This is a genomic window from Micromonospora sp. CA-249363 (assembly GCF_050950185.1).
Classification (GTDB): Bacteria; Actinomycetota; Actinomycetes; order Mycobacteriales; family Micromonosporaceae; genus Micromonospora.
In genome coordinates this window covers 2,616,198-2,846,883 of sequence record NZ_CP192020.1, presented here as the reverse complement: position 1 = coordinate 2,846,883, position 230,686 = coordinate 2,616,198, and the positions used below count along the sequence as shown (strand labels likewise).

Sequence of the window (230,686 nt, the reverse complement as noted above, 5' to 3'; positions counted from 1 at the left end):
TGTCGTAGTGGCCGATGGTGCGGGTGCGGTAGTCGGGCTCGTGCGCGATCGGCACCAGGTCGGGAATCGCCATGGCCGGCAGGCTATAGCGGACCTACGACACGGCCACCAACCGGAACGACTGCGCCGCGGTGCCGTTGCAGGTGTACTGGATGAGCTGGACGCTGTCCGCGGTGGACGCTCCCGGCACGTCCAGGCACTTGCCGCTGCTGCGGTTGACGATGCGGTAGTAGCCGCCGCCCTCGGACTCCGCGCGCCACTGCTGGTTGACGCCGCCACTGTAGGACCAGAGTTGGATGGGGGCCGAGTCGGCGGTCGACCGGTCGGTCACGTCGAGCACCTGGGCGCTGTTGTTGCGGTTGTTGACCCGCAGGAAGCCGTCGCTGGTCGGGGCGAACTGGTACTGCTGGGCGGTGCTGTTGTTGCAGGCGTACTGCTGGATGGCGGTGCCGTTCGCGGTGCCGGCGGCCCGCGCGTCGACGCACTTGCCGCTGCCCCGGTTGACCACGGTGTGCCAGGCGGTCGGCGAGATCGGGCCGGCGCTGCCGGTCGGGGTCGGGGTCGGCGTCGGGGTGGGTGCCGTGCCGATGCCCGCGAGCCAGTGCAGCCCGTCGATCAGCAGCTTGTTCTGCTGGGCGCTGTCGAAGGTGGACGACAGGCCGGTCTTGGTGCCGTAGTCCATCCTGTTGTGCCCGAAGTTGGCGTAGATCATCTTGTACTGCCGGTTGCTCCAGACCAGCGGGTAGTAGCCGCTGTACCAGGACTGGTTGGGGTCGGTCCCGACCGGGAAGCTCGACGGGTCGACCGACGCCAGGATGTCGATGTTGGAGTTCTGCCGCAGGTCGTTGCTCCACGAGTACCACTCGCTGAACGACGACGAGAAGGTCGCCGGCAGGTTCCGGGTGGCGGCGTGGGTGCGGTTGTCGACGCGCATGGTGACCCGGGTCGGCAGCCAGGTGTTGGTCCGGAACGAGCCGGAGCCGAGGAACGTGTTGTAGTACCAGCTCCAGCTCGACGGGTTGTCGGTCCAGGCGCTCACGTGGAAGCCCATCCACGCCCCGCCGTTCTGCATGTACTGCTGGAACGCCGCGCGTTGGGCGGTCGGCGGGGCGTCGTCCAGGAACATGACGACCTTGTACTGGGCCAGGTTGGCGGTGTTCAGCAGGCTCCAGTTGTTGGTGGCTTCCCAGGAGAAGCCGTACTGGGTGGCGGCCTGCGGGAACCAGGCGCGCGCGTCCTTGACGAAGTCGATGTGCGCGTCGTCCCAGGTGCCGTTGTAGAAGGCCAGGACCTTGAACGTCGGCGCGGCCTGCGCGCTGCGCGCGACGCCGAGGCCGACGCCGGCGCTCACGGCCACGACGAGGGCGACGAACACGGACAGGATCCTTCTGGTACGAGAGGAGAGTTCTGCGATCACCTGATCGTCCCTTCGGTCGGGACGCGCGCCGCCGCGTCGACGTGAATCTGTTCACAAGGTTTACAGATAGACGAAAGGTTATGCGTAGCGGCGTGCGGCGTCAATCGCCAGGGCGGCGATCGGGTGGGATTCCTGCGGCAGCGGGTACTCCGGCCCGGTGACCAGCCCGGACGCCATCGACGTCGACAGGCCGTTGGCCGTGGACGTGCCCGCCGCGCCGCACGACGCCAGCGGCGAGTGGGTGCCGACCCGAGACCTGGCCGGCGTCGCCCCGGCGGCGCGACCCGCACGTCGCTGGACCCCGAATCGGGTGGTGGCCACCCCGGCCGCCCTGGACCACCCGCACGGACAGCGGATCGTCGACCGGGTGCAGGCCCTCGGCATCGAGGTGGAACGTCTGAAGGCGAACCGGCTCAGCGGAGTGCGCGGGCAGACCGACCGCGAGACGTACGCCCGGGCCAAGGCGACGCTGGCGATCGTGGTGAGTCCACCGTCGCGGCGCGACCTGCAACCCATCGCGCCCAGCGCCGACTGGCGCGTCGACCTCGCCGAGGGCTGCCCCGCGCACTGCCAGTACTGCTACCTGGCCGGCTCGCTCTCCGGACCGCCGGTGACCCGCGTGTACGCCGACCTCGACGACATCCTGGCCGGGCTGACGCCGTACGCCGGGCGCGGCACGGTGACCAGCCGCGACGCGCGTCGCGCCGACGAGGGCACCACGTTCGAGGCGTCCTGCTACACCGACCCCCTCGCGTTGGAGCACCTGACCGGCAGTTGGCAACGGGCGGTGCGGCACTTCGCCGACTGGGACGCACCGGTGCAGTTGCGCTGGACCACCAAGTACGCCGACGTGGACACCTTCGTCGGTCTACCCCACCACGGCCGTACCCGGGTCCGGTTCAGCGTCAACTGCGCCCCGGTCAGCCGGCGCTTCGAGGGCGGCACCGCCCGGGTGCCGGACCGGCTCGCCGCCCTGCGCCGACTCGCGCTCGACGGCTATCCGGTCGGGCTGACCATCGCGCCCATCATCGCGCTGCCCGACTGGCGCGACGCGTACGGCGAGCTGTTGGACCAGGTGCGCGCGGCGGTCGACGGGGTACCCGGACTGGACCTGACCGCCGAGCTGATCACCCACCGGTTCACGCCCGGCAGCAGAGAGGTGCTGCTCGGCTGGTACCCGCGTACGCGGTTGGAGATGGACGTGGCGGCGCGCAGCCGCAAGCACGGCCGGTTCGGCGCGGTGAAGTACGTCTACCCCCGGGACACCATGGCCGAGCTGCGGCGGTGGTTCACCGACGAGCTGGCCGCCCGGGTACCAGCCTGCCGCGTCCTCTACTGGACGTGAGCGCCGGGAGTCAGCCGACCGAAGAACGGGCGACCGGCGCGGAGAAGAACCTGTCCGGGTACGGCTCGTCGCGCAGGCGGTAGTGCCACCACTCCCGGTCGTAGTTCACGAATCCGGCGTCGGTCATCAGCCGTCGCAGCAACCGCCGGTTGTCCCGGGCGGGTCCGGTGATCCGGGGATCGTCGGTGTGCGCCCGGGCGTCGAAGCAGTCGAAGCCCGTACCCATGTCGATGCTGTTGTCCGGGAAGCGTCGCGCCCGGGGCGCGGTGCAGGCCACCAGCGACTGGCCGGGCCGGTACGGGGGCTGGCTGGCGGCGGGCTCGTCGACGAGGGTCAGGTCCATCGTGCTGCCCCGGCTGTGCGCGGTGGGCGCGCCGATGTAGCCGTCGGCGAAGAGCCGACTCTTCGCCAGGTCCGGGTAGAACTCGGCCTTGGTCTGCTGCTCACCGGGACGCTTCGACCAGGCGACGAAGTCGTCCACCGCCGACTGTGGGCGGTAGCAGTCGTACACCTTGAGGCTGTGACCCCCGGCGAGCGCGGCGTCCTGCACCCGGCGCAGCGCCTCGGCCGCCTGCCGCGTGAGCAGGCACAGCGGCTCGCGGTAGCCGGCGATCGGCCGGCCCACGAAGTTGTGCGCGGTGGCGTAGCGGATGTCGGCGTGGATGCGCGGGTCGAAATCGGTCAGCACCACGAAGCCCGGCAACCCACCCGCGCCCGGCGGGGTCGCGCCCGGCCGGGAGGTGGGGCTGTCGGGGGTCGGGAGCGGGCTCGCCGAGGCCGGGGTGGCGATCGTCGGCGTGGGGCGGGGCGGCTCGGAGCAGCCGGCGAGCGCCGCGACGAGCGCGAGCACCGCGACGCCACCCACCCGCCCTGACCTGCGCACAGGTCCTGTCTACCAAAGGCGGACGATGGCGCGCGGCGCATCGGCCGGGCGCCCTGGGCCTGGTCCGGCGGGCCCGCTCACGCGCCGGGCGTCAGCGGAACCGGGTGGGCCGTGGCATGCGTCGCCTCGGCCGTCTCGACGAGCTGCGTGGCGAGGAAGCGCAGGGCCGCCTCGTCGTCGTCGATCCCCCCGGCCTCGTGGCCGTTGTAACGCCACACCGACAGCTCCGTCGGCCCCGCGTGGGAGTTGTGGGCGGCGTAGACGCCCGAGGGCGGCACGATGTCGTCCATCAGCGCCACCGAGTACCGGGCGGGCCGACGGCAACGCCGCGCGAAGTTGACCCCGTCGACGTACGACAGGGTCGTCAGCGTCCGCTCCTCGGCGTCGCGGTGGATCGCCAGGTAGTCGCGGATCTCCCGGTACGGGTGGGCGTCGGTGACGACCACGGCGCGCGGGATGTCACACAGGAACGGCACGAGGGCCACGACCGCCCGCACACCGGGCGCCAACGCGCCGGCCGCGAGCGCCATGGCCCCGCCCTGACTGTGCCCGAGCACCGCCAGTCGGGTCGGGTCGACCATGGGCAGGGTACGGGCGGCGTCCACGGCCCGTACGGCGTCGGTGATCAACCGTCGGTAGTAGTACGTGCGCGGGTCGGCGATGCCCCGCGTCGCCACGCCGGGCGCCTGCGCGCCCGTCGCGCCCAGGTCCGCCGTGTCGCCCCGACTCCAGCCCGAGCCCTGCCCCCGGGTGTCCATCTGGAGATGGGTGAACCCGGCGGTCGCCCAGAGCAGGTTCTCCAACGGGTGCCCGCGCCCGCCGCCGTAGCCCACGTACTGCACGACGGTCGGCAGCGCGGTGCCGGTGCCGTGCGGAACCCGGAGCCAGGCCCGTACGGGCTGTCCGGCGAAGCCGGGGAACGTCACGTCGTACACGTCGATGGCGGTCAGACCGGTGACCACGGGTTCGAGCCGGACCGGCCACGCGGCCTCACGCGCCTGGGCCAGAGTGTGCGCCCAGAAGTCGTCGAAGTCGGCGGGCTCGGCCACCACGCCCCGATACTCGCGTAGCTGCTCCTCGGGCAGATCCGTGTACATGGCGTCCTTGTCTGTCGCGCGGGACGGTACGCCGAGACGCGTCCGACAAATTACCGGAACATTTCCGCAACTCCGCCGAACGCTATGACCGACCTGGCGTGTCGTCAACCCCCCTCGGTGAGGCAAGATGACCCGAGGAGCGGGCGTGCCGTTCCGGGACACGGGACGGGTGACGCGTACGGTCGCCCCTCCCGGAGCGGTGAAGGAGACACGGGTGGACGCGGACGACGGACGCAGGGTGACCATCACCGCGATCGCACGGGAGGCTGGCGTCTCGGTGCCGACCGTGTCACGGGTGCTCAACGGCCGGTCCGATGTGGCCCCCGACACGCGGGAGCGCGTCGAGGAGTTGTTGCGCCACCACGGTTACCGACGCCGCAGCAGCCGCAGCGTCCGCCGGGCGGGCCTCGTCGACCTGGTCTTCAACGACCTGGACAGCCCCTGGGCCGTGGAGATCATCCGGGGCGTCGAGGACGTCGGGCACGGCGCCGGTGTCGGCACCGTCGTCTCCGCGATCCACCGGCAGCCCACCGCCGCCCGCCAGTGGTTGCAGAACCTGCGCACCCGGGCCACCGACGGGGTCATCTTCGTGACGTCGCACCTGAGCCCGCCGCTGCACGCCCAGCTACGCCGCCTCAACGTGCCGGTGGTGGTCGTCGACCCGGCCGGCGTACCGGCCATGGACGTGCCGACCATCGGCGCCACCAACTGGGCCGGCGGGCTCGCCGCGACCGAGCACCTGCTGGCGGTCGGCCACCGCCGGATCGGGTTCGTGGCCGGTCCGACGCATCTGCTGTGCAGCCGGGCCCGACTCGACGGCTACCGGGCCGGGCTGGAGGCCGCCGGAGTGCCGGTGGACGACGCGCTGATCTACCCGGGCGACTTCTACCATGCCTCCGGCTTCGCGGGTGGCACGGCGCTGCTCGACCTGGCCGATCCGCCGACCGGCATCTTCGCGGCCAGCGACCAGATGGCGTTCGGCGTCTACGAGGCCATCCGCCGCCGCGGGCTGCGGGTCCCCGACGACGTCAGCGTCGTGGGATTCGACGACCTGCCGGAGGCCCGGTGGGCGTCCCCGCCGCTGACCACCGTCCGGCAGCCCCTGGTGGAGATGGGCCGCCTCGCGGCGCGAACGGTCCTGCGGCTGGCCCAGGGTGAGGGCATCGACTCCCCCCGGGTCGAGCTCGCCACCGAGTTGGTCGTCCGGGACAGCACCACCGCGCCGCCGACCGGCTGACCCTCGTCGTTCCGACCGGTTCGAACCGGGTCGGATACCTGGTTCCGCCGGTACCGGTCGGACTCCCGGAAATTCCGGCACCCGACGGGGGCGGTGAGCGGCCGTCGCCGCCCACCGCGCCGAGGGGATCAGTGGTGGTGTGCGCGTACGGCCCGGCGAATGGTCACCGGCTGCGCGGGCGCGCCGTCGACCGGCGCGGGATCCTCGGCCGTGGGCGCGATGCCCCCGGCGGCGATCCGGTCGAGCGTGTCCAGCCCGGTCGCGTCGACCGTGCCGAAGATCGTGTAGTTGGGCCGCAGCGCCGAGTCGGCGTACACCAGGAAGAACTGGCTGCCGTTGGTGTCCGGCCCCGCGTTGGCCATCGCCAGCACACCCCGCGCGTAGAGCCGGCGTACGCCGGTCGGGTCGGTGGGCGCGGGCGGCAGAGCGGTGGGCAGTTCGTCGCGGTACCGGTAGCCCGGTCCGCCCTCGCCGGTGCCGGACGGGTCGCCGCACTGCAACACGCTCAGCGTGGGGTACGCGGTGAGCCGGTGACACGGGGTGCGGTCGTAGAACCGCTTACCGACCAGGTGCAGGAAGCTCTGCACCGTGCACGGCGCGGCCGCCCGGTCAAGCGTCAACCCGATCGGCCCCTGGTTGGTGGAGAGCGTCACGCGGACGCTGCCCCGGTCTGGCGTACGGCGCGGGTCGGGTGGCAGCGGCACGGGCCGGGCGGCCGGCTCGTCGGGCGTATCGGTGTACGCGCACGGGCCGTGCGTGGTGCGCGGCGGTCGGGGATCGGCGGGCGGCGCGGGGGCGTGTGCCACGGTGGCGACGCCGGACGCGTCGACGGTCGCGCCCGGCGCGGCCACCGCGGTCGCCGAAGCGCCGATGACAAGCGCCGCGGCGATCGTCGCCACGCTCGCGAGGCGGGTCAGCGTACGCACCGACGGGCGGGGTACCGCCGCGCCGGAGGGCGTTTCGCGTTCACTCGACACAGGGATCCTCCTGGGACTCGCGCTGCCAGAAAGACCGGAGTCTATGGACGCCGGAGCCGGTTGTCGATCGCTGCGGCCGGTTGCCGACGGTCAGGACAGCCGGCGACGGCGGTGCCACAGCAACCCGCCCAGCAGCGTCAGCACGCCCGCGCCACTGAGCGCGGCCACCGACCAGAGCCAGCCGGAACCGGTGTGCGCCGGACCGCTGGCCGCCGCCGGCCGGGGCGGACCGGGCGCGGCCAGCGCGGGCGGGGTCGCTGACGGCGTGGCGGTCAGCTCGCCCGGCTCGACCAGGCGACCGACGCCGGCGTCCCGGGGCAGCGAGAAACCCCAGTCCAACAGGGCCGCGCCCTGCTCCCAGCCCCGCATCGGCGTCGGCTCGGCACCCAGCAACGTCACCACGAGCCGGCGACCGTTGCGCTGCGCCGCGCCGACGTACGTGTGCCGCGCCAGGTCGGTGAAGCCCGTCTTGCCGCCCAACGCGCCCGGGTACCGGTAGATGAGCTGGTTCTCGTTCTGGATCTGGAAGCCCTTCGTCCGCTGCGCCGGCTGCGCGGGAATCGTCGCCAGATCGGTGAGCGCGTACCGGCGGAACGTCGGCTGCGCGAAGCAGGCCCGGGCGATCAGCGCCAGGTCGTACGCGCTGGTGAACTGGCCCTTGCCGTCCAGGCCGGACGGCGTGACGGCATGCGTCTGAAGCGCCCCCAGGTGGTGCGCCTGCTCGTTCATGGCGCGCACTCCCCCGGCCGCTCCGTCCGAGCCGCCGCCGAGGCGGGCCAGCGCGTTCGCCGCCTCGTTGCCGGAGTTCAGCAGCAGACCCAGCCAGATCGTCTCGATGGTGTAGCGGCCACCCTCGACCAGGCCGACGGCGGACGAGCCGGGTTCGATGTTCATGTCCGCCGCGGTGACGGTCACCGTCTGCGCGGGGTCGAGTCGGGGCATCATCGTGGCCGCCAGCAGGAGCTTCTGGACGCTGGCCGGAGTGCCGTACTCGTGCGGGCCGCAGCCGCCGAGCACCTGGCCGGAGTCGAGGTCCGCGACGAGCCACGACGTGGCCGTGATCGCCGGCGGCGCGTCCACGCCGGCCGGCACGACCAGGCCGCTGGTGGCCAGTCCGACGCCGCCGACCACCCGAGCCTCGGGCACGGCGGGCGGAGGCGACGGGCGCGGCGGCCGGGAGACCGCCGGCGCCGGCGCCCGCGGACACCGCACGACCGGCACGGCGGCGGTACGCGTGGCCGGAGCCGCCGTGCCGACAGCCGGCGCGGGAGCGAGCAGGACGGCGGACGCCGTGACCGCCAGCAGCGCAGCTCTCATGTGCCCGACCCTAGTCAACAAGATCGCCCGGCGGGGCCGGTTGGCGGCTCGCGGCGTCGTGGTCAAGCCACGCGCCGCAGCCACCGCCGCTGCCACGGCGTCTCGACCGCCTTCGGGTGGTAGCCCGCCCGCACCCAGGGCACCGCCCGCTCGGGCGGCAGGCCGTCGAGGATCGCCAGCGCGGCGAGCGCCGTGCCCGTCCGGCCGATACCGCCCCGGCAGGCCACCTCGACGCGTTCGCCGTCGTGCGCCCGTCGCAGCGCCTCGCGCAACGCGTCGAGCGAGTCCGCGCGGTCGACCGGCACCCAGAAGTCGGGCCACCTGATTCGCCGGTGTGGCCAGGCCGGTTCCGGACCGGGCGCCAGCAGCAGCGCGAAGTCGGCCGGCGACGCGGTCGCCGCGACGCGCCGACCGCGCACAAGTGCGCCGCTCGGGAGGACGAGCAACCCCGGCTGCTCCGGCCAGATCTGAGCTGCGGTCACCGGCACATTGTGCCGCAGTCGAGGGGCGGCCACGGGTGCCCGGCGGACAGAAAAAGCGCCGCCCCCGACCGTGGTCGGGGGCGGCGCTGGTGTCGGTGTGCAGGTCGCCTCTCGGCGAGTGGCGCGACGCGGCTCCAGCCGAACGGTATTCCGCGAGGGCTATGTAGGTGAGGCCCGGGGACACTGAGTCACACCGACACTGGTTCACAACCAGCCGACGCCTCCGGGTGTTCCCGCCTCGCTCGACGATCTGCGGATACACCGACGGCCGGCACCCGTTGCGGATGCCGGCCGTCGGTCGGGTCGTGCGGTGGTCAGCTGTTCCAGTACTGGCCGACCAGGTCGGCGGCCTGCTGCTCCCACTGGGCGTACGCGTCCGGGTAGGCCGAGACCTGCACGGTCTGCGCGGCGTCGGTCAGCGGCATGTCCTGCCAGCCGTCAACCTGACGCAGGCCCTTGAGGAACGCCGTCGTCGAGTACTCCGGATCGGTGATCTGCTCCGGGGTGCCCCAACCACTGGACGGGCGCTGCTGGAACAGGCCCAGCGAGTCGTGGTCGTTGGCGTCGCCGAGGTGACCCAGGTTCTCCAGCTTCGACTCCTGCAGGCTCGTCGCGATCGAGATGACCGCCGCCCGCTCGGGCAGGCCGGCCTTCTTCGTGGCCGCGATGATGGCCTTGACGTTGGCGGTCTGCTCGTCGTTCAGGGTGATGTGCGACTGGTCGCCCTGGGTGCCGTGCGGGATCAGCTTGCTCGTGTCGGGCTTGTCGGCCTGCACCACGGCGACCGGCCGCGAGTCGGTGCTCGGGGCGGCGACATGGGCGATCGGGCCGGCGAAGACGCCACCGGCGAACGCGAGACCAGCAACGGACAGCATGCTCTTACGGAAGATCGTGTTCATGGGGGTTGCTCCTTCGGGGGTAGGAAACACCCACCGCGTCACCGTTCGGGGGGATCGGTGATGCGGGGTGTCAGCACCTCGTCCGGGCGCTTGCAGAGTCTGGGGGCGGCGGCCTGCGAGCCGGGGGGCTCGGGCGCCGCGGACCGGGTACAACGACCCGGGGATCCGGGCCATTCCCGCAGGCGGGCGGCCCGTGGGGGCGTCCGACCCGTGCTCCTGCGATCGTCAGGGTGTGTAACGACCCCCGGCCGGCCACGATTCCAGCCCACGAGTGCGGCCGGTCACCACACGGGCCTCACAACCGGACATCGCGCCCCACCCGAGTCGATCCGACTTGGTGACCGACGCGAGATCGCCGAACTCGGGGTATCCGGGACCGGTCGACACCGCCATATCGGTGAAGTCGTTTCGGTCAAGCGGATCGGGGCCGGCCCGAGCGACAGGGCTAGGGCGTGCCCAGGTAGCGCAGGATCGCGAGGATACGGCGGCTGTAGCCCGTCGTGTGGGCGAGGCCGAGCTTGTCGAAGATCGCGTTGACGTGCTTCTCCACGGCGCTCTGCGACACGTGCAACCGCTGTGCGACAGCGGCGTTGGTGTGCCCCTGGGCCATCTCGTGCAGGACGTCCCGTTCGCGCGGGGTGAGTCGGCCGAACGGGTCGGCTCGCTCCGATCCGGCGACGACCTGGCGAACCACCTCCGGGTCGAGCGCCGTGCCCCGGGCGGCGACCCGGTCGAGGGCGTCGAGGAAGTCGTCCACCTGGGCGACCCGGTCCTTGAGCAGGTAACCGATTCCTTCGGGGCGGTCCGCGAGCAGCCGGGCGGCGTAGCGCCGCTCGACGTACTGGGAGAGCACGAGGACCCCGGTATCGGGCCAACGCTCGCGGATCTCCAACGCGGCACGCAACCCGTCGTCGGTGTGGGTGGGCGGCATCCGGACATCGGTGACGACCACGTCGGGACGGGACCGACCGACCGCTTCGACAAGCTCGTCGGCGGTGCCGACGGCCGCGGCCACCTCGTGGTCCTCCTCCATCAGCAGCCGGGTGAGGCCCTCCCGGAGCAGCGTCGAGTCCTCGGCGAGAACTAGCCGCACGGCAGTTCCGCGAGCACGGTGGTCGGACCGCCGACCGGACTCGTCACGCCGAGCCGTCCGTCCAGCGCGGCGACCCGTCGGGCCAGCCCGGACAGCCCGCGCCCGGTGAGATCCGCGCCGCCGACGCCGTCGTCGCGCACCCGCATGCGGATCCACCCTTCCCGTACCCCGATCTCGACCGTCACCAGGGTAGCGGCGGCGTGTTTCGCGGCGTTGGTGAGCGCCTCGCAGGCCACGAAGTAGAGCACCGTCTCGATCTGTCGCGCCGGGCGCGACGGCAGGTCGCAGCGGATCCGTACCGGCACCTCGGAGCCACGGGCGACCATGGACAGCACCTCACCCAGATCGCTGGCGTCCAACGCCGACGGGTAGACCCGCCACGCCACCTCCCGCAACTCTGCGACGGCCCGCTGCACGTCCTCGTGTGCCTGGGCGACCAGGTCCCGGGCGCGGTCGGCGTCCCGGGCGCGGCGGGCCCTCCCGAGCAGCATGCCGAGGGCGACCAGCCGCTGCTGGAGGCCGTCGTGCAGGTCGCGTTCGATGCGCTGCCGTTCCGCGTCGACCGCCGCGATGACCGCTGCCCGGCTGCTCGTCAGCTCCTGCACCCGCCGGGTCAGCTCCGCCCGGTGCCCGGGGCGCAGCAGCCGCCGGGCGAGCCGGACGTCCAGCGCGGCGACGCTGGCGAGCGCCTGGACGTTGAGCAGGAGCAGCACCGCCCCCACGGCGACCTGAGCCAGCGCGTCGAGGAGGCTCAACTCGCCGCGTACCGCCGCACGCAGCACGATCCCCGCGAGCACCAGGCCGATGCCCAGCACGGCGTACGCCAGCAGGCCGAGCGTGCCGGGCAGCAGCCGCGCCGCCAGGTAGCCGACCTGCCGCCGGGTGGACACCTCGTGTGTCGCGGGCGGCTCGTTCACGGCGAGCAGACCGGCGAGGCGCCGACGTTCCAGTCGTACGAGCTGTCCGGCGTACCGTCTGGTCAGCTCCGCGGTCCGGCGGCCGGCCGTGGGCGTGAGGGCGGACGCGGCGAGCGCGACCGCCGCGACGGCCAGGAAGCCGAGCTCGACGACGGCCGTCGCGCTTCCGGCGGCGACGCCCACCGGCAGCCGCAGCCGCGCCCACCACGGACCGGTCCGGTCTTCGTTGCGCCGCACCGGAGACATCTCGGAGGCGGCCGGCTAGCGCTCGTCCGAGGCCCAGGAGGCGCCCCGGTAGAGGGTGCCCCGACCGTCGGGGTCCGGCGTTCCTGCCGCCGACGCACCGTGGCGAGAGACTTCCGAGTCCGATCCGGGGTTCCGCGCGGAGCGGCGGGCCTTCAGCACCCGTGAGCCGACGAACCAGGCGACACCCGCGACGCACGCGACGATGACGACGTTCTGGAGTGTGCCGACGTAGCCCTCGACGAGGTGCCAGTTGTCACCCAGCAGGTAGCCGGCGAGCACGAAGGTGGTGTTCCAGATCAGGCTGCCCAGCGTCGTGTAGAGCAGGAAGATCCGCACCGGCATCCGCTCCACCCCGGCGGGGATGGAGATCAGGCTCCGGAAGATCGGAATCATCCGGCCGAAGAACACCGCCTTCACGCCGTGTCGTAGGAACCACGCCTCGGTACGGTCGACGTCGCTGAGCTTCACCAGGGGCAGTCGAGCGACGATGGCACGCATCCGCTCGCGGCCCAGGGAGGCGCCGATCAGGTAGAGCGCCAGCGCGCCCAGCACCGAGCCCAGCGTGGTCCAGAAGATGGCGCCGACCAGGCTGATCCGACCCTGCGCGGCCACGAACCCGGCCAACGGCAGGATGACCTCGCTGGGGATCGGCGGGAACAGGTTCTCCAGCGCCACCGCCAGACCCGCCCCCGGCCCGCCGAGCCGTTCCACCAGATCGCTGACGTACCCGACGACGCCGCCCTCGGGCGGTTCGGCCGCGGCGGCGGGGGTTCCGGTGGCGAGGACGGCGTGCGACGTTCGAATCATGCCCCCACGCTACGAACCGATCCTGAGAATCGACCATGAGGCGGACCCTCCGACGCCGCGGGCCGCCCACACCGGCGGGGGTGCGGAAAACCGCACCCCACTGCGGCTCGCGGTGGCGCAGCCGCCGTGCGTACCCCTGGATGTCGAACAGAACGCGCGGGCGCACGCCGACGCGGTCCGCGCGGCGCGCGCCCGGGTGGTGGTCTTTCCGGAGCTGTCCCTGACGGGGTACGAGTTGCAGGCGCCGACCGTGCCGCTGGACGACCGGCGGTTGACGCCGCTTGTCGAGGCGTGCGCCGAGGTGGGCACGGTGGCGCTGGCCGGCGCGCCGGTGGCCGGTGACCACATCGGAGTGCTGGCGGTGACCGGCGGCGGGGTGAGCGTGGCGTACCGGAAGATGTGCCTCGGCGGCGTGGAGGGGCAGCGGTTCCGGCCGGGCGACACACCGGGCGTGCTCGAGGTGGACGGATGGCGGATCGGGCTGGCGGTGTGCAAGGACACCGGCGTCGCCGCGCACGCGGAGACGACGGCGGCGCTGGGGATCGACGTGTACGCGGCGGGCGTGCTGGAGTCGGCCCGGGACGCCGCCGTGCCGGACGAGCGGGCGCGCCGAATCGTCGCGACGCACGGGTTCTGGGTGGCGATGGCGAGCTTCGCCGGGTCGACCGGCGGCGGTTACCGCGAGGCGGCCGGCGGCTCGGCCATCTGGACGCCGCGGGGTGACGTGGCCGCCGGGGTCGGCACGACGCCGGGTGAGTGGGCGGCGGCCTCGATCCGGTGAGGACGCCGGGCGTGGTGTCGTACCGGTGCGGCAGGATCGGGCGATGAGCGCGATCCCTCCCCGGCTGTCCGTGATCACCCTGGGCGCCCGCGACCTGAGCCGGTTGCGAACCTTCTACCGGTCCCTGGGCTGGCCGGAGCTGCCCGCCAGCGACGACGGCTGGTCGGCGTTCCTGCTCGGAGGGGTGCTCCTCGCCCTCTATCCGCTGCCCGACCTGGCGGCCGAGGCGGCACCGGGTGTCCCCGATCCGGGCGGCTGGTCCGGCGTGACGTTGGCCTGCAACGTCGACGACCCCACGGAGGTCGACGCGGCTTTCGCGGCGGCTGTCGCGGCGGGAGCGACCGCCGTGGCAGCGCCGACCGACCGTTCGTGGGGTGGCCGATCGGCGTACATCGCCGACCCGGAGGGCAACCGGTGGGAGATCGCCTGGGCGGGTACGGCGGTCTTCGACGAACGCGGCGCACTCGTCTCGTTCGGCGGGTGAGCCATGGTTGATCTCGGGCCACGGCCTTTGACATGCTTCGGTCCATGACCGTCTTCCCGCCCACCTTCGCCGACGACGTCATCGATCAGCCCGCCCAGACGCAGATCGAGACCTTCATCGACGAGCACCGCCGCACGCTCAACGAGGCCCTGGACGGGCTGACCGAGGAGCAGGCACGGCGCTCGCTGGTGCCGTCGCGGACGACACTGCTGGGTCTGGTGAAGCACGCGGCCTTCGTGGAGAAGGTCTGGTTCGACGAGGCGGTCACGTGCCGGTCACGTGCCGAGATCGGCATCCCGGCCACGCCCGACGAGTCGTTCATCCTCGACGACGGCGACACCGTCGCCAGCATCCAGCAGGCCCACCGCGAGGCGTGCGAGGCGTCGCGCCGCGCGACGGCGTCGCTGGGTCTGGACGACACCCTGCGCGGCAACCGGCGCGGCCCGCTGCCCCTGCGCTGGGTCTACCTGCACGTCCTGCGGGAGCTGGCGCAGCACTGCGGGCACGCGGAGATCCTGCGCGAGCAGATCCTCAGCGAGCAGAGCTAGCCCACCGGGACGGCGTCCCCGAAGCGGCGCAGCGTCCAGCGGGCCGGCGGCCAGCCGCCGGTGTCGTGGTCGGTGACCCACTCGCTGATCGACGCCGGCGGCACGTCCAGGTCGAACGACCGGAAGATCGGCTGCGCGGCGAGCGCGTGGAAGGCACCCTCCACGGTTTCACTGTGGCCGACCAGGACCGCGGTGCCGCCCCGGTGCCGGTGCGCGATCTCCATGACGGCGCGGCTGACGCGCACGACCAGTTCGGCCCAGCTCTCGTTGCCGTCCTCGAACGGGCGGAACACTCCCCCGCCGGGCACCGCGTGCTCGGTACGGAAGCGGGTGACCGGCAGACCGTCGGCGTACGGCGGGGTGTGCCAGGTGCAGAGGCCGCAGTCGGCCAGCGGCCGGACGCCGAACGCCGCAGCGATGGGCTGCGCGGTCTCGACGGCGCGGCGCAGCACGGACGAGTACACCGCCACCGACCCCTCGACGGCGTAGTCGTCGACGAGTCGCTGGGCCAGCCGGTGGGCCTGGTCGTGGCCGAGCGACGTCAACCCTCGGCACCCGTGCGGGCCGCCCACGATCCCGTCGACCTGGTGGACCGACTCACCGTGACGCACGAAGATCAGCCGTGTTCGCATCGGCCCATCATGCCAGCGACGTCCGCGGATGGATCAACCGTCCGGACGGACGAGGGCATCAGTCGGCGTCCAGAACCTCGCGAAGCCGCGCGGCGAACTCCTCTGGCCTGCCCGCGTATCCGTGCTCGCCACCGAGGAAGCCGCCGTGGTGACTCGGGAACACCACGGCCTCCTGGCCGAGCAGCGCCGCCGTCCCGTGGGCCGTACGGGCGGTGTAGGTGCCCGTCGACTCCGCGCCGACCGCGATCACGATCCGGGTCGAGGCGGCCGTGAGGACGGCCGCATTGGGGCGGTAGTCGGTGATGGCCCACGAGCTGTCGGACAGCAGCGGATCGTCGCGGCTGCCGTCGTCCTCGGTCGGCATGCCGACCATCGCGGGGTCGGGGGCGGGCTGGGCGAAGTAGGCGTCGGTGAACTCGCCCTGCCACGACGTCATCGCGATGAAGGCGGCCATGCCGGCGCCGAATCCCTTGGCCTGGTACGCCTCGTAGAAGGCGTTCCGAGCGCGCTCGGCTGCGGCGGCGTCCGGGAGCACCGCGTTGATCGGCGGCTCGTGCGCCACCAGCGTGGCGACGTCGCCGGGGTGGGTCGCGACGAGTTCGAGCGCGGTCACCGCGCCGCCGCTGCTGGCGAACACGTCCACCGGTCCGACATCGAGGGCCTCGACCAGCAGGTGCAGGTCGGCCGCCTGCTGCTGGGGCGTCTGGTCGGAGTGGCCGTCGCTGCGGGTGCTCCGACCGAGCCCGCGCGGGTCGTACGTGACGACCGTGCGGTCCTCGAGGTGCGGGGCGATCGCCCCGAAGCCCTCCGCCGTCATCGGCTGACCGATCATGAGCAACACGCGGTGCCCGCTGGTCGGAGGCAGTGGACCGCGGACGTCGTAGGCCAGGTCGGCGCCGGGCACGGCGAGGCGGTACGTCTGCGTCGTCATGCCGGTGAGACTACTCAGTCGTCGGCGCGACCGGCGGGTAGCTCACGGGTCTGGGCCAGCAGCGCGTCGAGCTGGGCGGCGGTCTGCCGGGGCAGTCGGCCACGGTCCACCAGCTCGGCGATGGTGTCCCGCAGGTCGGCGATGCGCCGCTCGCGGTCCCGGGTCCGTCGGTTCACGTCGGCGAGATCGTCGCGCAGGTCCTCGGCGGTCTTGCGGTCGACGTCGCCACGGGCCACCGCCACGGCGAGCACCTGCGCGAACTCGTCGCTGACCTGGCGGAAGCTGACCGGCACCTGCTGCCCGACGGTCGAGGGCGCGGCGCTGCTGGGGCGGGGCGACGGGGAGGCCGACGTCGGCGGCTTCGGTGACTGCGTACGGGGCGGGGGCGTGGTGGTGGAGGGCGACGACGGGGCGGCCACCGGGGCCGGGCCGGACGTGTCCGGTGCGCCGAAGCCCTGGGCGAGCAGCGCGCCGAGGCCGACCAGCACGGCGAGGCCGGCCGCGACGGCGAGCGCCAGGGGCCGGCGCGTACGGCGGCGGACCGGTGCGGACAGGATCGGCGCGGGCCGGGCGGCAGAGCGGTCGATGAGGGTGGGCGGGTGGGCCGCCGGGACGATCCGGAGCAGCTCGGTGGGTGGCTCGACCGGCTGGCCGGCGCCGAACCGGCGGGCGAGCTGTGCGGCGCTGGGCCGACGGGCCGGGTCGGCGGCGAGGCAGGCGAGGGTCAGCTCGGCGATGTCGGCGGGGAGGCCGGGCACTCGCAGCGGCGGCACCGGTGTGCCGCGCCGGTGCACCTCGATGGCGTCCTCCCAGCTCTGTACGGGCAGGGGCGCCGCGCCGGTGAGCATGCGGTAGAGCAGCGCCCCGAGGGCGTACACGTCGCTGGCCGGGTCGGGTGGACCGGCGGCGAGGCGCTCGGGGGCGAAGTACGCGGGGGTGCCCATCACCGGCTCGCCGGACTGGCTGTCGAGCCCGCCGAGCGCGGCGATGCCGAAGTCGAGCACCTTGGCCCCGGTGTCGGTGAGCATGACGTTGCCCGGCTTCACGTCGCGGTGCACCACCCCGATGCGGTGCGCGGCGGCCAGCGCGGCGGCGATGTGCCCGGCCACCCGGACCGCCTCCGGCCAGGGCAGCGGGCCGGAGCGCAGCCGGTCGGCCAGGTTGTGGCCCTCGACCAGCTCCATCACCAGGTACGGGACGACGACACCGCCGGCCAGGGTCGCCTCGGCGTAGTCGTACACCTGGGTGACGTGCGGGTGGGTCAGCCGGGCGGCCGCGCGGGCCTCGCGCTGGATGGTGGCCCGCAGGTGCGGGTCGGTGGCGAGCTGGCCGGCGAGCACCTTGATCGCCACCGGCCGGCCGAGCACCTCGTCGTCGGCCCGCCACACCTCGGACATGCCACCGAGCCCGATCCGCTCGTGCAGGACGTAGCGGTCGTGGAGGCGGAGGGTGGGCGTGAAGGGTGACATGGCCAGACCAGTCTGCCCGGCGAGTGCTCGATCGACCACCCTGCGTGCCCGGACCGGCACTTTTCGTCCCCGGAGTGCCGAAATGGGCGGCGGCTCAGGAGCAGCGCGGCACCGGCCGGGGCTGGATCCGGTCGGCGAGCCGACGCAGGGCAACGGCGGTCACCTGCCGGGTGGGGGCGAACAGCGGCCGGCGGGCGCGCTCGACGACGACCGGGGCGTCCGGGCGGGCCGAGTTGACGTGGCGGCTCATGGCGTCGAGGGCGGTGACGTATCCGGTCGGGTGTTCCATGGTCAACTCCTCAGGTGAGGTCCGGTGGAGGACCGGACGACGAGTTCGGTGGGTAGCAGCACGTGACCTGCGGCAGCGTCCGCAGGTGGGTCGAGCAGCAGTTCGGCGGCGATCCGGCCCTTCTCCTCGGCCGGCTGCCGGACGGTGGTGAGGCCGGCCGCCGCCGCCTCGGGGACGTCGTCGAAGCCGGTCACCGAGACCGGCGGGTGGGTGCCGCCCGGTCGCCGGGCCAGGGCGTCGAGCACGCCGAGGGCGAGCACGTCGGAGCCGGCCAGCACGGCGGTGGGCGGCTCGGGCCGGTCGAAGAGCCCGGCGACGGCGGCCGCGGCGGCGTGGCCGCTGTTGCCGGTCGCGTTGAGCAGTGTCAGCTCCGGCCAGGCGACGCCGACCTCGGCGAACGCGTCGGCGAAGCCGGCGAGCCGGCCCCGGGTCGTCGGGTGCGGGGCCTGGTCGAACCCGGCCAGGGTCACCGGGCCGGCGGGCGCGTCGGGCAGGACGGAGTCCACCAGCAGGGCGACCCGCCGGTGACCGAGACCGGCCACGTGCGCGGCGACGCTGCGCGCGGCGGCCCGCTCGTCGATGCCGACGAACCGCTCGTCGGCGGCGGCGTCGTCGCGTGCGGCCGTGCTGACGTACGGCAGGCCGCGCGCCCGGATGACGTCGAGCGCCCACTCCTCGTCGGCGACGCAGTACACGCAGAAGCCGTCGACGGCGGCGTTCTCCACGGCCCGCCGGGCGTCGACCTGCGCTCGCGGCAGGGGCACGAGCAACATGCTGGTGCCGTGTCGCTCGGTCGCTGCCCCCACTCCGGCGAGGAAGCGGACGGCGAAGGGGTCGGTGAAGGCGTACGACAACTGCGAGGTGAACAGGACCCCGATCGAGCCGACGAAGCCACGGCGCAGGGAGCGGGCGGTCGGGTTGGGACCCGGGTAGTTGAGCTGGCGCGCGGCGGCGAGGATCCGCTCGCGCAGGGCCGAGGAGAGCTGGTCGGGGCGACTGTACGCATTGGACACGGTGCTGCGGGAGACACCGACGGCGTCCGCCACGGCTTGCAGTGTCGGCTTCACTCGACGCCCCTCTGTATCGATTCAGACTGGATCGATACAGAGACTAGCCGGACACCTCGGCAACGGTCAATACGAACGAACCCGCGCGTGCCCTCAGGGCACCATCACTGCGGGTAGACCTCCTCCAGCAACCGGCCCAGGATCTCCGGCGTACGCTCCGGCGGCTCCGCCTCGACACAGAGCCGCTCCATGGCCACCGCGTAGTAGTCGAGGTCGTCGCGCTTGTCCAGGTAGAGGGCGCTGGTCAACTGTTCGATGTAGACGATGTCGGGCAGCTCCTGGTCGCCGAAGCGCAGGATGGTGAAGGCGCCACCGGCCGCCGCGTGACCACCGGCGGCGAAGGGGATGACCTGGAGGCGGACGGTGGGCGACTTGGTCGCCTCGATGAGCGCAGTGAGCTGGCCCCGCATCACCTCGGGACCGCCGATCGGGCGGCGCAGCGCCGCCTCGTCCACCACGGCCCAGAGCAGCGGCGGCTTGTCCCTGAGCAGCAGTTGCTGGCGCTGCATCCGCAGGTCGACGCGACGGTCGATCTCGGCGACGCCGGCGCCGCCGTGCCCGAGCAGCACCACCGCCCGCGCGTACTCCCGGGTCTGCAACAGGCCGGGGACGAACTGCACCTCGTAGCTGCGGATCAGCGCCGCCGCCGCCTCCAGGCCCAGGTACGACTGGAACCAGCTCGGCAGCACGTCGCCGTAACGGTGCCACCAGCCGGGACTGTTGGCGTCCCGCGCGAGCTTGAGCAGCGCCTGGCGCTCCCCCTCGTCGCTGACGCCGTACAGGGTGAGCAGGTCGGAGACGTCCCGTTCCTTGAAGCCGACCCGGCCCAGCTCCATCCGGCTGATCTTCGACTCGGAGGAGCGGATCTCCCACCCGGCGCCCTCCCGGGTCACCCCGCTGGACTCCCGCAGCCGACGTAGCTGGGCGCCGAGCAGCATGCGCAGCACGGTCGGCCCGGTTGTCGGGCCGCCCTCGGCGGGAACCATCGTCACGTGCGGACCTCCGGATACCGACGACGCGGCCGGGCACCGAGCCCGACCGACGTGTAAGCATGCCATGGACCGACAGTGAGGTGAACTCCTCCGGACCGGCGATTCAGTCCCATCGCTGGGACCGCCCTGCGCGGCCGGTCAGTTGATCAGGTGATCGAAGTCCCCGTCCCGGGCGCCGAGCACGAAGGCGGCGATCTCGTCCACTGTGTAGATCAGCGCCGGCCCCTCCGGATGACGCGAGTTGCGGACGGCGATGCCGGCGCCCCCGGGCAGTTCGGCGAGCTCGACACAGTTGCCGCTCGGGTTGCTACGGCGGCTCTTCTGCCAGCTCAAAGGGGGCAACTGATGGATCGGAACGCCATTGGGTGGCTGCTGCATGAGAGGCGTCTTTCTGCTCACGAGCCCGCCGGTGCCCGTGGGAGGAGCGGTGACGCGGCGAGGTGCGGTATCGAGGTCGGGCCGTTATGCACGTGCATCTGCTATTGCATCTGCACCGGATGGCGAGCATGATAACGCACGTGATCGGTGCTTATCCGTTCACTTTGCGTTACCCCGAGCGGGGTAGCGACCAGGGAAAACTGGCCCCGACGCGGCACCGCGCCGCGCAGACACAAGGCTGGAGGCGGTCGCGGCGATGGGAGGTCTCCTGCCGGATCCGATGAGCGTCGCCTCCGGTGTCTGTGCCGCCGGGGCCCTGCTCTCCTCGTGGCAGCTGCGCCGCCGGGCCGTGCGGGCCGAGGCCGAGATCGAGCACCTCCAGGCCGAACTGGCCGCCGAACGGCACGCCGCGAGCCACGACCCCCTCACCGGGCTGCCCAACCGCCGCGCCTTCTACCGTCTCGCGGCCGCCCTGCTCACCAACGCCGACGGCCAGCCGCTGATCGCCATCGTGCTCGACCTCGACGACTTCAAGCAGATCAACGACCGGTACGGGCACGCCGCCGGCGACCAGGTGCTGATCAGCGTCGCCGAACGACTGGCCGGGTTCGCGGGCGACAACCTCGTCGCCCGCCTCGGCGGCGACGAGTTCGCGGGGCTGCTCGCCAGCCCGACCGTCGACCGGCGGTGGATCGAACACGCCACCCGCCGCCTCAGCGAGACCGTCGCCGCGCCGATCCGGCTGACCGGGTGCAGCGTCCGGGTCACCGCGTCGGTGGGGCTCGCACCGGTGACCGGCCCGGCCCAGCTCACCGACGCGCTCAGCCGGGCCGACGCGGCCATGTACCAGGCGAAGAGCCTCTCCGGCCCACGGGCGCCGCGCCAACTCGTCGACAGCGCCCTCTCCGGACAGAACACCTAGCGCCGCCCGTCCAGGGCCCGCAGCGCGGTGTGGGCGAGGGTGACCAGGCCGACCGGGGACACGAGCCCCCGGACGATCCGGGCGGCCGTCGCGCGATCGTCGGGGCTCGCGGTCGGGTCCAACGCCTGGCGGGTCCAGTCGCTGAGGTCGTCGAGCGCGCGTACCGCGAGGAACCAGGCCAGCCGCACGGCGTCGATGTCGACGCCGCCGTACCCGGCGAGCACGGCCCTCTCCTGCTCGGGAGTGATCGGCGCGAAGGCGAGCACCCCGCCCACCACGAACATCAGGTCACACTCGCGCGCCGCGAGCACCGCGTCGTCCCAGTCGATCAACCAGACCTGGCCGTCCGGACCGAGCAGCAGGTTGCCCAGGTGGGGATCACCGTGGCAGACCACCGCCGGCCCCGACCGGCCGGAGGCGAGTCGTTCGACCCCACCGAGCACGGTGGACACCCGGTCGGCGTTCGCCGACCAGACGGCGGCCAGCTCGGCGACCAGCGGATCGCCGGAGTCGGCCTGGTCGCGAAGCCGTCCGGCCACGTCCCGGGTCGCGGCCATGATCAAGGGGTACGCGTCACCGCCGCCCGGCAGCAGCCGTTCCAGTTCACCGGTCACCGGGACCGCGTGCACGGCGGCCAGCAGTTCGCCGTAGGAACGCCAGTGCGCCTCGGTCATCGGGCCGTCCAGCGCTCGCAGATCGGAGACCCAGGGGACGACGGAGAGCCGTACCCCGTCACGCTCGGCGTACAGACGCCCGTCACGGGTGCGGACCGGCGCCGCGATGCCGGGCACGCCCCGCTCGGCCAGGTGCGCGGCCACGATCAGACCGGCCGGCGTACCGCCACCGCTGACCTTGACGGCATACCGGGCGCCGTCACCCGTCGCACCCCGCCACAGCCGGGCCCGCAGATCAGCCCCGTGCGCCACCTCGTCCACCGTGGACAGCTCAAGCCCGAACTCCGCCGAAACCCACCCCACCACGTCCAACCCCACACCCACCCACCCCACCCCTACGGCGGTGATCAAGAAGTTCGCGTCACTCTCGGCCCGGATTCTGACGCAAACCTCTTGATCACGCGCTCCTGATTCGGGAGGGGTGGCGGTTTTATCGGTCCGGAGCGTGATTCGTTCCGGTGCCGGGGTACGCGGAGGGACGGCTTTGCTGATCGACGGAAGGAACCCTCGTGCCGAACATCCGTGCCCTCGTCCTCAACTGCACCCTCAAGCCGTCGCCCGCCCCCTCCAGCTCCGAGCAGTTGGGCCGGGAGGTGCTGGACGAACTGGCCCGTCAGGGCGTGGACGGCGAGATCGTCCGGGTGGTCGACCACGGCGTGCGCTTCGGGGTGTCGACCGACGAGGGCGACGGCGACGGTTGGCCCGCCATTCGCGCGAAGCTGCTCGCCGCGCAAATCCTCATCATCGCGACGCCGATCTGGCTCGGCCAGCCCGCGAGCGTCACCAAGATGGTGCTCGAACGCCTCGACGCCGAGCTGTCCGAGACCGACGACGAGGGGCGGCTGCTCACCTACGGCAAGGTGGCCGGCGTCGCGGTCGTCGGCAACGAGGACGGCGCGCACCACACCATCGCCGAGGTGCAGGGGGCGCTCAACGAGGTGGGCTTCACCGTCGCCGCGGCCGGCGCGACCTACTGGGTCGGCGAGGCCCTGCACACGGTGGACTACCGCGACGTCGGACCCAAACCGGACACCACCGGTCGTACCACCAAGGCCCTGGCCCTCAACAGCGCCCACCTGGCCCGGCTGCTCGCCGACCAGCCGTACCCGCCGCCGGACGCGCAGGGCGCGGCGGTCGGTCCCAGCCGCGAGCCGGCCTGACCGGCCGGCCCACCCCCGAAGGGGTACGGTCAGCGCCAGCCGTAGCCGGCGCGCAGCGCCTGCCCCACCCGGTCGAACCGGGGCCGGTCCAGCACGGCGCCCTCGCGGCGGATGCTGTCCTCGCGCATGGTGAGCACACGGTCCAGCCGGACCCAGCTCGGCCGCTTGTCCCGGTCCCACTCGCCGGGGCCGAGCGCGAACCAGTGCCGCTGCCCGTCGCGCTCGCTCTGACTGGACAGCATCAACCCGAACAGCGTCCGGCTGTGCCGCCCGACCACCAGCACCGGGCGGTCCTTGCCCTGGCGGGGATCGTCCTCGTACGGCACCCAGGTCCAGACGATCTCACCCGGGTCGGCCTGGCCGTCGACCTCCGGCGCGTAGCTCAGCTCGCGCCGCTGCAACGCGTTCACCTGGCGGGGGCGGGCCACCCGCGCCGGAGACGGCCCGGTACGCCGGGGCGACGGAATTGCCGCGCCCACCCGGGAGATGCGTTGCGCCACGTTCCTCAACAGACCAGCCACGGCGGGCAGCCTACCGGCCCGCGCACGGACCCCCGGAGCCGGCGCACTGCGGCAGACTGAGCCGATGGACCAACTGCCCGACGACCTGCCGATCCTCGAGCGCCGTGCGGTACGCGTAGTGGTCCGCGACGACGACGACCGGGTGCTGCTGTTCCACACCCGCGACCCCGACCACCCTCGGCTCGGCACCTGGTGGGAGCTGCCCGGCGGCGGCATGGACGCGGGCGAGACGTACCGCGAGACCGCCGTGCGGGAGTTGCGCGAGGAGACCGGCATCATCGTCACCGCCGACCAGGTGGGCGCACCGACCTGGCGGCGGCGGGCCAGCTTCCTGCACCGCCAGTTGCGCCACGTGCAGGACGAGGTGATCGTCGCCGTACGACTGGCCGGCCCCGGCCCCGACGTGGACGAGACCGACCGGCTCGACTACGAGCGGGAGGACTACTTCGGCTTCCGCTGGTGGCCGTTGGCCGACGTGGTGGCCAGCGCCGAGCGCTTCTATCCCGGTCAGCTCCCCCGGCTGATCACGCCCTTCCTGGCCGGCGAGCGGATCGACGAGCCGTTCGAGCTGTGGTCGTGACCGGGGTCGGTGCGGATGCCGTACCGGCTCGTGCCGGGCAGAGTGGAGGCATGACGACCGACCTGCACGGCCCGCTGTCCGCGTACGCCGAACGGCTGCACGCCACCATCGGCGACCGGCACCACGTGGCCTCCCCGCTCGGCGCCTGGCTGCTGCTCGCCCTCAGCGCCGCGACGACCGGAGCCGGCCGGGCGACCGGCTCGGACACCGCCGGCCCGGACGCGCCGACCGGCCCGGACGCGACGGCTGCGGCCCTGGTGGCGGCGCTCGGCACCGACCTGGTGAGCGCGGCGGAGGTGGCCCGGACGCTGCTGGACGCGCCGCATCCGCTGGTCGCGTCCGCCACGGCGTTGTGGCTCCGAGCGGGTCGAGGAGTCGACGAGCCGGCCGGATGGCGAGCAACGCTTCCCGCGACGACCGAGGTCGGCGCGCTCCCCGACCAGGCCGGGTTGGACGCCTGGGCGCGCGAGCACACCGACGGCCTGATCGAGACGTTCCCTCTGAAGGTCCGCCCGGACGTGGTGTTCGCCCTGGCCAGCGCGCTCGCCACCCGGATCTCGTGGGCCGCGCCGTTCGACGTCACCGACGCGCGGGCGCTCGGTCCCGGCAGCGCCTGGGCGGGCGACCTGCGCCAGGCGCTGCACAGCCCGAGCCACGGGCACCAGGGCGCCATCGTCGCGACCGAGGGGGCCGGCGACGTGATCGTGCACAGCGCCCGGGCCCAGCCGACCGACGGAGCGGGGCTGGTGGTTCTCTCGGTGGCCGCCGCGCCGCACGTGCCGGCGGCCGATGTGCTCGCCACCGCGTACCGTCTCAGTGTCGGCGCGGCCGACGGCGCGCAACCGGCGGGTCGGCGGTCACTGTTCGACCTGCCGCTCGGTGAGACCTCGCTGTGGACACTGCGCGAGGAGCGGGTACGGACAAGTGCGCGCGACGGCCGCGAGGAGCGGCACCAGGCGGTGCTCCCCTGCTGGTCGGCGCGCAGCGAGCACGATCTCACCGCCGAGACGCTGGGCTTCGAGGCCGCGACCGTGACACTGGCCCGGGCCCTCGACCAACCCGTTGCCGGCTTCGAGGCGGGGCAGGTGGCGATGGCCCGGTACGGCCGGTACGGGTTCGAGGCGGCGGCGGTGACCGGCATGTTCGGCACGGTCAGCCTGCCCCCGGAGGGGGTCGCCCGCACTGCCGAGCTGCGCTTCGGCCACCCGTACGCGGTGGTGGCCGTCGCCACCGACAGCAGGGCGGACGGGACCACCGGCCCGTGGCACGGGGTGCCGGTCTTCTCCGCCTGGGTCACCGAGCCCGAGGAGCTGTCCGACGCCGACGGGTGACGCCCTTGATCCACACCGGATCGGCGATGTGGCGGCTTCGGCGCTTCGGGATCCACCCACGTCGGCGATCTGGTGTGGATCACGCGAGATCGGACGGATCCCCGTCGCGGGGCAGTCGGGCCACCATCTCGTGGAACTCCCGTACGGTCACCGCCTCACGCAGGGTCGCGAAGACGGCCCCCGTGCCCAGGCGTGCGGTGGCCGCGTCCACTCCGGCACGCTGGCTCACCCGGCGCAGGAAATCCACCGGACCGGCGTCCATGGGCGGCGGCGTGACCGGTCCGCCGACGTCGAGGCCCACACCGGTGTCGAGCCCTTCAGCGACGATGGCCGAGCCGGTCGGGTGGGTGTCCGGCGCGAAGTCGTACAGGTAACCGTCGATCTGGTCGGGAAGGTGCCCGGCGGGGTCGGGCGCGCCGCCGGCGACGCGTTCCGCCATCGTGGTGAGCACCGCGCGGGCGAGGGCGGCGGCCTGCCCGGTCGGTAGGCCGGACCGCCGCGACACCGCGTCGATGAAGTGCGGAAACCCGTCGCCGCCCGCGCTGTCGGTCACGCCGGGCGGTTACCCGCGCTCGACGGGGGCAAACAGCGCCGGACCCGGCTCAGCGCAGCAGGTCCGCAGCCAGCAGGTGGTCGAAGATGAGCTGGTCGACCGGGGAGGTGCGGTGCCGGTCGGCGTACCCGAGCCAGGCCACCTCGGCGATGTCGCGCACGTCGCCTCCCGCCCCGTCGGGACCGGGCACGCTACCACCTGACGACGGCCGAGGGCGCTCAGGCGGCGAGCAGGTCGAGCAGCAGTGCGGCGGTCCACCCGAACGCCGGTGAGCCCAGCCCGGCCCCCGTGTCGGGGTGGAAGTACTCGTGGCAGCCCGCGCCGGCCACCAGATCGATCATCGAGCGGCGCAGTCCGGCGGCCAGCTCCGGATGCCCGTGGGTCGCCAGGCCGCGCCGTACCAGCCAGCCGATGTTCAACCAGCTCGGGCCGCGCCAGTAGCGCAGCGGTTCGAAGTCCGGCGCGGTGCGGTCGTAGCTGGGCAGCGGCCGGTCCATCCGCCGGGCCACCCCGAAGCGCGGCGACGTCGCCTCCGCGACGAGCGCGTCGACCTGGCGGGCGGGCAGGTTGGGCAGGAGCAGCGGCGCGAGCCCGAGCACGGTACGCGCGCCGACGAGCCGGTCGGTGCGCAGGTCGCGGGGCTGGAACGTGCCGGTGTCCGGGTCGTACAGCCGTCGTACCAACGCCTCGGTGACGCGGTCCGCGCGGACCCGGTGTGGGCCCGGGTCGAAGCCGGTCAGCGCGGCGATGTCGGCCAGCGCGTGCTCCGCGGACCCGAACGCCGCGTTGAACAGCGGGCACTCCACCAGGAACGGATGGTCGTCGGCCAGGTGACGGTCGGCGTAGCCGTGGTCGCGGTAGGCCGCCACGATCGCCAGGTAGCGCGCGTAGTCCAGGTCCGTGGGGCGGTGCGCGGCGTCGGCGTGCGCGGTGTCGTGCCGACGGTACGCGCGCATGACGGCCGCCTCGGCGTCGACCGCGGCCATCGGCTCGTCCCAGGCGGGGCTGTTGTCCAGACCCGACTCCCACGGGTGTACGACGCACACCAGCCCGTCACCGCCCACGTCCCGCCGTTCGGCCAGATAGCGTTGCTGGGCGACCAGCCCCGGGTAGAGCCGACGCAGCGCCGCCAGGCCGTTCTGGTCGGGCGCGCGCCGGTAGGCCAGCAGCGCGGCGAGCGCGTGCACCGGCGGCTGGACGAGGCCGGAGGTGTCGACGCCCGGGGCGCCCGGCACGTCGGCCGAGCGCCACAGCTCCGGGCCGGGAAAGTACGCGCCGACCCGCAGCGCCGGGTTGAACACGATGTGTGGCACGCGCCCGTCGGCCCACTGCGCCCGGAACAGACTCGCCAGTTCCCGCCAGGCCCGCCCGGGCCGGACGTGGGCGAGGCCGATCGCGATGAACGCCGAGTCCCAGCTCCACTGGTGCGGGTACAGCGTGCGCGACGGCACGGTGTGGTCGTGCTCCCAGTTCGCGTCGAGGGTGGCGACGGCCAGCCGGCTCAGCCCGGCCGGCTCGGCCGTACCGCCGATGCGGGCCGGTACGGCGCCGGCGGTCATGCGGCGGCCCGGCGGGGCAGCGCGTGCCGCAGCACCGTGACGGCCTCGGCGAGGGCGCGGACGGGGTCGCCGCGCAGCCGGCACTCGAGGGACAGCCAACCCTGGTAGTCCAGCTCCAGCAGGGTCCGCACGAGGCCCGGCCAGTCCAGGTGCCCGGCCCCGGGTTGGTACCGGTTGGAGTCGCTGACCTGTACGTGTCCGAGGTAGGGCGCGGCGGCGCGCAGCGCCAGGTGCACGTCGTCCTCCTCGATGTTCATGTGGAACGTGTCGGCGACCACCCGGACCGAGGGCAGCGCGAGGGCCGCGCAGAGGGCGACCGCCTCGTCGAGCCGGTTGACCATGTGGTCCTCGTACCGGTTGAGGGGTTCGAGGAAGAGGGTGACCCCCTCGGCCCGGGCGTGTTCGCCCAGCTCGCCAAGGGCGTCCAGGAGCACCTGCCGGTCGCCGGCCGGCGGGCGTGGCGGCTCGAACGGCGGCAGTCGCCGGGAGAACATCCCCCAGGCGGCGGGGGTCATCACCCCGATGCCGCCCAGCTCGGCGATGACCGAGAGCTGCGAGCGCAGGTTGGCCACGGCGTCGGCGGACCGGTCGGGGTCGAAGTCGCCGATGAAGTGGGTCATCTCGACGCAGACGGTGGGCATCACCACGCCGGCGGCGCGCGCCCGGCGCAGCTCGGGCAGCCGGCGGGCGAACGCGAGGTCACCGCGCCCGCGTAGTTCGATGCCCTGGTAGCCGAGCGCGGTGGCGAGGGCGTACTTCTGGATCAGGTTGGTGCCCGGCAGGAGTTGTTCCTGGCAGGCGAGCGCGATGGTGGTCATCTAGAACCTCAACACCACTTGGAGGACGTCACCGGCGCCGCGGTCGAGCAGCGCGAGGGCGTCGGCGACCGCGCTGGCGTCGACGATGTGGCTGACCAGCGGCAGCGGGTCGACGCTGTGGTCGGCCACCAGCTCCATGAAGGTCTGCGCCACCCGGTCACCGGTCCACCGGCCGGCCATGCCCGGCGCGGGGGTGGGCCCGGAGACCTGGGCGGCCACCAACTGGATGCGGTTGTGGTGGAACTCCTCGCCGAGGCCGAGCCCGTCGGCCTGGCCCTGGTAGAAACCGGCGGCCACGACCCGGCCGGCGTGTGCGGTGGAGCGGATCGCCTCGTGCAGCGCGGGGTACGCCCCGGACAGCTCCAGGCAGACGTCCGCGCCCCGGCCGCCGGTGGCCTCGCGCAGCGCGGCGGCGGCGGACTGGACCTCGGCGTCCACGGTGGACCGTGCGCCGTAGCGGGAGGCGTGGGCCAGCCGGCCCGGCACCCGGTCGACGGCCACCACCCGGGTGCCCGAGAGGGCCGCGAGGCGGGTGGCGAGCAGCCCGATGACGCCCTGCCCAAAGACACCGACCCAGTCGCCCAGGTGCAGGTCGCCGGCGAGCACGGCGGTCAGCGCGATCGCGCCGGGCCGGGCGAAGACCGCGGCCAGCGGGTCCAGCCCGACGGGCAGGGGACGCACGGCGTCGGCGGGGAGCACGGCCTCGGCGCGGTGCCCCCAGATGCCCCACACGAGCTGGCCCGGATGCCGGTCGGCGACCTCGGCGGCCACCTCGACGACCTCGCCGACCTCCTCGTAGCCGAAGCCGACCAGCGGGTACGGCACGGGGGCCTGACGGGGGACGAACATGCGGGCGGTGTCGTCCCAGTCCTTGCGGAGCCGGGGATTGCTGCCCCGGTAGAGGGTCAGCTCGGTGCCGGCGGAGATGCCCGAGTAGCAGGTGCGGACCCGGACCTGGCCGGGGCCGAGCGGATCTGGCGGGCAGGGCTCGAGACTGATCTGTCGAGGCCCGGCGAGGGAGACCACCCAGTTGCCCATGTGTCACATCCCGGTAGCACTGGGTTCCAGGATAGCCAAAAAATAGCCATATGTCTTGCTATTGATCAATCGAAGGTGTTGAATCCGTCTTGTACCCTTCGAGAGGAGTGCCACCGATGTCAGCACCTCCGAGGCGGATACTCGCCACCACCCTGATCCTGGCACTGGCCACGTCCACCCTGCTGGCCTGCGGAGACGACGGATCAGACAGCAACAGCAAGAAGATCACCGTGTGGAGCCTGGAGGATGTCGCCGACCGCGTCACCGCCACCAAGGCGATCATCGCCGACTTCACCGCCAAGACCGGGATCCAGGTCGACCTGGTGACCGTCAACGAGGACCAGTTCCCCTCGTTGATCGCCGCAAACGCCGCCGCCGGCGAGCTGCCCGACGTGGTCGGCTCGGTCTCCCTGGCCGGCATCCGTACGCTCGCGGGCAACGAGCTGCTGCACGCCTCGGCGAACGCGGAGATCGTCGACAAGCTGGGCCGGCAGACGTTCTCGCCCCGGGCGCTGGAGCTCACCTCGGACGACGGCAAGCAGCTCTCCGTGCCCAGCGACGGCTGGGGGCAACTGCTCGTCTACCGCAAGGACCTGTTCGACGCCGCCGGCCTGCCCGCCCCCGACACGTACGAGCGGATCGCCACCGCCGCGGCGAAGCTGAACACCGGCGGGGTCGCCGGCATCACCGCCGCCACCTCGGCGAGCGACGTCTTCACCCAACAGACCTTCGAGCACCTGGCCCTGGCCAACGGATGCCAGCTCACCGACGACTCCGGCGCCGTCACCCTCGACTCTCCGCAGTGCGTCGAGGCGTTCCGCTTCTACGGCGACCTGATCCGCACCAGCTCCGTCAAGGGCGCGCAGGACGTCGACACCACCCGGGCCACCTACTTCGCCGGCAAGGCGGCCATGGTGATCTGGTCGCCGTTCATCCTCGACGAGCTGGCCGGGCTGCGCGACGACGCCAAGCCGACGTGCCCGCAGTGCCAGGCCGACCCGTCGTTCCTCGCCAAGAACAGCGGATTCGTCACCGCGATCAAGGGCCCCAACGGCACCGAACCCGCACAGTACGGCGAGATCAGCTCCTGGGCGGTGCTCGACGGCGCGGTGGCCGATCCGGCGAAGTCCTTCGTGGAGTACATGCTCGGTGACGGCTACCCGCGCTGGTTCGGCATGTCCCCCGAGGGCCGCTTCCCGGTGCGCAAGGGCACCCCGACCGAGCCGGAGGCGTTCCTCACCGCCTGGACCACCAGCCCGGCCGGCGTGGACAGCAAGAAGCCCCTCACCGACGTCTACGGCGACGATGTGCTCGCCACCCTGCGGCGCAGCCCGGACACGTTCGCGCGCTGGGGGCTCAGCCAGGGCCAGGGCAAGCTGGTCGGCGCGATGCTCGGTGAGCTGCCGGTGCCCAAGGCGCTCGGCGACCTCACCGCCGGCAAGTCCGACGCGGCGGCCGCCGCCGGCCGGGCCAGGAAGGACGTCGAGGCGATCAAGGCGGGCGTCAATTGACCACCACCGCCCCCGGCCGCTCCCCCACGGGTCAGCGGCCGGAGCCGGCCCGCCGCCGGCCGCTGACGCTGCGCCGCCGTGAGTCCCGTGCCGGGCTGGCACTGGTCGCGCCGACCCTGCTCGTCACCATCGTCGTCATCGGCATCCCGATCATCTGGACCGTGGTGCTCGCCTTCCAGCGGGTCCGGCTCGCCACCCTGCGCAAGACCGGCCTGTTCGGCGACCTCACCATGGACAACATCGACCGGGTGCTGCACACCCCCGGCTTCGCCGACACGCTGTGGGTCACCCTGCTCTACAGCGTCGGCGGCACCGTCGGCTCGATCCTGCTCGGCCTGGTCGCCGCGCTCGTCGTCCGCCGGCCGTTCCGCGGTCGCACGCTGGTACGGGCCTCGATGCTGCTGCCGTACGTGGCCCCGGTGGTCGCGGTGACGTTCGTCTGGCAGGTGATGCTCGACCCGCAGCTCGGCATCGTCAACCACTGGGGCCAACGCCTGCTGGGCTGGGACGCGCCGGTGCCCTTCCTCACCCAGGAGTCGACCGCGCTGGCCACGGTCATCACGTTCGAGGCGTGGCGGTACTTCCCGTTCGCGTTCCTGTTCCTGCTGGCCCGACTTCAGGCGGTGCCCGGCGAGCTGGAGGAGGCCGCCCGCGTCGACGGGGCCACGCCCACGCAGCGGTTCCGGCACATCCTGCTGCCCCAGCTCCTGCCGGTGATCGCCCTGCTGGGCGTGCTGCGCTTCATCATGACGTTCAACAAGTTCGACGACGTCTACCTGCTCACCGGCGGGGCCGCCGGCACGGAGGTGGTGAGCGTGCGGGTGTACGAGTTCCTCACCGCCCGTACCGACATCGGCGCGGCCGCCGCGCAGGCGGTCGTCCTGGCCGTGGTGCTCATCGTGTTCGTGGTGATCTACCTGCGCTTCTTCGGACGGAGGGTCGGCTGATGGACCGGGACATGGTCGAGACGGTGAGCCTGCGCTGGCTGCGCCGCCTGGCGATCGCCGCGTTCCTGGTGGTCACCGTCTTTCCCTTCTACTACATGCTGGTGCTCTCGGTACGCCCCATCGAGCGGCTGCTGCTCGACCCGGGCGCGCTGGTCGTCGGCTTCGGCGAGCTGACCGTGGCCACGTACGCCGAGGTTCTCAAGGCCACCGACGACGGCGGCCAGGGATTCCTCACCTTCATCCGCAACAGCGCCCTGGTGGCGGTCGCGGCAACCGTGCTCACGCTGCTCGTCGCGATCCCCGGCGCGTACGCGGTGGCCCGGCTGCGGTTCTTCGGTCGACGGCAGGTCGACTTCCTGTTCCTGGCGGTCTACCTGTTCCCCTCGATCGTCATCGCGATCCCACTGTTCGTGGTCTTCAGCCTGGCCGGGCTGCGCGGTTCGCTGTTCGGGCTGGTGCTGGTCTACGTCTCGCAGACCCTGCCGGTGTCGGTCTACATGCTGAAGAACTACTTCGAGACCATCCCGGTCAGCCTGGAGGAGTCCGCCGCCATCGACGGCGCCGGCCGGCTCGGCATCATCCGCCGGGTCAGCCTGCCCCTCGCGATGCCGTCGATCATGGCGGTCGCGCTCTACGACTTCATGATCGCCTGGAACGAGTTCCTGTTCGCCCTGCTGTTCCTCGTCGACAAGCCCGACCGGTGGACGGTGTCGTTGGGGCTGTCGCTGCTCTCCGACGGCGTGGAGGTGCCCAAGACGGTGCTGATGGCCGGGTCCGTCGTCCTCACCCTGCCCATCGTGATCCTCTTCTTCGCCAGCGAACGGCTGCTGACCGAGGGCCTGACCAGCGGCGCGGAGAAGGGCTGAGCCGGATACCGTGAGCCCTATGGCCAACCCGACCCGCTGGGCGACCGACACCGGTCCGGAGCACTCGCAGTGGTACGTCGACCGGTTCCGCAAGCTCGCCGCCGAGGGCGCCGACCTGGCCGGCGAGGCCCGGCTGGTGGACACCCTGGTCGAGCCCGGGTCGCGCATCCTCGACGCGGGCAGCGGCACCGGTCGGGTCGGCGCGGCCCTGGCCCAGCGGGGGCACACCGTCGTCGGGGTGGACGCCGACCCCGTCCTCGTCGACGCCGCCCGCGCCGACCACCCCGGCCCACGCTGGCTGGTCGCCGACCTGGCCGACCTGGACCTGCCGGCGATGGGCGAGGGCGAGCCGTTCGACGCCGCCGTGCTCGCCGGCAACGTGCTCGCGTTCGTCGCCGTCGGCACCGAGCCCGAGGTGCTCCGCCGACTCACCGGGCACCTCCGCCCGGACGGCGTCCTCGCGGTGGGTTTCGGCACCGAACGCGGCTACCCGCTGACCGCGTTCGACGCCGACGCGGTCGCCGCCGGGCTGCGCCTGGAGCACCGCTTCGCCACCTGGGACCTGCGTCCGTGGCGCGACGACGCGCCCTTCGCGGTCAGCATCCTGCGCCGTCCGGCGACCTGACGCCCGCGCGGCGTCGGCGACGACCCGGGTGGGTCCGGACGGCGGCGCCGGAGGACCCGAGCGGCGTCAGGACGGGGCGGCGACCGCCCGCGCGGCGGCCGGGTCGAGGGTCGCGCCCGCCGGCACGAGACTGACGAGGCCGGCGGGCAGCCGCACCGGTCGGACGTCGCGGTAACCGAGCATCGGCAGCACCTCCCGGTCGGCCAGCACGTACCGTCGGCCCAGGTCGGTGACCACGGACACCGCCCCTCCGGACGCGCCGGGCGCCGCGGCGGCCTCGACCACCGCGCCGCCACCGGGCTGCACCACCACGTGGTCGGCCAGCGCCGCAGCGCCGGACGGCGCGGTCCGCGGAACGGCCGCCAGGTCCGGCAGGCGTACGCCCCACCGCACCTCGCCCGCGCCGTCGTCGCCGACCCGGCTGCAAACGCCCCCGTCGTCCACGGCGGCGAGCCGGGGCGGGGCGGGCGGCGGCGCGGTCGGCCCACTCGGGGCGAGATCGGGCATCGTGGGCAGTGCGGCGAACCGGCCCAACGTCATCGGCTCCGACTCGCCCTGCCCGGTACGGGCCAACAGCAGCCCGGCCTGCAACTCGGTGATCCCGGCCAGCCCGTCGTCGAGCGCCACCGCGTACTGCCGGCCACCGCCGGAGTTGCGCACCAGGTAGACCTGCCCGATGGTGGCGCCCGGCACCCGGGTGGAGGCCCGCCCCTCGCCGGGCAGCGCCGGCGGGGCCAGGTCGACGCCGGCGGGGAGAGCGTTGAGCAGGGCGGGCGCGACGGGCACCGCCCGCGTCCGCGTGGTGGCCAGCGCGGCCAACACCCGGTTGGGATCACGGATCAGGTACCGACGCTGGTGCCAGACGAGGTGCAGGTCGCCGTCCGGGTGGCGCAGCAGCAGCGCGTCGTCGCCGAGCGGTCGACCGCCGTCCGGGTCGACACCGATGAGCAGCGCCGAACGGGAGTCCGCGCCCACCGTCGTCGAGCAGACCGTCCAGGCCGTCCGCGCGAGCCGACCCGGCGCGGGCAACGAGTCCGGCGCGTCGGCGATGCCCAGTGGCAGGCCGCGCGGCACACCGTCGATCGAACGCCGGGAGACCAGCACGGTCTTGGACTGGTCCGCGCCGACGATCAGCAACGCCGAGGCGTAGTTGAGCACCGGGTGCAGCTTCTGCTCCCGGTACACGAACCGGGCGCCGGACTCCTTCTCCACGATCACCGCGCCCGGGTCGCGCCAGCCCTTGCCACCACCGGCGAACAGGCCGTAGAGCGCCGAGCCGCCGAGCGCGATCACCGCGACGAGGACGCTGGCCAGGCCCGCGCCCGCCAGCCGCCGAAACGGGGACTGGGCCGGATCGGTCTCCCGCATCACCAGGGCGGCGACCGCCCGTTGGACGCTGAACTGGTAGGAGTGCAGCTGATCCTGCCGCGACGGCATGGGGTCCCTTCCGCTGGTTCGACCGCGCACAGGATATGCGCTGCGTCGATGTCCCGTGGACCCTGCGTGGCGGGGCGGGACACGGTCGGTACCATTCGTGGACGAATCCGGCGGCGAGAGGGCAGCGTGGGCGCGCGTTTCGAGGAACTGGCCTGGCGGGACACACCGATCGGCGAGATCAGCCTACGGCGGCGTCGCGACCCGGCGCTCCAGGTCGAGGTGTACGAGGTCAAACTCGACGACGAGTACCTGATGTCCAGCCTCTTCCCCGTCGCCGAGATCGAACTGGCCCGACTGGGCCTCGCCGAACTGACCGGCGACACGCTCGACGTGGTGGTCGGCGGTCTCGGGCTGGGCTACACGGCGTGCACCGCGCTGGCCGACCCGCGCGTACGGGCGCTGCTGGTGGTGGAGGCCATCGAGGATGTCATCGACTGGCACCGGCGAGGGCTGCTGCCCTTCGCGGCCGGGCTGGCCGAGGACCCACGGACCCGGTTCGTACGGGCCGACTTCTTCGCCGCCGTGGCAGGTGACGAGGGGTTCGACGCCGAGGCGCCCGGGCGACGCTTCGACGCGGTCCTCCTCGACGTCGACCACTCGCCACGCAATGTCCTGCACCCGAGCCACGCGCCGTTCTACACGCCGGACGGCCTCCGGCGGCTCGCCGCGCTGCTCCGTCCGGACGGGGTCTTCGCGCTCTGGTCGGACGACCCACCGGACGACGGGTTCACCGCGACGCTCGCGGAGGTGTTCACGACCGCACGGCCACACGTCGTGCCGTTCGCCAACCCGCTGACCGGCGGCCAGTCCGCCAACACAATCTACGTAGCCCGCCCCTAACCCGCCGCCCTCACCCCTCCCCGCCCCCGCCCCCGACCCTCCCCGCCGCCGATCTTGCACTTTGTGTTGGCGTTCTGCGGACTGAAGTCCCTTTTGTCGCAACAGAAAGTGCAAGATCGCGCAGGGGTGGGCGTCGGGACGGCGTGTTTGGGGTTTGCGGGGGCGGGAAGGTCGGGGCCGGGGTCGTGGCATCTCGCGTTGCGGCCGGTCACGGGAGGTTGTCATGCGTGCCCTGCTCTGGGTCGTCGGTGTGGTCGCCGGCGTGCTGATTCTGCTCGGACTGATCCTCGAGGCGGTCCGCTGGCTGATCATCATCGGTCTGATCGCGTTGGTGATCGTGATCATCCTGGGCGTGGTCAAGGGCCGGCAGGCCATGAACCACCAGACCCGTCGACGGTGATCGTCAGAACCAGTCCGCACGCATGTCGAGCGCGGTGCGGTCGAGGCCGTCCAGCAGGTCGAACTGGGGTCCCGTGCGGGGCAGTTCGACCGTGAGGAAGTAGCGGGCCGCCTGCCGCTTGCCGGCGTGGAAGGAATCGCCGCTCTCGGCGGACGGCAGCGCCAGCACCTGTTCGAGCCACATCCAGGCGATCACCACGTGCCCGACCGCCTCGAGGTAGACGCTGGCGTTGGCCAGGGCGAGCACCGGGTCACCGCCGGCCCAGAGTCGCCGGGTGACAGTGGTGATCCGTTCCACCGCCGTGGCCAGCCGGTCGGCCAGTTCGGCCGCCTCGCCGCCGGCCAGCCGCGCCCGCTCGACGGTGTCCCCCATCGTCTCGGTCAGCAGGAGCAGGCCCGCGCCGCCGTGCATGGTCATCTTGCGCCCGAGCAGGTCCAGCGCCTGGATCCCGTGGGTGCCCTCGTGGATCGGGTTGAGCCGGTTGTCCCGGTAGTGCTGCTCCACGTCGTGGTCACGCGTGTAGCCGGCGCCGCCGAGGACCTGGATGGCCAGGTCGTTCGCCGCCAGACACCACTGCGAGGGCCAGCTCTTCGCGATCGGGGTGAGCACGTCCAACAGCAGGTGCGCTCGTTCGCGGTCGGTCTGCTCCGGCGCGGTCTGCTCCTCGTCGAGCAGCCGGGCGCAGTAGAGCACCAGGGCGAGCGCCCCCTCCACGTAGCTCTTCTGCGCCAGCAGCATCCGCCGTACGTCGGGGTGGTCGATGATCGGCACCTGCGGTGTCGCCGGGTCCTTCGCGTCGATCGGCCGGCCCTGTGGCCGTTCGCGCGCGTACGCCAGGCTCTTGAGATAGCCGGTGTAGCCCAGCGCCGTGGCACCGGCGCCGACACCGATCCGCGCTCCGTTCATCATGTGGAACATCTGGGCGAGCCCCTGGTGCGGCGCGCCGACCAGGTGGCCCACCGCGCCGGGGCGACCGGCCGGGGTGTGGCCGCCGTCGCCGAAGCTGAGCAGGGCGTTGGTGGTCCCCCGGAAGCCCATCTTGTGGTTGAGCCCGACGAGCACCACGTCGTTGCGGTCGCCGAGCGCACCGTCCGGCTCGACGAGCACCTTGGGCACGATGAAGAGCGAGATGCCCTTCACGCCGGGCGGACTGCCGGGAATCCGCGCCAGCACGAGGTGGACGATGTTCTCGGCCAGCTCGTGATCACCGCCGGAGATCCACATCTTGGTGCCGAAGAGGCGGTACGTCCCGTCCGGCTGCGGCTCGGCCCGCGTGGTGATGTCGGCAAGCGAGCTGCCCGCGTGCGGCTCCGACAGGCACATGGTGCCGAAGAACCGGCCCTCCAGCATGGGTCGGACGTACGTGTCGACCTGTTCGGCGTCGCCATGCGCCAACAACAGCTTCGCGTTGCCCAGGGTCAGCATCGGGTACGCCGAGGTGGCCACGTTGGCCGCCTGGAACCAGGCGAAGCAGGCGGCGGCCACGGCCTGCGGCAGTTGCAGACCGCCGACCGAAGCGTCCAGCTCGGCCGTCAGCAGGCCCGTCTCGGCGAAGCTGTCCAACGCCGCGCGCACCTGCGGGATCAGCCGCACCCGCTGCCCGTCGAACGTCGGTTCGGCGAGGTCGGCGGCCCGGTTGTGCGACGCGAACTGCTCGGTGGCCACGCGCTCGGCGAGGTCCAGCGCGTCGTCGAACGTCTCCCGGGAGTGCTCGGCGTAGCGGGGACGGTCGACGAGCTGCGACACCCGCAACCAGTCGTGCAGCAGGAAGTCCAGGTCACGGCGGGAGAGCAGGGTGGAGGGCACGGAACTCCTCGGCGGGGCTCGGGTGTGTCGGTTCAGGGGCGACGGCCCGACCCATCCTGGCCGATCCGTCGGGAGCACACCACCGCCGCCCGTCAGCGGGCGTCATTGTCGTACCCGCCGACTAGCGTTTCTGCTCGTGACCGCCCCCGGAGACGTCGACCCCGAGGTTCTCGACCGGCTACGCCCGATCTGCAGCGGATTGCCGGAGACCTACGAGGAGCCGGCCTGGGTGGGCATCCGTTGGCGGATCCGTCGGCGCACCTACGCCCACGTGCTCACCGTCGACCCCGAGCGTCAGGCGGTGCACGCGCGCGCCGCCGCGCTCGACCGGCCGGCCTGTCTGTTGGTGTTCCGATCGCCGCTCGACGAGATCGCCGGTCTGCTGAGCGTCGGGCACCCCTTCTACAAGCCGGACTGGAGCCCGAACGTGCTGGGCATGATCCTGGACGCGGACACCGACTGGGACGAGGTGGGCGAGCTGCTCACCGAGAGCTACTGCGTGCAGGCGCCCAAACGGCTCGCCGCACTGGTCGACCGGCCCGACTGACGGCACCCCGCGAGGCCCGCGTTTCGCCGGGGGCGACACGGGGATACCGGGCCGACGGTGGCGAACCATCGACGGGTACGGCGACGTCGCCCGTGGCGCGAGGGGCGGGCCCATGTCCATGCTCGGAACCGTGGAGGACCCCCGGCTGACACCGGTGCTCGCCGAGGACCGGGTGTGCACGGGTGTGGCCACGCTCCGGGGGCGGGTCTTTCTGAGCTATCCCTCCGCGGACGGGCCGGGCGTGCAGGTGGTGGAGGCGCTGCCGGACGGCGACCGCAACCCGTACCCGGACGCCGCGTGGAACCGTCCGGACCAGTCGCCGGACGGCGCGTTCGTCCACGTCAACGGATTGCGGTTCGGCCCGGACGGTCGACTGTGGATCGTCGATTCGGGGGCGGCGCAGCTCGGCGGCGAGCAGGTGCCCGGTGGGGCGCGGCTGATCGTCGTCGACGTGGACGGCGACCGGGTGGAACGGATCTACCACCTCGACGACGCGGTGCGTCCGCACAGCTACGTCGACGACGTCCGGTTCCACGACGGCACGGCGTACGTCACCGACGCCGGCGCGCCCGGTCTCATCGTGCTGGATCTCGACTCGGGTCGGTGCCGACGGGTGTTGGACGGGCACCCGAGCACGGTGGGCCGGCCGGTTGTCGCCGACGGCCGGGCGCTGCGGGATCCCCGCGGCGCCGAGGTGTGCCTGCACGCCGACCAACTGGAGGTGTCCCCGGACGGTCGGTGGCTGTACTACCAGCCGGCCTCGGGTGGGATGTCCCGGATCGGCACCCGGTGGTTGGACGACCCGACGCTGTCGGCCGAGGAGCTGGCCCGGCGGGTCGAGCCCTGGTCGGACACCCCGAGCACGGGTGGCACGGCCATCGACGCGCACGGCACCATCTACGTCAGCGATGTCGAGCGCCGCCGCATCCTCGCGGTGGGGCCGGACCGCACCGTGCGTACGCTCGTCGCGGACCCGCGCCTGAACTGGGTGGACGCGATGTGGCTCGACACCCAGGGGCAGCTCTGGCTCCCGGCGGCCCAACTGCACCTGACGGCCGGGTTCAACGGCGGACACCCGGCCGTCGCCTACCCGATCCGGATCTACCGGATGCCGGTCGAGGCCGGCCCGCCACCGAACGACCACGCCTGACGGCGGTATTCCGGTGGATCCGGCGACGCCCGATGGGCGAGGATCGCGGCGTGTCCGTTCCCGCCCGTCAGATCCGCGCTCGCCATACGGCCGACACCATCACCGTCTACCAGGCGTACCCTCCGGAGGTCGCGCTCCCGGCGGTGGCCGCCGGCCGCTTCGCGACGGGCGGATAGCGGGAGTCCTCGATATCCTGCCTCGCATGCATCGAAGCCGTGTCTACGCGTTGCTCATCGACGCGCCCGAGGCGGAGGCCGCGCGGGCGGCGGAGTTCTGGTCGGCGGCCCTCGGCGTGGGCACCCGGTCCCACCCGGACGAGCCGCAGTTCGTGGGCCTGCACGAGGCGGTGCCCGGCCTGGTCACCGCCGTCCAGGCCGTCGACGACGCGCCGCGCTACCACCTCGACATCGAGACCGACGACGTGGCGGCCGAGACCGCACGGCTGGTCGGCCTGGGCGCCACCGAGGTGACGCGGTGGATGGAGTGCCGCATCCTGCGGGCGCCCGGCGGGCACCTGCTGTGCGTCCTGCCCGTCGAGAGTCCACCCGAAATGTTCGACGCCCAGGCCCGGACCTGGTCGTGACGCGCGCCGGTCGGAGGGTCGCAGTAGGGTTCGGCCATGGCTGATCTGGTGCTGGTGGCAGGAGCGTGGCTGGGGTCCTGGGCGTGGGACGAGGTGACGCCGCGCCTGCGGGCGGCCGGCCACCAGACCTTTCCGCTGACCCTCTCCGGTCTCGCCGAGAGGCAGGGCGTGCCGGCCGGCCAGCAGACCCACGTGCAGGACATCGTCGACGAGATCGAGCGCCACGACCTGCGCGATGTGGTGCTGGTCGGGCACAGCTACTCGGGCATCCCGGTGGGGCAGGCCGCCGAGCGGATCGGCGACCGGTTGACCCGCGTGGTCTTCCTCGACTCGGAGGTGCCGGTCGACGGCGGGTCGTTCGCCTCCGGCTGGTGGCAGGGTCAGGCGGCGTTCGAGTCCGTGCTCGCCGACAACGGCGGCGACTGGCCGCCGCTCGCCCCGGCCGAGTTCGACGGTCAGGGTCTCACCGACGAGCAGATCGCTCGGCTGGTCAAGGGGGCCACGACGCATCCGGGCCGCACGCTGACCGAGCCGGCCGTGCTGGCCCGTTCCCTCCGCGAGCTGCCGACGACGTACGTCAAGTGCCTGCTCGACGGGCCCGAGCCCAACGACGTGGTCGCGGCGTTGCTGACCAGCGAGCGCTGGCGGCTCGTCACGATGGCCACCGGCCACTGGCCGATGTTCTCCCAGCCCGCCGAGCTGGCCGCGCTGCTCACGGCAGAGGCGAGCTGACCGGCGGTCGGTGCCGGCACGCCGTCGAGGTCGGCTCGGGGCTGTCGGTGCGATGAGCCTGATGCCTGTGCGTCATCTTGATGACTCACCGGCATCACGCTTCAGCAGGTAGGTGCCTCCGGTCCGGAGCGGCGCACGCGGGGCGACGGCCGATCAGGAGCGGCGCAGGCGACGGCCAGGCCCGGTCGGTCACGGTGTGACGGTGTCGAGGCTCCTGATGTGGCGTACGGGGGACGCGAGCAGCCACAGCACGGCGAGCACACCGCCCAGTCCGGCGACGACCAGGGTCGGCCGCAGCCCGAGGGTGGTGCCGAGCGCGCCGCCGACCAGGGCGCCGAGGGGCCGGATGCCGTAGTTGACGGCGCTGTACGCGCCGGCTCGACGCCCCCGCGCGTCGTCCGGGGTGACGGCGGCGAGCAGGGCGTTGATGTTGACGTCCATCAGCATGACCCCGACGCTGGACACCAACTCGATGGCCGCCAGCATGGCCACCTTCGTCCAGGTCGGACCATCGATCAGCGCCGTCAGCGCCAGCGGGGCGGGGAACACCACCGCGCCGATCATCGCCGTGCGGCCGAGCCCGATGGCTCGCGAGATGCGGGGCGCCAGGGCCGCGCCGGCCAGGCCGCCGAGCGCGCCGACCCCGAAGGCGACGCCGATCGCGCCGGGCGACAGCCCGAGTTCACGGTTGGCGTAGAGCACCAGCAGCGCCGAGGCGATGAAGGTGAAGAAGTTGACGGTGCTGGTGCAGCCGAGCGCGGCGCGCAGCACCGGATGGCGCAGCACCAGCGCCAGGCCCTCGCGGACCATGCCGAGGGTGGACGTCTGCCGTGGCGGTGGCGGGGTTTCGGTGACCGGGATGCGGCGCAGCAGCAGGGCGGAGAAGAGGAAGGACACCGCGTCGACGAGGATCGCCACCGGCGCGGTGAGCGCCTGGACGAGGCCACCGCCGACGGCCGGACCGATGATGAACGAGAGGGAGCGGCTGACACTGAGCTTGCTGTTCGCGTCGACGTACGCCGAGCGCGGCACCAGCGCGACGAAGAACGCCTGCTGCCCCAGGGCGAACAGCACCGCGCCGGCACCGGTGAGCAGCGCCACCAGGTAGAGCTGGGTCAGGGTGACCGCGCCGAACAGGTACGCCACCGGGAGGCTGAGCAGCACGACCGCGCGGACCAGGTCCGCGACGATCAGGAGTCGGCGCTTGTGGGTGCGCCGGTCCACCCACGCGCCGAGGAACAGGCCCAGCAGGTTGGGCAGCCAGATCAGCGCGGTGAGGACACTGACCTGTACGGGTGTCGCGGCGAGCAGGGCGACGGCGATCAGGGGCAGGGCCAGTTCGCTGATCCGGTCGCCGAACGCCGTGATCGTCTGACCGATCCAAAAGGTACGGAAGCGCCGGTCGCGGTGCAGGGCCGGTGCGGCCGGGGCGTCGACGGCGGTCATGAATCGGACCGGTCGTCGGCGACCACGGGCAGCAGATAGCGCAGCATTCGTACGACCTGCGCGCCGTCCGGGGGCGCGTCGTCGTCCTTGCGTCGCACGTACGGGGCGAGCAGCTCCTCGATCGCCTCCTCCAACTCACGCAGCTCGTCGGGAGTGGCGATGAACGAGGTGTCGGCCACCCCGGCCAGCGAGCGCCAGGTGTCGTCGAGTCGGGGCTCCTCCTGCAACAGCCACTGCTGGGGCGTCTCGGCGTACCGGGCGAACATCTCGCCGCGCAGCTGCCGCGCCGCGGCCTGCCCCTCGGCGTCGTCCGGCAGGCTGAAGCGGAACCCACGGGCGGTCGCCTGCCACCAGCGCTCCCGCTTGCTGGTGCTCCCGTCGGCGTCGCCGACCAGGCCGAACGTCGCGAGATGGCGCAGGTGCCAGCTCACCACCGATGGCGTGGCGCCGACGTGCGGCGACAGTCCGGTGGCGGTGGACGGGCCGTGTCGTTGGAGCCGGTCGAGGATGGCCAGGCGGACGGGGTGGGCGAGCGCTCGCAGGGCCTGCGGCTCGGTGATCTCGAAATCCCCGTACGGATTCTTGAGAGACATGTTTCGAAAGTAGTCTCTCAGATCCCTCCGGGCAACCCGGTCAGCTCACCCCGAGGCGGGCCAGCGGCTCGACCAGCTCCCGCTCCTCGTAGCTAAGGTGCGACAGCAGGGCGTCGGTCAACAGGTTCACGGCGGCGCGCAGCTCGGCCAGACCGTCCGGCGCGCCGACGTACGCCACCAGCGCCTTGTCGACGCCCTCCAGCACGTCGTGGATGACGTGGTGCTCCTGCTCCAGCCGGTCGACGACCGGGCGCAGCCGTGGGTCGGCCTGCCGCAGTCGCGGAAAGAGCGCCTGGTCCTCGATGGTGTGGTGGGTGGTGACGATGCGGCAGTAGGACTCGCAGTACGCGCCCAACGTCCACCGGTTCTGCCGCATGGTCATCGTGTTGATCTGCGACCGCGCCGCGCCGGCGTCGATCTCGCCCGCCGCGACCTGCTCGATCAGGTCGTGGATCTGCGCCAGTTCGGCGCGCAGACCGTCGTGCACCTGCACGAGGTGCTGGCCGGTGGCCTGCTCGTGCGCGGTGTAGGTGCGGGCGGGGTCGGGCGTCGGCCCGGTGGGGCGTGTCGCCTCGTCCCAGACCTGCCGGTCGCTGAGCCGGCGGCCGTCGTCGGGCGTCGGCACCACCGCGAAGGCGCCGGCGCTCACCCGTGCGCGGGCCCGCGGCGCGGAGGGCGCCACGACCGCCGGCGGCTGCGTGTCCGCAAGGACCTCGGCGGGGGTACGCGCCGACGCGGTGTCCCGGTCGCGCTCGGTCGCCACCAGTTCCCGCACGGCGGGCGCCACCTCCCCGGCGAAGCGGCGCAGGTCGTCGGGGTCGTCGCTGGCCAGGATGAAGGTGCCGATCCCGTCCCCCAGCGCCAACTCGGTCAACTCCCGCACCCACTGCTCGACGGGTCCGTGCAACAGACCACGGCCCACCGCGGAGAAGGTGCCGGAGATGTTGAGCAGCCGGCGGACGTCGGCGGGTGAGCGGCCGGCCTCCCATGCGGCGTCGTCGATGACGGCGTTGCCCCGGGCCAGATCCCCGGGTTCGAGGTAGCCGAGCGAGGGCAGCCAACCGTCGGCCCGACGACCGGTGAGCGCGAGCATGCGCGGCTTGTACGCCCCGAGCCAGATCGGCACCGCGTGGGCGGGAGCCGGGCCGCGCTTCGCGCCGACCACCCGGTGGAACTCGCCGTCGACCCGCACACCGCCGCGCGCCTGGGCGTCCCACATCTGCCGGAGGACGTCGATGCCCTCCTCCAACGCCCGGACACCCTGCCCGGGGGTCAGCCGCCGTCCGCCCATGGCCTCGATGGCGTCCCAGAACGCGCCCGCGCCGAGGCCCAGGGCGACCCGACCTCCGGTGAGCAGGTCGAGGCTGGCGACGCTGCGGGCGAGCACGGCGGGTGGGCGCAGCGGCAGGTTGGTGACGTTCGCGGACAGGTGCACCCGGTCGGTCCGGGCGGCGACGAAGCTCAGCAACGTCCAGGTGTCCAGGAACCGTGGCTGGTACGGGTGGTCCTGGAAGGTGACCAGGTCGAGGCCGACCTGCTCGGCCAGGACGGCGAGCCCGACGACCCGGTCCGGATCGTCGATGCCGGGCGTGGTGAACGAGCCGAAGACCAGGTCGTGGCCGTAGTCGCTCATGTGCGAGCCTCCTGTCGTACGCGCCGCGTCGCGCGATGCGTCGCGACGCCAACCTTATGTCAGACAGAACATCTGTTGCCAACAAGGTCTGTGACTTCGGCTATCGTCGGGGTATGACGGGTGCCACCGACCGGCCGGAACGGCCCGATCCGCTCAACGACGATCTGGGCTGGATGCTGGGGATCGTCTTCCGTGGCTATGTCCGGGCGGCCGAGCACGTGCTGACCGATTTCCCCGGCGGCCCGCGCGGCTACCAGGTGCTCACCGCCTCGGTCACCGGCCCCGGCCGCAACCAGGGCGCGATCGCCGAGGAGCTGGGGATCGACCGCACGGTGCTGACGTACCTGATCGACGACCTCGAACGCCCCGGGTTCGTGGCCCGGCGGGCCGACCCGTCCGACCGGCGCAGCCGACTGGTGGACGTCACCGACGCCGGGCGGGCGGCGTGGGAGCAGCGACGCGAGGCGCTACGACGGGTGGAGGCGCACCTGTTGGGGTCGCTCACGCCGACCGAGTCGACGACCCTGCGGACCCTGCTGCAAAAAGTGGCCTGCTCAACCCAGGCCATCGACCCTCTCCGCGACCTCTGCGAGGCGGTGACCGAGGTACGGCCCGATCCGGCCCGAGAACGGCGTTGATCAAGAGGTTCGCGTCAGAATTCCGGCCTGCGGTGACGCGAACCTCTTGATCAACAGGGAGGGGCGGGGTGGGACCGGATCAGCGGACGTGCACGAACACCGGGTTCGAGTAGAACCACAGGTCGTCCCACGGGCTCTCCAGCCCGTCCGCGAGGGGCTCGGCCTCGTCGGTGCTGGTCCCGCGCACGCGGGCGTACGTGTCGGCCTGGACGTCGCGCAGGGTGTGCCGGATGACGTGGTCCTGACCCTGACGACGCCAGTCCCGTGGACCGAACCGGGCCACGACCTTGGTGGTGGGGTTCGTGTCGGCGTCCAGGTTGGCGCTCGGTCCGGTGATCTGACCGACGATCAGGTCGACGCGGCGGACCTCGGGACGGTCCGCGTTGCCGTTCACGCCGTCCAGCGGGCGGAACCGGATCTCGATCTCGACGTCGGTGCGGCTACGACGGTTGACCGTGATGGTCTCGCCGACCTCGGCCGTGCGCCCCTGCGAGGTGGCGGTCACGTCGAGGCTGCGGATCAGGTCGCCGGTGGTCACCCAGATCCGGCCGTTGCGCAGGCCGTCCATGATGTCGCCGTAGTCCTGGCGGGCGTACACGTAGGTCTTGCTGTACTCCCCCGGCCAGAAGTCCGAGCCGCCGCGCGTCCAGTGCACGTGCGAGTCGGACGTCGCGGTGATCCACCAGCGCCGACCCTCGCCGAGGAGGGAGTCCCAGAGTCCACCGACCCGCGCGGTCATCTGGTCGAAGCCGCCGTAGGTGGGGTGGTTGCCGTACCCGCCGCGCTTGCCGCCGTTGAGCGGACCGGCCTGGTGACCGGGCGCGCCCTCGAACCCGATGTAGACGTCGGGCGCGGCGTTGTTGCCGTTGCGGAACTCGCGCGGGGTGTCCTGGCCGTAGACGCCGAGGCCGGGCGCCGAACGGGAGGCGTGGTGGGCGATCACCAGCGGCTTGTGCGGCATGCCCCGGGCGACCTTGAGGAACTCCACCATCCTGGCCTCGGTGTCGCGAGCCGGGTCGGTGGGGAACGCGTCGTACTTGGCGAAGCGGCTCTCCAGCTCGAAGAGCTGCTTCGCCTCGTCGTCGTGGCGCGGGATCATCAGCGTGTGGTGGTCCAGCGCGGGCGCGTCGAACTCCATGCCCCAGAACTGGAGCACCTCGGGGACGAGCTTGCGGGAGCGCAGCAGGTCGGGGTACGCCTGTTCGATGTTGACCTTCGAGTGCGTCGGTCCACCGTGGTCGGTGCACATCGCCCAGGTCAGGCCGAAGTTCTTGGCCATGATGGCGTTGGTGACGATCGGGTAGACCGCGTCCGCGCCCTTGTGGAAGACGATCGGGCTCCGGGTGGTGTCGAACTCGCCGCTGTACTCGGAGTGGACGTGGTGGTCACCCGCGCGCCACGACCGGTTCTTGACGCCACCCCGGTCGCCCTCGTCGTCGCCGGGCCGGCGCTCCTCGTCGGCCCACGCCGCGCCACCACCCACCAGGGGGCTGGCGGCCGCCAGCGTCGCGCCGACGCCCGCGTACTTGACCAGCTTGCGCCGCGACATCTGCCCGCGCTCGACCTCTTCGGCTTGCTTGTCTCTCACGTCGAAGCCTCTCCTCGATCAAGCGAATGCTCTTTCGATCAAGGAGCCTTGAAGAGGTCGGTGAACGGCCACCGTACGGCGGACGGGTACCCGGTGAACTCCCTGGCCGAGCCCGTTGAAGGGCGCGGCGGATCCCGGCGGCGGGTGACGGCACGACAGCGGGGCGGCAGGGATCAGGGCCGCTGACGCCCCCGCTCCACGCGCGCCGACCCGGTCGTCGACGGAGCGGCGGGCGCGGTGACCACCGTCGGCGCGACGTCGACGGCGGGCAACCCGACCCGACCGGCGACCGGAAGGACCAGTTCGCTGCGCCCGAGATCGACGCGGACGGTCGCGTCCCGGTCCTCGGCCATCGTGAACTCCGGGTCGCTCTGACCGAGCACCAGGCCGAGGACGTGCCCGGCCGGCACCACCGCGTCGTACGCGTTCAGCGGCACGGTCACCGTGTACCACCGGTCCGCGCGCAGCGGTGTGGTGAACCGCAGCGAGCGATGGTGCGCGGCGTCGAGCCAGCCCCGGGCCAGCACGGCATGGTCGGAGACCTCGGTGATCTCCTCGGTGTCGCGGTAGCAGGCGTCGTCGGCCTCGGTGGACTGTCCCCAGCACGACTCGGTGTCCAGCGTCCGCACCGCACCGAACCAGCTCCGCTCGGCGGTGCCGTAGTCGACCAGGCGGGCGCTCAGCTGGGTGGTCGGCCGGTCCACCCGGACGCGCAGTCGTACCGACGCACTGCCGGAGATCCGCAGCGCGGCGTCCAGCGGGCCGGAGAGGAAGACCAGCCGGCCGGCGGTCGCGCTGGTCGGCTCGGCGACCACCTCGGCCTCGGTCAGCGACCCGTCGACGTACGCCCGTTCCTGACCAGGCCGCGCGCCGCGGCCGCCGAGGGTGCCGGTCACACCGTCGCCGAGCCCGAGGGGAACCCGCACGTCCCGGGTGCCGGGCGCGGGCCAGTCGCGCTGCGTCGTCCACCTGCCGGGCGCGGTCTCCAGGTCGACCCGTGGTTCGTCCATCACTCCGTTCGGCAGACCCTGCAACCAGTGGTCGAACCAGCGGTGCAGGGCCGCCACCCACTCGGCGCGTCGCACGTCGAACGGATCCTGGTGGCCGGCCTGGGAGAGCCACAGCTTGCGAGGTACGCCCCGCTCGGCCAACTCCTGCCACCAGCGGGCGAACTGGTTCGTGGTGACGTTCAGGTCGTTGAGGCCGTGCGCCACGAAGACGCTGGCCCGCACCCGGTCGGCTGACGGTCGGTAGTCGCGCTGCGCCCAGAACCCGTTGTAGTCGCCGGTCTCCTCGGCGCTGTCCGCCCGCAGCCGGGCGAGCACTGTCGCGCAGTCGGCCTCGGGGCGGCTGCTGACCACCGAGTGCAGCCAGCCGGGATAGTCGGTCGACACCAGCGTTCCCTGGTAGCGCGTGTAGTCGTACCAGCTGGAGATGGCCGAGATGGGCACGATGGTGGCCAGCCCTTGGACGCCCGTGGCGGCGACCCCGTTGGCGACCGAGCCGTCCCACGACTTGCCGATCATGCCGACCCGGCCGGTGCTCCAGCCTGCGTCGACCAGCCGCCCGTCGGCCGTGTACGCGCGCGCCCGGCCGTTGAGCCAGTCCACCACCGCCCTGGCGCTGCCGACCTCCACCGGGCCCCCGACGTCCTGGCACCCGGTCGAGCGGGCGGTGCCGGCGAGGTCCACGGCGACGAAGGCGTACCCGCGCGGGACGAAGTAGTTGTCGTAGAAGAGGGGCACCGAGGCGATGACACCGGACTCGTCGTACGCCTTGAACTCGCCCTCGTTGCCCCGGCCGCAGCAGAGGTAGTAGGGCGACGCCTCCATGACGACCGGCACGCGGATCCCCGCGGCGGCGGCCTCGCGGGGTCGGACGACGTCCACCGCGACCCGGTCGCGTCGGCCGTCGCCGTCGCTGTCGGTACGGGTCTCGACCCAGACGCTCTCCCGGATCGCCCGCGCGTAGGAGTAGGCGGGAACCGTACCGGTGCCGACGACGTGGGGTGGGGTCGGACGGTGACGGCCGGTCGGGTCGGCGGTCGCGGGCGCGGCGGCGAGCGCCGCGCCCAGCAGGCCGGCCAGGGCGGCGGCGGTCCGTGCGCGGGTTCGGGCGTTCGCCATCGATGTCCCTCCGGGTGCGACGCGTCCAGGACATTCCATCGCATCGATGTCTCTTTGCCCAGTGCCCACGGCGGCGCGTCGTCGTCAGATCCGTGCGCGGGGTAGCCAGCCCAGGAAACGGTGTCGTGCGTTGGGTAGGGGCAGCGTCGGCAGGTCCTCGGCGGCGGCGACGAGGCACGAGCCGAGGTAGACGGCGAGGGAGGCACGCGCGCCGCCGAACTCGGCGAGCAGTTGGCTCTGCTTGGTGGCGCAGGGCCATTCGCGACCACACCCGGTGCAGGTCCAGCTCGGTGGGTTGGGCAGGTGCTCGGGCAGCTTGGCGCGCCGGTAGCGGCCCACGACGCTGTTGTCCGCGCGGACGTCACGTCGGCGGGGTTCGGGCCCTTCGTTGCGCCGCGCGGGTGGCCGGGCGGCGGGCAGGTAGCGTCGGACGGTGCCGAGGAGCGCCCCGACGCGCACCAGGGCGTCCGGCCCGACGTGGTGGGCCAGCAACGCCGTGAGCAGATAGTGTCCCAGCAGGTCGAACGAGTCGCGGTTGAGCCGTAGGTCACGGCACAGGTCGACGAACTCGGGGGTGGTCAGCGGGACGCGGTCGTCGAGCGCGCGGCGCAGCACCTCCCGCAGCGCGACGCCGAGGCCCATCAGCGCGTCACCCTCGCCCAGTCCCAGGCTGTCCTCGTCCGCCACCCGCGCCAGTGCCTCGGCCACCGCCAGTCGTACGACGCGGTCCGGATCGGTACCGTCCAACGACTCACCCCCGCCTGTCGGCCGGATCTCCGGCTGTGGCCCGGACGCCGGGGACGCCCGGCAGATCATGAACAAGATTTCGCTGCCACCGCCGGAGGCGACTAGGACAGCGGGCGCAGGATCGGCGCGCGCGATAGCCGGAAAGCGAAGTCGACTCGACAAATTAGCGGATCGACGTCGACGCACGACCGGTTGCCGTATGGTGGAATTCCCATCAATGGATATGTGATTTGCTGGAAATTCTAGAAGCCGTCCAGCTCGACACCGCTCGACCGGTCGCCACTCGCCCTCGCACGCACCGAGTCCACCGTCCCGACCACACCGCCGGTCCCGATCCGATCCGGCGGTCTCCTTCCCCGACGGAGACAGCGGATGACGTCACCAGTGCAGGCCCGAGGATTCGAGAGTCACGACCCGGCGGCCATCCACCGCTTCCTAGCCAGCACCTACACCGCGGACCTGCGTATCCACGCGGGCGAGACCGGCTACCACCTCGTCCACCGGCGCGTCGACGCCGGCCCGTTCGCCCTCGCCACGATCGGCCAGAGCGCCCACCTCGACATCGAGGTGGGCGACATCGACGGGCTGGTCGTCTGCCGCACCCGCAGCGCCCTGATCAGCCGCACCTGTCAGGGGGAGGCCCACCGTTTCGGCCCCGGCGACGTGTTCCTGACGAACCGACCGGGCGAGCCGTTCAACCTGCGGTGGGAACCCGGCGAGGTGGAGCTCTGCGTCCTGGACCTCGGGGTGCTGACACAGGTGGCGACCGCCGCGCCGGCCCGGCGGCCCGGCCCGATCCGTTTCACCGACCTCGGCCCCGTCGACGCGACCCGCACGCGGCAGTGGCGACGGACCACCCGGTACGTCAACGACGTCGTCCTGAACAACCCGATCACCAGCGCCCAGCCGCTGGTGATCGGCAGCGCCGCCCGCATGCTCGCCGCCGCGGCGCTCGCGATCTTTCCCAACACGGCGTTCACCGACGAGACCGCGCGGGACCGCCACGACGCCAGTACCGCAACCTTGCGTCGTGCCGTCGCCTTCGTGGAGGAGAACGCCGACCGGGACATCGGCGCCGCCGACATCGCCAACGCCGCCGCGGTCTCCCTGCGCGCGGTACAGCTCGCCTTCCGCCGTCACCTCGGCACCACCCCGATGGCGTACCTGCGCCGGGTCCGGCTCGATCGGGCGCACCACGACCTGGTCCGGGCCGATCCCCGCAGGGAGACCGTGTCGGCCATCGCCAGCCGTTGGGGATTCGCCAGCCACAGCAGGTTCACCGCCTGGTACCACGCCAGCTACGGGGTGCCGCCCCGCGAGACGCTGCACGCCTGAGGGCGTCCCCGGCGCCGGCTTGTGACACGGGTCGGCAGCGACGAAAATCGATGCCGTGAAGCTTTCGCCGAGGGTCGCCCTGCCGCTGGCCTGCCTGCTGCTCCTCGCCGGCTGCGGCACCTCGCCCGGGCCCTCCGGCGGACCGACCGGCGGCCCCGCGCCCAGGTCCCCCTCCCCGCGAACCCCCGTCTCCCCCGCCGCCTTCGACAAGGCGCTGCACGACGAGTTGATCGCGATGCTGGAGCGCGACCAGGCCGACCGGGAGGGCACCGCGCAGACCGAGTCCGACCAGGCGCGAACCGTCCGCCTGAAAGAGATCATCCGGACCCACGGCTGGCCGACCTTCGCACTCGTGGGCGAGGACGGCGGCAACGCCGCGTGGGCCATCGTCCAGCACTCCGACCTGGATCCCGCCTTCCAACAGGAAGCGCTCGACCTGCTGCGCGCGGCGGTCGCCGCCCGCCAGGCCTCGCCGGGCAACCTCGCCTACCTTGAGGACCGGGTGGCCGTGGGCAAGGGCGAGCCCCAGGTGTACGGGACACAGATCCGCTGCGGGCCGGAGGGCCCCGTCCCGGCGACCCCGATCAGGGACGAGCCCGGCGTCGAACGTCGCCGCGCCGAGGCTGGCCTGCCCACACTCGCGAGCTACCTCGCCGAGATGACCACGATCTGCGCCGAGGACACCAACTAGCTCAGGCCCGCTCGCGGGCGGCCTGCACCTCGGGCACCGAGGCTTCCAGCAGGTCGGCGAGGCCGCGGAGCTGCTCGGCGACCCGGGCGCCGAGCGGGGTGAGCGTGTACTCGACGCGCGGCGGGATCGCGGTGAGCACCTCGCGGGTCAGCATCCCGTCGCGTTCCAGCATCTGCAGGGTCTGGGAGAGCATCCGCTCGCTGACCCCTTCGACGCGCCGCCGCAGGGCGTTGAACCGGTAGCTGCCCTCGCCGAGCGCGAGCAGGGCGAGCGAGGCCCACTTCGAGGTGACGTCCTCGAAGGCGGCACGGGACGTGCAGCTGCGCGCGAAGACATCGCTGACGAATTCCTGGGTAGGCCCCGCCGGGTCCCGGGCCGGCATCTCGGTCACGTCACAAGCGTACCCGATACTTACTCAACGAACTGTGCTGTAGATTCGTAAGTGCTTACTAGTAGTCACCGCTCATCGGAGGTCCCCATGCCCACGTATGCCGTCACCGGCGCCACCGGCCGTCTCGGCCGGCTGGTGATCGAGCACCTGCTCGACGCCGGCGTGCCCGCCGCCGAGATCGCCGCCGTCGTCCGCAGCCCGCAGAAGGCCGCCGACCTGGCCGCGCGCGGCGTCGAGATCCGCCAGGCCGACTACGACGACCCCTCGACGCTGCCCGGCGCCGTGGCCGGCGTACGCCGCCTGCTGCTCATCTCCGGCGACACCCCGGGGCAGCGGGTGCCCCAGCACACCGCGGTCATCGACGCCGCCCGGCTCGCCGGGGTCGAACGCCTGGTCTACACCAGCATCCTGAAGGCCGACACGACCACGAACCCGCTCGCGCCGGAGCACAAGGCCACCGAGGAGGTGCTGGCCGCGTCGGGTCTGTCGTACACGGTGCTGCGCAACGGCTGGTACACCGAGAACTACACCGACCAGCTCCCGCAGTACCTGGCGAGCGGCACCATCCTCGGCGCCACCGGTGGCAGCAAGATCTCCGCCGCGCCCCGCACCGACTACGCGGCCGCCGCGGCGGCGGCGCTGACCCGGGACGAGGACGGCAACGCCGTCTACGAGTTGGGCGGCACCGCGTTCACCTTCGACGAGCTGGCCGACGCCGTCACCGAGGTCACCGGCACCACCGTCGTCCACCGGGACATGTCGACCGCCGACCTGGCCTCCGCGCTGCAGAACGTCGGGCTCGACGCCGGCACCGCCGGGTTCGTGGCCGCCCTCGACCACTCGATCGCCATCGGCGAACTGGCCACCGACAGCGACGACCTCAGCCGGTTGATCGGTCGCCCCACGACCGGGCTGCGCGACGCCATCCGCGCCGCGCGCGCCTGACCGGCCGCGCTCAGGCGCGGGTTCGCCGTGCCGGCGGGCGACGGGGGTACGCCCTCCGTCGCCCGCCCGTTCACCGCGGAGACGCCGGCGTCAGCAGGCCGGTGAGCAGGCTGCGCAGCGTCCGCTCGAAGAGGTCCGTCGGCGGCGTCGGCGGCCCGACCCGACCGAGGGCCGCGACGAGATGGGGGTACGCCCCGAGGTCGATGCCGGCGAAGCCGGGTGACCCCGCCGCCTCGCTGCGGGCGAACAGGCTCACCACACCGGTCAGCACGGCGATCGCCTCGAACTTGGTGGTGACGGCGCAGGGCACGGGTTCCAGGATCCGGATGCAGTTGTCGAACCAGGCCAGGCTCTCGGGGCCGACGCCCGACGGCCGTTGGATCACGTCCACCAACCACGGGTGGGCGCGGAACAGGGCCAACTGCTGGCGGGCCACCAGCAGCATCTCGTCCCGCCAGTCGTCCTGCTCCGGCGGGTACGGCCGCAGCTCCCCCACCACGCGGTCGGTCATCAGGTCGAGCAGGTCGTCGCGGGACGACAGGTACCGGTAGAGCGATCCGGCGCCGGTGCCGAGCGCGCCCGCGACGGCACGCATCGACACCGCGGCGAGCCCTTCGGTGTCGGCAAGGGTGATCGCGGCCGCGACGATCGCCTCCCGGCTGTGCGTCGGCGCGGGGCCGCGCGTTCCCCGTTCGGGTCTGGCCCAGATCGGCTGCCGGCCGGCCCCGCCGTCGCCGGACCTCCCCGCTGCGTCGGTCACCGACCCACTCTAGGGGTTGGCAGCTCAGGTGCCGCACGGCCGGCCAGTCCTTACGCGAGGCACTAGGGTGGTCGCCATGCCTGGGTGCCGCCACGACGACCGGAGGTGGGCCCGCGCGGCGACCTCGGCACGCGCCGACGGATCGGCCGCCCGGTGAGCGGAACGCCCGCTCCCGCTCAGCGGGGTGACCGGTCCCGTCCCGGCCGTCGCCGACCCACCGTGGCCGACGCCTGCGCACGGCTCGCCCGCTCGCGGCCCTTCGAGGTCGGCATCGTCGTCGTCATCCTCGCCAACGGGATCGTCCTCGGTCTGGAGACGTACGAGGGGCTCTTCCCCGCGACCGGCGCGCTGCACGGGCTGGAGCTGTTCTTCCGCGCCGTGTTCACCATCGAGATCGGCATCCGGCTGGCCGCGTACGGTCGGCGTCCCCAGGACTTCTTCCGGCACGGTTGGAACGTCTTCGACTTCCTCGTGATCGCCGCCATCTTCGTTCCGGGCCTGCACGGCGACGCGGCGCTGCTGCGCGTGGTGCGGGTCGCCCGGATGGTCCGGCTCGTGCGCTTCTCGCCGGGCCTGCGGACCATCGTCTCCGCGCTGTGGCGCAGCCTGCCCGGCGTCACCGGATTCCTCGCGCTGGCCGTGGTGACGCTCTACGTGTACGGGATGGCCGGCTGGCTGATCTTCGGCGACCGGTATCCCGACGAGTACGGGGACATCGGCCGGTCGTTGCTGACGCTGTTCGTGCTGCTGTCGTTGGAGACGCTGCCGGACCTGATCGAGCAGGGGCTGGCCATCTCGCCGTGGACGCTGCTCTACTACGTCAGCTACGTGGTGATCACCGTCAACCTGCTGCTCAACATCCTCATCGCGGTCATCGTGAACTCCATGGAGGAGGCGCGCCGCCTGGAGATGACCGAGCGGTTGGCCCCCGGCTACGACGAGGACGGTGACGGCATACCCGACGAGGTGGACCGCATCGCGCTCACCCAGCGGCTCGACGATCTGCGCGCGGTCATCGGCGAGTTGGAGCGGGAGTTGCGGATCGACCGGGAGGACACGCACGGCCGGCCGCGTCGTGTCGAGGTCCGCTCCGAACGCTGACCCCGCGAATCGCTCCCCGCGCGTAGCGTGGAACCCGTCATGGACACCGATCCCAGCGCGATTCGTGCGGATCTCCACCGCCGACGCGACGAGACCACCGCCGAGATCGCCGCGCTCGAAGGCGACCTGCGGAGCCTGTTCGAGGCGTCCCGGTCCTCGAACGCCGACGACGAACACGATCCCGAGGGCAGCACGATCGCGTTCGAACGGGCACAGCTGAGCGCCGTGCTGGCCGCGGCCCGTCGACGCGTCGCCGAACTGGACGAGGCGCTGAGCCGCGTCGCGGCGGGCGTCTACGGCGTCTGCGAACGGTGCCACCGCCCGATCCCCGCCGAACGGCTCGCCGCCCGCCCGTCGGCGCGTACCTGCGTGGCCTGCGCCAGCCGACGGTGACGGTGGCGTTGCCCGCGGACCCGGTGCGCGGTGGACGCCGGGGTGTCCACGCGCGGACGGGTTCCGGTCAGGCGACGGTGGGACTGCGGCGTTCGAGCAGCACGACGTCACGCCAGCGGTCGTGGTGGCGGCCGATCCGCTCGCGTACGCCGATCTCGCGGAAGCCGGCCCGGCGGTGCAGGGCCAGGCTGGCGGTGTTCTCGGGGAAGATGCCGGATTGGATCGTCCAGACGCCGGCGGCCTCGGTCGAGGTGATCAGCGCGTCGAGCAGCAGCCGGCCGACTCCGCGCCCCTGAGCCGCCGGGTCGACGTAGACGGAGTGTTCGACGACGCCGGCGTAGACCGGGCGGCCCGACGTCGGCGAGACGGCGACCCAGCCGAGGACGAGGCCGTCGGCGACCGCCACGAACCGGTGCGCGGCGAGACGGCTGGCGTCGAACGCCGCCCAGGTCGGTGCGGTGACCTCGAAGCTGGCGTCCCCGCCGTCGAGGCCGAGCTGGTAGATCGCCAGGACGCGGTCCGCGTCGCCGGGGCTCATCGGTCGCAGGGTCGTCTCGGCCACGGTCGGGCTCCGATCTTCTCTCCACGGTGTGGCGGGTCGCTCGTGTCAGACAGTTGTACCGTGCGAGGGCACCGGCTCTCCGCCGCGCTCGCGGACATCTCGCACGTCCCTCATCCGATCACCGAAAGATGTGATGTATCGATTCGACGGCGGCGGCCCGCGATGGCGGCTCGGCCAGCCGCGAAGGTGAACGTCGAACCTTCATCGCAACTCACAGGTTCCCTTACCGCAGCCGGACCGCAACGGCGTGAGCCGCCGTGGGCGACCGACGCCACCCACCGTAGAGAGCGCCAGGAAACGTTGGATATCTATGCGTACGGGGCCGGCGGCGTCGTTGACTCATCCAAACCGGCCTCCGTATACTCCGAATGATCATCTGATCTTTAGCCGAGCCGGGCGAGGAGCGCATGCCGCAGATCACTGGCGTCACCGTCGAGGACGTCCGCTTTCCCACCTCGCTGACCGCTGACGGGTCCGACGCCATGAACAAGGACGGCGACTACTCGGCGGCCTACGTCATCCTGCACACCGACGGGGTCGACAGCGCCGGCGTGCCGCTGGCGGGTCACGGCCTCACCTTCACCATCGGTCGGGGCAACGACATCGTCGCGGCGGCGGCGGCCCACCAGGCCCACCGCCTGGTCGGCCTGGACGTCGCCACGATGGCCGCCGACATGGGCGCGGTCTACCGCCTGCTCACCTCCGACACGCAACTGCGCTGGCTCGGCCCGGAGAAGGGCGTCGTCCACCTGTCCCTGGCGGCCGTGCTGAACGCGGCCTGGGACCTGGTCGCGCGACTGGCCGACAAGCCGCTGTGGCGGCTGCTCACCGACATGTCCCCCGAACAACTCGTCGACATCGCGGACCTGCGCTACCTGTCCGACGCGCTGACCCGGGACGAGGCGCTGGCCATCCTGCGGGCACAGGAGAGCACGAAGGCCGACCGCCTCGCCGAGCTGGCACGCACCGGTTACCCGGCCTACACCACCTCGGCGGGCTGGCTCGGGTACGGCGACGACAAGCTGCGCCGCCTGTGCCAGGAGGCCGTCGACTCCGGCTACGGCTACGTCAAGCTCAAGGTGGGCGCCGACCTCGACGACGACATCCGCCGGTGCACCATCGCCCGTGAGATCCTCGGCCCGGACCGCAACCTGATGCTCGACGCCAATCAGGTGTGGGACGTCGAGCAGGCCATCGAGTGGGTCAACGCGCTGGCCCGCTTCACGCCACTGTGGATCGAGGAGCCGACCAGCCCCGACGACATCCTGGGCCACGCGGCCGTACGCCGCGCCGTCGCTCCCGTCGGCGTCGCCACCGGCGAGCACTGCCACAACCGGGTGATGTTCAAGCAGTTGTTCCAGGCCGAGGCCATCGACTTCTGCCAGTTGGACACCGGCCGGCTGGCCAGCGTCAACGAGATCGTCGCCGTGCTGCTGCTCGCCGCGAAGTTCGGCGTCCCGGTGTGCCCGCACGCCGGCGGCGTCGGGCTCTGCGAGATGGTCCAGCACGTGTCGGTGCTCGACTACGTCGCGGTGTCAGGGGACCTCACCGGCCGCGTCACGGAGTTCGTCGACCACCTGCACGAGCACTTCACCGATCCGTGCGTCATCCGGGACACCGGTTGGGGCAGCGGATACGTCCTGCCCGACACGCCCGGCTACTCCACCCGCATGCACCCCGAGTCGATCGAACGGTACCGGTTCCCGGACGGCCGCTACTGGGCCTCGACCGAGGCGGCTACCGTGTCATCTCCGGAGCCGTACGTCATCGCGGGTGGAGCCGCCACCCCCGCCGGCCGCTAGGAGGTGTCATGTCCCGCACCGACGAGGTCGTGAACGGCATCAAGCGGATGATCCTGGAAGGGACGTTCAAGCCCGGGGACCGGCTGCCCATCGAGAAGGACCTCGCCGAATCCCTCGGCGTCTCGCGCGGTTCGCTGCGCGAGGGGATGTCCGCGCTGTCGATCCTCGGCATCGTCAACATCCGCCAGGGCGACGGCACCTACGTCACGAACCTCGACGCGCCGCAACTGCTGGCCCCGATGGGTTTCGTGGTCGACTTCCAGGGGCAGGGCGACGGGCGGCACATCCACACCGTCCGCCGCCTGCTCGAGTGTGAGGCCGCCCGGTTGGCGGCGACCCGGATCACCGACGAGGCGCTGGCCCAGGCCGGCGAACTGCTCGACGAGGCGGCCCGGATCGCCGGCCGTTCGCCGCAGGACCACGAACGCATCATGGAAATCGACATCGCGTTCCACCGGATCATCGCCGCGCACGCCGACAACCCGGTGCTCATCGGCCTGATCGAGGCGTTCGCGGGCCGCACCCTGCGGGGGCGGCTCTGGCGGAGCCTGCACGAGGAGGGCGCGGACCGGCGTACCCACGACGAGCACGTGGCGATCCTGAAGGCCCTCCGGGCGCGCGACCCGGAACGGGCCCGCACCCGGATGGCCAATCACCTGATCGGTGTGGAGGAGTCCCTCCAGGGGCTGCCCGACGAGGGGTGAGAGGCGCGGCCGGCTGGTCGCCCGCCCGTGCCGCGCGCCGGTGGCACCGCTGCCGGTCCACCGAGCGCGCTCACGGGCGGGCGACCACCGTCACCGCTCGTCCCGCTCGGCGACCGCGCTGCCGGTCATCGCCGCGACCAGGTCGTCGGTGCTGACCTCGTCGGCGCGCAGCCGGGCGGCCCGCCGGCCGAGGCGCAGCACCTCCACCCGGTCGGCGATCTCCAACACCTGCGGCATGTTGTGACTCACCAGCACCACCGACATGCCCGCCTCACGAGCCCGCCGGACGACGTCCAGCACCCGCTCGGTCTGCACGACGCCCAGCGCGGCGGTGGGCTCGTCGAGGATGACCACGTTCGTCGCCCAGATGATCGCCCGCGCCACCGCGACGCACTGCCGCTGCCCACCGGACAGCATCGCGATCGGGGTGGTGACCCGGGGGATCCGTACGCCCAACTCGTCCAGGGCCGCCGCCGCGCCGTGGCGCATGGCCCGCTTGTCGAGCAGCCCCAGCCGACCGAGCGGCCCGGACCGCAGGATCTCCCGCCCGAGGTAGAGGTTGGCGGCGACGCTGAGGTCGTCGGCGACCGCGAGATCCTGGTAGACGGTCTCCACCCCCGCGCGCCGGGCGTCCACCGGCGTCGCGAAGTGGACCGGACGGCCACCGACCCGGATCTCACCCTCGTCCGGCGCGTGCACGCCGGACAGCGTCTTGACCAGCGTGCTCTTGCCGGCGCCGTTGTCACCGATGAGCGCGACGACCTCGCCGCGGTGGACCGTGAAGTCGGCGCCGCGCAACGCCTCGACGTGGCCGAACCGCTTCACGATGCCACGGGCTTCGAGAACCGGCGGCTCCTCGGGAGACCGCTGCTGGTCGCTGTCGGCGGTCGGCGCGGACGTCGTCGCCATCACTGCACCGGGGGGTTGGCGCAGCTCGGCTCGAGGACCGCCTTGATCTCGGCCGAGTCGATGTTCTTCTTGGTGACGAAGGTGACCCCGGTGTCCGCCGACGCCAGCGGCGCCTTGTCCCGCAGGTGCTTGACCATCTTGTCGACGCCGAAGTAGCCCATCTTGAAGGGGTTCTGCACGACCAGCGCCGAGATCTGGCCGTTGCGCAGTCCGGCGATCTCGTCGGGGGCGGCGTCCCAGCCGATGATGACCACCTTGCCGGACTTGCCCGCCGCCTGGATGGCCTGCGCCGCGCCGAGCACGCTCGGCTCGTTGGCCGCGAAGATGCCGGCGAGGTTCGGGTTCGCGGTGAGGATGTTCTCCGTGACCCGCCGTGCCTCGTTGACGTCACTGCGGCTGGGCTGCTGACCGACCAGCTTGAGGTTGGGGAACTGCTTGAGGCCCTCCTTGAAGCCGTCGACCCGCTCGGTGTTGGTCTGCGAGCCGGGCTGGAACTCCACAAGCGCCACGTCGTGGTTGCCGGGGCCCAGCTCGGTGGCGAGCAGCTTCGCCGCCTCGACGGCCGACGCCTTGTTGTCGGTGGCGAAGAGCGGCACGGTCGACGGCTGCGGGCTGGTGCCAGAGTCGATCATCGCGACCGGGATGTTCGCGCCGATCGCCTGGTCGGTGGCGGGTGCCAACGCGCGCGAGTCGGTGGCCGCGTAGACGATGCCGTCGACCTTCTTGGTGACGAAGTTCTGGATCAGGTTGACCTGACCCTCGACGTCGGTCTCGGTGGTCACTCCGTCCCACTGGACGGTGACGTCGCCGGCGCGCTGCGCGGCGCACTCGGCGCCCGCCTTCACGGTGTTCCAGTAGTCGGCCCCGACAGCCTTGGGCACGACGGCGAGCTTCAGCGGCCCGGACGCGTCCTTGGTCGCGCCGTCGCCCCCGTCGCGGACCTCGACTCCGCCGCAGGCGCTGAGCAGAGCGGTCGCCGCCGCGGCGGCGAGGATGGCCTGCGCGCGCAGGAGGCGACCTCGTGGACGTCGGCTGGTGGTGGTGTGTGCCATGGTGTTCGTCCTTCCTCTGGTGAGCTCAGGGAACGGCAGGTCAGCCCCGTGACTCCAGCCGCCGACGGCGGTACTGGTCGAAGTAGACGGCAGCCCAGATGATCAGGCCGACGATCACCTGCTGGTAGTGGATGCTGATGTCGAGCAGCACGGCGCCGTTGCGGACCAGGGCGATGAGGAAGGCGCCGATGATGGTCCCGACGATCCGGCCCTGCCCGCCGAACAGGCTGGCACCGCCGATGACCGCGGCGGCGATGACGTCGAGTTCCAGGGAGATGCCGTAGTTCGGCTGGCCGGAGTTGACCCGGGAGGCGGCGATCATTCCGCCGAGACCCACCAGGACGCCCGCCAGGACGTACACGTAGGTCAGGTGACGGCCCACCGCGATGCCGGAGCGGCGGGCCGCCTCCAGGTTGGAGCCCATCGCGTAGGTGTACTGCCCGAACCGGGTCTGCGAGAGCAGGAAGGCGACCCCGACGGCGACCACGGCGGTGATCACGACGGCGAACGGGATGCCGATGATCTCCCCGTTTCCGAGAAGCTGGAACGACCGGGGCAGCCCGTAGACGCCGACCGCGCCGGTGATGATGAAGACCAGGCCCCGGCCGACCGACATCGTTCCCAGGGTCGCGATGAACGGAGGAATCCGGGCGACGGTGACCAGCAACCCGTTCAGCAGTCCCGCCAGGGCGCCGACGCCGATGGCGACCGCCGTCGCCGCGAGGAGCGGAAAGCCCAGATCCCGTACGACCATCGCGCCGGCCACGCCGGCGAGCGCGGCGACCGAGCCGACCGACAGGTCGATGCCCTTGGTGATGATGACCATCGTCTGCGCGGCGGCGATGATGGCGATCACCGCGGTCTGCGCACCGATGTTGAACAGGTTGTCCGCCGTCAGGAAGTAGGGACTGGCGAAGCTCAGCGCGATGAACAGGACGATGAGCGCGGTCGCGGCGGTGAACTCGGACAGCGCGTGGGAGATCCGCTCGCGCAGCCAGTCGTTGAGCGCTCCGCCCTGGGCCTGACCGGTCGCCTCGGCGGCACTCATCGCCCGGCCCGACTGTCGTCCACTGTGTGCTCCACTCGGCGCGCGCCCCCGCCGGTGATCGACGCTGTCCTTCGCAACCGGACCTCCCCAGGAAGTCACGCACGGGGCACGCCCCGCAGCGCTCGCACGATAGATCAGATGTTTCCTGTGATCAGGCGTTACCTTGCCATGGTCACACTCATGTTGCCAAGGTCTTACCGCCATGTTGTGGCATCGTTATTCATGCCTCGGGCGCGATACGTCCGACCAAAAAACACGTCCACCGCGTCCACTTCGGAGGCGGCCACCGGCGTCGCCAGCGGAGAGGCTTGCTGCCCGGCCACCGGTCGCCTTGAGCATGTTATCGATAACATGCTATGTTCCGCCAAGGAGTCGAGGGCACGTCCCTCCCGTTCGGAACCACCGGCACCTCGAAGGGCATCGGGTCCCACGACCCGGTCGACGGCCGGTGAGCTGTCCGAGACACACCTGTTCCGCGTACGTCATTCCCGCGTCCCCCGCACGCGGCGGTCCATCGTGACGTCCGCCCCGCAGGCACCACCGTTGTCGATCCGTCGAACCGTGCCGGGCACCGCCGAATCTCGCCCCGTACGGACTCCCCCGGCCAGCCCTCGCCGATCGGGCAGCCCGACCTCGACTCCGCCGCCACCATTGTCGAAAGGCAGGACCATGGACAAGATCCCCGACGAACGCGCACCGCGACCCCGGTTCCGGGGCCGTCGGGTGCTGGTGCCGCTCGCGGCCACCCTCGCGGCGGTAGCCGCGACGGTCGCGGTGACCTCGACCGCCAACGCCGGCACCACGCTCGGCGCCTCGGCTGCCGAGAAGGGCCGCTACTACGGCGCCGCGGTACCCGCCTTCAAGCTGTCCGACAGCCAGTTCGCTGGCATCGTGAACCGGGAGTTCAACCAGCTCACTCCCGAGAACGAGATGAAGTGGGACGCCACCGAGCCCCAGCAGGGTCGGTTCAACTACAGCGGCGGAGACCAGATCGTCGCGCACGCCCAGTCGCACGGCATGATCGTCCGCGGCCACACGCTGCTCTGGTACCAGCAGCAGCCGGGTTGGGCGCAGAGCATGTCCGGCACCGCCCTGCGCAACGCCGCCATCAACCACGTCACCCAGGTCGCCACCCACTACCGCGGCAAGATCTACGCCTGGGACGTGGTGAACGAGGCGTTCGCCGACGGCGGCAGCGGCGGCCGACGCGACTCGAACCTGCAACGCACCGGCAACGACTGGATCGAAGCGGCGTTCCGCGCCGCCCGCGCCGCCGACCCGGGCGCCAAGCTCTGCTACAACGACTACAACACCGACGGCATCAACGCGAAGTCCACCGGCATCTACAACATGGTCCGCGACTTCAAGTCCCGCGGCGTACCCATCGACTGCGTCGGCTTCCAGTCCCACCTCGGCACCACGGTGCCGAGCGACTACCAGGCCAACCTGCAACGCTTCGCCGACCTGGGCGTCGACGTCCAGATCACCGAACTGGACATCGCCCAGGGCTCCAACCAGGCCAACGCCTACGCCCAGGTGACCCGGGCCTGCATGGCCATCCCCCGCTGCACCGGCATCACGGTGTGGGGCGTACGGGACAGCGACTCGTGGCGCAGTAACGACAACCCGCTGCTGTTCGACCGGTCGGGCAACAAGAAGGCGGCGTACACCTCCGTCCTCAACGCCCTCAACGCGGGCACCGGCACCCCGACCACTCCGCCGCCCACGACGCCGCCGCCCACCACCCCGCCGCCGACCACTCCGCCGCCCACGACGCCGCCGCCGACCACCCCGCCGCCCACCGGTAGCGGTTGCACCGCCTCGGTGTCGCTGAACTCCTGGAACGGTGGCTTCGTCGCCACGGTCAAGGTCAACGCCGGCTCGACCGCCGTACGGGGTTGGTCGGTCCGGATCACGCTGCCCTCGGGAGCCGCCGTCACCAACACCTGGAGCACGCAGGCCAGCGGGTCCTCGGGCACGGTGGACTTCCGCAACGTCGACTACAACGGCCAGATCGGCGCGGGCGGCAGCACCGAGTTCGGTTTCCAGGGCACCGGTAGCGGCCCCTCCGGCACCCCCACCTGCACCGCGAGCTGACCCGTCCCCTCTCAGCTCACCCCCTGGGCACCCCCGGGGCGTCGCGGACAACCGCGCTGCCCCGGGGGTGCTCGCCGTCTCCAGGCCGTCGCCGGACCCGGGACCGGCGTCAGGCGCCGAGGCAGGAGCGGACGGCCGCGGCGAGCCGGTTGGCGCGCTCGTCGCCCGCGCCGTACATCTGGTTGACGACGTAGCCGAACCCCACCTCGTGGTACGCGTCGGCGAAGGCGAGATTGCCGCCGGCTCCGTCGTGGCCGAAACTGCGTGCGCCCAGCAGCGGCCGGGCCGGCTCGGAGTGCAGCAGGAAACCGGTGCCCCAGCGCTGGCCGGTGTCGGGCGGGCCGTGCCGTTGCTGGCCCCGCGAGCGGACGACGACCGCGTCGTCGACCGATTCCCCGGTGAGCAGAGGTCCACCGCCCACGTCGGACACGCACGCCGCGTAGAGGCGCGCGAGGCCGTCCGCGGTGCTCACCGCTCCCGCTCCCGGGACGCCGGCGGCCTGGATGGCCGGGTCGTTGAAGCTGACCAGACCGTCACCGTCGGCGGGGAAGGCGAACGCGCCACCCATCGTGATACCCCGCTCGGCGACCGGGTCGACGAAGGGATCGGCGTCCGGTGGTGGGGCCAGATCCCAGGCGACGCTGTCGCGCTCGGCGGCGGGCAGCCCGAGCCAGGTACGCAGCCCCAGCGGGCGGGCGAGGGTGTCGCGGAAGTACGCGCCGGGCAGCTGGCCGGTGACCCGGTGGATGACCTCGCCGACGAGCCACCCGTAGGTCATCGCGTGGTAGCTGTGCGCGGTACCCGGCTCCCACAGCGGGGTCTGCGCCTCGATCGCCGCGATGACCGGGTCCCACGCCAGCACCTCGTCGAGGGTCAGCGACCGGTCCAGCGCCGGCAGGCCGGCCTGGTGGGTGAGCAGCCACCGCACCGGGATCTCGCCCTTGCCGTGCTGGCCGAACTCCGGCCAGTAGCGCGTCACGGGCGCGTCGAGGTCGAGGCGTCCCTGCTGGGCGAGCAGGTACGCGCAGATCGCCAGGATCCCCTTGGTGCACGAGAAGACGACGGCCGGCGTGTGCGCCGTCCAGGGCCGCCCGGTGCGGGTGTCGGCCAGCCCGCCGTACAGATCGACGACCTTGCGGCCGCGTACGTAGAGGGTGACCGCGGCGCCGACCTCACCGCGGGAGGTGAAGTTGTCGCGAAACGCGTCGGCGACGCGCCCGTAGCGCTCGTCGACGTCGCCGTGGATCTGCGGCTGCGTGGCCACTGCCTATCCCTTCAGTGAGCCCTGGATCAGGGCCTTGATGAACTGTCGCTGGAAGATCAGGAACACGATGAGGGTAGGTGTGAGAATCAGCAGCGAGCCGGCGCACAGCAGCACCAGGTCGGTACCCCACTGGCCCTGGAAGGCGCCGAGCGCTCCGGCCATCGTGCGTTTGGTGGCGTCGTCGACCAGCACGATCGCGAGCAGGAACTGGTTCCACGTCCAGAGGAACATCAGGATCGTCAGCGAGGCGATGGCCGGGCGGGCCAGCGGCACCTGGACCCGCCAGAACAGCTGCCAGGTGCTGCTGCCGTCCACCCGGGCGGCTTCGGACAGCTCGACCGGCACATTGGTGAAGTGGGCGCGCATCCAGAACACCGCGAACGGCATGTAGAGGCCGATCAGCGGCAGGATGATGGCCCACCGGGTGTTCAGCAGGCCGAGGTCCTGCATCTGGTAGTAGAGCGGGGTGACGACGGCCTCGAAGGGCAGCGTGAGGCCGAGCAGCAGCAGACCGAAGACGAGCCGGCCGCCGGGCACCCGCAACTGGCCCAGCCCGAAGCCGGCCATGGTGGCGATGAGCACGGACACCGGTACGACGCCGGCCACGATGAGCAGGCTGGAGCGCAGCAGAGCCCCCATGTTGGCGGCGGTGAACGCGTCGGCGAAGTTGCCCCACTGCGGGTCCGACGGCCAGGCCAGCCCGTCGGGCACGGTGCCGCGCGGTTGCAGCGCGGCCGAGAGCATGCTCACGAACGGCAGCAGGGTCACGAGGATCAGGGCGATCAGGAAGACCCGACCGGTCAGCTGCTCACGTCGGCTCAGGTTCACGGCTTCTCCCCCCGGGTCAGTCGCTGGATCGGCAGCACGAACGCCAGCACCAGGAGCATCAGTACGACCGCGAGGGCCGAGGCCAGCCCCACCTGGCGCTGCGAGAAGGCGAGCCGGTAGATCTCCAGACCCGGGACGGTGGTCTGCAGGCCCGGCCCACCGCTGGTGGAGATGTAGACGATGTCGAAGCTGGCCAACGCGGCGATGATCGTTACCGTGAGGCAGACCCCGATCTCCTGGCGCAGGCTGGGCAGGGTCACCGCGAGGAACTCGCGGACCGGCCCCGCGCCGTCCAGGCGGGCGGCCTCGTAGAGCGCGGGGTCGATCTTGCTCATGCCGGTCACCAGCAGGATCGTGCAGAGGCCGAGCAGGACCCACGCCCCGATCACCCCGACGGCGGGCAGCGCCGTGTCGAAGTCGCCCAGCCACGCGCGGGCCAGGCCGCCCAGCCCGAGCGCACGCAGCACCTGGTTGACCAGCCCGTTGGTGGAGAGCAGCCAACTCCACGCGATGCCGGCCGCCACCAGGGGTATGACCTGGGGCAGGAACAGGATCGTCCGGACCACGGTGCCGAACGCGCCGGTGGTGATCCGGCGGACCATGCTCGCCACCAGCAACCCGAGCGCGACCGGGATGAGGCTGAAGAAGACGATCAGGATGATCGCGTTGGAGATGATCTTCAGCAGGTCGCTGTCGGTGAACACGGTGACGTAGTTGTCCAGGCCCGCCCAGCGGGCGACACCGATCCCGTTCCAGTCGTAGAGCGAGTACTGGACGGTCAGGACGAGGGGCCGCAGGACGAAGACCGCGTACATCAGGAAGGCCGGCAGGACGAACAGCCAGCCGGTCCCGGCCGCGCGGGCCCACCGGCGTCGATGGGCCCGCGCGGACGCGGGACGGGCGGGACGACCCACGGACGACGCCCGGTCGTCCCGCCCGGGTGGTGCGCTGCCGAGGGCAGACGTCATCGGGACAGTTCCTTCTCGTACTCGGCCTGAACCGCCTTGACGTACCCCTCGGGCGTCTGCTGGCCGGCGACCAGCTTCTGCATCTCGGGCGTGATCGCGGCGGCGAAGATGCCACCGGTCGCGTTCGCGGTGAAGTCGACCGCGCCGTTCTCGGCCCCGAGCTGCTGCGCCGCCTTGAGGGTCTCGGCGAGCACGGTGTTCGGGGCGGCGGCCGGCACCGGAAGGTCGCTCGGGCCGCCCGGGCTGGACCCGCCGACCGTCACGGCGATCTCCCGCGCCTTGGCGTTGGTGTGGACCCAGTTCAGGAAGAACGCGGCGGCATCGGGGTTCTTGGCCTTGGCGGAGACGCCGAAGGTGTTGGGGGCGGACATCGCGACGTGCTTGGCGCCGGCGGCCTCGCCGGGGAACAGGAAGAAGCCCACGTTGCCGGGCATCGCCTTGTCGAGGTTCGCCGACTCCCAGTCGCCGTTGAACATGAACAGGCCGTTGCCCTTCTGGAACTGCCCGACCATGCCCGCGTAGTCCAGGGCGTTGGCGTCCTTGGTGAAGTAGCCGGCCTGGGCCCACTTCTGGATGGTCTGGGTGGCCTTCAACGCGGCCGGCGTGTCGAAGGTGGCCCCCGGCTTCTGGAAGATCCAGTCGGCGACCTGGGCCGGGTCGCCGAACTGGTTCTGCAGCGCCTGGTGCGGGAAGTTGATGCCCGCGGTGTTCTTGTTGAACTGCATGATCGGCTGGACTCCGCTGGTCTTCGCCTTGGCCAGCAACTGCTCGAACTCCGCGACCGTGGCCGGCGGCTGGGTCATGCCGACCTGGGCGGCCAACTTCTTGTTGTAGAAGACGCCGGTGACGCTGTAGCCGAGGCCCATGCCGTAGAGCGATCCGACGCCCCGCGTCTCGTCGCCGACGCGCAACTGCACGAGCTGCGAGGCGGGGAACTTGTCCCAGCCGTACGCGGTGACGTACGGGTCGAGGTTCTTGAGCAGGTCGTCCTTCACGAGGTCGACCATCGTGGGGAGCCGGATGATGTCGGGCGCGTTGTCCGAGGCCATCACGCGCGGGGCGTTCTCCACGATGACCGTGAACTGGTCCTCGCGAATGTTGAACGTGACGTTCGGGTGCTGCTTCGAGAACTCGTCGGCCAGTGCCTTGGCCAGCGGGAAGCCGGTCTCCGCGTACATCTGGAGGGTGACCGGCTCGGTGCCCAGGTCCGTCTTGACGGCGGCGTCGGGCCCGGCGGTCGACGACCGGTCGGCTCCGGGCGCGCTGCACGCCGTGGCGGCGAGCCCCAGCACCAGCAGCGGCGCGAGGACCAGCGCGCCGCGTCGCGGGAATGTCGTCAGCGTTTCTGCCATGTCATGACTCCTATGTTCCTCCGCACGTCCCACGACCCACGGCCGCGCGACGGCTCCACCGGGACCTTCGCGACGGGCGAGCGACCACGACACGTACGCCGTGACCCCCTCGCGCCGCCGCGCTCGCGTACCGACTCAGCAGCGCGACCGGCAGCGTCTTCCAACGCGCCAAAAGTGGTCGCTAAACTGATTTAGCAGAGCATGCGCGTGCCACGGTGGGCTGTCAAGGACAACCTGGCAACGGTCCGGAAACATCGGGTTCACACCGCGCCCGACCCGACCGGGGCCGGACTCCGAGCGTCGGCGCATCATGATGGGCGGGAGCGGAGCCCGTGGCGCCGCGCCTGATTCGGAGGACTGATGGGCCGCAACAGAGCAACCCTGGCCGACGTCGCGCGGCGGGCCGGGCTGTCCAAGACCGCCGCGTCGATGGTGCTCAACGGCAGGGAGGGCACGCGGCTCTCGGCCGAGGCACACCAGCGCGTGTTCGCCGCCGCCGAGGAGCTGGGCTACCGGCCCAACCTCGCGGCGCGCAGCCTGCGTACCCGCAAGACCGCGACCATCGCGTTCGTCTCCGACATCGTCGCCACCACCCGCTTCGCCGGCGGCCTCATCCGTGGCGCGCTCGACGCGGCCCGAGAACGCGACCACGTGCTGCTCATCACCGAGACGCAGGGCGACGCCACCTTCGAGCAGTACGCCATCGAGGCCATGCTCGACCGGCAGGTCGACGGGGTGATCTACGCGGCGATGGCCACCCGGCGGCTCACGGTGCCGCCGGCCATCCTCGGCGGTCCGGTGGTGCTGCTCAACGCCACCAGCTCGGACAACCTGCCCTGCGTGCTCCCCGACGACGACCGGGCCGGTCGCGCGGTCGCCACCGCCCTGCTGGAACACGGTCACCGCGACGCCATCGCGCTCATCGGCCGGAACCGGGTCAAGGAGAGCGACCCGGAGATCTCGCTCGCCGCCCGAGCGCGCCTGCACGGCATCCAGCAGGCGCTGGGCGACGCGGGCGTCACCCTGCTCACGGAATCCTTCTGCACCGAGTGGCTGCCCGAGCACGGCTACGCCGCCACGCGCGCTCTGCTGAACCGCCCCCAACGGCCGAGCGCGATCATCTGCATGAACGACCGGCTGGCCTTCGGCGCCTACCAGGCGCTCGGCGAGGCGGGCCTGCACGTCCCGGACGACATCTCGGTGATCTCGTTCGACGACGACCCGATCGCCGCCTGGCTACGCCCCAGCCTCGCGACCACCGCGCTACCGCACGAGCAGATGGGGCGACGCGCTGTCGAACTGCTCCTCGACGGCGGGGCCGCCGAACCGTCGCTCGTCGCGATGCCGCTGCGCCGACGCCGGTCCCTCGCGCCTCCCGCCTCCTGATCCGGAAACCTGCTCCGCGGGTCGCGCCGGCCCGCGCAAGACTCGACGGGCCGGACGACGACAGGTCCGGGCCGGGGCCGTGCCGCCCCGGACCGGACCTGTCGAGCTGTCAGCGCGGTGTGGTTAGCGCTGGGTCCAGCGTTGGTTGGAGGCACCGGTGCAGGTCCAGAGGATCACCGTGGTGCCGTTGGCGGTCGCGTTGTTGTTGACGTCGAGACAGAGGCCCGACGACGCTCCGCTGATCGTGCCGTTCGAGTTGAGCGTCCACCGCTGGTTGGCGCCGCCGTTGCAGTCCCAGATCTGGACCTTGCTGCCGGCGGTGGCGTTGGTCGGCGCGTCCAGGCACTTGCCGAGCGACTGGAGGGTCTGCCCGTTGGCCGTCCACCGCTGGTTGGCGGCCCCGTTGCAGTCCCAGATCACCGGCTGGGTGCCGTTGGTGGTGTTGCTCTGCGGGACGTCCAGGCATCGGCCGGACGCGGCACTCGCCAGCGCGAAGGAGCTGGTCGGCGGCGGGGTGGTGGTCGGCGGCGGGGTGGTCGGCGGCGGCGTGCTGGTGCCGCCACCACTGACCCGGTAGACCACCGTGCCGTGCGCCGGAACGCTGGCGGAGATGGTGCCGGTGCTCGTGCTGGTGGTGTTGTTCCAGGCGTCCAGCAGGGTGAACGAGCTGCCGGACTTGCCGACCGCGGCGGCCGTGGTGGAGATCGTCGTGGTCGAGCCGCTCTGGTTGAACAGCGCGACGGCGACGTCACCGTTGGCCAGTCGCTTGGCGAGCACGCGACGGGTGCCGTCGAACGACACCTGGCTGGCCTGCAACCCGAGGGAGTCCTGGTTGATGGCGATGAGGTTGGCGTTCTTGAGGATCGTCTGCGTCGCGGCGTTCATGTTGCGAACGTCGTTACCGGCGATCAACGGCGACGCCATGACAGCCCACATGGCGAAGTGGCTGCGCATCTCGGTGTCGTTCATGCCGCCCCGGCCGACCTCCATCATGTCCGGGTCGTTGAATCCACCGGGACGCGCGTACGAGGCCAGCGGCACCGTCACGTTGATGATGTTCTGGATGCCCATCGGGTAGCCGTTGGTCTGCCCGGTGTCCCACGCGTTGGTGATGTCCTCGGTGGTGCGCCACATGTTCGCCACGTCGCCCCAGTTGCGCTGCGGGCCGGTCTTGGCGTGGATGCTGTTGGGGTTGATGCTGTAGACGATCGGCCGGCCGGTCGCGGCCAGCGCGTCGCGCATCTTGGCGAACGTGGTGACCTGGTCGTTGATACTGCCGTTCGGGGAGCACCAGTCGTACTTGAGGAAGTCGACGCCCCAGGCGGCGAACTGCCGGGCGTCCTGCGCCTCGTGGCCCTGACTGCCGGTCGCGCCGGGGTAGCTGTTGAAGTACTGGGCGCAGGTCTTGTCCACCGGCACCTGGTAGAGACCGAACTTCAGCCCACGGGCGTGCAGGTAGTCACCGAGCGCCTTCATCCCGCTCGGGAAGCGGGTCGGGTCGCCCTGGAGGTTTCCGGAGCTGTCGCGGTTCGGGTTGAACCAACAGTCGTCGACGACGACGTACTCGTAGCCGAGGTCGCGCATTCCGCTGCTGACGATCGCGTCGGCCGTCTGCCGGATCAGCCCTTCGTTGATGTTGCAACCGAAGGAGTTCCAGCTGTTCCACCCCATCGGGGGTGTCCGGGCGACGCCGTTCTCCAACGCCTGGGCTCCCGGGGCCCGCAGGCCCACGAGGGCGGCGGCCACGAGGAGCCCGGCCGCCGCTGCCCGCCCCCAGTGACGGGCTCGGATTCGCTTCATACGGGACGTCCTTTCGATAGTGCCATCCACGGGGGACGGCCGCCCGGATGAGGCGGGCACCGTCATGTGCACGACCACTGTTAGCGTTAACAGCTGACGCCGGTCATATTACGGAGCCGTTTCGTCGAATTCAACTGCTTCCATGTCTCGATGCATTGCCGTCATCTGCGAGCGGCCACGGGGCGTCCCCGTCGGTCACGGATGACCGACGGGGACCGACCCGCACCGCTCTAGAACTGCGCGAAGAACCGCCAGACCTCGCCCTTGGTCCAGGTCGTGATGCCGCTCTCGGCGTACGTGCCGTCCACCGGCCCCGGCATGTGACCGTTGTCGAACGCGGCCCACTGCACCGGATACCCGGCGCGGCAGCCGGAGTAGGCGGTGGTGATGTGCGTCCGGCTGCCCGAGGCCGGCTCCTGCGGGCTCTGCGCGGCGCACCCGTTGTTCCGCACGAAGGTGTCGCGCAACGACCGCCCCGAGGAGATGTTGAGCACCGAGTCGCTGATGCCGTGCAGACCGAAGTACGCGATCGGCTGGGTGCCGCCGCTGCACCCGCTCAGCTGGGCGCCACTGAACACCGCCACCGCCCGGAACACGTTCGCCCGGGCACACGCGAGCGCGTAGCTCATGCCGCCGCCGTAGCTGAAGCCGAGCGCGAAGCGCTGCGTCGTGTTGACGCACAGCGCGCCCTCGATCAACCGGATCATGTCGTCGACGAAGGTGATGTCCTCGCCGCCGGAGTTGGCCCAGCCGTTGCCGAGGCCCTGCGGGGCGACCAGGATCGCCGTGTTGTTCGACTGCTCCTGCTGCCCGTAGTAGGACCAGGGCGTCCCGCTCGTACCGCCGGAGCTGACCTCGGCGGCGGTGCCGCCCCGCCAGTGGAACGCGAAGATCAACCGGTAGCGGGTGGTGTTGGTGTAGTTGGCCGGGACCCGCAGGATGAAGCTGCGGCTCTTACCGCTGCTCTGGATCGTGTGGGTGCCGCTGGCCAGCGTGGGGCTCGTGCCACAGCCGCCGCCGGTGCCGGTGTCGCCGGAGACCTTGACCAGTTGCCACTGCTGGTTGGTGCCGCCGGTGTCGGCGTACTGGACGACGTTGGCGCCGTCGGCGGTCGAGGCGCCCTGCACCTCCACGGCCTTGCCGCTGTGCCGCCCGATGAGGCGGACGTTCCCGCCGTCCGAGTCGGCCAGCCGGAACTGCTGGTTGGTCCCGTTGTTGTCGGTCCACTGTACGACCGACGCGCCGTCCGCGGTCGACGCGCCGCTGACGTCGAGCACCTTGCCGGAGAGCCGCGACTTCAGCCGGTAGAAGCCCCCACCGGAATCGGTGAACTGCCACTGCTGGTTGGTGCCGTTGTTGCGGGTCCACTGCGTGATGCGCGCGCCGTCGTTGGTGGCCTGGCCGTACACGTCCAGGGCCTTGCCGCTGTTGCGGTTGACCAGGACGTACCAGGCACCGGTGTCCACCGTCGCGGCGGCGGCGGGCGTCGCCGCGACCGCGACGAGCGTGCCGGCCGTGAGCACCGTCGCCGCGATGGCGGCCAGGCCCGACCGCCAGCGTCGCGTGGACGCCGGACCGGGATGAGCCGCACCGTTGGTTCTCATGAATCACTCCTTCGCTGAGGCACGCCTCCCGGGCAGGTGTGTCCCTGCGCGGGTTAGCGTTAACACATTTACCGGTGAATGACCGGTATCGATGGCGGGCCGCGTAGTCGCGGTTGCCCGCCGGGGTAGCCCCGACCGGGGTGCGGCCGGCCGGGGCGATCCCTGGTTCAGCCGCGCACCTGCCACTGCTGGTTCGTGCCGCCGTTGCACGACCAGAGGATGAGCTTCGTGCCGTTCGCGGTTGCGGCGCCGTTCGCGTCCAGGCAGAGGCCCGACTGCACGCCGGTGATGGTGCCGTTGGCGTTGACGTTCCACTGCTGGTTGGCCTGCCCGTTGCAGTCCCAGATCACCACGGCGGTGCCATTCGTGGTGCCCTGACCAGAGGCGTCCAGGCACTTGTTGCCGTACACCATGAGCTGCCGGCTGGCCGTCACCGTCCACCGCTGGTTGGCGGCCCCGCTGATGCAGTCCCAGAGCTGGGCCTGCGTGCCGTTGGTGGTGCTGGAGTTGCCGATCTCGGCGCAGCGGCCCGACTGGACGCCCACGATCTGCCCGCTCTGCGGGTTGGTGCTGCCGCCGCTCTGGACGCCGGCCGCCGCGATCACGGACTGCGCGCCCGACGGCCAGTTCCCGTTGGAGACCGTGACGTTGCTGTTGACCACGTTGCCCCGGTCGCCGTTCGTCACGTTGGAGCTGCCGTTGGTCGACCAGTTGTTGGTGACGGTGAAGTTGCCCATGTTCTCCGCGTAGTAGTAGTTCGCGGTGGCCCAGGTGCCGGTGGAGGAGAACACGTTGTTGCGGGCGGTGTAGTAGCGCGAACCCTCGTCGAAGTAGAGCCCGAACCAGCCGTTGGTACGCAGGCAGTAGTTCTGGTTGATGGTCCCGCCCGGGTTCGCCGAGAGCGTGTAGATGCACCCGCCGTCGGTCATCTGCTGCATCACGTCGTGCACGTAGTTGCCGATGACCTGGTTGTTCGACGCCGTCGTGGCCGTGGTGTAGCGCGGCTGGTAGTTGTAGAGGCCCCGGTTGGCGTAGTGCTGGCTTCCGCCGGCGTCGTTGGCGCCCCAGCCGTAGCCGACCGACAGCCCGGTGTACGGCATGTTGTAGACCTCGTTCTGCGAGACCAGCGAGGTGCTGACGTAGGTGGTCAGGATCGACACCACGCCCCGGTACTCCACACCCAGGTCGTGCACGCGGTTGTTGCTGATGGTGACGTTCCGGTTGACCATCCGCTGGTCGCCGGGGTGGTGGGCGTCGGCGCGCACGCCGCCCACCACGATGCCGCCGGCCGAGTTGCGGGCGATCTCGGAGCGGGTGACCGTGATGTTGCTGGTGCCCAGACCGACACCGCTCGCGTGGGCGTTGGCGTCGTTGCCGATGCCGATGGCCGTCTGACCCAGGTTGACGAACTGGGAGTCGCTGAAGGAGATCGTGTTGGCGGCCGACACCTGCACGGCCGCGGGCATCTGGGCCCAGCTCGGCCGGGTGGCCTCGAACAGCGGGCAGCCCTCCTGGCAGGAGGTCAGGGCGTCGGACGGGCGGGCCCAGCTGCCGACGATGTGCGCGCCGGTCTGCTGGTCCGCGAAGCCGTTGCTGCTGCTCGGGCCGAGCCAGCTCGTACCGGTGAAGGTGATGCCGCTGAACGAGATGTGGTGCGCGGGCGCGTCGTACGTACCGCCCACGTTGACCAGGGACTGCAGCTGCGGCAGCTCCACGCTCACGCTGTTCATGTTCTGCCCGGAGAGCGGAATGTAGTTGAGCTGCCCGTTGCCCGGGTTGAGATACCACTCCCCCGGCGAGTCCAGGAACTCGTACGCGTTGGCCAGGTAGAACGGGCCGGCCCGGTGCGGACGGGACAGGGTGTCGAAGCCGAACGTGTTGTTGTTCCAGGCCGGCTGCTGCATCGTCAGGAAGTTCCCGCTGATGCTCTGCACCGGCGAGTACCGGTCGGTGAAGGAGCCGACGCTCTCCACCTCGACCCGGCTCTGGTTGCCGACGTTGTTGAGGTAGCTCAACGCGCTGTTGCTGAACCGCATGCCGGACGTGGTGAAGGTGAAGTCGGCGCGGTTGACGGCGGTACGCGCCCGGGTGGCGATGGCGCCGTTGACGTAGAGCTGGCGGCTGTCCAGCCCGGCGGGGACGCTGGCCCGCCAGATGTTCTTGCCGGAGTCGACGAGCGACCAGCCGGTGACCGCCCTCGCACCGCTGATCGTCGGTCGGGCCGAGGCGGCCGCCCGCCAGATCACCTGGTAGCCGCCTGTGCCGGAGTCGGCGGCGGTCAGCCGGAGCGGTGAGGTGAGCCGGTACACGCCGTCGGCCAGTTCCACGACGATGTCGCCGGACATCGAGCTGTTGAGCGTCCGGACGGCGGCCTGGGCGCCGGCCAACGAGCACGGCTGGCTGGCCGAGCAGGTGCTGCCGCCGCCGGACGGGGACGCGTAGAGGGTGGTGGTCGCCGCGGCGGCCGGTGTGGCCGAGGCGGTGACGGCGACCAGTGCGGTCAGTGCCGCCGTGGCGGCGCCGGCGAGGAGCCTGCGCGCCACGGAGATGGACGAGATGGACACGGGACGGTCTCCTGGGGGTGATGGGGGTGGTGGTTAGCGCTAACAACAAGGGCGTGCCGACGCCCGGTCAGGCGACGACCTTCCGGAGGTGGCGCAGGCCGTCGACGGCGAGGCGGTCCTGGGAGGGGGCCAGGGGCCGCCAGATCGACGCCGCGGTGGCGATGGTCTCGTTCTCGGCCGTGAAGGACTCGATGCAGACCGCGCCCCGGTAGCCGGTGCCCCGCAGGACGGAGAAGAAGCGGGGCCAGTCGAAGTGGTCCGCGCCGGGCGAGCCCCGGTCGGTGCCGCTGACCTGGACGTGCTTGATGTGCGGGCCGGCCAGCGTGAGGGCCGCGTAGGGATCGGCCTCCTCGATGTTCATGTGGTAGGTATCGATCATGATGCCGACGCTCGTGGGCAGGCCGTCGATCGCCTCAATCGTCTGCTCGATGGTGTTGACCACGCTCGTCTCGTAGCGGTTCAGCGCCTCGACGCCGATGGTCACGCCCACCTCGCCGGCCCGGTCGGCGACCGGCGCGAGGGCCCGCCGGAAGTCGGCGTAGCAGGCCGCGCGGGCCGCCGCCGACATCCGCCAGGTGCGGCCGACGGCCGCGTACACCGGGCCGCCGACGCAGGGCGCGCCGACCGCCGCCGCGCTCGCCACACACCCCATGAGGTACGCGACGGTCGACTCGACGACGGCCGGCGGCGCGTCCACCAGGTCCCGCCCGGGCGGGGTGACCGCACAGACCCCGGCCGCCGCGAGGCGGTGCTCGGCCAACAGGTCCCGGGTGCGGACGGGATCCCAGTCGCCGGGCTGCTCGATCGGCAGTTCGACGGCGTCGAACCCGAACGAGGCGATCCGCGGGATCAACCGGGCGAGGGCCTCGTCGTCGACCGGCGAGGCCCACACCCAGGGGTTGACGCCAATGGCGTACACCGCAACCTACTTCCAGCGCTGGGGGTAGCCGGGCAGGTCACGGCAGCCACACATGGCGTAGTGCAGCGGCGGCATGCTCGCGTCGAGGTACTGGTCCAGGTTGTCCTGGGTGATCGTGGGCTGCGGCAGCTTCCACGGGTTGGAGACCTGGGTTCCGTCGAGGATGCTCAGCGCCGCGATGATCGGCGTACGCCACTGGTACGTCGGGTAGGTCGGCGCGATGGCGGTGAGCTGCTTGTCCTTCCACAGCTTCAGGAAGTCGAGCTGGTCCTCGCCGTTCATCGGCGGTACGGGCTTACCGGCGTCCTGGAACGCCTCGACCGCCGCCACCGCGACCGCTCCGGCGTCCATCCAGACCCCGTCGATCGTGCCGTACCGCTGGATGTAGTCGTTCACGATCTTCTTGGTCTTGGCGGGGTCGCCGTCGGTGAACTCCACGCCGACGACGTCGACCTTCGCCTTGTCCAGCGCGATCTTCGCGGCCGACCAGCGGGTCTCCAGCACGTCGACGCCGGGCAGGATCCGCAGGGCCAGCAGCTTGCCGCCGGGCTTCATCTTCTGGCTGACGAACTCCGCGCCGACGTGACCGAAGCCGTAGCCACCCACCGGGTTGATGAACGTCACCGGGCACGTGGTGTTGACGCCCCGGTCGAAGACGACCACCGGCAGGCCGGCCTTGCAGGCGGCCTCGACGGCCGGGGTGAGCGTGGCGGTGGTGTTCGGCGACACGATGAGCGCGTCGCAGCTCTTGCCGAGCAGATCGTTGATGTCGGCGATCTGCTTCTGGTCCTTGCCCTCGGCGTCGACGTGCACGAACTCGCTGATGCGGGAACGCTGCGCCTCGACCTCGGCCTGCATGGTCTTGAACCCGACCTGCCGCCACGGGTTGTTCAGCGCCGCGTTCGAGAAGCAGATCTTGTGCGGACCGGCCTTCTTGAACTTCGCGGTGTCCACCATCTTCGGGTTGAGCACCTGCTCCCACGGCTTGTCGGCCGGGCCCGTCGGGGCGGCGTCCAGCAGCGCCAGCTCGTTGTCGTAGTCGGCCTGCACGAAGAACTTGGACTGCTCGCCGGTGCCCGACCCCGCGGCGGCGGACGCGCTGCCGGACGGGGACGCGGTCGGCTCGTCCGTGGCGCACCCGGCGGCGGCCAGCGTCAGCACACCGACCGCGGCCAGGGCGGTCATGGATCGTCTCATCGAATCACCTTTATCTTGAGGAGGAGGAACGCGAAGCCGAGACCGCCACGGCGAGCAGGATGATGACGCCCTGGACGGTCGATCTGAGGGCACCGGAGACGCCGGTGAAGTTCATCAGCGCGAAGAGCGTCTCGAGGGTCAGTGCGCCGAGCATCGCCCCGACGACCGAGCCGCGACCGCCGCCGAGGGCGACGCCGCCGAGCACGACGGCGGTGATCGCGGCGAACTCCAGGCCGACGCCGGCCTGGAACGACACACCGCTGTACCCGCCGAGCAGGATCGCCGCGACCGCCGCCGCGACACCGCTGAGCACGAACGCGATGGTCTTGGTGAGACCGACGCGTACACCGCTCATCTCGGCGGTGCGCGGGTTGTCGCCGACGGCGACGAGCGTGCGGCCGAAGTCCGAACGCGTCAGCGCCACCGCGATGGCGGCGACGACCACCAGCACGAGCAGCGCGTACGGGATCCGACCGAGCAGCGGCACGTCCTCGATGGCCCGTCGGCCGAACCGGCGGAACTCCTCCGAGAGCCCGCCCTTGGGCGCGCCGTCGGACCACAGGTAGACGGCGCCGACGAGGATCAGGAACATGCCGAGGGTCGTGATGAAGGAGGGCACCCGCAGCACCGTGGTGACCAGACCGTTGACCAGCCCGACGAACGCGCCGCCGACGAGCAGCAACGCGACCACCGGCCAGGTGCGCGACGGGTCGCTGTCGATGAGGCGGGCGGCGACGACGACCTGCGCCGTGACCAGGGAACCCACCGAGAGGTCGAACTCCCCGCTGACGATCACGAAGTACTGACCGGCGGCGAGCAGGATGATCGGCGCGGAGCGACCCAGGAACGACATCAGCGAACCGGGGGCGAGGAAGTCGGGTTGAACGAACGCGATGATGATCAGCAGCACCGCCAGGAGCGCGGCGATCGGCGCGATCCCGTCGGGACGGATCCGGAGGGTGAGCGGACGACGCTCGGCGACCCGCATGGTCAGGACTCCGCCTTTCGCATGGCCCGTCGGGCGTAGACCGCGACCGCAGCGATGATGATCACGCCGCGGATCACCTGCTTGAAGAACGCGTCGACCTCGAGCTGGTTGAAGACCGCGTCGATGCTGGCGAGCAGCAGCACGCCGCCGATCGTGCCGAGGACGCCCCCGCGTCCGCCCGCGAGGGCGGTCCCACCGAGGACCACCGCGGCGATCGACTCCAGGTCGTAGAGCCCTTCGGTGCCCACCCGTGGCGCACCGGAGCCGAGCCGGCTGGCCAGGTAGACGCCGGCCAGCCCGGCACAGAGGGAGCACAGCACGTGGGCCGTGACGAGGACCCGGTTGTTACGGACGCCGGAGAGCCGGGCGACCTCCGGATCACCCCCCACGGCGACCAGGTGGTGACCGAACCGGGTACGCGAGAGCGCGAACCAGGCCGCCGCCGTCACGGCGAGCAGCAGCAGGAAGGACACCGGCACCGGACCGACCCGCTGGTAGCCGAGGGTCCGGACGAGAGCGGGTGCGCTCTCGCCGGCCGGGCCGTCGTAGCCGTTGTCGAGGTAGCCCTTGAGCAGCAGTCCGACGCCGAGGGTCGCGATGAACGCGTTGATCCGCAGCTTGGTGACCAGCAGCCCGTTGAGCAGCCCGACGGCGGCGCTGACCGCGAGCGCCAGGCCGATCGCCGGCAGCAGGGCGCCGTCGCTGCCGTTCATCGCCTCGGCCGCCACCAGCGTGCTGAGGCTGATCACGTACGCCACCGAGAGGTCGAGCGAACCACCGAGAATGACAAGCGTCTGCCCGACGGCGACGAGCCCGAGGCCGGCGGCGACGTGCAGCAGACTCACCGTCGTCGACTGGTTGAAGAGCTGACCGCCGTCGAGCGTGACGATCAGCCAGCCGACGACGAGGGTGAGGGCGAGGGCCACGTAGACGCCCGGAACGGCACGGCGGGCCGGACGCAGCGACAGCGCGGTCATGAGACAGCCTCGCGGACGGTGGTGGTGCCGACGGCCAGCGCCACGACGTCCTCCTCGGCCGCGCCCGCGGGCAGCTCGCCCGCGATCCGGCCGTCGCGCAGGACGACGATCCGGTCGCTCATGCCGAGCAGCTCCGGCAGCTCCGACGAGATCATCAGTACGGCCGCGCCGTCGCTGGCGAGGCGGCGGACGAGGTCGTGGATGGCGGACTTCGCGCCCACGTCGATGCCCCGGGTCGGCTCGTCGAAGATCAGGATCCGTGGCTTCAGCGCCAGCCACCGGGCCAGCACGACCTTCTGCTGGTTGCCGCCGGACAGGAAGCGGATCTCCTGGTCGTCGCCGGCCGCGCGGACCTCGACGGCGGCGAGCAGTTCGCGTACCCGTGCCGTGCGGGCGGCGCGACCGGACCGCGCCGCGAAGACGGCCCGGCTGGCCAGCAGCGCGTTGTCGAGCACCGACTGTCGCGCCACGATGCCCTCACCCTTGCGGTCCTCGGTGACGTACGCGATGCCGGCCCGCATGGCGGCACGCGGTGAGCGCAGCCGTACCGCCTCACCGTCCAACTCGACGGCGCCGGTCGTGAACGGCGTCACGCCGAAGAGCGCACGGGCGAGCGCGGATCGTCCGGAACCCTGTAGGCCGCCGACGCCGAGCACCTCGCCGGCGCGCAGCTCCAGGTCCACGCCACGCAACTTGCGGTTCCCCCCGCCACGGACGGTGAGCCGCACCGCGCCCCGGTCGTCGGGGCCGGCCCGGTCCGGGTAGTAGCTGGACAGCTCCCGGCCGACCATGTGCCGGACCAGCTCGTCGGCGGTCGTGCTCGCGGTGTCCACCGTGGTCACCCGGCGACCGTCCTTGAGGACCGTGATCCGGCTGGAGAGGTCGAAGACCTCGGTGAGGCGGTGCGAGACGTACAGCAGACCGATCCCCCGCTCCTGGAGCCGGCGCACCAGCCCGTAGAGCAGCTCGACCTCCTGGTCGGCCAGCGCGGCGGTCGGCTCGTCCATGATGAGCAGTCGCGCGTCCAGGGCGAGCGCCTTGGCGATCTCGACGACCTGCTGCTGAGCGACGCCCAGCCGCCCGACCCGGGCGTCGGCCGGCAGAGCCGTCTCCCCGATCGAGGTGAGGAGTTCGCGGGTGCGGTCGAGCATCGCGCGGCGGTCGACCAACCCGCGCCGGACCGGTTCGTGGCCCAGGTAGACGTTCTCCGCGACGGTGCGCTCGGGCAGCAGGTTGAACTCCTGATGGATGATGCCGACGCCGGCGCGCTGCGCGTCGCGGGGGCCGTGGAACGCGCGCGGTTGACCGGCGAACTCGATGGCGCCCTCGTCCGGGGCGTACCCGCCCGAGACGATCTTCATGAGGGTCGACTTCCCAGCGCCGTTCTCACCGACGACGGCGTGCACCTCGCCCGGGGCGACGTCGAGGTCGACATCGCCGAGCACGCGTACGCCGAGGAAGGACTTACCGATGCCCCGCAGAGCCAGCAGCGGTGCCGGTGGTGGATCTGACATCCCGATAGCCCTTACAGATAGTAGTCAACGACGGGGTCGACACAACGGCTGGTAGGCCGGCCGACGCGCTGAGCGACGCACTTTCGCAGGCTGCTGCGGAACTTGCGTTTTTATGGTGCAAACATTTCCTTGACATCGAGGAAACATCACACGTATGAAGATAGATGTTTGGATGCGGGTCCGCAATCCTCGATCTGCGGTGACTGCCAGGCCCGGCACTCGATCGGCGCGAGTGTCGTCCCGGAGGAGTCAGGCCCGACCGCCCCTACCGAGGGGTAACATCAGACGCTCGACGTTGCATTGACAGTCTTCGATGGATGGCCCATCCTGACCTCGCAGACCATGGACGAGATCACAGCCCACATCACGCTGTGTGACATCCAGCGGGGCTGACTGCCGTTTCGGCGGACGGCACGACGACCGCGACCAGCACACCCGTGGCTCTCGCGCGCCCAGGCACGACCTGACGCGCTGTCGGCCCGTGCTCGCAATCGCCAGTTGCCCGCCCAGACCTAGGAGACGGCATGCGTCGCCCCACAATGATCATTGGACTGATCGTCGGACTGTTGGTGGCCCTCGGCCTGGCCCCGCCGCCGGCATCGGCCGCCCCGGCGTTCCGCGCCCTGTTGTTCACCAAGACCGCCGGCTACCGGCACGACTCGATCCCCGCCGGGATCTCGATGTTCCAGCAGCAGGCCGCTGCCAACAACTTCGAGCTGGTGGCGACCGAGGACTCGAGTGTCTTCACGGCCTCGAACCTCGCCACCTTCGACGTCGTCATCATGTTCCAGACCTCCGGCATGGTCTGGACCTCGGCCTCCCAGCGCCAGGCCATCGAGGGCTACCTCGCCAGCGGCAAGGGCATCGTCGGCGTGCACAACGCCACCGACATGGGTATCGAGTCCGAGTACCCGTGGTGGGACCAGATGATGAACGGCGGCGCCCACATGCCCGAGCACTCCCCCGGAGTGCTCGCCGGCACCGCCATCGTCGCCGACAAGCAGCACCCGTCGACGGCCGGCCTGCCGGACCGCTGGAGCCGCAGCGAGGAGTGGTACAACTTCGACTCCAACCCGCGCGGCAACGTACACGTCCTGGTGACGGCCGACGAGCGCACGTACAACCCGGGCTCGCGGGCGATGGGCCCGGACCACCCGATCTCGTGGTGCCGCAACACCGGCGGCGGCCGGGTGTGGGCCACCGCGATGGGCCACGCCATCGAGTCGTACAGCGAGACGAACTTCCGCAACCACGTCCTCGGCGGCGTCAAGTGGGCCGCCGGCAACGTGCCCGGCGACTGTGGCGGCACCGTCTGGGGCAACTTCGAGAAGCGCACCCTGGACGACAACACCGCCGATCCGATGGCGCTGGCCGTGCTACCCGACGGCCGTGTGCTGTACGTCCAGCGCGGCGGCCAGGTCAAGATCTTCAAGCCGAGCACCAACAGCACCGTCACCGCCGCCACGCTGAGCGTCTACACCGGCGGTGAGGACGGACTCACCGGCGTCGCGATCGACCCGGCGTTCGCCAGCAACGGGTACGTCTATCTGTACCACTCACCGGCGAGCAGCTCGACCGACGTCAACCGGGTCTCCCGCTACACGCTCTCCGGTGACACGCTCAACCTGTCCACCGAGGCCCGGATCATCGACATCCCGGCGTACCGGGACCGGACCTTCGCAGAGCCCGGGCACACCGGCGGCTACATCGATTTCGGCCCGGACGGCAACCTCTACATCGGCACCGGCGACGACACGCCGCCGAACCTCGACCCCAACTGGCAGGGTTACGCCCCGCTGGACTGGCGCTCGGGCAAGTCCAACCTGGACGCCGCCCGCTCCGCCGGCAACACCAACGACCTGCGGGGCAAGCTGCTGCGCATCAAGCCGTCGGCCAGCGGCGGTTACACCATCCCGACGGGCAACCTCTACCCGCAGGGCACCGCGCAGACCAAGCCCGAGGTGTACGCCATGGGCTTCCGCAACCCGTTCCGCTTCTCGATCGACCCCGCCACCGGCTGGGTCTACCTGGCCGACTACGGCCCGGACCGCAACCCACCGACCACCAACCGTGGCCCGGAGGGTCTCGTCGAGCTGAACGTGATCAAGTCCGCCGGTAACTACGGCTGGCCGTTCTGCCACGGCAACAACCAGCCGTACGCGCCGTTCAACCCGGACACCGGCGTGGTCGGGTCGAAGTTCAACTGCAGCGCGCCGGTCAACAACTCGCCCAACAACACCGGCCTGGTCAACCTCAAGCCGGTCGTCTCGCCGAACATCTGGTACGGCTACCCGGCCTCGACGACCTTCCCCGAGCTGGGCTCCGGCGGGTCGGCCCCGATGGGCGGCCCGGTGTACCGGTACAACGCGAACAACCCGTCGGCGACGAAGTTCCCGCCGTACTACGACGGCGTGCACTTCTTCTACGAGTGGGCCCGCAACTACGTCAAGGAGGTCCACTTCGACTCCTCGACGGCGGTCACCCGGACGAACCCGTTCCTGCCCGGCGGCAACTTCAACAAGCCGATGGACATGGAGTTCGGCCCGGACGGCTCGCTGTACCTGCTGGAGTGGGGCTCGAACTTCGGCGGCGGCAACAATGACTCCGGGCTCTACCGGATCGACTACATCCAGGGCGGCCGGTCGCCGATCGCGAAGGCCGTCGGCACGCCGACCAGCGGCAGCGCCCCGCTGACCGTCCAGTTCAGCAGCGCCGGCACCAACGACCCCGACCCCGGCAACACGCTGAGCTACCAGTGGACGTTCGGTGACGGTGGCACGTCGACGTCCGCGAACCCGACGTACACCTACACGACCAACGGCAACTACACCGCGCAGCTCAAGGTCACCGACAACACCGGCAAGACCGGCTTCGCCAACGTACAGATCACCGTCGGCAACACCGCCCCGGTGGTCACCATCACCGTGCCTCCGAACGGCGGCATGCTGAACTTCGGCGACAAGGTCTCGTACACGGTCAGTGTCTCCGATCCCGGCGGCGCGGCCATCGACTGCACAAAGGTGTTCGTCAACCCGGCCCTCGGCCACGACGACCACGCCCACGAGACCACCGAGTACCCGGGCTGTTCGGGCACCATCTCCACCGATCTGCTCGGTGGGCACCCCGAAGGCGCGAACCTGTACTACGTGCTCAACGCCCGCTACACCGACAACGGTGGGTCGGGTGGCGCCGCGCCGCTGACCGGCTACGCGCAGGCGATCCTGCAACCGAAGCACAAGCAGGCCGAGTACTTCAGCAGCCAGTCGGGCATCCGGGTCGTCGACCAGAGCGCCGCGGAGAGCGGTAAGCGCGTCGGCGACATCTCCAACAACGACTGGGTCGCGTTCAACCCGATGAGCCTGTCGAACATCAGCACCGTCAGCTACCGGCTGTCGTCGCCCAGCGGCGGCGGAAGCATCGAGCTGCGGGCCGACTCGCCGACCGGCACCCTGCTGGCGACGACGTCGGTGCCCAGCACCGGCGGCTGGGACAACTACCAGTCCACGTCGCCGGTGAGCGTCGCGGCCCTGTCCGGTACGCACACCCTCTACATGGTGTTCAAGGGCAGCTCGTCCAACTGGTTCGACCTCGACGCGTTCACCTTCGGCGGCAACGGCGTGGGAGTCCCCGGCAGCGACACCGGTGGTGGCGTGGCCGGAAAGACCTGGACCCTGACGGCCCAGCACAGCGGCAAGCTCATGGATGTCAGTGGTGTCTCCACCGCCGACGGCGCCCAGGTCGTGCAGTGGGCGGCCACCGGTGGCAACAACCAGAAGTGGCAGGCGGTGGACGCCGGCAGCGGCGCCGTCTACCTCAAGGCGGTGCACAGCGGTAAGTGCCTCGACGTCGTCGGAGGCTCTACCGCGCAGGGCGCCTTCCTGCAACACACCACCTGCAACAACTCCAACCAACAGAAGTTCACCGTGACGGCGACCGGCACCACCGGTGTCTACACGGTCAAGAGCGCGCTGAGCGGGCTCTGCCTGGACGTCAACGGCGCCTCGACCGCCGACGGGGCCCGACTGCTGCAGTGGGGCTGCCACAGCGCCGCCAACCAGCAGTGGCGGTTCACCCAGGTCTGACGTAGCGCGAACGAAGCGCCGGCCACCCGCTCCTGACGACGGGTGGCCGGCGCTCCGGCTTTCTCAGGGGCGTGCCGTCACCGGAGCAGTCCGGCGTCGCGCAGCGCCACCCAGAGCTGCTCCGGGACGTCCGCGTCGAAGCGACGCAGGGTCTCGGTCACCTGGGCCTCGTCCCGCAGGCCGACCACCGTCGAGACCACCACCGGGTGCCGGCGGACGAACGCCAGCGCCGCCTGGGGCAGCGTGACGCCGTACTCCTGGCAGACCGCCGCGATCCGCCGGGCCCGTTCGATCACCTCGGGCGGCGCCTGCTGGTAGTTGTAGGTCGCGTCGGCCGGTGGTTGGTCCCGGGCCAGCAGCCCGGAGTTGTAGACGCCGGCGATCACCACGCCCACCCCCGCGGCCTGCGCGGCCGGCAGCAGGTCGTCGACCGCGCCCTGTTCGAGGAGGGTGTAGCGGCCGGCGCACATCACCACGTCGATGTCGGTCTCCTGGACGAACCGGGCCAGCATCGCCGACTGGTTCATACCGGCGCCGATCGCCCCGACGACCCCCTGGTCGCGGAGCTCGACCAGGGCGGGTACCCCCTCGGACGCCGCCTGCTCCCAGTGCTCGTCCGGGTCGTGCAGGTAGACGATGTCGACGCGGTCCAGGCCACTGCGGTCCAGGCTGGCCTCCAACGACCGCAGGACGCCGTCTCGGCTGAAGTCCCAGACCCGCCGGTGGTCGGCCGGCACGTCGAACCCCTCCGGGTCGCGGTGCCGCGCGTCCTCGGGCGAGGGTACGAGCAGCCGCCCGACCTTCGTCGACACCACGTACTCGTCGCGGGGCCGGGACCGCAGCGCCGCCCCCAGCCGCCGCTCGGACAGGCCGAGACCGTAGTGCGGCGCGGTGTCGAAGTAGCGGATGCCGGCGTCCCAGGCGGTGTCGACGGCGGCGGCGAACTCGTCGTCCGACGTCGCCCGGTACAGGTTGCCACCCTGCGCGGCGCCGAAGCCCAGCGTGGTGAGGCGCACCGCCGGCCGCCGAGGCAACGCCCGGCCCGTCACCGCTCCCCCAACCCGTACGCGCGAGCGGCGGTCTCCCGCCACACCGATGCCTGCTCCTCGTCGGCGAGCGGTTCCAGCAGATCGGCGAGGACGCCGACCCACCGGGTGTAGGAGCTGGCGAGCAGGCACACCGGCCAGTCGGAGCCGAACATGAGGCGGTGCGGCCCGAAAGCGTCCAGCGCGTGGTCGACGGCCGGGCGCAGATCGGCCGCCGACCAGGACGGGCCGTCCACCTCGGTCACCAGACCGGAGAGTTTCGCGGTGACGTTCGGCTCGGCCGCGAGCGCCCGCAGGTTGGCGGGCCAGTCGCCGAGGTCCGTCTTGCCGAGCGACGGCTTGGCGAGGTGGTCCAGGACGAACGGCACCTCGGGCAGATCCCGGACGAGCCGGGTGGCCGCCGGAAGCTGGTGGTCCCGGACCAGCAGGTCGTAGGCGAGGCCGGCGGCGCCGACAGCCGCGATGCCCCGCCGGACGTCGGGCCGGTCGAGGTACGCCGGGTCGGGCTCGGACTGGACCAGGTGGCGGATGGCGACGAGACGCTCTCCACCGCGCGCGGCGCGCAGCCGGTCCAGTCGCTCGTCGATGTCCTCGACGGTGAGGTTGACCCAGCCGACGACGCCACCGATGAGAGGATCGTCGGCCGCGATGCCCAGCAGGTGTTCCGTCTCCGCGACGGAGGCGATGGACTGCACGACGACGGTCTCGGTGACCCCGGCGGCACGCGCCACCGGAGCGAGATCCGCCGGGGTGAAGTCGTTGTCGATCGCCGCCATCGTGTCCGGGTCGATCCACGGTTGCGGGTGCCGGGCGCGGACCCAGAGGTGGTGGTGCGCGTCGACGATGCCGGGACGCCCGGCCGGCGTGGGCGCGGTCATCGGCCCAACCATCCGCCGTCGACGGGCAGGACGGTGCCGTGCACGTAGTCCGACGCGGCGGCGGCCAGGAACACGGTGGCCCCGGCCAGGTCGTCGGCGCGTCCCCACCGGCCGGCCGGGATCCGTCCCAGGATGGCGTCGTTGCGGACGGGGTCGTCGCGCAGCGCCTGGGTGTTGTCGGTGGCGATGTACCCGGGCGCGATCGCGTTGACGTTCACCCCGTGGCCGGCCCACTCGTTGGACAGGGCTCTGGTCAGCCCGGCGAGGCCGGACTTGGCCGCCGTGTAGCTCGCGACGTTGATGCCGCCCTGGAAACTCAACAGCGAGGCGGTGAAGATGACCTTGCCGCGGCCCCGGTCGACCATCCGCCGGCCGATTTCGCGGGTCAGCACGAACTGGCTGGACAGGTTCACCTGCATCACGCGGTCCCACATCTCGTCGGGGTGCTCCACGGCCGGCGCCCGGGCGATCGTGCCGCCGTTGTTCACGAGGATGTCCACCGGCGCCACCGCCTCGGCCTCCTCGGCCAGCCGGTACACCGCGGCCCGGTCGCCCAGGTCCGTCCGGATGCCGGTGAACCGGCGACCGGCAGCCTCGACGCGCCGTCGGACCTCGCCGCCCTCCGGCTCCAACTGCGCCGACACCCCGATCACATCCGCCCCAGCCAGCGCCAGGGCCTCGGCCATCGCGAGGCCGATCCCCCGCCGGGCGCCGGTCACCAGGGCGGTACGTCCGGTCAGGTCGAACAGGACGCTCATCGCTCTTCCTCCCGCCAGTCGAGCAGCACCTTCATGACACCTCCGCCGGACTCCAGAGCCGTGAACGCGTCCGTGACGCCGGCCACCGGGAGCACCCGGGAGATCAGCTCCTGCGCCGGGATGACGCCCGCCGCCACCAGCCGGATCGCCTCGACGACGTCCTCGCGCCGGTACAGGCGCGCGCCCAGCAACTCCAGCTCCCGCCAGAAGAAGCGGTGCAGGTTCACCGGACGTGGCTGCGGGTGGATCGCCACCATCACCAGCCTGCCCCGGGTGGTCAGCACGTCCACCGCCGTACCGACACCGGCCGCGGAACCGGACACCTCGAAGGCGACGTCCGCGCCCGCGCCGCCGGTCCGTTCGTTGACCAGCGCCACCACGTCGGTCGGCCCCGGGTCGACGGCCTCGATGCCGATGCCCGAGGCGACGCCGCGCCGGAAACCGTCCGGTTCGACGAGCAGGACCCGGGCCCCACGCTCACGGGCGACGGCAGCGATGAGGACGCCCACCGGGCCCCCGCCGACGACGACCACGTGCTCACCGGACGCCACCTGCGCCCGGCCGACGTCGTGCACCGCCACGGCGACGGGCTCGACGAGCGCCGCCCGGTCCAACGGCAGGTCGTCGGGGAGCGGCAGCACCAGGTCGGCCGGCACGGTCCACGACGACTGCATCGCCCCGGGCGAGTCGATGCCGAGAAAGTCCATCGCGTGACAGATGTGCGAGTGGCCACGACGGCACGCCGGGCACTGCCCACAGGCGCGCGTCGGCATCACGGTGACGGGCTGCCCGACCCGCAGGTCGGTCACCCCCGCACCGACCGCGGCGACGCGCCCCGACATCTCGTGCCCCAGGACCGCCGACGCGCCGACCCGGGCGTCCATGTCGCCGTGGAAGATGTGCAGGTCCGTACCGCAGATCCCGGTGTACGCCACCGCGATCGATACCTGGCCGGGGCCCGGCGGCTCCGGTGCGCGGTCCTCGATCCCGAGGTCCCGTGCTCCCTTGTAGACAACTGCCTTCACTGCTGCTCCGTCTCGACGTGGTTGGTACGTACGGTGCGTGGGACAGGGCGGCCGGAGCCGCGTCCGCGGTGTCGGCGCCACGGACACGGTAATCATCCGACCAATTGCGGTCCAGTGCGGTTACGGTCCGTACCGGCTCAGTGCCGCAGCGGTGCCACGTCGTTCGGTGACGTGACCGCGTCGACGAGCAGGGCCTCGACCCCGGCCGGCACGGCGGCGACCGGGTGCTCGGCGACCGCCAGCAGACGCTTGCCCGCCCGCTCCGGACGGACGTTCGGGCTCTCGGCGGTCGGGGTGCCGGGGCGGTGTCCGGCGGCCGCGATCGCCGCCTCGTCCACCCGGACGCCGAGGCCCGGCGCCTCGCCCAGGACGAACGCGCCGTCCTCGACGTGCAGGTCGAGGTCGATACCCGTCGGTGGTCGGAGATCCTGCAACTCACTCACCAGGTGGTTGGGCACGGACGTCGCGGCGTGCAGGAGCCCGACCGGAATGTTGCCGATGGGGCTGACCGGCAGGTCGTGGGCGTGCGCGAGGGCCGCCACCCGCAGGAAGTGGGTGACTCCCCACACGGCGGCCGTCTGCACGATGTCGACCGCGCCCGCCGCGATCAGCGGTCGGTACTGCTCCAGCCCGGTGAGGTTCTCCCCGGTGGCGATCGAGGCCCGTACGCCCCGACCCACGGCGGCCAGGCCCTCGGCGTCCCAGCGGCGCACCGGCTCCTCGATCCAGATCAGATCGAGGGTACGTTCGAGTTCGGCCACGTGCCGGACGGCCTGCTTGCGCGACCATGCCTCGTTGACGTCGAGCATCAGGCCCGGCCGTCGACCGTGCCCGGCCGCGGTCAGCACCTCCCGGACGAGGCCGAGCCGATGCCGGTCCGCCTCGATGTCCAGACCGCCCTTGAGTTTGGCGGCCCGCAGGCCGTACTGGGCGTAGACCTCGTACTCGGCGACGAGCTCGTCGTCGGTCAGCCCGATGTCGAGACCGGACGCGTACGCGGGCACGCGCCGGTCCCGCCCGCCGAGCAGCCGCCACAGCGGCTCGCCAGCCATCTTCGCCTTGATGTCCCACAGGGCGGTGTCCAACGCGCCGATCGTCCCGAACACCAGGCCGGCGTGGCCGGCCTTGAACGTCTGCCGCAGCATCCGGTCGTACAGGGTGGACACCGCGCGGGGATCTTCCCCTTCGATGGCCGGGAAGATCTGGTCGATCTCCACGTGCGGTCCGAGGCCGATGCCCTCGACCCCCTCGTCGGTCTCGACGATGGTGATCGGCAGCGTCGTGACGCCGTCGGGGAACACGCCGTTGGCGTCGCCGACGGGTCGGCCCCACTCCTGGACCGTCGTCAGGGTTCGATACCCGGTGATGCGCATGTCAGCCTTTCGTGGAACCAGCGGCGACGCCGTCGGCGATCTGGCGCTGAAGGAACAGGTAGATCGCCAGGACCGGGATCGCCGCGATGAGCACCCCGGAGGCGAAGGTGGGAATGTCCTCGGAGTACTGCCCTCGCAGCGAGGTCACCCCGACCATGAGAGTCCGGTGGTCGGCCGAGGGCATCAGCAGCAGCGAGATGAGCACGTCGTTCCAGCAGAACAGCGTGTTGAGGATGCCCACCGACAGCAGCGCCGGAGCGCCCAGCGGCAGCATGATCCGGCGGTAGACGCCGTACACGGTGTTGCCGTCGATCCGGGCCGCGTCGATGATCTCCGCCGGGATCGTCCGGTAGTAGCTGGTCATGAGAAAGACCGTGAAGGGCAGGAACTGCGCGACGTACGCCAGGATCAGCCCCGGGTACGTGTCGACCAGACCGCTGTCGGCCATGACCCGGGCCAGCGGCACCATGATCACCTGGAAGGGGATGAAGAGCGCCGCGAGGCAGCCGATGAACAGCGCCGTCGAGCCCCGGAAGCGCAGTTGACTCAGCGCGAAGCCGGCCATCGACCCGAACAGCAGCAGCAGGAACACCGAGCACCCGACGACGATGATCGAGTTGACGGTGTACCGGCCCATGCCGACGCTGGTCCACGCCGTGGTGATGTTCTCGAAGCGCAGCGAGTCCGCCAGCGCGAAACGGTCGAGGATGTACTCCCGCCGGGTCTTCATGGCGACGTTCGCCGTGAACAACAGCGGGTAGATCGTCGCGAGCGCGAGCAGTCCCATCGGGATGATGAGCAACCATCTACCGAGTCGGACGCGGGACATCAGTCCTCCCTTCCCGCGCGTCGGAGCAGCTTGAGCTGCACCAGCCCGACGACGAGCATGATGACGAACAGAACGGTGGACGCGGCCGACGCGAGCGCCGGTCGATTCATCTGCCCCTGCTGGATCCAGATGTAGTACTCGGGCAGGTAGGTCGAGCCCTCCGGACCGCCGCTGGTCATGACGTAGAGCAGGCCGAACATGGAGGTGAGCATCCCGATCATCGTGGTCACGAACACGAACTGGATGGTGCGGGACAGGCTGGGAATGATCACGTGCCAGATCACCTGGGCCAGGGAGGCGCCGTCCACCCGCGCGGCGTCCAGCAGGGCGGCGTCCAGGGTCGCGAAGCCCGCGAGGAACACGACCAGAGCCATCCCGAAGGTCGCCCACACGTGGACGCCGACGACCGCGAACATGGCGACGTCCGGATCACCGAGCCAGTCCACCGGCCCGATGCCGACCGTGGACAGGACAACGTTGACAGGACCGTCAAACGAAAGCAGCAGGTTGAAGATCGCGCCGACGATGACCGGGGACAGAACGGCCGGGAAGAAGTAGACGCTGCGGTAGAACCGGTGCCCGGGCACGCGCAGGTAGATGAACGTGGCGAGCAGACCCGGGATGGCCACCGCCACCGGCAGGAGCAGGACCAGCAGACCCACGTTGCGCAGCGCCTGCCGGAACAGCGGGTCGTGGAGCAGCTCGGTGTAGTTGTCGAAGCCGACCATCGCCCCGTCCCGGTCGCCGTCGCCGGTGAACGAGAAGTTGACCCCCAGGGCCAACGGATACAGCCGCAGCAGCACGAGGATCAGGACGGCCGGGGCGACCAGCACGAAGGGCGCCAGTTTTTCGGCGCGACGGCCGCCGGCGGCGCGCCGGGAAACGGCGCGGTCGCGCGGCGGCGGCGCGGCGGGCGGGACCCCGCCGGCCCGCCCGGCCGAAGCCGAGCGGACCGGCGGGAGCGAGTTGCCGATCGTCACGAGATCAGCCCGCCGTGTCCGAGGCGGCCATCTGCTTCACGACCTCGTCCACGCTGATCGAGCCGCTGAGCAACTGCTGCGAGAGGCGGCCCATCAGGTCGAGCGACTTCGAGGAGAGCGCCACGTGCGCCGCCGGCTTGCCGGTCTTGAGCGCGCCGACGATCGTGGTGACGGCCGGGCCACCCGCGGACACGTCGATGGTGGTGTCCGCGGTGATCGCGCCCGCGTTGGCGTAGAACGCCTTCAGCGCCTCGGTGGAGGTCAGCGAGCGCACCAGGTCGGCGGCCACCTTCGGGTCCTTGGTCCACTTGGCGACCGCGTAACCGATGCCACCGTCGTACGGCAGGCTGGGGGTCACGCCGCTGGTCACCGTCGGCGCCATCATCACGCCGAGCTTCTCGGGCGTGATGAACTCGTTGAAGTCCTTCCAGTGCCCGATGTCCGACATGAGGCCGATCATGTGGGCGGCCTTGCCGGACTGGAAGACGGCGAACGCGTCGTTGAACAGGGCGGTGGAGTTGGCGCCGTCGTTGTTCAGCTTGGTGGCGCCGGTCTCCTTCCACAGCTCGAAGAGCCGCTTGACGTTCGGCGAGTTCCAGTCGCGCTTGCCGGCGATCCAGTTGTCGTACTCCTGCGGGGTCAGGACGCCCGACGCCATGGCCGACAGGAAGAACTGGATGCCGTAGCCCTCCTTGTTGCCGACGGAGAAGCACTTGGCGCCGGTCTGCTTGGTGATGACACCGCAGTTGGCGACGAACTCCTGCCACGTCGTGGCGGGCTTCGCCGGGTCGAGGCCGGCCTTCTCGTAGAGCGTCTTGTTGTAGTAGATCGGATGACCCTGGAGCGTCACCGGGGCGGCGTAGGTCTTGCCCGCCTTGGCGAACGCCTCCCAGCCGGCCAGCCGCTGCCGGTCCTCGCCCACGTACTCGTCCAGCGGCTGGAGCGAGTCCACCCGGTCGCGGATCTGGCCGCCACCGTTGAACAGGATGACGTCCGGCCCCTTGCCCGCCTGGATGGCCGCGCCGAGCAGCGTGTAGTACTGGTCGAACGGCTGGGCGACGAACTCGACCTCGACGTCCTTGTGCTTCTTGGCGAAGTCGGCCTTGGCCTTCTCCACGTACTGGGCGGAGCTGGCCTCGCCGGACTTCCAGTCCCAGACGACCAGCTTCTTGTCCGAGCCTCCGGACGATGAACCCGAACCTGTCGCGCTTCCACAGCCTGTCAGGGCCAGCCCTGCAACGAGGACCGCGGACCACACTGCTCGTTGCTTCATCGTTGCTCACCTTCATATGGGGAGTGGCCTGGGAACGGCCGTCGATGCAAGATTGACGAGAACGTAACTCGTATGACGTCTGACGTCAACGGTTGCCCGTACACTGGGGCGGACTCGTGGGCCCGCTCCCGCGGCTACGCGGAGGTGAACGTGACGACATCGAACCGGTCGGCCGTCAACGGCGCGGCGACGCCGACCTGGACGCGTCGCCCGACGAATCTGGCTCAGGCGATCACGGCCGAGTTGGTGACCCGCATCGTCCAGGGAGCGCATCCCTCGGGCACGCCGCTACCCCCCGAGCCGGTGCTCTGCGAGACCTTCTCGGTGAGCCGGACGGTCATCCGGGAAGCGGTGAAGATCCTGCAGGAGAAGGGGCTCGTGCAGGTCCGCCAGGGCAGCGGAACGCTCGTCACCCCGCCCTCGTCGTGGGACATGCTCGACGAGCTCGTCCTCGCGGCGACCATCGCCGAGGACGACACCCTGGCGATCCTGGACGACCTGGTGGTGACCCGCCGGGTGCTGGAGTCCGACATGGCGAACGTTGCCGCCCGCCTCGCCGACGACACGACGATCGACCGGCTGCGCGCCCTCGTGGACCGTATGGACGAGCTGGTCGACGACCACGTGACCTACCAGGAGCACGACCGCGCCTTCCACGACACGGTCATGCAGGCGTCCGGGAACCGCATCGCCCGGGGCGTCGTCCGGTCCCTGGAGAGTCAGGTCGTCAACACCGCCCGGTACATGGGCCAGCCCGAGCGGGCCATGTGCGTGGCGTCGAACCAGGGGCACCGGCGCATCTACGAACGCATCGCCGCCCACGACCCGGACGGTGCCGCACAGGCGATGTTCACGCACATCACGGAGGCGTGGCTCGTGCGCCGCAGCGGCCCGGGGAGCCCGACCCGACTGCAGCGCTGACCGCTTCGTCGACCCCTGGTACGACCCCACGACGACCCGCCCGTGACACCGGTGCGAAATCCAGGTCCGTCCATCGCTTGAGAATGTTAGCGATAACAGACTACCCTCGGGCCGCAGAGGCGAAGGGCACGCTTCACCGCTCCACCCGATCCACTGAGGTCGATGGAGCGGTGCATGACCAACGCCCACTGGTGGGTGACCGGGCCTCCCCTCAGGGACGTTGACCACCGCCGTCGACGTACGGCGGGCCGCCGCACGCGGGTGCCACGGGTGGACACGCGCCCCCCTCCTGCCGTGCTCGCGGCACCGCCGCAGCCCCACCCCCGAGCGACCCGCGACGACACCCGCGACACGCCGCCAGCGCACGCGGCGAGCCGCCCGCCCGTCGTGACCCACCCTGGAGGTACCGATGCGCCCCACACCGCCACCGCGGACCACGAACCGGCTCCGGCGCGGCCTCGCCTGGCTCGCGAGCCTGCTGCTCGTCTCGACGCTGATGCCGGCCACGGCCGCCCGCGCGGACAACCCCATAGTCCAGCACATCTACACGGCCGACCCGGCGCCCCTGGTCCACAACGGACGGGTCTACCTCTACACCGGCCACGACGAGGACGGCTCCACGTACTTCACCATGAAGGACTGGCGGGTGTGGTCGTCGGCCGACATGGTCAACTGGACCGACCACGGCTCGCCACTGAGCGTCGCCACCTTCAGTTGGGCGAGCGCCAACGCGTGGGCGGGTCAGGTCGTGGCCCGCAACGGCAAGTTCTACTGGTACGTGCCGGTCACCGCCCGGGCCACCAACTCGATGGCCATCGGCGTCGCGGTGGCCGACAGCCCCACCGGGCCGTTCCGGGACGCCATCGGCCGTCCCCTGGTCGGCAATGGCGAGATCGACCCCACGGTCTTCGTCGACGACGACGGCCAGGCCTACCTGTACTGGGGCAACCCGAACCTGTGGTACGTCCGGCTGAACTCGGACATGATCTCCTACAGCGGCAGCGCCACCAAGATCCCGCTCACCACCGCCGGGTTCGGGACCCGCAGCGGCAACGCGAGCCGGCCCACCCTCTACGAGGAGGGCCCCTGGGTCTACAAGCGCAACGGCATCTACTACAACGTGTTCGCGGCGGAGTGCTGCTCCGAGTTCATCGGATACTCGACCGCCACCGGCCCGATCGGCCCGTGGACCTACCGCGGCACGGTCATGCCCCGCCAGGGCGCGAGCTTCACCAACCACCCGGGAGTCATCGACTTCAACGGCGGCTCGTACTTCTTCTACCACAACGGCGCGTTGCCGGGCGGTGGCGGTTACACCCGCTCGGTGGCCGTGGAGAAGTTCACCTACAACACCAACGGCACCATCCCGACGATCAACATGACCACGACGGGCGCGCCGCAGATCGGCACGCTGAACCCGTACGTGCGGCAGGAGGCCGAGACCATCGCCTGGGGCTCCGGCATCGAGACCGAGCCCGCCAGCGAGGGTGGGATGAACGTCGGATGGATCGAGAACGGGGACTACATCAAGGTCAAGGGCGTCGCCTTCGGTACGGGCGCCACGTCCTTCTCCGCGCGGGTCGCCTCGGCGACGTCCGGCGGCACCGTCGAACTGCGCCTCGGCAGCCCCACCGGCACGCGGGTGGGCAGCTGCACGGCGCCCGGCACCGGTGGGTGGCAGGCCTGGCAGACCGTCTCCTGCCCGGTCTCCGGCGCCACCGGCACGCAGGACCTGTACCTGCGGTTCACCGGCGGCAGCGGCACGCTGTTCAACCTCAACTGGTGGCAGTTCCAGGCCAACGGCACCACGCCCACCCCGACCCCGACCCCGAGGCCGAGCCCGACCGCCGACCCGACGCCGTCGCCCGTCCCGACGCCCACGACCACTCCCACGCCCACGCCGACGAGCCCGGCGGGAACGTCCTGCGCGGTCACCAACACCGTGGTGAACACCTGGCAGGGCGGTTTCGAGGGGCGGCTAACGGTCACCAACTCCGGATCGTCGGCGCTCAACGGCTGGCGGGTCACCTGGACGCTCGCCAGCGGGCAGACGGTGTCCCAGGTCTGGAACGGCACCCTCACCCACTCGGGTAGCCAGGTGACCGTCGCGAACGCCAGCTACAACGGCCAGCTCGCGCCGGGATCCTCGACCACCGCCGGCTACCTCAGCTCCACCACCTCGACCAGCCCGCCCACCATCACCCCGACCTGCGCCCCCGCCTGATCCCCTCCGTTCCCCACCCCCAAGAACACCCCCACCCCATCCCCACCCCGTCCGCCGCCGACGTCGATCATGAAGGCAATGCCCCCGACACGCCGATAGGGAGCACCAACTTCATGATCGACGGGGCGGGGCCGGGGGTGGGGTGGGGGTTCTAGAAGTCGTCGTCGAAGGCGACCGTGCCGGTCACCCCGACCTGGTACGCCGACACCCGCCGCTCGAAGAAGTTGGACAGCTCCTGCACGTCCTGCAACTCCATGAAGGCGAACGGGTTGGCCGACCCGTAGTGCGGCGCGATTCCGAGCTGGGCGAGCCGGCGGTCGGCGACGTGCTGGAGGTACTGGCGCATGTCCGTCAGGGCGAGACCGGGCACCCCCTGACCCACCAGGTCCTCGGCGAACTGGACCTCGCACTCGACCGCCTCGGTGAGCATGCGGCGGACCTGGTCGGCCAGGTCGTCGTCGAACAGGTCCGGCTCCTCGGCGCGTACGGTGTCGACGACGTCGAACGCGAACGCCATGTGCATGCTCTCGTCGCGGAACACCCAGTTCGTGCCCGAGGCAAGCCCGTGCAGCAGACCCCGCGAGCGCAGGAAGTAGACGTACGCGAACGCGCCGTAGAAGAACAATCCCTCGATGCAGGCGGCGAAGCAGATCAGGTTGAGCAGGAACGCCCGTCGGTCCTCGCGGGTGCGCAGCTCGCGCAGGTCGCCCAGCGAGTCGATCCAGCGGAAGCAGAACTCGGCCTTGCGACGGATCGAGGGAATGTTCTCGATGGCGGCGAAGGCCCCGAACCGTTCGGTCTCGTCGGGGACGTACGTGTCGAGCAGGTTCAGGTAGAACTGGACGTGCACGGCCTCCTCGAACAGCTGCCGGGACAGGTAGAGCCGACCTTCGGGGCTGTTGACGTGCTGGTACAGGTTGAGCACCAGGTTGTTCGCGACGATCGTGTCGCCGGTCGCGAAGAACGCGACGAGCCGGCTGACCAGGTGCCGCTCGGCCGGCGACAGCCGGTCCAGGTCGGCCAGGTCGGCGTGCAGGTCGACCTCCTCGACCGTCCAGGTGTTGCGGATGGCGTCCCGGAACCGGTCGAAGAAGTGCGGGTAGCGCATCGGGCGGAGAGTCAGGTCCATCCCGGGGTCGAGCAGCATGTGCGTGGTCCTCGCGTCGGTGGTGCTGTCGGTGGTGACGGTGTCGGCGACGGTCACTGGCACGCCTCGCACGACTCGGGGTTCTCCAGCGAGCAGGCCAGCGCCTCGGCGTCGCCCGTCAACGGCGCGACGACCGCGACGGTGGCCTGCTGGATGCGGGTGGCCGGCCGGGACCGCAGGTAGTAGGTGGTCTTCAGACCGGTCTTCCAGGCGTACAGGTACATCGAGGAGAGCTTGCCGATGGTGGGCGAGGCCAGGAACAGGTTCAGCGACTGGGACTGGTCGATGAACGGCGCGCGGGCGGCGGCCAGGTCGATCAACGCGCGCTGCGGCAGCTCCCACGCGGTGCGGAACAGCTCCCGCACCTCGGCCGGCAGCTCCACGACCGACTGCACCGACCCCTCGGCCCGCTTGATCGCCGACCGGATCTGCTCGGTCCACAGGCCGCGGGCCTTCAACTCGCGTACGAGAGCGGTGTTGACCTGGAGGAACTCCCCCGACAGCGTCTCGCGCTTGAACAGGTTGGACACCTGCGGCTCGACGCACTCGTAGCAGCCGGCGATCGAGGCGATCGTCGCGGTGGGCGCGACCGCCACCAGCAGCGAGTTGCGCAGCCCGTACTCCCGCACCTGCTGGCGCAGCGCGGTCCAGCGCGCGGTCTGCGTACCCTCGACACCCCACAGGTCCGGTTGCAGGTCGCCCCGCGCGGCCCGCGTCTGCGCGAACGCCGGGTGTGCGCCGAACCGGCGGGCCAGGTCGGCGGAGGTCTCCAGCGCGGTCAGGTACAGCTCCTCGCTGATCCGCGTGGACAGCTCCCGCGCGGCCGGCGCGTCGAAGGGCAGCCGCAACGCGAAGAACACGTCCTGCAACCCCATCAACCCGAGCCCGACGGGCCGCCAACGGGGGTTGCTCGCCGCCGCCTGCGGGGTCGGGTAGTAGTTGATGTCGATGACCCGGTCGAGGAACGTCACCGCCGTGCGGACCGTGGCGCGCAGCCGTTCCCAGTCGATGCCGTCGTCGGTGAGGTGGGCGGCGACGTTCACCGAGCCGAGGTTGCACACGGCGGTCTCGTCGTCGCTGGACACCTCGATGATCTCGGTGCAGAGGTTGGAGAGGTGCACCACGTTGCCCGGCTCGGCCGTCTGGTTGCACAGCCGGTTGGCCGCGTCCTTGAAGGTCATCCAGCCGTTGCCGGTCTGGGCGAGGGTCCGCATCATCTTCCCGTACAGCTCGCGGGCGGGCAGCTGCCGCACGTAGCGGCCCTGCGCCTCGGCGGCCCGGTACGCGGCGTCGAACCGCTCGCCCCACAGGTCCGGCAGCTCAGGCACCTCGTCCGGGTCGAACAACGACCACATCTCGTCGGCCTCGACCCGGCGCATGAACTCGTCCGGGATCCAGTTGGCCAGGTTGAGGTTGTGCGTACGCCGGGCGTCCTCGCCGGTGTTGTCCCGTAGCTGGAGGAACTCCTCGATGTCCGGGTGCCACGGCTCCAGGTAGACGCAGGCCGCGCCCTTGCGCCGGCCGCCCTGGTTGACCGCCGCGACGCTCGCGTCCAACGTACGCAGCCACGGCACGATGCCGTTGGACTGCCCGTTCGTGGCCCGGATCAGCGCGCCCCGGGACCGGACCCGGGAGAACGCGATGCCGATGCCACCGGCGAACTTGGACAGGTTGGCGACCTGGGCGTACCGCGCGTAGATCGAGTCCAGCTCGTCGCGGGGCGAGTCCACCAGGTAGCACGAGGACATCTGGGTGTGCCGGGTACCGGAGTTGAACAGGGTCGGCGAGCTGGGCAGATAGGCGAGGCTGGACATCAGCCGGTAGAAGTCGACCGCCTCCTGCGGCGTACGGGACAGGCCGCAGGCCACCCGCAGCAGCCAGTACTGCGGGGTCTCCAGCACCAACCGGGTGGTGGGGTGGCGCAGCAGGTACCGGTCGTAGACGGTGCGCAGGCCGAAGTACTCGAAGCGGCGGTCGCCGTCGGCGTCGACGGCGTTGTCGAACGTCTCCGCGTGGGCGGCGACGAACGCGGCGGTCTCGTCACCGATCAGACCCTCGGCGTGGCCGGCCCGGATCGCCGCGCTGAACGACGTGACGCCCTGCCGCCGCACCTCCTTGTCGACGTAGCCGGCCAACAGCCGCGCGGCCAGGCGCGAGTACTGCGGCTCCGCGCCGATCATCTCGGCCGCCGTCTGGATGGACAGCCGGTCCAGCTCGGCCGTCGTCGCGCCGTCGTAGAGGCCGCTGATCGTACGGGTGGCCACCCGCATCGGGTCGACGTCGGTCAGGTCGTCGGCCCACCGCTCGACCGCCCGGACGATCTTGTTCACGTCCACGGCCTCGGTGCCGCCGTCGCGCTTGCGCACCTGCATCGGCGTCCGCCGCACGGCCTCGCCGCTGACCGGGACCACCTCGGTGACTGTCACCACTCACTCCTCGGGAGTTCGAGACCTCAAGGGCCCTCGGACGCAAGGAGGCGGACACCGCCGGACTCCACGCCGCGCGGGCGTGGGTCAGGTGGCGTCAGCCGTACCGCGCGGCCTCGGACCGCCGCGCGCCCGGGTTCGGGTACGCGGCGCGCTGGCAGGTCTTCGGACTCGCGGGCGCGACCGGGCCCACCCGGTCACCTACTGGCCGTCGCTTCCCAGGCCGATGGCCCAGTGCTGATGACGGCGGTCGTTCCCACTCACCGCTGCGGGACAGTCCCGGATTTCCACCGGGTTCCCTCTTGCCTCGACCACTCACTCGGAACGGCCGAACCAGCTGCGGTCGACACCATATATAGGGGCGAGCACGTTTGTCACACCCCACATGTCGGTCTCGGGCGTGTCGCGGTCGACGGTGACGGTCCTCGTCGATCGACTCGGGCCGGACGGCGGACGGTGACGCCCCGACCGTCGTCATCGGCTTGACCGAGGAGAACCGGCACCGCTACGGTCGACCCACTATCTGCGGCGACGCGAGGGAAGCCGGTGAGAATCCGGCGCGGTCGCGCCACTGTGAGCGGTCCCCAGCCCGGGGGTCGCGAGCCAGGACGCTCGGTCGTCCGCAGCCTTGCGATGGGGACGCGTCATCCCCGAGGAGGTTCGTCCACGCATGTCCAGCTCCACGTCCAGCCAGCCGCTGGCGCACCCCGCTGTCCCGACCCGTCTCCTGTGGACGGTACTGGCCACCGTCGCCGCGCTCGCCCTGCTGACCTACCTCGTCGCCTTCGACCAGGGGGCCGTCTCGCGCAGCGGGATGTACCTGCACGAGCTGATGCACGACGGCCGGCACCTGCTCGGTGTCCCGTGCCACTGACGGGCACCGCACCCACGTTCGTCTCGGTCCTGCTGCGCGGGCTGCTCGCCGGCCTGGTGGCCGGCCTCCTCGCCGGGACGTTCGCCTACGTCGTCGGGGAGCCACACGTCGAGGCGGCCATCGCCATCGAGGAGGCGGCCACACACGCCGAGCCCGTCGCCGACGGGCACCAGCACGGCGAGGACGCCCTGGTCGGCCGCAACGGCCAGCGCGGCGGCCTGTTCCTGGCCACCGGCCTCTTCGGCGCCGCGATGGGCGGTCTGCTGGCCAGCGCGTACGTCCTGCTCAGCCGTCGTCGGCGGACCGCCGACGACGGGCGGTCCGGGCTGCTGCTGGCCGGTGGCGCGCTGCTCGGCGCGGTGATCGTGCCGTTCCTCAAGTACCCGCCGAATCCGCCGGCCATCGGCGACCCGGCCACCATCAACCAGCGCACGGTCACCTACCTGCTGATGGTGGTGCTCGGCCTGGTGGCGGTCTGGTCCGGTTCGCTGGGCTACCGGTCGGTCGGCGAGCGCGCCCCGGTGTGGCTGCGCGTCAGCGCGGCGGTCGGCGGGTTCCTGCTGGTCACCGTCGTGTCGTACGTGGTGCTGCCGTCGTTCCAGGAGGTCCCCGGCGACTTCCCGGCGACGCTGCTGTGGAGCTTCCGCCTCGCCTCGCTCGGCACCCAGGTGGTGCTGTGGACCGGGATCGGCCTGCTCTTCGCCGCCCTGACGCACCGCCAGCGCGTGGTCGCCGACGCACGACTGGCGGGGTGAGCGCCACCAGTCTGCGGCTGGTCGCCCACGGTCACACCGCCGCCCTGCGGCAGGCCCGGTTCGGCGGGGACGACAGTCTGGACGAGGGCGGCCGGCGCGCCGCCCTCGCCCTGTCCCCCGCTGGTACGGGCCGGCGACAGGGTCACGCCGTGGCGTGCCTGTCCAGCCCCGCGGCGGCGGCCGTGGAGACCGCCCACGCTCTCGGCCTCGCGCCCACCGTCGAGACGGCGCTGACCGACTGCGACTACGGCGACTGGACCGGGCGGTCCCTGGCGGAGATCGCCGCGTCGCGACCGGACGGGCTGCGCGAGTGGCTGTCTGCGCCGGACGCGGCGCCACACGGCGGTGAGTCGGTCGTCGCGCTGCGCCGGCGCGTCGGTCGGTGGCTGGACGCGCAGCGCGGCGCCGGTCGACGGGTCACTGCCGTCACGCACCCGCTCGTGATCCGGGTCGCGCTCGTGCACGCCCTGGATCTGCCACTGGCGGCGTACCGGCAGTTCGACGTCGCGCCACTGGCCGTCGTCCGACTCACCGACCACGGTCCACGGTGGCAGCTCCGCCTGGACGCGGCACCGGCACCGGCGGACTGGTGACGAGGGCCTACCGCGGCTCCTCTAGAGCTGCCCCGGATCCGGGGCAGCGAGCCGGGGCCGCCGGTCGGGCGGGCCCGGAACGGATGTCGGGCGGGCCGTGTTCCACGACCCGCCCGACTGATGTGCTCCCCGCCTACTTCGTGCCGGTGACCGTGAACGGTCGGGACACCGTCGCCTTCGAACGGGACCCGGACAGCGTCACGCTGGTGGCCCCGGGCTCCGTCGCATCCGGGACGCCGACGGTCCCGCCGGCGACGATGCCGTCACCGTTCGCGTGTACCGTGCCGACCCGACGCCCGTCGCCGAGGCTGACCGTGATCGCCTCGTTCGGCGCGAAGCCGGAGCCGTCGACCGTGATCGACGTGCCACGCGGCGCGGACGGCGTGGGCAGCGACAGGCGCGGCTGGTAGGCCGGATCCGCCGTACCCGCGGTCACCTGCACGGTTGCCGTCGCCGGCGTGCCGGAGGACGCGCCGGTGGCGCGGACGGCGTACCGCCCCGGTGGCGTGTCCCCGGAGGTCGCGACGGTCGCGCGGACCGTGCCCGTCGCGGACGCCGAGACCGTCACCTCGCGGGTGGCGGCAACCGCGAGGCCCACCGTCACCCGCTCCCCGGCGGCGAACCCGCTGCCGACGACCGTGACCGCGTCGCCGGCGGCGACCGACTGCGTGCCGGACACCGCGAGGGTGGTGGCCGCCCCGCCCCGCCGAACGGTCACGGTGAAGGTGGCGGTGCTGCTCGACAGCGAGTCCCACGCGGTGACGCGCACCGTGTAGGTGCCCTCGCGGGCGTAGGTGTGCCGGCCGCTCAGCGCGCCGTCCGCGCCGACCGTGGCATCGTCCGGAACCGTCCCGTCGCCCCACTGGACGCGGGCGTGGTAGCCGGTCGTGTCGGGAACACCGCCGGTCACCGATCCGAGGTTCGCCGTGAGGACCTGTCCGGCGTCGACGCTCTGGTCGCCCGGGGCGGTGGTCACCAGCGCGGCGGCCGGAGTGCCGTCGTCGGCGACGGCGAACACGTGGATCCGGCCCGCCGAGCGGGGATCGCCGGTCTGCGTCGGCAGGGTCACCGAGACCAGCGTCTTACCCGCCGGGATCTGGTACGGCGTGGTGGCGAACAGGAACGGCTGGGCGCCGTCGCGGCTCGTGCCACTGAGCCGGTACGCGGACTTCGCGACCACGATGTTGCCGTACGACGGCGTCCCGTTGGCGTTGCCGCCCAGCGTCCAGTCACTGAACTGGATCGGAATGCCGGCGGTGCTGCCGTCGCTGAACGTCGCCGTGCCGGTGGTGCTCTGGTTGCCCTGCGTGCCGGCGCCGATGAACGAGATGCTCCGGGCATCGGCCGGCAGGCGCAGGGCGATCGTCGCACCGTTGCCGGTGGCGTTGTCCGGCTGCCCGGCCGGAACCTGCGGCAGGGTGAAGCCCAGCGCGGTGCCCGGCACCTGGTGCCGCTGCCCCTGGGTCACGCCCGCCGCCGCCAGTGCGGCCCGCGAGTACGCCCACGACTTCGCGTCGCAGTCCGCCGCGAGGGTGCCCTCGTCGCCGACGCACACGGTGTCGAACGCCGCGGTGAGGCCGGAGTTCGCCGCGTACGAGACGTCGACGCCGACCGTCACCGAGCCCTGACCGACGCCGTCGGTCACCGTGACGCTCGCCTGGTGGTAACCCGGCGTGGCGTAGGTGTGCTCGCCGCTGACGCGGTAGACCTCCCGGGAACTCAGCGTCAGCGTGCCCTCGGTGGCCGGTGAGCCGTCACCCCAGTCGATCGTGGCCCGGTAGTCGTCGGCGACGCCGCCGGTGACCGTGGCCAGGGCCATCGTGGCGGGCGCGCCGGAGCGGGCGTGCACGCCGTCGCTGGCGGTCACCGTGATGTCACCGCCGCTCAGGTCGAGGTCGCCCCCGGCGAGCAGCTCGATCTCGGCGAGGGTCGGCTGGGCCGCGCCGACGGTCTTCGTCACGACGAGGCGGAACTGGGAGTACCGCCCGGGCTTGTCGACCCGGAACGGCCGGGTCTGGTTGCGCCAGCGGAACACCTCGCCCGCGCGCGTGTCCAGCGTGCTCCAGGTGAGACCGTCGGTGGAGCCCTGCAACCGCCAGTCCGCCGGGTCACCCGCGGTCGCGCCGGAGGTGATGGTGTAGTAGGTCGGCTTCTGCCGGCCACCACGGGTCGCCCAGCCGATCTGCGGCGTGCCCGACGACGTCGTCAACTGGGTGGTGGACGAGTCGTCGAACAGCGTCGACGCGTCCGGACCGCCGCTGACGGTGGCGGTGCCGAGGCCCGGCCCGGTCACGTCCTCCAACGGCTGCGGTACGGCGTCGCCCTTGGTCAGCGACGGGGGGATGGCGTCGCGGCCGGTACCCCACGACGACGGGTTCGGTCCCATCTGGAAGTCGATCGTGCCGCCCCGGGCGAGCGCGGAGACGTCGACGGAGACCTCGCGCTGCTTCTTGCCGTTGACCTTCACGCTCTGCACGTACACGTTGCGGTCGTTGTTGTTCGCCGCGTTGACCACGATGTCGCCCGTCGGGCGGTGGACGGTCATCCGGGTGAACTGCGGTGAACCGATCGCCCAGTGGGTCGACCCGGCCTGCAACGGGTAGATGCCCAGCGAGCTGAGGACGTACCAGGCCGACATCTCGCCGTTGTCCTCGTCGCCCAGGTAGCCCTGGCCGATCTCGCTGCCCACGTAGAGACGCCGCAGGATCTCGCGCACGGCCGCCTGCGTCTTCGCGGGAGCGCCGGCGACGTCGTACAGGTAGGGGATGTGGTGCGACGGCTGGTTGCTCATGCCGAGCTGCCCCATCCGCACCGCGCGGGCCTCGATCATCTCGTGGATGACGCCGCCGTAGCCGCCGGGGCGGTCGGCGTTCTCCGGCGTCGCGAAGAAGGTGTCGAGCTTGTCGCGCAGCGCCTTCTGCCCGCCGTACAGGTTGATCAGGCCCTGGGGGTCCTGCTGTGCGGTGAACGCGAAGTTCCAGCCGTTGGTCTCGGTGTAGACGCCACCCCAGTCCAGCGGGTCACCGGCGAGGAACGTGCCGGCCGCGTCGCGGCCCTGGAACAGCTTCGTCTTCGGATCGAACAGGTGGACGTAGTTGCGGGCCCGCTCCAGGAAGTACCGGGACTCCTCCTTGAGCTGTTCGCGCCGCGACTTCGGCGTCGCCGGGTCCTTGGCCAGCGCGGCGGCCATGTTGCCGATGCCGTAGTCGTTGATGTAGCCCTCCAGCGCCCACGACACCGACTCGCCGGTGCTGGTCGGCGTGTAGCCGAGGAACAACGACGTCTCGATGCCCTTGCGGCCGACCGCGCCGCGTCCGGACGCCACGGTCGCGTCCTTGACGGCCGCGTCGTAGGCCGCGAGCGGATCGGGCAGCTTGACCCCGGTGAGGTACGCCTGCGCCAGGGCCACGTTCGCGCTGGTGCCGGTCATCAGGTCGGCGTAGCCGGGCGACGACCAGCGGGCGATCCAGCCGCCGTCGCGGTAGTGCTGGACGAACCCGTCCGAGATCTTCGCGGCGACGTCCGGGTAGAGCAGCGAGTACGCGGGCCACACCGTGCGGTACGTGTCCCAGAACCCGTTGTTGACGTAGATCTGCCCGTCGACGATCTTCGCGCCGGTCCGGGTGGCGGTCGACGTGCCGGTCGGCGCGGACACCGGGCTGGCGTACTGCCAGTGGGGGGCGGCGGCGGTGCCGGTGTTCTCGGACTGCGAGTTCGGGTAGAGGTTCAGCCGGTACAGGTTCGAGTACATGGTGACGAGTTGCGTCTCGGTCGCGCCCCGCAGCTCGACCCGGCCGAGGCGGTCCTTCCAGGCGGCGGTGGCGGCGTCGCGGATCGCGTCGAAGCTCCGGCCGGTCACCTCCAGGTCGAGGTTGCGACGGGCCTGGTCGACGGAGAGGAACGACGTCGCGATCCGCATCGTCACCTGGCGGTTCGCGGAGACGTCGAAGGTCGCCGACGTCGCGGTGACCGCCGTCGGCGCGCGGTCGAACTCACCGGACACGAACATCCGGCTACGTCCGGCCGAGAGGCCGCTTCCGTTGTCGACCCAGCCGGTGAACGTGCTGTCGGCGCCGAGGGTGAAGGTGCCCTTGGAGAAGACGAGACTTCCGGTCGACGGTCCCGGCCCGAACGTGAACCGCATGATGCCGGCGTGGTCGGTCGGCGTCATCTCGGCGACCAGGCCGTTCTGTAGCGCGACCCGGTAGAGGTCCGGCCGTGCCGTCTCGTCGTCGTGGCGGAAGGCCAGCGCCCGGCTGGCGGGTGGCCCGGTGAGGGGGCCGTCGCCGGCCACCGGCATCACCGACATCTGGTTGCGGTCGCCCATCCACGGGCTGGGCTCGTGGGAGATCGCGAGGCCCTGCAACGTGGGCAGGTTGGCGGCGTTGTTGGCGCGGTGGTAGTCGTACTCCCACGAGTCCGAGGTCGCGTCGGTCACCGGGGTGAAGAAGTTGAACCCGTTCGGCACGGCGGTGATCGGCAGGTTGTTGCCGCGCGAGAACCCGCCCGTGGAGTTGGTGCCGCGGCGGGTGTCGACGTAGTTCGTCAGCCGGGAGCCGTCGATCGCCGCCGGATTCCCGGTCAGCTCGATGTCGTCGAGCCACCCCTGGAACAGGGTGTCCTCGGTGGCCTGCGGGTCGTCGTACGCCAGCAGGACGCGGTCGATCGTCTTGCCGCGGGCGATTGCGCCGATGTCGGCGCTGACCGCGTTCCACTGGTCGGCGAAGAGCGCCTTCGAGGCGCCCTGGCCGGCCGGCGTGAGCGGGTTGCCGTGCTGGTCGACGGCCGAGCGTCCACTGAGGTAGCTGCCGTCGGTGAAGTGCAGGTCGACCGAGGCGTAGGTGGACGGGTAGCGGGCGTCCTGGCCGGTGAACTCGGGGAAGATCCGGTACGACAGGCGGGTGTCCGGCCCGACCGGGATGTCGACGTCGAACAGCTTGTTCGTCGCGTACGAGCGGCCGGCGCTCTGGGCGCCGCCGTGGTAGCGCAGCGCGGCCAGCCCGGTGAAGCCGACACCCGGCTTCGTCGTGTAACCACCGGTCGGGCCGGGCCCGATCTCGGTGACCATGGGAGTGGCCGGCGGTCGGACGTCCGAGCCGTCGCTGATGTCCCAGCTGGCGAGCTGGGTCAGGGAGTCGCCGGAGTTCGCGGAGATCGCCAGCCGGTACCAGCCGTAGGCCGTCGTGTTGGTGACGCCGTACCTGTTGGTGGCGAACCGCTTGACGAAACCCTGCTTCGTCTGGCGGTCCAGGTCCACCCAGGCACTGCCGTCGGTGGACCCCTGGAGGGTGAAGTCGCGGGGATCGCGGCCCGGCTCGTCGTCCGCCGAGGTCAGCGCGTACCGCTTGACGACCGCGGGCTTCGCCAGCTGGTACGTCACCCACGCGGTCGGTTCGAACGCCAGCCACTTGGTCGACGGGTTCCCGTCGGCGAGGTTCGCCGCGATCTCGTTCGGCGGGTTCTGGGCGCTCGCGGTGGTGGCCTCGACCTGACCGAGCAGGCTGCCGGGCAGGTTCGCGTTGCTCGACCCGCTGAGGTTGCCCTGTACGGGCCGACCCGAGCGGTCGACCTCGACGGTGCTCGTGGCGGGCTGCGGGTCGGCCGATTCGAACGAGGAACGGAAGGCGCCCGGTGGCGGGGCGCTGGGTGCGGCGCTGGCCAGCGGCGCGGCGACGACCATCCCCAGGGGGAGCAGGACGGCGGTTGTCGCCACGGCTATCCGTAGAGAGACGGCGCGCGCACGGGGGAGATACGGCATGGGGGCGGGACCTTTCGACTCGGTCCGGTCGAGGACGTCGAGTGTCTGGGTGGAGGGGACAGTGGCAGTGGACGGTGGGCCGGACTCTGACATCGTTGTCATCGGGCGTGCCTGACAAGCGAGGGCAGATCCGGTGGATGTTGGGCAGATGCTTCCGGGCAACCACGGCCCTGTCAATGGGTTGATCGCCGCGAAACACGGTCGTCGCGTCCCGGGTGGACTCGCGGCTGCTCAGCGACCGCCCGCGGCCAGCTCGGCCAGCATCCCCTCGCAGCTCCGCACGACCACCTCCGCACCGCGCCGCTGGGTCAGCGGGAGCAGCGGATCCTCGGCCCGGTCCCGCCACCGCCACTGGGCGTCCGCAGCGGTCTCCCAGAGCCGTTGGGCGGTCGCCTCGTGCTCGACACCCAGCCGGGCGGCCAGGGAGACGCCCTCGCCGCCGACCAGGCGCTGCGCCTCGGCGGCCAACTCGGCGTCGAAACCGAGACGGGCGTTGCGCAACGCCACCAGCAGGCGTAATTCACGGAACTCGTGCGCGCCCGCCAGGATCTGCTCGATCGCGCCGACCAGCTCGTCGCTGCCCCGGACCGGCTCGGCCCGTACCAGGGACTCCACCGCGGCCAGCGCCGAGCGCGCCTTGAGCGCGTCGCGCCGATCGACGAAACAGCGGGTCATCGACTCGCGCAGCTCGGTGAGTCCACTGCGTCGGATCAGCTCGGCCGACATCGCCACCCGGGTGTCGAACCCGCCGCGCACCAGGGTCGTGGCCAGTCGGATACCGAAGAGACCGAACCGGTCCAGCAGGCCCGCGCGCGCCTCGGGGTCGAGACGCACCGGCAGTTCGCCACGGACGAAGCGGTCGGCGGAGAGCAGGTGGGGTTCCAACTCGGCGCGGGGCACCCCGGCCAGCGTCGCCAGCGCGGCGAAGTCGGACTCGCCGAGCAGCCGACCCGCGAGGCCGACAGCTCCACTGCACGCCACCACGTTGACCGCCAACGCGCCCACCCGGGGATCGCGGTGGTGCCGGCGGGCCAACTGCCGGGCGGTGAGCAGCCCGTCGATCCGGCCACCGCCGACCTCGTCCGCCCGGGACAACACCATGATCACGTTGACCGGAGCGGCCTGCCCGACGGCACTGTCCCGACCGGACTCCAGCACCCGCAGATCGCTGTCGCGGCCGTCCCGGGTCAGGAACAACACCGCGTCCGCGTCGGCCAGCACGCGATCCAGCACCGGCGTATGCCCCTGCTCGTCGACGGTGGCGAGCGCCGGGGTGTCGATCAGCGTCACCTGCCGCAGCGCCCGCGTCGGCCACCGCACCACGATGTCGCGCACCTCCCCGGCCCGCCAACCGAGATCCACCCGCATGCCGGTCGCCGACTTGACCACCGCCAACTCCTGCGGGGGTTGCCCCACCGGGTAGGCGGTGGCGCCCGGTGACGCGCCGTCCTCGTACCAGGTGAACGCGCCGTCGGCGCCCTCGACCGGCGCGACCTCCTCCCCCATCAGCGCGTTGAGCACCGTCGACTTGCCCGCACGCCACGGCCCGGCGACCGCGATCCGCAACGGCTGCTCCAACCGCGCGATCTGGTGCCGCAGCCGCCCGACGGCCCGCGCGTCGTGCTGGTAGACCTCCAGCGCCTGGTGCAGGAGCCCCCAGGCCGCCTCGTCCAACCGCACCCCGACCGTCATGCCCCGGGCTCCAACAGCACCGGCGTCGACCGGGTGGCGGTCAGGTGCTGGGACTGCTCGTAGAGCGCGGCGAGACGGGTCATCTTCGACCGGATCTCCCGCTGCCGCTGCTCGCGCAGGACGACATCGGTGTCGGCCTCCTGCTTCGCGCTGCGGAACGACTGCACGATGGCCTCCTGCAACTCCTCGGTGAGACCCGTGAAGTGGTCGCGCAGCATCCGTTGTACCTGTCGGGCGGCGTCCCGGCAGTCCCGGACCATCCGGACGAAGAACTCGTCGACGTGTCGCTGGATGGCCGTCTTCACGGTCGCCTGGCGGCGGCGCAGCATCTGCTTGCTCTCGTCGCGAATGCTCTTGCCGCCGAAGAGGGCGCCGATGCCGACCGAGACCGGGTTGATCATCGGCATCCCGGCCAGGGTGGTCGCCAGGCCGAACATCAGCATGCCGCCGTACGAGCCCTTCATGCCGGTGAACAGCTTCTGACCCGTCGTGAACCGGTCGATCCTGGGCCGTTCCAGGTCGGGCAGCCGGTCGCCGATATCCTCGGGCATCGTCATCGACCAGGGCGGCAGCACGTCGTAGCCGTACCGGTTGAAGTGGGCGGCCACCCGGCGGGCGATCCAGTCGCAGCGCTGGACCAGCCACTCGTGGTTGGCCTCCGCGGCCTCCACCAGGCTCCGCGACAGCCACTCCTCGAAGGTGTCCCAGGCGACCAGCGGGTCGGCCTCATCGAACGCCTCGTCCACCGCGCGCAGGATCTGACGCGTCCGGTCCCGCAGGTCGTACTCGATGTCGGAGAGCAGGTCGGCCATCTCGTCGGAGAGGGTGTTCTGCCAGCGGGTCGAGCAGCGTCGCAGCTCGTCGACCTCGCGCTGGGCGGCGTGCAGCCGCGAGATCGGCCCGGACTGCTCCTCGGCCTCCTGCGTCGCCAACTCGGCGCGCAGCGGCGCGGCCAGTTGCTCCACCACCGTACGGGCCACCGCCTGCACCGACGCCCGCGCCAGGTGGTCGGCCTTGCCGGTCAGGTCCCGTTGCAGGCGGGCGATCAGCGCCGAAAAGCCGGACTCGGCGTTGAGACCACGGTCGTCGGCCGCCGCAGCGCGCAGCCGCAGCGTCGCCGACACCGGGATCAGCGGCACCGGAACGCCGGCATCGGCGAGGTGTTGCCGGTTGCGCTCGGCGACCGTCCGCCAGTCCGCCACCAGGTCGGTCTTGCTCTGCACCACGACCACGTTCGGTTGCGAGCGCATGACGTGCAGCAGCATGTTCAGCTCGGCCACCGAGAGTTCCCTGGTGGAGTCGGAGACCAGCAGCACGGCGTCCGCGCGGGCGGAGGCGGCCACCTCGGCGGCCGCGCCGAGCGCGGCGACCTGGTCGGTGCCCGGAGTGTCCACCAGCACGAGTCCGGAGGCGAGCAGCGCACGGGGCAGGCCGACCTCGACGTACGCCGGACCGCCGCCCGGCCGACGCCCGACGGCGCCGGACACGCCGGCCGCGACCTGGTCGAGCGCCAGGGGCGTCCGTTCGGCGAGCGTCGCCGCCGGCGCTCCCGCGGGGCGTCCGGCCGGTGGGGCCGGCGCCTGGACCATCGTGGCGCAGGCGGCCTCGGCGTGCTGCACCACGGTCGGCAGGAGGGTGGTGCGACCGTCACCGACCGGGCAGGCAGGCGCGTTGATGATCGCGTTGATGAGCTGACTCTTGCCCTGGTTCGGCTCGCCGACCACCAGGACCCGCAACGTCGGGTCGAGCAGTTGGGCACGCTTCTGCCGGACCGTCTGGAGCAGATCGCCGCGACCGTGTGTCGTGCACGTCCGGGCGATCTCGTCCAGTACGTCCAGCCAGATCCCCGCCATCACCGCACCAAGTGTGCGGATTTCGGCTCAATTAGCAAGAGGAGCCGGAGAGGAAACCGGGAAGGGCCGGGCCGCTCGACGCGACCCGGCCCCCCGCTTCCGACGGAAATTCCCGTCAGAGCAGACCGCCGGTGATGCCCAGCAACCCGTGATCCGACGAGGCGGGCCCCCCGTCGTGCGAGTCGCCGGTCACACCGTCGGTGAGCCCGCCGGTCACGTCACCGACCGTGCCGGTGACACCGGGAACGAGACTGTCCACGTGGTGCGTGACACCGCCCACCACGGACGGAACGTCCACCGGCGGCACCACGCCGCCGACGGTGCCGTCACCGAGGCCCAGGCCACCCAGGGTGTCGTGGACACCGAGGGAGCCGACGATGCCGTCGACCTGACCGTGCACGCCGGAGAGGACACCACCGGTGACATCGCCGCCGAGCACCGGGTCGGTGACGCCGAGCACGCCGGTCGGGTCCCCGACCGTCCCGGTCGCGCCGCCGAGCACCGGGTCCACGATGCCGTCGACCGGCTGCACCACGTCCGCGTCGAGCGTGTGCGCGACGTCGGCCACACCGGTCAGGTCGGTGTCGAGGCCGCTCGGCCCGACGCCCACGCCGATGCCCGGGAGCACGCTCACGCCGGCGGCGACGGTCGACGGGTCGACCGCGATGGCGCCGAGCACGCCGGCCTTGACGTCCACACCGGAGGGTGAGCTGGTGACGCTGATCTGCTGCGCCACGCTCTGCAGCTGGCCGACCACGTCGGTGGCGTCGGTCACCAGCGGGTCGAAGCCGAGCTGCCCGACCACCGGAGCCAGCGGCGCGAGGCCCGCGCCCGGCGCGTAGTCGACCACGAGCGGCACCACGTCCTGCACGTCGGCGGCGGTGATGTCGCTGAGACCCGCGGCGTGCAGCGCGCCCTCCGGGTCGAGGTCGAACGCCGACCGCGCGTCGGGGTTGGTCAGCAGGTCGAGCACGAAGTCGTGGAGGGTCTGTTGCGAGTCCATGTGCCGGTTCTCCTCGGATTGGCGTCGGCGACCGTCGTTCGTCGAGAGGAACGCTATGGCGGGGGGTCGGTCCCGGACATCGGGGCTGCGCCCGCAATCGATCACGCCGCGTTAGGGCATCGGTCGGCTCCGCCGTTAGGGGGACTGGGGGAAACCGTCCCGGTCAGATTAGGGTGCCGACCACGCAGTGATCTCTGGTACGAACGTAGGGGCCCGCGGGTTTCGCCGGGGGTGGGTCGCCGGGCAACGCCGACGCCATCGCCATCAGCCGGCCACTCGCGGAAAGAGAAGAGACGGATGCCGTACGTCCTGGGGATAGACATCGGAAGCACCAACACCGCCGCCGCCGTCGCTCGGCGGGACGGCCGGACCTGGACGCGTCCGGAGGCTGTCCCGCTGAACGCCGGCTCGCCGCTCGTACCGTCGGTGCTGCACCTGGCGGAGGACGGCGCGCTGCACATCGGCGGGCCCGCCACCGACGACGGCAGCCGTACCACCAGGGATTTCGTCCGTCGCATCGGCGACGACGTGCCCCTGCTGCTCGGCGGCGAGGCGTGCGCGCCGCAGACCCTCACGGCGGAGCTGGCAGCCTGGGTGGTGGAACAGGTGCACAGCGCGGAAGGCGGCCCGGCCGAGGCGGTCGTGCTCAGCCACCCGGCGAGCTGGCGGCCGTACCGACGGGAGCTGCTGCGCCGTGCGCTCGTCGACCTCGGGCTGCGCACGGTGACGCTGCTCCCCCGCACGGTCACGGTCGCGGAGAGTCACGCCGCGCGTGGCTTCGCGGGCACCACGGCGGCCGTCTACGCGTTGGGCGGCGCCAGCTTCGAGGCGGCCCTGGTACGGCGCACGCCGCGCGGCACCTACGAGACCTTCGGCACGCCGCAGGGTCTCGACCCGATCGGCGGCGCCGACTTCGACGAGCTGCTGGCCAGCCACGTCCGTACCGTGCTGTCCCGGGAGCTGGCCGCCATCGGGCGGCGGGACCACCACGCCGCCCTGCGCGGGCTGCCAGCCGAGTGTGACCGGGTCAAGCGGGCGCTGACCGTCGAGCCGACCGCCGACGTGGTGCTGAGCCTGCCGACCGGTCCGGCGCGCATACCGGTGACCCGCGCGCAGTTCGAGGCGATGATCCGCCCCACGGTGCAGGCCACCGTGGACCTCCTCCTGCGCACGGTGCACGGCGCCGGCCTGACGCCGACGCAGCTCGACGGGGTCCTGTTGGCCGGCGGCTCGACCCGCATCCCGCTGGTCAACGAGCTGATCAGCGCGGCGCTCGGTGTGCCGGTCGAGGTGGAGCCGGACGCTCAGCTCACCGCCGCGACGGGGGCGGCGAGCGCCGCCTGCCAGGTGGTGTCCCCCCGGCCACGCCCCCGACCCCCCGCCCCGGTCCGCGATCCGGCGCCGGTCTCGGACGGGGGCCGGGCGAGCATCCCGGCCCTGCGGCGACGGCGGGACCACGCCACCGTCCCGGGCGACCCTCCGCCCCGACCGCCGGTCCGGATCCTGCCCCTCGACCTGCCGAAGGCGTCCCGCCTGGCACTGACGCTCAGCCGGGGACGCGAAGGATGACCACAATGATCATGAAAGACCTCGTCGAGACTCGACTGGTGCTGGGCCGGGCGCCCAGGGCCCTGCTGGAAAGGGTCGTCGACGATCCGGTCACGCCCCTCACCGTCGGTCTGGCCGGTCCCGCCGGGCACGGCAAGACCGCCCTGCTCGCCGAGCTGACGCGCATCCAACAACGGGCCGGTGTCACCGTACGCACGGGCGCTCCCGCGCCCGGCGAGCCCGTCGACCCGGACGAGCTGATCCTGGTCGACGACGCGCACCTGCTCGACGACGAGCGGATCGCCGTGCTGCTGAGCCTGGTCGCCACCCGCCGGCACCGGCTGGTGGTCGCCCACCGCCCCTGGCCCCGGTCGGCGGCCCTCACCGAGCTGGTCGACACGCTGCGCCGGGACGGGCAGGCCGTGCTGCTCGGGCCGTTCACGCGGGAGCAGACGGCAGCCTGCGTCGCAGCCGTCCCCGAGTTGACCCAGCGCGCCGACCTCGTCGACTTCGTGCACGCGCAGACCGGGGGCGTCCCTCGCGACGTCGAGCGACTCACGCGCGGCCTGCGCGCGGCACCGAGCCTGACCACCGTCCCGGCCGAACCGCCCCGGTCCGTCGTCCTCGAATTCGCGCCGGAACTGGAGATCCAGCCCGCCCCCGTACGACGGCTGCTGCTCGCGGTCGCGGCCGGCGTACCGCTGCCGGTGGCCATGCTCGGCCCGCTCCTGGACCAGGAACCGGAGGCGGTCGACGAGCTGATCGCCACGACCCGGGCGGCCGGCCTGATCGGCGCGGACGGCCGGCTCACGCCACTGGTCCGCCGGGCCGTCACCACGCTCAGCCCGGCCACCGAGCGCAGCGCCCTCTGGCGTCGCCTCACCGAGTTGCAGCTCGCCCGGGGCGGCCCCGTGCTGCCGCTGGTCCGCTCGCTGCTCGCGGTGGGCGTCCTCGGCGACTGTCCGGCACCGACGCTGGCCGCTGCGGCGCAGGAGGCGCTTGCCGACGAGCCGGCCTTCGCCGCCGACCTGTTCGCCGCCGCCACGGCCGCCGGGCACCCGACCGGCGCCCGGCAGGCTCTCGCGGCCGCGCTCGCGGGCGACCTCGACGACGCGCTGCGCCTGGCGGACCGGCTGCTGACCACCGCCGACCCGGCGATCCGCGCCGAGGCGGCCGCAGTGGCCGCGACCGCGCTGGCGCACCGGGGCCACGCCGGCCGCAGCGTCGAGCTGTACCGGTGGTCGGGCATCGCCTCGTCGGTGGCCTTCGCCTCCGTGGGTGGGCTCGCCATCGGCGAACTGGCCGCCGCCGCGCCGCCCGTGGACGAGCCCGCCGGCGCGCCGCCCACCCTGCACGCCAGCGCCGCCCGGCTGATGGCCGACGGCGTACGCGAGAGCGTCACCGGGACGCCGAGCGCGGCGCTCTCGGCGCTCGTGCAGTCCGCCGCCCTGCTGGAACCGGACGGTCGGGCGGCCCTCCTGCCGGACAGCCCGGCGGCGCTCGCCGCGTTGACCGCCGTGCACTGCGGCGAGCTGGACATCGCCGAGCGGGTTCTGCACCGCGCACAGGCCGGCGGTGTCGGCGGCCCGCTGATGGCCCGCCGGCACCGGCTGTTGCAGGCCTGGATCCTCATGGTCCGGGGTCAGACGCTCACGGCCGCCGAACGCCTCGCCACGGTCACCGCCGACGAACGCCCGTTGGAATCCCGCGATCTGCTCTTCGCCGCCGCGCTGCGGATGGGCATCGCCCGGCGCACCAGCGACCTCGGCGCGCTCAAGCGGGGGTGGGGCCAGGCCCTGGAGGCGGTGGTCCGCCACGGGGTCGACCTGTTCACGCTGCTCCCGCTCGGCGAACTCGCCATCGCGGGCGCGCGGCTCGGTGACGTGGCCCGGCTGGCGCCCTACCTGCGGGAGGGCGATGCGCTGCTCGACCGACTCGGCACACCGACCCTGTGGAGCGTCCCGCTGCGCTGGAGCGGACTGCACGCCGCCATCCTGACCGGCGAGCCGGCGGCCGCCGACGACCATGTCGCCGCCCTGCTCGCCGCCGCCGAGCACAGCCGCTACGCCGGCGTGGTCGCCGCGGCGGCCGAGAGCTGGGTAGAGGTACTGCGGGGTGTGGTCGACCCGGTACGGGTCGAGGCCGCCGCCCGGGGCCTGCACGACACCGGACTGTGCTGGGACGGCGCCCGCCTCGCCGGGCAGGCCGCGATCCGCACCTCGGACCGGCGGGCGATGACCACCCTGCTCGAATGCGCCCGGGTCCTCCAGGGTCGGCCGGCCGCCCCGACCGGTGGGCAGCGGCCGAGCGACGGCGCGACCGCCACGCCGGCCGCCGCCGGCCCCACCCAGCAGGGGCTGAGCGACCGCGAGTACGAGGTGGCCGAGCTGGTGCTGGCCGGGCTGACCTACCGGGAGATCGGTGACCGGCTCTTCATCTCGGCCAAGACCGTGGAGCACCACGTGGCGCGCATGCGCAACCGGCTGCACTGCGCCAACCGGGCGGAGCTGCTGGCGTTGCTGCGGACCATGGTCGCCGACCGGGCCAGCGACGCCGCCGGACAGCCGTGGCCGCAGCGGTCGGCCCGATGAGCCGGCACATCGGACGGAGCGCCACGTGACGCGCGTACGACGCCCAGGGGTCCGGCTCGTCGCGGCCGCGGCGGTGCTGCTCACGCTGTGGTCGTACGCGGCCTATCTGACCGCCCAGGACGCCGTGGACCTGCTGCGGGTGCGTGCCCTGGCCGACACCCTGGGCCAGCCCATCGACCGGCTGGTGCTGAGCCTGCAGACCGAGCGCCGGGCGACCGCCGAGACGTTGGCCGGCGCCGCGCCCGCGCGGGCCACGCTGGCCGGGGCGCGGGCGGCGACCGACGTGGCGGCCGCGCAGGTCCGGGCATTCCCGGACGGACATGACCTGCGCCTGCTCAGCGCGGACGCGGTCCGCGACCGGGCCGACACCCTGATCCGGAGGCTGAACGGGCTCGGGGCGATCCGGTCCCGGGTGGACGACGGGCAACTCGACCAGGCCGCAGCGGTCGACGGGTACGACCAACTGGTCGACGCCGCCTTCGACGTGTACGGACCGGAGTGGGGCGCGTACGAGAGCAGGCTGGCGGTCGACACCCGCGCGGTGATCGCCCTGGCCCGCGCCCGTGAGCTGCTGGCCCGGGAGGACACCCTGGTCACGGCAGCCGTCGTGAGTGGTCGGCTGAGCACCGAGGAGCACCGCCGGCTGGTCGAGTTGGTCACCGTCCAGCGGTACGCGCGGGCCGAGGCCACGGCCGGCCTGCCCGCCGGCGGCCAGGGCGAACAGCAGCGGCTCGTGGCGGGTCCCGAGTTCGCGGGCCTGCTCGCCGTGGAGGACACGCTGCTGCGCACCGACCGGGCCGACGCGCTGCGCGGGATCAGCGCCAAGCAGTGGCGCACGGCGGCGGACACCGCCCTCGGCGCGCTGCACGAGCTGGTGACGACCACCGCCCGCGCGAGCGTCGAACGGGCCACCCCCGGAGCCGCGGTGATCGTGGGGCGGACCGGGGTGGTGGTCGGTCTCGGGCTGATCGCCGTCCTGGCGGTGCTGCTGGGCTGGGCCAGGGCCGTCCGGCGCGAACCCGGGCACGAAGCCCCGCCGGGCGCCGACCAGCGCCGGCACGAACCGCCGGCCGTACCCGTCGACCCCGCGCCGCCCGTCGCCGAGGACGGCGGCGGTCAGCAGGGCGCCGGGCCGACGCGGGAACGTGGCGCCATCGAGCTGTTCCTGGGGATCACCCGGCGCAACCAGGTCCTGCTCCGCGATCAGCTCGACCTGCTCGACGCGATGCAGCGGCGGGAACACGACGCCTCGGAGGCCGACGAGCTGTTCCAGCTCGACCACCTCACCACCCGCATCCGCCGCAACGTGGAGAAGGTGATCACCCTCGCCGGGGCGCGGCCCGCGCGCCGTTGGCGACGCCCGGTCCCCCTGCTCGACGTGACGCGCGGCGCGGTCGCCGAGGTGCCGGAATATCACCGGGTGCTGGTGGCGCCACACTGGCCGTGGTCGCTCGCCGGTCCGGCCGTCACGGACGTCGTACACCTGCTGGCCGAGCTGATCGAGAACGCCCTGTCCTTCTCGAACACGGACACCACGGTCCGGGTCACCGGCGAGCACCGGCCGCACGGCTGCGCGGTCGTGGTGGTCGACGACGGCCCCGGCTTCGACGCCACCGCGCTCGACGAGGCGAATCGCCTGCTCGCCAGCCCGCCGAGCGACCCGCCCAGCGACGCCGGAGGGCTGTACGCGGTCGCCCTGCTGGCCGCCCGGTCCGGTGCCCGGGTCATCCTGCGGCCGAGCCGGCGCGGCGGGACGGCGGCGATCGTGCACCTGCCGGCGGAACTGGTCACTGTGACCGGCGGCCCGGCCGCGACGGCCCCGGGGCCCGCGTACCGGCCGATCCCCGGGGCGGTCGAGGCGCCCGGCGCGGGGCCGACGGGCAGCGCCGACGGGCTGCCGATGCGGATCCGCCAAACCGGGCCGACCGTGCCCGGCCCCGGCAACGCCGGCCCCGAGACCGTCGAGCTGCCGATCACGAGAACAACGAGGAGACATCGATGACGCACGCAGTGGTCACCGAGGACAGCCTGACCGGCGCGCTGGACCGCCTGGTCGACCGGGTACGCGGTGCGGAGTTCGCCGTGGTGCTCTCCCCGGACGGGCTCCCGCTCGGCGGTTCCCGGCAGGTGGAGGCGAAGCTGGCCGAACAGATCTCCGGGATCGTGGCCGGCCTGTTGGCGCTGGGACTGGCCGCCACCCGGACGTGCGACGCGGGCGGGCTGCGCCAGATCGTGGTGCAGATGTCGCGGGCGTTCCTGTTCGTCGCCACCATCTCGAACGGGACCATCCTGACCGTGCGGATCTCCGGCGACGAGGTCGAGGTGGGCGACATGGCGTACGAGGTCGCGCTCTTCGTCGGGCAGGCCGAACGACACCTGCCGATCCGCCTCGAGACCGCCTCCGCGGCGAGGAGCGGAGACTCTGGTGCCCAGCGCCGGCTCCGCTGACGAGGCGTGGTACGACGACGACGCCGGCCCGGTCGCCCGTCCGTACACGATGACCGGTGGGCGTACGACGCCCGAGCGCGGCCGGTTCGACCTCATCTCGCTGGTCGTCGCCCGGCGGTCGGCGACATCGCCCACGTCGCTCTTCCCCGAACAGGCGCGGATCGTCGAGCTGTGTCACCATCCAGTGTCGGTGGCTGAGGTCAGCGCCGAGCTGGATCTGCCCCTGGGGACAGTCCGGGTCCTCCTCGGTGACCTGCTGGGGGCGGGGTTGGTCGAGACGCACGAACCGCCGTCGCTGTCGGAGCTGCCGTCGCAGGAGCTGCTCGAGTCGATACTCGTCGGGCTGCGCGCCCTGTGACCGTTCGGGTGCCACCGCGACCCAGCGGTCGCGGGCGGGCGTCCGGTGACGAAGTGAAGGGGAGACAGGCAGTGCCGGCAACACCGCCGCAGCCACGGCGTACTGTGGCGATCATTCTGCTGGACCGGATCGTGGCCGCCGCCGCAGCCGTACGGCGGGTGGTCACCGGCCAGGCCGACGTGTCGCGGGCCACCTGGGTCGCCGTACTCGCGGCGCTCGGGGTGGTGGTGGCGACGGTGGTCTCGATCGTCAGCGTGGTGCGTACTCCGGAGCAGCTCGCGCCGGTGACCCTCGACGCGCCGCCGTCGGTGGACCAGTTGGGCACGCCCGGCCCCGGTACGCCCCGAGGGCAGGCACGTCCGGCCGCCACCAGCCCGACCACTGCCGGGTCGCCCTCGGCGAGCGCCGCGCCGCCACCCGTCGAGCCGTCGACGAGCGCGCCGACCGCGACCCCCTCGTCGGCCTCGCCGACCCCGGCCGCCCTCGCCGCCGACTTCGCCATCGAGGACAAGGCGCTGCTCAGCTACGGCGCGACCGTGACGATCAGCAATCCGGGTCCGGTGCCGGCGACGCGCTGGACGCTGGCCATCACCCTGCCGCGGGAGTCGCTGCGGGTCAGCGCGGTGGAGGGCGCGCGGGCCACCCAGGAGGGCGCGGTGTGGACGTTCGTGCCGGACGGCAGCGTGGGGCAGGTGCCGGGCAGCGCCTCGACGCGGGTGACCTTCCGGGTGAACGGCGCGGCGGTCGGCGCGACGCCGACGGCGTGCACGATCGACGGGATCGCCTGCGGCGGCCTGTCGAACTGAGCCCCCGCAGGCGGCGCGGACCCGGTGGCGAGCATCGCTCATGCTGAAGGGGTGATTCGCTTCGTCCTGAACGTCCTGTGGCTCATCTTCGGTGGTGGCCTCGTGCTGGCGATCGGCTACGGCTTCGCCGCGCTGATCTGCTTCCTGCTGGTGGTCACCATCCCGTTCGGCGTCGCCGCGCTGCGCCTCGCCGTCTACTCGCTGTGGCCCTTCGGTCGCACGCTGGTGCCGAAGCCCGGCGCGGGCGTCGGCTCCGGGCTGGCGAACGTGCTCTGGGTGCTGCTGGCCGGTTGGTGGCTCGCCCTGTCCCACATCCTCGCCGGCATCGCGCTCTGCGTGACGATCATCGGGATCCCCTTCGGCATCGCCAACTTCAAGCTGGTCCCGGCCGCCTTCTGGCCGCTGGGCCGGGAGGTCGTCGAAGCGCCGTGACCGTCGCCGGGTCGCCCGCTCGCGCGGCGGGCGACCCGGTCGGGGCGGCCGGCGTCGATAGTGGACAATCCGTTTCATCCCGACGGACCCCTCGATTGGAGCCTGGCATGGCCGGCCCGGACGCCGAACTCACCGCGACGCTTCAGCCCGACGTGCCGCACGCGGCGCGGATCTGGAACTACTGGATGGGCGGCAAGGACAACTTCCAGTCCGACCGGGCGGCCGGTGACGCGGTCGCCGAGGTCTACCCGGAGATCGTCGTGATGGCGCAGCAGTCCCGCCGCTTCCTGGTGCGGGCGGTCCGGTACCTGGCCGCCGAGGCCGGCATCCGGCAGTTCCTGGACATCGGCACCGGCCTGCCGACCATGCAGAACACCCACGCGGTCGCCCAGGGCATCACGCCGGACGCGCGGATCGTCTACGTCGACAACGACCCGATGGTCCTCGTGCACGCCCGCGCTCTGCTGGCCAGCACGACCGTCCAGGGCGTCACGACGTACGTGCCGGCCGACTACCACGACCCGGAGACCATCCTCGCCGAGGCGGCGCGGACCCTCGACTTCGACCAGCCGATCGCCGTCATGTTCATGGGCGTGCTGGGGTACGAGCCGGACCTGGAGGTGGTGCGCTCGATCGTCGGGCGCACGATGGGCGCGACCGCGTCCGGCAGCCACCTGGTGCTCTGGGACGGCACGAACACCAGCCCGGAGGTGGTCTCCGGCGCGCAGCGGCTGGCCGAGAACGGCGGTGTCCCGTACATCCTGCGCAGCCCGGAGGACCTCGCCGGCTGCTTCTCCGGGCTGACGATGGTGGAGCCCGGTCTCGTGCCGATCCCGCTGTGGCGGCCGGACGAGGCCGACGCCCGGGGTATCGACGCCTACGGCGCGGTGGCCCGCAAGCCCTGACCGACGCCGACCCCCGGGTACATCGCCCGGATCAGCGCGCGCAGGTCAGCGTCAGCCCGGCCGGCGGCGCGCTGGCCGTCGCGAGCAGCCCGAACGTCGTCACCCCGTCCGGCGCCAGCGTCCCGTTGTACGGTGCGTTGCGCACCACCACGTCGGCGCCGGCCGGGTCGACGACACCGCCCCACACCGCCTGGATCCGCTCGTCGCCGGTCCAGCGCCACGACACGCGCCACTGGTCCAGGGGCTCCGTGCCGACGTTGCGGACCGTCACCGTGGCGACGAATCCGGTGCCCCAGCGGGAGTCGATGGTGGCGGTCGCCCGGCAGGACGTCAGCGGGGCGGTCCGGCCGGATCCACCGAAGTACGGCTCCCACCGGCCGTCGGAGTCGCGGAACCCGAACCAGTACTCGGTGTCGGGCGTCAGTCGGTCGAAGGTGACGCGGCCGTCGCGCTCGGGGCCGGAGACCGCCTCCGCGGCCGGGTTCCGCCAGCCGAGGGCGTCGTCGCGGCTCGCGAAGAGACCGACGGTGATCGGCGGCCGGTAGCCGCACGGTGGGGCGAGCACGATCGAGTAGGCGATGGTCAGGCTGGTGGTGGTGGCCGCGAACACCCGGCCGGCGATCGGGGCGGCTGGTGGGCAGGCCGGCGTGGGCGTGGGTGTCGGCGCTGCCGTGACCGACGCGGTGGGCGTCGACGCCGCCTGGGCGACGCCTGTCGACGCGGCCCAGGCGGTGATGGCGATGGTCGTGAGAGCCAGGAAGATGCGGCGCATCCGTACCTCCGAGAAACCGTCGCCGTCGCGGCCACGGGTGGGCGGCCGGCCGTACGGATCCGGACGTGCGTGGCGGCCGCCCGACGGCGATCGGCATGCGGCCGCTGACGGGGACTGCCCGGGCGCGGGTGGTGGGGCCACCTCGCGCGTCCCCGACTCCGGAGCAGGGGTCGACCACGCCGGCTCCCGAGCGCGGCCGAACCACAGCATCGCATTCGACGAATGTCGATACAAGCGCGTGTCGCGAGCCCGTCGGACGCCCGCCGCCCATCCGTCGCCGCGCGGACACGCGCCGGGCCCCGGAATCGACGATCATCCATAGCGGTCTGTCAATTCGACGTGGGAGACAGCATGCGCGACAAGAGCACCACGATCCGGCGGTTGACGAGGGGACTGGCGGCGGCGGCCACGCTGGTGGCACTGACGCTCACCCCGCTCACGATGCCGCAACCCGCCACCGCCGCGGTCAGCCGGGCCGAGCTGGCCCTGCGCTGGGCGCCCATCCACTACCAGGACGTCGACGCCACGGGCACGCACGCCCTGGGCGGCCGGAGTGACTACATCACCGCCGTGGACTTCGACGGCGACCTGAACGGGCGCAACAACTGGGACCGCGTCGGCACGTCCGGCACGTCGCTCGCCGCGCACGTGTACTACTCCGTGGTGGAGACCAGCACGCACTGGTACATCACGTACCTGTTCTTCCACCCCCGGGACTGGACCGACCACCCGTTCTTCGAGACCGAGCACGAGAACGACGGCGAGGGCGTCCTCTTCGCGATCGAGCGGGACGGCTCCGCGTACGGCGTCCTGCGCGGGGCGGTCACCGTCGCGCACAGCGACTTCTACTCGTACACGCCCGCCGGCAGCACCTGGACCAGCGGCCGGGAGAGCGTCGACGGCACCCTGCAGTTCCAGTCCTCGCCGCACGACTCCTTCACGCATCCGGTCACCGCACAGGAGGCGCAGGGCCACGGACTGAAGGCGTACCCGCAGTACGCCATCAACGGCGACGGCCTGGTCTACTACCCGTCCACCGTGGCCGAGACGCCGGAGAGCGGCGACGACCGCGACGTCCGTTACCAGCTCGTCGACATCTTCGCCGCCGGCGGCCTGTGGGCGCAGCGGGCCAACGCGAACCTCTTCGCCAGCCTGGGCACCTTCGCCGGCGACACCTCCGGCGACTGCGGCTCGGGCACCTGGAGCTGCTCGTCGAACTCCGCGAACGCCCCCTGGGGCTGGGACGACGGTAACGACGTGCCCGCCCGTGGCGAGTTGGCCAGCGACCCGGCGAAGCTCTCGGTCGAGTACTTCACCGTTCCGGCCGGATTGGCGCGGAGCTACAGCTACAACCCGTACGCCACTGCCGCCGCAGCGTTGGCCGAGGCGGCCCGCACGGCGCCGCCGACCGTCGACTGACCCGATCCGCGCGGGTGCGCGGCCGACCCGTTCGGCCGCGCACCCACCCCCGCCGGCGGTCGCGCCACATCGGATCGGCACGTAGCCTGCGCAGATGCGACACACCCTCGCACCGGACGACAAGACCCTGCACGGCCACTTCTCCCCCGACCTCACGCCGGTGCTCACCATCGACCCCGGCGACACGGTCACCTACCGCACCCTGGACTGCTGGTGGTCGGCCGGCCCATATCCGGGCGGCGCGAACCGGGACCGCCCCCGGGTCCCGCAGCGCCGGTCCGACGACGGGCACGCGCTCGTCGGACCGGTCGCGGTCCGCGGCGCCCGCGCCGGTCAGACCCTTGAGGTACGCGTCGACGCGATCGTCCCCGCCACCTGGGGCACGACGGTGGCGGGCGGGTGGCCGAGCGCCTTCAACGAGCGGTACGACGTCGAGTCGACACAGGTGGTGCACGCCTGGGAGCTGGACCCGGCGACGATGACCGGCCGCAACCAGCACGGCCACACGGTGTCGCTGCGTCCCTTCATGGGGGTGCTCGGCATGCCGCCGGCGGAACCGGGGCGGCACTCCACCACCCCGCCGCGCGACTGCGGCGGCAACCTGGACTGCAAGGACCTGACCGCCGGCAGCACCCTGCTGTTGCCGATCCCGGTGGACGGAGCGCTGTTCTCGGTCGGGGACGGGCACGCCGCGCAGGGCGACGGCGAGGTCGGCGGCACGGCGATCGAGTGCCCGATGGACGAGGTGACGCTGACCTTCGACGTCCGCGACGACTTCCCGGTCACCGGCCCGGTGGCCCGTACCGCCGACGCCTGGCTGACGCTGGGCCTGGGCGCCTCCCTGGACGAGGCGACGTTCCGGGCTCTGGAGCAGATGCTGACCCTGCTGCAACGGCTGCACGGTCTCAGCCGACCGGACGCGGCGGCGCTGGCCAGCGTCGTCGTCGACGTCCGGGTGACCCAGATCGTCAACCAGACCGTCGGGGCGCACGCGGTGCTGCGCGACGACGCCCTGCGCTGAGCGGGCGCATCCGGCGGTCGGCGCGACTCACGCCGACCGGACGGGGCGCGCCCCCGCGAGTCGTCAGCGCAGCCGGCGGGCCGTGAACCGGGCCGGCGGCTCGGCGATGGCGTCCTGCGCCGCGATCAGCTGGATCTCCCGGGTGCCCGCCGCGAGGGTCGCTTCGAGGACGGTGAAGACGGAGGAGACCGTCCGCTCCAGCGCCGTGGCCGGCGAGCCGGTGGTCGACAGGTGCGCCAGGTACAGCGCCGCGGTGACGTCGCCCCCGCCGTTGGGGTTGATCGGCAGCAGCGGGGTGGTCACCGCCCAGGCGCCCTCGTCGGAGACCGCCACCACCTCCAGCGAGCCCGTCGGCGCGTCGTCGTGCAGCACGCTGGTCACCAGGACGTGCCGCGGCCCGGTGGCGCGGACGACGTCGACCGCGTCCAGCACCTGCGCGAGGGTCGTGGTCGTACGACCGGCCAGGAAGTCCAGCTCGAAGTGGTTCGGCGTGATGATGTCGGCGCGCGGCACGACGGTGTCGCGCAGGTACTCCGGGATGCCGGGCCGGACGAACATCCCCCGGCCGACGTCGCCCATCACCGGGTCGCAGCAGTACACGGCCGCCGGGTTGGCGGCCTTGACCTGGGCCACGGCGTCCAGGATCACGGCACCCATCGCCGGGTCGCCCTGGTAGCCCGACAGCACGGCGTCGGCGCTGCCGAGAACGCCCCGGTCGGCGATGCCCGCGATCACCTCGGCCACGTCGGCGGCCGCCAGCAGCGGGCCGCGCCACGCGCCGTACCCGGTGTGGTTGGAGAAATGGACGGTCAGCACCGGCCACACCTCGTGCCCGAGACGCTGAAGGGGGAAGACCGCCGCCGAGTTGCCGACGTGACCGTAGGCGACCGACGACTGGATGGACAGGATCTGCACGGACCCATCATGGCCGCCGGGAACGGCGCGGAACGCGCGGGCCACCGATTCTGTCGGCTGGCCCACTGCGGTCCGCCCGGCCGCTGGACACCACACGGCAGTCGGGGGCGGCCCGGACCGCCGACGTCCGGGCCACCCCTTCGTGCCGCGCGGTCAGCCGCCGAGGCTCGCCGCGGCCGAGGCGATCGACGAGGCGAAGTAGCTCACCTGGGTGTAGACGCCCGGGTAGTTGGGCCGGGCGCAGCCGTTGCCCCAGCTGACGATGCCGACCTGGATCCAGGCGTTGCTGGCGTCGCGGCGGAACATCGGGCCGCCCGAGTCGCCCTGGCAGGTGTCGGTGCCACCGCTGGCGTAGCCGGCGCAGATCTCCTCGGCCGGGATGAGGTCGCCGCCGTAGTTGGAGTTGCAGGTGGAGTCGCTGACGAATGGGACGGTGGCCTTGAGCAGGTACCGCTGCTGGCTGCCACCCTCGCGCGCCGCGCCCCAGCCGGCGACGGTGAAGGTGCCGCTGTCGTACGCGGTCGTGGTGGCGATCTTCAACGTGCTCAGCCCGGTGACGGGGGTGGCCAACCGGATCAGCGCCCAGTCCTTGCCGTTGCCGTTGTAGCCGGGCGCCCGGTAGACGTAGTTGGACCGGACGGTGATCCGGCTGGACGACTGGAGGTCCACCACCCCGAGGGTCGCGGTGATGCTGGTGTTGGTGCCGGTCGCGCCCACGCAGTGTGCGGCGGTGAGCACCAGCCGGGAGCTGTAGAGGGCCCCGCCGCAGCCCATCGAGAGCCGCACCATGAACGGGAACTCGCCCTGGGCGGCGCGGGTGCCGCCGACCACGTTCGGCGTGACGGGACTGTCGGCCGCGGCGGGCGCCGCGAGGGTGAGGCTGGCCGCGGCCAGCGCGGCGGCCACCAGGCCGGTGAGGGTACGCCAGCGAACCATCGATTCCTCCGCTTCGGTACGGCACGCCTCGTGAGCGCACCTGATCGATAGCGGCAATCGTATTGATGGGAATGGATTTTGCGGGTCATCCCCTCTGGGTCGTACCCCGGCGTTATGGATCGCCAGACGTCGCGGTCCCACCCACAGCGACGCCCACGGGCGGCCACGAGGCTGACCACGGCGGCGACCGACGGCACGGTGTCAGCCCACGTCGGCGGGGCTGTCAGCGACGTGTCGGGGCCGTGTCAGGCGCACCGCGCACGCTGGTCGGCATGACAACCGACCTGGTGATCGAGGCCGAGGGCCTCGTCAAGACCTTCGGGAAGACGAGGGCGCTGCAGGGCGTGGACCTCGCCGTGCCCCGGGGAACGGTGCTCGGGGTGCTCGGCCCCAACGGCGCCGGCAAGACCACGGCCGTCCGCATCCTCTCCACCCTGCTGACCCCGGACGCCGGAAGCGCCCGGATCGGCGGCTTCGACGTCGTCCGCGACGCCGGGCGGGTCCGGCAGCGGATCGGCCTCACCGGTCAGTACGCCTCGGTCGACGAGGACCTGACCGGGCGGCAGAACCTGGAGCTGTTCGGCACGCTGCTGGACCTCGGTCGCGCCGGGGCCCGGCGGCGGGCCACCGAGCTGCTCGAGTGGTTCGACCTGACCGAGGCCGCCAACCGACCTGCCAAGACGTACTCCGGGGGCATGCGGCGGCGGCTCGACCTGGCCGCCAGCCTCGTCGGCTCACCGGAGGTGATCTTCCTGGACGAGCCGACGACCGGGCTGGACCCGGCCAAGCGCGAGGACATGTGGGACGTGGTCCGGTCGCTGGTGACCAACGGCTCGACGGTGCTGCTCACCACGCAGTACCTGGAGGAGGCCGACGCGCTGGCCGACGCGATCACGGTGATCGACCACGGTCGGGTCATCGCGCACGACACGCCGGACGGTCTCAAGCGCATCGTCGGTGGGCAGACCCTCGAAGTCCGGCCGTCCGACCCGGGGCAGCTTCCCCGGACCGCCGCGATCCTGACCGAGGTCGGCTCGGGCGGGCAGGCCGACGAGATCCGCAAGGGTGTCCTCGCCGTGCCGGTCGCCGACGACACGGCGCTCACCGAGAGCGTCGCGCGCCTGGCCTCCGCCGGCGTCGCCGTCACCGAACTCTCCCTGCACCTGCCCAGCCTCGACGAGGTGTTCTTCACCCTCACCGGGCGTACGGCATCCGAGGACGACACCACTTCCCGTACGGAGGTAGCGGCATGAGCACCCTGTTGGGCGCACCACCCACGACGGGCCCGGCGCTGTCGGCGGCAGCGGTGAACCCGCGACCGTTCCGGCTCGTGCGGCACTCGTTGGCGCTCGCCAAGCGCAGCCTCATCAAGACGTGGCGTACGCCCGAGGCGCTGATCGACGTCACGCTGCAACCGGTGCTGTTCCTGGTCATCTTCGTCTACATCTTCGGCGGGGCGGTCGCCGGCTCCACCCATGACTACCTGCAGTTCCTGCTGCCCGGCATCCTGGCGCAGACCATCGCGACCGGTGCGATCGCGATCGGCGTGAACCTCAACACCGACATCGCCAAGGGCATCTTCGACCGGTTCCGGTCACTGCCGGTCCCCCGCTCCGCACCGCTGGTCGGCGCGGTCCTCGGCGACGTCGTCCGGTACGTGATCGTCACGGTCTCGACCCTCGCGATCGGCTACCTGATGGGCTTCCGGATCGACACCGATCCGTTCCGGGCCATCGCCGGCTGCGTGCTCGCGGTGCTGTTCGCGCTCTGCCTGAGCTGGCTGCCGGTCTGGGTGTCGATGAAGGTGCGCACCCCGGGCGCCGTGCAGGGTCTGATGTTCGCCCTGATCATGCCGCTGAGCTTCGGGTCGAACGTGTTCGTGGGCACCGACACCCTGCCCGGCTGGATGCAGGCCTTCGTGAAGGTCAACCCGATGACCCACCTGGTGGCCTCGGTACGCGGTCTGTTCCTCGGCACCCCGCTCGACGCGCACGTCTGGTGGACCCTCGCCTGGTGTGCGGGCTTCGTGGCGGTGTTCATGCCGATGGCGCTGCGCGCCTACCGCAGGAAGGTCTAGGGCGCGCTACAGCAGGTCGTCCATCAGGGCGCGGATGCGGGCGACCGCGACGGCGACCGGGCGCTCGCGCCACGTGGCCAGCAACTGCTCACGCCGACTCTCGTCCCCGAGGGCGGCGGTGAGCTGTTCGCCCTGCCCGGCGGGGAGGAACATCTCCATGTGCGTGCCGATCCGCCGGGCGATCGCGAACAGTTCACGGGCGGTCTCGACGTCACCCCGACTGGCGGCGAGTTCCGCCCCGCCCGACGCCCACGCGCCGATCACCGGCAGGTCCCGCGACGTCAGCGCGTCGTCGCGGGCGGCGGACAGCAGCGAGGCGGCGCGGGCGTCGGCCGCACCGCCGGTGTCCTGCCGGGCGTGGGCCACCCGCAGGTAGAGCACCGCCGCCGCGGTCCGAAGCATCACCCGCGGCTGCGGCGGCGGTCCGGTCCAGTCCACGAGGGTACGGGTCACGTCCTCGGCGCGGGCGAGCGTCTCGTCGTACCGCTCGCGCCGCCAGGCGAGCTGAGCCAGGCCGAGCAGCGCCTGCGCGATGTCCACCTGCTCGGCCTGACCCGAGCGGGCCATCTCCCCCAGGCGCCGCTCCGCCTCCTCGTCACCGGTCAGGGCGAGGTGGACGTCGAGGCGCACCCGTACCGACCGCGCGTCCTGCTGGGCCCCGATCATCTCCATGTGACGGACGCTGCGCGTCAGCCACTCGGCCGAGCGTTCCTCCAGCCCGGGAAGCAGGAACTGCCCCACGGCGCCCGCCGCCATCGCCATGCCCCAGTGGTCACCGGCGACCTCGAACCGGTGGTACGCCTGCTCGGCGTCCTCGATCGACGACTCCGGCAGGCCGCCGTTCTCGCGTACCGCCGCCCGCGCGAAGAGCCCGAGCCCCTGCACGTACGGGTCCGGGTGGGAGATCAGCTCGCCCGCGCTCTTGAGACTCTCCTGCACGTCGGCCGTGTCGAAGCCGGGCAACGCCGACGCGAGCGCCGTCATCCTCGGTGACACCTCGGCGGGCCGTTCGCTCAGGAGGGTGCCCAGCGCCCGCCGGGCGAGCACGGCCGGCCGCAGGTCGGCGCTGATGCCGGCGTTCACTCCGATCAGCAGGCAGGTCCAGGCGAGCCGGTCGCCGTCCGGCAGCGGTCGGCCGCTGGCCCGGCCGCCCAGGATCGCCGATCGCCGCCGCCGACGCGGGTCGTCCACGTGCAGCAGCGAACGCGCCCAGGCGAGGACCTCCAGGTGCAGGCCGCGCACCGTCCAGAGGTGCAGCAGCGCGGTGGCGACGTCGACGACCGCCGGCTCGTCGTCGTGGCCCAGCGCCCAGCGCAGGGCGGCCAGCAGGTTGTCCTGCTCGGTCGCGCAGCGGTCGAGCGCCGCGACCTGCTCCGGGCCGAGAAGGCGGTCGGCGAGCACCACGGCCTCGTTCCGGGCCCACCCGGTGAGGCCGGCCATCGCCACGTCCCGGTCGCCGGACGCGCCCAGCCGGGCCTCGCCGTACTCACGGACGGTCTCCAACATCCGGTAACGCGGTGGCCCGTCGGCCTCGACCAGCGTCAGCAGGGACTGTTCGACGAGCGTGGCAAGGCCACGACGGACGTCCGGCGTACCGGCGACCGCGGCGGCGAGGTCGGCCGTGAACGGCGCCGGGATGACGGCGACCCGTTCCAGCAGCGCCCGGTCGTCGGGAGCGAGCAGTTCACGGCTCCAGTCGACCATCGCCCACAGGCTGGCGTGGCGTTCCGGCAACCCGCGCAGCGCGTCGTCGAGCAGGGCGAACCGGTCGGTCAACCCGGCGAGCACGTCGTCGATCGGCATGTGCCGCAGCCGCGCGGCGGCCAGTTCGAGGGCCAACGGCAGATTGTCCAGCCGGTTGCACAGCGCCAGAGCGCGCGCGGTGTCCCAGGTCGGCACCGCGCCACCGGCCCGTGCCCGGGATTCGACCAGCCCGAGCGCGTCGGCGTCCGGCAGGGCGGTCAGGCGGTGGACCCGCTCGCCGGCCAGGCCCAGCGGGGCGCGACTGGTCGCGAGGACCGCCACCTCCGAGGCCGCCACCGCGAGCAGGTCGGCGACGACGGTGGCGACCGCGTCGAGGACGTGCTCGCAGTTGTCCAGCACGACCAGCCCGTCGAGGTCCGGCGCCAGAGCGCGCAACCGCTCCTCGGGGCTGAGCACCCGGCGTTCGAGGCCCAGGTTGCCGCCCGTGGACGAGGTGTCGGCGCCGCCGAGCGCCGTGAGCACGGTGGGCAGCACCTCGTCGGGCGAGCGCAGGCCGGCCAGCTCGACCACCCGTACCGCCCGCCCGGACGCCGCCGCGCGTCGGGTCACCTCGGCCGCGAGGCGGGTCTTGCCCGCGCCGCCGGAGGCCACGATCGTCACCAGGGCCGACTCGTCGAGCGCCTCGTCCAGCGCCTCGACGTCCCGCTCGCGCCCCACGAGGGCGGTCATCGGCCGGCGCCACGCGGCGGGCAGGACGATCCGCGCCGGCGGACGGGGCGGCGCGACGACGGCCGGCGCGGTGAGCTCGCCGCGCAGCAGCGCCAGGTGGGCCTGGGTGACCACCGGGGACGGGTCGGTGCCGTAGCGGTCGGCGAGGTCGTCGCGGAGACGTTCGACCACCTCCAGCGCCTCCGCCTCCCGCCCCTGAGCGGCGAGCACCCGGACCAGCAGGGCGGCGGACGGCTCGTCCGGGGGCGTCCGCGCGGCCAGCCGGCGCAGGTCGGCCTCGTCGTACGGTCCCGCGCCGGCGAGCGCCGCCTCGGCACGCAACGCGGCGACGTCGGCGAACAGGCGCGCGTCGTCCGCGCCGGCGATCTCCGGCACCTCGGGGAAGAGGGCACGGGCCCGGTCGGCCGCGTCGCGGGCCGCGCGCCCGTCACCGGCCCGCAGGGCGACCCGACCGCCCTCGACGAGCGCCCGTGCCTCGACCGCGTCGACGGTGACCTCCTCGGCCGGGAGGCGGTATCCCCCCGGCACGGCCACCACGGGCAGCCCGAGACGGCGTACGCGGGACACGAGCGCCTGCACGGCTCCGGTCGCGTCGTCCGGCGGGGCGCCGTCCCACACCGCGTCCACGAGCAGGCTGGTGGAGACCGCCCGCCCGCGCGCGTCGACGAGCGCGCGGAGCACCGCGGCCAGCCGCTCGCCCCGGACCGGCCGGCCGTCGACGGCGAGGGGACCGAGGATGGTGATCTGCACGGGACCAGCATCCCCCACGCGCACCACCGGACCGAGCAGGGTGCCCGACGGCGTGAGGTGCGTCCGGGACGCCGCGGTGCGTACAGTTTCGGGTCGGACTTGAGGTGGGCCGGGGAAATCCGGCACCGGAAACGGGACGAGACAACGACGCATGACGGTGGACAACATTCCCGACAACGTTCAGGACGGCATCGACCGGCAACGGCTGGAGACCTGCCTGAGCGTGTTCGAGGCGTTGGAGGCCCTTCCTCCCGACCACCCGGACGTGGTGCGGGTGCAACGGGCCACCGCGAGGCTCTACAAGGTGATCAAGCAGCGGCGCCGTGAGGAGCGGCGGGACGCCATCCTGGCGGCCGATCGCGCGGTGACGGAGGCCACGGCCACCGGCGCGCCGGGCCGGATCGACGACGAGACCCAGGGCATCCCCCTCGCCTCGCCCACCGCCGGCGCGACGGCGGGATTCCTGCACAACCCGCGCGGCTGCTACATCTGCAAGCAGCGCTACCGCGAGGTGGACGCCTTCTACCACCAGCTCTGCCCGTCCTGCGCCGCCCTGAACCGGGAGCGGCGGGACGCCCGTACGGACCTGACCGGTCGGCGCGCGCTGCTCACCGGCGGGCGGGCGAAGATCGGCATGTACATCGCGCTGCGGCTGCTGCGCGACGGCGCGCACACGACGGTGACGACGCGGTTCCCGCACGACGCGGTCCGCCGGTTCGCCGCGATGCCCGACAGCGCGGACTGGCTGCACCGCCTGCGGATCGTCGGTATCGACCTGCGTGACCCGGCGCAGGTGATCGCCCTCGCCGACTCGGTCAGCGCCCAGGGTCCCCTCGACATCCTGATCAACAACGCGGCGCAGACGGTCCGCCGCTCACCCGGGGCGTACGCCCAGCTCGTCGCCGCGGAGGCCGCGGCCCTGCCGGACGGCCCGCTGCCGGAGCTGATCACGTTCGCCAAGCCGGCCGGCTCGGGCGGCGCGCTCACCGCCGGGTCGGAGTCGACGGCGCTCACTCCGCACGCGCTCACCGCGCTGGCGTTGACCAGCGGTTCGGCCTCGCCGGAGCGGATCGCGGCGTCCACCGCCATCGACGCCGGCGGTCTCGTGCCGGACCTCGACCCGGTCAACAGCTGGGTGCAGCGGGTGCAGGAGGTCGACCCGGTCGAGCTGCTGGAAGTGCAGTTGTGCAACGTGACCGCGCCGTTCGTGCTGGTCAGCCGACTACGCCCGGCGATGGCCGCCGCGCCGGCCCGCCGCAAGTACGTGGTGAACGTCTCGGCGATGGAGGGTCAGTTCGGTCGTGGCTACAAGGGGCCGGGGCACCCGCACACCAACATGGCCAAGGCCGCGTTGAACATGCTGACCCGCACCAGCGCCCAGGAGATGCTGACCGACGGCATCCTGATGACCAGCGTCGACACGGGTTGGATCACGGACGAGCGGCCGCACCCGACGAAGATGCGCCTGGCCGACGAGGGGTTCCACGCCCCACTGGACCTGGTGGACGGCGCGGCCCGGGTGTACGACCCGATCGTCCGCGGCGAGCAGGGCGAGGACCTGTACGGATGCTTCCTGAAGGACTACGCGCCGTGCGCCTGGTGAACGACGCTCGACGAGGAGAAACACATGTCATCTGACCAGTGGCCGACGCTTGACGAGCTGCAGCGCGAGGAGAACGAGCTGGAGCTCGCGGGCCTGACCGAGACCGACGCGTACGAGCTGGGCGTGCGGGCCGTCACCGCCGCCGCGGAACGAGGGCTCCCGATCTCCGTAGGTGTGTGGCGGACCGGACGGCAGCTCTTCCACTGTGGCCTGCCCGGATCGACGGCGGACAACGACGCCTGGCTACGCCGCAAGGGACGGGTGGTGATGCGGTTCGAGCACTCGTCGCTCTACATGGCCCGGCTCTGCCAGGACAAGAACGTGACGCTGACCGAGCGCTACGGCCTGCCGGCGTCCCGGTACGCCGCCGCCGGGGGCGCGCTGCCGCTGCGGGTGCGCGGCACCGGCGTGGTGGGCTGGATGGGCGTCTCGGGGCTTCCGCAGTTGGACGACCACCGCTTCGTCGTCGACATCCTGCGGTCGGCCGCGCAGTAGTCGGGGAACCCGCCGCCCGTCAGACGCCTGACGGGCGGCGGGGCCGGTCCGTCAGCCCGCCCGACGGTTGGCGCGCACGGCGCCCAGGATCACGCCGAGGTTGGCCAGCGACAGCGGGTGTTCGCGCATGGAGACGACCTCGTTGAACCGGCGCGCGGTCGCCACGTCCGTCACGGTCGCCGCCAGGATCTGCCGGCTCACCCAGCTGGAGATCCGGTAGCCGCGCGGGTAGGGGCCGTCGACGTGCGGCAACGCCAGGTCGGCCGAGGTCGACGTCGACCACGCGGCGTCGACCACGACCTTCTGCAGGTCGAGGAAGTGGCGGGCCGGCACGCTCAGGTCCGGGCCGGGGCGTAGGTACGCCGACAGGCAGGCCGCGTGCAGGGCCGCGGCCGTCATCCCCTGCCCGTACACCGGGTTGAACGACGCGACGGCGTCGCCCACGCCGACGAGCCGGGCCGGGAAGCGCCGAAGCGCGTGGAAGTCCCGGCGTCGGCTGTCGGAGTGGTGGTAGGTCTGGACGTCGCCGAGCATCTCCTGATCGGCGACCTCGCCGAACTCCGGTGGGAACTGCTCGCGCAGCCGCCGGACGAAGTCCTGCGCGGTACGGCCGGGCCGGTCGTCGCCGTAGCCGGCCATCATGGCCATCCAGCGGCCGTCCTCGATGGCGAAGACGGCGGCGCCGGCGACGTCCGTCATGGTCCCTGGGGTGTGCAGGGCCATCACGACGCGCGTCTGAGGGGCCTGCTCCGGGCGTCGGAACAGCGCGGTCGCGTAGTTGAGGTGCACGGGCATCCGGCGGGTGGCGGGCCGCTCCCAACCGGCGTGCTCCAGCCAGTCGGAGAGCCGGCTGGACCGGCCCATGGCGTCCACCACCAGGTCGCCGCCCTCGACCCCGGCGACGCCGTTGACCTCGCAGCGTACGCCGGTGACCGCGTCGCCCTCGATCACGAGCCCGGTGGCGCGGGCGGTGACGGTCTTGACGTTGGGGAGTCGAAGCACCTGCTGGCGGATCAGCCCTTCCAGCAGCGGTCGGCTGCCGGCGAGGCTGTCGTCGTCGTCGGGTACGACCACCTTGCGACGACCGTCGAGGTAGCTGCGTCGGGTCGCGGGTGGCGCCTCGACCGCGCCGTGGGCCAGCGCCTGCTGGCGGAACCCGGGGAACAACTGCTCCAGTTGCAGAAGGCCGCCGGGCAGCAGCGCGTGCAGTTGGGTGCCCTGGGGCACCCCGGGCCGCGCACCGCTGACCTGCGGGTCGTCCCGGTCGATGAGGATCACGCTCTCGGCGTGGTCGGACAGGACCCGGGCGGCCAGCAGGCCGGCGACGCTGCCGCCGACCACCACCGCCTTACCCAGGACCGGAGTTGGCTGCTCGGGAGGCCGCACAGCGTTCAACGCGGCGAAGACCCGAACCGGGGAGAGGGACATGGTGCTCTCCAAAGGAGTACGAGGCAGGGCACCCTCCCCCGGGTCTGCCGCACGGGCAGACCGGCGGCGCCGGCCGTTCGACAGGATGCCTGACGATCGTTGCACAGGCGGTGACGGTCGCCCGTACGGCCCGCACGGGTGTCGGAAACCGGCCACAACGCTGGACGAGGTGAGCGTACGGCTGATTGGGCTTGGCGCGCCCGAGTCGGATCTGTCAGCATCACCGGCATGCCTGTCGCCCGTCGTACCCTGCTCGGGGTTGGCCTGGCCGCCGCGACCTCCGCCCTGACCGGCTGCGGCGGTGAGTCGGCGGGCGAGGCCGACCCGGGCGGCGCGGTGACCGCCACCGACGCGGCGGGGAACAGGGTGGGATTCGGCGCGGCGGGAAAAGCCCCGGCCCCTTCGTCGGGTACGCCGAGCGCATCCCCCACGGCCGGCGCGGGCGCGCCGGGCAAGCAGGCCCGGTACGCCGCGGACGTGACCGCGTTGCTGCGGCGGCACCTGCCCGCCTCGGCGCAGACCGTCACGCACCACGGCTTTCCCGGTGCGGTCGCCGTCGTGCTGGTCAACGGCAGGACGACCGTGCACACCGCGGTCGGGGAGGCCCTGCGCTACGCGGCCGGCCCGAAGCTGCTCGCGGCCAAGAGCCGGGTCGCCATGCGCCCGGACTCCATCTTCGACCTCGCCTCGGTCACCAAGGTCTACACCGCCATCCTGCTGCTCCAGCAGGTCGACAAGGGCCGCGTCGAGCTGGGCGCCCCGGTGCGCGACTACCTGCCGGGGTTCACCGGCACGGGCAAGGACCGGATCACCGTCGAGATGCTGCTCACGCACACCAGCGGCCTCCCGGTCGGCGCGAAGGTCACCGGCCTTGCCGACAACGCCGCCCGGTGGAACGCGGTGCTCGCCACCCCGCTGGTCTCGGGCGCCGTGCCCGGGGACACGTTCCGCTACTCCAGCGTCGGCGTCATGGTCGCCGGCAAGATCGTTGAGAAGGTCACCGGTAAACGCCTCGACCAGGCGCTCAAGGCGAACCTCACCGGTCCACTCGGCCTGCGCGACACCGGCTTCAATCCCACGAGCTGGCTGTCGGCCAGCGAGAGGGCGGCCCGGATGGTCGCCACCGACGCCCGGTCGTCGCGCGGCCTGCTGCGCGGCACCGTGCACGACGACGTCGCCAACCAGCTCGGGGGCGTCGCGGGTCACGCGGGGGTGTTCGCCAGCGCCAGCGATCTCGCGGCCGTCGGCCAGATGCTCCTCGACGGTGGCACCTACCAGGGCAGACGGGTCCTCGCCGCCGCTACGGTGCGCCGAATGCTGACCAACCACAACGCGGGCAAGCCGGCCGTCGACCCGGAGCGTCCCCAGCGCACGGCCGCCCACGGTCTCGGCGTCGTGCTCGACCAGCGGTGGTTCATGGGCCGGCTCGCGTCGAAGAGCACCTTCGGCCACACCGGTTTCGCCGGTCCGTCGCTGCTGGTCGACCCCGGCCGCAAGCTGGTCCTCGCCCTGCTCACGAACCGGGCACACCCGAACTGGTCCTGGTCGAATCCCGATCCGGTCCGCGCGGCCGTCGGCGACCTGCTCGCCTCGTCGGTCACCTGACCGGCGACCGCGACGTCAGCCCGCGACGGCGGCCGGCTCCCGGTCCCGTCGACGCCCGGCGTAGCTGACGATTCCGAGGCCAAGCCCGACGACCGCCAGGACCAGTCCCACCCGGGCCGGCGCGAGGTAGCCGAGCCCGGCGGCGATGCCGACGCTGCCCAGGGCCGCGCCCAGGCTGTTCGCGATGTTCATGGCGGACTGGTTGAGCGCCGCGCCCATCAACTGGGCGCCGGGGGCGACCGTGATGAGCCGTGCCTGCAGGACCGGACCGAGGTAGAGGCTCGTCGCGCCGACCAGGAACGCGCCCACGAACAGACCCACCCGGTTCGACGCGACGAGACTGAACACCCCGATGCTGGCGATCATCGCCACGAAGCCGATCATCATGCTGCGACGCAGGTCCCGGTCGGCGAGCCAGCCGCCCAGGGCGTTGCCGACGGTCATGCCGAGGCCCACCGCGACCAGCACCCACGGGACCGTCGCGGCGGAGAGGCCGGTGACGTCGGTGGTGACCGGCGCGATGTACGAGTCGACCGCGAAGAACCCGGCGAAACCGATCGCCCCGGTGGCCGCGACCAGCCAGACCTGCGAGGTCCGCAGCGCCCGCAGCTCGGTGGCCGGCGAGCCGTCCGCCGCCGCGGCCACCTCGGGCACGACCGCCAGCACGGCCAGCAGCGTGAGCAGGAAGACACCGGCGATGACCAGGTACGCGGTACGCCAGCCGGCCGCCTGTCCGAGCCGGGTGATCAGCGGTACGCCCACCACGTTGCTCACGGTCAGGCCACCGAGCACGGTGGCGAAGCCCCGGGCCTCGTTGCCCGGGCCCATCAGGGTCGCGGCGAGGAGGCCGGCCGCGCCGAAATACGCGCCGTGCGGCAGCGCGGCGACGAACCGCGCGACCAGCACCAGCTCGAAGTTCGGGGCGGTCGCCGAGGCGATCGTGCCGGCGGCGAAGAGGACGAGCAGCCCGAGCACGAGCCTGCGGCGGGGCAGGCGCGCGCTGAGCGCGGCGATCAGTGGAGCGCCCACGACGACGCCCAACGCGTACACAGTGATCATCCAGCCGGCGCGGGCGACGGCGTCCGAGGAGGAGCGGGCGTAGTCCTGCGCGAGCAGGTCACGTGCCATCTCGGGCAGCAGGCCCATCGCCACGAACTCCGTCAGGCCGACCGCCACGCCGCCCAGTGCCAGGGCGACCAGCGCCGCGAGGCGTTGACCTTTGCTCAGTGCGTTCACCGAGCGAATTTAGCAACAGCGTTGCGTAATAGAGTGGCGAGATGACGCGTACCACAGCGGACGTGACGTTCCTGCGCGGATACAACCAGGCGCAGGTGCTGGCCGTCGGGCGTACGGCGCGGACGTTCGAACGCTCGACGGTCGTCACCGCCACCGGCCTGACCCCGCAGGCCGTCTCGAAGGTCATCGCACGCCTCGCCGCCGACGGGCTGATCCGTCCCGCGGGTGTCCGCCGCCCGGGAGTCGGCAAACCCGCGGTCGTCTACGAGCTGGTCCCCGACAGCCGGTACGCGATCGGCGCGCACGTCGCCCGACGCACCCTGCGACTGGTCCTGGTCGACCTCGCCGGCGCCGTGCGCCACTCGACGGTCAGACCGCTGCCCGCGGATTTCACCCCGGAGCAGCTCCTCGACGCTCTGTGCGCCGGCATCGAGACGATCACCGCGGACACCGCCGGCCGGGACCGGCTGACGGGGATGGGCCTCGGCATGATCGGCCCTCTCGACCACGCCAACGGACTGGTCCGGGACGCGCACGGCCTACAGCACTGGCACGACGTGCCGCTGCGCGAACTGGCCGAGGCGCGCCTTCGCCTGCCGGTGCACCTGGACAAGGACGTGACCGCCGGGATCACCGCCGAGGCGTGGCGGCACGGCTCCACGTTCGGCGACGCGGCGCTCATCATGGTCGAATCCGGCATCGGAGGCGGCTTCTGGCTGGGCGGCACGGCCCACCGGGGCGCGCACACCAATGCCGGCGAGTTCGGCCACACGGTCGTCGACCTGGACGGGCCCGCCTGCGTCTGCGGACGCCACGGCTGCCTGGAGGTCGTGCACCTACGCGCCACCGAGGCGGGGGACGTCCCGCGCGCCGCCCGGGTCCTGGCGATCGGCGTCGTCAACCTGCTCCAGACCCTCGACCTCGCCCACGTGGTCCTCGCCGGCGCGGACCTGCTGCGCCACGCGGAGGTCTACCACGCCGCCGTGGAGCAGGCCGTCCGTACCGACGTACGGCGCGCGGACTGGCTGGTTCCGACCGTGACCCTCTCCAGCCTCGGCGCGGACGTGATCGCCGCCGGGGCCGCGATCCAGGTCCTCGACCAGCTCTACGGCATTCCCGGCCTCAACCCCGGCGCTCCGCCGACGATCCTGCGACAGCACCTGCCGACGAGCGACTACCGCGGCGTCTCGTCGGCGTAGCCGCAGCCGCCGGCCGGGTCCTCGCTGGCGCTGATCACCGCGTCGAGCCGATCCCGGACCTGGGCGAGCTGGTCGATCTGACGGGTGATGCGGTTCCGTTCGGCGTTCAGCAGGGCACGGGACTGCGGGGTGTTGACCTGGGCGTCGACGCAGGGCAGCAGATCCAGGATCGTCCGGCTGGACAGTCCTGCGGCGTACAGCGTCTGGATGAGCTGGACGCGGTCGACCGCTCCCTCGCCGTACTGACGCTGGCCACCGCCACTGCGCTCGGGGATCAGCAGCGACTGTTCCTCGTAGTAGCGCAGGGCCCGCACCGACACTCCCGTGTTGGTGGCGAGTTCTCCGATCCGCACGGCCCCTCCCCCGCTGGCCGGTGACGGGCGCCACACAGCCTTGCCTCTCACGTGAATGTCAGGTTTCAGGGTAGGTCGCGTTCGCGTCTTCGCCCAGTCCCGGCTCGGCCGGACGGTCGTCGGGGCGCGAGCTGGCGCTCACTGGCAGACGCGCCACTCGTCGTCCTCCTTGACCAGGCCCATCGTCTGGGTGGCCTGCGCGCCGGTGACCTCCTGGACCATGGTCACGGTGGCGGTGGCGGTCAGCCGCCCGTTGACGTTGTTGACGTACACGCCGGTGACCTCGTAGCTGCTGATCTTCAGTTGCGCGGCCTGGACCCGGGAGAAGTCCTCCTGGGTCATGGTCGTGCGCACCCGATCACACAGCCGCCCGTACGCGTCCGAATAGTCGCCGGCCCGTACCTCGTCGATGTACCCGACGGCGACCGCTCGGGCCGGTCCGACCTCCCGCTTGAGACTCCGGTAGAACCAGAAGCCGACGCAGCTACCAAGCACGCAGCACACGGCCAGCACTCCGGCGAGGACGAGCAGCACCCGACGAGCCGTCCGGGGCGGCGAGGTCGGCACCATTATCGGCTCGTACGTCATGACCTGGACGGTAGGGCCACCCCGCAACCGCACGCGTTCCTCGGTGCGGACGCGACCCGGATCCCGCATTTGTCGCGGCCGCATATCGGCGCGCGTCGGCTCCAACTCGCGCGGGCCTTTGAAGTACGAGACAAAGGCTTGACGTCGATCGGGATCGGAAACCTTGTGAAGCCTGCGGGGCACCCAGGCGGACGACCCCGTGCGATGCTGTCGACATCACCGTCACCAGCGCGGCAGCGGGGATGGACCGTCGACGGGAGCGCCGATTACGGTTTTTCGAGATTCGATACACAATCGACACGACCGATCGTCGCGCAGAGCTCAACGGGCAATCCCGGAGCGATATTTAAGGCATTTTTAATCGGCCCAACCGGATGGGCGCGGGGGTCGACTCGTACTCTTTCTTCTCGGAAGAAAGGTGCACCCTCGTTGACATATCTGCGACCCACCCCTCGACACCGTCATGCCCTGACCGCCCTGCTGGTGGTGGGCCTGGCGTTCACCGGCGGATGCAAGGAGTCCCCGGGCACGCCCGGCGCGTCCGGCCCGTCCAGCGACAGCGGCATCGGCTCGTCCGGCCCCGCGACGCCGACGACCGCCCCGGCGAGCGAGGCGGCGGCCACACCGAGCGCCTCGACCAGCCCGTCCGCGCCGGCCAAGCCGGGCACCTCGTCCACGAACGCCGCTCCGCCGACCGTGTCGGGTGGCTGGATCACCGTCGACGCCGCCACGCAGGCCGCCGCGACGAGGGCGTTCTTCGCGCGCAAGCCGAAGCCGGTGACCGGCAACCCGGTGAAGGTCGCCGAGTTCAACGTCGGCTGCACGGTCAGCCACCACAACAGTGACGACCCGATCGTCCTGCCCAAGCTGGTCGGCGCCTCGCACAACCACACCTTCTGGGGCAACAGGTCGACCGACGCCAACTCCACGGCGGACTCGTTGCGGGCGTCGAAGGCGACCACCTGCAACTCGCCGGACGACCAGTCCGCCTACTGGGTGCCCACCATGTACCAGAACGGCAAGGTCGTCGACCCGACCGAGGTGACCGTCTACTACGGTTCCCGACTGAAGGACCCGAGCAAGACCCAGCCCTTCCCGTTCGGCCTGCGGATGATCACCGGCAACGCCAAGAACCAGGTGGACACCCCGGACAAGCAGGGCAACCACTTCTGGTGCGCCGGCATCGGCGGCGAGATCGGCCGCAGCGCCGACAAGACCTTCCCGGTCTGCGCCAAGACCGCGCACGTCGTCCGGCAGATCACCTTCCCGGACTGCTGGGACGGCAAGCACCTGGACAGCCCTGACCACAAGGCGCACATGGCCAACGGCGACCACACCGGAGCCTGCCCGAAGAGCCACCCGGTGCCCGTCCCGTCGGTGTCCTTCGTGATCTCGTACCCGTTGAGCGCGAACACGAACGGCATCACCCTCGCGTCCGGCACCTCGTTCTCGATGCACGCCGACTTCTTCAACGCCTGGAAGGACGAGGCGCTGGCCGCGAGGGTCCGCAACTGCCTCGACCAGAAGGTGAAGTGCAACTCCGCCGGTAATTTCTGAGCTGCCACGCCGGCGTATCGTCGCCGGTCGACGAGGTCTCCGGTGGACGATTCGGGTGACCAGCCCCGAGCCGATGCCGGAGACCTCGCGCCAGCAGACCCGACTGCCTACTTGCGCAGCAGACCCAGGAAGTCCGCTGCCGCCGGGAACGCCCGGTCCGGGGCGAACTCGCCGATGTAGACCAGGGTGGGCCGGGCGACGGCGAGACAGGCCCGGCCGGGGCGTCGGTCGACTAGGGCTTGGCTCGGGCGGAATGGCTCGGTTGCGGTACTAACGGATTTGGCAGCTCGGTATCCCTGGTCCATCCGAGGAATCGGCGGTGCAGCACCCCGGCCGGTGTCCAGTGCATGTCCACTGTCGCCTGCACGAGGTAGGACCCGAGGTAGAGGGCCAATGACACCGGAGCGTCCTCATACTCCGCGCGCAACTCGCGCTTACGGGTCGTGCAGGGCCAGGGCAGGCCGCATCCACCGCAGCTCCAGATTGGCATGACCGGGCCGTGGGCGGTCACCGCGCACCCGCCAGGAGGCCAGCGATGATCGTCGGCGTCTGCCGACCGGTCGCCCATTCGACCTGCCGGCAGGGGTACGACGTGAGCCACGTCCACGACGTCCGGCAGCCGTAACACCTGCCGTTCAGCCCTCGGACGCCAACCACGATGATCGCCTTCTGCTGGCGGTTACTCACTGCTCGCCCTCCTGTGGCCAGTGGCCACGACTGATCGGAATCCGGTGTCGGGCACGGCATGGCAGGTCTGATCCGCAGCGGCAGACATGTCGCCAGAGCCGCCATGACCACACCGGCCGATGCCTGCGGGCGAGCGTCAGGGCGGTGGCCGAGAGGTATTCGTCATACGAGACGCGCCGGCTGCTCACGGTCAACCCGCTGAAGAAATTGGCCGCGGGTCGGGTCACCGAAGGCCCTCCGGTCGGCGGGCGCTGAGCTGGTCTGCTGATTCATGAGGGCCCTGGCACCGCCGCAGTTGCCTCGCATGGTCGAGTAGACGCTGCTGCGCGGCCGCCTGCTCAACCTCCTGGTACCGCTGCCCGGCACCCGGCGGTGGCGGTGGCTGAGGCCGCCGAAAGAGCCACCGCATCAGCGCGCACAGCTCAGACCAGATCGCCACCGACTCGCCCCCCTCGATCGAGCAACAGGGGCGGCGGCGAGACTCTGTCCGGCCCTATCGGGTGTCAAGCAAGCACAGGCTCGCCGCCGCCAGTGACGGGAACACTACGAGTGGTCACTGGCTGCGGCAGGGAGAGTTTGTACCTCAGGGAGGGTTACCCGATCATGCCGATGGCGAGGGCCAATTCTCGGGCGTCCTCACCGACCGTGCCCGGCCGGTTCAACAGCTCCAGGGCGACAGATCGCGCATAAGGGTTGTGTCGTACCGTGTCGACGCTCTCCCGCAGTGCCCGGCCGAGCAGGTGCACGGCTGCGACCTCCCCACGGGCCAGCATGTGCGCCCGAGCGGCGTCGATCAGCGCGGCAGCCCGGCGGGTCTGCGAGGGCAACGCCCGATAGTCGGTGGCGTCGGCCCGCCGCACCGCCTCACCCGTGCGACACAGGTCCGTCTCGATGGACACCGCGTACGCCGCACACGCCGCCGATCCGAACATCAGCCACGGATGGACGTACCCGTCACCGAGCCGGCCCGCGGCCGAGTCGGCGGCATCCCACGCCCGCCACGCCCGACCGGCCCGGCCAGCCTTGCTGTGGCCCAACGCGACACCAAGCTGCACCTGACCCCACCGCGCCAACTGCTCACCACCCGCCGCCGGGTCAACCAGGCCCGCAGCCTCGACCAGTACCTGCTCGGCGGCATCAACCTGATTCGCGCCCCGATAGACGTGCGCGTAGTACCAGGCCGCCACCGCCATCGCCGCCGGGTCGTCTGCGTCCTGGGCCGCCGACATCGCTCGGTCGGCAGCGAGCCACACCAACTCCGGCAACGGCTGGTGCGCAAGGTACAACTGCACCAAGTGGTACACCCGCGCCAACTCCACCAACGCCAGCCGACGGTCCCCGCCGTCGAGCATCCGGCCACTCCGCTGCGCATTCGTCAACAAGCCGGGAAGCACCGCCGCCACTGCCGTACGCTCGGTCGTTGACCGATGCCACAAGGCCCACGCCTGATCCACCAGATCGCGCAGCACGACAACCGGCGTCACCGCGCCCACCGGCACCGAAGCCCGTTGCATCACCGCAGCGACCTTGCCGACCTCGGCATGCCCCGCCCTGGTCACCGACGCCACCGGCAACGACTGATCACCACTCAGATCCGCTAGGTCCGAGAGCTCGAGCACCTCGGCCAGCCGCAGCAGCATGGGCAGGCGTGGCGGCAGCAGCCGGCCATTCTCCAACGCCTTGACCCACTCCGCGCTACGCCCGACCAGCCCGCCAAGAACGGGTCGAGTCTTCCCCGCACGCTCGCGATGCATCCGCAGGCGCGCACCAAAGGCCGCAGGATCGCTCATCATCGTCTCCCAGGTAGCGGTCCGGGAAGCGGACCACCAGCCGTTGCGCCAGCGAACCACCACAGACGACGGTACTCCCGCCGACTCGGAATCGATGGAGCACGCGTCAACGTCAGCCCCACATGAACCCGCTCGACTTCGGCAGGCTCGCGATGTTCGCTTGAGCGGTGCGCGTGTAGGGGTGTTCCGGCCCAAGGACACGGTTGTAGTCCGACACGACGGCGCCGAGGATCAGGCGGGCCCGCCGACGCCGCCCGGTGATTGCCAGGGCCAAGCCGAGGTTGCGCCGGGCGTTGAGTGACGACGGGTGATCGATGCCGAGGACGCGCTCCCGGTCCACGACCGTTCGCTCGAACAACGCTAGTGCCTCGGTGTGACGTCGACCGGCGAGCAGCGCCCGTGCCAGGAACAAGCGGAGTCGGATCGCCTGCGGATTGTCGTGCGGTAGAACATTGTCCATACGCTGCACGAGAGCACGGAGCTGGTTGATCGCCTCATCGTGCCGCCCAGCGGCGGAGTACGCGGCCGCGCGGTACTGCGGCCACCAACTGAGGTGGACGTCGGCTCGTTGCTCGTCGGTCTGGAGTGTGGCGTTCTCCTCATGCAGTCGGACGCCTTCGTCGGCCCGCCCCGCCCGCACATAGCTGCGTGCCAACTCGCCGCGGGCGTTGATCGTCGATCCATGGTCAGGGCCACAGACCCTCAGGTTCTCCGCGAGGTTCTCTTCGAACAACGGGATGGCTTTGACGAGGTCGCCCATCGAGCGGTAGGTGCTCGCGAGATTGATCCTCGCGCGCATGGTGGACGGCGCGTCCTCGCCGCAGACACGAATGCTCTCGGCGAGGTTGTACCGATGGATGGTCAAGGCGCGGTGCAGTTGACCCCCGCATTCACAGCAGTAGCCCAGGAGGTTGCGGGCGCTTACCGTACCTGGATGGTCGTGGCCGGCCAGGCGTATCCGGTCGGCCAGGGCCTGCTCAGCGTAGGGGATCGCCTCACTAGGACGATCGGCGGTCACATAGGCGTCCACTAGTGCCTGTCTCGCCAGGGCGATGGATTCGCCGTCAGATGGCGCGAGCGTCCGGTGCTCGGTGAACACCGTGAGGCCCGTGGCCACCGCACGGCTGAACTCCCCCATGCCGGTCAGCCGTTCGACGCTCCACCGCCGCAGCCGTAACAGCTCTGTGCACATCTCATCGTCCTCGCCGTCGCTCACCAGAACCGTTTGCATCTCGGCCCAGACCTCGGCGATGTGGTCCACCAGGTCGACGCCGGACGCCGGTTGTGCTTCCGTAGCACGGGTCAACAGCGTCAACGCATCCCCCACCACGTCGCGGAGCCGACTCTCCGCTCGGGCCCGCGCCAACACCACCTGGCGGGTGAGCCGATGCATCGCCACCCGTGTGCCGGTGACGTCGAAACCAACAACGGAGGCGTTCGCCAGCCCACCCAGGGCCTCATCGACGGTCGCTGGCTCGGTGTGCAGGTTGCGCAGTAGGTCGCGACGAACTCCCGCCTCCGACAGCACGGCCATGAGGTCGATCAGACGGCGGACCAGCCCGTTCGGATCGCTGGCCTCAACCTCGTCGACCGACAGCAGCGTGGCTTCTTCCAGAGTGCGTGGATAGTCGTCACCGGGCACACGGGGAAGTAGCGACCTCAGCGGCATCGATCGAAAACCAGCCAGGTACTCGGCGAACGACCACCGGTGGCGGCGGATCACGGCCCCCGCCTGCGCTAGTGCGAGCGGCAGTTGACCCAGCTCTCGCGCGACCAGCGCGGCGGCCCCCGGGTCGTCGAGGCCCGCCCGCGAGCACAAGAAGGTCACCGCTTGCACGGGCGTGAAGACCTCGACGTGCACTGTGACGCCGAAGACGACGAACTCCTGATTCGTTGTCGTGATGAGCGCGTGGACGTTTCCGCGCTGCGGCATCCATCGAGCGATCGCGTCGGCATCGAGCGCATTGTCGAACACGATCACGGACCGCTCCGGTACGTTCTCAAGCCAGCGGAGTGCGGTGCGCGCGGCCGGCTCGGTGTCGACAACCTCGTCCACCACTCCCGCCTGCCGCGCGAAGTCAGCAAGCGACGTGACCACGGCGGCGACGTCATCCGCGACGACCCAGACCACCCGGGACACGTTCGCGCGCAATTGGTCGCGCACGTGGGTGGCCGCGAGATGCGTCTTCCCGACCCCACGCCCTCCCATCAGTACGCATACCTTGCTGGTCGCCAGGACCGTCGCAACCTCGGCCAACAACTCCTCGCGACGCATGTGTGAAACCGGCTCACGCGGGACGTCACCGACGACGAGCGGACCGCATGAACCCCGATTGTCCCTCGCCGCCGCAGCGGGCGGGGTCGCCACAGACGAGGCGGGCGGCCGTCGCAATTGCAGGAAAGCGGCAACGGTCCCCAGAACGGCGAGGGCCGCGCTCAACGCGCCGAGGGCTACCTCCGCATCCACGGCATCTACGGAACCACAACCGGTAGCGACTCGGGTACATCCGATCGATCACCGTCGTGGCGGTTGACACGGCACTGCTCATGCGTCCCGACGCCTAACCCCTCGGCTGGCCGCTGGGCCGGACGCCTGGATGGCGTCCGGCCCAGCATGGGGGTGGAGCTACTAGAGCTTCGCGGCGCCCGCCTCGGTGGCCTCCTGGACCGCCGAGCTGCGACGGACCTCGGCCCGCTCGTCGCCCGCGTCCTCGCGGTCGGCGGCGGTCATCCGGGCCGCCCGGTTGGCGCTCGGCGCGGCCTGGTCGCCCGTCACGCCGCCCCGGATGCGGTTGTTCGCGGCCACCTGCGCGGCGGGATCGTTGCCCGTCACGGTCAACTGGCCGTTGATGATGTTGTCGTCGACGGTGACGCCACCGGTGGTGTTGGTGACGCTGACGTCCGCGCCCCAGTAGCCGCCGGAGGCGCAACTGTCCAGGGTCCCGTTCGGGCCGAGCTGGACGCCGCCGAGGTTGCCGGCGAAGGTGGCCTTGCCTCGGACGGCGCTGCCGCACACGACGCTGCCGGTGGCGCTGTTGAGCACCGACAGGGTGCCGTCGACGAACGAGTCGTGCACGTCGGTGTAGTACGTGCCGGTGCTGCTGACGTTGCGCGTCACCTGCGTGCCCCCGTCGAGCCGTACCTCACCGGCGCCGACGGTGACGTTCCCGCCGATCGTCGACGCCTCGGCGAACAGGAAGCTGTCGATGGTCGCCGAGCCCTTCGGCCGGACGGTCAGCGCCCCGGTCTGGGCGTCGGACAGGAACACGCCGTAGCCTCCGGCGGCCAGCACGACCTGACCGTCGACGGTCGTCTCGGTGGCGTCGAGGTAGCCGTCGGCGGCGACCCGTACCTCGCCGCTCACCCGGCCGCCGGTGACCACCAGGTTGGCGCCGGCGGCGACGGTGACGTTGCCGGTGATCGTGGTGCCGGTCAGCGCGCAGGACTCGCCGGCCGGGACGAGCAGGTCGTTGGGCACGGTCACCGCACCGCCGGTGCCGATGCAGTGGGTGACCAGGTCGGCGTGGGCGGTGGGCGCCACGGCGAGCACCGAGGCGGCGATGACGGCGCTCACGGTGGCCAGCTTGGCGACGGTACGTCCGGGCATCGTGGTTCTCCCTCTGGTCGAGATGCGGGGGCTCATGCGCCGACGTCCGATCGGGCCGCAGCCCGGACGATGGCGCCCTGCTGGCGCTTGGTGAGCGTTCCGGCGGTGACGAGCGCGGTGGTGACCGCCTCGACGTGCCGGACGAAGTCGGCGTGGCCGGGATAGTCGGCGTGTTCGTCGATCAGGTCGTTGATGGTGCAGCCGTTCCCGGTGTCGATGTTCGCCACTGCGGTGTCGACGCCGTCGATGACCACCGTGTCCCGCGTGTCGGAGGCGGGGCAGGCGTCGGTGCCGTCGGCCACGACGGTGAACGTCGCCGACTGCTCGGCGGCGGTGTTACCGGCGGTGTCCGTCGCCCGGTAGCGCAGGGTGTGCGCCCCGAGGGTGCGGACGACGACCGGGGTGGTGTACGCGGTCCAGGCGCCGGTGTCGAGGGCGTACTCGGTCCTCGCCACGCCCGAGTCGGCGTCGGTGGCCGTGACGGTCACGGTCGCCCCGCCGACGTACGCGCCGTCGCCGTTCCGGTCGCCGGCCACCGTGGCCGTCACGGTGGGTGGGGTGGTGTCCTCGGCCGGCGGCGCGACGACGGTGAAGTGGGCCATCTGCTCGGCCGAGGTGTTGCCGGCGACGTCGGTGGCCCGGTAGTGCAGCATGTGCATCCCGGTGGTGGTCACCACGACCGGGCTCGTGTACGCCGTGAAGGCGGCCCCGTCGAGGGCGTACTCGATGGTGGCGACCCCCGACCCGGCGTCGGTGGCGGTCAGCGTGGCGGTGACCGTACCGATGTAGTTGCCGTCGCCGTCGCGGTCGCCGGCCAGCGCGGCCGTGACCACCGGCGCGGTGGTGTCCTCCTCGGTCGGTTCGACGACCCGGAACGACACCGAGCCGACGGCGCTGGTGTTGCCGTCCCGGTCGGTGGCGCGGAACTGCACCGAGTGGTCGCCGACTGCGGTGACCCGCACCGGCTGGGTGTACGGCTGGAAGCTGGTGTCGTCGACCTGGTACTCGACGGTGTCCACACCGGAGCCCGCGTCGGTGGCCGTGACGGTCACCGTCGCCGCGCCGACGTAGTTGCCGTCGCCGTCGCGGTCACCGGACACGGCGGCGGTGACGGTCGGTGGCGTGGTGTCGCCGCCTCCCCCGCCGTCGGTGACCACCAGCTCGCCGACCATCTGGCTGTGGCCGGGAATCGAGCAGAAGTAGCGGTAGCGGCCCGGCGTCAGCGTGACGGTCGCCTCGTGGCGGCCGTTGTTGGCGTCGAACGGACTGGCCAGGATGTTGAGGGTGACGTCGTGGTTGTAGCCCTCGGTGGACGTGTCGAAGGTCAACGTGTGCGGCATCCCGGTGGTGTTGCCGGTGGCCGCGCTGTTCTCCCAGATGATCGTCGTCGCGCCGGCCACCGCCGTGGTGGGGACGGACTTGTAGCGGGTGATGTTGTCGTCCGCGGTCCAGGTGAGCACCTGGTCCGCGGCGGCACGCGGAGCCGCGGAGGCGGGTGGCGCGGCCAACGGCGCGACCGTGAGCAGGACCGCCGCCAGCGCGGCCGTGAGTCGTCGGATCATCGTCACTCCTAGAGCTCGCGCACGCGGATGTTGCGGAACTCGGTCAGGTCGTTGTCGCCGTGGTTCTGCAGGCCGATGAAGCCGCGCAGGAACTGCCGCAGGTCGGTCGGCGGATCGCCGGCCCGGGAGGACTGCTTGCCCGGCGTGTTGTCGAACTCGTTGATCACCACGCCGTTGCGGATCATCGTGTAGTGCTGCCCGACCACGCGGATCTCGTAGTCGTTCCACACGTTCTTCGGGGTGACGCCGGCCTGGGCGAGCGGCACCGGGTCGAAGTTGTAGACCGAGCCGGTCTTCTGCGGCTCACCGCTCTCGCCGTCGTAGATCTGGATCTCGTGTCCGCAGTAGATCGCCATCCAGGCGGTCGAGGTCCGGGCCGAACCGATGGTGCCGCAACTGCCCTCCGGCCGCTGCTCCAGCGGAACCCGCAGGTCCGGGAAGCGGATGAAGACACCGGTGTTGGCCCGGTTGGTGCCCGGCGCGATGTCCTTGAACTGCACCTTCAGCGAGAAGTCGCCCAACTCCCTGGTGTGCCAGAGCATGCCGAGGCCGCCGCTGGAGCGCAGCGCCCCGTCCGGCTGGATGCTGAACGAACCCGTCGGCGCCTGTTCCCAACCGCGCAGCGACTCGGCGGTGCCGTCGTAGAGCGGCTCGTACCCGGTGCGACCGTCCCGGCCGATGTCGGACGCGGCGGCCAGGCGGGTGAGGGTGCCCGCCTCACGGGCGTTGAGCAGGCCGTCGTCCTGCAACCCACGGGTCACCGTGGTGACGTGCCGGACGAAGGCGTTGTGGTCGGGCCAGGTGCTCTCGTCGTCGATCAGGTCGTTGATCGTGCAGCCCTGCCCGACCGTCCGGCTGGGCACACCGGTGTCGGTGTCACCGAGCCACACCGTGGTCCGGGCGTCGGGCACCGCGCACCCGACCGTGACGGTGGTGCGCACGGTCGCCGTCTCGCCGTCGGCGTACGTGACGGTGAGCTTCGCGGTGTAGGTGCCCACCTTGGCGTACGTGTGTCGGGGGTCCGCCTCGGTCGAGGTGCCGCCGTCGCCGAACTCCCACCGGTGGCTCACGCCGCCGGACTTCGAGCCGGTGAAGGCGATCGTCAGCGGCTTGTTCTGCACGGCCACCGAGGTCGCGGCGGGCGCCGGGGTGGGCGCGCCACCGGTGTAGGTGACCCGGATCAGCTTCTGGTTGGGGTGCAGGCTGAAGAACCCGCCTCCGTAGTCGAGCAGGTAGAGCGCGCCGTCGGGGCCGAACTTGGCGTCCATCCAGCTCTGCAACCGGTTGTCGCCGTTGCCGCTGGGGATGATGGCCCGCAGCGACTCGGCGTACACCGGCGGGGCGGCCTGCGGCACGCCGGCCTCGTCGACGGTGACCGCGACCCGGTTGACCGGGTTCGACTGGTCACCGATGAGCCACTTGCCGTCCCAGTGTTCCGGCCACGCGACGCCACTGTTCGTGTCGACGAGGCTGCGGTGGTAGGTGGGGCCGGACATGATGGCCTGCCCGCCGCCACGCAGGTACGGCTGCGTGTAGTTGGCGTCGGCCGCGACGTACGTCGGGAGGCCGCTGCCGTCGGTCCGCTTCGGGAAGACCGGGCCGCCGCCGTCCGGCGAGTACCAGATCATGTTGTCCCGGGCGGCGGGGATGTCCACCAGGCCGGTGTTGCGCGGCGAGGTGTTCTTCAGGTTGTCGCAGTCGTACCAGCCGGTCAGCACGCTGGCGTCGGTGTTGCTGCGGTCCCGGTACGGCTGCCGGTTGCCCATGCAGTACGGCCAGCCCTGGTTGCCGGCCGAGGTGATGATGGTGGCCGTCTCGTACTTGGCCGGGCCGAGCGTGGGACTGGGCGACGAGGCGTCCGGACCGACCCAACCCGCGGTCAGCCACTGGTGCACCGGGTCGATCTGGAGACGGGCGATGTTGCGGACGCCCATCACGTAGATCTCCGGTCGGGTCTTCTCGGTGCCCGGTGGGAAGAGGTTGCCCGGCGGGATGGTGTACGTGCCGTCCGCCTCCGGGTGGATCCGGATGATCTTGCCGGCCAGGTCGTTGGTGTTACCCGACGTACGGCGGGCGTCCTGGAACGAGATCCCCTGGTACTCCTCGGTCCAGTTGTTGCCGGAGTAGCCCTGCGACCCCTCGGAGGAGTTGTTGTCGCCGGAGCCGACGTAGAGGTTGCCCTTGGCGTCGAACGCCATGCCGCCACCCGCGTGGCAGCAGCTGTGGATCTGCACCGGGAACTGCAACAGGTCCTTGCGGGTGCCCTGGTCGATCGTCTGGGTCGCCCGGTCGTAGGTGAAGCGGGAGATGGTGCGCTGCCCGACCCGTTTCACCCGGTCGATCGACTCGTGCGGCATCCAGTAGACGTAGAGCCAGCCGTTCTCGGCGAACTTCGGGTCCGGCACGATGCCGAGCAGACCCTCCTCGTTCTTGACGAGCTCCGAGCCGCTGCCCCGGTTGCCCATCACCTCCAGGGTGGTGAGCAGTTTGACCTGCTTGCTGCGCGGGTCGTACGAGTGGATGGTGCCGCAGCCGAGGCCGACCTTCGGGTCGTTCCAGTCCGCGATCGGCCCGCTCGGGCAGGCCGCCTTGCCGACGTAGAAGACGGTGCCGTCGGGCGCGATGGTCAGCCCGTGCGGTTCGCCGATCTGGTCGAGCTGCCCGGTCTGGTTCGCCGCGGTCAGCCGCTCGACCTTGTAGTTCGCGGCGATCGTCGCCTGGCAGTCACCTCGTACGCGCCCGGTGGTCCAGTTCAGCGCACCGGCCAGGTGGGCGCGGAACGCCTCCTCGCCGTAGCTGCCCTCGGTGTGGCCCATGCCGGTGTAGAACGACCGCCCGCCGTCGTAGTCCCGGCACCAGGACACCGGGTGGAAGGGGCCGTTGGCGCCCGGGCCCGGGTCGTAGTGCCGCTCCTCGACCTGGGCGAGGGTGTGCACCGCGCCGATCGGGTTCGGGTCCCAGTTGTCCCAGCGGTCCGACCGGGTGAGGGTCAGCGGCAGCGACGCGGTGGCCGGATGTTTGCGGTCCAGGATGTCGACGACCGCCCGGTTCACGGGGGTCGGCGGCGGCGCGGTGGCCGTCCCGGTGAACAGCCGCAGGTCGGCGAGCTGGATCAACGGCTCACCGCTGTTGGCGGTGATGTTCAGCCGGTAGCGGCTGAACTCCTGCGGCGAGGCGATGTCGAACCGCCGGGTCTGGAACCGCTCCGCGAAGGTCTGGTTGGTCCGCCGGTCCAGATCGGACCAGTTCTGGCCGTCCGTGGAGCCTTGCAGGGTCCAGTCCTTCGGGTCCCGCCCGACGAAGTCGTTGGCCGACGTCAGCGCGTACCCGGTGATCCGCTTCGGCGCGGCCAGCTCGTAGGTCACCCAGGCCGTGGGCGTGCGGACCAGCCACTTCGTGTTGGCGTCGCCGTCGGTGAGCTTCTCCTTGGTCTCGGTGGGCGGGTTCTCGCCGCTGGCGGTCACCCGGGCCACCGGCTCGGCCACCGGGATCGCGCCGGTCGGGCGGGCGCCGATCAGCCCGGTGAACCAGGCCGAGTCGACCTGCGCGCGGGCGGCGTCGGCGATGCCGACGAAGCCGCCGCCGGCCTTCATGTAGGCCTGGAGCGCCGACTCCTGGTCGCGGTTGAGCGCGGCGCCCGTCGCGGACAGGAACACCACGCTCCGGTACGCGGACAGCCTGGTCGGAGTGAACACAGCCGGGTCGGTGGTGGCCATGACATCGATGTCATGACTGGCCGCAAGTTGTCGGATGGTGTCCACCGCGCGCGCCACCGGGTCCTGCTGCTCGGCCACCGGGCCATGGAACACGAGCACGGCGGTGCCGCTCTGCTGGGTCTGCGCCGGCGCCGCGGTCACCGCTCCCGGCGCGGCGGCCGCCGCCGATGCCGTGGTCGTGGCCGGAATCAGCGTGGCAATGGCCGCCATCGCGGCGAGTGCTCGTCGTAGGTCTCTTCTCATCCCCGTCCCCACCTTTCGGTCAGCTTCCGTGCGTGTGGGTGTGGCCCTGGAACCGGTGGATCGCCTCCTCGGCGCCGGGGGGCATGCTGCCGTCGGCGTTGCGCACCAGGAAGATCCCGGCCATGCCGCCGTCGGAGTGGTTCTGCACGTGGCAGTGGTACATCCACGCGCCGGGCCCGACGCCCTCCCCGGCCAGCACCTGGAACCCGAACGAACTGCCCGGGTTGAGGTCCTTGTTGTCGACGACCAGGCTCGGGTCGGCCGGCCCTTCGAGCATCCCGGTACGGTTGTCGGCCCAGCGGTGGGCGTGCAGGTGGAAGGTGTGGAACAGGTTGCCGTGCCCGATGGCGAGCCACTCCACCCGCTGGCCCAGGTTCGCCTCGAACATGGGCGTGTTCGGGGCCATCCGGTTGTTGATCGTCATGTCGTGGAACACGACCGTGAACTGCTTGTCCGGCAGGATGTCGCCCCGACGCCGGACGATCAGGGCGCCGTACAGTCCCTTCGCGACGCCGCCGGTGCCGTGGTCGGTGCCCATGGCGTGGTCGTGGTAGTGCCAGTAGCCGGCGCTGCCGGGCATGTACCGGCGACCCGAGGCGGCGACCATCTCGTGCGAGCGCCACACGTACGTGCGGGTCTCGCCGGGGTTGTTGAAGGAGTCGTTGAACGGACTGCCGTCCGACTCGGTGCTGTAGTCCACCCCGTGCGGGTGGATGGACAGCCGCTGGTCGGTGGTGTTGACCAGGGTGATCTCCAGGGTGTCACCCTCGTAGATCTCCAGCACCGGCCCGGGCACGGTGGCCTGACCAGGTGCGAGGCCGTACCCGAACAGTCCGCCGGGCAACTGCTCGGCGTAGATGGTGACCTTCCTGGTCACCCCGGCGGCGGCCTGCGCGGGGCTGCCTCCGAACGCGCTCCCGAGCGTGGGGGCGGACGCGCCCAACGCTCCGGCGGCGAGCGCGCCGGTGGCGATCAGTGATCGGCGGGACAGGTGGCGGTGGGAGCCAACGGCGTGATCGTCCATGGGTCTCCGTTCCCGACCGGGCGAAGACGCGACGAGGGCACGGTGCAGCGACCGCCGAGCACGGGGCGGCAGCACGACCGAGGTGAGGCTCGTCGCGGACTTTGCTCGGAAGACTCAGAACTTTCGATGGATGGACCCAACTTATGTAATCCATCGACGAAAGTACAGGGTCTCGTTGCAAGAAGATTACCGAGACATCACGAGGGCCGTCGATCGGCCTGAGCTGGTGGTGTCAGAGACCGTGCCGGTCGTCGGCCGGCAGGCTGGGGGTTTCCGGCGGCGCGGGCGACTGCTCGGGCTGACCGAGCCGCGCGTGCGTCGGGTCGAGGACGCGGGCGAGGAACGCGCGGGTACGTTCGTGCTTCGGCGCGCCCAGCACCTCGTGCGGCGGCCCCTGCTCGACGACGACACCATCGTCCATGAAGACGACCCGGTCGGCGACGTCCCGGGCGAACGCCATCTCGTGGGTGACCACCATCATCGTCATGCCGTCCTCGGCGAGTCCGCGCATGACGGTGAGCACGTCACCGACCAGCTCCGGGTCGAGCGCCGAGGTCGGCTCGTCGAAGAGCATCAGCTTCGGGTCCATCGACAGCGACCGCGCGATCGCCACCCGCTGCTGCTGCCCGCCGGAGAGCTGCGCGGGGAAGGCGTCAGCCTTGTCGGTGAGGCCGACCCGCTCCAGGTTGGCCCGCGCGACCCGCTCAGCCTCGGCGCGCGAGCGCCGCAGCACCTTGCGCTGCGCGACGGTGAGGTTGTGGAGCACGGTCAGGTGCGGGAACAGGTTGAACGACTGGAACACCATGCCGATGCCCCGGCGGACGGCGTCGATCTCGACGTCCGGGTCGGTCATCTCGACGCCGTTCACCCAGATCGTGCCGGCGGTGGGTTCCTCCAACAGGTCGACACAGCGCAGCAGGGTCGACTTGCCGGACCCGGACGGCCCGATCACACAGACGACCTCGCCCTGGCCGACCTCGAAGTCGATGCCCTTGAGCACCTCGATCGACCCGAAGGACTTGTGCAGGTCGCGGATCTGGACGGCGGGACGGGAGGGGCTGGTCGTCATGCGGGTCACCGGGCCTTGGCGTAGCGGAGTTCGAGGCGGCGGACCACCTGGGACAGCGGCAGGGTGATGACCAGATAGGCGAGGCCGGCCACCAGCAGCGGGGTGGCGTTCACCCGGTCGTTGAGCATGTCCCGGCCGAACTTCGTGACCTCGATGGTCTGTGCCGTCACGCCCAGCACGTACGCCAGCGACGAGTCCTTGGTGAGCAGGATGAGCTCGTTCGTCAGCGGCGGGATGACGATCCGGAACGCCTGCGGGATGACGATCGTGCGCATGGCGGTGAAGTGCGACATGCCGAGGGTACGGGCCGCCTCCATCTGCCCCTTCGGCACGGCCTGGATGCCGGCGCGGATGGTCTCGGCCATGTACGCCGCGGCGGTCAACCCGAGACCGATCGCGATCGAGCCGAACACGCCGCCCGGAATCTCCCGCTCCGGGAAGGCGATGGGGATGCCGTACCCGACGAGGAAGAGCACCAGCAGCGCCGGCAGTCCACGGAACAGCTCGATGTACGCGGTCGCCAGCCAGCGGTACGGCGCCACCCGGGACAGCCGCATGAGCGCGAGGACCGTCCCGAACACGAGGCCGAAGGCGAATGCCCCCAACGTGTAGAGGATCGTGTTGCGCAGCGCGACGGTGATGATCGTCGGAAACATCGACTCGATGATGTCGACGCGGAAGAACGCGTCGGCCAGTCGGCCCCAGTCCGCGGCGAGGAGCACCGCGGCGATGATCGCGACGAAGACCAGGTACTGGATACCGAGGGACAGTCGTTCCCGCTGACGGCGGCGCAGCTTCACGTTGGCTCGTTGCCTTCCCGGATTGTGCCGACGGGGTAGGGCGCGCGCGGTCCGCGCGCCCTACCCCTGTGGAGCGTCGATCAGGCGTTCGGCCGCTTGCCGATCCACTTGGAGTAGATCGTGTCGTACGAGCCGTCCTGCTTGGCCTTGGCCAGCGTCTCGTTGATCTTCTTGAGCAGTTCCGGGTTGCCGTCCTTCTTCACCGAGAACCCGTACTGCTCACCCGTGTCGAACTCGGCGGTCACCGCGAACCCGCCCGGGTTCTTGCGCAGGTACTCGCTCCACACCGGCAGGTCGTTGACGGCGGCCTCGACCTGACCGTTCGCGACGGCCTGCTGCAGGGCGGCGAGATCCTCGAACTCGACGAGCTGCAGGCCCTTCTCCTTCTCGAACTTGCGGGCGTAGTCACGACCGGTGGTGGCCGCCTGCACGCCGAGCTTCCTGCCCCGCAGGTCGTCGAGCGACTTGTACGGCTTCCCGTTCTTGACCAGCAGCGCCTGCGTCGCGTCGAAGTACGGGTCGGAGAAGTCCATCACCTTCTGCCGCTCGGCGGTGATGGTCATGCCGGCGGCGGCCGCGTCACACTTGCCGGTGTTCAGGTCCTGGCCGGACTTGATGCCCTCGAAGGGCGTGTCGATGATGGTCTGCTCGACGCCCAGTTCCTTGGCCACGAGGTCCATCACCTCGACATCGAACCCGGTGACCTTGCCGCTGGCGTCCTTCGACTGGAACGGCGGGTACGGCAGGTGGGTGCAGACGGTCAGCTTGCCGCCCTCGACCAGCTTGACCCCGCTGGCCTGGACCTCGCTGTCGTCCTTCTTGGCACACCCCGCGGTTACCGCGAGAGCGGCGATCGCCACGACGAGGCCGGCTTGACGGACTGCGCTTCGGACCCTCACGAGTGTGTTCCTCCGGTTCGGCTCTCCCGGTGAAGGGCAGCCAGCTTGGTACGAAAACGGTGTGACAGCGGACGGTACCTGATTCGACGAACGGTAACTCAGGTCACGTGGTGTAGCCGCAGCGCTGCGGCGACCATCACAGTCGGTGAACGTGACAGTCGGTGACGAAGGGAGCGGCCGGGCCGAGACCTCGGCCGTCGCGCCGCCGCCACGGCGATCGGCATTTGAGTATCCGAGCCACCCCGAACGAGTAGGCGACCGCGTCGGACACCGCTGCGCCACCGCAGAACCTGGTGGACGATCAGTGGTACCGCCGTCACCCACGGGTGAGCAGATCCGACCCCTGATGGGAGGGCAGACCTGCGGATGGACACCTACCCCACGACGCCTCAGTTGGCCTTCGCGCAGTTCGTCCGCCAAGCCGTCGACGACGCCCGCGATGAGCACGGCTGGACGGTCGGCGACATCGCACACCACACCGGGGTGAGCCGCTCGACGCTGTTCCGCTGGCTCGCCGGGGACTGGCAGCGTTATCCCGAGCTGGCCAAGGTCCGGAGCCTCTGCGCCACCCTGGACCTCTCCATCGCCGCCGCGATCCGGCCGCTCGCGATGCCGAACGCGGCCGTGACGCCCCGGGTGCTGGCGGAGGTCGAGGCGGACATGGGCACGATCCGTCGACGGTTGCTCGACGACACCGTCTCGGCCGCGGACAAGCGCCAGATCCGCGACCTGCTCCGTCGCCTCGCCGGCCGTGACCTACCGGTGGAGGCGGCGTCGCCGTCCTCCGGGACGGGTTCCCGCGCCAGCACGCCCTCCCCGCCGCGCGTGGGCGCGTCCCGCCGGTAACCCCGATCGGACGAGCGCCGCGCGGCGCGGGCCGTCTCAGCGCGCGGCGCGGGCCGTCTCAGCGCGCGGCGCGGGCCGTCTCAGCGCGCGGCGCGGGCCGTCTCAGCGCGCGGCGCGGGCCGTCTCAGCGCGCGGCGCGGGCCGTCTCAGCGCGGGGGGCGGGCCGTCTCAGCGCGCGGCGCGACCTGACCGACCCGGACCGGTGCCGGAGCGCCGGGAGCCGATGCGGGGCGCCCGCACCACCGGGGAGCTGACTCCGGGGCGGAAGTCCCGAGCCGCGGCGGCCACCATCTCGTCGGGGTCGCCTTCGAGCGTCTGCCGGGCGTGCGCCGGGATGATCTCGGACGTGGCCATCGCCATCCGGACCTGCGCCGAGCGGTCGTCGATCAGCGTCGCCAGATCCGCCTCCTCCAGCTCCAGCGCGCGCACCAGGGCAACCCGCACGTCCACCGCCGGGTCCCTGGCCAGGGCGCTGCGCTGCGCCGCGGTGGTCTGCGGGTTGCGCGCGAGCCCCTTGCGGACGCGTACGGTGCGGTCGGCCAGCAGGGCGACGATGACGTCGGGGTCCTGGGTGTGCGTGGCGAGCCGCTCGCGTACCTCGGGCGAGGCGTCCTCGACCAGCTGGGCGGCGAGGTCGGGCTCCAACTCGCGGCTCTCGGCGAGCAGGCCCCGAAGCTCCTTGTCGGGCGCGGCGACCATCGCCCGGCGGACCGACTCGTCGCAGGCCGGATTGCCGGCGACGGCCCAACGGACCCACCGGTCCGCGTCCTTGACCAGTCGCAGGAGGTTGCCGACCGACGTCGCGGGATTGCGTGCGACCGTCTCCCGGATCTGACGATCATGGTCGCGGGTCAACGTCCGCAGGGCCTGCGCGGGCGCGTCCGGCCGCGCCGCGACCGCCTTACGCACCGTGACCGACGAATCCGACGCCAGGTCGATGAGGGTCATCTGTGGCGTTGCGGGGTCCTGGGCGAGCGCGAGCCGCGCGTCCGCCCCACCGTCGGTCGGACGGTCGGCCGTGGTCCCCGACCCGCTGTGCCGGTCGGCCCCGCCGACGTGCTGCTGCTTGCCCATGGGCGCAATCATGGCACGGGTCGACCGGGGCCCCGCGCGGCAAGCCGGTACGCCGTCCCTGGTCGGGCAGCCCGCCGATCTCAGTGCTGACGCGGGGCCACCAGCCCGGACTCGTACGCGACGACGACGAGTTGGGCACGGTCGCGGACGTGCAGCTTGGCCATGGCCCGGTTGACGTGTGTCTTGGCGGTCAACGGACTGATCACCATGCGCGCCGCGACCTCGTCGTTCGACAGACCCTGGGCGACCAGGGCCACAGCCTCGCGTTCACGGCTGGTCAACTCCGTGAGGCCCGGCGGGGCGCGCAGGTGGCGCGGCTCGGCGACGTACCGGTCGATGAGGCGGCGGGTGATCGACGGCGCGAGCAGCGCGTCTCCCCGCGCGGCGACGCGTACGGCGTGCAGGAAGTCCTCCGGCTCGATGTCCTTCACGAGGAACCCGGCGGCGCCGGCGCGCAGGGCGTGGAAGACGTGTTCGTCGAGGCCGTAGTTGGTCAGGATGACGACGTGCACTGCGGCCAGGGCCGGGTCGGCGGCGATGAGCCGGGTCGCCTCGATGCCGTCCAGCTCGGGCATCTGGATGTCGATCAGGGCGATGTCGGGCAGGTGCCGCCGGGCGAGGGCCACACCCTCCCGCCCGTCGGCGGCCTCGGCCACCACCTCGATGTCGTCCTCCAGGTCCAGGAGCGCGCGGAAGCCGCTGCGCAGCAGCGCCTGGTCGTCGACCAGCAGGACGCGGATCACGCGGACGGCCCGACCGGAAGTTCGGCGTGGACGGTGAAGCCGCCCTCGTCGCGGGGCGCGGCGTGCAGGCGTCCGCCCAGGGCGGTGACCCGCTCACGCATGCCGAGCAGCCCGACCCCGGGCGTCGGGACGGCGGCCGGCGTGGCGGCCCCGTCGTCGTCGACGCGGATCGCCAGGGCGTCCGGACGGTAGTCGACGCGGACCGACGCGGTGGCCGCGGCGGCGTGCCGGGCGACGTTGGTGAGGGACTCCTGGACGATCCGGTAGGCGGTCCGGTCCACGGCCACCGGCATGGCCTGTCGTTGCCCCCGCACCGTCAACGTCGCGTCCAGCCCGGCCATCCGGGCGCGCTGCACCAGCTCCGGCAGGTGGTCGAGGCCCCGGGGCGGGGTCCTGTTGTCGTCCCGCAGCGCCTCCAGGGTCGCGCGCAGCTCCCGGCTGGCCTCCCGGCCGGCCTCCCGGATCGCCAGCAACGTCTCCGGCACCTCCTCGCCGCGCCGGCGGGCCAGGTGGACAGCCACCTCGGCCTGCACCTTGATGATCGAGATCTGGTGGGTCAGCGAGTCGTGCAGCTCCCGCGCGATGTGCAGCCGCTCCTCGTCGGCTCGGCGACGCGCGGTCTCCTCCCGGGTGCGCTCGGCCTCGTCGGCTCGCCGTTCGGCCTGCCGCAGGGCCTCCCCCGCCGCGCCGGCGGCGATCAGCCACGCCACCTCGAGTGCTCCCCGGGCCCGTGCGAGCGCGTCGCTCAACGGCAGGTCCTGGGGTGGGGCGAGCGCGGTGAGCGGCAACGCGACGAGCATCAGCACGGCGGCGACGATCGTGACGACGCGGTGACCGGCCCGCACACCGGTGTACACGGCGAACAGGAAGGCGACGGCCGGCACGTCGAACCCGGCCGCCTGGTAGCCCACGGCGCACAGCCCGGTGACGGCCAGGACGGCGACGGGCGCGCGGTGGCGGGCCGCCAGCGCCAGGCCTCCGGCGGCCAGCAACGGATAGCCCAGCAGTTCGGTGTCGATCGTGGACGGGTCCGTGGACCGACCGGCGACCAGCAGCACCGCCGCCACCCCGATGGCGATCGCCCAGTCCCGTACCACGGCACGCCCTGTGCTCATGCGCGCACCCTAGCCCGAGGTACGCCGCCGGCGACTCCTGCGCGCGGATGACCGGCGACTACCACATTCGCGGTAGTCGCCCGGCGCGCGCGTCGTACGCGGCAGACGCCTGCGCCCGCCGCGGCAGGGCGAAGAGCCTCCGGCTGCCGGACGACCGGCGGCCGACGCGGCGACACGATCGAACGACACACCACGACGTACGAGAAGGAGAAGCACATGTCGGTGTTCAGCGCTGCCGCATCCGCCCTGCTCGGAGGATTCGCGGCCCCCGATCAGCCGTTGGCGGCCAGCGTCACCACCATGAGCGCCGGTCGGCTCGGGGCGAGCGTGGGCGGCCTGCTGGGCCTGGCGGGGGTGATCGTCGGCGCGCTGGCCCTGGCCCGCCCGGGCAGTCGCGTCGGCACCGGGAGCGGGATGCTCGGCGCGACCGTGGCCCTGGCGTCCGGACTCCTCGGCGCGCTGGTGGTGGCGACCTCCGACAGCGGGATCGGCACCGGCAACGGCCGGGGCGGGGCGTACGTGGCCCTGGTGGTGGGTCTGGCTGCCCTGGGCCTCGGTGGCCTGGCGTTGAGCCGCGTCCGCGCCTGAGGGTCGCCCGTCCTGCTCCCCCGTTGGAGCAGGACGGGCTGATCAGCAGCAATGGGGCCATGCGCGGTCAGGCGCGCCGCGCGCTCCGGCGGAAGCCCACGATCACGACCGCGCCCACCACCAGGTGCATCAGGACGAGGGCGACCCTGGTGCCGGCCGAGGCGTCGACCAGGGACGCCGGCACGAGCGACAACACGAGGACGGCGAGAGCGATCCCCGTCCAGATCGTCGTGGCACGCGCCCGGAAGCGCTCGAGCACCGCGAGCAGGCCCCAGCCGAGCAGCGCCGCGATAGCGGAGTTCAAAACGACGGCGAGCACCGTGACATCCCGTGGGCCGGTGCCCTGGTCGACGGTGAGCTGCGCGCCGCCGAGGGTCGCGATCGCCCACACGGCAACGGCGGCGAGTACGGCGACCGCGACGGCGATGGCCCGGTCACGCACGCGCGAGGCGCTGGCATCAGCACGGGGAACAGAGGCTTCCGCAGACATCAGGGGTGACTCCTCAGTGGAGGGGACGCGCTGTCGAGATCGAACCGTATCAGAAGGTTCTGTTCTTTACTATCTCGTTCTTAACTTGTTTTCGGGCGGCGATGCTCCGCTACGAGATAGTTCGAATCACGAACCAGTTGCTAGGCTGCCGCCATGACCACCGGAACCTCCGGACCCGACGCCGCGACACCAGACCTGATGTTCCTGATGTCCTGGGCCACGCACGCGCTCGCCCAGGAGCACGCCGCCGCCCTCTCCGGCCTCACCATCTCGACGCGCGCCTACTGCGTGCTCGATCGCGGTCTCACCGGCGAGTACACCCAGAGCCAGCTGGGCGAGATGTGCGGCATCGACAAGACGACGATGGTCGTCACCCTCGACGAGCTGGAACGTGCCGGCCTGGTCGCGCGTCGCACATCGACGACCGACCGACGCGCCCGCATCGTCACCGTCACCGGGGACGGCGAGCGGTTGGTGGCCGAGGCGCGGCAGATCGTCGCGGAATTGCAGGCCGACATCCTCGCCACGGTCCCGTCGCGCGACCGCGCGATCTTCCTGGACGTGCTCGGTCGGCTGGTGGACGGCCGACTGTCGACGTTCGTCCAGACCGACCGTCCCGCCCGCAGGCGATCCTCCCGGGCAGCCTGACCTCGACGGGGGAGCATGCCCAGGTGAGTTCGGACCAGCTCCTCGTCACTCTGGACCGCGCCAGCGCGGTGCCGTTGCAACAACAACTCTGCGACCAGATCAGCTCGTCCGTCCGCGCCGGTCGGCTGCGTCCCGGCGACCCGGTGCCGCCCAGCCGGGAACTGGCACACCAGCTCGGAGTCTCCCGGACGGTGGTGACCCGCGCGTACGAGTTGCTGCGGGCCAACGGGGTGCTCACGTCCCGGCGGGGTTCCGGCACGCGGGTCAGCGCCGCCCCGGCCGGCACACCACCCGTCCCGCGCGCCGCCCGCACCCACCTGCGACCCGAGCCCCCACTGCCCACCGATGCCGGCAGTCCCCTCTGGAAGCCCTGGGAACCGGCGCCGATGCACCGGCCGGACGGCACGTACGACTTCCGGCACGGCACCCCGGCGCTGGCCAGCTTTCCGGTGAGCCGGTGGCGGCAGTCGCTCGCCGACGCGGTGAGCCGGGCCGACGCGGTGGCGCTCGGTTACGGCCCGGCCGAGGGTGCGCCGTCGTTGCGTACCCAGATCACCGCGCTGCTGCGACGCAGTCGGGCGTTGGACGCCCGGCGGGAGAACACGGTGGTCACCAGCGGCGCGACCCAGGCCATGGACATCCTGGTCCGGCTGCTCGTCGGCCCGGGCGACGTGGTGGTCATCGAGGACCCGAGCCACACCGTGCTGCGGCAGATCTTCGGCTACTCGCGGGCCGCGGTGGTGCCGGTGCCCGTCGACGAGGAGGGTCTGCGGGTCGACGAGATCGACTGCCGGGTCCGCGCGCACGGCCTCGACCCGGCCCGGGTACGCCTCGTCTACGTCACCCCGTCGCACCAGTTTCCGACCGGGTTCATCATGTCCGACCGGCGACGGCGGGCGTTGCTGCGGTGGGCCCGCGACCACGCGGCGACAGTGCTGGAGGACGACTACCACAACGAGTTCACCTTCGCCGAGGAGCGGCTTCCGTCGCTGGCCGCCGACCCGCAGGACGCGGACGTGGTCTACGTGGGCAGCTTCAGCAAGACGCTCTTCCCCTCGCTGCGCATCGGATACGCGGTGTTGCCGCCACATCTCGTCCGGTCGTTCCTGGGCGTCAAGTGGATCACCGACCGGTTGACCCCGACGGTCACCCAGGAGGCGCTGGCCGAGTTCATCTCCTCCGGCGCGTACGCCCGGCACATCGGCCGGATGGACCGCCTCTACCGCCAGCGTCGCGCCCGACTCCTTGAAGCGCTGTACGAGCACTTCGGCGCGGGAGTGCGGATCTCCGGCACGGCGGCCGGGCTGCACGTGCTCGTGACCCTGGGCGGCGCGCCCGACGTCGACGAGGCCGAGATCGTGCGCGCCGCCGCCGCGCGGGGCGTACGGGTCTACCCCGCCTCGGGCTACTTCGTCGACCAACCGCCGACCGAGCCGACCTTTCTCATCGGCTACGCGGCGTTGCCCACCGCGCGGATCACCGAGGGAGTGGCGCTGCTGGCCGCCGCGGTGCGGGACGTGACGGCTCGGTGAAGCGGGGGCGGCGGAACCGGACGCTCTGGCCGTACGGGACGGTGCAGTCGAACACGGCCTTGGCCGTACGCCCGTCGGCCGAGAGCGACGGCGAGTAGCCGGTGTGCTGGCTGGGGTCCAGGGGAAAGCCCTCCCGGTCGGGCAGCACGACGAGGTCCTGGTCGGCCTGGAATCGGGTGACCATGGCCCACCACAGGTCCTGGTCGGACTCGATGTCGACGTCCTCGCCCACGCACAGCACCAGCTTGGCCATCCGGAACTGCTCCAGCACCGTCTCGGCGGCGGCGCGCACCGCGACGTCGTCCTCGGGCCCGCGCTTCGCCGGCCACTGGAGCACCACCATGAGCTGACCGCCACCGGCGGTGTGGCAGTGCGCCGCGAGCGCCGGTGTCCCCCGCCGCCGCAGCACGTCCAGCACGGCGGCCTCCATCCCGAAGCCGAGCAGGATCGACTGCTCGTGCCCGGGCCCCGAGACCGCCTGCAGGATCGGGCTCTCCCGGGCGGTGATCGCCGTGGCCCGGATCAGCGGCAGCGAGGGATGCGCCCGGCCCTGGTAGCCGAGGAACTCCGGCGTGGCCACCGTGCCGTGCGCGCTCTCCGGCGCGTGGTCGGCCAGCAGCTCGCCCTCGATGACGTACTCGGCGTGGGCGATGAACTCGGCGTCCACCGTGGCGCAGGGCAGCAGCTCCACCGGCTGGCCGGCGAGCGCGCCGGCCACCGCCAGTTCGTCGAGGTCGGACGGGACCAGCGAGGTCGGGCAGCAGGACGACAACAGCACCGCCGGGCTCAGGCCGAGGTGGATCGCCACCGGCAGCGCACGACCCCGGCGCAGGGCGGCCTGGTACGCCAGTTCCAGGTCACGCCCCGGCACCATCCAGATGGTCAGCGTGTCGGGCCCCTGCACGCACATGCGGTGCACGGACAGGTTGCGGACCCCGGTGTCCGGGTCGGTGGCGAGCACCGCGCCGAGGGTCAGGTAGGGGCCGGCGTCCTCGTCGGTGAGGACCGGCACCGGCAGCGCCGTCAGATCTAGTGGCAGCGCCTCGCGCGGCCAGCGGGACACGGCCCCGGGCACCGCCGGACGGGGGGCCGCCACCGCGTCGAGCAGCCGGTGGGGCAGCTCGGCGGGCGTGCAGCCGAGCAGGCCGGCCGCACGTCGGCGGGTGCCGTAGAGGCCCATCAGCACCGCCCGGGTGGGGCCGTCGTCGGGGCGTACCCGGTCGAAGAGCACGGCCGGGCCGGCCCCGGTGGGCGGGGCGGCGGGCGCGCCCGCCCACCGGGCGTAGTGGGCGGACACGCCGTAGCGGGCGGGCAGCTCGGTGGCGACCCGCACCAGCTCGCCGGGGAGCGGGTCGAGGCTGGCCAGCGCGTGCCGCAGGTCGACGGGCGAGCGGTGGCTCATCTGGTGTCCGCCGACGCGGCGGCGGCACGGCGGGCCGCCAGCATGTCGAGCTGCATCAGGGTCAACTCCTCGATGAGGGCGCGGTACGTGCCGACGGCCACGTCGGGCGGCATGCCGTGTCCAACGGCCAGACCGTGTACGCGGTCGAGGACCTGCCGCACCCGCTCGGGTGAGCGGACGGTCGCCTCGTCCGTCTTGTGCACGGTCAGCTCCTGCACCACCCGGGTGCGCTCGGCCAGCAGGGCGATGATCTGCCGGTCGAGCCCGTCGATGGCGATCCGCAGCTCGGCGATCCGGGCCGGCCCGTCGGCGTCGCCGGCCGACGCCGACCCGGCCGGCGACGCGACGTGCTGCTGGTCGCTCACGGCTGCGGCACCTCGTCGACCACGAAGACGACCGTGGGTTCGGCGTCGCTGCCCTGGGACCGGTGTTCCTCGTCGTCCGGGATGACGAAACCCATGCCGGGGCGGCACGGCACCGACCGGTCCCGGAAGTGGATGGTGAACTCGCCCTGGAGCACGTAGCCGGTGTGCCCGCGCAGGCACCAGTGGTGCTCGTCGAACCCGGGTGGCAACTCCAACAGACGCAGACGCTGACCGCCCACGTACGTCATCTTGACGCGGCCCTCGGCGCCCGGCTTGTCCCACCTCTCCCACTCGGTGGCCGGGAAGTCGATGCCGACCGGCGTGGCGACCTGCTCAGTGGACATTCTCGGTATCTCCTCTGCTCTGGACGGATTCGGCGCGGCGAGGCCGCGGGACACGTTCGTTGCGGTCCCGGCGCGGCAGGACCGGACCACCGTCGACCCGCTGGTGCCGCTTGAGCAGCTGCACCATGTCGAGCATCCGGTGCACCATCCGCTCGAGCGCGTCGACGCCCTCGGCGTCGGTCAGGCCGGGGCTGCCGGTGGTGTTGCGCAGCAGGACGGGGAATCCGCTGCCCACCAGGATCATCCTGTTGAGCAGCAGGTTGTTGACGATCTGGTTGTGCACGGAGGAGTCGCTGTACCGACGTCCGGTGACGATGATGCCGCCGACCTTGTCGGCCAACGGCCTGTTGAACCGCAGGTAGCCGACGCCCGCCCGCTCGATGAAGACCTGCATGAGGTGGGCGAGGCCGAAGCCGTGCACCGGGGCCGCGTAGATCAGCCCGTCGGCGGCGGCCATCTGCTCCACCAGGGCGGGGACGTCGTCGTCCACGCGGCAGGGCAGGGTACGGCTGTTGCAGTCGCCGCACGGGCTGCACGGCGAGATGGCGTGCTCGCGGAGCACGATCGTGCGCAGGGTCGCGCCGCGTTCGGCGATCAGCCGACCCGCGTGCGCGATGGCGTGGTCGGTGTTGCCGCCGGCCCGTTCCGACCCGTTGATGGCGAGGATGGTCACTGCTTCGCTGTGCATTGGCACCCCCGGTGCTCGGCGCGGGGGCGGACGCCACGACGGCGTCCGCCCCCAGCGAGGTCAGTCCGTCAGCTTCCCGGCGAAGTAGTCGATGTAGGCCTGCATGTCGAAGTGACCGTGCCCGGAGAGGGAGAAGACGATCGCCTTCGACTCACCCGTCTCCCGGCAGCGCAGCGCCTCGTCCACGGCCACCCGGACGGCGTGCGTGGACTCCGGCGCGGGCACGATCCCCTCGCTGCGGGCGAACAGCACGCCCGCCTCGAAGCACGCGGTCTGCGGCACGGCACGCGCCTCGATGAGGTCGAGGTCCCGCAGCGCGCTGATGATCGGTGCCATGCCGTGGTAGCGCAGTCCACCGGCGTGGATGGCCGGCGGCCGGAAGTCGTGCCCCAGGGTGTGCATCTTGGTCAGCGGCGTGAGGCCGGCGGTGTCCCCGAAGTCGTAGTCGTAGGTGCCCTGGGTCAGCGACGGGCAGGAGGACGGCTCGACCGCGATGAACCGCACGGCCGGGCCGCCGCCCAGTTGGCGACGCAGGAACGGCAGGGCCAGCCCGGCGAAGTTGGACCCACCCCCAGCCGCGCCGACCACGACGTCCGGGTAGTCGTCGGCCAGGGCGAGTTGGAGCTGCGCCTCCTGGCCGATGATCGTCTGGTGCATCAGCACCAGGTTGAGCACCGAGCCGAGGGCGTACTTGGCGGCGCCACCGCTGACCATCGCCGCCTCCACCGCCTCGGAGATGGCCAGGCCGAGGCTGCCGGTGGAGTCGGGGTCGGCGGCGAGCGCCGCCCGGCCCGCCTCGGTACGGTCGCTCGGGCTCGCGGTGACCGACGCGCCGAACGTCTCCATCAGCCCCCGTCGGTACGGCTTCTGGTCGTAGCTGACCCGCACCATGAAGACCTCGCAGTCGAGGCCGAAGTACGTGCAGGCCATCGAGAGCGAGCTACCCCACTGGCCGGCGCCGGTCTCCGTGGTCAGCCGCTGTACGCCGTCGAGCTTGCTGTAGTACGCCTGCGGTACGGCCGTGTTCGGCTTGTGGCTGCCGGACGGGCTGACCCCCTCGTACTTGAAGTAGATCCGGGCCGGAGTGTCGAGAGCCTTCTCCAGACGGTGGGCGCGTACGAGCGGGCTGGGCCGCCACTGGCGGTAGATGTCCAGCACCGGCCCGGGGATGTCCACGTCCCGTTCGGTGCTGAACTCCTGCTCGATCATGCCGGTGGCGAAGAGCGGTTCGAGGTCCGCCGGGGTGAGGGGTTCCCGGGTGCCGGGGTGCAGCATCGGGGGCAGTCCCTTGGGCAGGTCGGGAACCACGTTGTACCAGGTCGTCGGGATGTCGCTCTCGGGCAGCACGAACTTCGACGTGGTCATGGCACCTTCCGATGAGGGGTGGGTGGGTGTCAGGGACTGGCGGTGGCCGGTTCGACGGGGGCCGGCACGGGCCGGACCGCCGGTCGGATTCGCAGCGCCGCGAACGCGACCACACCGACCACCGGGGTCAGCAGGAGGATCAGGAGGACGGGTCGGTGCCCCTGGGTCTGCCAGACGAAGCCGAGGCCCATCGGCACGACCAGCCGGGCGGAGCTGAGCACGAACGCGTTCAGGGCCATGAAGCTGCTGACCCGCCGTTCCTCGACGTGGTCGGCGATGTAGGTGGGCACCACCACCGAGGCGATGATCTCCCCGAGGGTCCAGACCACCGTGGAGAGCAGGACGGCGGGCAGCGAGAAGGCGAAGACCAGGACGGCCATGCCGGCCGACCAGAGCAGGCCGGCCACGATCAGCAGGACCCGGGTCGAGTACGCCTTGATGCGCTTCTCGATGAGCAGGCTGGCGCTGACCACGACGATGCTGTTGATGGTGTAGACCGCGCCGACCACCGCCACCGACGAGTGCAGCACGGTGGTGACCGCGAGGGGCAGCGTGTATTCGAGGCCGATCAGCGGCGCGACGTAACAGAAGGAGACCAGCACCAGCAGCGCCACGTCGACATCGCGACGCAGCCCGGCCCACCGGGTGGTGACGACCGGCGCGGCCGCCGGGGCACGGCGGGTCTCGGCGGGTACGAACAGCCAGATGGTGGTCGCCGCCAGCAGGCCGAGCAGGATGTTCCCAGCGAACATCAGCTCGTACGACAGGGCCGCCGCGAACCCGCCGAGCAGCGGACCGACCCCCATCCCCAGGTTGTTGGCGAGATAGCTGACGGTGTACGCGAAGGGCCGCTCGCCCGGCTCGGTCAGGTCGGCGATCAACGTGTTGGCCGCCGGCGAGAACATGCCCATCCCGACCAGCGCGACGAAGAGCAGCACCGCGTACGTCCACACCGGACCGTCGACCAGGGCCAGGCCCAGGTAGCCGACGGCGTTGAGCAGCAGGCTCGACACCAGCGCGGCGCGGCGGCCGGCGCGGGCGCAGACCGGCCCGCTGAGCAGGCTACCGGCGAGCAGGCCGGTGCTGCCCACGGAGATCAGCACCCCCGCCTCGCCGGTGCTGAGGTGCCGGCTCTGCACCAGGTAGACCGCGAGCAGGGGGAAGACGAACATGCCGGCCCGGTTGATGAAGGACGCGTAGACCAGCATCCGCAGCGGGCGGGGCAGGGCCCGGAACCGGCTCAGCCACATGACGACTCCCTCACCGGTTCGGTGCGCACCTCGAAGGAGTCGCGGATGACTTTGAACCGGGCGCGGACGTCGTCGAAGTCGCGGCCCTCGCAGACGTACCAGCCGAGCACGTCGTTCGAGGCGGTCGGCACGGCGAGCACGTCACCGACGCTCTTCCACACGTCCGCGTCGCGCACCGCGTCGAGTGCCCGCAGGTCCTGTGCCGAGGTGATCGCCGTGATCCGCCCGTACCGGTCGGAGCACAGGTACTCGGTGCCGATCTCCGGCCCGAGCGTGGTCGCCGGCACGTGCTCCGGGTCGAGTTCGAGGCGACACCACTCCCCGGCCAGGTTGATCCCCCGCCCGGCCTCGATGGCGGGGACGATGGAACCGCCGCCGGCCCGGGCGGCCGCCTCGCCGAAGATCACCTCGCCGTCGTCGCGGAGGAAGAACTCGACGTGCGCCACGCCCGTCCGCATCCCGAAGCCGCGCAGCACGGTGGCGCTGGCGGCCAGGATGCGCCGCTCGGCTCCGGTCAGGTCGTGTTTGCGGGAGACCGTGCCGCCGGGCTCGTCGCGGAACTCCAGGACGGAGTACGTGTAGCGGGACAGCTGCTCGAAGACCACTTCGCCGTCGCGCAGCAGCGAGTCGACGTGGTACTCGACCCCCCGGACGTACTCCTCCACCCGGTAGTCGTGCCGGTCGTCGGCGATCAGCGGCCACACCCGGGCCAGATCCTCGGCGGAGTCCACCCGGTGGGTGTCGCCGCACGCCCAGCCGGCGTACGGCTTGACGACCACGGGCCAGCCCACCTCGGCGGCGAACTCGGCGACCGCCCCGACCGTCTCGGGGCGGCACGAACGGGCCACCGGCACGCCCAGCTCGACGGCCCGGCGGTGCATCACGTTCTTGTCCCGGAAGGTCAGCGCCTGCTCCGGGTCGAGCCCGTCGATGCCGTGGTCCCGTCGGCAGTGCGCGGCGGTCAGCACGTCGCCCTCGAAGAGCGGGAAGATGCGCCGCACCGGATGCTCGGCGACGATCGCCGCGACGACCGAACGGACGGCCTCGCGGTCGTCGAGGTCGGCGTGGTAGCAGGGCAGACCGGCGGTGTCGGCGGACGGCTGCCCGGTCGGCAACAGCGCGACGGTCGCCACGCCCCGCTCGGCGGCGGCGGCGACCACGGCACGGAACTGGGCGGCGTACCGGCCGGCCGCCGGGCGGTAGATCACCAGGATCGCGCCGTTCACGGACGGCTCCGACCGTTGCTGCCCGCCGGGCTCAGCGGTCCCGCGGTACGCAGGACGGCGCTCGTCGCGTCCCGGTCGAGCACCGCCTCCTGCCGTGCGCCGGCGGACATCTCGTCGAGGACGCCGCCGAGGCGGGCCAACGCGTCCACCACCTCCGCCCGGCCGCCCGGGTGCGCCGACTCGACGGTGAGCAGCAGCGCGTGCGGGCCCAGGTCGGTGCGGACCAGGTGGCCCTGCCGCCAGTTCCAGCGCCGCGAGTGGGCCCGCCCGTCGGCGTCCGCGTAGACGACCTCACCCGGCTCCGGATGCTCGGGCGCGTCGGGAACGCCCAGCGGCAGGTACGTCTCGGTGCCGTCGGCCGGTCGCACCACGAGGTCGGTGAGGCCGTCGACCGCGCACGAGGCCACCGGCAGCGCCGCGCCGAGCGAGACGGCGTTGCAGAGGTCGACCAGGGCGTTGATCCGGGGCAGCCGGTCACCCTTGGCCACCCGCCGGGTGATCGATTCGGCGGCGCAGGGGAACCGGTTGGGGTTCACCCCCACCGCCCGGTACGCCTCGCGCCAGGCCGCGATGCCCGGCAGGTCGGCCACGCCGGCCTTGTCCAGGTGCGCGGCGTGCAGCGCGTCCTCGGCGGCCGTCAGCAGCGCCGACACGGCGGGAGGCGCCGGTACGACCTCGACCAGCGGCAGGGCGAGCACGCCCAGCACGTAGTCCGGCACCGCGTTCAGCACCCGGTCGTCGATGCGGACGGTGAGGGTGGCCGCACCGTCGCTGAGCTGGGTCATCGTGATCCTCGTGAGGTTCGGGTCCGATTGTCCGCCCGACCGTACGCAGCGGGACGACCACCGGTTGTGGCCAATCCGGGGTGATCCGGTGAGGCCAATCCGGGTGGCCGCTCCGCGGTCGCCGACGCGTCACGCAGGAAGTTGTCGAACAGCCGCAGACCGGCCTCGGTGAGCACGCTCTCCGGGTGGAACTGCACCCCCTGCACCGCGAGCGCGTGGTGTCGTACCCCCATCACGTAGCCGTCGTCGGACGACCGGGCGGTGGCCCGCAGGGCCGGCGGCACCGGGTCCGCGACGATCAGCGAGTGGTAGCGGGTGACGGTGAGCGGAGCGGGCGCGCCCTCGAAGACGCCCCGGCCGTCATGGGTCACCACGCTGGTCTTGCCGTGCATCAGGTGCCGGGCGACCGCGACCGTCCCGCCGTAGGCGAGGCCGATCGCCTGGTGGCCGAGGCAGACCCCGAGCAGCGGGACCCGACCGGCGAAGGCGTGCACCAGCTCCACGTGCCCGGACTCGGCGGGGTGCCCGGGCCCGGGGCCGAGCACCACCGCGTCGGGCCGCAGGGCCACGAGCTGGTCGCTGGTCGCCGAGCGGGAACGGATCACCATGGTCTGCGCGCCGAGGGTCCGCAGGTACTGGTCGATGATGTGGGTGAAGCTGTCGTACGCGTCCACGAGCAGGACCTTCACGGCAGCAGCTCCCGACCGGTCAGGGCCCAGTAGGTGGCGCTCATCTTGGCCAGCGTCTCGCGCCACTCGTCGCCCGGTGTGGAGTCGGCCACGACCCCGGCGGAGGCCTGGGTCCGGTAGTGCCCGCCGTCGTGTACGGCGGTACGGATGCACAGGGCGAGTACCGCGTACCCACGCACGTCGACCAGCCCCACCGCGCCGGCGTAGACGCCCCGGGGCTCGTCCTCCAGGCCGTCGATGATCTCCATGGCCCGCAGCTTCGGCGCGCCGGTCATGGTGCCGGCCGGGAAGGTCGCGCAGATCGCCGCCCACACGTCGGCGTCGTCGGCGAGCTGACCCGAGACGGTCGAGACCAGGTGGTGCACGTACGCGAACGGCTCGACGTCGAACATGCTGTCGACGCTGAGCGTCCCCGGCACGCAGACCCGGCCGATGTCGTTGCGGCACAGGTCGACGAGCATGACGTGCTCGGCTCTCTCCTTCTCGCTCGTCGCCAGCTCGATCACCCGCCGCCGGTCGACCTCGGGGTCGGCGGCGCGGGAGGCCGTTCCGGCGATCGGACGCATCGAGAGCCGGCCGTCCCCGATGCGCAGGAACAGCTCCGGGCTCGCCCCGATGACGGTCCGGCCGGCCCACGGGGTGAGGTACATGTAGGGCGACGGGTTGCGGTGGCGCAGCCGCCGGTAGACCTCCAACGGGGTGAGCGTCGTCTCCACGTCGATCCGGTGGCCGATCTGGATCTGGTAGCTGTCCCCGACCTCGATGTGCCGCAGGCACTGCTTCACCCGGGCGGCGAACGTCTCCTCGTCGACGGTGTCCCGGATCGAGGTGGGCGGCGGGGCCGCCGGCACGTGCGGCTCATCGTCGGTCCGGCGCACGGGCAGCTCGGGCAGCTGGACGGCGTCGTCCGACGGCAGGTGCGGGCCGCGGGCGTCGAGCCGCCGGACCGTGCCGGCGCGCAGATCCCACCAGACGGTGTGCCGGAACAGCGCGAGCGTGCAGCGGGGAACGTCGTCGACCACCCGGTCGGTCCCGAGCTCGTCCATGTCCCGCGCGGCCTCGTACGCCAGGGTGGTGAGGAAACCGAAGGCGAAGGTGTCGGTGGGGATGGTCGTGCGCACGGCGAACGCCCGCTGCGCCGCCCGGACGGCCGCCCACACCTCGGTCGGGCCGGCGACCGGCCAGGCCCGCGACGTGGCGCCCCGCCGGCCCGGCTCGCCCAGGACGGCGGTGAGCACGGCGGCCAGGGCGTCGCCCAGCGGACCGTCGGCGGTCAGCTCGAGGCGGTCGGCGATCAGTCGCACCTCGGCGAGAAGACCCCACCCGACGGCTGCGGCATACCGGTCCTGAACGGGACCGTCCAGGCTTTCGAACAGATACAGGTCGTCGTGGGAAAGACTGTCGGCGAGTGCCGTGTAGAGCGACAACGGATCGATCGACGGCAGTGTGACAGATGTCACTTCCACCGGAATTGAGTCCATCAATGGTGTACGCGTACCGGTCGACGAATGTGCTCCGATCGACCACGTGGCGCGTTCGGTTGACAATAGGGACACTTGCGGAACCCCCTCTGAACAGCCCGATTCCGCACCACCGTTGGCGCAGGCCCCGCCGACGACACGGCAGGTCGGACCCTTCCCCCAGGCGAAAGGACTTCGCACGACCTCCCCGGCGCCGGCGGCGGGGCGTCCGCATTGGACACGCTCGGAACGTACGCCCTGATTCGCCGGCCACCGGGGCGGTTGCGCACCCGACCAACACTTTCCACAGGCACGGATCACGCTGTCCATACCACTTCGACGATCTCGGAGCGGACCACTTGTCCCTTAATCTAAGCCTGTCAATAGATGGGCAATCGCGTGGAACGCTTGCAGTGCAGCTCCGTAACGCATTCCGTACGCAGATCGAGGAGGGGGCACTGCGCCCCGGCACCCGGGTGCCGTCGAGCCGGCAGCTCGCCGCCGACCTCGGCGTGTCCCGCAGTGTGGTCGTCGAGGCGTACGAACAGCTCTGCGCCGAGGGGTACCTCGTCTCGCACCACGGCTCGGGCACCTCCGTGGCGACGGCGGCGCGTTCCGACGTCGCCTCGGCGCTCACCCCGGACGACCACGCGCCCGCCCCGGCGGTCTGCGACCTGCGCACCGGCAGCCCGCACGACTCGACGTTCCCCCGCCAGGACTGGATCCGTGCGGTCACCGCCGTGGTCACCTCGGCCGGTCGTCGCGAGCTGGGCTACGCCCCGCCGTCCGGCCTGCCGGTCGTGCGGCACACCCTCGCCGGATACCTGGGCCGGGTGCGCGGGGTGCGGACCGGGCCCGAGCGTGTCATGGTCACATCCGGCTTCGCCCAGGGGCTGGCGCTGCTCTGCCGCGTGCTGCACGACCGGGGCCACGACACGCTCGGGGTGGAGGACCCGGGCCACCCGGGCGAGTGGGAGTTCGTCGCCGAGGCCGGCCTCCGTCCGGTGGGCATCCCCGTGGACTCCGACGGCATCCGGGTGGACGCGCTGGACGCGAGCGGCGTCCGTGCCGTGCTGGTCACCCCGGCCAGCCAGTTCCCGACCGGGGTCACGCTCACCGCGCGACGCCGGGCACAGCTCGTGGCCTGGGCGAAGAAGGTCGACGGCTACGTCATCGAGGACGACTTCGACGCCGCCCTCGTCGGCCCGGCGCAGCGGATGCCCGCGGTGCAGAGCCTCGCGCCCGACCGGGTGGTCTACGCCGGCAGCGCCAGCAAGGTCCTCACGCCGGCGCTGCGCCTCGGCTGGCTGGCCACCCCCGCCGACCTGACCGCGCCGCTCGAGCGGATCCGGGCCAGCTGGGACATCGGCTGCTCCGGCCTGGAACAGCTCGCCTTCGCCCGACTGATCGACACCGGCGCCTTCGACCGGCACCTGCGCCGACTCGGCGCCGACGTGCAGAAGCGCCGTCAGGCGGTCCGCGACTTCGTCGCCGGGCAGCTGCCCGACGTCACCCTCTTCGGCGCGGACGGCGGACTCCAGGCGTACCTGCTGCTGCCGGCCCGACACCCGGAGGAGGCCCTCGTGCACGCGGCCCGGCGACGCTCGGTGCTGGTCCGCGGTGGCCGCTTTTACGCCCTACGGCCGGACGACCGACCGCCGGCGCTGGTCCTCGGCTACGCCGGGGTGCGCGGCCCGGAACTCGGGCGCGGCCTGGCCGGGCTGGCCGAGGCGTACCGCGAGACGGCCGGCCGCGCCGGCTGACCAGCCGCGCCGGTCGCGCCGCCGCCGTACGCGGTCAGGTGGTGGCCCGGACCGCCTCGATGATCGTCTCGGCGACCTCGCCCGCGGGCTGCCGGGCCCCCGCCATCGCGTGCGACCCGCCCGCGATCTCCCGCTGGCCCCGCGGGGCGGCCCGCTCGGCCATGAAGCGGTGCGCGGCGACCGGGATGTTCTTGTCGGCGTCACCGAACACGAACCAGCTCGGCAGGGATCGCCAGGCGGGTTCGCCGGTGAGCCCGTCGCCCAGGGCCTGCTCGGTGATCGGCCGTTGGGTGCGGGCCATCAGCGCGGCGAGGTCGTCCGGCACGTCGGCGCAGAACTGCGCGTGGTAGGCGTCCTGGCCGATCATCACCTCGTTGCCGCCGGTCGACACCGGGTACTGCACCAGGGTCTCGGCGAGGGTGCTGCCGGGGAACTTTCCCGACAGCGACAGCGCCGACTCGCCGGTGTCCGGGCACAACGCGTTGACGTAGACGAGGGCGCGTACCGAGGTGTCGCCCGCGGCGGCCTGCGTGATCACCATGCCGCCGTACGAGTGGCCGACGAGGACGACCGGGCCGCCGATCCCCCGTACCACGTCCCGCACGTACGCGGCGTCGCCCGAGAGGCCGCGCAGCGGGTTGGCGGCGGCCACGACGTTGTACGCGTCGCCCAGCCGCTCGATCACCGCGTTCCAGCTCGACGACTCGGCGAACGCGCCGTGCACCAGGACGACGGTGGGGTCCGCATCGGGCATGACAGCCGCTCCCTCGCTCGTGGCACTGGTCATCCTCCACCGGCCGCGCCGGTGCGCCTGAGTACCCGTCCCACGGCGGCGAAACATCGCGTCGTACGCCTCCGCACGGCGGGTCGACGCCTGGCCGACCCGTGAACTACCGGAAGACCTTGACACTCATCGATGTTAGCGCCAACACTGAGCCCGTTACCGGGGCGCAACACTCCCGTCACACACCCTGCCCGAGGGCGTGCTCCCGGCGGGCGCCGCAGGTTGGCCGATGCAGCAGCGTCGACCAGCGCCGTGCACACAGCTCACGGAGGACAGATGCCGCTGCCACCTGACCAGAGGGCCACAGGTCCCGGCGTCGCGCGTCGCCGCCGCGCTGTCCTGGCCGCGATCCTGGCGGTGCTCGCCGTGTCGGCCGGGCTGCCCGGGGCGGGGCCCGCGCACGCCGCGCCCGCCGTGAACTACACCAACCCGCTGGTCAACCAACGGGCGGACCCGCACATCTTCCGGCACACCGACGGCTACTACTACCTGACCGCGACCGTGCCGCAGTACGACCGGATCGTCCTGCGCCGCGCGACCACCCTCCAGGGGCTGGCGACCGCGGCGGAGACCACGATCTGGAGCCGGCACACCAGCGGAGAGATGGGCGCCCACATCTGGGCGCCGGAGATCCACTTCATCAACAACCGCTGGTACGTCTACTTCGCCGCCGGCCGGACCGACGACGTGTGGCGCATCCGGATGTACGTGCTGGAGAGCGGCAACGCGAACCCGCTCACCGGAGGGTGGATCGAACGCGGGCGGATCACGACACCCTGGGACACGTTCAGTCTGGACGCCTCGACCTTCGTGGCCAACGGGGTGCGCTACCTGACCTGGGCACAGCAGGAGCCCGGCATCTCCACCAACTCGAACGTCTACCTCGCCCGGATGGGCGCCAACCCGTGGCAGATCACCGGCACCGTGACCCGGCTCGTCGTGCCGACGTACGCCTGGGAGACCCGCGGCTACCGGGTCGCCGAGGGGCCGGCGGTCATCCAGCGCGACGGCCGCCTCTTCCTGACCTACTCGGCCAGCGCCACCGACGCCAACTACTGCCTCGGGATGCTGAGCGCCTCCGCCACCGCGAACCTGCTCGACGCGGCCTCCTGGAGCAAGAGCCCCAACCCGGTCTTCGCCACCAGCGCGGCCACCGGCCAGTACGGCCCCGGCCACAACTCGTTCACCGTCTCTGAGGACGGGCAGAGCGACATCCTGGTCTACCACGACCGGAACTACCGCGACATCAGCGGCGACCCCCTCAACGATCCCAACCGGCGGACCCGCATCCAGAAGCTGTACTGGAACGCCGACGGCACCCCCAACTTCGGCATCCCGGTGCCCGACGGGGCCACCCCGGTCCGGCTGCGGTCACACGACCTGACGACCAGCTACGTCCGGCACTACGACTACCGGGCCCGGGTCGAGCCGAACGTGACCAACCTGGCCGACTCGCAGTTCCGCATCGTCAACGGCCTGGCCGGCGGCGGCAGCGTGTCGTTGGAGTCGACGAACTATCCGGGCTACTACCTGCGCCACTACGGGTTCGCCCTCTCCATCGCGCCCAACGACGGGTCGTCGATCTTCGCCGGCGATGCGAGCTTCCAACGCCGGTCCGGCCTCGCCGACAGCGCCGGGATCTCCCTGGAGTCACAGAACTATCCGGGCCGCTACGTGCGCCACCGCGACGGTCTGCTGTATCTGGAGGCGGTCGCCACCAGCGCCGAGCGAGGCTCCGCCACCTTCCACCTGGAATAGCCCAGGCGGGCGGGCCGCAGCGCGCCCGCACACGCCCTCGACACCGTCGGCCGGTCCAAGCGACCCGTCGACGCCGATTGGAGCACCGATGAACCGGCGTCCCACCATCGCCCTCCTGGCCGGACTCTGCCTCGCGGTCAGCGCGGCACCCGTTCCCGCCGCCGCCCGAGGATCGGCGTCCGCCCAGGCAGGCACGTACGCCGGGCTCGCCGGCCCACCCGGCACGCCGCCCGGCGCCTGCCCGACGGGGGCCGGCTACGGCTCGCCGCTGCCGGCCAGTTCCGTGACGGCGCCCCGCATCCAGGGCGGGTTCTCGTTCCTCGAAGGGCCCGTCTGGGTCGCCGACGGCGGCTACCTGCTCTTCTCCGACATGGCCGCCGGCACCGGGCCGTACAACGTGCAGCCGTCCACGATCCGCAGGTTCACCCCGCCGTCGACCTTCGACACGTTCGTGTCGAACGCCGGCAGCAACGGCATCGCGCTCAGCGCCGACGGCCAGCAGCTCGTGGCGGCCACTCACGACCAGCGCAACGTGTCCGCGTACCGGTTGAGCGACCGAACCCGCAGCACCGTCGCCGCGAACTACCAGGGTCGGGCGTTCAACTCGCCGAACGACGTCGCGGTCCGTTCGGACGGCGTCGTCTACTTCACCGACCCCAACTTCCAGCGCGGCAACCGCCCGGACCAGATGAACGGGCGGACCAGCGTCTTCCGCGTGGTCAACGGGCAGGTGTCGCTGGTCGACGACCAACTGCGCCAGCCCAACGGCATCTCGCTCTCGCCGGACGGCAGCACCCTGTACGTGGGCGCCTACTCCGAGAACAAGATCTACAAGTACGCCGTCCAGCCCGATGGCAGCACCGGCGCGCGGAGCGTCTTCGTGAACTACATCGGCGGCCCGGACGGCGGGACGATCGACTGCGCCGGCAACGTGTACTGGACCTCCGGCGGGGACTCCCTCGTCCACGTCTACTCCCCCGCCGGCGTTCAGCTGGGCACGATCCGGTCCGGCTTCACCGGAACGACGAACGTCGCCTTCGGCGGATCCGACCGGCAGACCCTGTTCATCACGTCGGGTCCCCGCAACGACTCCGGCCTGTACAGCGTCCGGCTCAACGTCCCGGGCTACCCGTACTGACGTAGCCGGTAGCGGCTGGCCGTGGGAGGAATCCCCCGTTGTGCTCCTCACGGAGCGGATTCCTCCCCGCTCGCCCCCCCAGGTTCGGCTAGACGGACCCTATCGGCCGTCGCGCAACAAGCGTTGAGCACAACGGGTTCACGCTCAACGGGTGTTGCTCCGAACAGGAGCGAGCTTACGCTCACGTTCCGTACGTGTGTCAACGTCTGTTTAGTAACGGGGCCCATCTGCGACACTGTCGTTCAGGTCGCCGGAGGGTGAAGAGCATGGTGGACGTTCGGCGCGCGGAGCGGGAGTTACCGCCCCTCGACACGTTGGCAGCACGGCTGGAGTACCTGTTCGACAAGATCCGCCCCACTCCCGACGAACTCGGCGACTCCGACGAGCCCGGGCGCAGATACACCAACCGGGAGATCGCCGACAAGATCAACGAAGCGGCGACCGAGACGGGCGTCACGATCAGCGCCGCCTACATCGGCGAGTTGCGGCGGGGCGTGGCGAGCGATCCGCGCACCTCGCACGTACGCGCCCTGGCCACCGCCTTCGGTGTCAATTCGGGGTACTTCGTGGACGACGCGGCGGCACGACGGATCCAGGACCAGATCACGTTGCTCAGCGAGCTGCGGCGGATGGACGTCAAGCGGGTGGCGCTGCGGCAGGTGCTCGCCGACAACGGCCTCTCGGCGACCGACACGCGGCTCGTCGAACAGATGGTGGCCCGGCTGCGGGCCGTGGCAGAGGGCACCGACACGGCCGCGTCCGAGGATCGTCGGTAACCGGTGGCCGTGCAGATCCTGCGGTGGGAGCACACCGACGAGTGGGAGAACACCGACGTGACGTCGTATCGCCTACGCCGACGCTGCGCGCGCGTCGTCGCCGAGCTGGAGATACCGCAGCCCTTCGACATCAGGAAGCTGTGCGACGCTCTCGGTGAGCGGCGCGGCCGGCCCATCCACCTGGTGCCGATCAAGCTGCCCGCGCAGACCGTGTGCGGTATGTGCGTGCCGACGAACGACTTCGACGCGATCTTCTACGAGCAGGACACCTCTCCGCTGCACCAACTGCTGATCATCGGTCACGAGCTGGGTCACCTGCTCGCCGGGCACCAGGCCACCGAGGTGCTGGACGCGGACGCGTCCCGGCTGTTGCTCCCCGACCTCGACCCGCAACTCGTGCGGCGGAGTCTGGGCCGCAGCAACTACGCTGCGGCCGAGGAACGCGAGGCCGAGATGATCGGCTCGCTGCTGCTGCGGCGGGTCCGCAGCGAGCGCGGTGACGCGGACGAGGCGCCGGTGAACGGGCAGGACGCGGAGCTGTACGGCCGGTTGCGGCACTCCCTCGAACACCCCCACTGGTAGGGCGGGAATGGACACCGTCCTCTACGCCGTGTGCGCGGCATCCGGCTGGGTCGCGTTCGTGTACATGGTGCGGTTGCAGCGCCGGCATCCGAGCCGGGCCCGCCGTGCGATCTGCGCGGGCCTCGGCGCGTTCGCCGCCGGGATCACGGTCGCCGTTCCGCCCGTCGCCGTCGCGATCGACGAGGTCTCGGGCCTGCCCAATCTCGCCAAGATCATGGCGCACGCGGGCGCCCTGACCGTCTCGGCGAACGCCGAGATCATGCTGCTGCACTTCGCGCTGCCCCCGGCGACGGCCGCCGTCCGCGCCCGCCGCTGGGTGTGGGTCACCGCCTGCGCGTTCCTCGTCATGCTCGGCCTGTTCGCCGTCACCCTCACGTACGACGAGCCGGTGCGCCTGACCGTCGAGTACGCGACCGACCCCGTCGTCACCGCCTACCTGCTGATCTTCCTGCTGCTCGGGTTCTTCGCCTACTGCGTCGACATCACCCGGCTGTGCTGGGGCTTCGCGAAGATCTGCGGACGCCCCTGGCTGCGCCGTGGCCTGCGCATCACCGCGGTGGGCGCTGCCTTCGCGCTGCTTTACAGCACCAACAAGATCGTCTACCTGGTCGCCTACTGGGCCGGCTACCGGCCGACCGGCGAGCGGCAGATCGCGGCGGTGCTGGTGACCATCGGCGCGTTGCTCATCACGATCGGCCTCACCATGCCGGCGTGGGGTCCCACGCTCAAGATCGGCCAACGGTGGGAGGACTTCCAGTCCTACCGGCGACTCGAACCCCTCTGGCGGGACCTCGTCGCGGCCCTCCCCGAGCTGGAACTCGACCCCACCCTGCGCCGCCGGTTCGCGGCACTGCGCGACACCGACTACGCGCTCACCCGCCGGGTCGCCGAGATCCGCGACGGCCGCCTGGCGCTGCGCCCGTACACAGATATCGGGGTGACCGCCCTGGCCGAGCGGTTCGCCGAACGGTCCGGTCTGAGCGCCACCGAGCGGCAGGCGGCGATCGAGGCCGCCCACCTGGCCTGCGCGCTGCGGTGGCATCGGGCCGGCCAGGCGGCCGCGGCCCCGCAGCCCGCCGACGAGCTGCACCGCCCGGACGGTGGCTATGCCGGCGAGGTGGCGTGGCTGACGCTCGTCACCGACGCCTACGCTCGATCACCCGTGGTGGCCGGGACGCTCGACGCCGCCACTCCGCTCCCGACGGCAGGAGACGCGCGCCGATGAGGGGTCGCTACGACAACCTGGAGCGGATCCGCACGCTGGACCCGCAGCGCGACTACCTGGACATCTACCAGACGATGCTGCGCTTCGAATTCCCCTGGGACATGAAGCTGGGCCTCAACCTGGCGTTCAACAGGTCCTTCTCGGTTCCGGCCATCGCCGCCGTGCACACCACGACCGGCGAGCTGACCGACCGCACCCAGAAGCGCATCGACGACACCGGCCTGCTGATGTACGAGATGGTCCTCAACGGCTTCGAGCAGCCCCGGGGCCGGGACGCCCTCCGGCGTGTCAACCAGATCCACCGCCCCTACGACATCGACAACGACGACTTCCGCTACGTCCTGGGCTGCCTCGTCGTGATCCCGATCCGGTGGCTGCGCGACTACGGGTGGCGTCAGCCCTGCTGCCACGAGCGGCAGGCCACCTACCTGTTCTACCGGGAGCTCGGCCGACGGATGGGCATCACGGACATCCCCGGGTCGTTCGAGGAGTTCGAGACCTGGTTCGACGCCCACGACGCCAGCCACCTACTGCCCAACGACGACGCGGCGGCCATCGAACGGGCCACCCGCATGCTGATGCTCGCCCGACTCCCCCGCACGCTCGCGCCGCTGGGAAACGCGCTGGTCAGCGCCATGTACGACGAACCGCTGCGGCGCGCGACCCGGGTCGACGCGCCGCCGTGGCCGGTCCGGGCCGGGCTGCGTCTCGCGCTGCGCACGCGCGCGCGGTGGCAGCGGTGGTTCGGCGCGCCGCGGGCCACGCCGCTGTTCGCCGAAGGCATCCGGGCCAGGACCTACCCCCAGGGGTACGACATCAGCCAGCTCGGCCCGCACTGATCGGCGGCCGGCCGGAGCCAAGGCCCGCCGGGATCGGGAACGGCTTGACGTCACGGCCCCCGTCGCGCAAGGTCAGATATCGGCAACCTTCGATGATTTGAGGAGGACCGATGAAGGCACTCGCCACCACCGCCGCAGCCCTGCTTCTCCTGGTCACGGGCGGCGCATCCGCCGCACGGGGCGCACCCGACGCACCACCGGCACCCGCCGCGCCCTGCGCCGGTCAGGTTCACCCGAACCCGTCGTTCGAGCGGGGCGTCAACGGCTGGACCGCCGGCCCTCGCATGGTCGTGCTCGGCGACGAGACCCGACCCGCACACACCGGTCGCGCATACGCCACGTTCGCCGGGCTGGACGTCACGCGTAGCGACCTGCTGCGTGCGACCGTCACCGTGCCGGCCAACTGCGACCTGACGGTCCGATTCTGGGTCCGCACCATCACCACCGAAACCACCCGCGGCGACTACCTGAACGTCGGGCTGGCGGTCACCGGCGTTCCCCCGAAGACGAGGTTCTCGCTGGCCTTCGACGGCGGGGCCGAGTGGCGGCAGTACGGCATGTCGAGCGGGACGGCGACGGTCGAGCGCACCGCGACGGTCAGCTTCCTGAGCAGCGAGATGGCCGGCAACGGCGTCACGGCCTTCGACGTCGACGACGTGACCTTCAGTGTGAGCTGACAAGCCGGGCGGGCGGTCGACCCGACCGCCCGCCCTGGGGGTCGCCCGCCCCTGGGTCGTCTCCGCGGTACGGGTGACGGCCGCAGGGCCCGCCGTCACGCCTCGAAGTCGCTGTCACCGGGCGTCTCCCGCCCGCTCGGCGGGGTGGGCACCCGCGGCGCGTTCCGCCGACTGCCGAGCGCGTCGAGGACCGCGACGAGGGCCAGCACCCCGGCCACCGCACACAGGCCGACCATCGGCGGCCACCGCGTCAACACCGGCGTGGCCAGCAGGAGGATCACGAATCCGACCAGCCGTGATCGGGAGATCTGGCCGAACACCTCGTACTCCAACCGCAACCGCGCGACGAGGAAGAGCGCCGGCCCACCCACCACGAACAGCAGCCACATCGGCCGTGGCGTGCCGAACGGGTCGTCGATCACCAGTTCGTAGCTGACCGACGTGAGGAGCACGCTGAGCACGATGAGCAGGTGCGTACGCTCCGAGGCCGTACCCAGGCGAGCGGGCTGGCCCGCCTCACCCAGCGCCTCGGGCAGCAGCAGACCGGCGCGGTGGAAGTAGATCCGCCAGATCAGCGCGCTCGTGACGAAGGCGACCGTGAAGGCGGCCGCCCGCCCCCCGGAGTAGTCCCGGCCACTGAACACCACGCCGATCACCAGGATCGTCTCGCCGAGCGCGATGAGGAACATCTGCTGGTAGCGGTCCGCGAGGTGCGTACCCGCGATCCGCCAGTGCGCCACCGCCGCGGCCCCCAGCCGCGGCAGCGGCCACCCCAGAATCCAGGCGAGGTAGTCGACGCCGACGGCGACGGCCCACAGCGGCAGGCGCAGTCGCTCCGGGCCGAGCGCGCCGACCAGCCAGATGGGTGCACTCAGCGCAGCCCACGCGGAGAGCCGGAACGCGACCAGCCGCCTCGGATGGCCCCGCAGCGCGGCGGCGATCACCAGCGGCCGGACCACCATCACCAGCAGGTACGCGACCACGAACGGGAGCGCCCGCTCCTGGGTCGCCCGGGGCAGCGTGACCGCCATGACCAGGCCGGCGAACATGGTGCCGACCACGACGGCCTGGATGACCGCGCTCTCCGGCTCGTAGCGACTGGTGATCCAGGTGGTGTGCGACCAGACCAGCCAGAGCGCCAGGAACAGCAGCAGGCTACCGCCGAGCCCGTTGACGAACGCCCACCCCGTGTTGCCGTCCAGCTCGACGAAGCGCTGCGAGACCCGCGTGAGTGCGACCACGAAGGCCAGGTCGAAGAAGAGTTCCAGGAAGGTGGCGCGGCCCGCGCTGTCCGGCGGACGCAGGAGGTCCGCACCGCGTCTCGACGACATCGTCCCCCTCCGTCCGCCCCCGTCGCACCAACGATCGGCCCGCCCAGGGGATGTGCCGCCGGGTACGCGACAGGGTGGTTGAGGTTGAATCACACCTGATTCGACAATTTCTCCCCTTACGTTCGATGCGCAGGACGCGGCCGAACCGGGGAGAGACGTGGACAGCTATCCGGCGATCGAAGATCACGGACTCATCGGCGACCTGCAGACCGCCGCGCTGGTGACCTGTGACGGGACGGTCGACTGGTTCTGCGCGCCGCGCTTCGACTCGCCGAGCATCTTCGCCTCGCTGCTGGACAAGGACAGGGGCGGCTACTTCCGGATCGCGCCGGACGACGTGCGCTACGTGACCAAGCAGCTCTACCTCCCCGGCACGCCCATCCTGATCACCCGGTTCATCAGCGCCGACGGGGTCGCCGAGGTCATGGACTTCATGCCGGTCACGGGCGAGCGGGCCACCGACGCGCACCGGCTGGTCCGCATCGTCACCATGGTGCGCGGCAGCATGCGCTTCCGGGTGGAGTGCCGGCCCCGCTTCGACTACGCGCGGGAGGAGCACCAACTGGAGCGCCACCCCAACGGCTACCTCTTCCGCAGCCGGTGCGCGACGCTGACGTTCAACCCCGTCGACCCCATCCGGCGGCTGATCCACGAACACGGCGACGTCCGCATCGAGGACGGCGACCTCGTCGCGTACGGCACCCTGAACGAGGGCGACGTCGGCGGCGTGGTCCTGGAGACGGGCGACACCGAACCGCGGATCTTCCCGCCGGAGGAGATCCAGGGCATGTTCGAGTGGACGCGTGACTACTGGCGACGCTGGCTGGAACGCTCCAGCTACACCGGTCGCTGGCGGGAGATGGTCGAGCGCTCCGCCATCACGCTGAAACTCATGACGTACGCGCCGACCGGCGCGATGATCGCCGCGCCCACCGCCGCGCTGCCCGAGCTGGTCGGCGGCACCCGCAACTGGGACTACCGCTACACCTGGGTACGCGACACGTCGTTCTCGGTGCACGCGCTGCTCGGCCTCGGCTTCACCGAGGAGGTCAGCCGCTACATGGACTGGTTGGACGAGCGCATCCGCACGGCCAGCCACCACCAGGACCCACTGAGGATCATGTACCGGGTGGACGGCTCCTCCGACCTGCACGAGGAGGTGCTCGACCACCTGGAGGGCTACCGCGGCTCCCGGCCCGTGCGCATCGGCAACGGCGCCGCCGACCAGCTCCAGCTCGACATCCACGGCGAGGCGCTCTACGCCATGCACCTCGCCGACGAACAGGGCATCCGTGTCTCGCACCAGGTGTGGAAGAGCACCGTCCGGCTCGTCGACTGGCTCTGCCACAACTGGGACCAGCGCGACGCCGGCATCTGGGAGAGCCGGCACCACCCCCGCAACTACACGTTCGGGCGGGTGATGTCCTGGGTGGCGCTGGACCGGGCCATCCGCCTGGCCAACCGCACCGGCCGCCCCGGCGACCTGACCTGCTGGACCGAACAGCGCAACCGCATCTACAACCAGGTCATGGACCGCGGGTACCACCAGGAACGCGGCAGTTTCGTGCAGGCGTACGACGAGAACGTGCTCGACGCCGCCCTGCTGGCCATGCCGGCGGTCGGTTTCGTCACCCCGAGCGATCCGCTGTGGCTGTCCACCCTCAACGCGATCGAACGCGAACTCGTCTCCGACAGCCTCGTCCACCGGTACGACCCGGTCCACTCCCCCGACGGCCTGCCGGGCCACGAGGGCACCTTCAACATGTGCACCTTCTGGTACGTCGAGGCGCTGGCCCGTGCCGGCCGTCTCGACGACGCCCGACTCACGTTCGAGAAGATGTTCACCTTCAGCAACCACCTCGGTCTCTACGCCGAGGAGATCGCCGCGACCGGTGAGCAGATCGGCAACTACCCGCAGGCCTTCAGCCACCTGTCGCTGATCAACACGGCGCTGACCCTCAACAGCCTGCTCGACGCCGAGGCCGACGCCCGACGCCGCCGCTAGGTGCGAGGGGCTTGATCTGGTGGTCCTGTCGTAGCGGGCCCCTACGATGCGCCGATGACGCGATTCGTGCAGCAGCCCGACTACGAGGGTGCGGAGTTCATCGACCTGTCGATGGCCAGCGCAACCTTCCGCGAGGTGGATCTCAGCGGCGCCCGGATGCGTGGCGTGCTGCTGTTGGACGCCGACATCGACGGGGCGATCGACGGCCTGCGCGTCAACGGCGTGGAGGTCATGCCATTGATCGAGGCCGAGCTGGATCGCCTGCACCCCGAACGGCTTCGACTCCAGCCGACCACACCCGGGACGATGCGTGATGCGGTGGATGTCATCGAGGAGCTGTGGCAAGCGACGCTGCGACGCGCAAGCGTGCTGCCAGAGGAGGCCGTCCACAGATCAGTGAACGACGAATGGTCGCTCGCCCAGACCCTGCGCCACACGATCTTCGTCGTGGACGCCTGGTATGGCCACGCGACGGCCCTTCGCCCGAAACCGTTCCATCCGATCGGCGTACCCGCATCGTTCACCACCAACGGCGCCGAGTTCGGCATCGACGAGTCGGCCGCGCCCACCCTCGGCGAAATCCTCGCCGTGCGCGCCGAGCGGATCGCCGATCTGCGCGCATATCTGGCGCAGGTCACGCAGGAGGAGCTGGACCGCGTGCGGGGGCCGAACACCGCGGTCGGCTGCCCGCCGCCCGCCGAACGTACGGCGGTCAAGTGCCTGCAGGTCATCTTCGGCGACCAGTGGGCGCACGTGCAGTTCGCCGACCGCGACCTGGCCATCCTGGAACAGGAGTATGCGTGATGCTCCGGGATGTAGGTGTCAGCTCCTAGAGGACGTCGAACTCGTTCCCCTCCGGGTCGGCCATCGTCACGTGATCGGGCGTACCGTCCGGTACGTCCGGCCCGAGCACGGAGCCGCCCGCAGCGACCAGCTTGTCGACCATCGCCTGGACGCGCGGCCACCGCACATCCAGCGGTTCGTGCCGGCCGCCGCCGACCTGGATGTCGACGTGCATGCGGTTCTTCACCACCTTCGGCTCCGGCACCTTCAGGAACGAGATGGCGGGCCGGGTGCCGGCCGGGTCCTCGATGAAGGCGCCGTCGTCCCACTCGTCCTCGGGAATGCCGAAGTGGGCGTGCCACGCCTCCCAGGTGGCGAACCCCTGCGGCGGGGAGGCCGGGACGTACCCCAGCGCGAGACACCAGAACGCGGCCAGTTCGCGGGGGCGGGCGCAATCGACGGTCAGCGACCACTGCTCGGACATCGCCTCACCATAGGGGGTCGACGTCGACCGTCCCACCCCCTGCTGCTTTACTATGGCACTAGTAAAGCAGTAAGGGGCTGCCCGTGTTCGTCTTCCGGCTCGACACCCACTCCGGCGTGCCGCCGTACCTGCAACTCGTCCAGCAGGTTCGCCAGGCGGTGCTGCTGGGCTTCCTGCAACCCGGCGACCGCCTCCCGCTCATCCGCGAGGTGGTCGAGGACCTGGCGATCAATCCGAACACCGTCGCCAAGGCGTACCGGCAGATGGAGCAGGAGGACCTGGTCACCGGGCGGCCCGGCCAGGGCACCTTCGTCACCGCACAGCAGTCGGCCGTGATGTCGGCATCGACGTACACGTCGCTGCGACGCGGCCTGGCGACCTGGCTGCGCCGCGCCTACGAGGCCGGCCTCGACGAACGGGCGGTCGACGCGCTCTTCACGTCCGTCCACCAGCAGACCAGGAACGAGGACGTGGCGTGACAGCGACCGAGTTCGCGCTGCGCACCGACGGTGCGAGCAAGCGGTACCGGAAGGGCTGGGCGTTGCGCGACTGCACCCTGAACCTGCCGGCGGGCGGCGTGATCGCCCTGGTCGGGCCGAACGGCGCGGGCAAGACCACGCTGCTGCGCCTGGCCGTCGGGTTGCTGGCGCCGACCAGCGGCACGGTGGAGGTCCTCGGCCAGGACGTCACCGCCAGCACCCCGCAGACCCTGTCCCGGATCGGGTTCCTGGCCCAGGACCACCCGCTGTACAAGCGCTTCACCGTCGCCGAGATGCTCCGCTTCGGCCGGGCCTGCAACCTGCGGTTCGACCAGGGGCTGGCCGAGCGCCGGCTGACGAAGCTGGGCATCCCGCTCGACCGCCGGGCCGGCACGCTCTCCGGCGGGCAGCAGGCCCAGGCCGCGTTGGCGCTGGCCCTGGCGAAGCGGCCGGACCTGCTCGTTCTCGACGAGCCGGTGGCCAGCCTCGACCCGCTGGCCCGGCACGAGTTCCTCCAGGTCCTCATGGGCGCGGTGGCCGACGGCGGAGTGACCGTCCTGTTCTCCTCCCACGTCGTGCACGAGCTGGAGCGCGTCTGCGACCACCTGGTCGTGCTCAACCGCGGCCGGGTCACGCTCACCGGCGACATCGACACCCTGCTCACCGAACACCGGCTGCTCGTCGGCCCCCGCACGGCCGCCGACCTCGACCGGGCCGGCACCGTCGTGGAGGCCGTCCACAGCGACCGGCACACGACCCTGCTGGTACGCGACGGCGGGCTGCCGACCGCGCCCGGCTGGCAGGCCCAGCCTGTCGCGCTGGAGGACCTGGTGCTGGCGTACCTGCGCCGGTCGTCCGAACCGAGCGTCCCGGTGGAGTCGGAGGTGGCGGCATGACGTGGTTGATCTGGCGTCAGCACCGGACCGAGGTCTGCGTCCTGGGTCTGCTCGTCGGCCTGTTCGGCATCGTCCTGCTCGTGCTCGGGGCGCAGGCCCACGACCTCTTCCCCGGCGGTTCCGCCCGGTGCGCGGGAGAGGCCGGCCTCAACGGCGACTGCGCGGCCTCCTTCCGCCGGCTCGACGAGGAGTACGGGTACGTCGAGAACCTCCTGGCGGCCTTCTATCTGGTCCCCGTCGTCATCGGCGCGTTCCTCGGCGCGCCACTGCTCGCGCGCGAACTGGAGGACGGCACCTGGCAGCTCGCCTGGACCCAGGCGGTGCCGCGGATGCGCTGGCTGGCGGCCAAACTCGTGGCGCTGGCCGGCGTCACCGTCACGCTCACCGGGATGTTCACCGCGGTGCTCACCTGGTTCCGTCAGCCGTTCGACGCGTGGGAGGGACGGTTCCAGTACGACGCCTTCGACCTGGAGGGACTCGTCCCGGTGGCGTACGCGCTGTTCGCGTTCGGCGTCGCCACCGCCGCCGGGGCGATCCTGCGGCGCAGCCTGCCCGCGTTCGGCGTCGCGTTGGGGGCGTTCCTCGCCGCCCGGATGTCGGTGGCGCTGCTGGCCCGTCCCGCGTACGCCACCCCGCTCACCACCATGGAACCGGTGCCCGCCGGCGGTTCGAAGGTGGGGCGACGGACCGTGCCCGGCCTTGCCGACTGGGTGGTCGAACGCGGCTACGCGGACGCCACCGGGCGCAGGCTCAGCTCGACCGAGTACTACGAGCTGGAGGACGCCGCCGACCGGGCCGGCACCAACCTCAACCAGTTCCTGCACACGCGGGGCGTCCAGCAGTTCGGGGTCTACCACCCGGCCGACCGGTTCTGGACGTTCCAGCTCATCGAGGCCGCCCTTTTCGTCGCGGTCGCGGCGGTCCTGATCGGCGTGGTGGTGTGGCGGGTACGCCGTCGCCTGATCTAGTGCCCGCCACACTCTGACGCCGTACGGCGATCAGCTCTGTTGGTAGTTGACCGCGGCGAACCCGCAGGGCTGGTGCAGGTGCAGGTAGTAGGCGCCCTCGCCGTATTCGTCCAGGTCCGCGCCGCCGAGCAGACCCACGTAGTCCATCGGTTGACCGCACCCGGGGCAGTCGGCGTGCTCGGCGTCCTGGATCCAGTCGGGCCGTCCGCCCAGCGTGGAGCCGCCCTGATCCCAGGCGCTCGCCTCGTAGGGCGTCGACCGTGCCGGGCCGAGGACCGGCGTCAGCGCCGGCGGGTCCTCCGGTTGCGCGTCACCGAGGTAGCTGGGACGGGTGTTGCCGCTCCACCAGGTGCTGTCACCAGCCGGCGTGACCTGGCTGAACAGGGTCGCGTAGCAGGCGCAGAAATGGCAGGTCTCGATCACCAGCCGGCCGGACCAGCCGGTGTGCGCGATCGCGGCCCGGACAGCGGGGTCCGCCGTGTCGAGGTCCGCAGCGATCCACAGTGGCGACGCGCACCACGGACAGGTGGGACCGCCCGCACGCTGCGGTGTCTCGCGCAGAACCCACTGGTACCCGGTGGTGCCGCACAGGTCCCGGCGGCTGCCGTCCGCCTCGGCCGTCCAGCCGCCCTCCAGCGTGTAGCTGAGGACACTGACGTGCAGCTCGTCCGCACCGGCCGGTGGTTGTGTCGACCAGCGACGCATGGCGCTCTCGGCGAGCGGATGGGCGGTGTGCGCCAGGATGATGAGCAGATGGTTGAGCCGGTCCGGCGCACTCCCGCCGTCGATCCGGTCGATGATCCGGCTGATGACGTCGGCGTCCGCCGCCCGGTACACCCTCGCCGGCCACAGCACGTCGGCGTCGAGCAGGACGCCCAGGTACGGGGTCAGGCTTTCCGGGTCGGTGTCGGCGATCTCGCACAGCTGCTCGATCGCGTCGTCGTCCTCGGCGGCAGCGTTCCTGACCAATTCTTCGATCACGGGGGCATGCTAGTCAGCGCCCGCCGGACCGGGAGACGGCACGGTGTTGATCGGATCATCACCACCTGTTGAATAGATGCTGACACATTTTGACGAGGCTTGACGGCATGGCCATCACCCATCGACGTCTCGTCACCGCCGCCCTCGTGGCCGCGCTCACCCTGCTCGCCGCGTGGACACCGGCACGCGGCGCGGAGCCGGCTCCGACACCCACCGCCGCCGCCCCCAACATCATCTTCGTGCTCGTCGACGATCTCGCGTGGAACCTCGTGCCGTACCTGCCGCAGGTGCGGCAACTACAGGACGAGGGAGTCACCTTCACCAACTACACGGTGACGGACTCGCTGTGCTGCCCGTCCCGCTCGTCGATCCTGACCGGCCAGTTCCCGCACGACACCGGTGTGTTCACCAACGGTGGCGCCGACGGCGGGTTCGCGGTGTTCAAGGGCCGGGGCAACGAGAACCGGACCTTCGCGACCGTGCTCCAGGGCAGGGGCTACCGGACCGGGTTCATGGGCAAGTACCTCAACGGCTACCTGCCGGCGGACACGCAAGGGGGGTCGCTGCCGTACGTGCCGCCAGGCTGGTCCGAGTGGTACGTGGCCGGCAACGGATACCCCGAGTACAACTACGACCTCAACGAGAACCACACAGTCGTCCACTACGGCAGTCAACCCGCCGACTACCTGACCAACGTGCTTTCCCGCAAGGGCAGGGACTTCATCCAACGGGCGGCGGCGGCCGACACGCCGTTCCTGCTGGAGGTCTCCACCTTCGCCCCGCACAGCCCGTTCACCCCGGCCAACCAGGACCTCGACGACTTCCCCGGGCTCACCGCTCCGCGCACCGCGGCGTACGACCGGCTGCCCACCAACCCGCCGTCCTGGCTGGCCGGCAACGGGCCGTTGACCGCGCAGGAGAAGAGCAACCTGGACACGAACTTCCGCAAGCGAGCCCAGTCCGTCCAAGCCGTCGACCGGCTGATCGGGAACCTGCGCGCCCAGCTCACCAGCAACGGCATCGCCGACAACACGTACGTCGTGTTCAGCTCGGACAACGGCTTCCACATGGGTGAGTACCGGTTGACCGGCGGCAAGCAGACCGCCTTCGACACCGATGTGCGGGTCCCGCTCGTGGTCGCCGGGCCGGGTGTCGTCCCCGGTTCGCAGCGTGCCGAGATCGTGCAGAACATCGACCTGGCGCCGACCTTCCAACGCATCGGCGGCGCCGACGTCGGTACGCACGTCGACGGTCGCAGTCTGCTGCCCCTCGCCCAGGGTGAATCGGCGCCGAACTGGCGTACCGGGGCGCTGATCGAGCATCACGGCCCCAACCAGGCGGCCGACGACCCCGACGCACAGGACCGGCGCAATGGAAGCCCGATCACCTACGATGCGCTGCGGACGGCGACCTACACCTACGTCGAGTACGCCAACGGCGAGCGGGAGTACTACAACCGGACCACCGACCCCCACCAGCTCACCAACATCGCCGCCAGCCTCACGGCCACCCGACGGGCCGCGCTGCACGACGCGCTCGCCGCGTACGTCGCCTGCCACAGCCACTCGGCGTGCTGGACGGCCGGGCACGTGCCGGCCTGACGGGTCCTGGCCTGCGGCGGCGTGCTGCCGCAGGCCAGGACCAGCCGCATCGGTCTCAGACGAGGTCGAAGGACTCCCACGGGCCGATCGCCTCGCGGTTCGCGATCAACGCCCCGGCGCCGGCGTCCTCGGCGCAGACGTACCTGCCGTTCGCGGCGCTGCGGAAGCTGACGCTGCCGTCCGCGTTCGTCACCTTCGTGAAGGTCTCCCAGCCGCCGATCGTGTCGCGGTCGGCCACCAGTGCGGCCGCCCCGGCCTGCTCCGCGCAGACGTACCTGCCGGTCCTGCTGGATCGAAGGGCCACCAGACCGCCTCCGGCGTCGACGATGGCGAACGTCTCCGATGCCGACGTCAGCGAGGCGACCAACGGTGAGCCTCCGACGAAGCGGCCGTTGGCCCGGGACCGGACTCCCACGGCGGCGGGCGTCGTCGGAGTGGATCCGAGCACCGGTGCGGTCGGTCGAGTGAGGGTCAGCGCGATCGCGCCCTTGAGCATCCGGCCACCGTCACCGCTGAGCCGCAGGTAGTAGTCCGCCGAACACTTCGTGCCGTCCTCGTCCAACGCCAGGAACTTCGAGCCGACCGGGACGAACGCGGCGGTCTCGGCCGTCTTGGCGATCTGGTTGCCCTCGTTGTACTCGTCGAACATGGAGATGTAGATCGCCGGAGCGCCGGCCCGGATCACGTTGTAGAACTGCCGCCACATGAAGTCGCCGTGCGCACGCTGGCGCTCCTGCAGATCACCGGGCAGCACGCACGGTTGGTAGTCGATGCCGTGCGCCACGCAGTCCTGCACGTCGGGAAGCGTGACGTTCGTGTAGAACCAGTCCGACCCGGCCACGTCGCCGATCCGGCCCACCATCCACGGCGAGATCATGTCGTACGCGTGGTACACGTCGGAGAAGCCGGCCCGCGAGTCGCCGTTGCTGTCGCCGTTGCGCCAGTGCGTCGGCGTACCACCCATGACGTAGACGCCCTGCGCCTTGAACCAGTTGATGACGTCCAGGCAGACCGGGGCGCTCCACGGGTGGTTGCTGTCGTTGAAGCCGAACCCCCAGATGCCCACGACGGGCTTGCCGTTCTGCTTCGCGTACGCCGGGGACACCGTGTACGCCTTCATCTTGTTCGTCCAGTCGTCCTTGATCTGCTGCTGCATGTCCGTCCAGCCGCTGACGTCGTACATGATGTAAAACTTGCGGCCGAACTCCTCGGCCGCGTTGCGGACCTTGATCGTGACGGCGTCGCGGATCGGGCCCTCGCCGCCGACCGGGTTGAAGCGCTGCAGGGCGGCGGTGTCCAGCCCGTTCTCCCGCATCCAGCGGAAGTGGGTGTCCACGGTCTGCTGGTCGTAGGACGAGAACAGCGATGCGGGCTGCCCGTTGCCCAGGTTCTGGTATCCGGTCTTGTACACCCGGTCGTAGTCGCGCACGTCCGGCCACGACTTGAGGGCCTCGTTGACGGGCGAGGGCGTCTTCTGCCAGTCCTGGCCGTAGTGCCACCAGCCCGACAACGGGCTGCCGTCGCCGGCCCCGGTGAACCACCCCTGGTAGCCGACGGTGATCTTTCCGACCACGTCGCCGGGCGGGCTGACCGCAGCGGCGGCGGGACCGGCCGCGAGGGCGTCGAGCGAGACGCCGGTGACGGCGGCCGCGGTGCCGGCCATCGCGGAGCCGAGCAGGGTACGGCGGGACAGCCTCATGACAGTGGCCACTTTCCTCAGGGGACGTTTCGCCCGGATCGTGGAGCTGAGGGCGATCCGGACGGGATGAGGTTAGTGAGCCGGTTTGCCGCGCATCAAGCCGAGCGGAAGAACTTCAAAGAACCTTAAGAGTACGAGGATTCCTGGCGCGGATCGTCGAGGCCGGCCGCTGCGCGGGTCGGCAACCGGATGTGAGCCGGGTCATCCCGTCGGCCCCGAACTTTGTTCTCTGCCACGCGCATCCTGCCTGGTGAAGGGCCCACCCGGCCCGACGGTACGGACCTGGGTCATCCCACTTCTGGTGAATGAGATTTCTGGTGAATGTGTGCTCTGGAACAGCGCGGGAGGCAGCCGCCTCGGTCGCCGAGGTGGCCACCGCGGCGGGTCATCGGCTACGGATACGTCCGGCCACGGCCGAGGATCTGGACCTCGTCAACCACTTCCACCTGCGGGACTGCTCGGCCGCAAGCCGGGCGGCCCGCTACCACGCCGGCCGGGACCGGATCCGGGCGAGTGAGTGGCGGCACCTGACCCAACCTGACAACGGCTACACCCTGCTGGTCTCGACAGATGACCAGGACCGCCTGGTGGGCCTCGCTCATCTCCTCTGGCAGGAGTCCGCGCCGCCGGAGGTCGCGATTCTGATCGCCGACGACTGGCAGGAGGTCGGCGTCGGCACGGCGGTCGCCCGGTGGCTGGCCGGACTGGCCGCCGCGCACGGGCACCGCGTCCAGCAGGCCTACATTCCGCCGGGCAACGTACGCGCCCTGCGGCTGGCACGTCACTTCGGCGCGATCGTCGATCGCCTCGGCTGAGCGACGGAAGGCGGCTGCGCGACGGTCGACCGCATCCGCAGAAGCTTTGAGGATCTTCAACGCATCCCCTACGTCCCAGGGCCTGAAATCCTACTTGACACATAGGGATTGTGGGTTAGCGTCGTATCCATGACCAGCCAACACACCCTGCTTCAGGGCACCGCCATCGCGGTGTCGCGGGGATGCTGCCGTGGCTGGACCGCCGCCTGCGGCTGCTGCCGCTGAGCCCGCGCTCCTCCCCGTTTTCCCCTCGCGCCGCCGGCTCGACGATGACCGGCAGCCGATTCCTCGTACCGATCGACGGCTGCTCGCCGCCCTACGTCCACGCGCGCTCGTGGCGGGCGCGCAGCCGTCTGCGTCGACCCAGGAGGACAGCCATGACCGTCATCGCCGAACCCGTCACCCCGGTCGACACGACCGTGTTCCGTGCTCTTCTGCGCCGGCACGCCGCAGCGGTCGCGGTGGTCACCGCCGCGGGCGAGCCACCGGTCGGATTCACCGTCACCTCACTCACGTCGGTGTCACTACGGCCGTCGTTGGTGTCGTTCTGCCTGGCCCGTTCGTCGTCGAGTTGGCCGACTATCGCCGACGCGGAGCACGTCGCGGTGCACCTGCTCGACGCGGACCAGGAGGACGTCGCGCGAACCTTCGCGACGAGCGGCATCGACCGGTTCGCCGCACATCCCGCGTGGCGGTACGGGCCACACCAGGTACCGCTGCTGGACGAGCCGGTCGCGTGGCTCCTGTGTCGCGTGACCCAACGGGTGCCCGCGGGCGATCACGCCATCGTGCTCGCCGAACCGCTGATCGCCAGCCACCGCGACGGTGCGCCTCTGCTCTACCACATGGGGCGCTACGCCGCCCTGCAACCTGCGACGAAGGAGTTGTAAGTGACCTCACCATCCCTCCTGGACCGTCGGGCGTTCCTGTCCGCGACCCTCGGCGCGGTCACACTGGGTCTGACCGCCTGCGCCGGGAACGACACACCCGTTGCGGCGTTGGCCGCTGGCGCTCCGCTGCCGCAGTCCGTACCGAAGGGCACCAAGCTCGTCGTCGGCGACAAGGAGCACCAGAAGGCGATCGAGTACTCCGGCGAGGCCGACAAGCTCAGCTTCGAGGTGGAGTGGGCGAACATCAGCGGCGGCCCGCAGACCCTGGAAGCGTTCCGCGCGAAGGCCCTGGACATCGGCTCGGTGGCGGACATCCCCCCGATCCACTCGCACTGGACGGGTATCCCCACGAAGATCGTGGCCTCGAAATTCCGCCAGGACCCGCTCAACCACGCCATCTACCGCCTCGGCATCGCACCCGGCGTCACGGTCGCCACCCTCACCGACCTCGCCGGGAAGAAGATCGCGTACAGCCCGGGCCAGGCGCAGGGAGCGCTGGTCCTGCGGGTACTCCACAAGGCCGGCCTCACCAAGAAGGACGTCAAGCTGGTCGAGCTGCCGAGCACCGGCGATGTCTACAACACCGCGCTCGCCAGCCGCCAGGTCGAGGTCGCGCCGATCGGCGGCGTGCAGATCAAGCGGTACGAGACCAAGTACACCCGGGACGGCGCGACGACGATCGCCCACGGACTACGCGACGACCCCGGTCACCTGTACGCGCCCGTCACCGTGCTCGGTGATCCGGCCAAGGCGGCGGCGATCCGCGAGTACGTGCAGGCGTGGGCACGGGCCTGGCGGTGGCGTGAGGCCAACCCGGACGAGTGGATCGAGCGCTACTACGTCAAGGACCAGGGCCTGACCGCCGACGACGGCAGGTGGCTCGTTCAGAACGGAGGAGTGGCCGACATCCCCGCGAGCTGGACCGAGGCCATCGCCCGGCACCAGGAGACGATCGACCTGCTGGCGAAGGAGACCGGCAACAAGCCCCTCAAGGCCGAGGACCTGTACGACCGACGGTACGAGTCGGTCGGCGCGCAGGCACTGACGGCCGGAGGTGCCCAGTGACCGCCTCGACCCTCGCCCGACCCCGGTCGGACGCCGCCGTTCCCGCCCGCCGGCCGCGACGCCGGCTCACGCCGCGCCGCCCCATCCCGTTCGGGGCGGCGCTCGGTCCGACCCTGCTGCTGGCGGTGTGGGCAGCCGGCTCGGCCGCCGGCTGGATCGACCCCCGCACCCTGTCGGCGCCCTGGACCGTGGTGACCACGGCCGGTGACCTGATCGCCGACGGCCGGTTGCAGGACAACCTGGCCATCTCGGCCCAACGGGCGGGCCTGGGCCTCGCCATCGGCACCGCCGTCGGCACGGTGCTGGCCGTGCTCGCCGGTCTGAGCCGGTGGGGCGAGGCCATCCTCGACGGACCGATCCAGATCAAGCGGGCCATCCCGGCCCTCGCGCTGCTTCCGCTGCTGGTCCTCTGGTTCGGCATCGGCGAGCAGATGAAGGTCATCACCATCACGCTGGGCGTGTTCGTTCCCGTCTACATCCATACCCACAACGGGCTGCGCACCATCGACAGCCGGTACGTCGAACTGGGCGAGTCGCTACGGCTGCGGCGTACCGCCTTCATCCGCCGGATCGTGCTGCCCGGCGCGCTGCCCGGCTTCCTGCTCGGCATGCGGTTCGCGGTGGTCGGGGCGTGGCTGTCCCTGGTGGTCGTCGAGCAGATCAACTCCACCAGCGGCATCGGCTACATGATGGAGCTGGCCCGCGAGTACGGCCAGACCGACGTGATCATCGTCGGACTCGTGCTGTACGGACTGCTCGGGCTGCTGTCCGACGGCGCCGTCCGGCTCGCGCAGAGGAGGGCGCTGTCGTGGCGACGCACGCTGGCGGACTGACCGCGTCCCGCGCCGTGCGCGTGCACGGCCTGGCGCGAGGCTTCGGCGACCGGGTGGTCCTCGACGGTTTCGACCTGGAGATCGGCACGGGCGAGTTCGTCGCGCTGCTGGGGCGCAGCGGCTCGGGCAAGAGCACCCTGCTGCGGGCGCTCGCCGGCCTGGACGGCGACGCCACCGGCTCGGGCCTGGTCGACGTACCGCAGAACTCCTCGGTCGTCTTCCAGGACGCCCGGCTCCTGCCCTGGCAGCGCGTGCTGGACAACGTCGTCCTCGGCCTGCGAGGGCCGGACGCCACCGGGCGCGGCCGTGCGGCGCTCGCCGAGGTCGGCCTCGCCGGCAGGGAGCGGGCCTGGCCCAACGAGCTGTCCGGCGGCGAGCAGCAGCGCGTGGCGCTGGCCCGGGCGCTGGTGTCCGAACCGGACCTGCTGCTCGCCGACGAGCCGTTCGGCGCGCTCGACGCGCTGACCCGACTGCGCATGCACGGCCTCCTGCGCGTACTGCACGCCCGGCACCGACCCACGGTGCTGCTCGTCACCCACGACGTCGACGAGGCCATCACCCTGGCCGACCGCGTACTGCTGCTGGACAGCGGCCGGATCGCCGTCGACCTCGCCATCGACCTGCCCGCCCCGAGGTCGTACCGACAGCCGCAGTTCCTCGCGTACCGCGAGACCCTGCTGCGGGCGCTCGGCGTCGACCCGACCGAAGGATGACCATGCTGCATCTCAACGCGTTCCTCATGGGCGTCGGCCACCACGAGGCCGCCTGGCGCCTGCCCGACAGCGACCCGTTCGCGCAGACCGACGTCGAACACTTCACGCGCCTGGCCCGCATCGCCGAACGCGGCAAGCTCGACTCCCTGTTCCTCGCCGACAGCCCGGTGCTGTGGAACAGCATCGGTCGACGGCCGGGCGGCACGCTGGAGCCGACCGTGCTGCTCACCGCCCTGGCCGGAGCGACCAGCCGGATCGGGCTCATCGCGACGGCGTCGACGACGTACAACGAGCCGTTCAACCTGGCCCGCCGCTTCGCGTCGCTGGACCACATCAGCGGCGGCCGAGCCGGCTGGAACATCGTCACCACCGCCGGCGAGAAGGCCGCCCGGAACTTCAACCTGGACGACCTGCCGGCGCACCGGGACCGGTACGAGCGGGCGGCCGAGTTCATCGAGGTGTCCCAGAAGCTCTGGGACAGCTGGGACGACGCCGCGCCCCTCGGCGACAAGGACGCCGGGCGGTGGGGCGACGACGAGCTGCTCTATCCGCCGGAGCACTCCGGGCGGTACTTCAAGGTGGCCGGCCCACTCAACGTCCCCCGCTCTCCCCAGGGCTATCCGCTGCTGGTGCAGGCCGGGTCGTCCGAGGACGGCAAGGCCCTCGCCGCCCGTTACGCGGAGGCCGTCTTCACCGCCCAGCAAACGCTCGCCGAGGCGCAGGCGTTCTACCGCGACCTCAAGCAGCGTGCCGCGCAGGTCGGCCGCGACCCGGACACGATCAAGATCCTGCCGGGCATCGTGCCGGCCATCGGCGCCACCGAGGCCGAGGCCCGCGCGCTGGAGGAGGAGTTGGACCGGTTGATCAAACCGGAGTACGCCCGGCAGCAGCTCGCCACGACGTTGCGGGTCGCCCCGGAAGACCTCGACCTGGACCGGGAACTGCCCGCCGACCTGCCGAGCGAGGACGAGATCGAGGGCGCCAAGAGCCGGTACACGCTGATCGTCACCCTGGCCCGGCGCGAACGCCTGACCGTCCGCCAACTCATCGGCAGGCTCGGCGGCGGGCGTGGGCACCGCACCTTCGCCGGCACACCCGAGCAGGTCGCCGACGCCATCGAGGAGTGGTACCGCAGCGGCGCGGCCGACGGCTTCAACATCATGCCTCCGGTACTGCCCTCCGGGCTGGAGACGTTCGTCGACCACGTCGTGCCGATCCTGCAACGCCGCAAGCTGTTCCGCACCGAGTACACCGGGACCACCCTGCGCGAGCACTACGGGCTGCCCCGACCGGCCAACCAGTTCACGCGGCAGCTCACCGCCCTGTCCCGCTGACCCACCGCCAAGGAGAAGTCATGGTCGACCAACGGCCCTTCGGGCACACCGGCGTACGCATCAGCTCTCTGACCCTGGGCGCGATGAACTTCGGGCAACGGGGCAACCCGGACCACGAGGACGGCATCCGGATCATCCACCGGGCCCTCGACGAGGGCATCACCGCCATCGACACCGCGGACGTCTACTCCCACGGCGAGTCGGAGGAGATCGTCGGCAAGGCCCTCGCCGGCGGCCGGCGCGACGACGTCTTCCTGGCCACCAAGTTCCACGGCCAGGTCGGCGACAACCCGCAGCACCGGGGCAACTCCCGCCGCTGGATCGTCCGGTCGGTGGAGAACAGCCTGCGCCGGCTGGGCACCGACTGGATCGACCTGTACCAGGCACACCGCCCGGAGCCGGACACCGACTTCGACGAGACCCTAGGCGCGCTCACCGACCTGGTGCGCCAGGGCAAGATCCGCTACATCGGCACGTCCACGTTCGAGCCGTCGGCGATCGTCGAGGGGCAGTGGATCGCGGAGCGGCGCGGCCGGGAGCGCGTGGTCAGCGAGCAGCCGCCGTACTCGATCCTGGCCCGTGGCATCGAACGTGAGGTACTACCGGTGGCCCAGCGGTACGGGCTGGCGGTCATCCCGTGGAGCCCCCTTGCCGGCGGGTGGCTGTCCGGCCGCTACCACTCCGGGCTGACAGCGCCGATCTCCGGACGCGCCGAGCGGCTCCCGGCCCGCTTCGACCCGACCCTGCCCGCCAACGCCGCCAAGCTGACCGCCGTCGACGAGCTGGCCACGCTCGCCGACGAGGCCGGCCTCTCCCTCATCCACCTCGCGATCGCCTTCGTCCTGGAACACCCGGCGGTCACGTCGGCGATCATCGGGCCGCGCACCCTGGCGCACCTGGAGTCACAGATCGGCGCCGCCAAGGTGACGCTGTCCCAGGACGTGCTGGACCGCATCGACACCATCGTCCCGCCCGGCACCACGCTCAACCCCGCCGACGCCGGCTACCAGCCACCGTCGCTGACCGATCCGGCCAACCGCCGACGCGGCGGGACGACGCCACGCGCCGCCGGACCGGCCCGATGAGCAGCCTTCCCCTCCCGCCCTACCCATCCCACGCGAGGAGCCACCGGATCATGACCCTGTCGAGCCGCCGCGGCTGGCGCCGCGGTGTGGCGATGATCGCCGCCGCCGTCCTGGTCGGCGGCCTGCCCGCCGTGCCGGCCGCAGCCACCACGACCACCGACACCGCTCTCGAGTGGTACGACGCCACCGCCGCCGCCGTCGCGACCAGCACACTGCCGCAGGTCGCCAACAGCCGCGCATGGGCGATCAGCTGGCTCGCCGCCGCCCGCGCCACCCGTACCGCGCCCACCGGAAACTCCCGCCACTACCGGGACGCCGCGCTCGCGTCCGCCGTCCACACCGCGCTGAGCACCCTGATACCCGACGGCGCTGCCGCGCTCGACATGGCACTGCGGACCACACTGGACCGGATCCCGGACGGACGGGCCAAGGACCGGGGCGCGGCCACCGGCCGCGCCGAAGCACGCCGGCTGCTGACCCAGCGGACGAATGACGGGCTCGACCCCGCCTCGGTCAACCCGGCGTATCCGAACCCCGAACCGAGCCCGGGTAGCTGGCAGCCCACCCCACCGAGCTTCTCCCCCGCTCAGCAGGCCGGAACCCGCTTCGCCCGGCCGTTCCTGCTCGACCGCGCGGACCGCTACCGGCCCGGTCCACCGCCCGCGCTGAACTCGGCGCGCTACCGGGCGGACCTCGCGGAGGTCCGGGCGTACGGGGCGGTCGACAGCGCCGTACGCACACCGCAGCAAACCGACACGGCGACCTTCTGGCTCGGCTCGTCGCTGACCCTCTACACCGGGATTCTGCGCGCCGCGCTCGCGCAGTCCACCGGGCCGATCGCCGGGCGGGCGAGCCTCGTGGCCATCTTTCACGTCGCGCTCGTCGACACCCAGATCGCGACCTCCGACGCCAAGTACGCCTACCTCAGCTGGCGACCGGTCACCGCCATCCGCGCCGACACAGGGGGTGATCCGGCCTGGACGCCGCTGCACACCACACCGGCACACCCGGACTACCCGAGCGGGCACAACACCTACTCCGGCGCCGCCGAGCAGGTGCTCACCGCCCTGCTGGGGCCGCAGGCCCGGGAGCCGTACACCATCACCAGCCCGAGCCAGCCCGGCACCACCCGCACGTACCGCGACTGGCGGCGACCCACCGGCGAGAACGTCGACGCCCGGGTGTGGTCGGGCATCCACACCCGTACCGCGGACGAGGTCGGCGTCCGCCTCGGCCACGACGTGGCCGCACACACGCTGCGCAACGCACCACGGCTGTTCCGCTGACCGGATCCACCGGGGCGGAGCGGCAACCGCCGCTCCGCCCCCCAGACGGGGAGACCCAACTGATGAGCCTCGAGTTCCTCTGGTACATCCCGAACCAGGTGCAGCCCGGCCACCGCGGCGACGACGTGATCGAGAACCACAACAGCCTGGAGACCCTCACCAACCACGCCAGGGCTCTGGAGGAGCACGGGTGGGACGGCGCGCTCCTCGGGACCGGCTGGGGACGGCCCGACACCTTCACCGTGGCCACCGCGCTCGCCGCCCGGACGACCACGTTCCAGCCGCTGATCGCGATCCGACCCGGCTACTGGCGACCCGCCAACTTCGCCTCCGCCGCCGCGACCCTCGACCACCTCAGCGGGGGCCGCACGCTGATCAACATCGTCTCCGGCAAGGACGACCTGGCCGCGTACGGCGACGGCGAGAGCGACCCCGCTCACCGCTACGCCCGTACCCGGGAATTCCTGCAGATCGTGCGCAAGCTGTGGACCCAGGAGAACGTCACCTACCAGGGCGAGCACTTCGCCGTCACCGGCTCCACCCTGGCACTACGACCGGTCGTCCGGGGCGAACGCAGACACCCCCGGCTCTACTTCGGCGGCGCCTCCCCCGCCGCCGAAGAGGTGGCCGCCACCGAAGCCGACGTCCAGCTCTTCTGGGGCGAGCCACTCGACGGCGTGGCCGAGCGGATCGAGCGACTCAAGCAGCTCAGCGAGAAACTGGGGCGCGAGCACGCTCCGCTGGAATTCGGGCTACGGGTCACCACACTCGTACGAGACACCACCGAAGCGGCCTGGGCCGATGCCGAAGCCAAGGTCGCCGAGATGGCCAAGGGCAGAGGCGCCGCGCGCGACCAGAACTGGCGGACCGCCGTCGGTCAACGCCGGCTGCTGGACCTCGCCGCACGAGGAGAGGTCCTCGACGACAACCTCTACACCACGCCCGGCAAGTTCGGTGGCGGCGGAGCGGGCACCACCTGGCTGGTCGGCTCGGCCGAGGACGTGGCGAGCTCGCTGCGGAAATACCAGCGGCTCGGCGTCACCCACTTCGTACTGTCCGACACGCCCTACCTGGGCGAGATCAGGCGTCAGGGCGAGCAACTGCTACCGCTGCTGCGCTCCTGAGCGGGGATTTCGCGCGAAGCACCGGAGGCCGCCGCCCGGGCCGTCTCCGGGCTGGGGGCAGCGAGGGCGGCCTCGGCGATCCGGCGGCACTCGTCGAGGGTGTGCGCGGCCAGGGACTCGCGCACCGCCGGGATGCTGCGGGGTGCCATGGACAGGCTGGTGATGCCCAGGCCCGCCAGCACCAGGGCGAAATCGGGATCCGCGGCCGACTCTCCACAAACGCCGACCGGCTTGCCCGCCTCGACGCCGGCTGCCGCGCAGGTGGCGAGGAGCGCGATCAGCGCGGGCTGCCACGGGTCGAGAAGGTCAGCGAGGTCTCCGCACATGCGGTCGGCGGCGAAGGTGTACTGGCTGAGGTCGTTGGTGCCGATGCTGAGGAAGTCCGCGTGGTCCAGCACCTGGCCGGCACGCAGCGCCGCGGCCGGCACCTCGATCATCACGCCGGCGGTGGGCAGGCCGTGTTCGCGGCAGGACTCGGTGAACGCTGCCGCCTCCGTCGCCGTGGCCACCATCGGCGCCATCACCCACACGTCGGCGTCCGTCGCCGCGGCCGCCGCCGCGATGGCGGCCAACTGCGTGCCGAGCACCGACGGCGTCTGCCGCGCGATCCGCAGGCCGCGGATTCCCAGCGCGGGGTTGGGTTCCTCGGCCAGGCGCAGGAACGGCAGCGGTTTGTCGGCGCCGGCATCAAGGGTACGTACGACGACCTTGCGGCCGGGCAACGCAGCGAAGACATCGCGGTACGCGGCGACCTGTTCCTCGTGCGACGGCGGGTCGCTGCGGTCGAGGTAGAGCAGCTCGGTGCGGAACAGGCCGACACCTTCCACCTCGCCGGTCAGGTCGCGGGCGGAACCGATGTTGGCCAGAAGCGCGATCCGGTGGCCGTCCGCGGTCTGCCCGGGGCCCTGGGAGCGGGTGCGGCGTTCGATCTCGGCGAGCCGGTCCGCGTTGACATCGGTCACCGTCTGGGCGGAGACACCGGCCACCACGACGCCGGTCGTGCCGTCGAGACGGGCCAACTCGCCGTCGGCCAGGTCCAGGATGCCCGCACAGCGGACCACGGCCGGGATGCCGAGTGTCCGGGCCAGGATCGCGGTGTGACTGGTCGGCCCGCCCTCGGCCGTGACCAGACCCAGGACCAGGCCCGGTTCGAGGCCGGCCGTGTCGGCGGGTGCCAGGTCGCGGGCGATGAGCAGGTACGGGTGACCGGGGTTCGGCACGCCCGGCATCGGCATTCCCAGACACGCCGCGACGAGGCGGTCCCGCAGGTCGTCGAGGTCGCTGACCCGCTCGGCCAGGTAGCCGCCCGCGGCCACGAAGGCGGCCCGGTGTTCGGCGAGCACGTCGGTGATCGCGTGCGGGGCGTCCGCGCCGCCGTCGATGGCGATGTCGGCGGCGTCGACGAGCGTCTCGTCCTGCACCATCATGACCTGCGCGCGTAGTACGTCGGCGGCGGTCGCGTCCACGGTGGTGTCGGCGCGACGGGTCAGATCGGCGGCGACGGCGAGGACCGCTGCCCGGACGGCCGTCTTCTCCGCGTCGGGATCAACGGTCTCCGCCAACGGCGGCAGGGCCGGCGGCGGGGCCAGCCGGTAGACCGGCCCGGCCGCGCCACCGGGGCTGGCCCCGATCCCCCGCATTTCACGCATCGACGGCGTCCAGATCACGTTCGAGGAGGTCGGCCAGGGTGTCGACGGCGGCCTGCGCGTCGTCGCCGTCGGCCTCCAGGGTGACCTCGGTGCCCTTCTTGGCGCCGAGCGACAGCACCGCGAGCATGCTGCGGGCCGGCACGGGTTTCTTGTCGCCGGTACGGATGGTGACCTGCACCGTCTGCTTTGCCGCCTCGGCGACGAACAGCGCCGCCGGTCGGGCATGCAGCCCGCTGGCGGAGCCGACGAGGACTGTTCGGCTGAACATCGGATCCTCCTACGGTTCGATCGTCACCTTGATCGCTTCGCCGCGCGCCACGATGCCGAAGGCGTCGAGGGTGCGGTAGAGCGGCAGGCGGTGGGTGATGAGGTCAGCGACCGGCACGGAGCCGTTGGCGATGAGTCGCAGCGCTTCCTTGTTGTGCTCCGGGCTGGAGCCGTTGGCGCCGACGATGGTCAGTTCGCGGTAGTGCACGAGGTTCGAGTCCAGGGAGATGACCGGCTTGTCCTTGGGCAGGCCGCCGAAGAAGCTGATCCGACCCTGCCGCGCGGACATCTGCACCGCCTGCTCCTGGGCGATGCCAGCGGCCGTGGCGGTGATGACGACGTCGGCGCCCCGGCCCTCGGTGAGCTTGAGCACCGCGTCGACCACATCGGTCTCCGCGCCGCAGATCGTCGCGTCCGGCTGGACCAGATTGGCGGCCAGGTCAAGGCGTTCGCGGTTGAGGTCGATGAGGAACACCCGGGCCGCGCCGCGCGAGCGGGCCAGGCGGACATGCAGGCAGCCGATCGGCCCGGAGCCCACCACGACCACATCGTCGCCCTCCCCCACCGCGGCGAGGTTCTGGCCGTTGAGGACGCAGGCGAGGGGCTCGGCGACGGACGCCTCGGCGAAGCTGAGGCCCTCGGGGATCCGGTTGAGCCCGTCGACGGCGAGGACGTTGTGCGGCACGACCAGGTATTCGGCGAACCCGCCGTCGAAGTGGTATCCCATCGACACCTGGTTGGGGCACACGGTCATCCGTCCGCGCCGGCACTCGGCACAGGTACCGCACGGGATGGCGGCGATGACCTGGACCCGGTCCCCCGGCCGCCAGTCCGTGACGTCGGCACCGACGTCGGTGATCTCCCCGGCGATCTCGTGGCCCATGACGCGCGGCGGGGCGATGTGATGGTGGCCGAACCGGGAGATCTTCACGTCGGTGCCGCAGGTGGAGCACGCGCGAACCCGGATCTTCACCTCGGCCGGACCCGGCGTCGGTTCGGGCGCGTCCTCGATGCGGACGTCACCGGGTGCGTGGAATCGGACAACCTTCACGAGGGCTTCCCTTCGAGGATGGAGATCACGTCGTCGACGCTCGTGGATTCTCGGAGCCGCTGCGCCTGCTCCGGGTCCATCAGCACCGAGGCGAGCTGGGCAAGGATGTCGACGTGCCCGTCGCCGGCCGCGGCGATGGCGACGCAGACCCGCACGTCGAAGCCGTCCCAGTCGACGCCGTCGGGGAAGCGCAGCACCGCGAGGGCGTCACGCTGGACGGACTCCTTGCTGTTCAGCGTGCCGTGCGGGATGGCGACGCCCTCCCCGATGTACGTGGAGACGCTCCGCTCGCGGGCGAGCATGGCGTCCACGTACGCCGGGGCGACCGCGCCGACCTCGACGAGCACCGCGCCGCAGCGGCTGATCGCCTCGTCCCGCGATCCGGCGCGCTCGTCGAGCCGGATCGCGTCACGGGCCAGCAGTTCAGCCACTCAGCTCACCACCGCGCTGCACCGCGTTCACGACCCTCGCGACGGCCGGGTCGCCGATGAACACCTGGATCGGCACGATCACCGTGTCGGGCGCGCTGACGCGGGCCCGCGCGGCGAGCCCCTGGTGGCAGATGATCACGTCCGCGTCGGCCGGGATCGAGTTGACCGGCGTGTGTTCGACGGTCACCGCGTTCTTCGCCAGCTGCCGCCGGAGTTGGCTGGCCAGCATCACGCTGCTGCCCATGCCGGCGTCGCAGGCGACGACGACCTTCTTGATCTCGGTGCCGTTGATGGTGGACATGTGTTCAGACCTCCTGCTTCGCCGGCTTGTCGAGGGTCTCGTCGGTGTTGACGGCCTTCTCCTCGTCGGGGCGGACAACCGTCTCCTCCTCGGGGCGGACCGTCTCCTCGTCCGGGCCGAGTGCGTCCTCGGCGGGCTCGCCACGGCCGAAGCCGAGCAGGGCCGAGGCGACCGCGAAGGTGACGGCGGCGGCGATCACCACGCCGAGGATGACTCCGACGTGCCCGCCCTTGGGGGTGACCGCGAGGTAGGCGAAGATGCTGCCGGGCGAGGGGGTGGCGACCAGGCCCGCACCGGTGATCACGAAGGTGCCGACACCGGCCGCGCCGCCGGCGATCATGGCGAGGATCAGCTTCGGCTTCATCAGCACGTACGGGAAGTAGATCTCGTGGATGCCGCCGAGGAACTGCACGATGATCGCGGCCGGGGCGCTGGGACGCAGCGCGCGGGGGCCGAAGAGCATGAAGGCCAGCAGCAGACCGAGACCGGGGCCGGGGTTCGACTCGATCATGAACAGGACCGACTTGCCCTTGTCGGCAGCCTCGGCGATCCCCAGCGGACCGAACACGCCGTGATTGATGGCGTTGTTGAGGAAGAGCACCTTGGCGGGTTCGACGAGCACCGACGTGAGCGGCAGCAGGTCCCTCCCGACGAGCCAGTCGACGCCCGAGCCGGCCTGCTTGGTGAGCCACTCGACCACCGGGCCGATGCCGTAGACACCGCCGATGGCCATCGCGGCGCCGATGATTCCGGCGCTGAAGTTGTCGACGAGCATCTCGAAGCCGGGACGGATCCGATCTTCGACCAGTCCGTCGAAGAGCTTGAGGACGTAGGCCGTGAGCGGCCCAATGATCATCGCGCCGAGGATCATCGGCACGTCCGCGCCGACGACGAGGCCCATGGTCGCCACCGCGCCCACGACCGCGCCGCGCTGGCCGTGGACCAGCCGGCCGCCGGTGTAGCCGATGAGCACCGGTAGCAGGATGCTGATCATCGGACCGACCAGTTCGGCCAGGGTCTCGTTGGGGGTCCAGCCGGTCGGGATGAACAGTGCGGTGATCAGGCCCCAGGCGATGAACGCGCCGATGTTGGGCATGACCATCGCCGCGAGGTAGCCACCGAGGCGTTGCACTGTGGCTCGAGGACCTTGGCCCTTGACTTCTGGTGTGTAGGAAGAGGAGGTCACGGGGGTTATCTCCTTCACGAGGGGCGTCCAGACGGCCGCGGGGGAAAAGGTCGTCCGGCTAGGGGTGGATGGTGACGTCGTGCCGGAACAGGTCCGCCGGGCCGGGCATCCGGCTACCGGGCAGGCTCACCGCGGCGGCGCCCCAGGCCAGGCCCTCGGCGAGGGCGGCGGCGCCCTGCGCGCCCGCGGCGAGGAACCCGGCGAGCAGCGCATCGCCGGCACCGACCGTGCTCCGCGGCCGGGCGACCGGACAGGTGCCGCTGCGGACACCTTCGGCGTCCACCAGGACGGCGCCCTCAGCGCCGAGGCTGGCCAGGACGGCTCCGGCTCCCCAGGCCCGTAGGCGCTGAGCCGCCTCGACCACATCGCCGAGGTCCTTCAGTGGCGTGTCGACCACATCGGACAGTTCGTCGCGGTTGGGCTTGAGGAGGGTCGCCCCGGCGAGGGCTGCCTCGCGCAGGGCGGGACCGCTGGTGTCGACGGCGACCCGGACGCCGGCAGCGCGCAGCTTGCGGCACAACTGGGCGTACGCGTCGGCGGGCAGACCGGGCGGCACACTGCCGCACAGCACCACCCAGTCGGCACCGCCGGCACGGGCGAGCACCCGGTCGATCACCTCGTCGAACTCGGCCCGGCACATGGCCGGACCGGGCTCATTGATCTTGGTGACCGTGCCGTCGGGCTCGGCCAGGGTGATGTTGGAACGGGTCCGTCCGGAGATCGCCACGGCGAGAACCTCCACACCCTCCGCCTTGAGGAGGCGGATGAGCTGGTCGCCCTCGTCACCGCCGGACGGCAGCACCGCCACCGACGGCACACCGTTGGCCAGCAGGGCACGGGACACGTTGACGCCCTTGCCGCCGGGGTCGAGGTGAGCGGCGGCAGCCCGGATGACCTCGCCCCGGGTGAGCGAGTCGACCTCCACGGCCCGGTCGAGGCTGGGGTTGAGGGTGACGGTGACGATCATGCCCGGGCCGCCCCTCATGCTCGTGCCACCCGAACGCCTGCGGTCTCCAGGTCACCGACCAGGTCGCGGTCGGCACGGCTGTCGGTGATGAGCAGGTCGACGTCGGCCAACTCGGCGAACCGCGCCAGATAGTCGTTGCCGAGCTTGGTGTGATCGGCGATCACCACCGTGCGGCGGGCCGCACGGACCATCGCCCGCTTCACCGCCGCCTCGGACGGATCCGGTGTGGTCAGCCCACGCTCGACCGAGATGCCGTTGGTCCCGACGAACGCGACGTCGACGTAGAGGCCCGCCAACGGCGACAGCGCCCAGTCGTCGACGGTCGCCAGGGTCTTGCCCCGGACCCGTCCACCCAACAACAGGACGTTGAGGTTGGCATAGGTACCGAGGGTCGTGGCGATGACCGGCGAATTGACCACGACGGTCAGCTCCCGGTCGACCGGCAGCAGTCGGGCCAGCCGGGCGGTCGTGGTGCCGGCGTCGAGGATGATCGCGCCCTCCTCCGGCACCTCGGCCAGGGCGAGCTTGGCGATGCGCTCCTTCTCCTCGATGAGCACCGCGTCCCGCGCCGCCAGCGCGGGCTCGAACCCGAGCCGCTCCACCGGAATCGCTCCACCGTGGACCCGACGCAGCACCCCGGCCCGCTCCAGGATGGTGAGATCACGACGGATCGTCTCGGCCGTCACGTTGAGCTCATCGGCCAGGCCGGTCACCTCGACCCGGCCCACGTCCCGGGCCAGGCGAAGGATCTCCTGCTGTCGTTCCTCGGCGTACATCGTGTTGTTTCACCGCCGTTTCGTTTTGCTTGTGCTTTGTTTACGCCCGGGTCCAGGGGAAGTCAAGAGACAGGCCACAGAAAGCCACACAGCGAAGAGGTCCGTACCGAAGGACCGGTCTGCGCCTGTGACCCGCTTCGTGGGGGCGAAGCCCGCCGAGACTCGGCCGGCACGGTGGGGGTGGGCAGAGACGTTCCACTGCCCTGCCCTGAGGATTCAAGGTCGCCACAAGAGGCAGTGCAGGTCTCGCTCCTAGCTTCATCACCACGGGGGGCGACGGACCGGATGTCCCCATGAAGAGAACGGGGAGTTCAATGAGAAGTTGGCAACGATCGGGTGGCCGACGACGGTCCTTGCTGGCAGCGGGGGTGGCCTGCGCCGCGCTCGCGGGCGCGCTCCCGTCGCTGCCCGCGAGCGCCGCCCCGGTCGACCAGCTGACCGTGTACGTGAGCCCCACGGGCACCGCCAGCGCCAAGGCGATGGGCGGCCGCGCCGGACTGACCCGCGACACCGCTGTCTCGTCGATCGAGCAGGCGCAGGCGATCCTGCGCGCCCGCAACGTCAAGGACGCGAAGGTGCTCCTGGCCGACGGCCTCTACCAGCCGACCGAGCCGATCAAGGTGGACTGGTCGCCTCCGGGCGGGCACCTCACGATCGCCGGGATGGGCGCCGCCGCCGTGATCGACTGCAGCTTGTACGAAGACGACAAGCCCGAAACCGAGTACGGCGTGATTATCACTGCCGACAACGTCAGCATCACGAACAAGACGTACCAGAACTGCCGCAACGGTGGCATCCGGGCCCTCGGGACAGCGGCCAACCCACTCGACGCGCTGAACGTCAGTGGCAACACGTTCCGGCGTCTCGGCAGCAAGTACCAGGACGGGCCCGGCAACGGTTACGGAGGCGTACACGCGACCTACACGACCCGGCTACGGGTCGAGGGCAACCTGTTCCAGAACCTGGAGAACGCCGCAGGCACCAACGTCGGCGAGATACACGGCGTCTACGTCGCCAATTACGGGAGCAACACCACCATCTACGGCAACAAGTTCGAGCTGATCTCGGGCGACCCGGTGCGGACACGCAACCGTGCGAACAACACGATCGTGGACGCCAACATGTTCTGGAAGACCGGCTCGTACGCCATCTTCAGCGACTGGCGGCAGAACGCGGAGGGATGCAGCACGAACGGATTCTTCTCCGCGAACAAGGTCGGCACCACCACGTACAACAACGACAGGTGGAACGAGGACGGCCAGGGCGCGATCAGCATCGTCCGGGTTCGCCTGTGGGGGCATGACACACCTTCGGACGCCAACCTCTACGGCTGCTCGAGTGACCCGATCACCTTCAGCGGCACCAACTCGTACGTCTCGACCCGGCCCTGGTAACAGCGAAGGCCTGCGGGAGCGGTTCAGCAGCTCGTAGACAGAATCAAAGCCCTGACCAGCGTCGACGCTGGTCAGGGCTTTCTGTCCGTCGGGACGGCCCGATCCGAACCGACGACTCCTTGACCCAGGGCGTCGCGCTGGATGTTCGTGCACCTCAGTAACGGTGGGACATCGTCCGCAGTGGTGCTGTGTCTGTCCAGGTTGGATGCGTGGTCCCCGGCTCCCGGACAACAGACCGGTGTCTAGGTGCCGATCTCGCTGGACGGTCGGCGCCAGCATGCGTGGCTTCGTCGCGAACGCCGGATCGCAGCATCACCCGGGTTGGTTAGCGCCGGAGCAGGACGGACCCTGCCGCCGCACTCATGGCGAGGAGCAGTGCCACTGCGAACAGGGCCCGTCCGACCGCGTGGGGCATCGGGATGAGAAACGGCGCCTGCGCTACGAGTGTGCTCGTTCCGAGCAGGGCGAGAGAGCCGCCACCCCGGACGGGCTGGGATCGCTGGCTCGCCGTCAGGCGCGCAATCCGCTCCCAGGCCAGGGGAAACCGTCGCGTGACCGCGACGCGCACGCCGAGTATGACCAAGGCAAGGCCGAGGAGCACAGTGACGAGACGCAAGGCGACCCACACCGGCCCCGGGTCATCCACGCTCACGCGAACAATCATCCAAGCTGTGTCAATGCCCGGCCTGCCGGCAACTACTGGTCTCAGCGCTCTACTCGTCTGCCACCGCGCCGGTCCGTCCAGCGCTGTCGCTGTCGTCCGTTGATCCTCTCGACCAGACACGCTGAGTAGGGTCGGCCCGGTGAACCTGAATCTCTTCAACGAAGTGCCCGAGGGCTGACGCTACGGGCACGGTCCTTCATCCGCGCGAACGGTGTCTATCCGTCGGTCCTGCCAGCCCTATAGATCCTGTACCGACCGGACTTGCGGCAGCCCGTCCTCGGTCAACACGATCGTCACCGGGACCTCACGCGGTGGCGGTCTCTCGGTGGTCTCGCGCAACGTACGATGCGCGGGACATTCGCAGGATGGCTGCAGCGGGTCCGGGCACCCGACGAAGGCAGATGTCAGCCGCTGGACCCCGTCGGCGTCGACTGGCCACGACCAGTCCATGTCCCACGGCTCTTCCCACGGCGGGTGGAAGCAATCGTGATCAAAGTGCACCAGATGGCCAGACCCACACTCCGGGCAGGCCACCACGCTGCTCCAGCGGTAGTTGACCTCGTGCCCCGAGGCACCGTGCGGGACGCCCCAGCAGCTGATGCGCACAACCGTGCGCCGATCCGCCCGACACACGACACAGATGCCCATGGTTGCCCCTCCCAACCACACGGTAGGGATCGACGACAACCCACCGGGCGGGGCAGAACAAGCGAGCGCTGCGAGGGTCGAGATGAGGTGGGCTCGATACCGTGACGCGGTGAATCCGAGTTGTCCCCACTGCCATGCGGCGGGCGTCTCTCTGCTCTTCGGCCTCCCGGCGCGAGCCCGACAAGCGCGGCCTGTCGCAGCCCTGGGCGGGAGCGGCTACGTGACGCGGTAGGCGGTGTAGCACACCCGGTCGGCCTGCCGGATCGCCGACGCCACGAAGACGGACTGCTCCAGGACGGCCAGCGCGGGCACCGACGTCTCCAGTCGTACGCCCAGGCGGAAGTAGTACTCGGACACCTCGACGGCGTCGCCGCGCAGCAACGCCTCGAGGATCTCCGGGCGGCCGCTGCGAACGCCGAACGTACGCAGGTAGACGTGACCGCCGTCGGCGGTACGCGCCGAGTAGCGCGTGTCGATCTCGATCGCGCCGTCGGGGCGGACCACCTGCCAGTCGGCGCCGCCGGGCAGGATGTCGGCCTCGAAGAGACCGGTGACCCGGCCGCCGACAACCGGCACTACGCGACGGTGACCGGCACGGGTCATCCCGTGGTCCTCCAGCGCGCCGAGGCGCACCTCCACCTCGAACGCGGCCTCCAGCCCGGGAACCGGCGGGGCAGTCACGGCGTCCCGGCCGGCGCTTCGGCGCGTACTCATGGAGTGTCCTTGACGTGCGCGAGGGCGTCGCGGAGGCGTTCGAGCGCGGGCACCGCGGCGGCGAGGGCCGCGCGGTCCGCCGCCGGCAGGGTCGCCGCGGCGCGGGCGACCAGGTCTCCGCTCGCGAGGTCGAAGCGGTCGAACAGGTCGTGGGCCTTCGCTGTGGCGAGGACGTCGACGTGGCGGTGGTTGCCGGGACGGGGGCGACGCTCGACGAGGCCGTTGCCCTCCATCGCGGTGAGCAGGTTGCTGACCGTGGATCGGCTCAGGCGCAGCCGCTCGGCCAGCTCGCCGGGGCCGGCCACGGTGCCCCGGGGCAGGGCCCGCACGATCTCGATCTGCGCGTCCGGGATCTCCGGCAGGTGCTCGGCGGCCCGGGCTGCGGCGAGCAGCGTGCGGCGCAGCGGTGAGATCACCGACGCCAGTCGCGCCGCGTCCAGTTCGGTCGGCTCCGGGCCGGTCACGGCAGGACGCCCGGGAAGGCCGTCGGCGTGAGGGAGGCCCGTTCGTTGAGGTCGGCGGGTAGGAAACCGGCCGCCTTCTTGTAGCCGGTGGCGATGGCGGTGAGCTCCTCCGGTCCGATGACGTCGTGGATGTGCGTGAAACCGTCCGGCGCGCGCTCGTGGGCGAGCACCATCACCTGTTCCGGGCCCTGCCGCCGGTTGCTCAGCACGAGCGCGGTGGTCGCCGGCCGCCGGTCCGCCTCGTAGGCGTCGAGCGCCGCCCGGACCGACGGCGCGGTGGCGAGGTGGAAGGCGAGGGTACGTGCGTCCAGGATCGCCTGCGACGCCCCGTTGGAACCGTTCGGATACATCGGGTGGGCCGCGTCGCCGAGCAGCGTGGTGTTGCCGTACGTCCACGTGTCGATGGGATCGCGGTCCACCATGGGGTATTCGAGGATCTCGTCGGCGGCGGCCAGCAGTTCCGGCACGTCGAGCCACGAGAAACGCCAGTCCGCGAAGAGCGCGACGACCGGCGCGGGGTCGACCGTCCGGTTCCAGTCCGCGTTGGGCCCGGCGAAACCGGGCCCGCGCCGCTCGGCGACGACGTTGATGAGGCCGGCGCCGATCGGGTACGCCACGAACTTCTGTTCCGCGTCCCCGGCCATGATCATGGTGCGCCCGTCCAGGAATCCGGGTGCCCGTACCGTCCCCCGCCACAGGGTCAGCCCGTTCCAGAGTGGCGCCCCCTCGCCGGGCAGATGGTGGCGGCGCAGCGCGGAGTGGATGCCGTCCGCTCCGACGATCAGGTCGCCGGCGACGCTCACCTCCCCCGCCGCCGTCTCGAAGCGCGCGACGCCGTCGCGGACGCCGACGAGCCGGTGCCCGGTGCGCACCGCGTCGGCGCCCAGCCGTTCCCGCACCGCGGCGAGCAGTTCCATCTGGAACCGGCCGCGGTGCACCGAAAGCTGCGGCCAGCGATATCCGGCGTCCCGTCCGCGTGGCTCGCTCCAGATCTGCTGGCCGTAGCGGTTGTAGTAGGCAAGCGTGCCGGGTGCGGCGCCCAGCCTTTCCACGCGTTCCCCGAGACCCAATTCGGTCAGCTCGCGGACGGCGTGCGGGAGCAGATTGATTCCGACGCCGAGTGGACGCAGCGCGGCGGCGCGCTCGTAGACGGCGATCTCACGGAAGCCGGCCCGATGCAGGCTGAGCGCGGTGGTGAGGCCACCGATACCAGCGCCCACGATCACGATCGCCAAGTCGTCGCTCCCTCCGCCACCGTGCCACCAACCGCATAGTTTGGTCACAAAATCGTCACGCGTCAAGACGTATTCACATCGAGGCCGACCACTCGTACCGCATTGCGATTCGCCTTATCGGAATTCTTGACAATCAATCGTCTCTGCATGACGCTGATCGACGCGGTCGGATGGTTCACCTCCCTCACCGGCCCTCACTCCTCCGGATGCACCAGCGCTTCGCACGGAAGGGCTCGTCCATGAAGAAGGTCACTGCCCTCGCTGTTCTCGCCGGCGTCGTGATCGCCTTGACCGGCTGCACGGATTCCGATGCCACCGATCCGTCCCCGGGGGCGAGCGGCGACCTGCGGAAGGTCCGCGTGGCGGCGCTGCCGATCAGCGAGACCGCCGCGCTGTGGGGCGGCATCAAGGCGGGCTTCTTCCGGGAGCAGGGGCTCGACGTGGAGGTGGTGCCCGCACAGGGCGGCGCACAGGCCATCCCGGCGCTGATCAACGGCGACATCGACTTCGCCATCGGCCAGCCGTTCGGCCCGTTCCGTGCCGATCTGCAGAACCTCGGCGTGGTGATCATCGGGAACTACGCGTCGTCCTACGCCGACGGCGACGACATCAACGCCGTGTTGGCGTCCGCGAAGTCCGGTATCACCCGGCCGGCTCAGCTCGCCGGGCGCAAGGTGTCGGTGAACAGCCTGGGCGCGGCCGGCGACGTCACGATCATGGCAGCGGTCGAGAAGGACGGCGGCGATCCCACCAAGGTCAAATTCGTCGAGGTGGCCTTCCCGGACGCGCCGGCCCAGCTCGCCGCCGGCAACATCGACGCCGCCTGGGTGACCGAGCCGTTCATCACCCAGATGCGCAAGCGCGGTGACGTTCTCGTGGTCGCTCCGTACCAGGCCACCGTTCCCGGACTCACCACCCTGACCACGATCACGTCGAGCAAGCTGAAGGACTCCGACGCCACGCTGGTGGCGGACTTCTCGTCGGCGATGAAGAAGACGCTCACCTGGGCCAACGACCCGGCCAACCAGGCCGGCCTGCGGCAGGCCATCAAGGACAACCTCGAACTGCCGGATGCGGTGGCGGACTCCGTCCGGCTCCCGGCGTTCGGGTGGGAAGTCGACCGGGCCGGCCTCGAGCAACTGGCGGCGCTCGCGCAGAAGTACCGCGTCCTCGACCGGCAGCCCGACTTCGACCGTCTCGTCCAGCAGCAGTAGCCGGCCGATGCGCAAGATCCTGCTGGGCGCCGTCGGCCTGCTGGGGTTCCTCGCCGTCTGGCAACTGCTCCCGGCTCTGGGGCTGGTCGACCGGCACGACCTGCCGTACGCCACCGACGTGTTCGGACGGCTGTTCCACGAGGTCCGCGACCTGGCGTTCTGGCGGCGGCTCCGGCTCACCATGACGTCGTGGGCGATCGGCCTGACGGTGGCGACGCTCGGCGCGGTCGCACTGGGGACCGTGGTCGGGATGGTGCCGTTCCTGCGTCGCGCCACGCACACGACAGTCGAGTTCCTGCGGCCGGTGCCGTCGGTCGCGCTGATCCCCCTCGCCGTGCTGATGTTCGGCCTGCAGATGCGCGCCGCACTCGTCATCATCGTCTACGCGGCGTTCTGGCAGGTGTTCGTGCAGGTGATCTACGGCGTCGCCGACGTCGACACGGTCGCTCGGGACACCGCGCGGAGCTTCGGCCTCACCCGTTACGAGCGGCTGCGGTATCTCATCCTTCCGACCGCTCTGCCGTACCTGATGACCGGCGTGCGCCTCGCCGCGGCGGTCGCGCTCATCCTGGCCGTCACCGCGGAGATGGTGATCGGTAATCCCGGCCTCGGACGCATGATCGAGCTGTCGCGCTCCACCGGGGACGCCGTCGGCCTGTACGGCCTCGTCGTGGTCACCGGGCTCCTCGGTGTGGTGGTGAACGTCGTGTTCCGGTTCGCCGAACGCCGCACGTTGGCCTGGCACCAGTCGGTGCTCGGGGACGAGGCAACCCGATGACCGCGCTCGGTGCGGGCAGGACCGCCGCTCGCGGCCTCGGCGTCCGGGTGGCCGAGGACATCCTGTACGCGGTCGGGCTTCCCGTCCTGGCCGTGGGAGTCTGGGCCGTCTGGTCCACCCGGTCGGCCAACCGGTTCCTCGTCGGCCCCGGCCCGCTCCTCGACGCGTTCCGGCAGACCTGGATCGGCCCGGCGTTCGTCGACGACGTGCTGCCGAGCGTGTACCGGCTGCTGGCCGGCCTGTTCGCGTCGATCCTGCTCGGCGTCGGCGCCGGCGTCCTCATCGGCCGGATCCGCCCGCTACGCGAGATCCTCGAACCGCTGCTGGAGTTCTTCCGCGCGATTCCCCCACCGGTGCTGATTCCGGTCGCGATGCTCCTGCTCGGCATCACCGACACCATGAAGGTCGTCGTCATCGTGTCCGGCGCGATCTGGCCGATCCTGCTGAACACGATCGAGGGCGTCCGGGCGACCGACAGCGTGCTGCTGGAGACCGCCGACTCGTACCGGATCCCCCGGTGGGAACGGGTGTGGCTGCTGATCCTCCCGGCGGCGAGTCCACGCATCATGACCGGCGTACGACAGGCACTCTCGGTGGCCCTGATCCTCATGGTCATCTCGGAGATGTTCGCGTCCTCGGCCGGCCTCGGCTACCGGATCGCCTACTTCCAGCGGAACTACCTCATCGCCGAGATGTGGAGCGGCATCCTCCTGCTCGGCCTCATCGGCGTCCTCCTCGCCGTGGCCTTCGGCGTGGTCGAACGCCGCGTCCTGCGCTGGTACCACGGAATGAGGGAGGTCACCCGTGCCTGACGCGAGTCCGCTGCTGCGGGTCGAACACCTGCGGAAGGTCTACGCCTCCGGCCGGGGCGAGGTCGAGGCGATCGGGGACCTCAGCTTCACCATGATGCCCGGCGAACTGCTGTGCGTCGTCGGCCCGTCGGGCTGCGGAAAGACCACCCTCCTGAAATGCCTCGCCGGACTGCTCCGGCCCACCAGCGGCCTCGTCGAGATGGACGGATCTCCGGTGACGGGCCCGAGCCCGGCGATGGCAGTGGTGTTCCAGGAGTACGGCCGCAGCCTCTATCCCTGGCTGACGGTCCGGGGCAATGTGGAGCTTCCTCTTCGACACCAGAAGCTCTCCCGCGCCGAACGCGACCGGAGGGTCGCCGACGCCCTCGACGCGGTCGGACTGCCGCAGTCGGCACGCAGCCATCCATGGCAGCTCTCCGGCGGGATGCAGCAACGGGTGGCCATCGCGCGCGCCATCGCGTACCGGCCCGAAGTGTTGATCATGGACGAGCCGTTCGCGGCGGTGGACGCCCAGACCCGCGCGGACCTGGAGGACCTCGTACGCGACCTGCACCTGAACCGCGGCATCTCCACTGTCTTCGTGACGCACGACATCGACGAGTCCGTGTATCTGGGCCAGCGCGTGCTCGTCCTGTCCCACTCGCCGACCCGGGTGCAGGAAGACCTCGTGATCGACCTCCCGCGGGAACGCGACCAGCTCACCACTCGGGCGCTGCCCCGGTTCACCGAACTGCGGACCCACGTCTACGCGCAGATCCAGCGGGCCAAGCGTACGCCGACCCCGGCGCCCCACCCGGCACCCTGACGCGCCTCGCCGACCCCGGCAACGCCCGTGGCCGCCGGCACGCGGCCGGGCCGGGCGGGGCCAGTGCGGTGGATGTGCGCCACAGCCTCGCCGGCATCGTGCGCCCTCAACGACGCATACCGCTGGCGCGCGGTCAACGCACCCATCTCGTCACGCTCGTGCGCGCCGGCTTCGAACACGGCAAGCTCCTCGAACGCCCCGCGGCCACCCGGCCACCAAGGCCCACGCCGCCGCCTAACCATGGTCGCCCAACCACACCAGCTCCCCGGCCGCGCCCTGTATCGCGCGGGAGGCGAGCCGTTTGTCCGGCACGGTCACGGGTACCCGCCGGTCCAGCCGACAGGACGACTGGCGAAAGTAGGGCGTGACCATGGCGGGGGACGAACAGTACGAGCGGGGTCTTGAGGCCCTGCGGCAGGCCGACGGCGGCGCCGGGCAGAAACTCCTGGAAGCCCTCGCCGACGTCTCACCCGAGCTCAGCCGTCGCTCCGTCGCCTGGTCGTACGGGGATCTATACGTCCGGCCCCAACTCGCGCGCCGGGACCGGGAGCTGCTCACCCTCGGTATCCTGACCGGCCTCGGTGGCGCCGAGTCCCAGCTAGAGGTGCACGTCAACGGCGCGCTCAACGCGGGCCTGACGCCGTCGGAGATAGTCGAGGCGCTGCTACAGGCGGTGGTCTACTGCGGCGTGCCGCGGGCCGTCAACGCCACGCTCGTCGCCAAGAAGGTCTTCGCCGAGCGCAACCTGCTCCCCGTCCGCTCCACCCCAGCCGGCTGACCCGCCCGTCGTCACGGCACGAGCGGACGCCTTTGGACTGCTGACGAGGCGACCAATGTCAAAGGCGTTCAGGGCTGGCAGAGATATCACTCGGGGCATGGCCGGTCTCGGGACTTGCGTGACACCGTCGGTACGAGGACCTGCGTGACACTTCGCCGCGCGATGGCGACAGCCTAGGCTCGTGCTCGTGATCCGAGCCGTAATCGTGGACGTCGATGACACTCTCTGCCTTACGGAGGCCGTGTGCTTTGATCTTGAGAACGAGGTGTTGACGGCCATGGGCCGCGACCCGATGTCCCGGGCCGTGCATCTGGCAACCTGGGGTGAGCCTCTTCTAGACGCAATGCCGAAGCGGTCGCCCGGCCTGGATCTCGATCAGTTCGCCATGACCTACCGGCAGGTGCTGAGGCGCTACATCCTCGATGGCCGTCTCGACGACATCGCGTTCGAGAACCTGAATGCACTGGACCAGCTCATCCTGGATGGCCGGACAGTCATGCTCCTGACGTCGCGTACCGAGGCCGAGGTCGAACACATGCTGGCGCCCGATCACGTTCTGGCACAGCGGGTGACTGCGGTCTACCACGCCGACAACACCCGGTTCCGCAAGCCCGACCCCCGAGCTTTTGATGAGTTGCTGACGGCTACCGGGCTCGGTCCAGAGCAGTGCGTGTACGTGGGCGATTCCCCAGGAGATGCCCAAGCCGCCGGCGGTGCCGGCCTGCATTTCATCGCATGCCTGCAATCCGGTGTACGTGAGCGCCAGGACTTCGACGTCCGCCACGTCAGCGCCTTCATTCATACCTTCTCCGAGCTGGTCGACGAGGTGCGGCGACTTGACGCCACCCCCCTGCCTCCGTCGCCACAGACAGCGGCATACGAGCCGTCTCCGTAGAGCTGCGGGTAGCAGCCCTTGGCCGAGGCCAGCAACGTTCGCGACGCCTGCCTGTCAGCTGTGGCCGCCTTCCAGGCGGAGTTGGCACGGAGGTCCTGCTAGCCCCCACCTTGCAAAGATCAAGCCTGCTGTCGGCTGACGTCGGCCACTGCGGCTGTCCTGCTCGGCGTGTCGACTGTCGACGCTTGTAGCTCCTGCCCGTCGCCCGGCCTGGCGGTACGGATGGCTGTACAGCCAAACGGCCTAGGAAGTAGGGATACAGCCGGGAGCGGCAGGGCAGTGACCTGGCCTGGCCTGCCTTCTATGCCGGCAGATGCATCCAGGATCTGACCGACGTTGACCCTCGGCCCCCGCGCCAACGGGCACGCACGGGCAAGCTGGCTAAGGCCAGCCGTACCCTCACTTCGGAACAAAGCTGGCAATGCCCTGAGCAGAATCGCTCGCGCTTCCTTTGGTGGTACGGGCAGGCTGCCGGCATGGGAGCAGGTTTCAGCGGCGAGGCGACGACGTACGAGAACTGCTCCACGTTCATCGTTGTCCTGTTCCCGATGGAGGACTGATGCTGGCTCCGCTGCGGTATGGCGCGTTCCGATACCTGGCTGCCGGCCGGCTGGTCAACATGCTGGGCAACGGTGTCGCTCCCATCGCACTGGCCTTCGCCGTGCTCGATCTCACCGGCTCGGTGCGTAACCTGGGCCTGGTGGTCGGCGTGAGATCGCTGATGACAGTTCTGTTCGTGCTCTTCGGCGGAGTGGTGGCCGACCGGATTCCGCGCCGGCTGGTGCTGGTGGGCTCCAATGTGCTGGGTGCACTGACCCAGGCCGCGGTGGCCACCCTGGTGCTCACCGGCACGGCGACGATCCCCCTGCTGCTGGCACTCGGTGCGGCCAACGGCATCGTGAGCGCCCTGTCTCAGCCAGCCTCAGCCGCCGCCACGCCGGGGACCGTGCCGTCGGAGCTGATCCAGCAGGCCAACGCGCTCATCCGACTCGGCGTCAACACGGGCATGATCGGCGGCGCGGCGCTCGGCGGCCTTCTAGTGGCCGCTGTCGGGCCCGGGTGGGGCCTCGCGGTCGACGCCCTCACCTTCGCCATCGCGGCTGTCGCGTTCACGGGAGTCCGGGTCACCGCCCCTACAGCGAACAGCACCCGCACCAGCGTCATCGCCGACCTCCGAGAGGGCTGGAGCGAGTTCACCACGCGGACCTGGGTCTGGGTGGTGGTGCTCGGCTTCATGATCCTCAACGCGGCCCTGGCCGGCGGCGTGAACGTGCTCGGTCCGGCTGTCGCGGACGAAACGATCGGCCGTAGCGGTTGGGGCGTGGTGTTGGGGGCGGAGACAGCCGGGATGGTCGTCGGCGGGTTGATCGCCCTGCGAATCCGGGTGCGCCGGCTGCTGCTGCTCGGGGTCGTCTGCATGTTCGCCGAATCGTTCCTGCTGTTGGGACTGGCCTTGGCGCCCACCGTCGTCGTGCTGGTGTCGGCCGGATTGGCGGTCGGGATCGCCGTCGAACAGTTCGCGGTCGCCTGGGACACGTCGATCGCGCAGCACATCCCGCCCGATCGACTTGCCCGCGTCTACTCCTACGACATGTTGGGATCCTGGGTCGCCATCCCACTCGGTCAGATCGCGGTCGGACCAGTCGCTGCGGCGATCGGCACCCGCGACGCGCTGCTGATCCTCGCGACATTGGTGGTGCTCTCGGTCCTCGGCATGCTGACCAGCCGGGACGTCCGCCGGCTACAGGTGCTGGCTCCCGCCCGCGCTGCCGACGCAGCGCAGGACCCGTCACCCGACGGTGGGCTGGATGACGGCCCTGCCGCCGCCGAACCGGTCAAGCAGGGCTAGGCACGCTTCAACTTGACTGATCTTGGCGCCCAGAACGGCGAAAGGGCCGACCCGATCTCCGGATCAGCCCTCTGACCTGCGTCGGGACGGCCGGATTCGAACCGACGACCCCTTGACCCCCAGTGAACTAGCGGGTCTGCCAGGGCTTGCCGAACGTTGCCAGCTCATGCCGAACGCGCAGGTCGATGGACGGTCGGAGGTCCGCGTCACGTCAGGATCTGTCGAGCCTTGCCAGGCCGTTCGTGAGACGGTCGTGAGATATCACAAGCCGGGTCGGGAGGGGCGTTGGAGGATCAGCCAGCGCCTCTCCGCACGTTGATGCTCCTATCCACTTCACCGAGTTGCATCGCTCGACGGCGGCGGCGCCGACGTACGGGATGACCTCTCACCGCTGGTGTCACAGACGCTGAACCGCGGAGAGGCTGACGAAACTCGACACTGTCGGGTATGGCTCGTCAGCGGAGGCCGCCGCTAGCGTCGACAGTCCTCGGACTGCTTCGCAGCCTGAGGGACAGCAGGCTCAGCCTGAGCAACGCGCTCAATGCGATGGACTGGGTATCCCTGATTCTTCTGGTAGGTGAACGTGACGGATCGCTCCGCACTGCTGATCGGCATCCCCTCCTGCGACGACAACCTCTTCGCACCGATGCCTGAGGTCGTGAGCGCCGACATCCACCGGATGTCCGACGCGCTGAGCCAGTCGGGGTACGAAATCCGCCACTGCGGTGTGGGCGACAGCTCTGGGCAGGAGCCGACCGGCAATCGGATCCGGGCGGCAGTCTCAAGGGCGCTGCGGGAGGCATCGCCTGGCGGATTGCTCGTCGTGTATTTCTCCGGACACGGCGTTGTGGTGAATGGGCAGAGTTGGCTAGTGCCGCAGGACGCATACGCAGGACCGGCAGGTCCGGAAGTGGGGAGCCTCGTCCCTGTGGTGCCGCGGGAACTTAGTCACTGCCAGGCCCGCCTCGTCCTGTTCATCATCGACGCATGCCGAAACGATCTCGCGGACTCACTGTCGACGCCTTGGGAGCGGGGGCAGCTGCCGATCCCGGAGGACGGCGCATTCGTCCTTTTCAACAGTTGCACCGCTGGGGAGCGGAGCCTGCATGGTGACGACGGCAGCTTCTTCACTCAGGCGCTAGCCGAGGTGCTGGACCGCCGCCACGAAGCCCGTACGCTCGAGGCGATCCGCACGGCGGTGACCCATCGGCTCGCCCGGAAGGCCGCACGTACCGACGGTCTAGAGCAAACACCGGAGATGGTCATCGCTCAACGCGGCATCGCTCGCGATGGGGTCGAGGCATTAATCATCTGCGAAGGTGACCCGGTCAGCACAGCCTGGCGCAGGGCCGTGGAGTCGTCCCCGTTGTGGCGGCGGGTCGAGATGACGAACACCGACGCCAGCGAGATCCGCCTGGCGGTGATCGAAATCGTCGATGACTGCGCAACGCGATGGCTGGAATGCCGGGAGCATCTAGCGGATCGCACGGGCATGCGCGACTCTTGGTCGGCGCAGGATTACCCAGTCCGGATGCTCGCCGCCATCGAGCTATGCCTCCCCGAGCGGGCAACCTTGACGTCCGGCGAGGTCGCAGTCGCGGTGGCGGCACCCTTCCTCCGGGAGCTCGGGCTGAGCGCCGGCCTCCGGTTGGCCGCCGGCATCAAGCCACAGGACTTTACCCGGACCTACCGGGACGGTCCCCGCAGCGATCTCGAAATCACGCACGCGATGCACGAGCACGTCTGTCGTCGCGCCGAGGGCCTCGCCAGGCGAGGGCAGACCGAAGCACGGGATGCGCTGGCCGCATGGCTAGTGCATCGCTGGCTGGCCGGCCGGGCGTCGCTGTGGGACGACTCCCACATGTCCAAATCGCTACAACAACTCGCCGCCGCCGTCGTGAGGCATGGCGGCAAGGCAAACGTCACCGCCCGCGAGTTGTTCTCTCAACTGCGGGTTCTCGTTCGCGGGATCGATGGCGACCCAGCGGACCGCCGCCTAATCGAGGGCCTGCACGCTCATATCTTCGATCGCCGCCTGCGCTCGTTGGCCGCGGTGCTGTGGCTCGCCGGCGTCATGGCGGCGGATCCCCGCCGGATGCCGACCGTGGTAGTCGACCATGTTGGCGTCGGCTCGGAGCTGCCCTTGTCCGCACTGCATGCGGCCACGGTAAAGGCAACCTGGCACCGCACCGGAGATGAGCTCGCGTTGACCGCAGTATGCGACCACCCGGCACTCTACGCGGCCTTCGAAGGACTGGTCAGACGTGCCGACGAGGCGCGTCGAGTGCTATCGGGCCTCGAGCTCGACGAGCAGTTCAACCGCAGTTTGCCGGCCACGTTCTCATCAGCCAACGTCCGCGCGGAGATCAACGAAGGCACGCCCGCATTCGACACTCCGCTGCTGCAGTTTCGGCTGTCCGACGACAAGGTGCGCGAGCTGCTGATGGGTCGTCAGCTGTACGGCGAGCCAGAATTGGCGATCCGCGAGCTTTACCAGAATGCTCTCGACGCCTGCCGATACCGCCGGACCCGTCGGGCATATCTCAATAGGGTGGACGTGCCGACCACGACCTGGACCGGCCGAATTGAAATTCGCCAGGGCGTCGCCGCCGACGGACGTGAGTTCATCGAGTGCACGGACAACGGCGTCGGGATGGGCAAGGACGTTCTTCTCAGCACCTTCGCCAACGCGGGTGAAAGATTCGTTTACCGGCCGACGTTTCGGGCCGAGTACGCCCGCTGGCAGGAGCTCGAGCCACCGCTCCAGATGGTGCCAAACAGCCAGTTCGGCGTGGGCGTCTTCAGCTACTTCATGCTAGCCGAGGAAATCACGATCGCGACCAGGCCGATTGGTGAGGACGACGTCGTCGCCCAGCACGGCTATAGCGTCCGTATCGCTAGCAGCGGCAGCCTCTTCCAGATCACTCCCTCGACGGACATGCCTGGCGGCGGCACCCGGGTGCGGCTGTACCTGACTGGCGAGGACCGCATCTCGGTGCTTCGCACGCTACGTCGACTCCTCTGGGTTGCCGAGTTCGAGGTCGACGTCGCCGAGGAGGAGGGGTCAGCCGAGGTTTGGCAACCGGAGGAGCTGCGCTACCCCTCCGCCACGGTGACGCCACTCAAGCACGGCACGGACCTGTGGTGGGTGTCGGGCGACGGCGGCCTGGCAGCCGACGGCGTACGGACCAACGAGAAGCGGCACGGGTTGGTGGTGAACCTGCGCGCGGCACGGCGCCCCCAGTTCACGGTGGACCGCAACCGGCTCCGGGAATGGGACCGGGAGTGGATCAAAGGTGAAATCCAGGCGTCGCTGCCCGCGCTAGAGGAGTGGCCCGGCCTTACCCTGCCTTGGCTGTGGCGCGTCACCAACAAGACACCAATGGTGGCAGAGCAGGTGTTCGACTGGCTAGTTGCGCACCGGCGACAGGTCCCAGTTGAAGGATCGTTTGCCCACGGCACGCTCGCCCCCATCGAGCGCATTGGTTGCCTCCCTGGTGACCAACTCCTCTTCAACGGAGATCTCCGCCCAGCCTTTTCGTCGCCCCGCGACATGTGGCTGTTGGCGTGGCGGGTCGGGGCCTGGAAGGGATCTCTGACCTTTGTCGGCATGGAATCCGTCCCGGAGGCGACGCGGCTCGACGGCTTCCCGGTCGTACGACCAGTAGACGCGGCCGTGCTCGACAAGGTCTACGAGGCAGGCCGACGGTACGCGAGCCCCAGCGCCTACGGGCAACCCTCGGTCGAAGATCTGGTCGAGCTCGCTACTGACGAGGACGAGCCTCCCGTGGCGCGATTACGTAGGCTCCGCCGCTACGCGATCACCGGCCTAGACGTCTCTGCCGCACGCGAGATCGCCCCTGTTCATTGTCGCTTCCAGGAAAACGGCGACACCCTTGGGGATGGCATGGAGCACCGCTCGCTGCTTCACGCCGTCGCCGCCTGGGCACCGCCAGACAGTCCGCCGCGCAAGGCCATCGGCCCCTTGCTAGCTCGCGCCTCCCTGGACCTGCACGCACCGCTGGGTGAGGTGATGCGCCGAGCCGCCGCCCTCGTGCCGGCCAATTGGATCTCGCCAGCCGACGTCGGCGACTTGCGCGATCAGGTATTCACCTGGAACGACCTCGAACTGTTCACCCGCGACCTCGACGGCGTGCCGCCGTGGGTCGGTTCAACGATCTCGCCGTCCCACATAGTCCGGGTAAGCGCGAAACTTGGTCGCAGCGTTTCCGAGGCTCTCGCGCTCTTTGACCGGTATCGACCCTTCGGCTACGAGGTGGTTGGCCGGCAGTCCTTTCCCGCCGATCTGCAGCAGGTCGAACATGAGGCCCTCACGTATGTGCACAGCTGGGGCGAGCAACTGACGGCATTGCATCTCTTCGTGCTCGGTGGCCGCGTCGGAGCGACCGTACGCCAGGTACGCGACGGTCTCACCCGGCTGGCAGGATTGGGCTTTCTACGGCTACCTCCACACGATCCTGAACCGGATGCGACGCCGACCGACGGCGAGCGCGTAGTAATCGGCGAGGACCTCCTGCTGTACGACTATGCAAGCAGCCGCCAAGTGCTGGCGACGGGATGGGCAGCCGTGCGCGCCATGGCACAAGCGATCGGGCAACGCCGTGTCTCCGGCTTCGCCGACCGGCTGGCCGAGCGACGTAGGCTCATGCGCATCGTGGACCCGAGCAGACCACTTACCCTGGCAGAGGTTGTCGACTTGGCCTTCGTGCTGGACTGTTCTCTCGCCGAGGCGGTCACGTACTACGCCGCCCTCTTCCCGGACACCGCGGACCTGTCGTCACTGTCTCCGGCGGTGATCCGGTCTGGCGCCACGTGTCACCGCTGGGAGGAACGAACCGCGCTGATTGGACACTGGGATGCCCTTCACTATGGCGTACACGATGTGGGGTGGGGGCTTACCGCAGCGGACATCGTCCGTGGGGCCGCTGGGGCGCGTCAGTCGGTCGCCAGGTTCCTCGGGTGGCTGGAATCGTTCCGTCCGCTGGGTGTCCCACTGCCGGTGCTCGATGACGAAGGGCGACAAGCACTGGACAGCCTGCCCACTGACCGTTACGACGTTGCCATGCTGCACCGAACGCAGGGCAATGGCCGTGTTCTCAACGTGGAGGTGGTCTCGGTGTTGTGGCTCGTCCAGGTGGCTGCGCGCTACGGCTGGACGGTGGCGTACTGCCACCGCAGGATGGCGCGGCTGGCGCCGCTCGGTTTGCGCCTGGGATATCAAGCAGAGGCATGCCCGGACGAGCTCGTCTCGTGGCAGGACCTGCTGGTCCTCACTCTTCATCGCGACGGCCAGGAGCCGGTCGTTCACGGCGTCGTCTCCGCAGACCACATTGCCGCTGTCTCTGCCGACATCGAGGAGTCCGTCGAGGCGGTCAAGGTACGGCTTGGCAGATTCGCCGAACTCTTCGAACTGCAACTCGACCCCACCGCCCGAATTTGATGGGAGGACGGTCCTTGCCCGAGCCGACATACGTCGACCATCACCGCAGCATCGAGTACCAGCAACAGGATTTCCGCGAGCGGTCCGCTGAATTCCGGATCACGAAGCTTCAGAACGGACGCCGCATCGAGGTCACCGGCGCATGTCCCGGCTGCGGCGGTTACACGACGACGACGTGGAGCTATGGCAGCGGCAACGGCTATAAGGGCTTCAGCCCGCGCCGCCGTAAGCCTGACGAGCCAACCGACACCCTGCGAACGGTGTGCTGCGACTGCGGGCACGGCCACGCCAGTCGCCCGGAAACCGACCCGTTCATCGGCTGCGGCGCCTACTGGCAGGTGGATCTCGGATGAGCGCCGAACGCCTCTGGTGGGCACAGCGGGCACAGCAGCTCCGATACACGCAGCTCGACGTGGCCCGGCGCCAGGCCGAAACCTGGCGCACTGGGCTAGCCGGTCTCACCACGCTGCTCGGTGCCGTGCTAATTATCAAGGGTCGAGACAACGTGAACTCCCTAGTGAAGCCCTACCCGTGGGTGGTCTTGACGCTGTTCCTCGTTGCGGCCGCGACCCTGGTGCTTGCGACGCTCTCGGCGATCCGTGCGGCGTCTGGCGTCCCGGGCGATGAATGCCTGCTTACCGGGGAGGACCTGGCACGGTGGACCGAGCGCGAGGTCCGCCAAGTCTACCGCTCCATCACAGCCGCCCGGCACATGACCGTATGCGGCCTATGCGCGATCGCGCTGGGCATCGCATTAGCATGGTTGGCTCCGACGGTCAGGCCCAATCAACCGGTTGTTCGAGTAACCTGGGGTTCGGAACATCTCTGCGGCAAGCTGCTCACCATCAGTGACGGCTCGCTACGAGTTGGCCAGCGGGATCGGTACTACATCATTCCTTTGAGTTCAGTCGTCCGCGTTGAAGTGGTGCCCGCTTGCAACGTGTGAAGGGCCGGCGCTTCCGGGGGTGGAAGTTACGACGCTGCGAGTCGCCATCGACCCTAGCCGCACTAGCGAGCCCAGCGGCATCGTGGTGCGTCCATGCGGTGGACGAGTCGATTTTGATCGTCAACTGCACAGGTGTGCCGGCGTCACGCGCCTGCGCCGCGGCCAGGATCCGATTCCACGTCCCATCGACCGTTTTGGGGCGCAACCGCTCATGGCAGGTCTTTCATGGTCCGAAGCGTTCCGGCTGGTCACGCCTCGTCGCACCCGTGCGCAGCTTCCACGAGATCCCATTGAGACCTGCCGTTGAGTCCGCCACCGCCCTCCGCACCACCAGGCTCAGGCAGCAGCGGCGCGATCACCCAGAACGGAAAGGGACGCATCGCCGCAACCGAAAAGCGCAACGAGCGATCCGCTACGTGACAGTGCATTCAATCTCGGGTGACAGCTGACGTGACCGGGCGGTGCCGGCTAAGGCATGCCACGCCACGGTGCCACATCCCTCCAACGCTTTTACCGATCACCTTAAGAAGTTCTTTTTAGCAAAGACGTAGCCGCCGTCCGCCGCAGAAAGCTAAAAGCGCCACGGCCGCTGAACGAGTTGACTGAGGAAGTTCCGACCTGCATCAGTTATAGGAACTCCTGAGTTTTTGATGTTCCATGCAACAACTTCAGGGCTCACGCCGTACTTCTCTGATAGACGCTTAACAACACGCTTTGGCTTATCCGGAGACTGCTGGTACGTCTCACCGGCAACTTGCTGCGGTAGTAGGAACTCGGCGGCGAAGGCACGGGCACGAGCCTCCACCACCGTGGACTCTTGACCACGCAGCACCTCTGCAATAGGAAGTGAACCGCCACGGTCGAGCAGCAAGTGGCAGAGTTCGTGCGCGGCAGTCGTTCGTCGTCCAGCACTACCCTGAGCATGCACTCCATAGGTATTGATAAGGACACAAGGCCCACGTTTAGATCCCCACGCTGCGATGGCATCAACGGAGCGGATAGACTTTAGCTTGACATGCTTAACTAAGACGCCATACTCCATCAACATTCGCTCGGGGTCGACCGGAGCGTCCAACGGTAATTCCAAGAATTTTCGAAGCCATCGAGCAGCCTCAAGCCCTTGATCAAACGCGAAAACATGGCCGGCTATTTGCGCGGGCGCTAGCTCGGATAGCCTGTCTAGGTCATCGGTAGCCGAGCCCGGAATGGGTCCGATAAGCGAGACAATTTCGGCGACATGCTCAGGCGCAAGCCCGGCTGACAAGCGCGCTGCTGCCAGAAGCTCGCTCTTGGACGGGTCGGGATCCGCCAATGAAAAGGCGTCAATTTGAGCAAGCTCGAGGCGAAATTCCTCCGATGCTTCCTCAATAAGCCGAACGTCCTCACTACTGAGTCCGGTGACAATTTCGGCTGCCTCGTGGCTAGTCAGGCTCCATTTGGATGACCACGCCCTTATCGCTTCACGTGCGGCTTGGTCGTTGAAGCGCTCAAGCCCTTCGACCAGCTTTATGGCAAGGGATTCGAGCGGACCCAAAAGGTTTTCAATGCTATACCTACTAGCGTCATCCTCCCGCAATATCCATCCATACGCCCCCTCTCTAGCCAAGACGACGGAAGGCAGGGCACCCGCCGAACTCATCTGACTTAGATCGTGTCCGAACATAAAGTCGTTGAACGACAGTTCAAGGCTCCGTCGAAGGGCGCG

The 230,686-nt window shown here is 71.2% G+C and carries 201 protein-coding genes, 4 pseudogenes and 2 riboswitches (2 of these 207 only partly in view); of the genes and pseudogenes, 91 read left to right on the top strand and 114 right to left on the bottom strand.

Annotated features, from left to right (window positions below; all coding sequences use genetic code 11):
• Both ACQPZK_RS13045 and ACQPZK_RS13040 read right to left on the bottom strand, forming a co-directional pair.
• On the bottom strand, positions 1–73 hold the 5' portion of the coding sequence (locus ACQPZK_RS13045) for a hypothetical protein (RefSeq protein WP_433538542.1). The gene continues 389 nt to the left of window position 1, outside the view; 73 of the gene's 462 nt are visible here — the first part of the coding sequence; it begins with the start codon at positions 71–73; its stop codon lies off the left edge, out of view.
• A 21-nt stretch (positions 74–94) separates the two neighbouring features.
• Positions 95–1,375 (bottom strand): RICIN domain-containing protein, encoded by a 1,281-nt coding sequence (locus ACQPZK_RS13040; RefSeq protein WP_433538541.1) that lies wholly within the window; start codon positions 1,373–1,375, stop codon positions 95–97.
• Positions 1,376–1,574: 199 nt separating this feature from the next.
• Between ACQPZK_RS13040 and ACQPZK_RS13035 the strand changes: the two genes are divergently transcribed.
• Complete coding sequence (locus ACQPZK_RS13035) at positions 1,575–2,762, top strand: spore photoproduct lyase family protein (protein WP_433538540.1); 1,188 nt, start codon at positions 1,575–1,577, stop codon at positions 2,760–2,762.
• Positions 2,763–2,772: 10 nt separating this feature from the next.
• Here the strand turns inward: ACQPZK_RS13035 and ACQPZK_RS13030 are convergent, their stop codons facing one another.
• A complete protein-coding gene (locus ACQPZK_RS13030) occupies positions 2,773–3,645 on the bottom strand; it encodes a M15 family metallopeptidase (RefSeq protein ID WP_433538539.1) in 873 nt (290 codons plus the stop codon).
• Positions 3,646–3,722: 77 nt separating this feature from the next.
• The gene (locus ACQPZK_RS13025) at positions 3,723–4,742 is read right to left on the bottom strand and encodes an acetylxylan esterase (protein ID WP_433538538.1); all 1,020 of its coding nucleotides are present in this window, start codon (positions 4,740–4,742) and stop codon (positions 3,723–3,725) included.
• Between the two features lie 214 nt (positions 4,743–4,956).
• On the opposite strand from ACQPZK_RS13025, the gene ACQPZK_RS13020 reads away from it, so the two are divergent.
• Positions 4,957–5,979, top strand: coding sequence for a LacI family DNA-binding transcriptional regulator (locus ACQPZK_RS13020; RefSeq protein WP_433539195.1), 1,023 nt, complete (start codon positions 4,957–4,959; stop codon positions 5,977–5,979).
• A gap of 128 nt (positions 5,980–6,107) precedes the next feature.
• On the opposite strand, the gene ACQPZK_RS13015 is transcribed toward ACQPZK_RS13020, so the two are convergent.
• From ACQPZK_RS13015 to ACQPZK_RS12985, 7 genes are all read right to left on the bottom strand, one after another.
• A complete protein-coding gene (locus ACQPZK_RS13015; RefSeq protein ID WP_433538537.1) occupies positions 6,108–6,956 on the bottom strand; it encodes a peptidylprolyl isomerase in 849 nt (282 codons plus the stop codon).
• A gap of 90 nt (positions 6,957–7,046) precedes the next feature.
• Positions 7,047–8,273: a D-alanyl-D-alanine carboxypeptidase family protein gene (locus tag ACQPZK_RS13010; protein WP_433538536.1), complete on the bottom strand. Its 1,227-nt coding sequence runs from the start codon at positions 8,271–8,273 to the stop codon at positions 7,047–7,049.
• 62 nt (positions 8,274–8,335) lie between these two features.
• Positions 8,336–8,755, bottom strand: a complete 420-nt coding sequence (locus ACQPZK_RS13005; protein WP_433538535.1) for a protein-tyrosine phosphatase family protein — start codon at positions 8,753–8,755, stop codon at positions 8,336–8,338.
• A gap of 314 nt (positions 8,756–9,069) precedes the next feature.
• Positions 9,070–9,654, bottom strand: coding sequence for a hypothetical protein (locus ACQPZK_RS13000; RefSeq protein ID WP_433538534.1), 585 nt, complete (start codon positions 9,652–9,654; stop codon positions 9,070–9,072).
• Positions 9,655–10,099: 445 nt separating this feature from the next.
• Positions 10,100–10,747: a response regulator transcription factor gene (locus tag ACQPZK_RS12995; RefSeq protein WP_433538533.1), complete on the bottom strand. Its 648-nt coding sequence runs from the start codon at positions 10,745–10,747 to the stop codon at positions 10,100–10,102.
• Positions 10,738–11,901, bottom strand: coding sequence for a sensor histidine kinase (locus ACQPZK_RS12990; RefSeq protein ID WP_433538532.1), 1,164 nt, complete (start codon positions 11,899–11,901; stop codon positions 10,738–10,740). Before ACQPZK_RS12990 ends, ACQPZK_RS12995 begins: the two co-directional genes overlap by 10 nt.
• A gap of 24 nt (positions 11,902–11,925) precedes the next feature.
• The gene (locus tag ACQPZK_RS12985; RefSeq protein ID WP_433538531.1) at positions 11,926–12,717 is read right to left on the bottom strand and encodes a DedA family protein; all 792 of its coding nucleotides are present in this window, start codon (positions 12,715–12,717) and stop codon (positions 11,926–11,928) included.
• Here ACQPZK_RS12985 and ACQPZK_RS12980 point away from each other — a divergent pair.
• From ACQPZK_RS12980 to ACQPZK_RS12970, 3 genes are read left to right on the top strand one after another with little or no spacing between them, the layout of a single operon-like run.
• Entirely contained in the window at positions 12,716–13,498 is a 783-nt protein-coding gene (locus ACQPZK_RS12980; RefSeq protein WP_433538530.1) for a carbon-nitrogen hydrolase family protein, read from the top strand. The genes ACQPZK_RS12985 and ACQPZK_RS12980 overlap by 2 nt on opposite strands.
• 43 nt (positions 13,499–13,541) lie before the next feature.
• Positions 13,542–13,982 (top strand): VOC family protein, encoded by a 441-nt coding sequence (locus tag ACQPZK_RS12975; protein ID WP_433538529.1) that lies wholly within the window; start codon positions 13,542–13,544, stop codon positions 13,980–13,982.
• Between the two features lie 44 nt (positions 13,983–14,026).
• Entirely contained in the window at positions 14,027–14,530 is a 504-nt protein-coding gene (locus ACQPZK_RS12970) for a DinB family protein (RefSeq protein WP_433538528.1), read from the top strand.
• On the opposite strand, the gene ACQPZK_RS12965 is transcribed toward ACQPZK_RS12970, so the two are convergent.
• The 7 genes from ACQPZK_RS12965 to ACQPZK_RS12935 form a co-directional block, all read right to left on the bottom strand.
• A complete protein-coding gene (locus ACQPZK_RS12965; RefSeq protein ID WP_433538527.1) occupies positions 14,527–15,162 on the bottom strand; it encodes a histidine phosphatase family protein in 636 nt (211 codons plus the stop codon). The genes ACQPZK_RS12970 and ACQPZK_RS12965 overlap by 4 nt on opposite strands.
• Positions 15,163–15,220: 58 nt before the next feature.
• Entirely contained in the window at positions 15,221–16,093 is an 873-nt protein-coding gene (locus ACQPZK_RS12960; protein WP_433538526.1) for an alpha/beta fold hydrolase, read from the bottom strand.
• 14 nt (positions 16,094–16,107) lie between these two features.
• The gene (locus ACQPZK_RS12955; protein WP_433538525.1) at positions 16,108–17,562 is read right to left on the bottom strand and encodes a serine/threonine-protein kinase; all 1,455 of its coding nucleotides are present in this window, start codon (positions 17,560–17,562) and stop codon (positions 16,108–16,110) included.
• Positions 17,563–17,656: 94 nt separating this feature from the next.
• Positions 17,657–17,851 (bottom strand): hypothetical protein, encoded by a 195-nt coding sequence (locus ACQPZK_RS12950; protein WP_433538524.1) that lies wholly within the window; start codon positions 17,849–17,851, stop codon positions 17,657–17,659.
• A 2-nt stretch (positions 17,852–17,853) separates the two neighbouring features.
• Complete coding sequence (locus ACQPZK_RS12945; RefSeq protein WP_433538523.1) at positions 17,854–18,897, bottom strand: LacI family DNA-binding transcriptional regulator; 1,044 nt, start codon at positions 18,895–18,897, stop codon at positions 17,854–17,856.
• 125 nt (positions 18,898–19,022) lie between these two features.
• On the bottom strand, positions 19,023–19,910 hold the full coding sequence (locus ACQPZK_RS12940) for a helix-turn-helix domain-containing protein (protein ID WP_433538522.1): 888 nt from the start codon (positions 19,908–19,910) through the stop codon (positions 19,023–19,025).
• 138 nt (positions 19,911–20,048) lie between these two features.
• Positions 20,049–20,288, bottom strand: coding sequence for a DUF397 domain-containing protein (locus tag ACQPZK_RS12935; protein ID WP_074309213.1), 240 nt, complete (start codon positions 20,286–20,288; stop codon positions 20,049–20,051).
• 268 nt (positions 20,289–20,556) lie between these two features.
• On the opposite strand from ACQPZK_RS12935, the gene ACQPZK_RS12930 reads away from it, so the two are divergent.
• Positions 20,557–21,210 (top strand): GGDEF domain-containing protein, encoded by a 654-nt coding sequence (locus ACQPZK_RS12930; RefSeq protein WP_433539194.1) that lies wholly within the window; start codon positions 20,557–20,559, stop codon positions 21,208–21,210.
• Here the strand turns inward: ACQPZK_RS12930 and ACQPZK_RS12925 are convergent.
• Complete coding sequence (locus ACQPZK_RS12925; protein WP_433538521.1) at positions 21,207–22,208, bottom strand: phosphotransferase enzyme family protein; 1,002 nt, start codon at positions 22,206–22,208, stop codon at positions 21,207–21,209. The two genes, ACQPZK_RS12930 and ACQPZK_RS12925, sit on opposite strands and share 4 nt — an antisense overlap.
• Before the next feature lie 185 nt (positions 22,209–22,393).
• On the opposite strand from ACQPZK_RS12925, the gene ACQPZK_RS12920 reads away from it, so the two are divergent.
• On the top strand, positions 22,394–23,044 hold the full coding sequence (locus tag ACQPZK_RS12920) for a flavodoxin family protein (RefSeq protein WP_433538520.1): 651 nt from the start codon (positions 22,394–22,396) through the stop codon (positions 23,042–23,044).
• A gap of 29 nt (positions 23,045–23,073) precedes the next feature.
• On the opposite strand, the gene ACQPZK_RS12915 is transcribed toward ACQPZK_RS12920, so the two are convergent.
• Positions 23,074–23,565: a type II toxin-antitoxin system PemK/MazF family toxin gene (locus ACQPZK_RS12915; protein ID WP_355050009.1), complete on the bottom strand. Its 492-nt coding sequence runs from the start codon at positions 23,563–23,565 to the stop codon at positions 23,074–23,076.
• A 64-nt stretch (positions 23,566–23,629) separates the two neighbouring features.
• Between ACQPZK_RS12915 and ACQPZK_RS12910 the strand changes: the two genes are divergently transcribed.
• The gene (locus tag ACQPZK_RS12910) at positions 23,630–24,145 is read left to right on the top strand and encodes an NUDIX hydrolase (RefSeq protein ID WP_433538519.1); all 516 of its coding nucleotides are present in this window, start codon (positions 23,630–23,632) and stop codon (positions 24,143–24,145) included.
• Positions 24,146–24,195: 50 nt separating this feature from the next.
• Positions 24,196–25,476: a hypothetical protein gene (locus ACQPZK_RS12905; protein ID WP_433538518.1), complete on the top strand. Its 1,281-nt coding sequence runs from the start codon at positions 24,196–24,198 to the stop codon at positions 25,474–25,476.
• Between the two features lie 79 nt (positions 25,477–25,555).
• Here the strand turns inward: ACQPZK_RS12905 and ACQPZK_RS12900 are convergent, their stop codons facing one another.
• Genes ACQPZK_RS12900 through ACQPZK_RS12880 form a run of 5 tightly spaced genes read right to left on the bottom strand, consistent with a single transcriptional unit; the run spans position 25,556 to position 29,444 of the window.
• Positions 25,556–26,029, bottom strand: coding sequence for a DUF2267 domain-containing protein (locus ACQPZK_RS12900; protein ID WP_433538517.1), 474 nt, complete (start codon positions 26,027–26,029; stop codon positions 25,556–25,558).
• Between the two features lie 49 nt (positions 26,030–26,078).
• Complete coding sequence (locus ACQPZK_RS12895) at positions 26,079–26,219, bottom strand: hypothetical protein (protein ID WP_433538516.1); 141 nt, start codon at positions 26,217–26,219, stop codon at positions 26,079–26,081.
• 28 nt (positions 26,220–26,247) lie between these two features.
• Positions 26,248–27,588 (bottom strand): MGH1-like glycoside hydrolase domain-containing protein, encoded by a 1,341-nt coding sequence (locus tag ACQPZK_RS12890; RefSeq protein ID WP_433538515.1) that lies wholly within the window; start codon positions 27,586–27,588, stop codon positions 26,248–26,250.
• On the bottom strand, positions 27,585–28,406 hold the full coding sequence (locus tag ACQPZK_RS12885; RefSeq protein ID WP_433538514.1) for a TIM barrel protein: 822 nt from the start codon (positions 28,404–28,406) through the stop codon (positions 27,585–27,587). Before ACQPZK_RS12885 ends, ACQPZK_RS12890 begins: the two co-directional genes overlap by 4 nt.
• Complete coding sequence (locus tag ACQPZK_RS12880; RefSeq protein ID WP_433538513.1) at positions 28,407–29,444, bottom strand: zinc-dependent alcohol dehydrogenase; 1,038 nt, start codon at positions 29,442–29,444, stop codon at positions 28,407–28,409.
• Between the two features lie 116 nt (positions 29,445–29,560).
• Between ACQPZK_RS12880 and ACQPZK_RS12875 the strand changes: the two genes are divergently transcribed.
• Genes ACQPZK_RS12875 through ACQPZK_RS12860 form a run of 4 tightly spaced genes read left to right on the top strand, consistent with a single transcriptional unit; the run spans position 29,561 to position 33,393 of the window.
• Positions 29,561–30,955 carry an ABC transporter substrate-binding protein gene (locus ACQPZK_RS12875; protein ID WP_433538512.1) on the top strand — a complete coding sequence of 465 codons (1,395 nt, stop codon included), beginning with the start codon at positions 29,561–29,563 and terminating at the stop codon, positions 30,953–30,955.
• Complete coding sequence (locus ACQPZK_RS12870; RefSeq protein ID WP_433538511.1) at positions 30,952–31,902, top strand: carbohydrate ABC transporter permease; 951 nt, start codon at positions 30,952–30,954, stop codon at positions 31,900–31,902. The genes ACQPZK_RS12875 and ACQPZK_RS12870 overlap by 4 nt, the downstream gene beginning before the upstream one ends.
• On the top strand, positions 31,902–32,768 hold the full coding sequence (locus ACQPZK_RS12865; RefSeq protein WP_433538510.1) for a carbohydrate ABC transporter permease: 867 nt from the start codon (positions 31,902–31,904) through the stop codon (positions 32,766–32,768). Before ACQPZK_RS12870 ends, ACQPZK_RS12865 begins: the two co-directional genes overlap by 1 nt.
• A 19-nt stretch (positions 32,769–32,787) precedes the next feature.
• Complete coding sequence (locus ACQPZK_RS12860; RefSeq protein WP_433538509.1) at positions 32,788–33,393, top strand: class I SAM-dependent methyltransferase; 606 nt, start codon at positions 32,788–32,790, stop codon at positions 33,391–33,393.
• Between the two features lie 66 nt (positions 33,394–33,459).
• On the opposite strand, the gene eccB is transcribed toward ACQPZK_RS12860, so the two are convergent.
• Entirely contained in the window at positions 33,460–34,830 is a 1,371-nt protein-coding gene (eccB, locus tag ACQPZK_RS12855) for a type VII secretion protein EccB (protein WP_433538508.1), read from the bottom strand.
• Between the two features lie 126 nt (positions 34,831–34,956).
• Between eccB and ACQPZK_RS12850 the strand changes: the two genes are divergently transcribed.
• Both ACQPZK_RS12850 and ACQPZK_RS12845 read left to right on the top strand, forming a co-directional pair.
• On the top strand, positions 34,957–35,670 hold the full coding sequence (locus ACQPZK_RS12850; RefSeq protein WP_433538507.1) for a spermidine synthase: 714 nt from the start codon (positions 34,957–34,959) through the stop codon (positions 35,668–35,670).
• Positions 35,671–35,893: 223 nt separating this feature from the next.
• A complete protein-coding gene (locus tag ACQPZK_RS12845) occupies positions 35,894–36,070 on the top strand; it encodes a hypothetical protein (RefSeq protein ID WP_433538506.1) in 177 nt (58 codons plus the stop codon).
• Between the two features lie 3 nt (positions 36,071–36,073).
• Here the strand turns inward: ACQPZK_RS12845 and ACQPZK_RS12840 are convergent, their stop codons facing one another.
• Positions 36,074–37,876 (bottom strand): acyl-CoA dehydrogenase, encoded by a 1,803-nt coding sequence (locus ACQPZK_RS12840; RefSeq protein ID WP_433538505.1) that lies wholly within the window; start codon positions 37,874–37,876, stop codon positions 36,074–36,076.
• Between the two features lie 136 nt (positions 37,877–38,012).
• On the opposite strand from ACQPZK_RS12840, the gene ACQPZK_RS12835 reads away from it, so the two are divergent.
• The 5 genes and pseudogenes from ACQPZK_RS12835 to ACQPZK_RS12815 all read left to right on the top strand — a co-directional run bounded on the left by ACQPZK_RS12835 (position 38,013) and on the right by ACQPZK_RS12815 (position 40,888).
• Positions 38,013–38,423 (top strand): MmcQ/YjbR family DNA-binding protein, encoded by a 411-nt coding sequence (locus ACQPZK_RS12835; protein ID WP_433538504.1) that lies wholly within the window; start codon positions 38,013–38,015, stop codon positions 38,421–38,423.
• A gap of 112 nt (positions 38,424–38,535) precedes the next feature.
• The gene (locus ACQPZK_RS12830) at positions 38,536–39,573 is read left to right on the top strand and encodes an SMP-30/gluconolactonase/LRE family protein (RefSeq protein ID WP_433538503.1); all 1,038 of its coding nucleotides are present in this window, start codon (positions 38,536–38,538) and stop codon (positions 39,571–39,573) included.
• A 50-nt stretch (positions 39,574–39,623) separates the two neighbouring features.
• Positions 39,624–39,734, top strand: a pseudogene (locus ACQPZK_RS12825) (DUF4291 family protein); the annotation flags it as partial.
• Positions 39,735–39,775: 41 nt separating this feature from the next.
• Positions 39,776–40,156: a VOC family protein gene (locus tag ACQPZK_RS12820; RefSeq protein ID WP_433538502.1), complete on the top strand. Its 381-nt coding sequence runs from the start codon at positions 39,776–39,778 to the stop codon at positions 40,154–40,156.
• 36 nt (positions 40,157–40,192) lie between these two features.
• Positions 40,193–40,888, top strand: a complete 696-nt coding sequence (locus tag ACQPZK_RS12815) for an alpha/beta fold hydrolase (RefSeq protein WP_433538501.1) — start codon at positions 40,193–40,195, stop codon at positions 40,886–40,888.
• A 189-nt stretch (positions 40,889–41,077) separates the two neighbouring features.
• On the opposite strand, the gene ACQPZK_RS12810 is transcribed toward ACQPZK_RS12815, so the two are convergent.
• The 3 genes from ACQPZK_RS12810 to ACQPZK_RS12800 are packed head-to-tail and all read right to left on the bottom strand — an operon-like array spanning position 41,078 to position 44,560.
• Positions 41,078–42,334: an MFS transporter gene (locus ACQPZK_RS12810; protein WP_433538500.1), complete on the bottom strand. Its 1,257-nt coding sequence runs from the start codon at positions 42,332–42,334 to the stop codon at positions 41,078–41,080.
• Positions 42,331–42,927, bottom strand: a complete 597-nt coding sequence (locus ACQPZK_RS12805; protein ID WP_433538499.1) for an ArsR/SmtB family transcription factor — start codon at positions 42,925–42,927, stop codon at positions 42,331–42,333. The genes ACQPZK_RS12810 and ACQPZK_RS12805 overlap by 4 nt, the downstream gene beginning before the upstream one ends.
• A gap of 40 nt (positions 42,928–42,967) precedes the next feature.
• Complete coding sequence (locus ACQPZK_RS12800; RefSeq protein WP_433538498.1) at positions 42,968–44,560, bottom strand: LLM class flavin-dependent oxidoreductase; 1,593 nt, start codon at positions 44,558–44,560, stop codon at positions 42,968–42,970.
• A gap of 113 nt (positions 44,561–44,673) precedes the next feature.
• Between ACQPZK_RS12800 and ACQPZK_RS12795 the strand changes: the two genes are divergently transcribed.
• Entirely contained in the window at positions 44,674–45,198 is a 525-nt protein-coding gene (locus ACQPZK_RS12795; RefSeq protein ID WP_433538497.1) for a MarR family winged helix-turn-helix transcriptional regulator, read from the top strand.
• Positions 45,199–45,277: 79 nt separating this feature from the next.
• Here the strand turns inward: ACQPZK_RS12795 and ACQPZK_RS12790 are convergent, their stop codons facing one another.
• The 3 genes from ACQPZK_RS12790 to ACQPZK_RS12780 form a co-directional block, all read right to left on the bottom strand.
• Entirely contained in the window at positions 45,278–46,786 is a 1,509-nt protein-coding gene (locus ACQPZK_RS12790; protein WP_433538496.1) for a phosphoesterase, read from the bottom strand.
• A gap of 173 nt (positions 46,787–46,959) precedes the next feature.
• Positions 46,960–48,912 carry a Xaa-Pro dipeptidyl-peptidase gene (locus ACQPZK_RS12785; RefSeq protein ID WP_433538495.1) on the bottom strand — a complete coding sequence of 651 codons (1,953 nt, stop codon included), beginning with the start codon at positions 48,910–48,912 and terminating at the stop codon, positions 46,960–46,962.
• A gap of 84 nt (positions 48,913–48,996) precedes the next feature.
• Entirely contained in the window at positions 48,997–49,659 is a 663-nt protein-coding gene (locus ACQPZK_RS12780) for a hypothetical protein (protein WP_433538494.1), read from the bottom strand.
• Between the two features lie 372 nt (positions 49,660–50,031).
• Here ACQPZK_RS12780 and ACQPZK_RS12775 point away from each other — a divergent pair, with 372 nt between their 5' ends.
• Both ACQPZK_RS12775 and ACQPZK_RS12770 read left to right on the top strand, forming a co-directional pair.
• Complete coding sequence (locus ACQPZK_RS12775) at positions 50,032–50,994, top strand: helix-turn-helix transcriptional regulator (protein ID WP_433538493.1); 963 nt, start codon at positions 50,032–50,034, stop codon at positions 50,992–50,994.
• 55 nt (positions 50,995–51,049) lie between these two features.
• Complete coding sequence (locus ACQPZK_RS12770) at positions 51,050–51,685, top strand: DUF6624 domain-containing protein (protein WP_433538492.1); 636 nt, start codon at positions 51,050–51,052, stop codon at positions 51,683–51,685.
• A 1-nt stretch (position 51,686) separates the two neighbouring features.
• Here ACQPZK_RS12770 and ACQPZK_RS12765 read toward each other — a convergent pair whose 3' ends face one another.
• A complete protein-coding gene (locus ACQPZK_RS12765; RefSeq protein ID WP_433539193.1) occupies positions 51,687–52,067 on the bottom strand; it encodes a winged helix-turn-helix transcriptional regulator in 381 nt (126 codons plus the stop codon).
• A gap of 96 nt (positions 52,068–52,163) precedes the next feature.
• Here ACQPZK_RS12765 and ACQPZK_RS12760 point away from each other — a divergent pair, with 96 nt between their 5' ends.
• Complete coding sequence (locus tag ACQPZK_RS12760) at positions 52,164–53,021, top strand: SDR family oxidoreductase (RefSeq protein ID WP_433538491.1); 858 nt, start codon at positions 52,164–52,166, stop codon at positions 53,019–53,021.
• Positions 53,022–53,091: 70 nt separating this feature from the next.
• On the opposite strand, the gene ACQPZK_RS12755 is transcribed toward ACQPZK_RS12760, so the two are convergent.
• Positions 53,092–53,781 (bottom strand): TetR/AcrR family transcriptional regulator, encoded by a 690-nt coding sequence (locus ACQPZK_RS12755; protein WP_433538490.1) that lies wholly within the window; start codon positions 53,779–53,781, stop codon positions 53,092–53,094.
• Positions 53,782–53,934: 153 nt separating this feature from the next.
• Between ACQPZK_RS12755 and ACQPZK_RS12750 the strand changes: the two genes are divergently transcribed.
• Positions 53,935–54,882 carry an ion transporter gene (locus tag ACQPZK_RS12750; protein ID WP_433538489.1) on the top strand — a complete coding sequence of 316 codons (948 nt, stop codon included), beginning with the start codon at positions 53,935–53,937 and terminating at the stop codon, positions 54,880–54,882.
• A gap of 39 nt (positions 54,883–54,921) precedes the next feature.
• A complete protein-coding gene (locus ACQPZK_RS12745) occupies positions 54,922–55,275 on the top strand; it encodes a TraR/DksA family transcriptional regulator (RefSeq protein WP_433538488.1) in 354 nt (117 codons plus the stop codon).
• A gap of 67 nt (positions 55,276–55,342) precedes the next feature.
• Here ACQPZK_RS12745 and ACQPZK_RS12740 read toward each other — a convergent pair whose 3' ends face one another.
• Positions 55,343–55,837, bottom strand: a complete 495-nt coding sequence (locus ACQPZK_RS12740) for an N-acetyltransferase family protein (RefSeq protein WP_433538487.1) — start codon at positions 55,835–55,837, stop codon at positions 55,343–55,345.
• Positions 55,838–56,244: 407 nt separating this feature from the next.
• Between ACQPZK_RS12740 and ACQPZK_RS12735 the strand changes: the two genes are divergently transcribed.
• On the top strand, positions 56,245–57,639 hold the full coding sequence (locus ACQPZK_RS12735; RefSeq protein ID WP_433538486.1) for an enolase C-terminal domain-like protein: 1,395 nt from the start codon (positions 56,245–56,247) through the stop codon (positions 57,637–57,639).
• Positions 57,640–57,647: 8 nt separating this feature from the next.
• Complete coding sequence (locus ACQPZK_RS12730; protein ID WP_266241432.1) at positions 57,648–58,343, top strand: FadR/GntR family transcriptional regulator; 696 nt, start codon at positions 57,648–57,650, stop codon at positions 58,341–58,343.
• 90 nt (positions 58,344–58,433) lie between these two features.
• Here ACQPZK_RS12730 and ACQPZK_RS12725 read toward each other — a convergent pair whose 3' ends face one another.
• From ACQPZK_RS12725 to ACQPZK_RS12715, 3 genes are read right to left on the bottom strand one after another with little or no spacing between them, the layout of a single operon-like run.
• Positions 58,434–59,252, bottom strand: a complete 819-nt coding sequence (locus ACQPZK_RS12725; RefSeq protein ID WP_433538485.1) for an ATP-binding cassette domain-containing protein — start codon at positions 59,250–59,252, stop codon at positions 58,434–58,436.
• Positions 59,252–60,304 carry an ABC transporter substrate-binding protein gene (locus tag ACQPZK_RS12720; protein ID WP_433538484.1) on the bottom strand — a complete coding sequence of 351 codons (1,053 nt, stop codon included), beginning with the start codon at positions 60,302–60,304 and terminating at the stop codon, positions 59,252–59,254. The genes ACQPZK_RS12725 and ACQPZK_RS12720 overlap by 1 nt, the downstream gene beginning before the upstream one ends.
• Positions 60,305–60,344: 40 nt before the next feature.
• The gene (locus ACQPZK_RS12715) at positions 60,345–61,352 is read right to left on the bottom strand and encodes an ABC transporter permease (RefSeq protein ID WP_433538483.1); all 1,008 of its coding nucleotides are present in this window, start codon (positions 61,350–61,352) and stop codon (positions 60,345–60,347) included.
• A gap of 669 nt (positions 61,353–62,021) precedes the next feature.
• Here ACQPZK_RS12715 and ACQPZK_RS12710 point away from each other — a divergent pair.
• Positions 62,022–63,449 carry an endo-1,4-beta-xylanase gene (locus ACQPZK_RS12710; RefSeq protein ID WP_433538482.1) on the top strand — a complete coding sequence of 476 codons (1,428 nt, stop codon included), beginning with the start codon at positions 62,022–62,024 and terminating at the stop codon, positions 63,447–63,449.
• A gap of 109 nt (positions 63,450–63,558) precedes the next feature.
• Here ACQPZK_RS12710 and ACQPZK_RS12705 read toward each other — a convergent pair whose 3' ends face one another.
• Genes ACQPZK_RS12705 through ACQPZK_RS12690 form a run of 4 tightly spaced genes read right to left on the bottom strand, consistent with a single transcriptional unit; the run spans position 63,559 to position 67,861 of the window.
• On the bottom strand, positions 63,559–64,713 hold the full coding sequence (locus ACQPZK_RS12705; protein ID WP_433538481.1) for a serine hydrolase domain-containing protein: 1,155 nt from the start codon (positions 64,711–64,713) through the stop codon (positions 63,559–63,561).
• Between the two features lie 3 nt (positions 64,714–64,716).
• Complete coding sequence (locus ACQPZK_RS12700) at positions 64,717–65,541, bottom strand: carbohydrate ABC transporter permease (RefSeq protein ID WP_355050051.1); 825 nt, start codon at positions 65,539–65,541, stop codon at positions 64,717–64,719.
• Entirely contained in the window at positions 65,538–66,509 is a 972-nt protein-coding gene (locus ACQPZK_RS12695) for a carbohydrate ABC transporter permease (RefSeq protein ID WP_433538480.1), read from the bottom strand. Before ACQPZK_RS12695 ends, ACQPZK_RS12700 begins: the two co-directional genes overlap by 4 nt.
• A complete protein-coding gene (locus ACQPZK_RS12690; RefSeq protein ID WP_433538479.1) occupies positions 66,506–67,861 on the bottom strand; it encodes an ABC transporter substrate-binding protein in 1,356 nt (451 codons plus the stop codon). The genes ACQPZK_RS12695 and ACQPZK_RS12690 overlap by 4 nt, the downstream gene beginning before the upstream one ends.
• A 360-nt stretch (positions 67,862–68,221) precedes the next feature.
• On the opposite strand from ACQPZK_RS12690, the gene ACQPZK_RS12685 reads away from it, so the two are divergent.
• A complete protein-coding gene (locus ACQPZK_RS12685; protein WP_433538478.1) occupies positions 68,222–69,247 on the top strand; it encodes a LacI family DNA-binding transcriptional regulator in 1,026 nt (341 codons plus the stop codon).
• Between the two features lie 123 nt (positions 69,248–69,370).
• Here ACQPZK_RS12685 and ACQPZK_RS12680 read toward each other — a convergent pair whose 3' ends face one another.
• From ACQPZK_RS12680 to ACQPZK_RS12645, 8 genes and pseudogenes are all read right to left on the bottom strand, one after another.
• On the bottom strand, positions 69,371–71,047 hold the full coding sequence (locus ACQPZK_RS12680) for a glycoside hydrolase family 27 protein (protein ID WP_433538477.1): 1,677 nt from the start codon (positions 71,045–71,047) through the stop codon (positions 69,371–69,373).
• A gap of 233 nt (positions 71,048–71,280) precedes the next feature.
• Positions 71,281–72,651, bottom strand: a pseudogene (locus ACQPZK_RS12675) (RICIN domain-containing protein); the annotation flags it as partial.
• Positions 72,652–72,818: 167 nt separating this feature from the next.
• Positions 72,819–75,215: an RICIN domain-containing protein gene (locus ACQPZK_RS12670; RefSeq protein WP_433538476.1), complete on the bottom strand. Its 2,397-nt coding sequence runs from the start codon at positions 75,213–75,215 to the stop codon at positions 72,819–72,821.
• Between the two features lie 67 nt (positions 75,216–75,282).
• On the bottom strand, positions 75,283–76,134 hold the full coding sequence (locus tag ACQPZK_RS12665) for a sugar phosphate isomerase/epimerase family protein (RefSeq protein WP_433538475.1): 852 nt from the start codon (positions 76,132–76,134) through the stop codon (positions 75,283–75,285).
• Positions 76,135–76,140: 6 nt separating this feature from the next.
• On the bottom strand, positions 76,141–77,331 hold the full coding sequence (locus ACQPZK_RS12660) for a substrate-binding domain-containing protein (RefSeq protein ID WP_433538474.1): 1,191 nt from the start codon (positions 77,329–77,331) through the stop codon (positions 76,141–76,143).
• Between the two features lie 10 nt (positions 77,332–77,341).
• Positions 77,342–78,319 (bottom strand): ABC transporter permease, encoded by a 978-nt coding sequence (locus ACQPZK_RS12655; RefSeq protein ID WP_433538473.1) that lies wholly within the window; start codon positions 78,317–78,319, stop codon positions 77,342–77,344.
• A gap of 2 nt (positions 78,320–78,321) precedes the next feature.
• A complete protein-coding gene (locus tag ACQPZK_RS12650) occupies positions 78,322–79,296 on the bottom strand; it encodes an ABC transporter permease (RefSeq protein WP_433538472.1) in 975 nt (324 codons plus the stop codon).
• Complete coding sequence (locus ACQPZK_RS12645) at positions 79,293–80,810, bottom strand: sugar ABC transporter ATP-binding protein (RefSeq protein WP_433538471.1); 1,518 nt, start codon at positions 80,808–80,810, stop codon at positions 79,293–79,295. Before ACQPZK_RS12645 ends, ACQPZK_RS12650 begins: the two co-directional genes overlap by 4 nt.
• A gap of 524 nt (positions 80,811–81,334) precedes the next feature.
• Between ACQPZK_RS12645 and ACQPZK_RS12640 the strand changes: the two genes are divergently transcribed.
• The gene (locus tag ACQPZK_RS12640; RefSeq protein WP_433538470.1) at positions 81,335–84,892 is read left to right on the top strand and encodes a ThuA domain-containing protein; all 3,558 of its coding nucleotides are present in this window, start codon (positions 81,335–81,337) and stop codon (positions 84,890–84,892) included.
• Between the two features lie 77 nt (positions 84,893–84,969).
• On the opposite strand, the gene ACQPZK_RS12635 is transcribed toward ACQPZK_RS12640, so the two are convergent.
• The 8 genes from ACQPZK_RS12635 to ACQPZK_RS12600 form a co-directional block, all read right to left on the bottom strand.
• Positions 84,970–85,908 (bottom strand): aldo/keto reductase, encoded by a 939-nt coding sequence (locus ACQPZK_RS12635; protein WP_433538469.1) that lies wholly within the window; start codon positions 85,906–85,908, stop codon positions 84,970–84,972.
• A 29-nt stretch (positions 85,909–85,937) separates the two neighbouring features.
• On the bottom strand, positions 85,938–86,816 hold the full coding sequence (locus tag ACQPZK_RS12630) for an amidohydrolase family protein (RefSeq protein WP_433538468.1): 879 nt from the start codon (positions 86,814–86,816) through the stop codon (positions 85,938–85,940).
• Positions 86,813–87,574 (bottom strand): SDR family NAD(P)-dependent oxidoreductase, encoded by a 762-nt coding sequence (locus ACQPZK_RS12625; protein WP_433538467.1) that lies wholly within the window; start codon positions 87,572–87,574, stop codon positions 86,813–86,815. Before ACQPZK_RS12625 ends, ACQPZK_RS12630 begins: the two co-directional genes overlap by 4 nt.
• The gene (locus ACQPZK_RS12620; RefSeq protein WP_433538466.1) at positions 87,571–88,599 is read right to left on the bottom strand and encodes a zinc-dependent alcohol dehydrogenase; all 1,029 of its coding nucleotides are present in this window, start codon (positions 88,597–88,599) and stop codon (positions 87,571–87,573) included. The genes ACQPZK_RS12625 and ACQPZK_RS12620 overlap by 4 nt, the downstream gene beginning before the upstream one ends.
• A gap of 137 nt (positions 88,600–88,736) precedes the next feature.
• Positions 88,737–89,972 (bottom strand): mandelate racemase/muconate lactonizing enzyme family protein, encoded by a 1,236-nt coding sequence (locus tag ACQPZK_RS12615; protein ID WP_433538465.1) that lies wholly within the window; start codon positions 89,970–89,972, stop codon positions 88,737–88,739.
• Position 89,973: 1 nt separating this feature from the next.
• Positions 89,974–90,801, bottom strand: a complete 828-nt coding sequence (locus ACQPZK_RS12610) for a carbohydrate ABC transporter permease (RefSeq protein ID WP_433538464.1) — start codon at positions 90,799–90,801, stop codon at positions 89,974–89,976.
• Positions 90,801–91,781 (bottom strand): carbohydrate ABC transporter permease, encoded by a 981-nt coding sequence (locus ACQPZK_RS12605; RefSeq protein WP_433538463.1) that lies wholly within the window; start codon positions 91,779–91,781, stop codon positions 90,801–90,803. The genes ACQPZK_RS12610 and ACQPZK_RS12605 overlap by 1 nt, the downstream gene beginning before the upstream one ends.
• A 4-nt stretch (positions 91,782–91,785) precedes the next feature.
• Positions 91,786–93,054 (bottom strand): ABC transporter substrate-binding protein, encoded by a 1,269-nt coding sequence (locus ACQPZK_RS12600; RefSeq protein ID WP_433538462.1) that lies wholly within the window; start codon positions 93,052–93,054, stop codon positions 91,786–91,788.
• A gap of 150 nt (positions 93,055–93,204) precedes the next feature.
• Here ACQPZK_RS12600 and ACQPZK_RS12595 point away from each other — a divergent pair, with 150 nt between their 5' ends.
• Both ACQPZK_RS12595 and ACQPZK_RS12590 read left to right on the top strand, forming a co-directional pair.
• Positions 93,205–93,975, top strand: a complete 771-nt coding sequence (locus ACQPZK_RS12595; protein WP_433538461.1) for a FadR/GntR family transcriptional regulator — start codon at positions 93,205–93,207, stop codon at positions 93,973–93,975.
• Between the two features lie 409 nt (positions 93,976–94,384).
• Positions 94,385–96,199 (top strand): family 43 glycosylhydrolase, encoded by a 1,815-nt coding sequence (locus ACQPZK_RS12590; RefSeq protein WP_433538460.1) that lies wholly within the window; start codon positions 94,385–94,387, stop codon positions 96,197–96,199.
• Positions 96,200–96,350: 151 nt separating this feature from the next.
• On the opposite strand, the gene ACQPZK_RS12585 is transcribed toward ACQPZK_RS12590, so the two are convergent.
• Together ACQPZK_RS12585 and ACQPZK_RS12580 are read right to left on the bottom strand one after the other, a co-directional pair.
• A complete protein-coding gene (locus tag ACQPZK_RS12585) occupies positions 96,351–97,346 on the bottom strand; it encodes a ribonucleotide-diphosphate reductase subunit beta (protein ID WP_433539192.1) in 996 nt (331 codons plus the stop codon).
• A 53-nt stretch (positions 97,347–97,399) separates the two neighbouring features.
• Positions 97,400–99,718 carry a ribonucleoside-diphosphate reductase subunit alpha gene (locus ACQPZK_RS12580; RefSeq protein ID WP_433539191.1) on the bottom strand — a complete coding sequence of 773 codons (2,319 nt, stop codon included), beginning with the start codon at positions 99,716–99,718 and terminating at the stop codon, positions 97,400–97,402.
• Between the two features lie 193 nt (positions 99,719–99,911).
• Positions 99,912–100,125: riboswitch (cobalamin riboswitch) on the bottom strand.
• Between the two features lie 142 nt (positions 100,126–100,267).
• Positions 100,268–100,407: riboswitch (cobalamin riboswitch) on the top strand.
• A gap of 35 nt (positions 100,408–100,442) precedes the next feature.
• On the opposite strand from ACQPZK_RS12580, the gene ACQPZK_RS12575 reads away from it, so the two are divergent.
• From ACQPZK_RS12575 to ACQPZK_RS12565, 3 genes are read left to right on the top strand one after another with little or no spacing between them, the layout of a single operon-like run.
• Entirely contained in the window at positions 100,443–100,646 is a 204-nt protein-coding gene (locus tag ACQPZK_RS12575; protein WP_433538459.1) for a CbtB domain-containing protein, read from the top strand.
• Positions 100,637–101,401, top strand: a complete 765-nt coding sequence (locus tag ACQPZK_RS12570; RefSeq protein ID WP_433538458.1) for a CbtA family protein — start codon at positions 100,637–100,639, stop codon at positions 101,399–101,401. Before ACQPZK_RS12575 ends, ACQPZK_RS12570 begins: the two co-directional genes overlap by 10 nt.
• Entirely contained in the window at positions 101,398–101,994 is a 597-nt protein-coding gene (locus ACQPZK_RS12565) for a histidine phosphatase family protein (protein ID WP_433538457.1), read from the top strand. The genes ACQPZK_RS12570 and ACQPZK_RS12565 overlap by 4 nt, the downstream gene beginning before the upstream one ends.
• 133 nt (positions 101,995–102,127) lie before the next feature.
• Here the strand turns inward: ACQPZK_RS12565 and ACQPZK_RS12560 are convergent, their stop codons facing one another.
• The 4 genes from ACQPZK_RS12560 to ACQPZK_RS12545 all read right to left on the bottom strand — a co-directional run bounded on the left by ACQPZK_RS12560 (position 102,128) and on the right by ACQPZK_RS12545 (position 112,300).
• Positions 102,128–107,707: a GH92 family glycosyl hydrolase gene (locus tag ACQPZK_RS12560; RefSeq protein WP_433538456.1), complete on the bottom strand. Its 5,580-nt coding sequence runs from the start codon at positions 107,705–107,707 to the stop codon at positions 102,128–102,130.
• Between the two features lie 276 nt (positions 107,708–107,983).
• Complete coding sequence (locus ACQPZK_RS12555) at positions 107,984–109,444, bottom strand: hypothetical protein (RefSeq protein WP_433538455.1); 1,461 nt, start codon at positions 109,442–109,444, stop codon at positions 107,984–107,986.
• Positions 109,441–111,297: a dynamin family protein gene (locus tag ACQPZK_RS12550; protein ID WP_433539190.1), complete on the bottom strand. Its 1,857-nt coding sequence runs from the start codon at positions 111,295–111,297 to the stop codon at positions 109,441–109,443. Before ACQPZK_RS12550 ends, ACQPZK_RS12555 begins: the two co-directional genes overlap by 4 nt.
• A gap of 115 nt (positions 111,298–111,412) precedes the next feature.
• The gene (locus ACQPZK_RS12545; protein WP_433538454.1) at positions 111,413–112,300 is read right to left on the bottom strand and encodes an IniB N-terminal domain-containing protein; all 888 of its coding nucleotides are present in this window, start codon (positions 112,298–112,300) and stop codon (positions 111,413–111,415) included.
• Between the two features lie 297 nt (positions 112,301–112,597).
• Between ACQPZK_RS12545 and ACQPZK_RS12540 the strand changes: the two genes are divergently transcribed.
• From ACQPZK_RS12540 to ACQPZK_RS12505, 8 genes are all read left to right on the top strand, one after another.
• On the top strand, positions 112,598–113,869 hold the full coding sequence (locus ACQPZK_RS12540) for an Hsp70 family protein (protein WP_433538453.1): 1,272 nt from the start codon (positions 112,598–112,600) through the stop codon (positions 113,867–113,869).
• 5 nt (positions 113,870–113,874) lie between these two features.
• Positions 113,875–116,439 carry a LuxR C-terminal-related transcriptional regulator gene (locus ACQPZK_RS12535; RefSeq protein WP_433538452.1) on the top strand — a complete coding sequence of 855 codons (2,565 nt, stop codon included), beginning with the start codon at positions 113,875–113,877 and terminating at the stop codon, positions 116,437–116,439.
• A 25-nt stretch (positions 116,440–116,464) separates the two neighbouring features.
• Positions 116,465–118,441: a nitrate- and nitrite sensing domain-containing protein gene (locus tag ACQPZK_RS12530; protein ID WP_433538451.1), complete on the top strand. Its 1,977-nt coding sequence runs from the start codon at positions 116,465–116,467 to the stop codon at positions 118,439–118,441.
• Positions 118,438–118,887, top strand: a complete 450-nt coding sequence (locus tag ACQPZK_RS12525; protein WP_433538450.1) for a roadblock/LC7 domain-containing protein — start codon at positions 118,438–118,440, stop codon at positions 118,885–118,887. Before ACQPZK_RS12530 ends, ACQPZK_RS12525 begins: the two co-directional genes overlap by 4 nt.
• On the top strand, positions 118,862–119,245 hold the full coding sequence (locus tag ACQPZK_RS12520; protein WP_433121615.1) for a DUF742 domain-containing protein: 384 nt from the start codon (positions 118,862–118,864) through the stop codon (positions 119,243–119,245). The genes ACQPZK_RS12525 and ACQPZK_RS12520 overlap by 26 nt, the downstream gene beginning before the upstream one ends.
• Positions 119,246–119,349: 104 nt before the next feature.
• Positions 119,350–120,051 (top strand): cellulose binding domain-containing protein, encoded by a 702-nt coding sequence (locus ACQPZK_RS12515; protein ID WP_433538449.1) that lies wholly within the window; start codon positions 119,350–119,352, stop codon positions 120,049–120,051.
• Positions 120,052–120,102: 51 nt separating this feature from the next.
• Complete coding sequence (locus ACQPZK_RS12510; RefSeq protein ID WP_433538448.1) at positions 120,103–120,483, top strand: YccF domain-containing protein; 381 nt, start codon at positions 120,103–120,105, stop codon at positions 120,481–120,483.
• A 107-nt stretch (positions 120,484–120,590) separates the two neighbouring features.
• Entirely contained in the window at positions 120,591–121,388 is a 798-nt protein-coding gene (locus ACQPZK_RS12505) for an SAM-dependent methyltransferase (RefSeq protein ID WP_433538447.1), read from the top strand.
• A 31-nt stretch (positions 121,389–121,419) separates the two neighbouring features.
• On the opposite strand, the gene ACQPZK_RS12500 is transcribed toward ACQPZK_RS12505, so the two are convergent.
• Complete coding sequence (locus ACQPZK_RS12500) at positions 121,420–122,160, bottom strand: cellulose binding domain-containing protein (RefSeq protein WP_433538446.1); 741 nt, start codon at positions 122,158–122,160, stop codon at positions 121,420–121,422.
• A gap of 351 nt (positions 122,161–122,511) precedes the next feature.
• Here ACQPZK_RS12500 and ACQPZK_RS12495 point away from each other — a divergent pair, with 351 nt between their 5' ends.
• Positions 122,512–123,579 carry a hypothetical protein gene (locus ACQPZK_RS12495; RefSeq protein ID WP_433538445.1) on the top strand — a complete coding sequence of 356 codons (1,068 nt, stop codon included), beginning with the start codon at positions 122,512–122,514 and terminating at the stop codon, positions 123,577–123,579.
• A 94-nt stretch (positions 123,580–123,673) separates the two neighbouring features.
• Positions 123,674–124,600, top strand: coding sequence for an acetamidase/formamidase family protein (locus ACQPZK_RS12490; protein ID WP_433538444.1), 927 nt, complete (start codon positions 123,674–123,676; stop codon positions 124,598–124,600).
• 63 nt (positions 124,601–124,663) lie between these two features.
• Here ACQPZK_RS12490 and pdxY read toward each other — a convergent pair whose 3' ends face one another.
• Both pdxY and ACQPZK_RS12480 read right to left on the bottom strand, forming a co-directional pair.
• Positions 124,664–125,515, bottom strand: a complete 852-nt coding sequence (gene pdxY / locus ACQPZK_RS12485) for a pyridoxal kinase PdxY (protein ID WP_433538443.1) — start codon at positions 125,513–125,515, stop codon at positions 124,664–124,666.
• A gap of 153 nt (positions 125,516–125,668) precedes the next feature.
• On the bottom strand, positions 125,669–126,451 hold the full coding sequence (locus ACQPZK_RS12480) for a S1 family peptidase (protein ID WP_433538442.1): 783 nt from the start codon (positions 126,449–126,451) through the stop codon (positions 125,669–125,671).
• A gap of 272 nt (positions 126,452–126,723) precedes the next feature.
• Between ACQPZK_RS12480 and ACQPZK_RS12475 the strand changes: the two genes are divergently transcribed.
• Both ACQPZK_RS12475 and ACQPZK_RS12470 read left to right on the top strand, forming a co-directional pair.
• A complete protein-coding gene (locus ACQPZK_RS12475) occupies positions 126,724–127,704 on the top strand; it encodes an ATP-binding cassette domain-containing protein (RefSeq protein WP_433538441.1) in 981 nt (326 codons plus the stop codon).
• The gene (locus ACQPZK_RS12470; RefSeq protein ID WP_433538440.1) at positions 127,701–128,528 is read left to right on the top strand and encodes an ABC transporter permease; all 828 of its coding nucleotides are present in this window, start codon (positions 127,701–127,703) and stop codon (positions 128,526–128,528) included. The genes ACQPZK_RS12475 and ACQPZK_RS12470 overlap by 4 nt, the downstream gene beginning before the upstream one ends.
• Positions 128,529–128,534: 6 nt before the next feature.
• Here the strand turns inward: ACQPZK_RS12470 and ACQPZK_RS12465 are convergent, their stop codons facing one another.
• Positions 128,535–131,711 (bottom strand): BTAD domain-containing putative transcriptional regulator, encoded by a 3,177-nt coding sequence (locus ACQPZK_RS12465; protein ID WP_433538439.1) that lies wholly within the window; start codon positions 131,709–131,711, stop codon positions 128,535–128,537.
• A 151-nt stretch (positions 131,712–131,862) separates the two neighbouring features.
• Between ACQPZK_RS12465 and ACQPZK_RS12460 the strand changes: the two genes are divergently transcribed.
• Positions 131,863–133,314 (top strand): SDR family NAD(P)-dependent oxidoreductase, encoded by a 1,452-nt coding sequence (locus ACQPZK_RS12460; protein ID WP_433538438.1) that lies wholly within the window; start codon positions 131,863–131,865, stop codon positions 133,312–133,314.
• A 24-nt stretch (positions 133,315–133,338) separates the two neighbouring features.
• The gene (locus ACQPZK_RS12455; RefSeq protein WP_433538437.1) at positions 133,339–133,809 is read left to right on the top strand and encodes a heme-degrading domain-containing protein; all 471 of its coding nucleotides are present in this window, start codon (positions 133,339–133,341) and stop codon (positions 133,807–133,809) included.
• Between the two features lie 51 nt (positions 133,810–133,860).
• Here ACQPZK_RS12455 and ACQPZK_RS12450 read toward each other — a convergent pair whose 3' ends face one another.
• Positions 133,861–135,237, bottom strand: a complete 1,377-nt coding sequence (locus tag ACQPZK_RS12450; protein WP_433538436.1) for an FAD-dependent oxidoreductase — start codon at positions 135,235–135,237, stop codon at positions 133,861–133,863.
• A 228-nt stretch (positions 135,238–135,465) separates the two neighbouring features.
• On the opposite strand from ACQPZK_RS12450, the gene ACQPZK_RS12445 reads away from it, so the two are divergent.
• Positions 135,466–136,842, top strand: coding sequence for a serine hydrolase domain-containing protein (locus tag ACQPZK_RS12445; RefSeq protein ID WP_433538435.1), 1,377 nt, complete (start codon positions 135,466–135,468; stop codon positions 136,840–136,842).
• A 15-nt stretch (positions 136,843–136,857) separates the two neighbouring features.
• Here ACQPZK_RS12445 and ACQPZK_RS12440 read toward each other — a convergent pair whose 3' ends face one another.
• Positions 136,858–138,078, bottom strand: coding sequence for an MFS transporter (locus ACQPZK_RS12440; protein WP_433538434.1), 1,221 nt, complete (start codon positions 138,076–138,078; stop codon positions 136,858–136,860).
• Positions 138,079–138,119: 41 nt separating this feature from the next.
• Here ACQPZK_RS12440 and ACQPZK_RS12435 point away from each other — a divergent pair, with 41 nt between their 5' ends.
• Positions 138,120–139,277, top strand: a complete 1,158-nt coding sequence (locus ACQPZK_RS12435; protein WP_433538433.1) for an ROK family protein — start codon at positions 138,120–138,122, stop codon at positions 139,275–139,277.
• On the opposite strand, the gene ACQPZK_RS12430 is transcribed toward ACQPZK_RS12435, so the two are convergent.
• Positions 139,253–139,630 carry a MerR family transcriptional regulator gene (locus ACQPZK_RS12430; RefSeq protein ID WP_433538432.1) on the bottom strand — a complete coding sequence of 126 codons (378 nt, stop codon included), beginning with the start codon at positions 139,628–139,630 and terminating at the stop codon, positions 139,253–139,255. The two genes, ACQPZK_RS12435 and ACQPZK_RS12430, sit on opposite strands and share 25 nt — an antisense overlap.
• 138 nt (positions 139,631–139,768) lie before the next feature.
• Positions 139,769–140,218, bottom strand: a complete 450-nt coding sequence (locus tag ACQPZK_RS12425; protein WP_433538431.1) for an Rv0361 family membrane protein — start codon at positions 140,216–140,218, stop codon at positions 139,769–139,771.
• A 429-nt stretch (positions 140,219–140,647) separates the two neighbouring features.
• On the opposite strand from ACQPZK_RS12425, the gene ACQPZK_RS12420 reads away from it, so the two are divergent.
• A complete protein-coding gene (locus ACQPZK_RS12420) occupies positions 140,648–141,775 on the top strand; it encodes a DUF1996 domain-containing protein (protein ID WP_433538430.1) in 1,128 nt (375 codons plus the stop codon).
• Between the two features lie 1,280 nt (positions 141,776–143,055).
• Here ACQPZK_RS12420 and ACQPZK_RS12415 read toward each other — a convergent pair.
• The 9 genes from ACQPZK_RS12415 to ACQPZK_RS12375 form a co-directional block, all read right to left on the bottom strand.
• The gene (locus ACQPZK_RS12415; RefSeq protein WP_433538429.1) at positions 143,056–144,255 is read right to left on the bottom strand and encodes a helix-turn-helix domain-containing protein; all 1,200 of its coding nucleotides are present in this window, start codon (positions 144,253–144,255) and stop codon (positions 143,056–143,058) included.
• Positions 144,256–144,364: 109 nt separating this feature from the next.
• Positions 144,365–146,527, bottom strand: a complete 2,163-nt coding sequence (fxsT, locus tag ACQPZK_RS12410; RefSeq protein WP_433538428.1) for an FxSxx-COOH system tetratricopeptide repeat protein — start codon at positions 146,525–146,527, stop codon at positions 144,365–144,367.
• A 354-nt stretch (positions 146,528–146,881) separates the two neighbouring features.
• Entirely contained in the window at positions 146,882–147,859 is a 978-nt protein-coding gene (locus ACQPZK_RS12405) for a hypothetical protein (protein ID WP_433538427.1), read from the bottom strand.
• A 32-nt stretch (positions 147,860–147,891) separates the two neighbouring features.
• A complete protein-coding gene (locus ACQPZK_RS12400; RefSeq protein ID WP_433538426.1) occupies positions 147,892–149,421 on the bottom strand; it encodes an OmpL47-type beta-barrel domain-containing protein in 1,530 nt (509 codons plus the stop codon).
• 8 nt (positions 149,422–149,429) lie between these two features.
• Positions 149,430–153,380, bottom strand: coding sequence for a ThuA domain-containing protein (locus ACQPZK_RS12395; protein ID WP_433538425.1), 3,951 nt, complete (start codon positions 153,378–153,380; stop codon positions 149,430–149,432).
• 19 nt (positions 153,381–153,399) lie between these two features.
• On the bottom strand, positions 153,400–154,404 hold the full coding sequence (locus tag ACQPZK_RS12390; protein ID WP_433538424.1) for a multicopper oxidase domain-containing protein: 1,005 nt from the start codon (positions 154,402–154,404) through the stop codon (positions 153,400–153,402).
• A gap of 232 nt (positions 154,405–154,636) precedes the next feature.
• Complete coding sequence (locus ACQPZK_RS12385) at positions 154,637–155,473, bottom strand: amino acid ABC transporter ATP-binding protein (RefSeq protein WP_433538423.1); 837 nt, start codon at positions 155,471–155,473, stop codon at positions 154,637–154,639.
• Between the two features lie 5 nt (positions 155,474–155,478).
• Positions 155,479–156,273, bottom strand: coding sequence for an amino acid ABC transporter permease (locus ACQPZK_RS12380; protein ID WP_396799691.1), 795 nt, complete (start codon positions 156,271–156,273; stop codon positions 155,479–155,481).
• Between the two features lie 80 nt (positions 156,274–156,353).
• Positions 156,354–157,172, bottom strand: coding sequence for a basic amino acid ABC transporter substrate-binding protein (locus ACQPZK_RS12375; RefSeq protein ID WP_433538422.1), 819 nt, complete (start codon positions 157,170–157,172; stop codon positions 156,354–156,356).
• Between the two features lie 366 nt (positions 157,173–157,538).
• Here ACQPZK_RS12375 and ACQPZK_RS12370 point away from each other — a divergent pair.
• Positions 157,539–157,931: pseudogene (locus tag ACQPZK_RS12370) on the top strand (helix-turn-helix domain-containing protein); the annotation flags it as partial.
• Between the two features lie 255 nt (positions 157,932–158,186).
• Here ACQPZK_RS12370 and ACQPZK_RS12365 read toward each other — a convergent pair.
• From ACQPZK_RS12365 to ACQPZK_RS12355, 3 genes are all read right to left on the bottom strand, one after another.
• Complete coding sequence (locus ACQPZK_RS12365) at positions 158,187–159,092, bottom strand: hypothetical protein (protein ID WP_433538421.1); 906 nt, start codon at positions 159,090–159,092, stop codon at positions 158,187–158,189.
• A gap of 80 nt (positions 159,093–159,172) precedes the next feature.
• On the bottom strand, positions 159,173–159,835 hold the full coding sequence (locus tag ACQPZK_RS12360) for a response regulator (RefSeq protein ID WP_433538420.1): 663 nt from the start codon (positions 159,833–159,835) through the stop codon (positions 159,173–159,175).
• On the bottom strand, positions 159,832–160,950 hold the full coding sequence (locus tag ACQPZK_RS12355; RefSeq protein ID WP_433538419.1) for a sensor histidine kinase: 1,119 nt from the start codon (positions 160,948–160,950) through the stop codon (positions 159,832–159,834). Before ACQPZK_RS12355 ends, ACQPZK_RS12360 begins: the two co-directional genes overlap by 4 nt.
• A gap of 216 nt (positions 160,951–161,166) precedes the next feature.
• Here ACQPZK_RS12355 and ACQPZK_RS12350 point away from each other — a divergent pair, with 216 nt between their 5' ends.
• On the top strand, positions 161,167–161,538 hold the full coding sequence (locus ACQPZK_RS12350; RefSeq protein WP_433538418.1) for a DUF6223 family protein: 372 nt from the start codon (positions 161,167–161,169) through the stop codon (positions 161,536–161,538).
• Between the two features lie 67 nt (positions 161,539–161,605).
• Here ACQPZK_RS12350 and ACQPZK_RS12345 read toward each other — a convergent pair whose 3' ends face one another.
• Positions 161,606–161,980: a DUF6069 family protein gene (locus ACQPZK_RS12345; protein WP_433538417.1), complete on the bottom strand. Its 375-nt coding sequence runs from the start codon at positions 161,978–161,980 to the stop codon at positions 161,606–161,608.
• A 201-nt stretch (positions 161,981–162,181) separates the two neighbouring features.
• Here ACQPZK_RS12345 and ACQPZK_RS12340 point away from each other — a divergent pair, with 201 nt between their 5' ends.
• Both ACQPZK_RS12340 and ACQPZK_RS12335 read left to right on the top strand, forming a co-directional pair.
• Positions 162,182–162,676, top strand: a complete 495-nt coding sequence (locus tag ACQPZK_RS12340) for a MarR family winged helix-turn-helix transcriptional regulator (RefSeq protein ID WP_433538416.1) — start codon at positions 162,182–162,184, stop codon at positions 162,674–162,676.
• 23 nt (positions 162,677–162,699) lie between these two features.
• On the top strand, positions 162,700–164,208 hold the full coding sequence (locus tag ACQPZK_RS12335) for a PLP-dependent aminotransferase family protein (RefSeq protein WP_433538415.1): 1,509 nt from the start codon (positions 162,700–162,702) through the stop codon (positions 164,206–164,208).
• Here the strand turns inward: ACQPZK_RS12335 and ACQPZK_RS12330 are convergent.
• From ACQPZK_RS12330 to ACQPZK_RS12285, 10 genes are read right to left on the bottom strand one after another with little or no spacing between them, the layout of a single operon-like run.
• Positions 164,153–165,610: a UbiD family decarboxylase gene (locus ACQPZK_RS12330; RefSeq protein WP_433538414.1), complete on the bottom strand. Its 1,458-nt coding sequence runs from the start codon at positions 165,608–165,610 to the stop codon at positions 164,153–164,155. The two genes, ACQPZK_RS12335 and ACQPZK_RS12330, sit on opposite strands and share 56 nt — an antisense overlap.
• A complete protein-coding gene (locus tag ACQPZK_RS12325; protein ID WP_433538413.1) occupies positions 165,607–165,975 on the bottom strand; it encodes a chorismate mutase in 369 nt (122 codons plus the stop codon). Before ACQPZK_RS12325 ends, ACQPZK_RS12330 begins: the two co-directional genes overlap by 4 nt.
• The gene (locus ACQPZK_RS12320; protein WP_357121097.1) at positions 165,972–166,319 is read right to left on the bottom strand and encodes a cupin domain-containing protein; all 348 of its coding nucleotides are present in this window, start codon (positions 166,317–166,319) and stop codon (positions 165,972–165,974) included. The genes ACQPZK_RS12325 and ACQPZK_RS12320 overlap by 4 nt, the downstream gene beginning before the upstream one ends.
• On the bottom strand, positions 166,309–167,007 hold the full coding sequence (locus ACQPZK_RS12315) for a flavodoxin family protein (RefSeq protein WP_433538412.1): 699 nt from the start codon (positions 167,005–167,007) through the stop codon (positions 166,309–166,311). The genes ACQPZK_RS12320 and ACQPZK_RS12315 overlap by 11 nt, the downstream gene beginning before the upstream one ends.
• 60 nt (positions 167,008–167,067) lie before the next feature.
• Complete coding sequence (locus ACQPZK_RS12310; protein ID WP_433538411.1) at positions 167,068–168,372, bottom strand: TrpB-like pyridoxal phosphate-dependent enzyme; 1,305 nt, start codon at positions 168,370–168,372, stop codon at positions 167,068–167,070.
• A 29-nt stretch (positions 168,373–168,401) separates the two neighbouring features.
• Positions 168,402–169,622, bottom strand: a complete 1,221-nt coding sequence (locus ACQPZK_RS12305; RefSeq protein WP_433538410.1) for an MFS transporter — start codon at positions 169,620–169,622, stop codon at positions 168,402–168,404.
• Entirely contained in the window at positions 169,613–170,848 is a 1,236-nt protein-coding gene (locus ACQPZK_RS12300; protein WP_433538409.1) for an ATP-grasp domain-containing protein, read from the bottom strand. The genes ACQPZK_RS12305 and ACQPZK_RS12300 overlap by 10 nt, the downstream gene beginning before the upstream one ends.
• Complete coding sequence (locus ACQPZK_RS12295; protein ID WP_433538408.1) at positions 170,845–171,633, bottom strand: B3/B4 domain-containing protein; 789 nt, start codon at positions 171,631–171,633, stop codon at positions 170,845–170,847. Before ACQPZK_RS12295 ends, ACQPZK_RS12300 begins: the two co-directional genes overlap by 4 nt.
• Positions 171,630–172,322: an anthranilate synthase component II gene (locus ACQPZK_RS12290; protein WP_433538407.1), complete on the bottom strand. Its 693-nt coding sequence runs from the start codon at positions 172,320–172,322 to the stop codon at positions 171,630–171,632. The genes ACQPZK_RS12295 and ACQPZK_RS12290 overlap by 4 nt, the downstream gene beginning before the upstream one ends.
• Positions 172,319–173,788 (bottom strand): anthranilate synthase component I family protein, encoded by a 1,470-nt coding sequence (locus ACQPZK_RS12285; RefSeq protein WP_433538406.1) that lies wholly within the window; start codon positions 173,786–173,788, stop codon positions 172,319–172,321. The genes ACQPZK_RS12290 and ACQPZK_RS12285 overlap by 4 nt, the downstream gene beginning before the upstream one ends.
• Positions 173,789–174,195: 407 nt before the next feature.
• On the opposite strand from ACQPZK_RS12285, the gene ACQPZK_RS12280 reads away from it, so the two are divergent.
• Positions 174,196–175,545 (top strand): PLP-dependent aminotransferase family protein, encoded by a 1,350-nt coding sequence (locus tag ACQPZK_RS12280; protein WP_433538405.1) that lies wholly within the window; start codon positions 174,196–174,198, stop codon positions 175,543–175,545.
• Positions 175,546–175,579: 34 nt separating this feature from the next.
• Here the strand turns inward: ACQPZK_RS12280 and ACQPZK_RS12275 are convergent, their stop codons facing one another.
• Positions 175,580–176,299, bottom strand: coding sequence for an alpha/beta fold hydrolase (locus ACQPZK_RS12275; protein WP_433538404.1), 720 nt, complete (start codon positions 176,297–176,299; stop codon positions 175,580–175,582).
• Between the two features lie 306 nt (positions 176,300–176,605).
• Here ACQPZK_RS12275 and ACQPZK_RS12270 point away from each other — a divergent pair, with 306 nt between their 5' ends.
• The 7 genes from ACQPZK_RS12270 to ACQPZK_RS12240 all read left to right on the top strand — a co-directional run bounded on the left by ACQPZK_RS12270 (position 176,606) and on the right by ACQPZK_RS12240 (position 183,324).
• Positions 176,606–178,087 carry a family 43 glycosylhydrolase gene (locus ACQPZK_RS12270; RefSeq protein WP_433538403.1) on the top strand — a complete coding sequence of 494 codons (1,482 nt, stop codon included), beginning with the start codon at positions 176,606–176,608 and terminating at the stop codon, positions 178,085–178,087.
• Between the two features lie 88 nt (positions 178,088–178,175).
• Positions 178,176–179,225 (top strand): SMP-30/gluconolactonase/LRE family protein, encoded by a 1,050-nt coding sequence (locus tag ACQPZK_RS12265; protein ID WP_433538402.1) that lies wholly within the window; start codon positions 178,176–178,178, stop codon positions 179,223–179,225.
• Between the two features lie 266 nt (positions 179,226–179,491).
• Complete coding sequence (locus tag ACQPZK_RS12260; protein ID WP_433538401.1) at positions 179,492–180,001, top strand: hypothetical protein; 510 nt, start codon at positions 179,492–179,494, stop codon at positions 179,999–180,001.
• 3 nt (positions 180,002–180,004) lie between these two features.
• Positions 180,005–180,583 carry a hypothetical protein gene (locus ACQPZK_RS12255; RefSeq protein ID WP_433538400.1) on the top strand — a complete coding sequence of 193 codons (579 nt, stop codon included), beginning with the start codon at positions 180,005–180,007 and terminating at the stop codon, positions 180,581–180,583.
• Between the two features lie 7 nt (positions 180,584–180,590).
• Positions 180,591–181,808, top strand: a complete 1,218-nt coding sequence (locus ACQPZK_RS12250; protein WP_433538399.1) for an MAB_1171c family putative transporter — start codon at positions 180,591–180,593, stop codon at positions 181,806–181,808.
• Positions 181,805–182,647 (top strand): oxygenase MpaB family protein, encoded by an 843-nt coding sequence (locus ACQPZK_RS12245; RefSeq protein WP_433538398.1) that lies wholly within the window; start codon positions 181,805–181,807, stop codon positions 182,645–182,647. The genes ACQPZK_RS12250 and ACQPZK_RS12245 overlap by 4 nt, the downstream gene beginning before the upstream one ends.
• A 110-nt stretch (positions 182,648–182,757) precedes the next feature.
• Positions 182,758–183,324 carry a hypothetical protein gene (locus ACQPZK_RS12240; protein ID WP_433538397.1) on the top strand — a complete coding sequence of 189 codons (567 nt, stop codon included), beginning with the start codon at positions 182,758–182,760 and terminating at the stop codon, positions 183,322–183,324.
• Positions 183,325–183,419: 95 nt separating this feature from the next.
• On the opposite strand, the gene ACQPZK_RS12235 is transcribed toward ACQPZK_RS12240, so the two are convergent.
• Positions 183,420–184,655: a low temperature requirement protein A gene (locus tag ACQPZK_RS12235; RefSeq protein WP_433538396.1), complete on the bottom strand. Its 1,236-nt coding sequence runs from the start codon at positions 184,653–184,655 to the stop codon at positions 183,420–183,422.
• Positions 184,656–184,812: 157 nt separating this feature from the next.
• Between ACQPZK_RS12235 and ACQPZK_RS12230 the strand changes: the two genes are divergently transcribed.
• On the top strand, positions 184,813–186,660 hold the full coding sequence (locus ACQPZK_RS12230) for a glycoside hydrolase family 15 protein (protein WP_433538395.1): 1,848 nt from the start codon (positions 184,813–184,815) through the stop codon (positions 186,658–186,660).
• 54 nt (positions 186,661–186,714) lie between these two features.
• Positions 186,715–187,464 carry a DinB family protein gene (locus ACQPZK_RS12225; RefSeq protein ID WP_433538394.1) on the top strand — a complete coding sequence of 250 codons (750 nt, stop codon included), beginning with the start codon at positions 186,715–186,717 and terminating at the stop codon, positions 187,462–187,464.
• Between the two features lie 25 nt (positions 187,465–187,489).
• On the opposite strand, the gene ACQPZK_RS12220 is transcribed toward ACQPZK_RS12225, so the two are convergent.
• On the bottom strand, positions 187,490–187,927 hold the full coding sequence (locus ACQPZK_RS12220) for a VOC family protein (protein ID WP_433538393.1): 438 nt from the start codon (positions 187,925–187,927) through the stop codon (positions 187,490–187,492).
• Positions 187,928–188,010: 83 nt separating this feature from the next.
• Here ACQPZK_RS12220 and ACQPZK_RS12215 point away from each other — a divergent pair, with 83 nt between their 5' ends.
• The 3 genes from ACQPZK_RS12215 to ACQPZK_RS12205 are packed head-to-tail and all read left to right on the top strand — an operon-like array spanning position 188,011 to position 190,270.
• Positions 188,011–188,406: a GntR family transcriptional regulator gene (locus ACQPZK_RS12215; RefSeq protein ID WP_433538392.1), complete on the top strand. Its 396-nt coding sequence runs from the start codon at positions 188,011–188,013 to the stop codon at positions 188,404–188,406.
• Positions 188,403–189,302, top strand: coding sequence for an ABC transporter ATP-binding protein (locus ACQPZK_RS12210; protein WP_433538391.1), 900 nt, complete (start codon positions 188,403–188,405; stop codon positions 189,300–189,302). Before ACQPZK_RS12215 ends, ACQPZK_RS12210 begins: the two co-directional genes overlap by 4 nt.
• Entirely contained in the window at positions 189,299–190,270 is a 972-nt protein-coding gene (locus ACQPZK_RS12205; protein ID WP_433538390.1) for an ABC transporter permease subunit, read from the top strand. The genes ACQPZK_RS12210 and ACQPZK_RS12205 overlap by 4 nt, the downstream gene beginning before the upstream one ends.
• Before the next feature lie 30 nt (positions 190,271–190,300).
• Here ACQPZK_RS12205 and ACQPZK_RS12200 read toward each other — a convergent pair whose 3' ends face one another.
• Positions 190,301–191,251, bottom strand: a complete 951-nt coding sequence (locus ACQPZK_RS12200) for a hypothetical protein (RefSeq protein WP_433538389.1) — start codon at positions 191,249–191,251, stop codon at positions 190,301–190,303.
• 107 nt (positions 191,252–191,358) lie between these two features.
• On the opposite strand from ACQPZK_RS12200, the gene ACQPZK_RS12195 reads away from it, so the two are divergent.
• Positions 191,359–192,852, top strand: a complete 1,494-nt coding sequence (locus ACQPZK_RS12195) for a sulfatase family protein (RefSeq protein ID WP_433538388.1) — start codon at positions 191,359–191,361, stop codon at positions 192,850–192,852.
• 55 nt (positions 192,853–192,907) lie between these two features.
• Here ACQPZK_RS12195 and ACQPZK_RS12190 read toward each other — a convergent pair whose 3' ends face one another.
• Positions 192,908–194,551, bottom strand: coding sequence for a lectin (locus ACQPZK_RS12190; protein WP_433538387.1), 1,644 nt, complete (start codon positions 194,549–194,551; stop codon positions 192,908–192,910).
• Positions 194,552–194,856: 305 nt separating this feature from the next.
• Here ACQPZK_RS12190 and ACQPZK_RS12185 point away from each other — a divergent pair, with 305 nt between their 5' ends.
• The 9 genes from ACQPZK_RS12185 (at position 194,857) to ACQPZK_RS12145 (ending at position 203,696) form a co-directional block, all read left to right on the top strand.
• Complete coding sequence (locus tag ACQPZK_RS12185; protein ID WP_433538386.1) at positions 194,857–195,366, top strand: N-acetyltransferase family protein; 510 nt, start codon at positions 194,857–194,859, stop codon at positions 195,364–195,366.
• A gap of 377 nt (positions 195,367–195,743) precedes the next feature.
• Positions 195,744–196,256 (top strand): flavin reductase family protein, encoded by a 513-nt coding sequence (locus ACQPZK_RS12180; protein WP_433538385.1) that lies wholly within the window; start codon positions 195,744–195,746, stop codon positions 196,254–196,256.
• A complete protein-coding gene (locus ACQPZK_RS12175; RefSeq protein ID WP_433538384.1) occupies positions 196,257–197,321 on the top strand; it encodes an ABC transporter substrate-binding protein in 1,065 nt (354 codons plus the stop codon).
• Positions 197,318–198,154 carry an ABC transporter permease gene (locus ACQPZK_RS12170; RefSeq protein WP_433538383.1) on the top strand — a complete coding sequence of 279 codons (837 nt, stop codon included), beginning with the start codon at positions 197,318–197,320 and terminating at the stop codon, positions 198,152–198,154. Before ACQPZK_RS12175 ends, ACQPZK_RS12170 begins: the two co-directional genes overlap by 4 nt.
• Positions 198,130–198,867, top strand: a complete 738-nt coding sequence (locus ACQPZK_RS12165; protein ID WP_433538382.1) for an ABC transporter ATP-binding protein — start codon at positions 198,130–198,132, stop codon at positions 198,865–198,867. Before ACQPZK_RS12170 ends, ACQPZK_RS12165 begins: the two co-directional genes overlap by 25 nt.
• A 2-nt stretch (positions 198,868–198,869) precedes the next feature.
• Positions 198,870–200,201, top strand: a complete 1,332-nt coding sequence (locus ACQPZK_RS12160; protein WP_433538381.1) for an LLM class flavin-dependent oxidoreductase — start codon at positions 198,870–198,872, stop codon at positions 200,199–200,201.
• Positions 200,202–200,221: 20 nt separating this feature from the next.
• A complete protein-coding gene (locus ACQPZK_RS12155; protein WP_433538380.1) occupies positions 200,222–201,286 on the top strand; it encodes an aldo/keto reductase in 1,065 nt (354 codons plus the stop codon).
• Between the two features lie 50 nt (positions 201,287–201,336).
• Complete coding sequence (locus ACQPZK_RS12150; RefSeq protein WP_433538379.1) at positions 201,337–202,572, top strand: vanadium-dependent haloperoxidase; 1,236 nt, start codon at positions 201,337–201,339, stop codon at positions 202,570–202,572.
• A gap of 62 nt (positions 202,573–202,634) precedes the next feature.
• The gene (locus ACQPZK_RS12145; RefSeq protein WP_433538378.1) at positions 202,635–203,696 is read left to right on the top strand and encodes an LLM class flavin-dependent oxidoreductase; all 1,062 of its coding nucleotides are present in this window, start codon (positions 202,635–202,637) and stop codon (positions 203,694–203,696) included.
• On the opposite strand, the gene ptsP is transcribed toward ACQPZK_RS12145, so the two are convergent.
• The 8 genes from ptsP to ACQPZK_RS12105 are packed head-to-tail and all read right to left on the bottom strand — an operon-like array spanning position 203,660 to position 210,324.
• Complete coding sequence (gene ptsP, locus ACQPZK_RS12140) at positions 203,660–205,345, bottom strand: phosphoenolpyruvate--protein phosphotransferase (RefSeq protein ID WP_433538377.1); 1,686 nt, start codon at positions 205,343–205,345, stop codon at positions 203,660–203,662. The genes ACQPZK_RS12145 and ptsP overlap by 37 nt on opposite strands.
• A complete protein-coding gene (locus tag ACQPZK_RS12135) occupies positions 205,338–205,613 on the bottom strand; it encodes an HPr family phosphocarrier protein (RefSeq protein WP_433538376.1) in 276 nt (91 codons plus the stop codon). Before ACQPZK_RS12135 ends, ptsP begins: the two co-directional genes overlap by 8 nt.
• 9 nt (positions 205,614–205,622) lie before the next feature.
• Entirely contained in the window at positions 205,623–206,663 is a 1,041-nt protein-coding gene (locus ACQPZK_RS12130; protein WP_433538375.1) for a zinc-dependent dehydrogenase, read from the bottom strand.
• On the bottom strand, positions 206,660–207,094 hold the full coding sequence (locus tag ACQPZK_RS12125; RefSeq protein WP_433538374.1) for a PTS sugar transporter subunit IIA: 435 nt from the start codon (positions 207,092–207,094) through the stop codon (positions 206,660–206,662). The genes ACQPZK_RS12130 and ACQPZK_RS12125 overlap by 4 nt, the downstream gene beginning before the upstream one ends.
• Complete coding sequence (locus ACQPZK_RS12120) at positions 207,087–207,395, bottom strand: PTS lactose transporter subunit IIB (RefSeq protein ID WP_433538373.1); 309 nt, start codon at positions 207,393–207,395, stop codon at positions 207,087–207,089. The genes ACQPZK_RS12125 and ACQPZK_RS12120 overlap by 8 nt, the downstream gene beginning before the upstream one ends.
• Before the next feature lie 4 nt (positions 207,396–207,399).
• Complete coding sequence (mtlA, locus tag ACQPZK_RS12115; RefSeq protein WP_433538372.1) at positions 207,400–208,581, bottom strand: mannitol-specific PTS transporter subunit IIC; 1,182 nt, start codon at positions 208,579–208,581, stop codon at positions 207,400–207,402.
• Positions 208,582–208,639: 58 nt separating this feature from the next.
• Positions 208,640–209,548 carry a 1-phosphofructokinase gene (gene pfkB, locus ACQPZK_RS12110; RefSeq protein WP_433539189.1) on the bottom strand — a complete coding sequence of 303 codons (909 nt, stop codon included), beginning with the start codon at positions 209,546–209,548 and terminating at the stop codon, positions 208,640–208,642.
• Between the two features lie 14 nt (positions 209,549–209,562).
• Entirely contained in the window at positions 209,563–210,324 is a 762-nt protein-coding gene (locus ACQPZK_RS12105) for a DeoR/GlpR family DNA-binding transcription regulator (protein WP_433538371.1), read from the bottom strand.
• A 353-nt stretch (positions 210,325–210,677) separates the two neighbouring features.
• Between ACQPZK_RS12105 and ACQPZK_RS12100 the strand changes: the two genes are divergently transcribed.
• Entirely contained in the window at positions 210,678–211,718 is a 1,041-nt protein-coding gene (locus ACQPZK_RS12100) for a right-handed parallel beta-helix repeat-containing protein (RefSeq protein WP_433538370.1), read from the top strand.
• A gap of 1,528 nt (positions 211,719–213,246) precedes the next feature.
• Here the strand turns inward: ACQPZK_RS12100 and ACQPZK_RS12095 are convergent.
• The 3 genes from ACQPZK_RS12095 to ACQPZK_RS12085 are packed head-to-tail and all read right to left on the bottom strand — an operon-like array spanning position 213,247 to position 215,434.
• Positions 213,247–213,744: a DUF3237 domain-containing protein gene (locus ACQPZK_RS12095; RefSeq protein ID WP_433538369.1), complete on the bottom strand. Its 498-nt coding sequence runs from the start codon at positions 213,742–213,744 to the stop codon at positions 213,247–213,249.
• Positions 213,741–214,208, bottom strand: a complete 468-nt coding sequence (locus ACQPZK_RS12090; RefSeq protein ID WP_433538368.1) for a MarR family winged helix-turn-helix transcriptional regulator — start codon at positions 214,206–214,208, stop codon at positions 213,741–213,743. The genes ACQPZK_RS12095 and ACQPZK_RS12090 overlap by 4 nt, the downstream gene beginning before the upstream one ends.
• The gene (locus ACQPZK_RS12085) at positions 214,205–215,434 is read right to left on the bottom strand and encodes a flavin-dependent oxidoreductase (RefSeq protein WP_433539188.1); all 1,230 of its coding nucleotides are present in this window, start codon (positions 215,432–215,434) and stop codon (positions 214,205–214,207) included. Before ACQPZK_RS12085 ends, ACQPZK_RS12090 begins: the two co-directional genes overlap by 4 nt.
• 248 nt (positions 215,435–215,682) lie before the next feature.
• Between ACQPZK_RS12085 and ACQPZK_RS12080 the strand changes: the two genes are divergently transcribed.
• From ACQPZK_RS12080 to ACQPZK_RS12035, 10 genes are all read left to right on the top strand, one after another.
• Positions 215,683–216,657, top strand: a complete 975-nt coding sequence (locus ACQPZK_RS12080) for an ABC transporter substrate-binding protein (RefSeq protein ID WP_433538367.1) — start codon at positions 215,683–215,685, stop codon at positions 216,655–216,657.
• Positions 216,658–216,664: 7 nt separating this feature from the next.
• A complete protein-coding gene (locus tag ACQPZK_RS12075) occupies positions 216,665–217,435 on the top strand; it encodes an ABC transporter permease (protein WP_433538366.1) in 771 nt (256 codons plus the stop codon).
• A complete protein-coding gene (locus tag ACQPZK_RS12070) occupies positions 217,432–218,247 on the top strand; it encodes an ABC transporter permease (protein ID WP_433538365.1) in 816 nt (271 codons plus the stop codon). The genes ACQPZK_RS12075 and ACQPZK_RS12070 overlap by 4 nt, the downstream gene beginning before the upstream one ends.
• Positions 218,240–219,052 (top strand): ABC transporter ATP-binding protein, encoded by an 813-nt coding sequence (locus tag ACQPZK_RS12065; RefSeq protein ID WP_433538364.1) that lies wholly within the window; start codon positions 218,240–218,242, stop codon positions 219,050–219,052. The genes ACQPZK_RS12070 and ACQPZK_RS12065 overlap by 8 nt, the downstream gene beginning before the upstream one ends.
• A 370-nt stretch (positions 219,053–219,422) precedes the next feature.
• A complete protein-coding gene (locus ACQPZK_RS12060) occupies positions 219,423–219,830 on the top strand; it encodes a carboxymuconolactone decarboxylase family protein (protein WP_433538363.1) in 408 nt (135 codons plus the stop codon).
• A gap of 181 nt (positions 219,831–220,011) precedes the next feature.
• Complete coding sequence (locus ACQPZK_RS12055; RefSeq protein ID WP_433538362.1) at positions 220,012–220,725, top strand: HAD family hydrolase; 714 nt, start codon at positions 220,012–220,014, stop codon at positions 220,723–220,725.
• Between the two features lie 559 nt (positions 220,726–221,284).
• A complete protein-coding gene (locus ACQPZK_RS12050; RefSeq protein WP_433538361.1) occupies positions 221,285–222,574 on the top strand; it encodes an MFS transporter in 1,290 nt (429 codons plus the stop codon).
• Between the two features lie 577 nt (positions 222,575–223,151).
• A complete protein-coding gene (locus ACQPZK_RS12045) occupies positions 223,152–228,035 on the top strand; it encodes an HD domain-containing protein (protein WP_433538360.1) in 4,884 nt (1,627 codons plus the stop codon).
• A 14-nt stretch (positions 228,036–228,049) separates the two neighbouring features.
• Entirely contained in the window at positions 228,050–228,388 is a 339-nt protein-coding gene (locus ACQPZK_RS12040; RefSeq protein WP_433538359.1) for a hypothetical protein, read from the top strand.
• Positions 228,385–228,981, top strand: a complete 597-nt coding sequence (locus tag ACQPZK_RS12035) for a hypothetical protein (protein ID WP_433538358.1) — start codon at positions 228,385–228,387, stop codon at positions 228,979–228,981. Before ACQPZK_RS12040 ends, ACQPZK_RS12035 begins: the two co-directional genes overlap by 4 nt.
• Before the next feature lie 70 nt (positions 228,982–229,051).
• Here the strand turns inward: ACQPZK_RS12035 and ACQPZK_RS12030 are convergent.
• Both ACQPZK_RS12030 and ACQPZK_RS12025 read right to left on the bottom strand, forming a co-directional pair.
• Positions 229,052–229,361, bottom strand: a pseudogene (locus ACQPZK_RS12030) (transposase); the annotation flags it as partial.
• Between the two features lie 191 nt (positions 229,362–229,552).
• On the bottom strand, positions 229,553–230,686 hold the 3' portion of the coding sequence (locus tag ACQPZK_RS12025) for a DUF6575 domain-containing protein (protein WP_433538357.1). Its footprint extends 687 nt past the window's final position; the window shows 1,134 of its 1,821 coding nt (coding positions 688–1,821); the start codon falls outside the window, past its right edge — the gene reads right to left on this strand; it ends in the stop codon at positions 229,553–229,555.

Coding starts and splice junctions, on each gene's coding strand:
- ACQPZK_RS13025 (WP_433538538.1), bottom strand. CDS start 4,742: ATGTACACGGATCTGCCCGAGGAGCAGCTACGCGAGTATCGGGGCGTG.
- ACQPZK_RS13010 (WP_433538536.1), bottom strand. CDS start 8,273: ATGAGAGCTGCGCTGCTGGCGGTCACGGCGTCCGCCGTCCTGCTCGCT.
- ACQPZK_RS13000 (WP_433538534.1), bottom strand. CDS start 9,654: ATGAACACGATCTTCCGTAAGAGCATGCTGTCCGTTGCTGGTCTCGCG.
- ACQPZK_RS12980 (WP_433538530.1), top strand. CDS start 12,716: ATGCCCCCACGCTACGAACCGATCCTGAGAATCGACCATGAGGCGGAC.
- ACQPZK_RS12985 (WP_433538531.1), bottom strand. CDS start 12,717: ATGATTCGAACGTCGCACGCCGTCCTCGCCACCGGAACCCCCGCCGCC.
- ACQPZK_RS12975 (WP_433538529.1), top strand. CDS start 13,542: ATGAGCGCGATCCCTCCCCGGCTGTCCGTGATCACCCTGGGCGCCCGC.
- ACQPZK_RS12970 (WP_433538528.1), top strand. CDS start 14,027: ATGACCGTCTTCCCGCCCACCTTCGCCGACGACGTCATCGATCAGCCC.
- ACQPZK_RS12965 (WP_433538527.1), bottom strand. CDS start 15,162: ATGCGAACACGGCTGATCTTCGTGCGTCACGGTGAGTCGGTCCACCAG.
- ACQPZK_RS12960 (WP_433538526.1), bottom strand. CDS start 16,093: ATGACGACGCAGACGTACCGCCTCGCCGTGCCCGGCGCCGACCTGGCC.
- ACQPZK_RS12955 (WP_433538525.1), bottom strand. CDS start 17,562: ATGTCACCCTTCACGCCCACCCTCCGCCTCCACGACCGCTACGTCCTG.
- ACQPZK_RS12950 (WP_433538524.1), bottom strand. CDS start 17,851: ATGGAACACCCGACCGGATACGTCACCGCCCTCGACGCCATGAGCCGC.
- ACQPZK_RS12935 (WP_074309213.1), bottom strand. CDS start 20,288: ATGCAGCAGCCACCCAATGGCGTTCCGATCCATCAGTTGCCCCCTTTG.
- ACQPZK_RS12910 (WP_433538519.1), top strand. CDS start 23,630: ATGGACCAACTGCCCGACGACCTGCCGATCCTCGAGCGCCGTGCGGTA.
- ACQPZK_RS12905 (WP_433538518.1), top strand. CDS start 24,196: ATGACGACCGACCTGCACGGCCCGCTGTCCGCGTACGCCGAACGGCTG.
- ACQPZK_RS12890 (WP_433538515.1), bottom strand. CDS start 27,588: ATGACCGCCGGCGCCGTACCGGCCCGCATCGGCGGTACGGCCGAGCCG.
- ACQPZK_RS12885 (WP_433538514.1), bottom strand. CDS start 28,406: ATGACCACCATCGCGCTCGCCTGCCAGGAACAACTCCTGCCGGGCACC.
- ACQPZK_RS12880 (WP_433538513.1), bottom strand. CDS start 29,444: ATGGGCAACTGGGTGGTCTCCCTCGCCGGGCCTCGACAGATCAGTCTC.
- ACQPZK_RS12875 (WP_433538512.1), top strand. CDS start 29,561: ATGTCAGCACCTCCGAGGCGGATACTCGCCACCACCCTGATCCTGGCA.
- ACQPZK_RS12865 (WP_433538510.1), top strand. CDS start 31,902: ATGGACCGGGACATGGTCGAGACGGTGAGCCTGCGCTGGCTGCGCCGC.
- ACQPZK_RS12860 (WP_433538509.1), top strand. CDS start 32,788: ATGGCCAACCCGACCCGCTGGGCGACCGACACCGGTCCGGAGCACTCG.
- eccB (WP_433538508.1), bottom strand. CDS start 34,830: ATGCCGTCGCGGCAGGATCAGCTGCACTCCTACCAGTTCAGCGTCCAA.
- ACQPZK_RS12845 (WP_433538506.1), top strand. CDS start 35,894: ATGCGTGCCCTGCTCTGGGTCGTCGGTGTGGTCGCCGGCGTGCTGATT.
- ACQPZK_RS12830 (WP_433538503.1), top strand. CDS start 38,536: ATGTCCATGCTCGGAACCGTGGAGGACCCCCGGCTGACACCGGTGCTC.
- ACQPZK_RS12820 (WP_433538502.1), top strand. CDS start 39,776: ATGCATCGAAGCCGTGTCTACGCGTTGCTCATCGACGCGCCCGAGGCG.
- ACQPZK_RS12815 (WP_433538501.1), top strand. CDS start 40,193: ATGGCTGATCTGGTGCTGGTGGCAGGAGCGTGGCTGGGGTCCTGGGCG.
- ACQPZK_RS12810 (WP_433538500.1), bottom strand. CDS start 42,334: ATGACCGCCGTCGACGCCCCGGCCGCACCGGCCCTGCACCGCGACCGG.
- ACQPZK_RS12805 (WP_433538499.1), bottom strand. CDS start 42,927: ATGTCTCTCAAGAATCCGTACGGGGATTTCGAGATCACCGAGCCGCAG.
- ACQPZK_RS12800 (WP_433538498.1), bottom strand. CDS start 44,560: ATGAGCGACTACGGCCACGACCTGGTCTTCGGCTCGTTCACCACGCCC.
- ACQPZK_RS12795 (WP_433538497.1), top strand. CDS start 44,674: ATGACGGGTGCCACCGACCGGCCGGAACGGCCCGATCCGCTCAACGAC.
- ACQPZK_RS12785 (WP_433538495.1), bottom strand. CDS start 48,912: ATGGCGAACGCCCGAACCCGCGCACGGACCGCCGCCGCCCTGGCCGGC.
- ACQPZK_RS12775 (WP_433538493.1), top strand. CDS start 50,032: ATGACGTCACCAGTGCAGGCCCGAGGATTCGAGAGTCACGACCCGGCG.
- ACQPZK_RS12765 (WP_433539193.1), bottom strand. CDS start 52,067: ATGCCGGCCCGGGACCCGGCGGGGCCTACCCAGGAATTCGTCAGCGAT.
- ACQPZK_RS12760 (WP_433538491.1), top strand. CDS start 52,164: ATGCCCACGTATGCCGTCACCGGCGCCACCGGCCGTCTCGGCCGGCTG.
- ACQPZK_RS12745 (WP_433538488.1), top strand. CDS start 54,922: ATGGACACCGATCCCAGCGCGATTCGTGCGGATCTCCACCGCCGACGC.
- ACQPZK_RS12735 (WP_433538486.1), top strand. CDS start 56,245: ATGCCGCAGATCACTGGCGTCACCGTCGAGGACGTCCGCTTTCCCACC.
- ACQPZK_RS12730 (WP_266241432.1), top strand. CDS start 57,648: ATGTCCCGCACCGACGAGGTCGTGAACGGCATCAAGCGGATGATCCTG.
- ACQPZK_RS12725 (WP_433538485.1), bottom strand. CDS start 59,252: ATGGCGACGACGTCCGCGCCGACCGCCGACAGCGACCAGCAGCGGTCT.
- ACQPZK_RS12720 (WP_433538484.1), bottom strand. CDS start 60,304: ATGGCACACACCACCACCAGCCGACGTCCACGAGGTCGCCTCCTGCGC.
- ACQPZK_RS12715 (WP_433538483.1), bottom strand. CDS start 61,352: ATGAGTGCCGCCGAGGCGACCGGTCAGGCCCAGGGCGGAGCGCTCAAC.
- ACQPZK_RS12710 (WP_433538482.1), top strand. CDS start 62,022: ATGGACAAGATCCCCGACGAACGCGCACCGCGACCCCGGTTCCGGGGC.
- ACQPZK_RS12695 (WP_433538480.1), bottom strand. CDS start 66,509: ATGACGTCTGCCCTCGGCAGCGCACCACCCGGGCGGGACGACCGGGCG.
- ACQPZK_RS12690 (WP_433538479.1), bottom strand. CDS start 67,861: ATGGCAGAAACGCTGACGACATTCCCGCGACGCGGCGCGCTGGTCCTC.
- ACQPZK_RS12685 (WP_433538478.1), top strand. CDS start 68,222: ATGGGCCGCAACAGAGCAACCCTGGCCGACGTCGCGCGGCGGGCCGGG.
- ACQPZK_RS12680 (WP_433538477.1), bottom strand. CDS start 71,047: ATGAAGCGAATCCGAGCCCGTCACTGGGGGCGGGCAGCGGCGGCCGGG.
- ACQPZK_RS12660 (WP_433538474.1), bottom strand. CDS start 77,331: ATGAGACGATCCATGACCGCCCTGGCCGCGGTCGGTGTGCTGACGCTG.
- ACQPZK_RS12655 (WP_433538473.1), bottom strand. CDS start 78,319: ATGCGGGTCGCCGAGCGTCGTCCGCTCACCCTCCGGATCCGTCCCGAC.
- ACQPZK_RS12650 (WP_433538472.1), bottom strand. CDS start 79,296: ATGACCGCGCTGTCGCTGCGTCCGGCCCGCCGTGCCGTTCCGGGCGTC.
- ACQPZK_RS12645 (WP_433538471.1), bottom strand. CDS start 80,810: ATGTCAGATCCACCACCGGCACCGCTGCTGGCTCTGCGGGGCATCGGT.
- ACQPZK_RS12640 (WP_433538470.1), top strand. CDS start 81,335: ATGCGTCGCCCCACAATGATCATTGGACTGATCGTCGGACTGTTGGTG.
- ACQPZK_RS12630 (WP_433538468.1), bottom strand. CDS start 86,816: ATGACCGCGCCCACGCCGGCCGGGCGTCCCGGCATCGTCGACGCGCAC.
- ACQPZK_RS12625 (WP_433538467.1), bottom strand. CDS start 87,574: ATGAGCGTCCTGTTCGACCTGACCGGACGTACCGCCCTGGTGACCGGC.
- ACQPZK_RS12615 (WP_433538465.1), bottom strand. CDS start 89,972: ATGCGCATCACCGGGTATCGAACCCTGACGACGGTCCAGGAGTGGGGC.
- ACQPZK_RS12610 (WP_433538464.1), bottom strand. CDS start 90,801: ATGTCCCGCGTCCGACTCGGTAGATGGTTGCTCATCATCCCGATGGGA.
- ACQPZK_RS12600 (WP_433538462.1), bottom strand. CDS start 93,054: ATGAAGCAACGAGCAGTGTGGTCCGCGGTCCTCGTTGCAGGGCTGGCC.
- ACQPZK_RS12590 (WP_433538460.1), top strand. CDS start 94,385: ATGCGCCCCACACCGCCACCGCGGACCACGAACCGGCTCCGGCGCGGC.
- ACQPZK_RS12585 (WP_433539192.1), bottom strand. CDS start 97,346: ATGCTGCTCGACCCCGGGATGGACCTGACTCTCCGCCCGATGCGCTAC.
- ACQPZK_RS12580 (WP_433539191.1), bottom strand. CDS start 99,718: ATGCAGGTGCGCAAGCGCGACGGCGGCACCGAGGCCGTGGACGTGAAC.
- ACQPZK_RS12575 (WP_433538459.1), top strand. CDS start 100,443: ATGTCCAGCTCCACGTCCAGCCAGCCGCTGGCGCACCCCGCTGTCCCG.
- ACQPZK_RS12555 (WP_433538455.1), bottom strand. CDS start 109,444: ATGACGGTCGGGGTGCGGTTGGACGAGGCGGCCTGGGGGCTCCTGCAC.
- ACQPZK_RS12550 (WP_433539190.1), bottom strand. CDS start 111,297: ATGGCGGGGATCTGGCTGGACGTACTGGACGAGATCGCCCGGACGTGC.
- ACQPZK_RS12545 (WP_433538454.1), bottom strand. CDS start 112,300: ATGGACTCGCAACAGACCCTCCACGACTTCGTGCTCGACCTGCTGACC.
- ACQPZK_RS12540 (WP_433538453.1), top strand. CDS start 112,598: ATGCCGTACGTCCTGGGGATAGACATCGGAAGCACCAACACCGCCGCC.
- ACQPZK_RS12535 (WP_433538452.1), top strand. CDS start 113,875: ATGATCATGAAAGACCTCGTCGAGACTCGACTGGTGCTGGGCCGGGCG.
- ACQPZK_RS12525 (WP_433538450.1), top strand. CDS start 118,438: ATGACGCACGCAGTGGTCACCGAGGACAGCCTGACCGGCGCGCTGGAC.
- ACQPZK_RS12505 (WP_433538447.1), top strand. CDS start 120,591: ATGGCCGGCCCGGACGCCGAACTCACCGCGACGCTTCAGCCCGACGTG.
- ACQPZK_RS12500 (WP_433538446.1), bottom strand. CDS start 122,160: ATGCGCCGCATCTTCCTGGCTCTCACGACCATCGCCATCACCGCCTGG.
- ACQPZK_RS12495 (WP_433538445.1), top strand. CDS start 122,512: ATGCGCGACAAGAGCACCACGATCCGGCGGTTGACGAGGGGACTGGCG.
- ACQPZK_RS12490 (WP_433538444.1), top strand. CDS start 123,674: ATGCGACACACCCTCGCACCGGACGACAAGACCCTGCACGGCCACTTC.
- ACQPZK_RS12480 (WP_433538442.1), bottom strand. CDS start 126,451: ATGGTTCGCTGGCGTACCCTCACCGGCCTGGTGGCCGCCGCGCTGGCC.
- ACQPZK_RS12475 (WP_433538441.1), top strand. CDS start 126,724: ATGACAACCGACCTGGTGATCGAGGCCGAGGGCCTCGTCAAGACCTTC.
- ACQPZK_RS12470 (WP_433538440.1), top strand. CDS start 127,701: ATGAGCACCCTGTTGGGCGCACCACCCACGACGGGCCCGGCGCTGTCG.
- ACQPZK_RS12460 (WP_433538438.1), top strand. CDS start 131,863: ATGACGGTGGACAACATTCCCGACAACGTTCAGGACGGCATCGACCGG.
- ACQPZK_RS12455 (WP_433538437.1), top strand. CDS start 133,339: ATGTCATCTGACCAGTGGCCGACGCTTGACGAGCTGCAGCGCGAGGAG.
- ACQPZK_RS12450 (WP_433538436.1), bottom strand. CDS start 135,237: ATGTCCCTCTCCCCGGTTCGGGTCTTCGCCGCGTTGAACGCTGTGCGG.
- ACQPZK_RS12445 (WP_433538435.1), top strand. CDS start 135,466: ATGCCTGTCGCCCGTCGTACCCTGCTCGGGGTTGGCCTGGCCGCCGCG.
- ACQPZK_RS12435 (WP_433538433.1), top strand. CDS start 138,120: ATGACGCGTACCACAGCGGACGTGACGTTCCTGCGCGGATACAACCAG.
- ACQPZK_RS12425 (WP_433538431.1), bottom strand. CDS start 140,218: ATGACGTACGAGCCGATAATGGTGCCGACCTCGCCGCCCCGGACGGCT.
- ACQPZK_RS12415 (WP_433538429.1), bottom strand. CDS start 144,255: ATGATGAGCGATCCTGCGGCCTTTGGTGCGCGCCTGCGGATGCATCGC.
- fxsT (WP_433538428.1), bottom strand. CDS start 146,527: ATGCGTCGCGAGGAGTTGTTGGCCGAGGTTGCGACGGTCCTGGCGACC.
- ACQPZK_RS12405 (WP_433538427.1), bottom strand. CDS start 147,859: ATGCCCGGACGTACCGTCGCCAAGCTGGCCACCGTGAGCGCCGTCATC.
- ACQPZK_RS12400 (WP_433538426.1), bottom strand. CDS start 149,421: ATGATCCGACGACTCACGGCCGCGCTGGCGGCGGTCCTGCTCACGGTC.
- ACQPZK_RS12395 (WP_433538425.1), bottom strand. CDS start 153,380: ATGAGAAGAGACCTACGACGAGCACTCGCCGCGATGGCGGCCATTGCC.
- ACQPZK_RS12390 (WP_433538424.1), bottom strand. CDS start 154,404: ATGGACGATCACGCCGTTGGCTCCCACCGCCACCTGTCCCGCCGATCA.
- ACQPZK_RS12385 (WP_433538423.1), bottom strand. CDS start 155,473: ATGACGACCAGCCCCTCCCGTCCCGCCGTCCAGATCCGCGACCTGCAC.
- ACQPZK_RS12365 (WP_433538421.1), bottom strand. CDS start 159,092: ATGGGCAAGCAGCAGCACGTCGGCGGGGCCGACCGGCACAGCGGGTCG.
- ACQPZK_RS12355 (WP_433538419.1), bottom strand. CDS start 160,950: ATGAGCACAGGGCGTGCCGTGGTACGGGACTGGGCGATCGCCATCGGG.
- ACQPZK_RS12350 (WP_433538418.1), top strand. CDS start 161,167: ATGTCGGTGTTCAGCGCTGCCGCATCCGCCCTGCTCGGAGGATTCGCG.
- ACQPZK_RS12340 (WP_433538416.1), top strand. CDS start 162,182: ATGACCACCGGAACCTCCGGACCCGACGCCGCGACACCAGACCTGATG.
- ACQPZK_RS12330 (WP_433538414.1), bottom strand. CDS start 165,610: ATGAGCCACCGCTCGCCCGTCGACCTGCGGCACGCGCTGGCCAGCCTC.
- ACQPZK_RS12320 (WP_357121097.1), bottom strand. CDS start 166,319: ATGTCCACTGAGCAGGTCGCCACGCCGGTCGGCATCGACTTCCCGGCC.
- ACQPZK_RS12315 (WP_433538412.1), bottom strand. CDS start 167,007: ATGCACAGCGAAGCAGTGACCATCCTCGCCATCAACGGGTCGGAACGG.
- ACQPZK_RS12310 (WP_433538411.1), bottom strand. CDS start 168,372: ATGACCACGTCGAAGTTCGTGCTGCCCGAGAGCGACATCCCGACGACC.
- ACQPZK_RS12305 (WP_433538410.1), bottom strand. CDS start 169,622: ATGTGGCTGAGCCGGTTCCGGGCCCTGCCCCGCCCGCTGCGGATGCTG.
- ACQPZK_RS12295 (WP_433538408.1), bottom strand. CDS start 171,633: ATGACCCAGCTCAGCGACGGTGCGGCCACCCTCACCGTCCGCATCGAC.
- ACQPZK_RS12275 (WP_433538404.1), bottom strand. CDS start 176,299: ATGCCCGATGCGGACCCCACCGTCGTCCTGGTGCACGGCGCGTTCGCC.
- ACQPZK_RS12270 (WP_433538403.1), top strand. CDS start 176,606: ATGCCGCTGCCACCTGACCAGAGGGCCACAGGTCCCGGCGTCGCGCGT.
- ACQPZK_RS12265 (WP_433538402.1), top strand. CDS start 178,176: ATGAACCGGCGTCCCACCATCGCCCTCCTGGCCGGACTCTGCCTCGCG.
- ACQPZK_RS12260 (WP_433538401.1), top strand. CDS start 179,492: ATGGTGGACGTTCGGCGCGCGGAGCGGGAGTTACCGCCCCTCGACACG.
- ACQPZK_RS12250 (WP_433538399.1), top strand. CDS start 180,591: ATGGACACCGTCCTCTACGCCGTGTGCGCGGCATCCGGCTGGGTCGCG.
- ACQPZK_RS12245 (WP_433538398.1), top strand. CDS start 181,805: ATGAGGGGTCGCTACGACAACCTGGAGCGGATCCGCACGCTGGACCCG.
- ACQPZK_RS12240 (WP_433538397.1), top strand. CDS start 182,758: ATGAAGGCACTCGCCACCACCGCCGCAGCCCTGCTTCTCCTGGTCACG.
- ACQPZK_RS12235 (WP_433538396.1), bottom strand. CDS start 184,655: ATGTCGTCGAGACGCGGTGCGGACCTCCTGCGTCCGCCGGACAGCGCG.
- ACQPZK_RS12225 (WP_433538394.1), top strand. CDS start 186,715: ATGACGCGATTCGTGCAGCAGCCCGACTACGAGGGTGCGGAGTTCATC.
- ACQPZK_RS12220 (WP_433538393.1), bottom strand. CDS start 187,927: ATGTCCGAGCAGTGGTCGCTGACCGTCGATTGCGCCCGCCCCCGCGAA.
- ACQPZK_RS12205 (WP_433538390.1), top strand. CDS start 189,299: ATGACGTGGTTGATCTGGCGTCAGCACCGGACCGAGGTCTGCGTCCTG.
- ACQPZK_RS12195 (WP_433538388.1), top strand. CDS start 191,359: ATGGCCATCACCCATCGACGTCTCGTCACCGCCGCCCTCGTGGCCGCG.
- ACQPZK_RS12190 (WP_433538387.1), bottom strand. CDS start 194,551: ATGAGGCTGTCCCGCCGTACCCTGCTCGGCTCCGCGATGGCCGGCACC.
- ACQPZK_RS12185 (WP_433538386.1), top strand. CDS start 194,857: ATGAGATTTCTGGTGAATGTGTGCTCTGGAACAGCGCGGGAGGCAGCC.
- ACQPZK_RS12180 (WP_433538385.1), top strand. CDS start 195,744: ATGACCGTCATCGCCGAACCCGTCACCCCGGTCGACACGACCGTGTTC.
- ACQPZK_RS12160 (WP_433538381.1), top strand. CDS start 198,870: ATGCTGCATCTCAACGCGTTCCTCATGGGCGTCGGCCACCACGAGGCC.
- ACQPZK_RS12155 (WP_433538380.1), top strand. CDS start 200,222: ATGGTCGACCAACGGCCCTTCGGGCACACCGGCGTACGCATCAGCTCT.
- ACQPZK_RS12150 (WP_433538379.1), top strand. CDS start 201,337: ATGACCCTGTCGAGCCGCCGCGGCTGGCGCCGCGGTGTGGCGATGATC.
- ACQPZK_RS12145 (WP_433538378.1), top strand. CDS start 202,635: ATGAGCCTCGAGTTCCTCTGGTACATCCCGAACCAGGTGCAGCCCGGC.
- ptsP (WP_433538377.1), bottom strand. CDS start 205,345: ATGCGTGAAATGCGGGGGATCGGGGCCAGCCCCGGTGGCGCGGCCGGG.
- ACQPZK_RS12135 (WP_433538376.1), bottom strand. CDS start 205,613: ATGTTCAGCCGAACAGTCCTCGTCGGCTCCGCCAGCGGGCTGCATGCC.
- ACQPZK_RS12120 (WP_433538373.1), bottom strand. CDS start 207,395: ATGTCCACCATCAACGGCACCGAGATCAAGAAGGTCGTCGTCGCCTGC.
- pfkB (WP_433539189.1), bottom strand. CDS start 209,548: ATGATCGTCACCGTCACCCTCAACCCCAGCCTCGACCGGGCCGTGGAG.
- ACQPZK_RS12105 (WP_433538371.1), bottom strand. CDS start 210,324: ATGTACGCCGAGGAACGACAGCAGGAGATCCTTCGCCTGGCCCGGGAC.
- ACQPZK_RS12095 (WP_433538369.1), bottom strand. CDS start 213,744: ATGAGTACGCGCCGAAGCGCCGGCCGGGACGCCGTGACTGCCCCGCCG.
- ACQPZK_RS12080 (WP_433538367.1), top strand. CDS start 215,683: ATGAAGAAGGTCACTGCCCTCGCTGTTCTCGCCGGCGTCGTGATCGCC.
- ACQPZK_RS12075 (WP_433538366.1), top strand. CDS start 216,665: ATGCGCAAGATCCTGCTGGGCGCCGTCGGCCTGCTGGGGTTCCTCGCC.
- ACQPZK_RS12070 (WP_433538365.1), top strand. CDS start 217,432: ATGACCGCGCTCGGTGCGGGCAGGACCGCCGCTCGCGGCCTCGGCGTC.
- ACQPZK_RS12060 (WP_433538363.1), top strand. CDS start 219,423: ATGGCGGGGGACGAACAGTACGAGCGGGGTCTTGAGGCCCTGCGGCAG.
- ACQPZK_RS12050 (WP_433538361.1), top strand. CDS start 221,285: ATGCTGGCTCCGCTGCGGTATGGCGCGTTCCGATACCTGGCTGCCGGC.
- ACQPZK_RS12035 (WP_433538358.1), top strand. CDS start 228,385: ATGAGCGCCGAACGCCTCTGGTGGGCACAGCGGGCACAGCAGCTCCGA.